The sequence below is a fragment of the Methanobacterium paludis genome (genome assembly GCF_000214725.1).
Lineage (GTDB): Archaea > Methanobacteriota > Methanobacteria > Methanobacteriales > Methanobacteriaceae > Methanobacterium_C > Methanobacterium_C paludis.
Map to the genome: position 1 here is coordinate 576716 of NC_015574.1, position 230686 is coordinate 807401.

At 35.2% G+C, this 230686-nt stretch carries 211 protein-coding genes and 5 tRNA genes (2 of these 216 cut by a window edge); 132 read left to right on the forward strand and 84 right to left on the reverse strand.

The window, feature by feature from the left end; translation table 11 throughout:
- Window positions 1–265, forward strand: partial view of a tetratricopeptide repeat protein gene (locus tag MSWAN_RS02660; protein ID WP_013825072.1) — the 3' portion only. 1325 nt of this gene lie to the left of the window's left edge; the window shows 265 of its 1590 coding nt (coding positions 1326–1590); its start codon lies beyond the left edge, outside the window; it ends in the stop codon at window positions 263–265.
- Window positions 266–387: 122 nt separating this feature from the next.
- Here the strand turns inward: MSWAN_RS02660 and MSWAN_RS13000 are convergent, their stop codons facing one another.
- Window positions 388–657, reverse strand: a complete 270-nt coding sequence (locus MSWAN_RS13000) for a hypothetical protein (RefSeq protein WP_227717024.1) — start codon at window positions 655–657, stop codon at window positions 388–390.
- Between MSWAN_RS13000 and MSWAN_RS13175 the strand changes: the two genes are divergently transcribed.
- Complete coding sequence (locus tag MSWAN_RS13175) at window positions 545–1075, forward strand: TMEM175 family protein (protein WP_227717004.1); 531 nt, start codon at window positions 545–547, stop codon at window positions 1073–1075. The two genes, MSWAN_RS13000 and MSWAN_RS13175, sit on opposite strands and share 113 nt — an antisense overlap.
- Window positions 1076–1354: 279 nt before the next feature.
- Here MSWAN_RS13175 and MSWAN_RS02670 read toward each other — a convergent pair whose 3' ends face one another.
- A complete protein-coding gene (locus MSWAN_RS02670; RefSeq protein WP_013825074.1) occupies window positions 1355–2704 on the reverse strand; it encodes an SIR2 family NAD-dependent protein deacylase in 1350 nt (449 codons plus the stop codon).
- 95 nt (window positions 2705–2799) lie between these two features.
- Window positions 2800–2949 (reverse strand): hypothetical protein, encoded by a 150-nt coding sequence (locus tag MSWAN_RS12690; protein ID WP_013825075.1) that lies wholly within the window; start codon window positions 2947–2949, stop codon window positions 2800–2802.
- A gap of 231 nt (window positions 2950–3180) precedes the next feature.
- Between MSWAN_RS12690 and MSWAN_RS13180 the strand changes: the two genes are divergently transcribed.
- The 4 genes from MSWAN_RS13180 to MSWAN_RS02690 all read left to right on the forward strand — a co-directional run bounded on the left by MSWAN_RS13180 (window position 3181) and on the right by MSWAN_RS02690 (window position 6780).
- Entirely contained in the window at window positions 3181–3678 is a 498-nt protein-coding gene (locus MSWAN_RS13180) for a PsbP-related protein (protein WP_394295799.1), read from the forward strand.
- 47 nt (window positions 3679–3725) lie between these two features.
- Window positions 3726–4199, forward strand: a complete 474-nt coding sequence (locus MSWAN_RS02680; protein ID WP_013825077.1) for a CcdC protein domain-containing protein — start codon at window positions 3726–3728, stop codon at window positions 4197–4199.
- A gap of 116 nt (window positions 4200–4315) precedes the next feature.
- Complete coding sequence (gene nudC, locus MSWAN_RS02685) at window positions 4316–5155, forward strand: NAD(+) diphosphatase (protein ID WP_013825078.1); 840 nt, start codon at window positions 4316–4318, stop codon at window positions 5153–5155.
- A 431-nt stretch (window positions 5156–5586) separates the two neighbouring features.
- On the forward strand, window positions 5587–6780 hold the full coding sequence (locus tag MSWAN_RS02690) for a potassium/proton antiporter (protein WP_013825079.1): 1194 nt from the start codon (window positions 5587–5589) through the stop codon (window positions 6778–6780).
- Window positions 6781–6964: 184 nt separating this feature from the next.
- Here MSWAN_RS02690 and MSWAN_RS02695 read toward each other — a convergent pair whose 3' ends face one another.
- Both MSWAN_RS02695 and MSWAN_RS02700 read right to left on the reverse strand, forming a co-directional pair.
- A complete protein-coding gene (locus tag MSWAN_RS02695) occupies window positions 6965–8416 on the reverse strand; it encodes an MDR family MFS transporter (RefSeq protein ID WP_013825080.1) in 1452 nt (483 codons plus the stop codon).
- 1 nt (window position 8417) lies between these two features.
- Entirely contained in the window at window positions 8418–8864 is a 447-nt protein-coding gene (locus tag MSWAN_RS02700) for a MarR family winged helix-turn-helix transcriptional regulator (protein ID WP_013825081.1), read from the reverse strand.
- 241 nt (window positions 8865–9105) lie between these two features.
- On the opposite strand from MSWAN_RS02700, the gene MSWAN_RS02705 reads away from it, so the two are divergent.
- Together MSWAN_RS02705 and cfbC are read left to right on the forward strand one after the other, a co-directional pair.
- Complete coding sequence (locus MSWAN_RS02705) at window positions 9106–9585, forward strand: CBS domain-containing protein (protein WP_013825082.1); 480 nt, start codon at window positions 9106–9108, stop codon at window positions 9583–9585.
- The gene (cfbC, locus tag MSWAN_RS02710; RefSeq protein ID WP_013825083.1) at window positions 9582–10376 is read left to right on the forward strand and encodes a Ni-sirohydrochlorin a,c-diamide reductive cyclase ATP-dependent reductase subunit; all 795 of its coding nucleotides are present in this window, start codon (window positions 9582–9584) and stop codon (window positions 10374–10376) included. The genes MSWAN_RS02705 and cfbC overlap by 4 nt, the downstream gene beginning before the upstream one ends.
- Before the next feature lie 342 nt (window positions 10377–10718).
- On the opposite strand, the gene MSWAN_RS02715 is transcribed toward cfbC, so the two are convergent.
- A complete protein-coding gene (locus tag MSWAN_RS02715; protein ID WP_013825084.1) occupies window positions 10719–11168 on the reverse strand; it encodes a GIY-YIG nuclease family protein in 450 nt (149 codons plus the stop codon).
- 242 nt (window positions 11169–11410) lie between these two features.
- Between MSWAN_RS02715 and MSWAN_RS02720 the strand changes: the two genes are divergently transcribed.
- Both MSWAN_RS02720 and MSWAN_RS02725 read left to right on the forward strand, forming a co-directional pair.
- Complete coding sequence (locus tag MSWAN_RS02720) at window positions 11411–11824, forward strand: DUF371 domain-containing protein (RefSeq protein WP_013825085.1); 414 nt, start codon at window positions 11411–11413, stop codon at window positions 11822–11824.
- A gap of 62 nt (window positions 11825–11886) precedes the next feature.
- Window positions 11887–12462 carry a class I SAM-dependent methyltransferase gene (locus MSWAN_RS02725; RefSeq protein ID WP_013825086.1) on the forward strand — a complete coding sequence of 192 codons (576 nt, stop codon included), beginning with the start codon at window positions 11887–11889 and terminating at the stop codon, window positions 12460–12462.
- Between the two features lie 153 nt (window positions 12463–12615).
- On the opposite strand, the gene MSWAN_RS02730 is transcribed toward MSWAN_RS02725, so the two are convergent.
- A tRNA-Leu gene (locus MSWAN_RS02730) sits at window positions 12616–12699 on the reverse strand.
- A gap of 168 nt (window positions 12700–12867) precedes the next feature.
- Here MSWAN_RS02730 and MSWAN_RS02735 point away from each other — a divergent pair.
- A complete protein-coding gene (locus MSWAN_RS02735) occupies window positions 12868–13158 on the forward strand; it encodes a DUF167 family protein (RefSeq protein ID WP_013825087.1) in 291 nt (96 codons plus the stop codon).
- Between the two features lie 97 nt (window positions 13159–13255).
- On the opposite strand, the gene MSWAN_RS02740 is transcribed toward MSWAN_RS02735, so the two are convergent.
- The 4 genes from MSWAN_RS02740 to MSWAN_RS02755 form a co-directional block, all read right to left on the reverse strand.
- Window positions 13256–13462: a hypothetical protein gene (locus tag MSWAN_RS02740; RefSeq protein ID WP_048187850.1), complete on the reverse strand. Its 207-nt coding sequence runs from the start codon at window positions 13460–13462 to the stop codon at window positions 13256–13258.
- Window positions 13463–13541: 79 nt separating this feature from the next.
- Entirely contained in the window at window positions 13542–13739 is a 198-nt protein-coding gene (locus MSWAN_RS02745) for a hypothetical protein (protein ID WP_013825089.1), read from the reverse strand.
- Between the two features lie 313 nt (window positions 13740–14052).
- Window positions 14053–15003, reverse strand: a complete 951-nt coding sequence (rfbB, locus tag MSWAN_RS02750) for a dTDP-glucose 4,6-dehydratase (protein ID WP_013825090.1) — start codon at window positions 15001–15003, stop codon at window positions 14053–14055.
- A 126-nt stretch (window positions 15004–15129) separates the two neighbouring features.
- On the reverse strand, window positions 15130–15594 hold the full coding sequence (locus MSWAN_RS02755; protein WP_013825091.1) for a dTDP-4-dehydrorhamnose 3,5-epimerase family protein: 465 nt from the start codon (window positions 15592–15594) through the stop codon (window positions 15130–15132).
- Between the two features lie 80 nt (window positions 15595–15674).
- Between MSWAN_RS02755 and rfbD the strand changes: the two genes are divergently transcribed.
- The 3 genes from rfbD to galU all read left to right on the forward strand — a co-directional run bounded on the left by rfbD (window position 15675) and on the right by galU (window position 18689).
- Complete coding sequence (rfbD, locus tag MSWAN_RS02760) at window positions 15675–16544, forward strand: dTDP-4-dehydrorhamnose reductase (RefSeq protein WP_013825092.1); 870 nt, start codon at window positions 15675–15677, stop codon at window positions 16542–16544.
- On the forward strand, window positions 16541–17608 hold the full coding sequence (locus tag MSWAN_RS02765; RefSeq protein ID WP_013825093.1) for a glucose-1-phosphate thymidylyltransferase: 1068 nt from the start codon (window positions 16541–16543) through the stop codon (window positions 17606–17608). Before rfbD ends, MSWAN_RS02765 begins: the two co-directional genes overlap by 4 nt.
- Before the next feature lie 229 nt (window positions 17609–17837).
- Window positions 17838–18689 carry a UTP--glucose-1-phosphate uridylyltransferase GalU gene (gene galU / locus MSWAN_RS02770; protein WP_013825094.1) on the forward strand — a complete coding sequence of 284 codons (852 nt, stop codon included), beginning with the start codon at window positions 17838–17840 and terminating at the stop codon, window positions 18687–18689.
- Between the two features lie 383 nt (window positions 18690–19072).
- On the opposite strand, the gene galE is transcribed toward galU, so the two are convergent.
- A complete protein-coding gene (gene galE, locus MSWAN_RS02775) occupies window positions 19073–20038 on the reverse strand; it encodes a UDP-glucose 4-epimerase GalE (protein ID WP_013825095.1) in 966 nt (321 codons plus the stop codon).
- Between the two features lie 450 nt (window positions 20039–20488).
- Between galE and MSWAN_RS02780 the strand changes: the two genes are divergently transcribed.
- Together MSWAN_RS02780 and MSWAN_RS02785 are read left to right on the forward strand one after the other, a co-directional pair.
- Window positions 20489–22477: an FUSC family protein gene (locus tag MSWAN_RS02780; protein WP_013825096.1), complete on the forward strand. Its 1989-nt coding sequence runs from the start codon at window positions 20489–20491 to the stop codon at window positions 22475–22477.
- Window positions 22478–22937: 460 nt separating this feature from the next.
- Window positions 22938–23438: a thermonuclease family protein gene (locus tag MSWAN_RS02785; protein ID WP_013825097.1), complete on the forward strand. Its 501-nt coding sequence runs from the start codon at window positions 22938–22940 to the stop codon at window positions 23436–23438.
- 182 nt (window positions 23439–23620) lie between these two features.
- Here the strand turns inward: MSWAN_RS02785 and MSWAN_RS02790 are convergent, their stop codons facing one another.
- A complete protein-coding gene (locus MSWAN_RS02790; protein WP_013825098.1) occupies window positions 23621–24091 on the reverse strand; it encodes a hypothetical protein in 471 nt (156 codons plus the stop codon).
- Window positions 24092–24258: 167 nt separating this feature from the next.
- Here MSWAN_RS02790 and MSWAN_RS02795 point away from each other — a divergent pair, with 167 nt between their 5' ends.
- The 4 genes from MSWAN_RS02795 to MSWAN_RS02810 are packed head-to-tail and all read left to right on the forward strand — an operon-like array spanning window position 24259 to window position 30692.
- On the forward strand, window positions 24259–25314 hold the full coding sequence (locus MSWAN_RS02795) for a DNA double-strand break repair nuclease NurA (RefSeq protein ID WP_013825099.1): 1056 nt from the start codon (window positions 24259–24261) through the stop codon (window positions 25312–25314).
- Window positions 25311–26855: a helicase HerA-like domain-containing protein gene (locus tag MSWAN_RS02800; RefSeq protein ID WP_013825100.1), complete on the forward strand. Its 1545-nt coding sequence runs from the start codon at window positions 25311–25313 to the stop codon at window positions 26853–26855. Before MSWAN_RS02795 ends, MSWAN_RS02800 begins: the two co-directional genes overlap by 4 nt.
- On the forward strand, window positions 26855–28000 hold the full coding sequence (locus tag MSWAN_RS02805) for a metallophosphoesterase family protein (RefSeq protein WP_013825101.1): 1146 nt from the start codon (window positions 26855–26857) through the stop codon (window positions 27998–28000). Before MSWAN_RS02800 ends, MSWAN_RS02805 begins: the two co-directional genes overlap by 1 nt.
- Window positions 27990–30692, forward strand: a complete 2703-nt coding sequence (locus MSWAN_RS02810; RefSeq protein ID WP_013825102.1) for an AAA family ATPase — start codon at window positions 27990–27992, stop codon at window positions 30690–30692. Before MSWAN_RS02805 ends, MSWAN_RS02810 begins: the two co-directional genes overlap by 11 nt.
- 243 nt (window positions 30693–30935) lie before the next feature.
- On the opposite strand, the gene MSWAN_RS02815 is transcribed toward MSWAN_RS02810, so the two are convergent.
- From MSWAN_RS02815 to MSWAN_RS02825, 3 genes are all read right to left on the reverse strand, one after another.
- Window positions 30936–32333 (reverse strand): MFS transporter, encoded by a 1398-nt coding sequence (locus MSWAN_RS02815; RefSeq protein WP_013825103.1) that lies wholly within the window; start codon window positions 32331–32333, stop codon window positions 30936–30938.
- 289 nt (window positions 32334–32622) lie between these two features.
- Window positions 32623–34290 (reverse strand): phosphoserine phosphatase SerB, encoded by a 1668-nt coding sequence (serB, locus tag MSWAN_RS02820; protein WP_013825104.1) that lies wholly within the window; start codon window positions 34288–34290, stop codon window positions 32623–32625.
- Between the two features lie 34 nt (window positions 34291–34324).
- The gene (locus MSWAN_RS02825; RefSeq protein WP_013825105.1) at window positions 34325–34879 is read right to left on the reverse strand and encodes a TATA-box-binding protein; all 555 of its coding nucleotides are present in this window, start codon (window positions 34877–34879) and stop codon (window positions 34325–34327) included.
- Window positions 34880–35517: 638 nt separating this feature from the next.
- On the opposite strand from MSWAN_RS02825, the gene MSWAN_RS02830 reads away from it, so the two are divergent.
- From MSWAN_RS02830 to fen, 7 genes are all read left to right on the forward strand, one after another.
- Window positions 35518–35922: a hypothetical protein gene (locus tag MSWAN_RS02830; protein WP_144011540.1), complete on the forward strand. Its 405-nt coding sequence runs from the start codon at window positions 35518–35520 to the stop codon at window positions 35920–35922.
- Window positions 35923–36111: 189 nt separating this feature from the next.
- Window positions 36112–37890, forward strand: a complete 1779-nt coding sequence (locus MSWAN_RS02835; protein ID WP_227717005.1) for an adenosylcobalamin-dependent ribonucleoside-diphosphate reductase — start codon at window positions 36112–36114, stop codon at window positions 37888–37890.
- An 83-nt stretch (window positions 37891–37973) separates the two neighbouring features.
- Window positions 37974–38513 carry a class IV adenylate cyclase gene (cyaB, locus tag MSWAN_RS02840; RefSeq protein WP_013825108.1) on the forward strand — a complete coding sequence of 180 codons (540 nt, stop codon included), beginning with the start codon at window positions 37974–37976 and terminating at the stop codon, window positions 38511–38513.
- Window positions 38514–38952: 439 nt separating this feature from the next.
- Window positions 38953–40131: a homocitrate synthase family protein gene (locus tag MSWAN_RS02845; RefSeq protein ID WP_013825109.1), complete on the forward strand. Its 1179-nt coding sequence runs from the start codon at window positions 38953–38955 to the stop codon at window positions 40129–40131.
- Window positions 40132–40226: 95 nt separating this feature from the next.
- Window positions 40227–41471 carry a homoaconitase large subunit gene (gene hacA / locus MSWAN_RS02850; protein WP_013825110.1) on the forward strand — a complete coding sequence of 415 codons (1245 nt, stop codon included), beginning with the start codon at window positions 40227–40229 and terminating at the stop codon, window positions 41469–41471.
- 1 nt (window position 41472) lies between these two features.
- Entirely contained in the window at window positions 41473–42006 is a 534-nt protein-coding gene (locus tag MSWAN_RS02855) for a chorismate--pyruvate lyase family protein (protein ID WP_013825111.1), read from the forward strand.
- Window positions 42007–42082: 76 nt separating this feature from the next.
- Entirely contained in the window at window positions 42083–43069 is a 987-nt protein-coding gene (gene fen, locus MSWAN_RS02860; protein WP_013825112.1) for a flap endonuclease-1, read from the forward strand.
- A 137-nt stretch (window positions 43070–43206) separates the two neighbouring features.
- Here the strand turns inward: fen and MSWAN_RS02865 are convergent, their stop codons facing one another.
- A complete protein-coding gene (locus MSWAN_RS02865) occupies window positions 43207–43815 on the reverse strand; it encodes a DUF2119 domain-containing protein (protein WP_013825113.1) in 609 nt (202 codons plus the stop codon).
- Window positions 43816–44380: 565 nt separating this feature from the next.
- Between MSWAN_RS02865 and MSWAN_RS02870 the strand changes: the two genes are divergently transcribed.
- The gene (locus tag MSWAN_RS02870) at window positions 44381–45151 is read left to right on the forward strand and encodes a hypothetical protein (RefSeq protein ID WP_013825114.1); all 771 of its coding nucleotides are present in this window, start codon (window positions 44381–44383) and stop codon (window positions 45149–45151) included.
- A 165-nt stretch (window positions 45152–45316) separates the two neighbouring features.
- On the opposite strand, the gene MSWAN_RS02875 is transcribed toward MSWAN_RS02870, so the two are convergent.
- From MSWAN_RS02875 to MSWAN_RS02895, 5 genes are all read right to left on the reverse strand, one after another.
- Window positions 45317–45399: transfer RNA gene (locus MSWAN_RS02875), tRNA-Leu, on the reverse strand.
- 303 nt (window positions 45400–45702) lie between these two features.
- Window positions 45703–46956, reverse strand: a complete 1254-nt coding sequence (ahcY, locus tag MSWAN_RS02880; protein WP_013825115.1) for an adenosylhomocysteinase — start codon at window positions 46954–46956, stop codon at window positions 45703–45705.
- A gap of 416 nt (window positions 46957–47372) precedes the next feature.
- Window positions 47373–49562, reverse strand: coding sequence for a CDC48 family AAA ATPase (locus tag MSWAN_RS02885; protein WP_013825116.1), 2190 nt, complete (start codon window positions 49560–49562; stop codon window positions 47373–47375).
- A 508-nt stretch (window positions 49563–50070) separates the two neighbouring features.
- Window positions 50071–51375 (reverse strand): prephenate dehydrogenase, encoded by a 1305-nt coding sequence (locus MSWAN_RS02890; RefSeq protein WP_013825117.1) that lies wholly within the window; start codon window positions 51373–51375, stop codon window positions 50071–50073.
- A gap of 213 nt (window positions 51376–51588) precedes the next feature.
- Window positions 51589–51909 carry a hypothetical protein gene (locus tag MSWAN_RS02895; RefSeq protein ID WP_013825118.1) on the reverse strand — a complete coding sequence of 107 codons (321 nt, stop codon included), beginning with the start codon at window positions 51907–51909 and terminating at the stop codon, window positions 51589–51591.
- Window positions 51910–52361: 452 nt separating this feature from the next.
- On the opposite strand from MSWAN_RS02895, the gene MSWAN_RS02900 reads away from it, so the two are divergent.
- The 3 genes from MSWAN_RS02900 to MSWAN_RS02910 all read left to right on the forward strand — a co-directional run bounded on the left by MSWAN_RS02900 (window position 52362) and on the right by MSWAN_RS02910 (window position 55302).
- Window positions 52362–53423, forward strand: coding sequence for an mRNA surveillance protein pelota (locus MSWAN_RS02900; protein ID WP_013825119.1), 1062 nt, complete (start codon window positions 52362–52364; stop codon window positions 53421–53423).
- A 71-nt stretch (window positions 53424–53494) separates the two neighbouring features.
- Window positions 53495–54421, forward strand: a complete 927-nt coding sequence (locus MSWAN_RS02905; RefSeq protein WP_013825120.1) for a hypothetical protein — start codon at window positions 53495–53497, stop codon at window positions 54419–54421.
- A gap of 329 nt (window positions 54422–54750) precedes the next feature.
- On the forward strand, window positions 54751–55302 hold the full coding sequence (locus tag MSWAN_RS02910; RefSeq protein ID WP_013825121.1) for a nitroreductase family protein: 552 nt from the start codon (window positions 54751–54753) through the stop codon (window positions 55300–55302).
- A 133-nt stretch (window positions 55303–55435) separates the two neighbouring features.
- Here the strand turns inward: MSWAN_RS02910 and MSWAN_RS02915 are convergent, their stop codons facing one another.
- Window positions 55436–56608 (reverse strand): ABC transporter permease, encoded by a 1173-nt coding sequence (locus MSWAN_RS02915; RefSeq protein ID WP_013825122.1) that lies wholly within the window; start codon window positions 56606–56608, stop codon window positions 55436–55438.
- Window positions 56605–57345 (reverse strand): ABC transporter ATP-binding protein, encoded by a 741-nt coding sequence (locus MSWAN_RS02920; protein WP_013825123.1) that lies wholly within the window; start codon window positions 57343–57345, stop codon window positions 56605–56607. The genes MSWAN_RS02915 and MSWAN_RS02920 overlap by 4 nt, the downstream gene beginning before the upstream one ends.
- A 302-nt stretch (window positions 57346–57647) precedes the next feature.
- Here MSWAN_RS02920 and MSWAN_RS02925 point away from each other — a divergent pair, with 302 nt between their 5' ends.
- From MSWAN_RS02925 to MSWAN_RS02935, 3 genes are all read left to right on the forward strand, one after another.
- On the forward strand, window positions 57648–58448 hold the full coding sequence (locus tag MSWAN_RS02925) for a TrmB family transcriptional regulator (protein ID WP_013825124.1): 801 nt from the start codon (window positions 57648–57650) through the stop codon (window positions 58446–58448).
- A 177-nt stretch (window positions 58449–58625) separates the two neighbouring features.
- Window positions 58626–59675: a glycosyltransferase gene (locus tag MSWAN_RS02930; protein WP_013825125.1), complete on the forward strand. Its 1050-nt coding sequence runs from the start codon at window positions 58626–58628 to the stop codon at window positions 59673–59675.
- A 38-nt stretch (window positions 59676–59713) separates the two neighbouring features.
- Window positions 59714–59899: a hypothetical protein gene (locus MSWAN_RS02935; RefSeq protein ID WP_013825126.1), complete on the forward strand. Its 186-nt coding sequence runs from the start codon at window positions 59714–59716 to the stop codon at window positions 59897–59899.
- Window positions 59900–60097: 198 nt separating this feature from the next.
- Here the strand turns inward: MSWAN_RS02935 and MSWAN_RS02940 are convergent, their stop codons facing one another.
- The gene (locus MSWAN_RS02940; protein WP_013825127.1) at window positions 60098–61387 is read right to left on the reverse strand and encodes an FAD-dependent oxidoreductase; all 1290 of its coding nucleotides are present in this window, start codon (window positions 61385–61387) and stop codon (window positions 60098–60100) included.
- 274 nt (window positions 61388–61661) lie between these two features.
- On the opposite strand from MSWAN_RS02940, the gene MSWAN_RS02945 reads away from it, so the two are divergent.
- On the forward strand, window positions 61662–61913 hold the full coding sequence (locus MSWAN_RS02945; protein WP_013825128.1) for a HypC/HybG/HupF family hydrogenase formation chaperone: 252 nt from the start codon (window positions 61662–61664) through the stop codon (window positions 61911–61913).
- Between the two features lie 130 nt (window positions 61914–62043).
- Here the strand turns inward: MSWAN_RS02945 and MSWAN_RS02950 are convergent, their stop codons facing one another.
- On the reverse strand, window positions 62044–62547 hold the full coding sequence (locus MSWAN_RS02950) for an amino acid-binding ACT domain-containing protein (protein ID WP_013825129.1): 504 nt from the start codon (window positions 62545–62547) through the stop codon (window positions 62044–62046).
- 348 nt (window positions 62548–62895) lie between these two features.
- Between MSWAN_RS02950 and trpE the strand changes: the two genes are divergently transcribed.
- Genes trpE through trpD form a run of 7 tightly spaced genes read left to right on the forward strand, consistent with a single transcriptional unit; the run spans window position 62896 to window position 69647 of the window.
- Window positions 62896–64290: an anthranilate synthase component I gene (gene trpE / locus MSWAN_RS02955; protein ID WP_013825130.1), complete on the forward strand. Its 1395-nt coding sequence runs from the start codon at window positions 62896–62898 to the stop codon at window positions 64288–64290.
- Window positions 64287–64862 (forward strand): anthranilate synthase component II, encoded by a 576-nt coding sequence (locus MSWAN_RS02960; RefSeq protein WP_013825131.1) that lies wholly within the window; start codon window positions 64287–64289, stop codon window positions 64860–64862. The genes trpE and MSWAN_RS02960 overlap by 4 nt, the downstream gene beginning before the upstream one ends.
- Complete coding sequence (locus tag MSWAN_RS02965; protein WP_013825132.1) at window positions 64859–65746, forward strand: indole-3-glycerol phosphate synthase TrpC; 888 nt, start codon at window positions 64859–64861, stop codon at window positions 65744–65746. The genes MSWAN_RS02960 and MSWAN_RS02965 overlap by 4 nt, the downstream gene beginning before the upstream one ends.
- A 20-nt stretch (window positions 65747–65766) precedes the next feature.
- The gene (locus tag MSWAN_RS02970) at window positions 65767–66462 is read left to right on the forward strand and encodes a phosphoribosylanthranilate isomerase (RefSeq protein WP_013825133.1); all 696 of its coding nucleotides are present in this window, start codon (window positions 65767–65769) and stop codon (window positions 66460–66462) included.
- 58 nt (window positions 66463–66520) lie between these two features.
- Window positions 66521–67702 carry a tryptophan synthase subunit beta gene (gene trpB / locus MSWAN_RS02975; RefSeq protein WP_013825134.1) on the forward strand — a complete coding sequence of 394 codons (1182 nt, stop codon included), beginning with the start codon at window positions 66521–66523 and terminating at the stop codon, window positions 67700–67702.
- Window positions 67699–68541 carry a tryptophan synthase subunit alpha gene (trpA, locus tag MSWAN_RS02980; RefSeq protein WP_013825135.1) on the forward strand — a complete coding sequence of 281 codons (843 nt, stop codon included), beginning with the start codon at window positions 67699–67701 and terminating at the stop codon, window positions 68539–68541. Before trpB ends, trpA begins: the two co-directional genes overlap by 4 nt.
- A gap of 29 nt (window positions 68542–68570) precedes the next feature.
- Window positions 68571–69647, forward strand: coding sequence for an anthranilate phosphoribosyltransferase (trpD, locus tag MSWAN_RS02985; RefSeq protein WP_013825136.1), 1077 nt, complete (start codon window positions 68571–68573; stop codon window positions 69645–69647).
- A gap of 452 nt (window positions 69648–70099) precedes the next feature.
- On the opposite strand, the gene MSWAN_RS02990 is transcribed toward trpD, so the two are convergent.
- The 7 genes from MSWAN_RS02990 to MSWAN_RS03020 form a co-directional block, all read right to left on the reverse strand.
- Window positions 70100–70172 (reverse strand) — tRNA-Ile (locus MSWAN_RS02990).
- 164 nt (window positions 70173–70336) lie between these two features.
- Window positions 70337–70882, reverse strand: a complete 546-nt coding sequence (locus MSWAN_RS02995) for an adenylate kinase (RefSeq protein WP_013825137.1) — start codon at window positions 70880–70882, stop codon at window positions 70337–70339.
- Window positions 70883–71173 (reverse strand): metal-sulfur cluster assembly factor, encoded by a 291-nt coding sequence (locus MSWAN_RS03000; RefSeq protein WP_013825138.1) that lies wholly within the window; start codon window positions 71171–71173, stop codon window positions 70883–70885.
- Window positions 71174–71349: 176 nt separating this feature from the next.
- Window positions 71350–72261 (reverse strand): DUF5591 domain-containing protein, encoded by a 912-nt coding sequence (locus MSWAN_RS03005; protein ID WP_013825139.1) that lies wholly within the window; start codon window positions 72259–72261, stop codon window positions 71350–71352.
- A 333-nt stretch (window positions 72262–72594) separates the two neighbouring features.
- Window positions 72595–77622, reverse strand: coding sequence for a DUF3320 domain-containing protein (locus MSWAN_RS03010; protein WP_013825140.1), 5028 nt, complete (start codon window positions 77620–77622; stop codon window positions 72595–72597).
- A 520-nt stretch (window positions 77623–78142) separates the two neighbouring features.
- Complete coding sequence (locus tag MSWAN_RS03015; RefSeq protein ID WP_013825141.1) at window positions 78143–79651, reverse strand: glutamate synthase-related protein; 1509 nt, start codon at window positions 79649–79651, stop codon at window positions 78143–78145.
- A 147-nt stretch (window positions 79652–79798) separates the two neighbouring features.
- Window positions 79799–81571: a thiamine pyrophosphate-dependent enzyme gene (locus tag MSWAN_RS03020; RefSeq protein ID WP_013825142.1), complete on the reverse strand. Its 1773-nt coding sequence runs from the start codon at window positions 81569–81571 to the stop codon at window positions 79799–79801.
- A gap of 304 nt (window positions 81572–81875) precedes the next feature.
- On the opposite strand from MSWAN_RS03020, the gene MSWAN_RS03025 reads away from it, so the two are divergent.
- A complete protein-coding gene (locus MSWAN_RS03025) occupies window positions 81876–82673 on the forward strand; it encodes a UbiA family prenyltransferase (RefSeq protein ID WP_013825143.1) in 798 nt (265 codons plus the stop codon).
- 309 nt (window positions 82674–82982) lie between these two features.
- Here MSWAN_RS03025 and MSWAN_RS03030 read toward each other — a convergent pair whose 3' ends face one another.
- The 3 genes from MSWAN_RS03030 to MSWAN_RS03040 all read right to left on the reverse strand — a co-directional run bounded on the left by MSWAN_RS03030 (window position 82983) and on the right by MSWAN_RS03040 (window position 85998).
- Entirely contained in the window at window positions 82983–84164 is a 1182-nt protein-coding gene (locus MSWAN_RS03030) for an NAD(P)/FAD-dependent oxidoreductase (RefSeq protein WP_048188233.1), read from the reverse strand.
- Window positions 84165–84186: 22 nt separating this feature from the next.
- The gene (locus MSWAN_RS03035) at window positions 84187–84354 is read right to left on the reverse strand and encodes a 4Fe-4S binding protein (protein ID WP_013825145.1); all 168 of its coding nucleotides are present in this window, start codon (window positions 84352–84354) and stop codon (window positions 84187–84189) included.
- 498 nt (window positions 84355–84852) lie between these two features.
- Window positions 84853–85998 carry a TIGR04083 family peptide-modifying radical SAM enzyme gene (locus tag MSWAN_RS03040; RefSeq protein WP_013825146.1) on the reverse strand — a complete coding sequence of 382 codons (1146 nt, stop codon included), beginning with the start codon at window positions 85996–85998 and terminating at the stop codon, window positions 84853–84855.
- 339 nt (window positions 85999–86337) lie between these two features.
- Here MSWAN_RS03040 and MSWAN_RS03045 point away from each other — a divergent pair, with 339 nt between their 5' ends.
- Window positions 86338–86907, forward strand: coding sequence for a flavin reductase family protein (locus MSWAN_RS03045; RefSeq protein ID WP_013825147.1), 570 nt, complete (start codon window positions 86338–86340; stop codon window positions 86905–86907).
- Window positions 86908–87104: 197 nt separating this feature from the next.
- The gene (locus MSWAN_RS03050) at window positions 87105–87485 is read left to right on the forward strand and encodes a hypothetical protein (RefSeq protein WP_013825148.1); all 381 of its coding nucleotides are present in this window, start codon (window positions 87105–87107) and stop codon (window positions 87483–87485) included.
- A 225-nt stretch (window positions 87486–87710) separates the two neighbouring features.
- Here MSWAN_RS03050 and MSWAN_RS03055 read toward each other — a convergent pair whose 3' ends face one another.
- The 6 genes from MSWAN_RS03055 to MSWAN_RS03085 all read right to left on the reverse strand — a co-directional run bounded on the left by MSWAN_RS03055 (window position 87711) and on the right by MSWAN_RS03085 (window position 92362).
- Window positions 87711–88547, reverse strand: a complete 837-nt coding sequence (locus MSWAN_RS03055) for a peptidoglycan-binding domain-containing protein (RefSeq protein ID WP_013825149.1) — start codon at window positions 88545–88547, stop codon at window positions 87711–87713.
- Window positions 88548–89178: 631 nt separating this feature from the next.
- Window positions 89179–89493 carry a DUF2769 domain-containing protein gene (locus MSWAN_RS03060; RefSeq protein WP_013825150.1) on the reverse strand — a complete coding sequence of 105 codons (315 nt, stop codon included), beginning with the start codon at window positions 89491–89493 and terminating at the stop codon, window positions 89179–89181.
- 456 nt (window positions 89494–89949) lie between these two features.
- Window positions 89950–90246 carry a hypothetical protein gene (locus MSWAN_RS03070; RefSeq protein ID WP_013825152.1) on the reverse strand — a complete coding sequence of 99 codons (297 nt, stop codon included), beginning with the start codon at window positions 90244–90246 and terminating at the stop codon, window positions 89950–89952.
- Window positions 90247–90432: 186 nt separating this feature from the next.
- Window positions 90433–90600, reverse strand: a complete 168-nt coding sequence (locus MSWAN_RS03075; RefSeq protein ID WP_013825153.1) for a TIGR04165 family Cys-rich peptide — start codon at window positions 90598–90600, stop codon at window positions 90433–90435.
- A 343-nt stretch (window positions 90601–90943) separates the two neighbouring features.
- Window positions 90944–91468, reverse strand: coding sequence for an NUDIX hydrolase (locus MSWAN_RS03080; protein ID WP_013825154.1), 525 nt, complete (start codon window positions 91466–91468; stop codon window positions 90944–90946).
- Between the two features lie 189 nt (window positions 91469–91657).
- On the reverse strand, window positions 91658–92362 hold the full coding sequence (locus MSWAN_RS03085) for a hypothetical protein (RefSeq protein ID WP_161597480.1): 705 nt from the start codon (window positions 92360–92362) through the stop codon (window positions 91658–91660).
- Window positions 92363–93012: 650 nt separating this feature from the next.
- Here MSWAN_RS03085 and MSWAN_RS03090 point away from each other — a divergent pair.
- The 4 genes from MSWAN_RS03090 (at window position 93013) to albA (ending at window position 96182) form a co-directional block, all read left to right on the forward strand.
- Complete coding sequence (locus MSWAN_RS03090; RefSeq protein ID WP_265101173.1) at window positions 93013–93843, forward strand: prenyltransferase; 831 nt, start codon at window positions 93013–93015, stop codon at window positions 93841–93843.
- A gap of 96 nt (window positions 93844–93939) precedes the next feature.
- The gene (locus MSWAN_RS03095) at window positions 93940–94896 is read left to right on the forward strand and encodes a prenyltransferase (protein WP_013825156.1); all 957 of its coding nucleotides are present in this window, start codon (window positions 93940–93942) and stop codon (window positions 94894–94896) included.
- A 166-nt stretch (window positions 94897–95062) separates the two neighbouring features.
- Window positions 95063–95695, forward strand: a complete 633-nt coding sequence (locus tag MSWAN_RS03100) for an exopolysaccharide biosynthesis protein (protein WP_013825157.1) — start codon at window positions 95063–95065, stop codon at window positions 95693–95695.
- A gap of 205 nt (window positions 95696–95900) precedes the next feature.
- A complete protein-coding gene (albA, locus tag MSWAN_RS03105) occupies window positions 95901–96182 on the forward strand; it encodes a DNA-binding protein Alba (RefSeq protein WP_013825158.1) in 282 nt (93 codons plus the stop codon).
- 89 nt (window positions 96183–96271) lie between these two features.
- Here albA and MSWAN_RS03110 read toward each other — a convergent pair whose 3' ends face one another.
- Window positions 96272–97027 carry a hypothetical protein gene (locus MSWAN_RS03110; RefSeq protein WP_013825159.1) on the reverse strand — a complete coding sequence of 252 codons (756 nt, stop codon included), beginning with the start codon at window positions 97025–97027 and terminating at the stop codon, window positions 96272–96274.
- A 135-nt stretch (window positions 97028–97162) separates the two neighbouring features.
- Between MSWAN_RS03110 and MSWAN_RS03115 the strand changes: the two genes are divergently transcribed.
- The 3 genes from MSWAN_RS03115 (at window position 97163) to MSWAN_RS03125 (ending at window position 99890) form a co-directional block, all read left to right on the forward strand.
- Window positions 97163–97450 (forward strand): ferritin family protein, encoded by a 288-nt coding sequence (locus MSWAN_RS03115; RefSeq protein WP_013825160.1) that lies wholly within the window; start codon window positions 97163–97165, stop codon window positions 97448–97450.
- A gap of 167 nt (window positions 97451–97617) precedes the next feature.
- Window positions 97618–99564, forward strand: a complete 1947-nt coding sequence (locus MSWAN_RS03120; RefSeq protein WP_013825161.1) for an oxidoreductase — start codon at window positions 97618–97620, stop codon at window positions 99562–99564.
- Window positions 99565–99710: 146 nt separating this feature from the next.
- Window positions 99711–99890, forward strand: coding sequence for a hypothetical protein (locus MSWAN_RS03125; RefSeq protein ID WP_013825162.1), 180 nt, complete (start codon window positions 99711–99713; stop codon window positions 99888–99890).
- Window positions 99891–100007: 117 nt separating this feature from the next.
- On the opposite strand, the gene MSWAN_RS03130 is transcribed toward MSWAN_RS03125, so the two are convergent.
- A complete protein-coding gene (locus tag MSWAN_RS03130) occupies window positions 100008–100838 on the reverse strand; it encodes a methanogenesis marker 8 protein (RefSeq protein ID WP_013825163.1) in 831 nt (276 codons plus the stop codon).
- 182 nt (window positions 100839–101020) lie between these two features.
- On the opposite strand from MSWAN_RS03130, the gene MSWAN_RS03135 reads away from it, so the two are divergent.
- From MSWAN_RS03135 to MSWAN_RS03150, 4 genes are all read left to right on the forward strand, one after another.
- The gene (locus tag MSWAN_RS03135; RefSeq protein ID WP_013825164.1) at window positions 101021–101803 is read left to right on the forward strand and encodes a hypothetical protein; all 783 of its coding nucleotides are present in this window, start codon (window positions 101021–101023) and stop codon (window positions 101801–101803) included.
- Window positions 101804–102245: 442 nt separating this feature from the next.
- Window positions 102246–102662 (forward strand): DUF5518 domain-containing protein, encoded by a 417-nt coding sequence (locus tag MSWAN_RS03140; RefSeq protein ID WP_013825165.1) that lies wholly within the window; start codon window positions 102246–102248, stop codon window positions 102660–102662.
- A 5-nt stretch (window positions 102663–102667) separates the two neighbouring features.
- Window positions 102668–103102: a hypothetical protein gene (locus tag MSWAN_RS03145; protein WP_013825166.1), complete on the forward strand. Its 435-nt coding sequence runs from the start codon at window positions 102668–102670 to the stop codon at window positions 103100–103102.
- A 49-nt stretch (window positions 103103–103151) separates the two neighbouring features.
- Window positions 103152–103514, forward strand: a complete 363-nt coding sequence (locus MSWAN_RS03150; protein ID WP_013825167.1) for a response regulator — start codon at window positions 103152–103154, stop codon at window positions 103512–103514.
- A 573-nt stretch (window positions 103515–104087) separates the two neighbouring features.
- Here MSWAN_RS03150 and katG read toward each other — a convergent pair.
- Window positions 104088–106262: a catalase/peroxidase HPI gene (gene katG / locus MSWAN_RS03155; protein ID WP_013825168.1), complete on the reverse strand. Its 2175-nt coding sequence runs from the start codon at window positions 106260–106262 to the stop codon at window positions 104088–104090.
- Between the two features lie 597 nt (window positions 106263–106859).
- Between katG and MSWAN_RS03165 the strand changes: the two genes are divergently transcribed.
- Window positions 106860–108902 (forward strand): TOPRIM nucleotidyl transferase/hydrolase domain-containing protein, encoded by a 2043-nt coding sequence (locus MSWAN_RS03165; RefSeq protein ID WP_013825170.1) that lies wholly within the window; start codon window positions 106860–106862, stop codon window positions 108900–108902.
- A gap of 55 nt (window positions 108903–108957) precedes the next feature.
- Here MSWAN_RS03165 and MSWAN_RS03170 read toward each other — a convergent pair whose 3' ends face one another.
- Complete coding sequence (locus tag MSWAN_RS03170; RefSeq protein WP_013825171.1) at window positions 108958–109665, reverse strand: hypothetical protein; 708 nt, start codon at window positions 109663–109665, stop codon at window positions 108958–108960.
- A 106-nt stretch (window positions 109666–109771) separates the two neighbouring features.
- Here MSWAN_RS03170 and MSWAN_RS12700 point away from each other — a divergent pair, with 106 nt between their 5' ends.
- Window positions 109772–109936 (forward strand): hypothetical protein, encoded by a 165-nt coding sequence (locus tag MSWAN_RS12700; protein ID WP_013825172.1) that lies wholly within the window; start codon window positions 109772–109774, stop codon window positions 109934–109936.
- A 27-nt stretch (window positions 109937–109963) separates the two neighbouring features.
- On the opposite strand, the gene MSWAN_RS03175 is transcribed toward MSWAN_RS12700, so the two are convergent.
- Together MSWAN_RS03175 and MSWAN_RS03180 are read right to left on the reverse strand one after the other, a co-directional pair.
- Window positions 109964–110743, reverse strand: coding sequence for a hypothetical protein (locus tag MSWAN_RS03175; RefSeq protein ID WP_013825173.1), 780 nt, complete (start codon window positions 110741–110743; stop codon window positions 109964–109966).
- Between the two features lie 62 nt (window positions 110744–110805).
- A complete protein-coding gene (locus MSWAN_RS03180; protein WP_013825174.1) occupies window positions 110806–112077 on the reverse strand; it encodes a hypothetical protein in 1272 nt (423 codons plus the stop codon).
- A 158-nt stretch (window positions 112078–112235) separates the two neighbouring features.
- On the opposite strand from MSWAN_RS03180, the gene MSWAN_RS03185 reads away from it, so the two are divergent.
- The 6 genes from MSWAN_RS03185 to MSWAN_RS03210 all read left to right on the forward strand — a co-directional run bounded on the left by MSWAN_RS03185 (window position 112236) and on the right by MSWAN_RS03210 (window position 117609).
- A complete protein-coding gene (locus MSWAN_RS03185; RefSeq protein WP_013825175.1) occupies window positions 112236–112739 on the forward strand; it encodes a hypothetical protein in 504 nt (167 codons plus the stop codon).
- Window positions 112740–113546: a B-box zinc finger protein gene (locus MSWAN_RS03190; protein ID WP_013825176.1), complete on the forward strand. Its 807-nt coding sequence runs from the start codon at window positions 112740–112742 to the stop codon at window positions 113544–113546.
- A 28-nt stretch (window positions 113547–113574) separates the two neighbouring features.
- On the forward strand, window positions 113575–114081 hold the full coding sequence (locus MSWAN_RS03195; RefSeq protein ID WP_013825177.1) for a hypothetical protein: 507 nt from the start codon (window positions 113575–113577) through the stop codon (window positions 114079–114081).
- Window positions 114082–114532: 451 nt separating this feature from the next.
- Window positions 114533–115417 (forward strand): CBS domain-containing protein, encoded by an 885-nt coding sequence (locus tag MSWAN_RS03200; RefSeq protein ID WP_013825178.1) that lies wholly within the window; start codon window positions 114533–114535, stop codon window positions 115415–115417.
- Window positions 115418–115959: 542 nt separating this feature from the next.
- Window positions 115960–116871: a deoxyhypusine synthase gene (locus MSWAN_RS03205; RefSeq protein WP_013825179.1), complete on the forward strand. Its 912-nt coding sequence runs from the start codon at window positions 115960–115962 to the stop codon at window positions 116869–116871.
- A gap of 135 nt (window positions 116872–117006) precedes the next feature.
- Window positions 117007–117609: a hypothetical protein gene (locus tag MSWAN_RS03210; RefSeq protein WP_013825180.1), complete on the forward strand. Its 603-nt coding sequence runs from the start codon at window positions 117007–117009 to the stop codon at window positions 117607–117609.
- Here the strand turns inward: MSWAN_RS03210 and pyrF are convergent.
- The gene (gene pyrF, locus MSWAN_RS03215) at window positions 117544–118194 is read right to left on the reverse strand and encodes an orotidine-5'-phosphate decarboxylase (RefSeq protein WP_013825181.1); all 651 of its coding nucleotides are present in this window, start codon (window positions 118192–118194) and stop codon (window positions 117544–117546) included. The genes MSWAN_RS03210 and pyrF overlap by 66 nt on opposite strands.
- Window positions 118195–118702: 508 nt before the next feature.
- Here pyrF and cbiM point away from each other — a divergent pair.
- The 7 genes from cbiM to MSWAN_RS03250 all read left to right on the forward strand — a co-directional run bounded on the left by cbiM (window position 118703) and on the right by MSWAN_RS03250 (window position 125046).
- Window positions 118703–119401, forward strand: coding sequence for a cobalt ECF transporter S component CbiM (gene cbiM, locus MSWAN_RS03220; RefSeq protein WP_013825183.1), 699 nt, complete (start codon window positions 118703–118705; stop codon window positions 119399–119401).
- A 1-nt stretch (window position 119402) separates the two neighbouring features.
- Window positions 119403–119741, forward strand: coding sequence for an energy-coupling factor ABC transporter substrate-binding protein (locus tag MSWAN_RS03225; protein WP_013825184.1), 339 nt, complete (start codon window positions 119403–119405; stop codon window positions 119739–119741).
- A gap of 103 nt (window positions 119742–119844) precedes the next feature.
- Complete coding sequence (gene cbiQ, locus MSWAN_RS03230; RefSeq protein ID WP_013825185.1) at window positions 119845–120639, forward strand: cobalt ECF transporter T component CbiQ; 795 nt, start codon at window positions 119845–119847, stop codon at window positions 120637–120639.
- A gap of 144 nt (window positions 120640–120783) precedes the next feature.
- A complete protein-coding gene (locus tag MSWAN_RS03235) occupies window positions 120784–121623 on the forward strand; it encodes an ATP-binding cassette domain-containing protein (protein WP_013825186.1) in 840 nt (279 codons plus the stop codon).
- Window positions 121624–121862: 239 nt separating this feature from the next.
- Window positions 121863–122573, forward strand: coding sequence for a HoxN/HupN/NixA family nickel/cobalt transporter (locus tag MSWAN_RS03240; RefSeq protein WP_013825187.1), 711 nt, complete (start codon window positions 121863–121865; stop codon window positions 122571–122573).
- A gap of 354 nt (window positions 122574–122927) precedes the next feature.
- On the forward strand, window positions 122928–123764 hold the full coding sequence (locus MSWAN_RS03245; protein ID WP_013825188.1) for an ATP-binding cassette domain-containing protein: 837 nt from the start codon (window positions 122928–122930) through the stop codon (window positions 123762–123764).
- Between the two features lie 142 nt (window positions 123765–123906).
- The gene (locus MSWAN_RS03250; RefSeq protein ID WP_013825189.1) at window positions 123907–125046 is read left to right on the forward strand and encodes a DUF362 domain-containing protein; all 1140 of its coding nucleotides are present in this window, start codon (window positions 123907–123909) and stop codon (window positions 125044–125046) included.
- A 121-nt stretch (window positions 125047–125167) separates the two neighbouring features.
- Here the strand turns inward: MSWAN_RS03250 and MSWAN_RS03255 are convergent, their stop codons facing one another.
- The 3 genes from MSWAN_RS03255 to MSWAN_RS03265 form a co-directional block, all read right to left on the reverse strand.
- Window positions 125168–125554 carry a 4Fe-4S dicluster domain-containing protein gene (locus tag MSWAN_RS03255; protein WP_013825190.1) on the reverse strand — a complete coding sequence of 129 codons (387 nt, stop codon included), beginning with the start codon at window positions 125552–125554 and terminating at the stop codon, window positions 125168–125170.
- Window positions 125551–127104 carry a homocysteine biosynthesis protein gene (locus tag MSWAN_RS03260; RefSeq protein ID WP_013825191.1) on the reverse strand — a complete coding sequence of 518 codons (1554 nt, stop codon included), beginning with the start codon at window positions 127102–127104 and terminating at the stop codon, window positions 125551–125553. Before MSWAN_RS03260 ends, MSWAN_RS03255 begins: the two co-directional genes overlap by 4 nt.
- 469 nt (window positions 127105–127573) lie before the next feature.
- Window positions 127574–128497: a class E sortase gene (locus MSWAN_RS03265; protein ID WP_013825192.1), complete on the reverse strand. Its 924-nt coding sequence runs from the start codon at window positions 128495–128497 to the stop codon at window positions 127574–127576.
- Window positions 128498–128874: 377 nt separating this feature from the next.
- Here MSWAN_RS03265 and MSWAN_RS03270 point away from each other — a divergent pair, with 377 nt between their 5' ends.
- From MSWAN_RS03270 to MSWAN_RS03285, 4 genes are all read left to right on the forward strand, one after another.
- On the forward strand, window positions 128875–130251 hold the full coding sequence (locus MSWAN_RS03270) for a TldD/PmbA family protein (protein ID WP_013825193.1): 1377 nt from the start codon (window positions 128875–128877) through the stop codon (window positions 130249–130251).
- Window positions 130251–130829 (forward strand): TIGR00296 family protein, encoded by a 579-nt coding sequence (locus MSWAN_RS03275; RefSeq protein WP_013825194.1) that lies wholly within the window; start codon window positions 130251–130253, stop codon window positions 130827–130829. The genes MSWAN_RS03270 and MSWAN_RS03275 overlap by 1 nt, the downstream gene beginning before the upstream one ends.
- Window positions 130830–131359: 530 nt before the next feature.
- Window positions 131360–132385, forward strand: coding sequence for an NOG1 family protein (locus MSWAN_RS03280; RefSeq protein WP_013825195.1), 1026 nt, complete (start codon window positions 131360–131362; stop codon window positions 132383–132385).
- On the forward strand, window positions 132351–132782 hold the full coding sequence (locus MSWAN_RS03285) for an Hsp20/alpha crystallin family protein (protein WP_013825196.1): 432 nt from the start codon (window positions 132351–132353) through the stop codon (window positions 132780–132782). Before MSWAN_RS03280 ends, MSWAN_RS03285 begins: the two co-directional genes overlap by 35 nt.
- Before the next feature lie 287 nt (window positions 132783–133069).
- Here the strand turns inward: MSWAN_RS03285 and MSWAN_RS03290 are convergent, their stop codons facing one another.
- Window positions 133070–134074 (reverse strand): SIS domain-containing protein, encoded by a 1005-nt coding sequence (locus MSWAN_RS03290; RefSeq protein WP_013825197.1) that lies wholly within the window; start codon window positions 134072–134074, stop codon window positions 133070–133072.
- Window positions 134064–135164, reverse strand: coding sequence for a thiamine-phosphate synthase family protein (locus MSWAN_RS12435; protein WP_013825198.1), 1101 nt, complete (start codon window positions 135162–135164; stop codon window positions 134064–134066). The genes MSWAN_RS03290 and MSWAN_RS12435 overlap by 11 nt, the downstream gene beginning before the upstream one ends.
- Before the next feature lie 681 nt (window positions 135165–135845).
- Between MSWAN_RS12435 and MSWAN_RS12195 the strand changes: the two genes are divergently transcribed.
- The gene (locus MSWAN_RS12195; protein ID WP_013825199.1) at window positions 135846–138596 is read left to right on the forward strand and encodes a pseudomurein-binding repeat-containing protein; all 2751 of its coding nucleotides are present in this window, start codon (window positions 135846–135848) and stop codon (window positions 138594–138596) included.
- A gap of 319 nt (window positions 138597–138915) precedes the next feature.
- On the opposite strand, the gene MSWAN_RS03305 is transcribed toward MSWAN_RS12195, so the two are convergent.
- Complete coding sequence (locus MSWAN_RS03305; protein ID WP_013825200.1) at window positions 138916–139359, reverse strand: adenylyltransferase/cytidyltransferase family protein; 444 nt, start codon at window positions 139357–139359, stop codon at window positions 138916–138918.
- 360 nt (window positions 139360–139719) lie between these two features.
- Here MSWAN_RS03305 and MSWAN_RS03310 point away from each other — a divergent pair, with 360 nt between their 5' ends.
- On the forward strand, window positions 139720–141282 hold the full coding sequence (locus tag MSWAN_RS03310) for a flippase (RefSeq protein WP_013825201.1): 1563 nt from the start codon (window positions 139720–139722) through the stop codon (window positions 141280–141282).
- A gap of 356 nt (window positions 141283–141638) precedes the next feature.
- Complete coding sequence (locus MSWAN_RS03315) at window positions 141639–142889, forward strand: putative PEP-binding protein (protein WP_013825202.1); 1251 nt, start codon at window positions 141639–141641, stop codon at window positions 142887–142889.
- A 47-nt stretch (window positions 142890–142936) separates the two neighbouring features.
- Here MSWAN_RS03315 and hisA read toward each other — a convergent pair whose 3' ends face one another.
- Window positions 142937–143656: a 1-(5-phosphoribosyl)-5-[(5-phosphoribosylamino)methylideneamino]imidazole-4-carboxamide isomerase gene (gene hisA / locus MSWAN_RS03320; protein WP_013825203.1), complete on the reverse strand. Its 720-nt coding sequence runs from the start codon at window positions 143654–143656 to the stop codon at window positions 142937–142939.
- A gap of 323 nt (window positions 143657–143979) precedes the next feature.
- On the reverse strand, window positions 143980–144888 hold the full coding sequence (locus MSWAN_RS03325; protein WP_013825204.1) for a DMT family transporter: 909 nt from the start codon (window positions 144886–144888) through the stop codon (window positions 143980–143982).
- A gap of 189 nt (window positions 144889–145077) precedes the next feature.
- On the opposite strand from MSWAN_RS03325, the gene truA reads away from it, so the two are divergent.
- From truA to MSWAN_RS03355, 6 genes are all read left to right on the forward strand, one after another.
- Window positions 145078–145893 carry a tRNA pseudouridine(38-40) synthase TruA gene (gene truA, locus MSWAN_RS03330; protein ID WP_013825205.1) on the forward strand — a complete coding sequence of 272 codons (816 nt, stop codon included), beginning with the start codon at window positions 145078–145080 and terminating at the stop codon, window positions 145891–145893.
- A 355-nt stretch (window positions 145894–146248) separates the two neighbouring features.
- Window positions 146249–147670: a DUF460 domain-containing protein gene (locus MSWAN_RS03335; RefSeq protein ID WP_083809364.1), complete on the forward strand. Its 1422-nt coding sequence runs from the start codon at window positions 146249–146251 to the stop codon at window positions 147668–147670.
- 312 nt (window positions 147671–147982) lie between these two features.
- On the forward strand, window positions 147983–149326 hold the full coding sequence (gene wecB / locus MSWAN_RS03340) for a non-hydrolyzing UDP-N-acetylglucosamine 2-epimerase (RefSeq protein ID WP_013825206.1): 1344 nt from the start codon (window positions 147983–147985) through the stop codon (window positions 149324–149326).
- A 220-nt stretch (window positions 149327–149546) separates the two neighbouring features.
- Complete coding sequence (locus MSWAN_RS03345; RefSeq protein WP_013825207.1) at window positions 149547–150620, forward strand: ATP-grasp domain-containing protein; 1074 nt, start codon at window positions 149547–149549, stop codon at window positions 150618–150620.
- Window positions 150617–151654 (forward strand): hydantoinase/oxoprolinase family protein, encoded by a 1038-nt coding sequence (locus MSWAN_RS03350; RefSeq protein WP_013825208.1) that lies wholly within the window; start codon window positions 150617–150619, stop codon window positions 151652–151654. The genes MSWAN_RS03345 and MSWAN_RS03350 overlap by 4 nt, the downstream gene beginning before the upstream one ends.
- Before the next feature lie 139 nt (window positions 151655–151793).
- Window positions 151794–152498 carry a hypothetical protein gene (locus MSWAN_RS03355; protein WP_013825209.1) on the forward strand — a complete coding sequence of 235 codons (705 nt, stop codon included), beginning with the start codon at window positions 151794–151796 and terminating at the stop codon, window positions 152496–152498.
- 345 nt (window positions 152499–152843) lie between these two features.
- Here MSWAN_RS03355 and MSWAN_RS03360 read toward each other — a convergent pair whose 3' ends face one another.
- Window positions 152844–153362, reverse strand: coding sequence for a CDP-2,3-bis-(O-geranylgeranyl)-sn-glycerol synthase (locus MSWAN_RS03360; protein ID WP_013825210.1), 519 nt, complete (start codon window positions 153360–153362; stop codon window positions 152844–152846).
- 73 nt (window positions 153363–153435) lie between these two features.
- Between MSWAN_RS03360 and tes the strand changes: the two genes are divergently transcribed.
- The 8 genes from tes (at window position 153436) to MSWAN_RS12895 (ending at window position 161723) form a co-directional block, all read left to right on the forward strand.
- Window positions 153436–154917 carry a tetraether lipid synthase Tes gene (gene tes / locus MSWAN_RS03365; protein ID WP_013825211.1) on the forward strand — a complete coding sequence of 494 codons (1482 nt, stop codon included), beginning with the start codon at window positions 153436–153438 and terminating at the stop codon, window positions 154915–154917.
- Between the two features lie 11 nt (window positions 154918–154928).
- Entirely contained in the window at window positions 154929–155921 is a 993-nt protein-coding gene (locus tag MSWAN_RS03370) for a beta-ribofuranosylaminobenzene 5'-phosphate synthase (protein ID WP_013825212.1), read from the forward strand.
- Window positions 155922–155942: 21 nt separating this feature from the next.
- Entirely contained in the window at window positions 155943–156434 is a 492-nt protein-coding gene (hacB, locus tag MSWAN_RS03375; protein WP_144011541.1) for a homoaconitase small subunit, read from the forward strand.
- 491 nt (window positions 156435–156925) lie between these two features.
- Window positions 156926–157552, forward strand: coding sequence for an HVO_0476 family zinc finger protein (locus MSWAN_RS03380; RefSeq protein WP_013825214.1), 627 nt, complete (start codon window positions 156926–156928; stop codon window positions 157550–157552).
- Complete coding sequence (locus MSWAN_RS03385) at window positions 157539–158192, forward strand: protein-L-isoaspartate O-methyltransferase (RefSeq protein WP_013825215.1); 654 nt, start codon at window positions 157539–157541, stop codon at window positions 158190–158192. Before MSWAN_RS03380 ends, MSWAN_RS03385 begins: the two co-directional genes overlap by 14 nt.
- A 292-nt stretch (window positions 158193–158484) precedes the next feature.
- Window positions 158485–159762, forward strand: coding sequence for a tRNA (N(6)-L-threonylcarbamoyladenosine(37)-C(2))-methylthiotransferase (locus MSWAN_RS03390; protein WP_013825216.1), 1278 nt, complete (start codon window positions 158485–158487; stop codon window positions 159760–159762).
- 200 nt (window positions 159763–159962) lie between these two features.
- Window positions 159963–160691, forward strand: coding sequence for a zinc ribbon domain-containing protein (locus tag MSWAN_RS03395; protein ID WP_048187861.1), 729 nt, complete (start codon window positions 159963–159965; stop codon window positions 160689–160691).
- Between the two features lie 306 nt (window positions 160692–160997).
- Entirely contained in the window at window positions 160998–161723 is a 726-nt protein-coding gene (locus MSWAN_RS12895; RefSeq protein WP_013825218.1) for a YrzE family protein, read from the forward strand.
- Between the two features lie 238 nt (window positions 161724–161961).
- Here MSWAN_RS12895 and MSWAN_RS03405 read toward each other — a convergent pair.
- Together MSWAN_RS03405 and MSWAN_RS03410 are read right to left on the reverse strand one after the other, a co-directional pair.
- Window positions 161962–162034 (reverse strand) — tRNA-Phe (locus MSWAN_RS03405).
- A gap of 3 nt (window positions 162035–162037) precedes the next feature.
- A tRNA-Val gene (locus tag MSWAN_RS03410) sits at window positions 162038–162109 on the reverse strand.
- Between the two features lie 351 nt (window positions 162110–162460).
- Here MSWAN_RS03410 and MSWAN_RS03415 point away from each other — a divergent pair.
- The 4 genes from MSWAN_RS03415 to MSWAN_RS03430 all read left to right on the forward strand — a co-directional run bounded on the left by MSWAN_RS03415 (window position 162461) and on the right by MSWAN_RS03430 (window position 164689).
- Entirely contained in the window at window positions 162461–162922 is a 462-nt protein-coding gene (locus tag MSWAN_RS03415; protein WP_013825219.1) for a GerW family sporulation protein, read from the forward strand.
- 134 nt (window positions 162923–163056) lie between these two features.
- Complete coding sequence (locus MSWAN_RS03420) at window positions 163057–163554, forward strand: DUF2953 domain-containing protein (RefSeq protein WP_144011542.1); 498 nt, start codon at window positions 163057–163059, stop codon at window positions 163552–163554.
- 11 nt (window positions 163555–163565) lie between these two features.
- Complete coding sequence (locus MSWAN_RS03425) at window positions 163566–163865, forward strand: hypothetical protein (RefSeq protein ID WP_013825221.1); 300 nt, start codon at window positions 163566–163568, stop codon at window positions 163863–163865.
- Between the two features lie 209 nt (window positions 163866–164074).
- Entirely contained in the window at window positions 164075–164689 is a 615-nt protein-coding gene (locus tag MSWAN_RS03430; RefSeq protein WP_161597481.1) for a PsbP-related protein, read from the forward strand.
- Between the two features lie 382 nt (window positions 164690–165071).
- Here the strand turns inward: MSWAN_RS03430 and MSWAN_RS03435 are convergent, their stop codons facing one another.
- The gene (locus tag MSWAN_RS03435; RefSeq protein WP_013825223.1) at window positions 165072–165563 is read right to left on the reverse strand and encodes a rubrerythrin family protein; all 492 of its coding nucleotides are present in this window, start codon (window positions 165561–165563) and stop codon (window positions 165072–165074) included.
- A gap of 359 nt (window positions 165564–165922) precedes the next feature.
- On the reverse strand, window positions 165923–166129 hold the full coding sequence (hmtA1, locus tag MSWAN_RS03440) for a histone HmtA1 (protein WP_013825224.1): 207 nt from the start codon (window positions 166127–166129) through the stop codon (window positions 165923–165925).
- A 153-nt stretch (window positions 166130–166282) separates the two neighbouring features.
- On the opposite strand from hmtA1, the gene cofH reads away from it, so the two are divergent.
- A complete protein-coding gene (gene cofH, locus MSWAN_RS03445; RefSeq protein ID WP_013825225.1) occupies window positions 166283–167398 on the forward strand; it encodes a 5-amino-6-(D-ribitylamino)uracil--L-tyrosine 4-hydroxyphenyl transferase CofH in 1116 nt (371 codons plus the stop codon).
- Window positions 167399–167524: 126 nt separating this feature from the next.
- On the opposite strand, the gene MSWAN_RS03450 is transcribed toward cofH, so the two are convergent.
- From MSWAN_RS03450 to MSWAN_RS03465, 4 genes are all read right to left on the reverse strand, one after another.
- Window positions 167525–167875: a cyclophilin-like fold protein gene (locus MSWAN_RS03450; RefSeq protein ID WP_013825226.1), complete on the reverse strand. Its 351-nt coding sequence runs from the start codon at window positions 167873–167875 to the stop codon at window positions 167525–167527.
- Between the two features lie 136 nt (window positions 167876–168011).
- Complete coding sequence (deoC, locus tag MSWAN_RS03455; RefSeq protein ID WP_013825227.1) at window positions 168012–168689, reverse strand: deoxyribose-phosphate aldolase; 678 nt, start codon at window positions 168687–168689, stop codon at window positions 168012–168014.
- A 174-nt stretch (window positions 168690–168863) separates the two neighbouring features.
- The gene (locus tag MSWAN_RS03460) at window positions 168864–170495 is read right to left on the reverse strand and encodes a tRNA uridine(34) 5-carboxymethylaminomethyl modification radical SAM/GNAT enzyme Elp3 (RefSeq protein ID WP_013825228.1); all 1632 of its coding nucleotides are present in this window, start codon (window positions 170493–170495) and stop codon (window positions 168864–168866) included.
- A gap of 309 nt (window positions 170496–170804) precedes the next feature.
- The gene (locus MSWAN_RS03465; RefSeq protein WP_013825229.1) at window positions 170805–171863 is read right to left on the reverse strand and encodes a CBS domain-containing protein; all 1059 of its coding nucleotides are present in this window, start codon (window positions 171861–171863) and stop codon (window positions 170805–170807) included.
- Between the two features lie 190 nt (window positions 171864–172053).
- Here MSWAN_RS03465 and MSWAN_RS03470 point away from each other — a divergent pair, with 190 nt between their 5' ends.
- Both MSWAN_RS03470 and MSWAN_RS03475 read left to right on the forward strand, forming a co-directional pair.
- Window positions 172054–172344 (forward strand): PRC-barrel domain-containing protein, encoded by a 291-nt coding sequence (locus MSWAN_RS03470; protein ID WP_013825230.1) that lies wholly within the window; start codon window positions 172054–172056, stop codon window positions 172342–172344.
- 123 nt (window positions 172345–172467) lie between these two features.
- Window positions 172468–172800, forward strand: a complete 333-nt coding sequence (locus tag MSWAN_RS03475; RefSeq protein ID WP_013825231.1) for a DUF2098 domain-containing protein — start codon at window positions 172468–172470, stop codon at window positions 172798–172800.
- 291 nt (window positions 172801–173091) lie between these two features.
- Here the strand turns inward: MSWAN_RS03475 and MSWAN_RS03480 are convergent, their stop codons facing one another.
- On the reverse strand, window positions 173092–176331 hold the full coding sequence (locus MSWAN_RS03480) for a beta strand repeat-containing protein (RefSeq protein ID WP_013825232.1): 3240 nt from the start codon (window positions 176329–176331) through the stop codon (window positions 173092–173094).
- Window positions 176332–177301: 970 nt separating this feature from the next.
- Complete coding sequence (locus tag MSWAN_RS03485; protein ID WP_013825233.1) at window positions 177302–177823, reverse strand: hypothetical protein; 522 nt, start codon at window positions 177821–177823, stop codon at window positions 177302–177304.
- A gap of 355 nt (window positions 177824–178178) precedes the next feature.
- On the opposite strand from MSWAN_RS03485, the gene MSWAN_RS13005 reads away from it, so the two are divergent.
- The 9 genes from MSWAN_RS13005 (at window position 178179) to MSWAN_RS03525 (ending at window position 189434) form a co-directional block, all read left to right on the forward strand.
- Window positions 178179–178451 carry a hypothetical protein gene (locus MSWAN_RS13005; protein ID WP_227716985.1) on the forward strand — a complete coding sequence of 91 codons (273 nt, stop codon included), beginning with the start codon at window positions 178179–178181 and terminating at the stop codon, window positions 178449–178451.
- An 18-nt stretch (window positions 178452–178469) separates the two neighbouring features.
- Window positions 178470–178961 (forward strand): EFR1 family ferrodoxin, encoded by a 492-nt coding sequence (locus MSWAN_RS13010; RefSeq protein WP_227716986.1) that lies wholly within the window; start codon window positions 178470–178472, stop codon window positions 178959–178961.
- Between the two features lie 235 nt (window positions 178962–179196).
- Complete coding sequence (locus MSWAN_RS03495) at window positions 179197–181917, forward strand: DEAD/DEAH box helicase family protein (RefSeq protein WP_227716987.1); 2721 nt, start codon at window positions 179197–179199, stop codon at window positions 181915–181917.
- Window positions 181918–182009: 92 nt separating this feature from the next.
- Window positions 182010–183920, forward strand: coding sequence for a PDDEXK nuclease domain-containing protein (locus tag MSWAN_RS03500; protein WP_013825235.1), 1911 nt, complete (start codon window positions 182010–182012; stop codon window positions 183918–183920).
- Between the two features lie 101 nt (window positions 183921–184021).
- Window positions 184022–184393 carry a hypothetical protein gene (locus MSWAN_RS03505; RefSeq protein ID WP_161597482.1) on the forward strand — a complete coding sequence of 124 codons (372 nt, stop codon included), beginning with the start codon at window positions 184022–184024 and terminating at the stop codon, window positions 184391–184393.
- Entirely contained in the window at window positions 184393–185628 is a 1236-nt protein-coding gene (locus MSWAN_RS03510; protein WP_013825237.1) for a restriction endonuclease subunit S, read from the forward strand. Before MSWAN_RS03505 ends, MSWAN_RS03510 begins: the two co-directional genes overlap by 1 nt.
- Window positions 185622–187109, forward strand: a complete 1488-nt coding sequence (locus MSWAN_RS03515) for a type I restriction-modification system subunit M (RefSeq protein WP_013825238.1) — start codon at window positions 185622–185624, stop codon at window positions 187107–187109. Before MSWAN_RS03510 ends, MSWAN_RS03515 begins: the two co-directional genes overlap by 7 nt.
- 551 nt (window positions 187110–187660) lie before the next feature.
- On the forward strand, window positions 187661–188287 hold the full coding sequence (locus MSWAN_RS03520; RefSeq protein WP_013825239.1) for a DUF3800 domain-containing protein: 627 nt from the start codon (window positions 187661–187663) through the stop codon (window positions 188285–188287).
- Between the two features lie 904 nt (window positions 188288–189191).
- The gene (locus MSWAN_RS03525) at window positions 189192–189434 is read left to right on the forward strand and encodes a DUF2188 domain-containing protein (RefSeq protein ID WP_013825240.1); all 243 of its coding nucleotides are present in this window, start codon (window positions 189192–189194) and stop codon (window positions 189432–189434) included.
- Between the two features lie 756 nt (window positions 189435–190190).
- On the opposite strand, the gene MSWAN_RS03530 is transcribed toward MSWAN_RS03525, so the two are convergent.
- From MSWAN_RS03530 to MSWAN_RS03540, 3 genes are all read right to left on the reverse strand, one after another.
- A complete protein-coding gene (locus MSWAN_RS03530) occupies window positions 190191–190958 on the reverse strand; it encodes a CPBP family intramembrane glutamic endopeptidase (RefSeq protein WP_013825241.1) in 768 nt (255 codons plus the stop codon).
- A gap of 62 nt (window positions 190959–191020) precedes the next feature.
- Window positions 191021–191215, reverse strand: coding sequence for a helix-turn-helix transcriptional regulator (locus MSWAN_RS03535; RefSeq protein ID WP_013825242.1), 195 nt, complete (start codon window positions 191213–191215; stop codon window positions 191021–191023).
- Window positions 191216–191227: 12 nt separating this feature from the next.
- Window positions 191228–191638 (reverse strand): DUF2178 domain-containing protein, encoded by a 411-nt coding sequence (locus MSWAN_RS03540; RefSeq protein WP_013825243.1) that lies wholly within the window; start codon window positions 191636–191638, stop codon window positions 191228–191230.
- A gap of 440 nt (window positions 191639–192078) precedes the next feature.
- Between MSWAN_RS03540 and MSWAN_RS03545 the strand changes: the two genes are divergently transcribed.
- From MSWAN_RS03545 to MSWAN_RS03555, 3 genes are all read left to right on the forward strand, one after another.
- Entirely contained in the window at window positions 192079–192450 is a 372-nt protein-coding gene (locus tag MSWAN_RS03545; RefSeq protein ID WP_013825244.1) for a hypothetical protein, read from the forward strand.
- Between the two features lie 117 nt (window positions 192451–192567).
- Complete coding sequence (locus tag MSWAN_RS03550; protein ID WP_013825245.1) at window positions 192568–193122, forward strand: LabA-like NYN domain-containing protein; 555 nt, start codon at window positions 192568–192570, stop codon at window positions 193120–193122.
- A 291-nt stretch (window positions 193123–193413) separates the two neighbouring features.
- Window positions 193414–193746: a HepT-like ribonuclease domain-containing protein gene (locus MSWAN_RS03555; protein ID WP_013825246.1), complete on the forward strand. Its 333-nt coding sequence runs from the start codon at window positions 193414–193416 to the stop codon at window positions 193744–193746.
- A 56-nt stretch (window positions 193747–193802) separates the two neighbouring features.
- On the opposite strand, the gene MSWAN_RS03560 is transcribed toward MSWAN_RS03555, so the two are convergent.
- The 8 genes from MSWAN_RS03560 to MSWAN_RS03595 form a co-directional block, all read right to left on the reverse strand.
- Window positions 193803–194333 carry a DUF2115 domain-containing protein gene (locus MSWAN_RS03560; protein ID WP_048187868.1) on the reverse strand — a complete coding sequence of 177 codons (531 nt, stop codon included), beginning with the start codon at window positions 194331–194333 and terminating at the stop codon, window positions 193803–193805.
- A 31-nt stretch (window positions 194334–194364) separates the two neighbouring features.
- Window positions 194365–194922 (reverse strand): DUF2115 family protein, encoded by a 558-nt coding sequence (locus MSWAN_RS03565; RefSeq protein ID WP_013825248.1) that lies wholly within the window; start codon window positions 194920–194922, stop codon window positions 194365–194367.
- Window positions 194923–195036: 114 nt separating this feature from the next.
- The gene (locus tag MSWAN_RS03570) at window positions 195037–195573 is read right to left on the reverse strand and encodes a DUF2115 domain-containing protein (RefSeq protein ID WP_013825249.1); all 537 of its coding nucleotides are present in this window, start codon (window positions 195571–195573) and stop codon (window positions 195037–195039) included.
- 34 nt (window positions 195574–195607) lie between these two features.
- Window positions 195608–197689: a DEAD/DEAH box helicase gene (locus tag MSWAN_RS03575; RefSeq protein ID WP_173361660.1), complete on the reverse strand. Its 2082-nt coding sequence runs from the start codon at window positions 197687–197689 to the stop codon at window positions 195608–195610.
- Between the two features lie 378 nt (window positions 197690–198067).
- A complete protein-coding gene (locus MSWAN_RS03580) occupies window positions 198068–198376 on the reverse strand; it encodes a hypothetical protein (protein WP_013825251.1) in 309 nt (102 codons plus the stop codon).
- 256 nt (window positions 198377–198632) lie between these two features.
- Window positions 198633–199103: a cyclic pyranopterin monophosphate synthase MoaC gene (moaC, locus tag MSWAN_RS03585; protein ID WP_013825252.1), complete on the reverse strand. Its 471-nt coding sequence runs from the start codon at window positions 199101–199103 to the stop codon at window positions 198633–198635.
- Between the two features lie 192 nt (window positions 199104–199295).
- Window positions 199296–200417 carry a cobalt-precorrin-5B (C(1))-methyltransferase CbiD gene (gene cbiD, locus MSWAN_RS03590; RefSeq protein ID WP_013825253.1) on the reverse strand — a complete coding sequence of 374 codons (1122 nt, stop codon included), beginning with the start codon at window positions 200415–200417 and terminating at the stop codon, window positions 199296–199298.
- Window positions 200418–200563: 146 nt separating this feature from the next.
- On the reverse strand, window positions 200564–200818 hold the full coding sequence (locus MSWAN_RS03595) for an MJ0307 family thioredoxin (protein WP_013825254.1): 255 nt from the start codon (window positions 200816–200818) through the stop codon (window positions 200564–200566).
- A 958-nt stretch (window positions 200819–201776) separates the two neighbouring features.
- Here MSWAN_RS03595 and MSWAN_RS03600 point away from each other — a divergent pair.
- Both MSWAN_RS03600 and MSWAN_RS03605 read left to right on the forward strand, forming a co-directional pair.
- Window positions 201777–202193, forward strand: a complete 417-nt coding sequence (locus tag MSWAN_RS03600; RefSeq protein ID WP_161597483.1) for a PepSY domain-containing protein — start codon at window positions 201777–201779, stop codon at window positions 202191–202193.
- Between the two features lie 300 nt (window positions 202194–202493).
- Complete coding sequence (locus tag MSWAN_RS03605; protein ID WP_013825256.1) at window positions 202494–202913, forward strand: PepSY domain-containing protein; 420 nt, start codon at window positions 202494–202496, stop codon at window positions 202911–202913.
- Window positions 202914–203229: 316 nt separating this feature from the next.
- Here the strand turns inward: MSWAN_RS03605 and MSWAN_RS03610 are convergent, their stop codons facing one another.
- Window positions 203230–203484, reverse strand: coding sequence for a transposase (locus MSWAN_RS03610; RefSeq protein WP_048187872.1), 255 nt, complete (start codon window positions 203482–203484; stop codon window positions 203230–203232).
- Between the two features lie 292 nt (window positions 203485–203776).
- Here MSWAN_RS03610 and MSWAN_RS03615 point away from each other — a divergent pair, with 292 nt between their 5' ends.
- The 18 genes from MSWAN_RS03615 to MSWAN_RS03700 all read left to right on the forward strand — a co-directional run bounded on the left by MSWAN_RS03615 (window position 203777) and on the right by MSWAN_RS03700 (window position 228683).
- Entirely contained in the window at window positions 203777–210676 is a 6900-nt protein-coding gene (locus MSWAN_RS03615) for an Ig-like domain-containing protein (RefSeq protein ID WP_161597484.1), read from the forward strand.
- 85 nt (window positions 210677–210761) lie between these two features.
- Window positions 210762–211967, forward strand: coding sequence for a tetratricopeptide repeat protein (locus tag MSWAN_RS03620; protein WP_013825258.1), 1206 nt, complete (start codon window positions 210762–210764; stop codon window positions 211965–211967).
- 344 nt (window positions 211968–212311) lie between these two features.
- Window positions 212312–213226, forward strand: coding sequence for a shikimate kinase (locus MSWAN_RS03625; RefSeq protein WP_013825259.1), 915 nt, complete (start codon window positions 212312–212314; stop codon window positions 213224–213226).
- A complete protein-coding gene (locus MSWAN_RS03630; protein ID WP_013825260.1) occupies window positions 213219–213524 on the forward strand; it encodes a chorismate mutase in 306 nt (101 codons plus the stop codon). Before MSWAN_RS03625 ends, MSWAN_RS03630 begins: the two co-directional genes overlap by 8 nt.
- Window positions 213517–213699 (forward strand): 30S ribosomal protein S17e, encoded by a 183-nt coding sequence (locus MSWAN_RS03635; protein WP_013825261.1) that lies wholly within the window; start codon window positions 213517–213519, stop codon window positions 213697–213699. Before MSWAN_RS03630 ends, MSWAN_RS03635 begins: the two co-directional genes overlap by 8 nt.
- Window positions 213700–213718: 19 nt before the next feature.
- Entirely contained in the window at window positions 213719–214939 is a 1221-nt protein-coding gene (locus MSWAN_RS03640; protein WP_013825262.1) for an aspartate kinase, read from the forward strand.
- On the forward strand, window positions 214936–215826 hold the full coding sequence (gene dapA / locus MSWAN_RS03645; protein WP_013825263.1) for a 4-hydroxy-tetrahydrodipicolinate synthase: 891 nt from the start codon (window positions 214936–214938) through the stop codon (window positions 215824–215826). Before MSWAN_RS03640 ends, dapA begins: the two co-directional genes overlap by 4 nt.
- Before the next feature lie 141 nt (window positions 215827–215967).
- Window positions 215968–216789, forward strand: a complete 822-nt coding sequence (gene dapB / locus MSWAN_RS03650; protein ID WP_013825264.1) for a 4-hydroxy-tetrahydrodipicolinate reductase — start codon at window positions 215968–215970, stop codon at window positions 216787–216789.
- A gap of 65 nt (window positions 216790–216854) precedes the next feature.
- Complete coding sequence (locus MSWAN_RS12205; protein ID WP_013825265.1) at window positions 216855–218066, forward strand: phospholipase D-like domain-containing protein; 1212 nt, start codon at window positions 216855–216857, stop codon at window positions 218064–218066.
- 65 nt (window positions 218067–218131) lie between these two features.
- Entirely contained in the window at window positions 218132–219178 is a 1047-nt protein-coding gene (gene asd, locus MSWAN_RS03660; RefSeq protein WP_013825266.1) for an aspartate-semialdehyde dehydrogenase, read from the forward strand.
- 372 nt (window positions 219179–219550) lie between these two features.
- Window positions 219551–220045, forward strand: coding sequence for a hypothetical protein (locus tag MSWAN_RS03665; protein WP_048187876.1), 495 nt, complete (start codon window positions 219551–219553; stop codon window positions 220043–220045).
- A gap of 591 nt (window positions 220046–220636) precedes the next feature.
- A complete protein-coding gene (locus tag MSWAN_RS03670) occupies window positions 220637–221188 on the forward strand; it encodes a hypothetical protein (protein ID WP_013825268.1) in 552 nt (183 codons plus the stop codon).
- Window positions 221189–221354: 166 nt separating this feature from the next.
- Window positions 221355–222272 (forward strand): hypothetical protein, encoded by a 918-nt coding sequence (locus tag MSWAN_RS03675; RefSeq protein ID WP_013825269.1) that lies wholly within the window; start codon window positions 221355–221357, stop codon window positions 222270–222272.
- Window positions 222273–222426: 154 nt separating this feature from the next.
- Entirely contained in the window at window positions 222427–222990 is a 564-nt protein-coding gene (locus tag MSWAN_RS03680; RefSeq protein WP_013825270.1) for a phosphatase PAP2 family protein, read from the forward strand.
- A gap of 10 nt (window positions 222991–223000) precedes the next feature.
- Window positions 223001–223591, forward strand: a complete 591-nt coding sequence (locus MSWAN_RS03685) for a coiled-coil domain-containing protein (protein WP_013825271.1) — start codon at window positions 223001–223003, stop codon at window positions 223589–223591.
- Between the two features lie 314 nt (window positions 223592–223905).
- Complete coding sequence (gene thsA, locus MSWAN_RS03690) at window positions 223906–225549, forward strand: thermosome subunit alpha (RefSeq protein ID WP_013825272.1); 1644 nt, start codon at window positions 223906–223908, stop codon at window positions 225547–225549.
- 585 nt (window positions 225550–226134) lie between these two features.
- On the forward strand, window positions 226135–228036 hold the full coding sequence (acs, locus tag MSWAN_RS03695) for an acetate--CoA ligase (protein ID WP_013825273.1): 1902 nt from the start codon (window positions 226135–226137) through the stop codon (window positions 228034–228036).
- Between the two features lie 44 nt (window positions 228037–228080).
- Window positions 228081–228683 carry an acetate uptake transporter gene (locus MSWAN_RS03700; protein WP_013825274.1) on the forward strand — a complete coding sequence of 201 codons (603 nt, stop codon included), beginning with the start codon at window positions 228081–228083 and terminating at the stop codon, window positions 228681–228683.
- Between the two features lie 159 nt (window positions 228684–228842).
- Here MSWAN_RS03700 and MSWAN_RS13015 read toward each other — a convergent pair whose 3' ends face one another.
- The 3 genes from MSWAN_RS13015 to MSWAN_RS03710 form a co-directional block, all read right to left on the reverse strand.
- Window positions 228843–228938, reverse strand: coding sequence for a tautomerase family protein (locus tag MSWAN_RS13015; protein ID WP_227717006.1), 96 nt, complete (start codon window positions 228936–228938; stop codon window positions 228843–228845).
- 162 nt (window positions 228939–229100) lie between these two features.
- A complete protein-coding gene (locus MSWAN_RS13020) occupies window positions 229101–229199 on the reverse strand; it encodes a tautomerase family protein (RefSeq protein WP_013825275.1) in 99 nt (32 codons plus the stop codon).
- 178 nt (window positions 229200–229377) lie between these two features.
- The gene (locus tag MSWAN_RS03710; RefSeq protein WP_013825276.1) at window positions 229378–229773 is read right to left on the reverse strand and encodes a tautomerase family protein; all 396 of its coding nucleotides are present in this window, start codon (window positions 229771–229773) and stop codon (window positions 229378–229380) included.
- Window positions 229774–230046: 273 nt separating this feature from the next.
- On the opposite strand from MSWAN_RS03710, the gene MSWAN_RS03715 reads away from it, so the two are divergent.
- Complete coding sequence (locus MSWAN_RS03715; protein ID WP_013825277.1) at window positions 230047–230370, forward strand: hypothetical protein; 324 nt, start codon at window positions 230047–230049, stop codon at window positions 230368–230370.
- A gap of 312 nt (window positions 230371–230682) precedes the next feature.
- Here the strand turns inward: MSWAN_RS03715 and MSWAN_RS03720 are convergent, their stop codons facing one another.
- A protein-coding gene (locus MSWAN_RS03720; protein ID WP_013825278.1) for a MarR family winged helix-turn-helix transcriptional regulator crosses the window boundary here: on the reverse strand, window positions 230683–230686 show its end. Its footprint extends 437 nt past the window's final position; the window shows 4 of its 441 coding nt (coding positions 438–441); its start codon lies beyond the right edge, outside the window — the gene reads right to left on this strand; its stop codon occupies window positions 230683–230685.

Sequence of the window (230686 nt, forward strand, 5' to 3'; positions counted from 1 at the left end):
AAATTCTGATGCATGGTTTACTAAAGGTTTAGCATTTAACCAGCTTGCAAAGTTTAAAGAATCTCTAAATTGTTTTGAAAAATCTTTGAACTTAAATCCAGATAATGCTGATGCATGGTATGGTAAAGGTTTATCACTTGAAGAACTTGAAAAGCCAGAAAAAGCCTTAAAAAGTTATGATAAAGCACTTGAATTAAAAATTGACTTTAAACCTGCTAAAGAAGGTAAAGAAAGAATTTTAGCTTCTAAATTTAACGAGTTGTGATTTTATGAAATTTTTTAGTGGATTTAAAGAGAAATCTTACAAAAACTGATAAATGAGAGTTTAAACCTTTGATACAGTTTTTAATGATAAAATTATTAATTCAAATGGGTGTAATCCATAAATTATAAATATTTTCTAAATAACATTACTTTTATGTCTCCGAACTTGTCTGAAGTTGATGATAATCTTAAAACTCGTATTGAACTTGAGATCAGGGATAAGGATCGTTTGGAAACTTTTGTAGATGGTGTTTTTGCTATTGCAATTACTCTTTTGGTTTTGGAATTTGCAGTTCCGGTGTTACCACATTCTAATGTGGCTATTTTGAATTTTTTGAATGGTTTATGGCCTAAACTTCTAGGATATTTCCTGGCGTTTTTCCTTTTAGGCATATTACTAAATAACCATAGTAGACAGTTTAGAAATGCAGATCATGCTGATCAGAAACTTTGGTGGATTAATTTAGTGTTTTTATCTTTTATTGTACTTGTACCGTTTGTTACATCAATTTGGATTGAATACGGAGATACTACAGTTGGAGTTTTGTGTTTCCACTTTGATATCCTTATTTCAGGCATTATACTGTATTTTAACTGGTCATATCTAAAAAAACATAAATACCTTCTCAGAAAAGATATAACCCCTAGAATTAGTACGATAATTACTTACAGAAATTTATCTATTCCTGTTTCCTCACTTATCGCCATAGGATTCGCTTTTTTCACACCATTTTTAAGTAACGTGGCCTATTTATTAATCCTTATAATTATGTTTATTGCGCCTCGTCTTGTCAAAAGAAGAGTTAATTAATAAAATATTAGTTTAAGCTTGGATTCAAACCTTTGCCTTTTTTTGAGGAGTAAATCAAATCTTTCCTGTTTTATATTTCACTACACGAGTTTCTCTTTTAAAATCACCATTTTATTGCTTCTTATTCATTTAATTAGTTCGATTATTCTGTTAGAAGATTGTTATTAAGACTATTCCAAAGATAACCATGGCAACTCCTATTTAAAGTTATTATTCAAGGAAGTCAAATAAAAACTTAATATTCTTATTTCACATTAAAAAGAAGAAAATTTGGCTACATTAACCAATAAGTGACCCTTTTGGATCGCCATTAAGCATGGATTGTAACAGTTTAGGTAATATTATGTCACATTTATCAGATGATTGGAGAATTCTTTCATCATCAAAACTTTTGATGCGTGCAGAATATTTTTTTCTTAGTTTTTTTACTAAATTTTTATCGGTATCAATAACTACCAATGTTTGATTGGGGTTTTCAGACATGGATCTTGCTATAATTTTGGATATATATGTATCTGATTCAGAAAATGAATATCCTACCACTATAATATAGTTAGAATCCATAATTGTTTGTTGAGCTGAATTCCAAATATCTATCAAATTTGGAAAATTTAAAAATTTAAACGCCATTGGAGGAACTAATAAAGGACGTCTCAATCCACCACAATTTTGACATATACCCATTATAGGAAAACTCATAATATCTTTATCATATATTTCTTTAACTTCAAGTAAGTCAAAGTCTAGAACTTCTTGACAAGATTCACAGTATGACCAATTTATAGAACCATGCATTTTAAGCAATTTAAGTTTTCCAGTGTCGGTTTTTGTCCCTTCAAACTCAATTTCTTTATTTAATAATGCCTCATCCATACAACCATCATAATTAGTAGTTATAATAGAGGTGTTTTCATGATTTTGAACAAAATTTGCAATAGATTCATGTGCAGCATTAGGACTTGCAGAAATCATGGTACTTGTTAAAAGTCCAAATAATATTTGAAGGGTGTCTTGAAGAAAACTTATAGAAGATGCATCCATTTTTGAAATGTTTACTTTTTTAGTATCATAGCACTGTTTCTTTTCTGGAAACAAAAAATATTCTAATAAATTATTAATATCATGATTTTTTGTTGCAAACTCAGAAATATAAGCTGCAGTTAATAAATCTTCTATATTATTAATTTTTGAACTTCTACAATAATCAGTTAATTTGTCTAAATCGTCACGACCAATTTTTTCAGCACCTTTCCATAGCTCTGGAAGTAATTTATTAACTGTTGGGATATTTGATGGTGCAGATGCACCTGCACCCAATAAAAATGTAATATTATCATTTTCATTTAATTTGATATTTAACAATTCTTTATCCATCAAAGGAGAAGATTTAATTATAGTATCCATTTGTAACTGCTCTTCATGTGCAAGACGAATACTTAGATTATTGACTGAACGATGTTGGATATTTCCTGAAGGTCTGCTTGTACTATCCCAAAATTTTAATAATTCTGTAATAATCGGCTCATTGTCGTTTTTTTTAATTAAAAAATCGTAAACATCCATTAAGTTACCCATTTCATTTTCTAAATCTTCAATTATTTTTTTTTGTTTTTCTGATATGTACACCATTTAACCAACATCCATATACTATAGTACCTTTATTCACGTTTTATGAAAAAAGAGGCCAATCCAATATAATAAAATAATAGAAATGGTGTGGATACCTATTTCTTCAAAATAACAATCTCAATTTCCTGATCATGTTTAGGTGCCAGTTCCTTAAGCATCTCTTTTAAATCTATTTCATCAAATAAATCAAGCTCTCCTGTTTTATATTTTACTGCACGAGTTTCTCTTTTAACAGATTCAACCATTTTATCGCCTCTTAATTTAATTCTTCATATGATAAGTTAATAGATTTAATTATTAAACTTTATTATGTTAATTCTGGAAATATTAATAAATATAATCTTTATATAATCCAAATCCTTTGAATAAATCAAATAACACAGATTTAACTATTAAAATTAATAAAATATCTTGAAGGTGTTGAAATTAGATATAATCTTGCTGTTGCACTGATAATCATCGTACTGGTAGTTTCCATAAGCGGATGCACTAATCACACCCAAAACACTGTAAACAACACGAAAACCTTTTCTGAGGAAGGTCTAACCTTCGACTATCATGAAAGCTGGACTTTAAATCAGACCCAGTTTCCTCAAAATGTATCAAACTACAACCTTAAACAGCTTGGAACACTATCGGCACCTCAGGGATTCAACGTGTTCATTGAAAAATCAGCTTCACCATCTTCTTCTTCTGATTACATCCAGAAATTTAAAGATCTAAGTGCAATGGGTATAAACAATATTAACACAACCATAAACTCGGAAAATAACATACAGATCAACAGTTTACATGCTTATGAAATAGTAATGACAGTTAACGACCCTCAATATGACATGCCGCAAAAAGTACTCTGTGTTGTGGTTGAAAAAGGTCAAAATGTGTATATGATACAGTTCATTACGGAAAATGGTTCCTTTGACGAATATCTACCGATATTTAATAATGTAACGTCCACAATAAAATTAGCATAATTATTTCATTTTTTGAATAATATTAACTTAAAAAGGAGATATGAATTTTGGATTCAACAATATTAATTACAATTGGTATAATTGCAGTGGTGATGTTTTTCGTTTCTAGAAAACAATTACGTGAAAAGGAAGTGAAACCTCGAAAATTAATTATAGTTCCTGTGGTCATGCTTTTGGTAACAGCTGGAACCATTTACCAAACAATGTTTTCAGGTATTTTTGGATTTATGCTTGTTTTAGGAGGATTCCTAATTGGAGCTCTTGTAGGCTATTTTATGGGGACACTTTTTAAAATGCGTGTTACAGACGAAGGCGCGGTGATGATGAAAGGTTCCATAATCACAATTTCCGTATGGTTTATCCTTATTGTAGTTAAAATCTACAGTGAATCAGTACTTGGAGGTGGAAACACCCATATTAACAATATAACATCCATGTTCCTGGCCATGACAATGGGAACCATGATTGTAAGACGTTTAGCTATTTATAAGAAGTATACCGAACATAAAACAGCTTGTTAAATATATACTCATTTATTCACCTTTAAATGAGTTTTTGATTTTTTTTATATAAAAACCATATTCGTTCAAGTACCTCATGGATAATTATTTATCTAAAGTTTAAACTATCATTGTTCATGTTTAGAGAAAGTATCTACAAGAGGTACATACCCGCAGCCACGCCTGATGAAGAAAATAACGGTTTTGCTTACTGGTTTATCTTTAATCAGGATAAAATGCTGGTAAAGACTACAAATAACAAGATTAAGATTCCTTATCTAATATCCTTGGAAGACCTGAATTTTTCTCCAGTTAGAACTCAGTATTTTGGTACATTACAGGGACATCCATGTTACTCTGCTGAAGTTGCCCCGCAAACGAATGCCCCTGAAGAAATGATTTTTAGAAACTTAAGGTCCTTGTACGATGATTTAGATGAAGATATATTTCTTCTGGCAGGTAAGGCTTTTCAAATCGTGAACTGGGATAAAACTCATCAGTTTTGCGGTAAATGCGGTGCTCCCACAGAAACTATGGAAAATGAAATGGCCAAAATTTGTCCAGAATGTGGATTTATTAGTTTTACACGCATTTCTCCAGCAGTGATAACTGCTATTATAAAGGACGGCAAAATACTCCTGGCCAAACACTTACGCACCCCTGGAAATATGTACGGTCTTATTGCAGGATTTTTAGAAGCTGGAGAAACCCTGAAAGAAGCAGTAGAAAGGGAAATTATGGAAGAAGTGAGTTTAAAAGTCAAAAATATAGAATATTTTGGAAGTCAGCCATGGCCATTCCCTAATTCCCTCATGGCCGGGTTTACTGCAGAGTATGAAAGCGGTGAGATAAATGTTGACGGGAATGAATTAATAGATGCAGCGTGGTTCGATGCAAATGAACTTCCGGATATACCTTCCAAGATGAGTATTTCCCGGGAACTTATTGATTGGTACATTGAGAATTATTCAAGTTGAAGTGAAAGAGTTAAATAGAATGGATATTAGTCGTTTACGGAACTAAAACGTGAATTAAGATACTTAACTTCCCTCAGATACTTAGCTTCCTCAAATAGTTAAGTTCCCTCAGTGTTCAGCATAGTTTTTAATTTTAATCATTTTTTCTCAATAATATTTTACTTACCATTTTTGCATTTCAATATATGCCCATGTCTCATTTAACTGTTTATTTTTTCCAATTAGTTTTGTTTGATGTTAATAATTAATTAATCAACTGTTTTAATCAGTTTTTTATCTGAACTAGTAATCTATATAAACTAACGAGGATAAATTTTTAAATCACTAAGAACACTAATTAATGAAAACTAATCCTTTTAATTAGTTTTTTTTAACAAATAGAATTTTAATTTTACTAAAAAGTATATACTGCGTAGAGATATGATCTTATAATGATTTCGGAACAATTCATTTTAATTGGTTCTTTTTTGCTTTTTATCAGCATAATAATAAGCAAAACTTCCCACAGGCTTGGAATTCCTTCACTACTCTTCTTCCTTTTAATAGGAATGCTGGCAGGTTCTGAGGGCATAGGTGGGATTTATTTTAACAATCCTATCATTGCACAATTCATTGGAATCATTGCCCTTGTATTTATCCTTTTTTCAGGAGGATTAGATACCAAATGGGGTGATGTGAAACCGGTTCTCTGGAGAGGGGTTATACTTTCCACTGTGGGTGTTTTAATCACAACATTGGCAGTGGGACTTTTTATTAATTGGATTACAGGATTTTCTCTTATTGAATCCTTTTTGATAGGTTCAATTGTTTCCTCTACCGATGCAGCAGCAGTATTTTCTATTTTCCGATCTCAAAAACAGGGATTAAAAAATAATATTGAACCCACACTCGAGCTTGAAAGCGGAACAAACGACCCTATGGCCTACTTCATGACCACCACGTTGATATTTCTTATCCTGAACCCTGCAACATCAGTTTGGTCCATGATCATGTTACTTGTACAATCAATTGGACTTGGGGTTGTTATTGGAGTCGTTTTCGGAAAAGGAATGGTAAAACTCATTAATAATATTAAACTTCATATTGAAGGGCTTTATCCAGTTCTCACCATAGCACTATCCTTCCTGACATTTTCTGTAACTTACTTTGTGGGAGGAAATGGCTTTTTAAGTGTTTACATTGCAGCATTGATACTTGGAAATAGTCATTTTGTTAATAAAAAGGTTCAAATGCAGTTTTACGATGGAATGGCTACGTTAATGCAAATTATAATGTTTTTGACCCTTGGACTTCTTGTGTTCCCATCTCAAATCATTCCAGTAATGGGAATAGGGATTTTAATCTCATTTTTCTTGATCTTGGTTGCCCGGCCCCTTGCAGTCTTTCTATGCCTTTCCCCTTTCAAAGTTGGAATGAAAGATAAAGTTTTCATTTCATGGGTGGGTATTAGAGGTGCGGTACCCATTATCTTTGCAACGTATCCCATAGTAGCAGGAGTTAACGGTGCAAATATGATCTTTAACATAGTTTTCTTCATAACCATGACCTCTGCATTGATACAAGGATCAACCATCAATGTACTTGCCAGATATCTGGGCCTTTCTAAACCCAAAACTGAAAAATAATTTAATTTGTCATAAAAAATTAGTTAAATATGAAAAATCACCAGAACTAGAAATAATATGTTATTTTGGAGTCTTTTTGCATCAAATAAAAAAGTATAGGGTTAATGGGATTTCATTCGATAAATTTCATTTAAAAAGAAAATAAGGGAGAAACATTCCAGAGAAACCTTCCAATTTCTCAACTTTATTTTCCTGTCACATCGCTCTTTTTAACTTCACTATCCATATTATCACTCAAGAACAGTTCTTTAAGGAACAGGCAGATTACAAGTCCTGCAACACTTATCACAAGCCCGGAAAGGAACACGTTGTGAATGGCCAGGCTCATGATTGCAGGTGGAACGTTTTTGGCTGTCTGTATATCCATGTTCACAGAGAGGTTCACAATAACTCCAAAGACTGGTAGGGCGACTGTTGCACCGATATTACGGAAAAATTGCATGGATGCAGTAACAGTTCCAAGGTCTCGTTTTCCAACTGCATTTTGAACTGCAACGTTGAACACAGGGAACATCATACCGGATCCAAGGCCGAGTATGGTGGAGTAGATGAGCAGTTGGGTAATCCCTGTACCTGTGGTCATGGTTGAAAGGAGCCACATACCCAGGGTAATCATCATAAATGCCAGAATTCCCATTTTTTTGTAGGTTCCTGTCCTTGATATGACCTGTCCCACAATAATCGAGGCAATGGTCAGGCTCACAAGCATTGGTGTTACTAACATCCCTGAAACTGCTGCACTCATGCCCTGCACACCCTGAATAAATAGAGGTATGTAGAGAATTCCGCAGAACATCACAGCACTTGCAAGGAACATGGCAATGGATGAAACGTTGAACACTGAACTGTTAAAGAGGTGAAGTGGTAAGATCGGTTCTCTGGCTCTTTTTTCAATGAACAGGAAGGCCACCAGCATAACAGCTGCAACTATAAACAGACCTGCAACGAGGATTGATGAAACTGATGCATTATCTACAAATGTGAGGGCCAGGAAAAGAGAGCTTAAACTGGCTGTAAGACTTATTATTCCGGAGTAATCTATGATTCCTTCTGTTACGACCTCTTTCAAATGTGGGAAGTGTGATCTGAGTATGTATAATGCTGTTAATCCCACTGGAATGTTGATGAAGAAGACCCATGGCCATCCCATGAAATCTGTTATTACCCCACCGAGCACAGGGCCCAGTACACTTGCAAAACCGAATACAGACGAGAGTATTCCCATATATTTTCCCCTCTGTCTTGGGGGGAATATCTCAGCTACCACAATAAATGGGATTGTTAGAAGCACACCACCCCCTATACCTTGCAATCCCCGGAATATTATAAGTTCCAGCATGTTTTGTGAAAATCCACATATAACTGAGCTTACCATGAAAAGGACAAGTCCGATTATTAAAATCTTTTTACGGCCGTAAATATCTGATAATTTTCCTGAAAGTATTATGGCAATGGTTGATGTTAAAAGGTAGATTGTGAACGGCCAGACGTAGTAAGCCATACCTCCAAGACTTGCTATGACCTTTGGCATGGCTGTGCTCATGATGGAGTTGTCCAGTGCAGCTACTAGCATGGTGATCATCAGACCTGCCAGCAGTACCTTGATATTTTTTGGGTTAAATTTTTCAGATTCCATTTTAGACCTCTTCAATTTTTAAAAGTATTTTTTTGATGTTTTCAGTACTTTGATACAATGATTCAAGCTCTTCCTTGCTGAGAGCTGATAAATTCTTTTTAATTATTATTTCAACCTCTTTTTGGGAAGTTGCTATGAAACTTTTTCCCTTGGGGGTTATTTCTATTCTGATTATTCTTCGGTCTTTTTTATCAGGTAAACGTTTTACCATACCTTCTTCTGCTAGTTTATCTATTTGAACCGTCATGTTGGGTTTGGATATGTGTAATTTCTTTCCAATATGTGATATTGGGAGGTCATCGTAGTGTTCCAGTACTCCGAGTATTTGATAGTGGATATTCAATCTCTGTTTAGAAGTAGCTTCTTCTGGTGTTGTTACTTTCTGATAAAAAAGTGGAAGGTACTTCAAAAGATTATCTACCAACTTTTCCATTTGCGTTTCATTCATTAAATTCACCTTTAATAATGTTCAAGAATTTTAGTTCAACTTTAAAATAGTTAAACTTTTTAACTATTTAATAATTTAACTAATTTATATTTAAATCTTTCTCCAAAGAAAAGACCACACAAAACATGATGCAAGAAGATTTACACAAAAACAAAAATAGTAGGAGAAGAATAAACAAAATTAATTCTAACAAGTTGTATAGGTTGATTGGATTCATGATCTTTTAAAGGAGTTGATGCCAATGATAAAAATTCAGGATGCCATGGAAAAAAATGTTATAAAATTCAAATCCACAGACAAGATAATCGATGTTGCACAGAGTTTAAGAGATAATAAGATAAGTGGAGCTCCTATAGTTGATGATGACGGTAAAGTTATTGGAATAGTGAGCGAAGGAGACATAATGAGGCTGATTGAAGTTCACTCTCCTCAGATGAACCTCATATTACCATCACCCCTTGACTGGATCGAGCTACCGCTCCGCATGAAACATGAATATGATGAGATAACAAAAGGGCTTAAAACAGCAGCTAAGGTCCTCATAGGCGAGATAATGACCAAAAAAGTTGTATCAGTCTTACCTGATGCATCAATATCCGATGGTGCAGCGCTCATGGACTCCCATGATATTAAAAGGCTTCCAGTTGTGGATGCAGATAAAAAACTTGTGGGCATAGTTACAAGAGGAGATATCATAGGTGCTATGGTGAGGTTTGGATGAGTAAGACCAAACGAATAGCTATCTATGGAAAGGGGGGAATTGGAAAATCCACCATTGTCTCCAACATAGCAGCAGCATACTCTGAAAACTGCAACGTGCTGGTTATAGGCTGCGACCCCAAGGCGGACACCACTAGAACCCTGGTGGGAAGCAGGATACCAACCATCCTTGAAATTGTGAAGCGTAAAAAAGGGGCATCACCTGATGAAATCCTTTTTAAAGGCTACGGTGGTGTGAGATGCGTGGAAAGTGGGGGCCCGGAACCTGGAGTTGGATGTGCAGGTCGTGGTGTTATAGTGGCCATGAACCTCCTTGAGAAGCTTGAAATATTCTCAGAAGACCTCGACGTTATCATCTATGATGTACTAGGTGATGTGGTCTGTGGAGGATTTGCAGTTCCTCTAAGGGAAGAATTTGCAGATGAAGTTTACATTGTAACATCTGGGGAGTACATGGCATTATACGCGGCTAACAACATCTGTAAAGGTATAAAAAAGCTTAAAAGTCGTTTTGGTGGTGTCATATGCAATCGCAGAGGACTCAAAGATGAAGTAAAAATAGTAGGGGAATTTGCTGAGCGGGTTGGAAGCAAGATCATTGGAGTCATACCAAAAAGCGAGCTGGTCCAGAAGAGTGAGTATGAGGCCAAAACTGTTGTTGAAAAATTTCCTGATTCTAAGCAAACTGAACTCTACAGAAAACTTGCAAAAGCCATATATCTAAATGAAGATTTTGTAGTTCCTGAACCTATGGGTATAGATGAATTTGAAGAGTTTTTCAGGCAATTTTAAGAGTTGATAACCAATAGTTTAGAAAGTTTGATAAAATTCTAAGTTGAGGAGTTTTTCCAATACTCGAGTTTTTCCAAACTCAATGGATTTGATTAATTAACTTTTAACTTTAATTTTTTATTTCTTTAAAATTTTATTTTTCAACTGAAATCGGAAGTGTTAGATTAAAAAATTTCTAGAATATTAGATTAAAAGATCTGCCATATGCTTGATTTAAGCTTAAATATAAAAGAAGATCCAAACTTTTCTCATGGTTTAATGATTTTTTCTTTCAATTAAATGATGGTACTCTTCGTAATGGATCATAATGATCCAATGGGTACATATCTACCCATGATATTGTTAAATTTTTAAGGTTTCTAAATTTTCAGGCTTGAGTTTCAGTTTTTTAAATGAATTGGAGCAGATTTCATCTGGTTTGAGGTCATTAAAGTAAAAAAGATGTGATTGACACTTACAGTCGGAACATCCGAACTTTGGGACACCTTCCCCATTTTTTGAGATTTCCGATGCTATGCTGCACTCCCATCTATCGTCACTAACTGCAAAAACAACGTCAACAACCTCTGCATTTTCATTTTTTAGGAGGTAGTCAACGTGCCAGTGCAGTTTTTTATCATTGCTGAGATGCCTTTTGATGCGGCTTTCAAGGGAGTTGAGTGCAGAACCCACGTAAACGTAGTATCCCTTTTTAAAATTTATAAAACCCTGCTTTCCCACTTTTATTCTAGATTTCTGATTTAAATGGATAACCAGGCAGTATGTGCCCTTTAAAACATCTTTTTTTGGCATGAAATCTCCTGTTTTTTATAATTAAGGCAGAATCAATTAGCATTTTATTTTTGTACATTACTATTTTTTAATTTTTTATACTGCAGCTTTCTATTTAAAAATATTAGAGTTTCCTATTTAAAAATACTAAATTTTTATTTAAAAATAATCTCCTTTTGTGTAATGGTTTATATTTAAAATAACACATCTATTATACAATTACCTTAACCCACATTAAATTAAGATTTAGGGAGGAAAATGTTTTGGAATACACTTTTTTTGCAAAGGGGCATCCGAACGTCACATCGAAGCACAAAACAACCTTTGAGGTGACGAAGGACCTGGATATGGGAATTAGAGCAGACTGCATCATAGGGGTTTCATCCGGAATCAAGATGGACGACTTTCCAGAAGAGATTAAAGAAGTCATAAAAAATGAAAATACAGTTATAAAAATTTTGCTTGAAACTGAAAATGCAGCCGATGAAATAACAGGATACGGGCATCCCGAACTTACACTTGATCATCCCACAGACATGGTCTGCAGGAAAAGCGAGTTCAAATGCAACAGGACTTTGATGATAAAGGCGGATAAAGCAGCATGCGACCTTAAAAAAGATTTAATAAATGATTTAAGCAAGGGTAAATCACTGAAAGTTGTGATAAAGGTTGGTTGATTGTGTTGTGATTTGATTGATTGTGTTATGTGATAATTGGAATATAAAGAAGATGTGTCTGAATGTTTGAAAATCGTAAGTTAAAAAAAATTAAAAAACTCAATAAAAAGGCAGCTAAGCCTGAATTCAAATCAGATGAAATTTTAAAATCTCTTAAACTGCATGAAAACGATAGGATTGCAGATATTGGCTGTGGTGGGGGCTATTTCACCTTCAAGTTTTCAAAGAACGTTGGAAAAAATGGAATAGTGTACGCAGTTGACATGGAACTAGAATGTCTCGATTACGTGAAGGATGAAGCTCAAAAACAGGGCATAAAAAATATAGAAACAGTTCTGGCAGAAGATGGCAGTCTTGAACTTGAAAATGGTTTGAGCCTTGTTTTTTTAAGGAACGTCTTCCACCACATTGAGGATCCTGTAAACTACTTTAAACATTTAAAACAGTTTTTAGCTCCTGATGGAAGAATTGTTATTATAGACTACAAGAAAACTAAAAAAATCAACTTTGTGAACCTTTTTGGTCACTACACTCCTGAAGATGAGATTCTAAGTGTCATGGAAAATAGTGGGTATCTTCTTTCAGAAAAATTCAATTTTTTATCCTCTCAATCGTTTATCCTCTTCAAAAACGAGTAAAAGGATAAAATTCATTTTTAATTCTCTTTTAATCTTTTTTATTTAAAGTTCTAAAAGACTATAATTTTTGACGTTTCAAAATCATTAAAAAAAGATCTGTTCATCAAATAATCCAAATTTTGAGGATGTTAAAAGTAGAAGTTAACTGTTAAGTGCAGGGGACGGGAATCGAACCCGCGAAGGGACTACCCCACTAGGCCCTCAACCTAGCGCCTTTGACCGCTCGACCACCCCTGCGTGATCAGATGTTTCTCACTACATGTGAGCATACCAACATTTTTATCTCTCAGTATTTAAATGTTTTCCTTGGATTTTAGGGTTTAATATTAACTTAATAAAGATGGAATACAAAATAGGAACCACTTAAACCTATATTCATGGAAAAATAGATATAAGAATGATTTTATGCAAGCTGTAAAAGAATCTGGAGAGGGAATACTCGTTGATATAGAGGTATCTCCAAAATCTGGAAAATTTGAAATAGCAGGCTACAATGAGTGGAGAGAGGCCATTGAAGTTAAAATAAAGGCTGTTCCCCAGAAGGGCAAGGCAAACAAGGAAATAATAAAAGAATTTTCCAAGCTCACCAAAAACCCCGTTGAAATTATATCTGGACATAAAAGCCACCGTAAAACCATAAAAATTTATAATATGGCTAAAACTGAGTTTTTAAAAATTTTAGATTCTTATTTCTAAAATTAAGTAAAACTACTTAATTTATAACCCCTTATTAACCCAATTTTTTTAGATATTATTTTCAAAATTAGATGTAAACTACAAACAATACCGAGGATTATAAAATTAATTTTTTAGATCGTGCCATTTTAACTATTATCGCCAGAGATATAACTTCACTTGCCACAAGTAAAGTTAAAAAAATTACTACAGCTTTGATAACCCCAGTTTTACCGGTTATTAAAATCACTATTAAAAAGATAATCACAGAAAATATGAACGCTCCGACCATAAAAGCTGCTACGAGTGTATTATTTAGACTCATACTCTTTTTTTAACACCGGACTTACCAATTTTTAAATTTAACTTATCCTATTGATTGATATCTCGTTAATTAGACTAAATTATTCATATTTACCAATTTTTGTTGCCACAAATATGAATATCAATAAGAATACCACGACCGCGCTAATAAACCCATAGGTGTTGCCTGCTATCATACCTACAATAACATAGGCAAGCACAGCAAATACGAATGCTCCTGCAACTACAGCTACTATAATTTCGTTGCCAATTTTGCCTCCATCGTCTTGGATTATCATAGGTATTATTTTTAACTTTCTGGCCTAAATTTTTTTCCATAGCTAATTGTAAATGGCCCAAATTTTCAGCATAACTTGAATTAGGAACCTTAAAAAGCTAATTAAAACACAATGAGTTATTACATCTTAAATAGAAAAATTCTAAATATTTTAAATGGAAAAAACTCTAAAATATTCGAAAATAAGAAGGTAAAAAAGAGAAGAAAGTCCCCTCTTCACAGATAATATTCTTTTTTTATCCTTTAAAGGGAAATACCATTATTTTTATTCGTTAAAAAAAAGATGGAAGAAATGTTTTTAATTTCTATTTTATCTATCCTTTTAAAAACTTTAAAAACATGGAAGGGTTTGCCTTGTACCAGTTGATGGTTTCGCGTAATGCGTCTTTAAATTCCCATTCAGGTTTCCATCCAAGCCCATTTAGTTTGGTTGAATCTAGAGAGTACCTTCTGTCGTGTCCCAGACGGTCGTCAACAAATTTTATTAAACTTTCAGGCTTTCCGAGAATGTCAAGTATCATATGGGTTATTTCGAGGTTGGTTTTCTCGTTTCCACCGCCTATGTTGTAGACTTCCCCTAATTTTCCCTTCGTCAATGCGGTGTATATTCCCCGACAGTTGTCAGGGGCATATATCCAGTCCCGGACGTTCTGCCCGTCACCATAGACCGGAAGAGGTTTATTCTCCATGGCATTCATTATAAATAGAGGTATAAGCTTTTCAGGATATTGGTACGGTCCGAAGTTGTTACTGCTCCTTGTTATAAGAGTAGGGGTGCTGTATGTTTTGTAATATGCACTTACAAGCACATCAGCCCCGGCTTTACTTGCAGAGTACGGGCTTGATGGGTCTATGTTGCTTTTTTCGGTGAAAGAACCGTTATCTATGCTTCCGTACACTTCATCTGTTGATATTTGAAGGTACCTTTCCACATCGTACTTTCTAACATGTTCAAGAAGATTGTAAGTTCCTAAAACATCTGTTTTAACGAACACCCCTGGATCCTCTATGGATCTGTCGACATGGGTCTCTGCTGCGAAGTTCACAACCATATCGCAGTCTTTCATTGCGGTTTTAACAGCTTCAGGGTCTTTTATATCTCCTTTAACAAATTCGATTTTATATTTGATATCCTTGAGATAATCGAGATTGGCGGCGTAGGTGAGCTTGTCCAGGACAACGAGTTCATGGTCATATTTTTCGATCATGTGGTGGACGAAGTTGCATCCTATAAAGCCAGCCCCTCCTGTTATGAGCATTTTCATCTAAATCACACCGTTTAATTTGATATGTTTTAATTGGTTTAATAAAAATCTTTAATTGGGTTATTTGCAATTTTTAAGTTGGTTATTTGCCAGTGGTAAGTATAATAATGTAAAAAAATTCAGATTTTATCCGTGTTTTTTACCTTCAAGTATCCAGTCGTATGGAATTTCGTCCGTGTCTGGAGGTAACCTGTATTCGTCGGGTTCATTGTAGTTGTAACTATGGGTTGGAACACTCACGAAGTAAGCTGTTTCTGTTCCAACAGCTTTAAATCCATGGTATACGTATGTTGGGACACTTATGAGCATTGGATTTTTATCTCCAACAAAAAATTCGTTTATTTCACCGTATGTAGATGAATCTTTCCTTGAATCATAAAGTGCAACCTTCATCATGCCGTGTACGCATGTGAAATTGTCAGTCTGCTTTTTATGAAGATGCCATCCTTTAACAACTCCAGGATAAGCTGTGGTCATGTAAACCTGGCCGAATTTTTCGAATATGTCATCATCAGATCTTAATATTTCCATAAGCCATCCCCTCTCATCGGGAACAACTTTCAAATTTTTTATTTTAACGCCTTCTATCATAAAAACACCTTTTTATATTCAAAAAAACCTTTTTTATACTCTCAAAACTTTTATATATTCTATTCTTATTAACCATTACCATGAAACGTCTTTTTATAACAGGTGGAAGTGGACTTTTAGGATCCAAATTCAAGTACATTGCAGGAAGTAAATACGAAATAGTAACAACTCACCATAAAAATCCCGGTGAAAACTCTGTTTTGTTTGATATAACCGATGAAAATGATGTTATGAATAAAATAACTTCCCTAAATCCAGATGCGGTGATACATGCTGCAGCACTCACCAACGTTGACTACTGTGAAGACCACCCTAAAGAAGCATGGAATGTAAATGCAAAGGGAACTGATAACATAGCAAAGGCATGTGAAAAAACAGGCAGCAAACTCACATATGTTTCCACGGACTTTGTTTTTGATGGTGAAAGAGGAATGTACAGCGAGGAAGATAAAACAAATCCTCTTGGCTACTACGCATCAACAAAGCTTGAAGGTGAGGAATTTATCAGACAGTATGATGATTTAAATTATGCAATTGCTCGTGTGAGTGTTTTATACGGCTGGCATACTCGTATGAACTTTGTAACGTGGGTTATAGATGAGCTTAAAAATGGGAATGAGATAAACATCGTAACAGACCAGTACAACTCTCCAACACTTGCAGATAACGCTGCAGAAGCAATGATTAAGATATTTGAGAAGGATAAAACTGGAATATACCATACGGTTGGAGATGAAAGGATCAACAGGTTCGATTTTGCACGAAACATTGCAGAGGTGTTTGACCTTGATTCCAGCCTTATAAATCCAACAAAAAGTACAAATTTCGTTCAAAAGGCTAAAAGGCCTAAAGATTCATCATTAAATGTTGAAAAAGTCCAGAGAGATCTGGGAATAAAAATGTTGAACACAACTGAAGGATTGAACTATATGAAGAAGGTGATGCAATGAAAGGATTAATTTTATCAGGTGGCCATGGAACCAGGTTAAGGCCACTCACACACACAGGCCCTAAACAGCTTATACCAATAGCAAACAAGCCTGTTTTATTTTATGCCATAGAAGATCTAAGAGATGCAGGTGTAACAGATATAGGACTTATTTTAGGAACCAATATGCCTGAAAAGTTGAAGGATGCTGTAGGAGACGGCTCAAAATTTGGTGTTAACATAACCTACATCATGCAGGGAGAGCCCAGGGGACTTGCACATGCAGTTGCAGTTGCAGAAGATTTTATAGGTGAAGACTCCTTTATCATGTACCTTGGAGACAACATACTCAAATCCGGTATAACTGAATTTGTTGAGGGCTTTGAAGAGTCCAACTACGAAGCAAGGATACTTTTACAGAAAGTGGAAAATCCAAGGCAGTTCGGAGTAGCTGAGCTCAACGGAAACGGTGAAGTTACACACCTTGTTGAAAAACCTGAGGAACCTAAAAGCGACCTTGCACTCGTGGGTATTTACCTCTTCAAAAAATCCATATTTGACTCCATAAGAAGTATAAAACCCTCATGGAGGGGTGAACTTGAAATCACAGATGCAATCCAGAAACTCCTGGATTCTGAGAGTAAAGTGGACTCCCACATAGTTGAGGGATGGTGGAAGGATACAGGTAAACCTGAGGATGTTTTAGAAGCAAACAACCTTATTTTAGATGCCCTAAAAACATGTAATAATGGTGAGATTGAGAAGGGTGCAAAGGTACGTGGAAGAGTTTCAATTGGAAAGGGAACTGTTATACGTAAAGGAAGTGTTATAAGAGGTCCTGTGATTATTGGGGAAAACTGTGAAATTGATGCTTACGTTGGACCGTACACTGCAGTGGGTGACAACACAAAGATAACAGGCGGTGAGATAGAGGCTTCAATAATAGTTGGAGATTCTATCATTGCATGTGATGAACGGATAGTTGAAAGCCTGATTGGAAACCATTCCAGAATCGTTTCATCAAACGACCGTTTACCTAAGGGCCGTAGGTTCGTTATTGGGGAAAATTCCTTGGTGAACCTCTGATAAAAATAAACTGGATAACAGATAAATTAAAAACAGGATTTAAGAGTTGAGAATAGATAACAATTAAATAATTTAATATTAAAATAATCTAATAATAATTAATGCTCAGCTATTAATATAACTTAAATTAACTTATACAAGCAAAACTCTAACTTGAATAAAGAGAGAAAAAAATAAGCAATCAAACTAATTGATAAATTATAAAGAATGGATTTACGTAGGTGAATACATGAAAGCCATAATACCAGCTGCAGGACTTGGAACAAGATTTTTACCAGCTACAAAAGCACAACCAAAAGAAATGCTTCCAGTTTTTAACAAGCCAACCATACAATACGTTGTTGAGGAGGCAGTTGCCTCTGGAATTGATGATATCCTCATAATAACAGGTAAGGGAAAAAGATCAATAGAAGACCACTTTGACAGGTCATTTGAACTGGAATACTTCCTCAAAAACTGCGGGAAAATTGATAACCTCGAGGAAATAGAGGCAATATCTGAAATGGCAGACATCTATTATGTACGCCAGAAAAAACAGAAAGGACTTGGAGATGCTATTTTATGTGCCAAAAAACACATAGACGGTGATCCATTTGCAGTTCTCCTTGGAGATACCATAACTCAGTCAAATGTTCCCTGTACAAAGCAGCTCATGAACATCTTTGATAAATATAACTCATCCACAATAGCCATAGAAAGGCTTCCTGATGAGAAAGTTGAAAGATATGGAATAATAAAAGGAAATGAAGTAGAGGATTCTCTTTACAGGATAGAAGACCTTGTTGAAAAACCAAAACTACATGAGGCACCTTCAAATCTGGGAATTACCGGTCGTTACATACTGGTTCCTGAGATATTCGACCACATTGAAAACCTTACTCCTGGAGTTGGGGGCGAAATTCAACTTACAGACGCCATGAGGTCCCTTGATGAGGTTTACGGCCATGTATTTGACGGGACGATCTATGACATAGGAAACACAGTGGAATGGCTTAAAAGTTCCATTGAGATGGCACTTAAACACGATGATGTAAAGGATGATTTAAGGAAATATCTCGCAGAAATCCTTAAAAAACCTTAAATCTTTTTTTTATATTAAGTTGAGTATGTTTTACAGGTTGAGCCTATTCTACAAGTTGAACCTATTATTTACAGGGTTGAACCTGTTATCCAAATTTCTTTTAGGATTAATTTTATTCATTTTAAATCTATTTTTAAAGATTAATAAGGTCATTTTTCATGAAATAGAGATTTTTATGATACTATCTTTTTCATGAAATTATGAAATAAATTAGGATAACATGAAAATAACCAAAATTGACTAAATAAAGTTTTTTGAGATTGGTAAATTGATTCAATGGATAAATTGATAAAGATAATTTGAGATGATAAATTGAATAGAATTAATTTAAAATAAAAAGAATAAGTAGAATTTAACCTACTAAAATTTAATAAACAAAACTCTTACAACTTTTTATGCCAGTTCCAGGCAGTTTCTATGATCTTGGACAGATCAGCATATTTTGGTTCCCATTTTAATATTTTACGGGCTTTATCTGAGCTTCCCACAAGAACAGGAGGATCTCCAGGCCTTCTATCATCTTCAACTGCTTTTATATTTTTACCTGTGATTTCATGGGCAGTTTCTATAACCTCTTTTACAGAAAATCCGTTACCATTTCCAAGGTTGAAAAAGTCACTCTTTCCACCATTTTTAAGGTATTCAAGGGCTTTTATATGGGCATCTGCCAGGTCTGTGACGTGGATGTAATCACGGATGCATGTGCCATCAGGAGTGTCGTAATCTGTTCCAAATATTTTTATATCTTCCCTTTTGCCAGATGCAGCATCCAGTATCAACGGTATTAAATGGGTCTCAGGCTCGTGCATTTCCCCAATTTCACCTTCAGGATCGGCCCCTGCAGCGTTGAAATATCGAAGTGCAGCATATTTGAATCCGTATGCTCTACTGTAATCATCTAAAACGGTTTCAACCATTAATTTCCCCTTTCCATAGGGATTTATTGGATTTTGCGGATGATTTTCAGTTATTGGGATTTCTACAGGATTTCCATAGGTTGCACAGGTTGATGAGAACACAAATTTTTTCACATCAAACTCCAACATCACCTGAAGCAGATTCAATGTGTTTCTGACGTTGTTCAGGTAGTATTTCTGCGGGTTTTCAACAGATTCTCCCACGTAGGTGAAGGCTGCAAAGTGCATAACAGCATCTATAGGGTATTTTCTGAATACCTGCCATAGGTCATCTATGTTTCCAAGGTCTCCCTGTTCAAAGTTTCCCCATTTCACGAAATCTTCATGTCCGTAACTTAAATTATCAAAAACAACAGTTTCATATCCTCTTTTGTTGAGTTCTTTATTGATGTGCGAGCCTATGTAACCTGCACCGCCTACTATAAGAATCATGTCTTTATCACTCCTAATAATTGTAGTTTGAATTTAATTGTTTTATAATTTTAATCCAATATTAAAGTCCGGATTAAACCATGAAAATTCTATTTTGACAACTTTACATTACAATCTCATTTTTTCATTAAAAAAAATCCTTTTTTGTTAATGAGATGTTAAAAACAGATACTGAATTTGGTTTTGTGATATTTAAATAACTAACTTATTTTCTTACTAATTTTAATACGTATTAAACTATAATTGCCCCACATATTAATTTGATAATAAATAATTATATTATTTGATGACGCCATAATATTCATAGATCCCTGTAGATTATCTTAATGTTCAAATATGTTTGTGTGTTAAATCAATTCAAATCTCAATTAGATAGATGGCCAAAGTTTTGCACCGATTCAAGGATAAGAATGATTATAATCTAAAGAAAATTGGAAAGGATGTGATGGTTTGGAAAGGAAAGGAGTCATTAGCAGATTTAAAAGGCTTTCGAAACCTACAGGAAAACCTTTGTGGAGTCATGCTTTTAGAGCGGTAGGTTTAGCAATTTTAAGCGTTATTATAGCTTATTTTATTGGTTTAAGGCAGGGCATAGAAATTATTTTTATGGTAGTGTTATTTGCATCTGTTATAATGGATCAATCAATTCCATTCCGAAAGGCCGTGACTTTTTCAGTTATTGGGTTTCTTTTAATGTCACTAGCATTTATTAGTGCTTCGGTAGCACATACATATGGATTACCATTTTTCATATTTCTGACTATAATATGGTCTTTTTTCCCATTTTCACTATACATATTTGGAAAAGCCGAGGGAATATTTGGTTATCTGCTTTTTGTTTCGTATTATACAGCAACAGTCCTTATAAGAACTAGTACAAATGTTTTTGATTTGATTCTTTATTGTTTATTTGCTTATCTTGTAGCTTCAATACTTCTTGTATGGAAATTTACTCAGAGAGATACTTATAAAAGGAAAATGGTTGCATCAGGGTTTAATCCCAATACTTCAATAAACAAAATGAGTTCAGCAAGACGGAATCTGGCTGGAGTTCTTATTAAGAAATCATATCATGACTTGTTCGATTATGGATTATATTTGACAGGGCTTCGAAATTATGGGAGAACAGTTCAGTCAAGACTTACAGGTAAAGTAGCGGTTTTATTTGAGAATTTTATTAATGAATCGAATTCTGTAAGTTTCACTATTGCAGATCATATAGCAAATAAAAAAGGAGAAGTTAGTCTTAAAAATATTAAATCAAATTTAAAAGATTTAAATTTATATATGGATGAAAAAGGTGTTGAATCTGTTAAATTTTTAACAGATACTTTTATAAAGCTTTTTGAAGATTCAAATCGGATACTTTCAGGACCTATAACTCAAAATGAAGAGGAAACTATAAAAATCACCCTTCTAAATAAGATGTCATTTAAACAGGTGATAAAATCTAGATTTAATCTGGATTCATTATACATACGTCATGCATTAAGATTTACAATTGCAATGGTAATAACACTCAGTTTTGTGTTTATTGACCATTCAAGAGATCCCGCTTGGATTGCTATGGGTGTCCTAATAGTGCTCAAACCTGATGTTACAAGCACGTGGAATAATATGATTACTAGGGTTTCTTTCAATCTCTTCGCAGTCATATTAGCCATAATTTTAGCATTCATTTTTCCACATTATATGCTCTTGATATTTGCATTAGTAGCACTTTTTTTCTTCAGAGCATTTTTACCCACATATATTGGCCTTTCGATCATGGCAGTAAGTGTTTTTACAGTTTTTGTTTGGCCGACAGGTGAAGTGATTAATAATGCTACTGCTAGGATAATAGATATTTGTATTGGTGCAATTGTATCTATTATGCTTGTTTATGGTGTAATGCCAAAGAGATTGAGGATAAACTTACCTAATCAGGTTTCTAATGTTTTAAAAGTAAATCAAGATTATTCCGTGCTTGTATTATCTGGAAATTATGATGTTAAAGCCGCAACTTCAAAGCTTGAAACAACATTATTAGAATACAATAACCTTGAATCATCATTAAAAAAGATTCAAGATTCATTTAAAGATGTTTCCAAGGATCTTAAAATTTATGAAGAAATATCTAGTGCATGTTACAATCTTACTGAGGATATTTCAGCAATTGTAGGTTATGAACATGAGATTTCTAAACTGGATTTCTCTCCTCTTACAGATTTAAGTTCTAAAATTCTTGACATATTAGTAATTGCAATTGAGAAAGATGAGATACCTGAAGAACTACCAGATATGCATATTTATAGTAAGATACTTTCTGAAACTCTTCAAGAACATGAAGAAATTAAACAATATTTTGCATGGATAGTTTCAGATATTTATCTCATACATTATTGTATCAAAAAAGCAGTAGAAACGGGAGCATTAAATAAATACAAAAATATAAATTAAATAAATTTAATTTTATCAAATAATTGGTCGATTATGCCCCTTGTGAAGTGTAAATGTAATTATAGTTAAGTACCCAAAAAGTTTTACACTATCTCTTTGAATAAACCTGAAGCAAGTTAATCCGACTAAAGAATATGTTAATTGAAATTATTAGTTTAACAAGTTTAATAAATTAACTCTTTAACTATATAGAGCCAGAATGAAACTGATTATAGTTGGTAATTCTAAGATGTTTCTCCAAAATTCTTTATTGGGGAAATTAATCCATAAGCTTGGAAATGAAAGTAAAGTGTTCTCATGAAATGTTGGATTTTTAGATGATCTTCTACATGAAGATTTTGGAAATAGTTGAATAAAAATCCATTATAAAGACATGTAAATACAAATAATATTTATTTTTGAATTTACCATACTAAATCATTAAGATCATACTAAATCATTAAGATTAGGAATGAATTAAATGAAATTCAAAATTCTATTAATTCTGGTATGCATTGGCGTAGTTTCTGTTGCAGGTTGTATAAATGATTTAAATTCATCAGATAACAGCTCCGGGTCCCGAATAAATCAAACCTATGAAAATCAGTCCGATAGCACTGGATCTTCAAATAGTTCTTTAAAACCAGGACATTATGAGGCAAGTGGATACTGCCCTCACGTTGTTGATGGGGACACAATCGATGTTGAGAGCGTGGGCAGAATAAGGTTAGTGGGAGTTAACACGCCTGAGGTAGGTCAATCCGGATACCAGGAAGCTAAAGATTTTGTAACAAGTATGTGTCTTGGAAAAACAGTTTATCTTGATATAGACGATGCAAAACACTACGATAAGTATGGCAGGGTTCTTGCAGTGGTGTATGCTGGTAACATGAACATAAACCAGGAGCTTTTAAAGCGGGGATATGCAGAGATCATGTACATACCACCTTCTGAATTTCCCAAGGGACTAGGTAATTTGTAGTAGTCACCAAATCAAAGGAAATTAAGTTCAATGGGAATTAGTCCAATAAGAATTAAAGTTCAATGGGAATTAGTCCAATAAGAATTAAAGTTCAATGGGAATTAGTCCAATAAGAATTAAAGTTCGATATGAAGTTAAATTTGATAAAGCAATTTAATAAAATATCTAATGAGTATTCATGACTATTTTGAACTCAACAGAGAATAATATTCCCCATCAGACCTTTGAACCCTCTTAATGAGTCCCTTATTCTCAAGGCTGATAATGAGCTTGTAAGTTTTTTGGGTACTGAGCTTTAAATCACCGTATAACATGTTTCCCTCTAAAAAGTACCTTGAAACAAGCTTTGATTCTCCTGCAAGCTTCTTAATTATCTCAAAAGCCTTCTCTTCCATATCATCTAATTCTTCTTTTCTAACGTCTGCTTTTGATTCTACAACGTTTATATCATCGGATTTTTCCAGTTTTATGTGATCGTTGACGTTTGATATTATCTTTTTGTCTTCTAAAATCTTTAAAATATCTTTAAGTTCCATTTCAGAGAGATCTAAATCTAATTTCAGGATATTGTAGGGTGCACCTTCCTTATATTCACCCTGAAAGTATTTTATCTGGTTTAAGACAATGTTTTCCTTTTTGGTTATGTGGATCATATATTAGTAGTTGGATTTTGGATTATATAAAAATTTCAAGTATTGCTCTAAGTAATTTTTAATATAATGATTAAGAAATATTCTTAAAGAATTGATTTATCACAATAAAATTCGCGAAATTCTAAATAAAAGAATATACTACAGGTTAAAACAGGCGGAAGGGTTATATGCTGGATTCTCTTTATGAAAAAACTCTTGAAAATAAAGATAACATAAAAGAAAGTATAGAAATTTTTTTAGGAAATATAAATGTTGATCCATCCATATCTTGGAGAAATTATCCTATAACTGAAACTGATATTGATGTAACCATTTCTGCAGGTGATGGAAGCATCAACAAAAAGAAATTTCTGGATTTTATATTCTATGTCATCGATGCAGAATGCCTTGTATACAACAAGGGGATTAAAACGATTGAAAGTTCTGAAGTAAACATAATACCTCATCACAGGTACGTTGAGGATCGTTTAAGGAGTTATATGGGTATTTTTGAGATTAAAAATGCTTTAAGGGCATTTGAACAGCATGATGTTGATTTGTTGCTATTCGATGGCTCTATTTTAGGAAACCTTATAAGGCCATTTCCCCTTCAAAAGGAACTCCAAAACCAGGTAAAGGAAAAAATAAAAGTTAAATATTTGCCAATGCTTGAAAAGGAATTGAAACATTCAAAATCAGGAATATGTTCATCTAAATTTTTCAAACTGATGGAAAATGATTTTAAAAATAAGATTGAGTCAATGATATATCTTGAAAATCTTGAAAGCCTCCTAATTATCAGCAAACTTTTGATGCGTAAGGAAAAGGTAGTGGCAATATCTAAAACCTCGACAAATAACGATTACTTTGATTGTGAAATTCCAGACATGGCAATATTTGATAAATTCAAAAAAGAAGGGTACTCCGAGCCAAAATATTTGAATGTGTCTAAACGGGTAAAAAGAGATTTTCCAGTTTGCAATGGATTTTTCAGAAGTTTAACATTCACAATATTTTACGCTCGCTTGGAGGACCATAAAAACATCCTGAAATTTGAACTGCCATACAAAGCCACCGAAGACGAAATAAAAAATATTTTAAGTGTTATAAAGGGTAACAGCGTAGAAGGTTATCCTTACTTGTTGAAAAAAGCCCATAATGATGTTGTAATTCGAAAAACAGATATTGAACGTCTTTCGAAGATAATTGGATTTTTAGAAAAGAGTGGGAGGGAGATGCTATGAAAGAAGTCATTGGAAGGTGTATAGGAGAGACTACACTTGGTTATGTAAGCTTCGTCTCCAAGGAAATGCCCAAAGTTGGGGAATATGTTTCATTAAATTATGATAATAAAAATGTCCTGGGAATGATAGAAGCCCTTGTTAGGGGCAGTGTTTCAATCAATGATGATATTTACGACCCCAAAACCATTGAGAGGATAAGAGAAATTGAAGGAGACGACCATTACGTAAAAGGAAAGGTCAGAATTCTTGGGGACATAGACAACGATCTCAGAATTCCACGGACACCAGCACCTCCTGGAACTGAAATAAAAACAGCTGATTGCGAGGTTCTAAAAGAGATATTTCATGTTGATAAATACGGTTTGAAACTTGGAAACCTCATAACACAGGAAGAAGTTGAAATAGAAGTTGACATAAACAAAATGGTGACGCGACACTTGGCTGTTTTAGCAATGACCGGTGCAGGAAAATCAAACACGGTTTCGGTCATTGTAGATGGGCTTTTAAAAGTTAATGGAAGTGTATTAATATGCGACATGCATTCTGAGTATGTTAACACGGAGTTTGGTGAAGATAAGGTTAACATAATAAAGCCAGAGATCAACCCCCTCTACCTTTCTTTTTCTGAAATCAAAAAGCTGTCCAACATACCACCAAACGCCTACGTCCAGGAGAGATACTTTAGAAAAGCCTATAAATTGGCCAAAAAAACTTTAATGAAAGGTTCAAGGGGAAAAGATTTCATAGCTTTAATATTAAGCCAGCTTGAATCGTGGATTTTAGAAGTGGACGCTGATTCATCTGAAGATAAATCAAATTCATCTGTTAATGCTTCCGACAGAAAATCCATAACCGATGTTTTAAACAAGATAGAACACATGCATGAGATGTACGGGAACATCCTGAACATGGAAGCAAGGGACATTATAGACAACCTTGAAATTGGTAAAGCCAACATACTGGATCTGGGTGCAGTTGACGAGTTTGCATCAGATGTTGTTGTAAGCCACGTTCTTCGAAACGTTTTAAGTAGTAGAAAAGAATTTTTAAGAACTAAAGATGGTCTTTCATTTCCAATATTTTCAATAATTGAGGAAGCCCATATTTTAGCCCCTCAAAACAGAAAAACGGAGTCTAAAAACTGGATAAGCAGGATAGCAAGGGAGGGCCGTAAATTTGGAGTTGGACTTTGCTTGGTCAGCCAGAGCCCAAAATCACTGGATTCCGATGCTCTTTCACAGGCAAACAACATGATAATCCTCAGACTGGTGGAGCCCACAGACCAGAGCCATGTACAGAGGGCCAGTGAAAGCCTCAGTGACGACCTAATATCACAGCTGCCATCGCTCAACATAGGAGAAGCAATTGTATTGGGGCTGATGACAAGGATACCCACCTTGGTCAAGATAGATGAATTCAAGGGCAAGATATCTGGAGGAGACCTCAACATCGTTGAGGAATGGTCCAGATCCCTAAAACATAAGAAAGAAATTCTTGAAGAGCAGAAAAAGGAGTATGAGGATCTTGGGGGAGATTATTGATGCAGTTTGTACACCTATCTGACACACACCTCGGTTACAGACAGTACGGGCTTTTGGAACGTGAAAACGATTTTTTAGAAGTTTTTGACCAGGCAATTGATGAGGTGGTGAGGGAAAGGCCGGATTTTGTTATACACTCTGGTGACCTATTTGAGTACTCAAGACCTCCAACAAAGGCTTTACTAACGGCACAAAAGGATATTTTAAGGTTAAAAGAAGAAAAGATCCCAATTTATGCAATAGCAGGTAATCACGACATCATAATGAGGAAAAACGCTCTGCCACCACAGATCTTGTACAGGGACTTTGGTTTGAAACTTATAAGTCCAAAAAAACCATTCTATCTGGAAAACGATGTTTTCATAGGTGGAGCACCATATGCTTCCAAATACAACTCAAAACATCTCATAGAAAGGCTTAAAAGTATTGAAAAATCGTCCATTGAATACAAAAAAAGGATACTGGTTCTTCATCAGGGTATAGACCGTTACATACCCTATGAGTATGAGCTTAAGATTGGTGATGTTCCCAAAAGTTTCAACTACTGTGCATTCGGCCATATCCATGAAAGGGTGGTGGATGATTTTGGTGATGGAAAACTGGCGTATCCAGGTTCCACTGAAATATGGCGCTCAAACGAGATGGAAGGTTATAAGAAGAATGGTAAAGGATTTTACCTTGTTGACATCGGTGGTGAGATACCTGAAATTGAAAAAATCAACCTTAAACTTCCAAGAGAATTCATAAAAGAAACCATCCAATACCACAAGCTTAAAGATGAAATATCAAAACTAAACAACTGTATCAAAGACCTTCCAAAAAAGCCTTTACTCCAGCTCACTGTAACTGGGGGGAATCTGAGTAGATCGGAGTTGTATGAAACTATTAACAGTGCATTTTCCGGTACCTGTCTATCTGTAAGGTCAAACTACCAGCCTGATCTACTTGAAGGTGACCAGAACCTTCTGGAAATGGGGAAGGACGCCCTTGATATTAAAAATATACTTGAAATGCGTCTTAAAGATTTTAATAACGAAAAAGTTTCGGAACTTGCAACAGAACTCCTAAAAGAGATGTCTGAAGGGGACTTTAAACGGGCTGAAGCTATTACAAAGGATTTTTACGAGGGATTGTATGATAATTGAAAGCCTGACAATGAAAAACTTCAAATCACACAGGGACACTCATATAGATTTTAGCACGGGCATATCAGTCATAATGGGAGAAAATGGGGCCGGAAAATCCAGTATACTTGAAGCTGTGAGTTTCGCACTTTTTAAACAGCATTCTGGTAAGAAAATTGAACAGCTTATTAAAATAGGTCAAAAAAAGAAGATGGTTGTGGATCTCCAGTTCCAAACAAACGGCAGAACTTACCTGGTTTCAAGGGAACGAGATAAATCATCCTCAAAATCTGTACTCAAGATAAAAGAGGGAAACAACTTTCAAACAATTTTATCCGGCGAAAAACAGGTTACAAACGAAATTCAAAACATGCTGGACATGGATGGTGACCTGTTTTTAAATGCTGTTTATGTGAGGCAGGGGGAAATAGCAGACCTTATAGACAAAGCCCCATCAGAAAAAAAACAGATGATAGGAAAACTGTTAGGGATAGAATCGCTTGAAAAGACATGGAAAAACATGCTGCCCCTTATTAATAACTACGAAATTAAAAAGGAGAATATAACTGGTAGACTGGAGTCTATGGACGGTTTGAAGGAGAATCTTAAGTCGAAGATAATTGAAAAGGATGACATTTCATCTAAAATTCAGATTTTGAACGTTCAGATTGATAAAATGGGACCTGAATTTGAATTAATGAAAGAAAAGAAAGAACTTCTGGATGAGAAGAGATCTGAATTTAAAAGGATTAAATCTGCAATAGAATCCAAAAAACAACTTTTGAATCGGGCAGAAAATGATAAAAATGTTCTTAATAATGAAATAAGAACTATTAAGGATAAAGAAGCTGCAATACTCAGTATAAAACCAAAAATCGTAAGTCTGGATATTCTCCATCAATTGAAAGATGTATCAAGAAGCTTAAAAAACCTTCAAGAAGATGAAAAAAGGATTCAAAAAGGTTTAAAAGATATTCAAAAATTTAAAAGTATTCTGGATGAAAACCATAAGTTCTACAGGGATTATCTGGATATTGGAGATACTATAAAACTTTTAGAAGATGAAAGACTAAAATTTGAGGGCAGCAGGACATTGATGGAACAGTGCACATCTCAAAAGTCTCAGGTCCAGGATAAGATTCAGGGATCCACAGAAAAAATAGTTAAGGGCCTTAAAGCTGCAAATAAAGTTTTAAGAACAGATTTCAGTCGTGTTGAGGAACTTGAAAATCACATAAAATCAATCAAACCTTCAACAGAAGCTAAAGTGGAGGAGATCCGTAGCAAGATAAACGGTGTTCAGCAGGAGATATCAAACCTTAAAACTCACAACAAAAACCTTGAAAAGCCCGTAAAAGAGCTTGAAAATGTTAAAGATAAGTGTCCTGTTTGTAAATCAACCATAAGTCCTGATAAAAGAGATGAGCTGATTGAAGGATATGATTGCGAGATAAAAAGTAATAAAGATAGGATATTTCAGTTAGATCATGAGTTAAAAGGGCTTAAATCACAGAAGCATGTGTTAACGTCAAAGTTTGCGGAGATACAGAATATAAACGTTGACATCTTAAAAGAGCGCATTAAGACATTGGAACAGAGCCAAAAGGAACTGGAAAGTATAAGTTCAGATTTAGAAGGTCTCGAACCTAAAGTTTCAAAGCTCAATGAGATAGATTCTCTCCTCAAGGAGAAAAAAACAAATCAAAATGAAATTAAAGGTAAATATGAAAGTTACATAAGTGTCAAAGGTTCCCTGGAATCCCTTGGGGACTATAATTCAAAAAATGAAGATTTGAAGAAGATACAAACCGAAATCATGTCTTTGAATGTGAATGTTCACCAGCTGACTGAAAAATCAGGAACCAATTTAAAAAATCTTGAATCTAAGATTTTGGAGCTTGAAAATCTGAAAAGTGAATACAATCATCTTTCAGGAGAGATCAGCCAGAAAAATTCGCTCATAGAAAAGTTAGATCTTTTAGACAAGGATATAACTGGTATTAAGGAAGAAACTGTGAAGTTAGACAATGAACTGGAATCCATTGGATACAACGAGGATATTCATTCCAGTCTGCAAATGAATCTGTACAATAAAAGTCAAGAATTAACAGATTTAATCGGACAAAAAAAGGAGCTCATTGGGAAAGAAAGTGGGATTTTGGATAGGATTAAGGAGCTTGAATCTGAAGTAGAAGTTTACGGTAAATACAAGGGGGAACTCAGAAACCTCAAGGATTTCATAAAACTTTTAAACCATATCCGAGACCTTTATGGTAAAGATGGGGTGCAAAGAGATTTAAGAAACATTTCAAGGCCACTTATAGAGCAGAACACAAGAGAATTCTTTGAAAAGTTCAACTTCGAATACTCGGACATAAAACTGGATGAAGATTACGATGTAACTGTTTACGGCCCTGCAGGAAAAAACAGTCTTGATATGATAAGCGGAGGTGAAAGGATAGCTGTTGCACTGGCTTTAAGGCTGGGAATAACTCAGGCTTTATCCGGGGGAAACCTAGAACTGGTAATGTTAGATGAGCCCACCATACACCTTGATTCCTACAGACGCCAGGAATTAATAGATCTTCTAAAAAGAATGTCTATAATACCGCAGATGATAATTGTAACCCATGATTCGGACCTTGAAGAAGCTGCAGACACTATTTTAAGGGTTAAAAAAGAGAAAGGAGAATCTTTCATTTTGGAATCTTAAACTTATTTCTACTTTTTATTCTTTTATTTTTATTTAAATGTAGTCCTTTTAGTTCTTTTTTAATTATTCAATCCATTAACCTCTTATTTTAATCTTTAAGTCTTATTTTTCCTTAAACTTCTATGTTCCGTTTGTATTTGTTTATTATTTTTAAGAAAAAAAATAAAGAACTTTATTTTTGTAGAAAATTTCTGTACAATGAACTGTTATGAATGAATGTCTTACGAATAAAATAAATTCCATTCAACCATTATTGTGGGTTTTACCCCTTGCAAGGGATGCGAATATACCCACAAGGCACATAACTGTACAGATGATGAAGACCACGTGTATGCTGTGGAGCAAACCAGGGTACTGGGCTGGTGTGATCTGAACCTGTCCAATGAAGAGTGAAAAAGCCATAAGTGCAACTCCCATGCTCAACATCTGACCTACAAGTCTCATGGTGCTTACCATTGCCGATGCAACACCATAAAACTTCTTTTGAACAGAACCCATGATAGCACTGGTGTTGGGAGATGAAAAGAATGCAAATCCAATTCCCAGTATGGAAAGTCCAATCATTATGAAGGTTATGCTTGTGTTTGCATCGATAAATGCAAAAAATGCAAGACCAATGGTACAGAGGCCCATTCCTGCAGATGCAATTATCTGTGCTTCAAACTTGTCTGAAAGTCTGCCTGCAAATGGGGATAGCACAGCCATTAACACAGGCTGAACTATCAATATTAAACCAGCATAATCTGCCGGGAACCCTTTGATGTACTGCAGGTACAGGCTCAAAAGGAACACAACTGCAAAGGTTGCACTGTAATTTATAAGGGCTGCAAGGTTTGAAAATGCAAAGGTGGTATTTTTGAAGAGTTTAATATTTAAAACAGGACTTTCCACACGTAATTCACATATCACAAATCCTACAAGGCCTAAGATTCCTAAAACCAGCATGATAACTCCTAAAGTGCTTGACAGGATTGAAAATCCGTACATCAACATCACAAGGGCTATGCTGTATAGTATGGACCCTTTGAAGTCGAATTTTTCTCCTTTACAAACTGCCCATTCATCTTTAAGTTTCCAGACGCTGATAACGATTATCAAAACTCCAAGTGGTATCATGGAGTAGAAAAGACTTCTCCATCCAAAGTACTGGGTCATAATTCCACCAAGAACAGGTCCAAGTGAGAGGCCTATGTAAACGCTTGCCAGGTTTATTCCTATGGCTTTTCCCCTTTCTTGAGGAGGGAATGCAGATGTTATGATTGCAAGACCTGTAACAAAGATCATTGCACCACCAATACCCTGTAAAATACGGAATAGCAGAAGTGCAACCACGGATGGTGCCAGGGCAGATAGAAGTGACGCAACTGTGAATATTATAACACCGTAGTTGAAAATTTTCTTCATACCGTGTATATCAGCTATTCTGCCGAATGGAACTGCAAACATGGCTGCAGCCAGTAAAAAGGATGTTGGGATCCAGCTCAGGATAATGGCATTTGCAGCAAATTCCGCACCTATTGCAGGGACTGCTATATTGATTGCAGAACTCATGAATGGTGTTAAAAAATTAGCAAGGGTTGCAATGATTAAAGCTGCAATCCTGGTTGAGTTATTATTGACACTGGACTCTCCATTTACCATGAACTTTTCTCCTCCGATTTATTTCAATAACAATAATTTGTTTATATACTTTAAATAAGTTAATAATCCTAAAACTCTATTTCAATAGGAGTAATATTTTGAATAGTAATATTAAGAAAAATTAGCAATGATCACGTAGATTGAGAATTATTTTTGATCAAGAGTTCAATTTGATTAAAAAAAATAATATAAAATCAGAATATAAACGAGTTAAATCCAAGATATAAAGAAATAAGCCGTAATATAGATGAATTAAAATAAAAAAGAGAATTTGTTTGATTTTTTAGAATCAAACGATGTTGTGCTTCTGGAGTAATCTAAGTTCATCTGTTGAAAGTTTTTTACCTTTCTTGAACTTTTCGAATAGATCCTGTGCAATCTCTTTTTCTGCCATGTTTTTCTTTTTACTGGCTTCATGTTCTGTGTTTCGTTCTTTTGACTTTGTTTTGTCAAGAGCTTTGTTTACCTTTTTTATTTCACTGAAAATGGCTTTCACAGATTCATGTTTTTCAGAAGCTTTTTGGCGGGTTTCCATGAATTCATTGTGAGCATCATCTGCTTTAACCCTTATTTCATCGATTCTTCTGAAATATTCAATCATATTTTCATGGGTTTCCTGAGCTTTGTCTGAGAGTTCCACAACTTTTGCATGATGTTCTTCTGATGCCGTCCTAAGTTCCTGAGCTTCAGTTCGAGTTTCTTCATCCTCATGCATACCTTTGAGTTCTTTCCTAAGATCTGTGGCTTTTTTTACAAGTTCATTCTCTTTTTTCATGTCAAGAACTTTGGTTTCTATTGTTTTCTCAAGTTTTTCAATCTCATTTTGAGCTTGAAGTATTTCTCTTCTTCCAGAGGCCCATTCCATCTTTTTAAGTTTCTGGTTGGTCTCGTCCCTCAGTTTTTTGTATTTCTTAACTTCTTTGTTAATTTGGTCACGTTCGTCTCTGTATTTGAGGGCTTTGTCCAGATTTTCTTTTATGCTGTTGTTTAGATCGTCTCTTAGATGTTTATGTTCCCTTGCTTTCTCATTAAGTTCATCTCTTTCTTTTGTGAACTCTTTGAGTTTCTTTTCAAGTTCTTTTTTATCTTTAAGTAGTTCTTTAAAGTTTTTTCCAGCATAAGGAGATTTCTCATGAGATTTAGGTTCTTCAGTTTCCTTTTCAGTTTTAGCTAGTTCAGTACTTTTAGTTTCAGCTAGTTCAGTACTTTTAGTTTCAGCTAGTTCAGTACTTTTAGTTTCGGCTAGTTCGGTACTTTCTGTTTCGGCTAGTTCGGTACTTTCTGTTGTTTCTTCAGGGCTGGTTTCAACTGTCTCTTCAACTTTATCTTCTTCAGCTTTAAAAACAGTTAATAATTCTTTTAAATCCCTTTTTTCCACAACAACATCTGCAATTTCTTTTACAACTGGTTTTGCATCAAATGCTATACCCATGCCAGCTTCCTGGAGCATTGAGATATCATTTGCACCGTCGCCAACAGCTGCTGCCTCTTCTGCAGATATTTTTTCCATTTCTAAAATCTCTTTTAGAACGTCAGCTTTTGAACCGGTTACAAGTGGGCCTGAAACTTCTCCTGTTAATTTCCCATCTTCCTCATGGAGAACGTTTGAAAATGCGTAATCCATATTCAGCTCGTTTTTCATGCGGTCTGCAATGATTTCAAAGCTGCCGGTTATAACTGCAATTTTATACCCTCTCTTTTTGAGTTCTGCGATAGTTTCGCTGGCTCCTTCCATTAAAGGTATTTTATAAACAGCTTCTTTAATTTCGTCAACCGAAGCTCCTTTAAGCAGAGTTATTCTTTCTTTAAGGGCTGTTTCAAAATCAAGGTCCCCTTCCATTGCCTTTTTTGTTATTTCTGATATTTTAGCTTCAACGCCCATCAGTTTGCCTATTTCATCGATGGCTTCGCCATCTATAAGAACGTTATCAAGATCAAATGCTATGAGTTTAATCAAAAGATCACCGAGTTAATCAAGTTAAAAAATGAAATTATATCAAATCCAGTTCAATTAGTCTTTCTTTGGTTTTTTCCACACCAAGTTGAGCGTCTTCTTTACTTTTTGCGCCAGTACATACTACTTTTCCTGAACCGAATAAAAGTAGAACAACTTTTGGTTCACCAAGTCTGTAAACTAGTCCGGGGAACTGTTCAGGTTCGTATTCTGTGTTTTCCAGGTCCATAGCAACTGCCTCGAGATTAAGAGTGCTCATAAGGTTTGCTGAGGCAACTATGTTCTGTATTTTTATCTCAAATTCGTGTGGTATGTCGGGGTCAAGACTTCTCATCTTGTCCACAGCTATGTGTATAGCCTTTATTGAATTTTCTATTGATTTTGCACCTGTACAAACGAGTTTTCCAGATCCAAATATTAATGCGGCTGTTTTAGGTTCTTTAAGTTTGTAAACCAGGCCGGGAAATTGTTCAACATTGTATTCTACTCCCTCAAGCGCGGGTGCAACCTTGGGAAGTTCCAAGGATTTACCGAGCGTTGCGGAAGCCACAATGTTTTCAACTTTGATTTTTACATCAGTTACATCGGTCATTTCATGTTCCTCCAGATCATTTAATCATTATTAAATATTAAATGTAGTTTATATATATTCTATAAATTGTTACTTATTATTTAAATTATAAAATCTTTATAAAAATGTCTTGTTTAAATGTAAATATAACTCTTTTAAATAGATCTTTAAATAGAAACCTTCAAAAAATATTTAATATGATTATTATTGATGACCCCCTTATAAAAGAATTTCTACAAAATTGGAACATCAAACCAAAAACACAAAGAAATATTCATAAATTATCAGATTACTGCAAAGCAACAAACAAGATCCATTTGAATTGACTGAAGATAAAAATGGGATCAGAATAAACTTAATTTTTCATGATTTTTAAACGCCATATATGGTTATACAAACCTTCTAAGAATGAAACGTTTGATATAATACATGAATAATGAAATTGTATCTGAAGAGCTAAAACTTTTAAATATAAAACTAACTGACTTTTTTTTAAATGATTTTTTGTGAATATTTTATTTTTAACTGATTTTGGATATAAAAAAAGGCGTCAGTTATTATATTATAAATATAATACAAATAATTATAATATTTCTTGGTAATGTAGTAATTAATGTTCATTACAGATTAAACCTTTTTTAGTAATTCAGGTGATGATGATGAAGGGTCCTAAAAAGTATCGTCAGCAGATAAAGGATTTGGGTATTGAGGGCATGGAAATAGATGTGTCTTCCATTGATGTAGCTATGAACACTTTAAATGAATTGGATGAGATGGAAAAGATTTTAAAAAAGATCCGACACAACATCAGGACGGATACAAGGAAGATCCGGTTGGATTACATACGTAGAATACAGGAAGTTGAAGACTCTTCAGGCCTCTTCGGCAGAAAAAAATCCACCGAAAAAAAAATTAAAGAAAAAAAGGCGCTCATAAAGGAGAGAAATATTGAGGTTTCAACTTATGAAGTAGTTGAAGATACAATAGATGGTTATATTAGTCAGATAGAAAGTTCAAAGATTTACATCATGAATTCGATTCAAGATAGAGTTGGTAATACATAGATTGTCATGAGCTGATAACATAGTCAGTTCACCAATAAATTTCCCTTTACCCTCATCAAAAAAAATGAAATTGGTTTAAATATAAAAAATTAGGGTTAATATATTAATAGAAGGTCAAAAGGGGGCCAAAATATAAAACCTGAAAATATAGGGTCTGAAGACCTATCTAATTTTAAAGATGATTTAGAAATTTCCCTTAATGCACGAAAAATCCTTCAAAAAAAGTATTTAATTAGAGACGTAGATGGAAACATCACAGAAACTCCCAGTGAACTTTTTAGGCGAGTTGCAAGAGAGATAGCAAAAATAGATCGTTTATATGACCATGATGCCGATGTTGAAAAGACAGAAGAGGAATTTTTCAATGTAATGTCGTGTTTTGAATTTTTACCTAATTCTCCAACCTTGATGAACGCAGGAACTTCTATAAATCAACTTTCAGCTTGTTTTGTACTGCCTGTGGGAGACTCGATGGGAGAAATATTTGATGCGTTGAAGTACATGGCTTTAATCCACAAATCTGGTGGTGGAGTAGGGTTCTCATTTTCAGATCTCCGACCTCAAGGCGATATTGTAAAATCAACGAAAGGAATTGCATCCGGACCACTGTCCTTCATGAGAATTTTTGATGTTGCAACAGATGTTGTAAAACAGGGTGGAAAGCGGAGAGGGGCAAATATGGGAATATTAAACATCAAACATCCTGATATTCTTGAATTTATAGCTGCTAAAGAACAGGAAGGCTTTTTAAGTAATTTCAACCTTTCTGTGGCAGTTGATGATGAGTTCATGCAGAAAGTTGAAGATGATGAGGAATATGAATTAATTAACCCACGAAATAACGAAGCAGTGACAAGGTTAAGGGCACTGGAAGTTTTCAACAGTGTTGTTGAGAAGGCATGGAAAAGCGGAGATCCCGGAATTATATTTTTGGATGAGATAAACAGGAAGAACCCCACAAAGGGGGCAGGTAAGATAGAAGCAACCAATCCATGCGGTGAACAGCCCTTACTTCCCTATGAATCATGCAACTTAGGATCCATAAATCTTGTAAAAATGGTAAAAAATGGTAAAATAAACTGGGATAAACTTAGAAATATCATAAGAACCGCTGTACATTTTCTTGACAATGTTATTGATGCTAACAATTTTCCAATACATCAAATAGAAGTTCAAACCTTGAAAAACAGGAAAATAGGGTTAGGTATTATGGGATTTGCAGAAATGCTCATAATGCTCAATGTTCCATATGATTCCCAAGAGGCAATTAAAATTGCAGAGGAGCTCATGAGTTTTATAGAAACTACTTCAAGAGGGGTTTCAGCAGAACTTGGAAGGCTAAGAGGTTCATTTCCAGATTTTAATGGCAGTATATGGGATTTTAAAGGTTATGGTGCTATGAGAAATGCCACAATAACCACAATCGCACCTACAGGAACCCTGAGCATAATTGCAAATGTTACAAGCAGCATAGAACCCCTTTTTGCTGTTTCATTTATTCGTAAGGTTATGGAGGGTACAGAACTCATTGAAGTGAACCCTCTATTTGAAAAAATAGCTAAAGATGAAGGTTTTTACAGCACGGAACTCATGATGTCAATTGTGAAGCGGGGATCTATACAAGATATTCTGGATATTCCGGAAGATACAAGGCGATTGTTTGTAACAGCCCACGATATTGACCCGCAATGGCATGTGAGAATGCAAGCTGCATTTCAAAGACACGTGGACAATGCAGTTTCAAAAACTGTGAACCTGCCCCATGCTGCATCGATCAACGATGTGAAGAAAGTTTTTTTGCTGGCACACAAACTCAAATGCAAGGGCATAACTGTTTACAGGTACGCAAGTAAGAAGAAACAGGTTTTATACATAAATAAAGATTCACAAGATGGTAATGGTGAAAAATATTTCTGTGTTGACCTGGAATACGCAGGAGGTTGCCCTAAAATCCACTGCCCTGACTGAAACCACAAAAAGTTCTATTTACACAAAAAACTTATTCCATTTTAATCAATGACATAGATAAGACTGAATATGGAGATGTTGAGATGATAGAAGTTGAAGTTAAAGCTCATGTAACTAATTTTGAAGATGTAAAAGAGAAATTAACTGAAATTGGTGCGGAAAAAATAGGAACAGAACATCAGATGGATGTTTATTTCAATGCCCCCCACAGAGATTTTGCACAGACAGATGAAGCACTCAGAATAAGGGAAATTCCGGAAAATGGTGGTAAAAGGATAATTTTAACATATAAAGGTGCTAAACTCGATGGAGTTAGTAAAACACGTAAAGAAATTGAAGTTGATGTTTCAGACAGTGAAAAAATGGCTTCTATTTTGGGAAATATTGGATTCAGGGCCGCTGCAAATGTGGAGAAAGATAGGGTTATTTACTTATTCAATGATTCTTTAATATCTCTTGATCAGGTTAAGAAAGTTGGAAGCTTTGTTGAGATAGAAAAGGAAGCTAAAGAAGATGAAGATTTTAAAGATGCTGTTGATGAAATATTTGAGACCTACAAGAAACTTGGAATAGAAGAAGGATTTGAACGAAGATCCTATCTTGAGTTAATGGGAGTTAAATGAAAATTAACTTTTGATTTCGTTTATTCCAAGATTAAATTTTGTTTTATTCCAAGAATTAAAGGATTTAAATTTTCATAATATTCATATAACTTAGTTTTAATTAGGAATGTTTCAAAAAATATTCAAATAAAAAAAGCGAAAAATACATTTATATAGATGATAAATTTTTTGATGTTGTCAATTAAAAAGATATCAAATAAGAATCATGTTTTTAACCCCATGTTGAAAAATAGAGATCATGATTTGGGCCAGTGTTGAAAGATTTGGGCCACTGTTGAAAATAACGATGTATTAATCAAGCGTTAAAATAAAAAATGTTTTAAAGCAGATATTTTTAAATAAAACTAAATATTATATTTTATTATCCAGATAAAAGATCAAAAATTTGTTATTATGCAAATTTATGAAGATATACTAAAAAGTAGCAGGTGGGAATAATTTGGATTACTTTGTGAGCCCATACAATAAAAAAGTGAATTTAAAATTTCCTGAAGAGGTTAAAATTTACGATACAACATTAAGGGATGGTGAACAGACTCCTGGGGTTTGTTTAAGAACTCCTGAGAAACTCAAAATTGCAAGAAAGCTTGATGAGCTTGGTATTCATCAGATAGAAGCAGGATTTCCAGTAGTGTCAAGTGAAGAAGAAAGATCAGTTAAGGCAATTGTAAAGGAAGATCTGGATGCAGATATACTTGTTCTATCACGTACCAAAAAAGAGGATATTGACGCTGCCATTGACTGCGGTGTTGATGGAATAATAACCTTCATGGGAACTTCGGACCTCCACATCAAAAGCAAGTTCAAAATGATGGACAGGGAAGAAATTCTCAACGTATGCATAAACTCCGTAGAATATGCAAAGGATCATGGACTCTTTGTGGCATTTTCTGCTGAAGATGCAACCAGAACAGACCTGGACTTTCTGAAACAAGTATATAAAAGAGCGGAAGACTGTGGAGCAGACAGAGTGCACATAGCAGACACTGTAGGTGCCATAAGCCCCCAAGGTATGGATTATCTTGTAAGGGAACTTAGATCGGATTTAAAAACTGAAATAGCACTGCACTGTCATAATGATTTCGGTCTTGCCGTTGCAAATTCAATTTCGGGATTGTTAGCAGGTGCAAATGCAGTTTCAACAACTGTAAATGGAATCGGTGAGAGGGCAGGAAACACATCCCTTGAAGAACTGATAATGGCGCTTCAACTTATTTACGGTGTTGACATGGGCTTCAACTTGAAAGTGCTTTGTGACTTATCACGAACTGTTGGAGAACTCACACATCTAGGTGTACCAAAGAACAAACCCATAGTCGGAAAAAACGTTTTCAGACACGAATCTGGAATACATGTTGATGCTGTTATGGAAAATCCATTAACATACGAACCTTTTTTACCTGAAATGATAGGACACCAGAGAAAACTGGTTCTTGGAAAACATTCCGGCTGTAGAGCAGTTAAAGCAAAACTTGATGAGTGTGGATTAAACGTTACCAATGATGAACTCTGCAAGATTGTGAAAAAAGTAAAAAGAAGCAGAGAAGAAGGTAAATACATAAACGACAAACTCTTCAAAGAAATAGTAAGATCCGTAAAAGGACCCTTCGACCCTTAATTAAAGAGTAGTTTAAATTTAATTGAAGTTATAAAAATTTAAAGTGGATTAAACCTTGATTGAAGTTTTGGATTAATGGAAACGGTTGATATCAAATGAACATAACGGAAAAAATTCTTGCAAAGGCATCAATGAAAGATGAGGTTTCTCCCGGTGAGATCATACAAGCAAATGTGGATTTGGCTTTGTCACATGATGGAACTTCCCCTCCAACTATAAACACCTTCAGAAAGATTGCAGATCATGTTTGGGACAATGAAAAAATTGTTATAGTATTTGATCACAACATACCCGCAAACACAATAGGATCTGCAGAGTTTCAAAAAGTTACGAGGGAATTTGCAAGAGAACAAGGTATTAAAAATTTATTCACCCACGGTGAGGGTATCTGTCACCAAGTACTTCCAGAAAATGGTTTCATAAAGCCAGGTACTGTTGTGGTGGGAGCTGATTCACATACATGTACCTACGGTGCTTTCGGAGCCTTTGCAACAGGTATGGGTGCAACTGATATGGCGGTTGTTTTTGCAACAGGCAAAACATGGTTCATGGTCCCTGAAGCATATAAAGTAATCGTAGATGGTAAATTAGGACGTTACGTTACTGCAAAAGATGTTATACTAAATGTAATAAGTAAAATTGGTTCATTTGGTGCAACTTACAAATCCCTGGAATTTCACGGTGAAACAATTGATTCCATGAATGTAGCAGGGCGTATGACCATGTGCAACATGGCAATTGAGAGTGGTGCTAAAAATGGGATAATAGAACCAAATAAAGCAACAATGGAATATCTTAAAGAAAGGAATGTTAAATCATTTGATATTATGGTTTCAGATAGTGATTCCCAATACGAAAAGGAATATCTTTTTGATGTTAATGATATGGAACCCCAGATTGCATGTCCTCACAATGTGGACAATGTAAAACCAATTTCAAAGGTCGAAGGCACAACTATAGACCAGGCGTTTATAGGTTCGTGTACAAATGGTCGACTGGAAGACCTTCAAATCGCAGCAGAAGTTTTGGATGGTTCAAGGGTTCATGAAGATGTAAGACTGATTGTTATACCTGCTTCAGCAGAAATATACCGTAAAGCAATGCATGAAGGAATTATAGACACATTTATAGGTGCAGGTGCCATAGTATGCAATCCTGGGTGTGGACCATGTCTTGGAGCCCATATGGGGGCTATAACCGGAGGTGAGGTCTGTATTTCAACAACCAACAGGAACTTTGTTGGAAGGATGGGTGACCCTGGTTCAGAGGTTTACCTTGCAAACCCTGCAGTTGTGGCATCTTCAGCAATTTCAGGAGAAATAAGCGATCCTAGGAGGTAGTATGGACCAAAATATTGTTGATGCAATCAAAAAAATTGAGAGTGACATTGGAAAACTTTCAAGCGCCCAAAAAATACTTTTAACAACCGATGGCTCTATAACCGCAATACTGGATATTTTGAAGGGTCATGTGCACATAGAAACACTCGTACAGGAATTCAGGGAAGCAGATAGTGACGTGGCAGAACTTTTATCCATAGATAAAGGAGATAATGTAAATTACAGGGTTATTTTAATGGGACCAGGAGAACCCCTGATGCATGCAGTGTCTTACATACCTGTAAAAAGACTTGACAACGATTTTAAGGATGATCTTATAAAGGCAGATATTCCAATTGGTAGAATACTCAAGAAACACAGCATTGAATCGCGAAGGGAAATAAAAAAGGTTTATGTTGAAGATATGAGTGATGAAATGCACGATATTTTTAAAGTGAACTCTCCAATGCTCACCAGAACTTATAACATAATTCACAATGGTGAAATTTTAATATGGATAAAAGAAACGTTCCCCTACAGTTTTTTCAGGGATTAAAGGGGATATAATTTATTTTCATCTATTTTGGTTAAAAAATTTAATTTAAAATAAAAATGTAAAAGCTGTGGTTGAAATGGGTGTAAAATTTAGAGATATCGTAAATCCAGAGCCCCTAGGATTTAACGATTTAAATGGGAAAATAGTAGCACTGGATGCGGCCAATGTTATATACCAGTTCTTATCCAGCATAAGGCAGGTTGATGGTACTCCTTTAATGGATCATAATAAAAATATAACTTCACATTTCAGTGGAATCCTTTACAGGACATCATCTCTTATAGAAAAGGGAATAAAACCAGTTTATGTCTTTGATGGTATATCAAGTTATCTTAAAAAGGGTACTCAAGCTAAAAGGAGAGAAGTGAAGGAAAAATCTGAAAAAAGGTGGAAAGCAGCCCTTGATGAAGGTAATACTGAAGAAGCAAGAAAATACGCGGTTAGATCCTCAAGAATGTCTTCTGATGTAATAGAAGGTTCTAAAAAGCTGTTGAGTCTTATGGGAATTCCACATATTCAGGCAATGGGTGAAGGTGAAGCCCAAGCATCGTATATGGTTGAAAAGGGTGATGCATGGTGTGTGGGATCCCAGGACTATGATTGTGTACTTTTTGGTGCAACGAGGATGGTTAAGAACCTGACAATAACCGGGGGAAAGGCCAACCTTGAACTTATCGAGCTTAAAAAAGTTTTAGAAAGGCTTGAAATAACAAGAGAACAGCTCATTGACGTTGCAATACTTGCAGGTACGGACTTCAACGAGGGTGTGAAGGGAATAGGGGCTAAAAAAGGTTTAAAACTTGTGAAAGAACATGGGGACATATTTAACATTCTTGATCACATGAAAATAGAGTTAGAAGTGGATCCAAATATTTTGAGGGACATGTTTTTAAAACATGATGTTTTAACCGATTATGAATTAAAATGGAGAAGTCCAGATAAGAGTGGAGTAATTGATTACCTATGTGGGGACCATGATTTTTCAGAGGATCGCGTCAGCAGTGCGTTAGAAAAACTTAAAAAACTCGATATGAACCAGAGCAGTCTGGAAAAGTGGTTCTAATCAACCTTTTAAAAAAAGGTTGATCAAAATTTTAATCACAATAAAAAAATAACAACTATTTTAAGAGCAACTAGTTTTAATCAACTATTTTTAATAAAAACTATTTTAAATAATCCCCTCAAATATTTAAAATATACTCAAAATGGCGGATAATCTCCAAAAAACTCACGTGCATATCTGCGTGCAGTTTTAATCTGCTGCGGATATTTAACCTTCAGTTTATTCTCAAGCTCTGCTCTGTCTCTTGAACCAGCAACAGCCTTTAAAACATTCACATAAGCATTCAATGATTCTTCAGAGGGATAACATGGCATTTCAAGGGTTATACAAATATCTTCCCTTTTAAAGCAGGTTGTTCTGATGAAGGGAGAAACAGATCCTATGAGAACTCCATTTTCAAGTTCTATAAGTGGAGGAACACCAACCCTTTTTTCACGGTCCAGATCTATGAGTTTTTTATAACTTTCTGGTTTGTAGCAGTGGGGTTCCACGTAAACTACAGGTTTATAATAGTTTATAATGGATAAAATCTCTTTTCCAATTTTTGATTGGTAATAACGTTTGTCTAGGGTGCTTATATAGGGGCTCCTTTCGCAGTTGTAGATCAAAAGCTTTCCATTTGGAATATCATCTTCATGGATCTGGGAGAGGGCTTTTATGGTTGTAAGTCCTTCTTTACCATGAACTCCACCAACGAAAAGGCGCATTGGTCCTTTACCTTTATTGATAACCTTGAAATAACCCATAAAAACACTCTTAATTTTTTTTTACTTTGAATATAATTTGATAAGGCAATTATTAATGTTTTATGATAATTATTGCGATGCGATAAGATGGGAATGAGTTGTATAATCAAAAAAATAAGTCAAATAATAAGATTAAGTAATGGAATGGATTGGAGGAACTTAACTAAGTTCCAACTTCCCAATCATCCAGATAATCGGTCTGTTTTTTGATAAAGAATCTATTTAATTCCCATAACTTTTATTATCAGCATATCCAGAGCTCGAATCTTCCTTTGATATTCTTCTAGATTGGTTACTGAATCAAAACTGTCTTCTAGGTTCTCAAAAATATAGGTAAAGTATTCTGCGGTTTCTGTAGGATATTCCACATGAAAAATGTGCGGGCAATGTCAGAATACTCTTCAAATATCTTACCCACTTTCAGCCAGAACTCATCCTCCTCGTGTGTCAACTGGAGTGTGCAAATCAATGAAAATTTTTAATAAATTTCCAATAACATTAAACCTTTATATTCATTCTATCTTATTCAGTATTAATTTGAATTTAAAGATGGGATGATTGTTAAATGAAAAATTATAAAGGTTTGAAGACTTCAGGTATTTTAATGGTATTATGCAGCCTATTTATGATGTTGAATAATAGGTCTTATGGCCCAATAATGATGGCTTTTGGAATATTCATTGTTACATTCATTAGTTTTAAGGATAAAAAGCAAGATATAACCGCGGGTATAATTATAGCTGCGACTTTAGCGGTGATGTTAACTTTAGAATATTTTTTGGTACCAATACAAAACACAACTTTCTATATGCTCCTTTTAATAATGAGCTTAGGTATTTTTATAAGTTTTTACTTTTCTTTGAAACCTCAAAATCTTCTTTCTAAACGGGAAAAAATTTTAGCTTGGACTGGATCCATTTTAGGGGGAATAAGTCTTTTTAGTTTAATGAGTATTATTTTTAATAATTTTAGAGTATCGCTCATAATCGGAGTTTTTACGTTAATTATGATTGTATTTAGCCTGTTAATTCGAAGGAAAATATCCAAAGAGAAGGCATTAAAGGATGAATTTGATGAGGGATTTACTACAGAAAAAGTTGAAGAATATTGGTTTAGATATGAAATTGGTGGGATGCCAAAGCCTGTACGTTGGCAGGGATGGGCTTGTTATGTTATTATTTTCTTATCTCCCTTTGTGGTGTTAATTTTTGATAATGATCTAGACACTGCGTTTGTTATTATATTAGCAATTATATCTGTTTTTATCGTAATATCTATGTTAAAAAGTAATTATAAAGAAAATATAATGAAATATAGAGAAGATCTAAAGAAATAACAGATACTTGGGTTATGTAATCCATTTTTTAAAGATGGTTTGTTAGTTCGGTTTATTGAGGATGCTTTTAAATAGAATTCAAGATTATGACTTACAGATTGATATTTTCTGTTGAAAAACTAACAATCCTGAAATTCTACAAAATAAGTCGTATTTTCAAATAAGTGCAGGGGAAGGGATTCGAACCCTTGAAAGCCTACACCAATAGGCCCTGAACCTATCCCCTTTGACCACTTGGGTACCCCTGCCTATGTCAGGGTAGTTGAATATCATATATAAAATGTGAGTTTTTTAGAACCTTATTTTATCATAATTTTATAATAACCATTTTTGGTTTTTAGATTTATTTCATTCAAAATGGAGTCCTTGTTGATAACTTTGAGATAACCCATAAGAACGCTTCATTTTTTCATTTGAATATAATAACTTGATAAAATAATTATGATGTTTCATAGCAACTATAGGAGATTTAGAGGAAATGAGATTGGATAATCAAAGAAAATAGTCAAAGAAATAAAATTAAGTAATGAAAAGGATTAGAAGAAACTTAATTAAGTCCCAACTTCCCAATCATCGAGGTAATCAATCTGTTTTTTTGATAATGAGTCGATTTCAATTCCCATAGCTTTTAATTTCAGATTTGCGACTTTTATATCTGTTTCATCAGGAGTTTTATGGACTCCAACCTCTAATTCGTTTTCAAGGAGGTATTTGGCTGAAAGTGACTGCATTGCAAAGCTCATGTCCATTATTTCAGCAGGATGGCCCTGTCCACGGTCTCCCGCAAGGTTCACAAGTCTTCCATCTGCCATGAGATATAATTTCCTTCCATCTGCCATAACAAATTCTTCTATATCTGGTTTTATATTTTCATGAGTTTTGGCCATTGCCTGAAGGTCTTCTTTGTTTATTTCCACGTTGAAGTGTCCGGAGTTTGCAAGTATGCACCCGTCTTTCATGTACTTGAAATCATCGCCTGAAACAACATCCACATCTCCTGTGGCTGTTAATAGCATGTCAGCATGTTTAACAGCTTCGCGGATTTTCATAACTCTGTAACCATCCATCCGTGCTTCAAGGGCTCTTATTGGATCTACTTCAGTTACTATAACATTTGCACCGAGGCCGTTTGCCCTCATGGCTATTCCTCGACCGCACCAACCGTATCCACAGACAACGATAGTTTTCCCTGCTATGAGAACGTTTGTTGAACCCATTATGGAGTCAAAGGTTGACTGGCCTGTACCGTAACGATTGTCAAAGAGGTACTTCATGTAAGAATCGTTTACAGCCATAACTGGAAATTTAAGGGCTTTATCCTTGTGCATTGCTTTTAATCTGTGAATTCCAGTTGTGGTCTCTTCACATGCACCTTTTATCTTTGAGAGAAGTTCCTGTCTCTCTCTGTGAATAAGGAATATCATGTCGGCACCATCGTCGATTATTATATCTGGTTCATAGTCCAGAACTTTGTTCAAGTTTTCGTAGTATTCTTCATTGGTTTCACCCCTCCAACCGTACATATTAAGCCCCATTTCTGCTCCTGCAGCTGTGGCATCGTCTTGGGTTGAGAGAGGGTTACAGCCCGTCATTACAACTTCTGCGCCTCCTGCTAGAAATGTTAAGCCGAGGTTTATGGTTTTTGGCTCAAGGTGTAAGCATGATCCTATTGTAATTCCTTCAAAGGGTTTTTCTTCTTCAAATTTGCTTTTTATATGTTCAAGGACTGGCATGTGTCTTTGAACCCATTCTATTTTCTTTTTACCTTGCGGTGCAAGTGAAATGTCCTTTACATTGTAACTCATTGTTTCACCTTTTAAATCAAGTTTTAATAAAAACTTTAATGACTACAGATTTTTCTAGATTAATTTAAGTGTTTATCATTTTTGTATAATACCCTATTTAATGCATTTGAACATTTGGACTTAAAAATAGCAAGAAAAATAAGTAAATTGGAACTTTTACAAAAATTTAAAAGATTTCCATATTTTATCAAAACATCTTATCAAGAATATTTGAATTAACATAGTTTACAGTCATCATGATTAAAATCAAAAGAAATATTAAAAAAATTAATAAACTATATTGAAATAGGAACTTCAAAGGTAGAAACGTTTAGAAATAAGAATTAACAACTAATTAACTCTAATTAACTAATTAAAATAGGATATTAATAAAAATAAAGCAGGAGATTAAAGAAATAAATCTCCTTAATTAAATTTTAACTGTACTGCCTTAAATCTATCTCTTTTTTTGGTTTTACTTTATCCATAGCTCCCCTGAACTGTTTCATTTTCACTTTGTCTGCTTCCATGTTATCTCGAAGTGTCAACATTACCGCTTCTCGGCATACGGCTTCAATATCTGCTCCAACGTAGCCTTCTGTCCTTTTAGCAAGTTTTTCAAGGTCAACATCATCTGCAAGTGGCATATCCTTTGTGTGCACTTTGAATATTGCAATTCTAGCTTCTTCATCTGGATCTCCAACTTCAACGTGTCTGTCAAATCTTCCAGGACGCAGTAAGGCGGGATCTATTATGTCCACACGGTTTGTGGCCGCTACCACTACAACGTCCTGCAGTTCCTCAAGCCCATCGATCTCTGTTAAAAGCTGGTTAACAACACGCTGTGTTACGCCGGAATCTGTACTGCTCCCACCTCTTGTGGATGCTATGGAATCTATTTCATCAAAGAATATTACAGTTGGTGCAGTTTGCCTTGCTTTTTTAAATACTTCCCTTACACCTTTTTCTGATTCTCCAACCCATTTTGATAGGAGTTCAGGACCCTTGATGGCTATGAAGTTTGCTTCACTCTCGTTTGCAACGGCTTTTGCAAGTAATGTTTTACCAGTTCCTGGAGGTCCGTAGACTAAAACACCTTTTGGTGGCTTTACACCGAATTTCTCAAAGTTTTCAGGATATTTAAGTGGCCATTCAACAGCTTCCCTTAGCTCCTGTTTTGCACCTTCGAGTCCTCCAATGTCATCCCATTTAACGTTAGGAACCTGTACGAAAATTTCACGAAGTGCTGAGGGTTGTATCTCTTTTAGGGCTTCCTTGAAGTCTGATTTTTTGACAATCATTTTTTTAAGGGTTTCTTTGGGTATTTCCTCGTCTCCTTTTATATCCGGGAGCACCCGCCTTAACACCCTCATTGCAGATTCTTTGCACAGTGATTCCAGGTCTGCACCCACAAATCCATGGGTTATTTCTGCTATTTCATCCAAATCCACCTTCTCGTCTAAAGGCATTCCCCTGGTGTGTATCTGGAGCACTTCTCTTCTTCCGTCCTTGTCTGGTACGCCTATTTCTATTTCCCTGTCAAATCTTCCAGGTCTCCTGATGGCCTGGTCAAGGGCGTCTGGTCTGTTTGTTGCGCCTATAACTACAACCTGGCCCCTGCCTTTGAGGCCGTCCATTAAAGTTAGAAGTTGTGCAACTGTTCTTCGCTCAACTTCTCCTGTGACTTCCTCTCTTTTTGGGGCAATAGCATCGATTTCATCTATGAATATGATGGAAGGTGCATTTTCTTCGGCTTCTTCAAAGAGTTCTCTGAGTCTTTCCTCGGATCCACCAACGTATTTACTCATGATCTCAGGACCGTTTATTGCTATAAAGTGTGCATCGCTTTCGTTTGCAACGGCCTTTGCAAGTAATGTTTTACCAGTTCCTGGTGGACCATGCATCAAAACACCTTTTGGTGGAGATATTCCCAGTCTTTCGAAGAGTTCAGGCCTTTTAAGCGGGATCTCTATCATTTCCCTTACTTTTTTAACTTCTTCCTTGAGGCCTCCAATGTCTTCGTAGTTCACATCCACGACGTTTGCAACTCCTTCAAGTTTTGAAACATCGACAGGTTCTCTTTGTACCTCAACATCTGTCATTTGTGTGATCTGAACAATTCCTGCAGGTTTTGTCGATACAACTGCGAGTTTGATCTCACCCATTGGTCTAACTTCTGTCATCATGTCCCTGAAGAAGTCGTCGAACACTCCACCTCTCATGGTTTGTTGTTGTCTTACTCCTGTGACTATTATGTCTCCTTGAGACATTACTCTGCCCATAAATGCGGGTTTAGCATTTTGTATTACTATTTCCTGGTCAACAGGTGCTAGAATTACTTTACTTGCTTCTTTGACTTCTGCGTGTTTTACTGTGACCTCTTCACCTATGGATGTTCCTGCGTTCTTCCTCATGTAACCGTCTATACGGATTATACCCAGGCCGATGTCAGATTGGCTTGATGCAACCCTTGCTGCGGTTATTTTCTTTCCTTCCATCTGTATTATGTCTCCATCATGGAGATCGAGCTTCTGCATGCATGCAGGGTCAATTCTGGCAATTGATCTACCAACATCGCTCTGTGAAAATGCTTCTGCTACTTTTAATTTCATTTCTTTATTTTCCATAAAACCCCCCAATAAAACTTTTAATATCTTGAATGTAACTTTTTGATGGTTTTAAAATGATTTTTAATCTAAATAATCTTTTAGTTAACTTATGTTACTATAACATTATGGTTTTTAGTATATAAAATTTGCGTAAATTCTGGTGTTTTTATTAATAGATTATGTAAAAAATCGTACAAATAGTTTTAGTAAAGGACATGTTCTAAGTGTAATGTGTTTTAATTATTTCAACAAAACAGAAAAAATAGAGAAAAGAATAAACTTAAAAGAAAATTTAAAAGAAACAAATCCTAAAAATCATGAAAACAAATGATATTGCGAACTAAAAATGAATAAGATGTTAAGTAATGTAAGTATAATACCTAAAATTGGTTCTTTGGGGTTTTTAATATTTTTTATCTTTCAAAATAGTTTAATATTCAAAATAGACATATATTAAAACCATTTGATTATCGTGTCTGGTTTCAATTCTTTGTATTTAGTCTAATTCTTTAGAATTTAATTTAATTCATCGTATTAATCCGCCAAATCCTTTTAAAAGATTTTCAACTTCGTGTCGGATGTTTGGGTCTATTACAGAGTACCTTATTGTAACGCTTTTTTTTCCGAGGGTTATTTGGTTTCCACTGTAAATACCAAGTACAGAAGATGTTACAACGCCTTTTAAACTTTTTATTGTGTTTGATATGACTTCAGGGTCGCAGTTATCAGGGAAGACAGCTGAAACATCGTAAGTTTTCTTTGGAAAACTCTCAATTTTCCATTTTAAAAGTTCCACATCGCTTAGAACTTCTACATTCGACAACTTTAATTTTATCTCTTTTTTATCTTGATCTAAAATTGCAAAATTTGGTGTCAAATCTTTTAAAATTCCTATATGGATCTTACCAGAATAAATATGTCTCAAACCAACTTCTTCACCAACAGAATCTTTAAGAAGCCTAATTTCTTCAGTAAGTGCAGATATTGCTTTATCTGACCTTCCTAATGCAGCTTCAAGGTCATCAAGGTGTTTTGCAGCAGAACTCATCGCACCCACAAATTCCTTTTCATTACCCTCTGATATCATTTCTTTCAATTCTTTGAAGGTTTGCAGGAAGGCTTCATGGGTTTCTTGGATGTATCCATTGTGAGTTTGTATGGAGTAGCAGAGGTAAGGATTTTGTGCAACTATCCTTGCAATCATATCCAACATAAGGCTGTAAACTGGACTTGCAAAATTTCTGGACTCTTTAATATCAATTTGAAGCTTTTCTATTGTTGATGCAATGCATATATATGAAAAGTGGGTGAGTCCCTGGACTATGCTCATCATCTTGTCGTGAGTTTGAGGTGTTGTCACTATAACTCTGGCATTTTCAGCTTCAAGGAAATCTAAGACTTTCTGATACCATTTACCCCTTTTAACAGGGGTTAAAACCACAACCTGTCCATCGAGGGATCTAATTCTGGGGCCGAACATAGGGTGTGATGGTAGGATTTCAACCCCTTTTGGGGTACATTCATTCATAACACTTGTCGGCTCTTCCTTTACAGAGGTAACGTCCATAATGAGGGATCCTTCCTTTAAATAAGGCGCAATTTCCCGTATTGTTTCTGTTGTTACACCTATTGGAACAGACAAAATAACCAGATCAGCTTGAGAAGCTGCTTTTATGTTGTCAGGAGTGTATTTAACTCCTAACCTCTTTGAGACATTTTCTCCATCAATTCTGTTTCTTCCGGTTATGGTAACATTGAATCCTTTATTTTTCAGGAAATTGGCTATCCAGTTACCCAAACCTTTAGTACCGCCGATTATACTGATCTTCACAGAAAAATCTCCTCTTTTAGTTCTCTTTATTCCACGATGATAAATTTTCTATACTTTGTTATAATTGACGATGTATAAAAAAATAAGGATTAATCAACTGTAAAATTTTAGAGAAATTCAAGTGTTTTAGAGGAGTTTAAATAATTTTTTTGTGTTTTACTGATTTTTCTATGGTTTAAGGCACTAAAAAATTTTAATAGAATAAAATTTAAATTAGATCTCAATGGGATCTATTTCTATATCGGTGTTGACGCCTGTAATTTTCTCCAGGACTTTCAGTAGATCCTTGACTTTGTTGTTTTGCATTACATCAACGAATCCTTCTAGTTCCGAACTTTTCTTCAAGAAGATGCCTCTTCTTTTTATTGGGTTGCCCTGAGCATCTACTGGATTGATTTCGATCATCACAGTTTCCTGTCTACCTGAAGACGGAGTTTTCACCAAAAACATGCCTCTTACATTTGTTGGAACTCTTTGCCAAGGTTTTATATTTTCCAGTGTCTCTTTTACTTTGTTTTCTAAATTACTATCCATTTTAATACCTCCACGTTTCTTTAGTAATAACTTTTATATAAAAGTTATCATTAACCTTTGATCACAATTACCAATACGATTATTTGATGGTTATAAAAACCTAAAAACCTAAAAATAGAGTTTAAATTGAAAATAAAATTTATATATTCCTTATTTTCATTATTTGCTTTAATAACTGTTAAATTACCATTAAAATCTAAATAATCATTAAATAATTGGAGAACATAATGTAAAATAGAAGATTGAATTATAAAAAATTGAATTATAAAGGGCAATAAAATAGTAAGTAATCTGAAGGGCTAAAATTTTAACTGAATTTTAGTACAAGTAAAAAGGATTAAAAAGGATTAAAAAGGATTAAAAAGGATTAAAAAGGATTAAAAAGGATTAAAAAGGATTAAAAAGGATTAAAAAGGATTAAAAAGGATTAAAAAGGATTTAATGGTTTTAAAATGCGAATTGTTTATCAGGATACCAAAAGAGGAATCATTGATCTTGTCCCAGAAACATTGGACGATCTCTGGAATTTATCCCATATCATAGAACCTGGAGATATGGTTTCCTCAAAAACAACCCGTAGGATACAGGATTCGACAGGGGAACGTTTAAGGAGCGACAGGGGAATTAAAAAAACATTCTTTTTGGGAATAAGAGTTGAAGAAATGAATTACCATAAATACACTGGAAAACTAAGGGCAACAGGGATTATAGAACAGGGCCCTGAGGATCTGGTGCCACTTGGCTCCCACCACACTCTTGATTTAAAACTCAACTATTCAATAAAGATCACAAAGGAAAGATGGTCCAGATGGAACATTAAAAGACTTAAAGAAGCTATAACTGCATCTAAAAAACCATCAGCAGTTATAGTTGCCATAGAAGATGATGTGGCGGATCTTGGAATCATAAGACAGTACGGAATCGAGTATTACGGGCCAATAACAGGCAGTGTATCTGGAAAAAGGGTGATTCAAAAGAACAGAAAAAAAGCCATAACTGATTTTTTCACGGATGTTGCAAACACACTGGGAAATCTTAAAGACATCCAGAGCATTGTGATAGCAGGACCTGGATTTTCAAAGGGTGATTTCTACGAATTTTTAAGCGATAAATATCCGGAACAGGCCAAAATAGCTCTTGTTGAAAGTACAGGTGCGGGTGGAAGGGCAGGAATAGGTGAAGTCCTTAAAAAAGGCATAATTGAGAAGATGGCCACAGAAGGTAGAATAGCTCATGAGATGAGACTTGTTGATAATGTTTTGGGGGAAATTGGTAAATCCTCAAACAAGGTTACTTATGGAAAATCTCAGGTGAAAGAGGCAGCAAATGCTGGTGCAGTCCAGGAACTTCTGGTTATAGATGATATGGTTCGTGAAAGGGGTATAGAAAAAGTTATGAACGTTGTTGAAAACATGGGAGGTAAAGTCATGATAATAAGCAGTGAACATGACGGAGGAAAACAGCTTGCCTCCCTTGGTGGTATTGCAGCACTTTTAAGGTACAGTATGGGTTGATCAAATAAAAACGGTTATTAATATCAGTTATCTTATAATTTATAATCTTAATAATTAAAACGGTGTTTGTAATGTACCTTAAAATTATAACAGCATTTCTATTATCAGCAATTTTAACATGGCTATTTTCAAAGGGTTTCAAAAAAATTGGAGGAAATCTATACACCACTATAAGGGGTGGAACTCCACGAGCTGTCGGTCTAGCACCATTTATAGTAATGATGCTATTTTTACAGCAGCCCTATCAATATCTGATTGGAATAATAGGTATATTTGCACTCATCGATGATCTGGTTGGTAGAAAAAGGGTTAAAGGCTTGCCTGTTGAAATTGGACAGCTTTCAAGGGGAATTGGAATGCTCCTTGTTATATTGGTTGGATTTTACTACAACTTCGCAGCTGTGGCGATTTTAGTAGCTCTCATGATACAGCCAATGAACATCGCAGACATGCAACCGGGTTCAGCATGTTCTACTACTATAATCATGGTCATACTGGTTGTTTTGGGACTTTTTGCATTCACATCCACTTTATACGCCCCTGCTTTAATAATTCTGGCTGCATGTCTTGGATACGCACCTCTGGATTATAAAGGAAAGATAATGATGGGAGAGATAGGAAACCATTCATTTGGAGTGGGTTTGGGTATTCTATATGCAGTTTTGGGGAGTATTCTGGCGAATATTTCAGGTTTTGGAGTTTCAGGAGTTTTCCAAGCTGGTGTTTTCATGTGGACGTTGGTTCTGTTCCTTCTCACAGCACTTTTAATAGCATTCATAAGAAGAAACAACCTTAAAGAATTCCTGCAGAAGAACCTTGAAATTCAGGATCCTCACTTTGGAGATTACTTCATGGATGTTCTGACAGGTGGGGGACTTGGTGACCTTGTACGAAAATTAACACTTGGAAAACGTCAGATAATAATAAAAAACAGTTTTTACAAATTTTTAGGTTTCAGAAGGCTGGTTTTTAACCCGTATTCGTCAGATAAAAATTAATTTACTTTTTTTAATTTTTAATTTTAGTAAATTAATTCTTAAATAAATTTTAAAAAATTTGATGAAAGATTTAACCCCTTCTGATATTTGTGTTTGGGGGTTTGTTTGTTCCTATTTTCTGTGTTTATTATGTGTTTCATGTTTTATTTGTAAAAATACAATTGTTTATTCTTTTTATTAGAATTTTAAAACTATTTAAACCGACAAATTTAATACGGAGGAAATAAATACTTCCTCTTGAGGTATATATGGAATCTCCGTTGATCTTATTAATGAGAGAGTTTAAATTCAGATTAAATTTAAATCATCTTTTAAAGGAGTGAGTGTTCATGAACGAAGTAATGAAAACAATAAAAAATAGAAGAAGCATTAGAAATTATCTTCCGGAACAAATAAAGGATGAAGAATTGGAAACGATTATAGAAGCAGGGATATATGCACCAACTGCACATAATGACCAACCTTGGCATTTTACAGTCATTCAAAACAGAGAATTGATAGATTTCATCAATAAAGAATCCAAAGAACTTATGAAAAATTCTGAATATGAATGGATGCGAAATATTGCCAAAAATGATAAAATACACCTCCTTCACAATGCACCAACAGTTTTTGTGGTTTCAGGTCGAAAATATGCCATATCACCCCTTGTAGATTGTTCAGCAGCCATAGAAAACATGCTTCTTGCTGCTGAAAGTCTTGGAATCGGTTCATGTTGGATCGGACTTGTTAGATCTTTCTTCACCAAGAAGGATAACATAGCAAAATTAGACATACCTGAAGGATACGAGCCATATTATGCATTCACTTTAGGTTATAAAGCAATAAATAATGTAAAAGCACCGGAAAGAAAAAGAGATGTTGTAAACTACATAAAATAAAAAAGGAGTAAGATCAATTAGTTGTAATTAAATTGGACTATTATTCAAATTAAATTATTCAACTAAAAAATTAGACTTAAATTAAAATAAAAAATAGAAATGATAATATTTCTTTTAATTTTTCTAAATCTTTTTAATCTTTCCTCCTTTTTAATGACCAAACTGCAATTATAAGGAACACCGCAGCAAATATTACAAGTGCAATGATGTCCGGCCATATTTTGAGAATTCCCCACCCTTTAAGCATAACTGCACGGCAGGCATCCACTGCATAGGTCGGTGGAACCAGATATGACAATGGCCTCAACCATGTTGGAATTGCTTCTACTGGCCAGAAAACTCCTGAAAGCAGGAAAACTGGCAATATTATGAAGGGTATGAACTGAACGGCCTGTCCTTCCCTTTTTGCGAGGCTTGAAAGTAGTATTCCCAGCGCCTGGGACACCACGGCCAAAAGTGCAACCACGAAGAACGCTAGAAATACATTTCCAACGATCATAATGTTAAACACAAGAACGGCCACAGTCAGAAGAAATGCTGCCTGTATTGTTCCTATTATTCCAAAAGCCATAGCATAACCTGAAACAATTTCACTTTCTTTTAATGGTGTTGCTAAAAGCCTACCTAAAGTGCCAGAAGTTCTCTCACCAACAAATGCAAGCAGTGTGAGCAGTGTTGTTAATAAATAAACAACAAATGCCATAATTCCTGGAACGAAAAAGTCTATGAAATCCGCGTTTTTACCGTAAACTGCATCAGAATTGACATTAATTGGCGAGTTTATACCCTCATTTTTCATGGTCTTGGTTATTGCATCTCCAACAGTTCCCAGTATGGTGTTTTTAATGTTTATAACACTTTCATCTCCCTTTATTGTTATCTGGGTGTTATTAATTGAAGATGAACTTTGTGTGGAGTTAGAGTTCGCAATTCCAGAGTTTGTAATTCCCATGTAAGCATCCTGGGTAAAGTTCTCAGGGAAAACTATCACTGCATATGCTTTGCCATCCTCAACTTTTTCAACGGCTTTATCTTCATTATTCATGTATTCAATGTTCAAAACTTTTTTATCAAGATTAGATATGATCTTATCTGAAAACGAGACATTTTCCCCATTTGGCATCTGGAATCCCTGGTCGTGGTTGACTATTACAACATTAACGTTTTCAACGTCTCCACTGAAGGCCAGTCCAAAAACGAACATTGCAAAAATAGGGGCTATGAACATCAATGCTATGGTTCGTTTATCATTTTTAATATCCCTAAAAACCCGTTTAGTCACGGCAAAGGTTCTTCGAAGGTTCATAAAGCCACCTCACTTTTTGAAAACTCTAAAAATGCGTCTTCAAGTGACTTAGTACCTGTTTTTAGGAGCAATTGGTGAGGTTCACCTTCTGCTATAATTTTTCCTCCCTTCATGAACCCTATACGGTCGCAGTGTCTTGCCTCGTCCATGTAATGGGTTGTGATGAGAATTGTTATACCTGACTCCTTCAGAAGGTTGAAATAATTCCAAAATGAGACTCGAAGCTCAGGGTCAACCCCTACAGTGGGTTCATCCAGAAAAAGGATCTGAGGTTCATGGATCAACGTACAAGCCAGTGATACTCGGTGCTTCATTCCGCCGCTCAGGTTTCCAACGATTTTGTTCTTCCACCTTTTAAGATCTATGAAATCGAGCAGTTCCTCGATCCTGTCGTTTATTTTATCCTTTTTAAGGCCGAAGATCTCCCCATAAAATTCCAGGTTCTGTTTAACTGTTAAACCATCATAGAGTGCGGTTTCCTGAGGCATATATCCTATTTGGGGTGCTACGGATTCATCTGAAATCATTTTTCCAAGAAGAAATGCATCTCCAGATGTTGCCTTTGAGATGCCGCAGAGTATTCTTATGGTGGTTGTTTTACCGGCCCCGTTAGGTCCTAAAAGCCCGTAAACTTCTCCTTTGTTCACTTTGAGATTTAGATTGTCCAAAGCCTTAAACTCACCGAACTTTTTCGTTAAGGAGGAGGTTTGAATGACATGATCAAGTTTTTTGTCCATATATTCCACTTCCTTTTTAATCTCCAGTTTTTTCATTTTTTTTAAATCTTAGACTTTGCAATTCTTGAATTAAACTAAGAACTAATCAAGTTCATAAAATGCTTCAGTATATCCTGATTAATATGTTCTGCTTTAAGCTTGAACATTAATATTGAAACTTGTTTAGTAAATCTGATGCTAAAAAGTACATGATTTGATTATTTATCCCCAATAGATCATCCTTTTTCAACTTTCATGTTACATGGTAAGGGCAACAGCTTTTTATAGTTTGTGTAACTAACAGGGTATAAAATGGAGCAGAGGTGTTTGATATTCCAGTTAATCGTGATACATTGAAAGCCCTTAAGATCATGGGGCTTACAGACTATGAAAGCAGGACTTATCTGGCTTTAACATCCATTATATCTGGAACAGCCACAGAAGTGAGCAAGGTATCTGAGGTACCCCGTTCAAAGATATATCAAGTTCTAAAATCCCTTGAAAAAAAGGGCTTTATTGAGATAAGTAGAGGTAAACCATTGAAATTTAATGTTATACCTCCAAAAGAAGTTTTTGAAAATTCAAGGAATGAAATAAGAGATAGTATGGTTAATGCAGAAGCTGAACTCAATGTTATATATGAAAACCATATAACAAATGTACCTGCCCCCATATGGTTGATTCACGGCCAGGATAAACTTGTGAAAAAAGAGATCGAGATCATTTCCCGGGCAAAAGAATCACTTTTTGTAATGGGAGGGTTCATGTTCGAGGGAGAACCCATGAAATTGAAGGAAAGCCTTGAGGCTTCTGTTAAAAAAGGTATTGCCACAAGCATAATAACAGTGCCTTATTGCATGATTGATGGTAAGCAGGTGAATGTACCTGATGAAGTAAATTTTCAAGGTCTTGATATAAAGGTGTTGAGCATACCTCACATAAAAATGGTTTTGAGGGATAAAAAAGAGATGTTAATTTCATTTTGCAGGTTTCAAGGAGAAAATGTATTACCAGATACTTCAATAGGAATTTGGAACCAATATCAAGAATTTGTTGAAACAATAAGTGGAATATATGAGTTTATATGGGAAAATGAACTTTTTAACAGGGTTATGGATCCATAATATAATATCCTCATCAACTTACCAATATTAAAGTTTGAAAAACAATATTTTAATTATAAAACTCAATATTAATGCGATGAAATAACAAGTTTAAATAAAATATTAATGGAAATGTTTGAATCAAGTTTTAATGTTGATTTTGAATTAATTAACTATTATTAAATTAAAGGTGATTGAATGAAAGCATTATTTATTGTTACAGGAAGGGGTATAGGTGGAGACGCCGTAACAGCCCTTAACATTGCAAATGCATTATCAAAATACAATGTTGAGTGTGAATTTGCACTTGACCACAGCGCACCAGGATTACTTCTCAAAAAAAAGGGTTTAACATGGCACAAAACCAGCATACCACAGGCCGGTGGCCATGCAGCAACCAAAAAAACCCTGATGAGAGCAGGGTTAAGAACTTCAAAGGCAGTTCTTGAAGCTGCAAAACTGTGCAGAAAAGTCCGTCCAGATGTGGTGGTAGGAGTTATAGGTGGAGGAGCAGTTATCGGATGTCTGGCTGCTAAAATGGCCAACATTCCCTCTGTTGGAATCTTGATAACTCCTGCAGATGCCCGAGTTTGTACAAGAATAACCACAACAGTTGCCCTACCTGAATCAAACCTTTTCCAAATGGATATCAAAGACAAAAACATACATAAAGCATATTCTCCAGTAAATCCCGATGTTGTAATAGGGGATAGGGAAAAAGCCCTCAAAAAGATGCCAGAATCTTATGATAAGAATCTTCCAACCATATTACTGTCTTCTGGTTCAACTCTCTTTGAGAAGATGGCAGTTGCAGTATCAAAGCTTGGTAAAAGTGGAATAAATGCTAACATCCTCGTGGTTGGGGATCCACTTGAAAAAGAGTACATGAAGTACTTTGATGATGAAAAAGTCATATATTTAGGTTATATAGATTGGATACGCGATCTTTACAAACTCGTTGATATTGCTGTAGTCACAGATGATGGAATGATGATACAGGAATCCATAGCATGTAATTTACCAATTGTGGCACTTTTAGGCGTAAAATACGGCCGCTACCACAACCTTGCTGCTGTTTTTGAAGGAGCAGTTCTTGAAAGTGAATTGGATGAAATAGAAGATGTATTACACGATGCATTTGAAAACATGGATGAAATGAAACGAAATGCTTCCAAGTACGGTCCGGATGTTTTAAATGCATCAGATAACATTGCAAAGATAATCTACAATCGTATCAATGAAAATTAATTGATTTAAATTTAACTTAAAAAATTTGAGGTGTTTTATTGTTAAGTTTACCAGTTTTAAAGGTGGGTTTGGGTAAAGCCGCGGGTATTGGGAAAATTGGACTTCTAGGAAAAATGGCTCTATTCGGAATTTTTGGTATGATGGCGTTTGTAGTGATTATACTGGTTGTTCTGGCGGTAATTGCATTTCTGTTCCTTAAATTCCTTAGAAAAAAAAGATACTAAAAATTTAATTATTTTAATTTAATTATTTTTTTAATTAACCTTTAATTAACTATTTTTTGTAGTTTAAAATCTGTTACTAGGTTGAATTTTCCTTAAAGATTAAATTATTTAGATAAATTAAAATTTCCTGGTTTAATTCAATTCACTGGGATTTTATAAAGCTCTTTTTATAAATCTGTTTTAAGTTTAACCAGTGGTTTAACCAAATTTTGAGAAAAATCTCAAAAGCTTGTAAACAGCGTCTGTTGAAGGATGTGTTTCCACAAAGTTATCGAAATCATAGGTTTCATAACCATCGCGCAGAAGTTTGGACATGTACGCCATGTTGGTACGTGCCGATGGGGATATTGAAAACAAACTTTTAATTTCTCCCTTCTCAACATCAACAGTGGCTTTGGTAATTCCAGTTTCACCTCTAAGCACATCCCAAAACGCTCCAGGACCTGCAGATCCTGGTATGTGCCCTTCAACACCTTCAGGATTGTCGGAACTTAAAAAACCAACGTCGTATTGTAGGGATATTGAGTTGGGTATAAATCTGTAATCTACCTCAGCTGAGATACCGCAGGCATTTCGAGCTGCAACAACCCCTTCCATCCTTGAAACGGGTGTATTTGTAATGCCTCCAACAACATCACCTGCAGCGTATATGTTTATATGGCTTGTTTCCATCCTTTTATTTACAATTATTTCGCCATTATCAGTGATATCGACCAGATCCTTTGCTATGTATGAATTTGGAACCAGGCCCACTGCAAGAAGAACCAGGCCTTCCATGTTGCCATTTGTGGTGGATAATCCATCTGGGCGGATTTCTGTCACTGAAACATTTTCATGGATTTTAACGTCTTTAAGAAGTTTCTGGACCACGTAATTTTTGATATCATCATCAAGGATTTTTAAAAATTTATTCCTGCAGAGAATATGGACTTCTGTACCCATTGCAGAGAATATACCTGCAAATTCACTGGCTATAACACCGCTACCAACTATAATCATTTTTTCGGGAATTTCTTCAATTTCTAATATGTTTTTATAAGTTTTTGCAGTTTCAACGCCTTTTATCGGTGGGATAAATGGATGGGAACCCGTTGATATTATCAGTTTGTCGTATTCGTAGGTGCTGCTGCCGACTGATACGAATCCTTCTTCAAGCTTTGCATCACCCATTACCACATTCACGCCGGCTTTTTGGGTTTCGTTTGTTATAACATGCCTTATTTTTCCTGTTGTTTCTTTTATCCCGTTTGTTACTTTTTTAAAATCTATTTCAGGGTTTAAATTTGTAATTCCAATATCGTTGAATCTTTCAGTATTTCTTATGAATTTAGCAACATCATTGAGGCCACATATAACCATACAGCCCTCATTAAGGCATTTTCCCCCAATTTTATTCCTTTCAATCAATGTAACGTCTTCTCCAAGTTCTGCTGCTTCAATTGCAGCTGTCCTGCCTCCAGGCCCCCCACCAATAACTACGATTTTCATGATTTTTCCTCCAGAACATATTTTTATATGGTAAAAGCACATATTAAAATTATTAAAATAGTGCAGTTGTATGAGCACAAGAGGTATCTTTAACTGTTTACAAATTTAGATATTAAAGAAACAGTTGTATTAAATTTAAAAAGATATTCAAAAGAAGATATTCAAATATTCTGTCTGATAAGATTGATGGAATATGAAATTAGAGATTATACAAAAGATAAATCTTTAAAAAACAATGTTTTCAGATAATTAATTTGATAAGGGGAGATTACAAATGTGTATTGCAGCACCAGCTCAGATCGTTGAAATCAAAGACAATGTTGCCACCGTTGACTTCGGTGGAGTAAGACAGCAAGCTAAACTGGACTTAGTGGGAGACTTAGATGTTGGTAGGTACGTTCTGGTTCATTCAGGATATGCTATAGAGGTTTTAACACAGCAAGAAGCAGAAGAATCCCTGGAAGCATGGGATGAGCTTTTAGAGATCCTTGATGAAGAAGATAAAGAAAATTCAAAAGCTAAATAATTGAATTTTTTTTACTTTTTCCTATTTTTCAATATAAATTATTAAAATTTAACTATACCCTAGTAATGCACTTACTTAGTAAATGCACCTTACTTTTAAATGCTATTCTAATAGATTGAAACCCGCTACTTTAATAGATAGAAACCCTCTTAACACCGGGTATCTTTAAAAACTCATTTATTAACTCACCTTTAACAGGTTTTTCTGTTATTAATGTGAGACGTGGATGTTCCTCAAGTTCAGGGTCATCTGCATGGGCCTGACGTATGCTTATACCTTCAAGAGATATGAGTTCAGTGGATTTTGCAAGTATTCCGGGGTTTCCAGCGTGGGCTTCTATTTCCACAACTCCAAATCCCAGGTTGTTTGCAATGTTTTTCAGGAGAGCCCCTGCAGGATGCATGTTCCGGAATATGGCTGAAAGCTGTTCGTCTTGGAGTATAACGTTTACAGTTGCCTTTATGGTACGTCTGTCAACTCCTGATGATTTTGCAAGGGCTACATCGCTTATTTCCACGTTTCCACAGTATATTTTGCCGTTTTCACCAACTTTAAGTCCAAGTTCAACTATTTTTCTTGCAACAGCCATACGTGCTGGAAATTTCTCGAATTTGTGTTTTATTCTATCCCACATAACATTTCACCTGATTTCCATTTTGTGTACTTTCTCAATTGTAACTATAATTCTTTTGTTTTGTACACCTATTTAACTTTATGTACAATTATGTACACTAAAGCTTTAAATAGTACTATGATGTATATAGTCTTTTAAGTGAGATTTGATTTACAGTATGGAACTTAGATCCGAAATCATCGTTCTTGAAAGAAAGTGATTTAAAACGTGATTCATGGATTATTTGTCCTGAACTGCTAAAAACTTGAATTGACTTGATCATTTTTCGACAAAAAAACTTAATTAGAATGATTATTGGTCTAAACTTGAATTGAAATAAAATTATTAAGGTGTACAACATGAAAAGTAGTGAATGTTTTTGGCGACTACAATTTAAAAATAGGCGAACCCAGAACTACAGATCTTAATTTTGATTCTCCTTTTGAACTATTTAAACGGATATACAGCAACTATCCCGATGCATTTTTACTTGAATCAATGGAAAGCGACAGCGGACTTGCAAGGTTTTCAGTACTCGGATTCAAACCGGTAGCAACCTTAAAAGCCTATCAAAATGTGCTTGAAATAGAAAAAGATGGGGAAAAACAGGAAATTGAAATAAAAAACCCCTTTGATGAAATAAGGAAATTAACATCAACAAGCAACGAAAAGAAAGGTTTTAATGGTGGACTTGTAGGGTACGTTTCATACGAATCTGTCAGGCACTTCGAACCCATTGATCTTAAAGAGTTCTCACACCCGGATTTTGAATTTGGATTGTTCCTGGATGCAGTAATTTTTGATAGAATTCACAACAAATGTGAATACGTTACTCTGGGTGAGAACAGGCTTGAAGAAATTCAGGAAGTCTCAAAAAAAGAATTACCTGAGGTTCATATGGAAGGGCTGACCTTCCACGAAACGAACCATTACTTCTCCAAGGAAAAATATGAGGAAATGGTTGTTGAGGCTAAAAAAAGAATAAAAGCCGGTGAAATATTCCAGAGCGTCATTTCAAATGCTCGTGAATATGAGATCAAGGGTAGTAAACTCTCTTTTTATGAAAGACTCCGCAAAATAAACCCATCCCCATACATGTACCATCTGAAACTTGGAGAACGTGAGATCATAGGATCAAGCCCTGAAATGCTTGTAAGAGTTGAAGGAAACAAAATTGAAACTTTCCCAATTGCAGGCACCAGAAAAAGGGGAAAAACAGTTTATGAAGATGAAAAACTCAAAAAAGAGCTTTTAACTGATGAAAAGGAAAGGGCAGAGCACCTGATGCTTGTGGATCTGGCAAGAAATGACGTTGGAAAGGTCAGTGAATTTGGATCTGTCCATGTTCCAGAGTACATGGGTGTGAAGAAGTATTCCCATGTCCAGCACATGGTATCCAAGGTTGAAGGAAAATTAAGATCTGATAAAACTGCAGTAGATGCATTTTCAGCAATGTTTCCGGCCGGAACATTGAGTGGAGCCCCCAAAATCCGGGCAATGGAAATAATCGATGAACTTGAAGGAATTCCAAGGGGACCATACGCAGGAGCAGTTGGTTACTTCTCCCTCAACGGGAATGCAGACTTCGCAATCACAATACGTACAATGGTATGCGATGGAAACCGTGCCAGGATACAGGCAGGTGCAGGAATAGTCCACGATTCAATTCCGGAAGAAGAGTACTATGAATGCGAGAACAAAGCAGGAGCACTCACAAAAGCTCTTGAAGTTGCAAGCGATGCAGAATCCGGTGATGCAAGATGATACTCATAATCGACAACTACGATTCATTCACTTACAATCTTTACCAGCTGGTTGGGGAACTTTATGAGGACATAATGGTCAAAAGAAATGATGAGATCACATTAGATGAAATAAAAAAGCTCAAACCAGATAGAATAATAATTTCACCAGGCCCGGGCAATCCAAAAAATAAAAGGGATTTTGGTGTCTGCATGCAGGTTATAAGGGAGCTTGGATGTGAAATACCAATTCTTGGAGTTTGTCTTGGACATCAGGGAATATTTGCAGCTTTTGGTGGTGATATAATTCTCACAGAGCCTGTACACGGTAAGCAGAGTGAGATTTTTCACACTGAAAATGGGATTTTCAAGGGTGTAAAAAATCCACTTCCAGCTGCAAGGTACCATTCACTCCTCTGCAATGATGCTACAATCCCTGAATGCATGGAAGTCACTGCAAGAACCAGCGAAGGTCTGATAATGGGGATAAAACATCGTGAAAATCGTATTTATGGACTCCAATTTCATCCAGAATCTGTTGGCACTGATGAGGGTCTAAAAATCCTGAAAAACTTCCTGGAGATAAACGCATGATACAGATTCAGGACATAATAAGCCAGAGAAGGAAAGATCTTCAAAAAACAATGGAAATAAAACCATTAAAAGATTTAAAATCTCAATTTGAGGATATTTCTGATGGAAGTAAGGGTTTTGTTAGTAGGTCAAAAAATCCCTTAAAAACAGAAAATCTCAAGACAAGAAATCCAAAAAATGCAGAGATCTTCAAAGATTCGATAACCCATGAAGAAAATGTCTGTGTTATCTGTGAATACAAACCAGCATCTCCATCAATGGGGGATATCTCATCTGCACCTATTAAAGATGCATTGGATGTTTTTGGAGAATCAGGTGCAAGTGCAGTTTCAATTTTGACAGAGAAGAATTTTTTCAAGGGCAGTTTAAATAATCTAAAATCTGCTTCGAAAATAACTGAACTTCCCCTACTGAGAAAGGACTTTGTACTTGACGAGTACCAGATTTACGAGGCAAAACTTGCAGGTGCAAGCGCTGTTCTCCTGATTTGCGGAGTTTATCCAGATTTAAGTAGTGGAATAAATCTGTGCAACGATCTTGGAATTGATGCACTGGTAGAATGCAAAAACCGGGTTGATATAGAAGGAGCTTTGAAGGCCGGGGCTCAGATAATTGGAATAAACAACAGGAATTTTGAAGATTTCACAATTGACCTCAAAAAAACCCAGAAACTTGCAGGATACGTGCCTCCAGAGATTGTTCTTGTATCTGAAAGTGGTGTAAAGACTCCAGATGATGCAAAACTTCTTGCAAGTTATGGTGCGGATGCAATTTTAATAGGTACGGGCATAATGGGTGAAAATAATAAATCTAAAATGTTTGAAGCTGCCAATGGGATAATAAATGTTCTTAATGGTTCCAAGGTTGAGAGAACTAGTAATTGAAGAGATTTAGGTTGATTAAAATGAAAATCAAAATCTGTGGGATGACAAGACCGGAAGACGTCATGAAATCTGAAAAATCCTGCGTTGACCTTATAGGATTTATAAACATTGAAAGATCCAAGAGATTTATGGAGATCAACGAAATAAAAGATTTAGTTTCTAATTTAAGGGATAAATTCAAAGCAGTACTTGTAATTGAGCCTGAAAATTCTGAAGAAGCAATAATGAAGTCAAAGAAGACAGATATAAAAACATTACAACTGCATTCACTTTCAAAAGCTGAAATAAAGTATATCAAATGGATTGACAGCTACAGAAAAAATGCTCATGAAAGGGATCTGGAGATTATTCGGGCGGTGGGAATTTCCCCGGGACTTGAGGGTAGCAGAAGAGATGCTAAAATGGAAGAGATAAAAGGATTTGCAATGGTTTGTGATGCACTGCTCTTTGATTATGAAGTTAAAGGTAAAAGTGGGGGAACTGGAAAGCAACTGCCACTTGATATCGTAACTGAAGCTGCAAAAGCTGCAAAAGATGTGAATAATAATATAAAAATCTTTATTGCGGGTGGAATGAACGCAGAAAGAATTAAAAATAACCGAAAAATGTTGAATAAGGTTTTTGATTATGTTGATGTTAATTCTGGTGTTGAGGATGCCCCTGGAATTAAAAATCCGGATAAAATAGAAGATATTTGTGAATTAATGGTAGATTAATGTGTAACAGATTTTAATGGTAAAAAAATTAATTTAAAATTGTTTTAGAGGTGATTTAATGATAACAAAAGGTAAATTTGGTAAATATGGGGGAGTTTTTGTTCCTGAACTCATCATACCTGCGCTTGAAGAACTTGAAAAGGCTTTTTTGAAGTACAAAGATGATAAAAAGTTCAATGAGGAACTGGAATTTTACCTGCGTGAGTTTGCAGGAAGGCCAACAGGCCTTTACTACGCCAGCAACTTATCAAAAAAACTTGGATGCAAAATTTACCTCAAAAGAGAGGATATGCTGCACACAGGAGCTCATAAAATAAACAACACTCTTGGACAGGGACTCCTTGCCAAGTACATGGGAAAAACGAGGTTAATTGCTGAAACTGGGGCAGGGCAGCATGGAATTGCAACTGCAGTTGTTGGGGCAATGCTTGGAATACCAGTTGAGGTTTACATGGGAAGTGAGGACGTGGAAAGGCAGAAATTGAACGTTTTCAGGATGGAACTTTCAGGTGCCGGCGTAACACCCGTTGAATCAGGATCCTGCACCCTTAAAGATGCGATAAACGAGGCGTTCAGGGACTGGATCACCAACGTTGAAACCACCCATTACCTCATAGGCTCGACAATGGGACCCCATCCTTACCCAACAATGGTTAAACATTTCCAGAGTGTTATAGGACGTGAAGCAAAGAAACAGATCTTAGAAAAAGAAGGTAAACTTCCAGATGTGGTTATAGCATGTGTTGGAGGGGGAAGCAACTCCATGGGAATATTTTCAGAGTTCATAGACCACGAAGAGGTGGATCTGATAGGTGTTGAAGGTGGTGGAGATGGAGTGGAAACTGAAAATACAGGAGCAACCCTTTGTAAAGGTACTGAGGGAGTACTTCATGGTTCACTTTCATTTGTACTTCAAAACGATGATGGCCAGATCAACGAGGCTAGTTCAATTTCAGCAGGTCTGGACTACCCTGGAGTTGGACCTGAACACGCCTACCTCAAGGTCACAGGACGTGCAAAATATGTTGCAGTAACAGACAAAGAGGCACTAGAAGGATTTGAACTGTTATCAAAATACGAAGGAATAATACCTGCCCTTGAAAGTTCCCATGCAGTTGCATATGCTATAAAATATGCTAAAATGGAAGAGAACAAGGGAAAAACCATAGTTGTGAACCTTTCAGGAAGAGGGGACAAGGACATGTTTATAGTTGCCAAAGAAATGGGTGAGAAGATATGAATCCAAATAACAACACTCAAAATAATAAAATCAAGGTAGACTCCTATTTGGAAATGTTCAAAAAAGTTAAAGATAAAGGTGAAGGGGCATTCATACCATTTGTTGTTGCAGGAGACCCTGATTTTGAAACATCACTCCAGATCGTGAAAAAACTGGTTGAAAGTGGAGCAGACAGTCTTGAAATAGGATTTACATTCAGTGATCCTGTTGCAGACGGCCCAACCGTGCAAAATGCAGATATAAGGGCATCCAATACAGGCATGACCACAAAAAAAGGATTTGAATTTATAAAAAGAGTCCGTGAATTTACAGGCATTCCGATAGGACTTCTGGTATATTACAACCTCATCTACAAGATGGGAATCGATGAGTTTTATAAAAATGCAAGTGAAGTCGGTGTAAACGGTGTACTTGCAGCAGATCTGCCACCTGAAGAAGCACAGGATGCAGTAAAAACAGCCCGAAAGTATGGGGTGGATCCGATATTCATTGCCGCACAAACCACCAGCAATGAAAGGCTTAAACAGATTGCAGACATGTGTTCAGGATTTCTTTACGTGGTATCAGTCATGGGAGTCACAGGTGCAAGGTCTGAAGTTAAAACCAGCACTGTTGAACTGGTTGAAAGAATGCGCAGCCACACAGATATTCCCATATGTGTAGGTTTTGGAATTTCAAAGCCGGAGCATGTAACTGAGGTTATTGAAGCAGGGGCTGATGGTGCAATCGTGGGAAGCGCACTCATAAATGTTATTGCAGAAAATCTTGATGATTACGAGAGCATAAAAACAAAAATAGGAAATTCCTGCAGTAATTTGAAGGAAGCAACCCGAAATTAAGAGATAACTAAATAGAGGTTGGTGATGTTATGATTGCAGAAAGCTTAAAAAAAGTTGTAGCCGGACACGATTTAGATGAAGAAGAATCTTACAAGTGTATGGTAGAAATAATGGGCGGTAATGCAAGTGATATTCATATCTCATCATTTTTGACCGCACTTGCAATCAAAGGTGAGACTGCTACGGAGATAACAGGATTTGTAAAGGCTATGAGGGATGTTTGCATAAACGTGTCCCACACTATAGATTTGCCACTTGTTGATACGTGTGGTACTGGTGGTGACAGGTTTAAAACCTTCAACGTGAGCACTGCAGCGGCAATAATTGCAGCATCATGCGGAGTTGCCATTGCAAAACATGGAAACCGCAGTATAACAAGCATATGTGGTGGGGCTGATATTTTAGAGGCTCTTGGAGTTGATATAAACTGTGATAAGCAGGGTGTGGAGAAATGCCTTGAAAATGCAGGCATAGGGTTCATGTTTGCCCCTAACTTTCACCCTGCAATGAAGAATGTAATGCCTGTAAGGCGAGGGCTTGGAATTCGAACGGTTTTCAACATTTTAGGGCCACTAACATCCCCTGCAAATGCGGATATTCAGCTTCTCGGAGTTTTTGACCCGGAATACGTGGATGTGGTTGCAAAAGTTCTTAGAAACCTCGGACTCAAAAGGGCAATGGTTGTACACGGGTTTGATGATAAAGGTGAGCCTGCAATGGATGAAATTTCAACCATAGGAAAAACTCGTGTTGCAATCCTTGATGATGGAGTTATCAAGGTGCATGAAATTTATCCTGAAGATTTTGGACTTGAAAAAGTCAATCCTGATCATATAAAAGCTCCTAAAACTCTTGAAGGTAATTTAAATGTTGTAAGAAAAGTTTTAGAAGGGAAAAAAGAGAATGAAAAAGATGAAGCCCGCCTTGATCTATGCCTTGCAAATGCAGGTGCAATCCTTTTCATAGCCGGAAAAGCAGAAAATCTTGAAGAGGGTGTTAAAACTGCCCGTGCAGCTGTTGAATCAGGCAAAGCACTGAAGAAACTTGAAGAATTTGTGGATGTAAGTAAAGAAGCAGAAGTTCCCAATCTTTCATGTTGCAAATAATAATTTCATGATAGTTTCATGTTCTAAATTGGGGTTAAACTATTCAATAGTTAAAATAATTAAATAAAACCGGAATAAACTCAAAATAAACTATTGTAGACAAAAATAAATAAAAAAGAGGTAAAAAATGAGGTAATTATATATTTACCTTGATTTACCATTGCTCCAATTTATTATTATAAACTACCTAGATATAAATTTTTTGAAATCTTTTTTGAAAATAATATTTACTTTGATAGGGAATATTCACAAAATTTCATGAAAATATATTCACATAATTATCTAACTTTTTTAAATTGAGTTGAAAATTTTTGTAAATAACCAAATTACAATGGTAATCTAAAATTAATAGTTTCTAAATTTCTTATTTTTATTTTATTAGAAAAAGTTGTAGTGAAATTACTAATTCTGAATGATTAAAAAAAGTTTATAGCAAAACTATCAAAATGGAATGGGCCCGCTGGGATTCGAACCCAGGGCCTCACGGTTATCAGCCGTGCGCTCTACCGCCTGAGCCACGGGCCCACAAACTCATAAATTTATGGATCAGCACATTCAATTTAAAATTATTTAAAAGATGTAAGGGTAGATTCAAGATTTAATCTTCATCATATATATCTTTTTCCCATGAGTCTCCAACCTTTTGAGGATCTGAATCATTTCATGGCATCTTTTATTAATATATTCAATTATTTGCCTAAAATATCAACAAGTTCATCAAGACATTCATCAAAATCATTATTCTGCAGTACTGTAAAAGTGCATCCTAAAATAACAGAACATGTTGCAATAGAACTCCTTAAAAGTTTCATATGCTCTTTTATACTTTTTATATCCTCTATGATCCTTCTTTTGGATGGGTCGTTATGCCGCCTTTCCATTATGTTGATGCATGTTGATTCGATTATAATAATTATGTCTGGGAATATGGTTTCAATTGGCAAAGAAATTATGTAACCTATCTGAGATTTATCCACTCCATGGAGGTCTACAAGGACGTTACTCATCCCTTTGATCTCTTCTGCAGCAGTTCTCCAGATCTGGTGTTGAACATCAATATCCAGACTGAACATCTCAGAATCGGTTGAGGCAAGGCCTTTTTGCCTTGCAACCTCAAGCATAAGTTCTCCGTAATTCACATGGGTGCATTCCAGATCCTTTGCGGCCTGTCTGCACAGTGATGTTTTACCAACTCCAGGAACACCCACCACAGCGGCGAGGTTCCATTGAACCATTTATTTATTCACCATCTCACATATGGCGTCTGCCATCATATGGCCTTCAACAACGATCTCTGCTTTGTCAATTTCGTCGAGTTTCTCAGCTTCGATCCTGGCCTGCATTGCTATGTTGGCTGCGCTCATACATCCGGGGTTTGTTGGTATAATGACGATTTTAGCGGTTTTCTCTTTCTCGTTAACTTCGATGTCACCTACGATTCCCAGTTCAACGATACTAACTCCCATATGAGGATCAGGTATCTTTGAAAGTGCTTCTTTTACTTTTATAGCTATGTCTTCGCTCATTTTATCCCTCAAAATTAGGCAATTATATTTTAATTGCACATTTTTATCCAAATTTGTCCTTCATCATAAATGAATATGTATTAACCTTAAATGAAGGATTCTTAGATTTTTTTGTATTGAATGAATGTATTTTTCTATAATCTATTCATGATATTTATACTTTGTTTATAATTTTTTTACTTTTTTCTGTGTCTTAACTTCACTGCAATACCAATGCTGGCGTTTTTCATTTCTTTGCCGGTTAAAACTGCTTTACCCACCCCAACAACTTCGTCGTTTCTCAGGATTACAACCTCATCCTTTGGAACAATATCTGGGTCTGCATCAAGTACACCTGGCGCAAAAACTGTGTTTGTTTTAAGATCAAAGTCTATTTTGACCCATTTTTTGCCCATATCCCTCAAGATTTCTCCTCCTTTCATGCTGAGGGAGTAAAATCCTGTTTCAAAAAGTAGAGTTGCGATCTGTTCCTTTTCATGGATTATATTCTGGTTAAAACGTCCCACTGCCTTAGATCCATCAGGTATTAAAGCATCAGCGTCAAGAGTGTTGAACTGGTACCGGGCTATGGATCGTAGACCGTGCAATCTTTTTTCATTTGCCCTAGGTTTTGGATGTTTTTTGAGCTCCTGCTTAAGGTTGTCCATGGATTCCCATGATGTGGGTCTGCCATCTTCACAGGTGTAAACTGCATCGTCAAGGTAGGCTTCACAGACTTCTCTGTAACCTCCTGAAACATGTGCTATAACCTCTTTTCCACCCACATAATCTCTGAGACATTCTCCTGTAACATCTATTTCTTCCCGGGACCAGTCTCCGGTTGTTGATGTATCATAGGATTGTATGGGATAGGTTCTTTCCATTTCTCGGGGACAAACCCCAAATGGAGAGGTTAGAATTGCTTCCTGCACTTTTTTGGTTGCTCTCATGAATATTGTGTGGGATTTGGATATTGAGTAGGGTTTTTTCATACTGCAGGGGAGTACAACTACCACATCACCGACAGGTTCAAGTAAACTCATTCTCTGTCTCCATCTACGGGCTTCTGGCCTGTGAAGAGATTCTTCTATTATACATGGGATTTTCATTGGTTTTCCTCAGGATCTGAAACTATTTTTTATTAAAGAAATTTATGAAATTTTATTTTTAAAGAAATTTATTTTTAAATAAAGATAAAATGATTATAAAATATTTTTAAGAACTATATTTATTTACTTTGTTTTTTGTTAAATAACCTATTACATATTAAATAACTTTTTTTCAATGGCTTTTTCATTAATTAATAAATGGTTAAAAAATATGGAATGGGATTAAAAAAATTAAAAAAAGTTGTAAAAAATAGTAAAAATACCTTTAGAACATTATATATCTTCAGAAGAGTATCTTTAAACCCTCCTGAATAATTTATTTTAAAAAATTAATTATGACTTTGTAAAGTTTATTGTGCCGTTAGATGTTTCTTCAAGCTCACCTCTAGTTATAAGCCCCTGAATAACCATTTCTATACGTTCTGCGGTTGCACCTCTCGTTACTTTTATACCGAAGAGCCTGGATGTTTGCTTAATGATCTCATCTTTTGGAGTTGCAAACTGAAGGTTTAAAACCATTCTTACAGCTTTCTCGATTTCTTCATCGCATATAAGGTTGATTTTGGCTGGAGGATCCCCGCATCTACGGCGAACCTTTATATCTGCCTCATTTCCCCGGAATAAAAATTCATCTTTAATAATTATTTCTCTGTTTTCATGGGCAAAGAGTACAGCATTTTTTATAGCATTTTGGATTCGTTTACCTGCCTTTTTAAGGCCCCAAAATGTCCTTATGCGTCGCACAACTTCGCTGAAATGCACGGGCCCTTCCACATCAACGATCTCCACAACTGCCTTTGAAAGTTCCTGCACAGATTTCTCATGAAGTTCGCAGTTGGTGTCGATGCAGATGGATGGACACAACTCATAACTGGATAATTGTTCTTCTAAACTTCTATTGGACTCTGTAGTTGGATTAGCAATGGTTCCTGTAGTCTGATTAATGGTTGATGAAGTGGTTGGATTGGTTGGGGGAACGGTTGATTTGGTAGCAGCTGCATTGATCTCATCTTCAACATTAAATTCAGGAGAAACGTTATTTGGACCGAGATTTATAGTTCCACCATTTTTTATTCCATTTCTACTTATTCTATCCCCATTTGCTATTCCATTTCCAGTTACCCCATTGCCAGATTGATCCCCAACAACTTCTTTATCTGGTACAACCCTTGCATCGCCGTAGATGCCATTTGTATTATCTTTGACTTTGTCATGATTTTTTACAATAGGTTTTAGGTTTTTAGAGTTCTCAACAGCTTTTACAAGTTGAACTTCACATTCGCCACGGTTTCTGTACCAGTCAGTGGACCAGACCCTGTAGATATGCCATCCAAGCCCTTCCAGGATCTGCTGGCGCAGCCTGTCACGGTCCCGTGCAACTGGGGAACTGTGATACGTGGCACCATCGCATTCAATACCAAGGAGATATTCGCCCTGTTTTACTGGGTTCACCACAGCCAGGTCTATCCTGAAACCAGCGCATCCCACCTGTTTGTGCACTTCATAGCCATGTTCACTAAGAAAATCGTACACAGAGTCCTCAAAGGGTGATTCTGTGTCTTCTCCTGGTGCTTTGATACTCTCAAGATTTTTGGTTTCAGCGTACTCCAAGAAAGCTTTAAGTGCCCTGACACCGAATGCTCCGTTGGAATCAATTTTAACGTCTGAAAACTTGAAGTTGGAGAAAACAACACATTTTTCTCTTGCACGGGTAATGAGAACATTCAAACGTCTTTCTCCCCCTTCCTTGTTCAGAGGTCCGAAATTGAGGCTCAACTTTCCATCGTTATCGTAACCATACCCAACGCTTATGAATATAACATCTCTTTCATCACCTTGGATGGTTTCGAGGTTTTTCACGAAGAAGTGTTCCTCCCGATTACTGCTGAAAAACTTTTCCATTCCATGGTTGTTTTTGAGGTAAAGCTCCACTTCTTCCAGAATCACCTGCTGCTGCTTCATGTTGAATGTGCCTATTCCCAAGCTCTTCTCAAAGCCGTACTCTTTAAAGTGTTCCGCTGCAGCTTCAACAACTTTTCTAGCCTCTTTACGGTTTGAAGAACTTCTACCTCTATCATAAACTGTATCTGGTAAATATTCAAATTTTAAACCAAGTTCCTTGGTTTTGTGGCATGGAGATGGATATATGAGAAGGTTATTGTTATAGAACTCTTGGTTTGATAGGGCAATGAGGGATTCATGCCGGCTTCTGTAGTGCCAGCGGAGCATTTTTGTGGGGAAACTACTCTTACAAAGGTGCAGTATACTCTCCATATCCGAAAATGATGCTATTTCATATTCATCATCTTCATCGGCACCCCCAATAATATCAAAAAATGATGTTGGGGGAAGTTGGCGCGTATCACCCATCACCACGGCCTGTTTGCCTCTGAGAAATGCTCCAATAGCATCTTCCGGCTTAACCTGACTTGCTTCATCGAAAATAACAACATCGAAGTTCATATTTTGAACATTTTCAGGGTCGATGAACTGTGCTATTGAGAGGGGACTCATCATAAAACACGGCTTAATTCTCTGTATTAAACTGCCTGCACGTGATAAAAGTTTTCTTATGGGCATGTGCCCCCTTTTACGATTGAATTCACCTAGAAGAATTCCTAACTCTGAGTTGGGTGATGCTGCATCGTTTACATTGGGCTTTTCATGGGATAATCTGCTTGCAATCCTCTTACGGTTCAGTTCAATAAGTCTCCTGTCAAGATCTATGAATTTTTCTATTTTATCCTCGTGAACATCCCCTATAAATCCGGATAAAGCAGAATTTTCTAAAAATGCTTTTCTAAGTAAATCATCTGCAAAATTGCCCTTCAAACAGGAAATTAGGTCTTCTGGTTCGAGTTTGTCAGCGAGTATCAACTCAATTACAGGGTCTGCTAATTCATTTGGCTTTTCTTTTAATACGAGAACTAACTGGGACCATTGCTGAAGTTTTGATGTATTTGATTTGAATAATTCCATCTTTGAAAGAATTTCATCGAATGAAACTTTATTAAAACCACTTTTAAAAGGAGAATCATTATCCATTTTAATATATTTGTCCAGTTCTTCAAAGGTGTTTAACAGTTTATCATGTTCACCGGATATTTTTTGAATAGAACGATTTAAATCAGTCAAACCTGTTTGGTTACTTACAAGTTCAATGGTTTTTTCGTTTATACTACCATCTGATAGAAGTTTTCGCAGTGGAGGGATCCGTTCACACATTTTCCTTAAAGATTCTGTGTTACTTTGTTCAGCAACCCAGTAGGAACCAAAAAGACTTCTGGCACTTTGGTTGTGTTCTCTTATTTGATTTCTAAGTTTCTGACATTTCAACACATCTTCCATGTCATGAAGAATTTCATCATCATTTTCAGGGACTTTCACCTTATAAAAAACCGAAATATTCGCTCTGGCTTTTTTATAACCTCCTCTAAATGATTTGAATAATTTAGATGAACTTTCCTCGTATTCCTTGAGAACTGAGGATACATCTGTATTTAAGATAATTTCATCGAATTTTTGTGTGATGCTCCGTTGAAACTGCTGAAATTTATCGATTTTTTCAATTAAGTTGTATGCTTCCGGGGTTCCGGCATCCCATTTTGGATTTAAAAAAATATCTTTATCCACTTGTTCGGTGGATGTTATAAATTGGGCGTTGGATACTGATTGCTGGAGTTCTTCCAAATTGTTTGTTTTTCCAATACCTGAAATATCTGCCAGATACTGGATTTCAGATTTAATGGTCGTTACTGAATTGGTGCATTCGTTTGTTAAATAACTAATTTCATCCAGATCCACTGGAAATATTGGTTCGGGCATACAATTCTTCCATGGATTGTTTGTGAGTGGTTTAATATGTTTTACAATTTCACCTATATGTTCAAGTGTATTAACTGAATCCTGCCACTGCTTTCTGGTGAAATGGTCGGGATTTTTGATTTTGGCACGCGGAATCTTCCGTCCTGTTTTATTAAAATGATCCAAAGCTTCTTCTTTAAGACCGAAAAGTTTGAATGGGGAAAGTCTGATTTCTCCGAGGGGTTTGTGTAAAATTTCATTGTACCCATCTAATTCTGATTTGAGTTTTTCAATCTCATTGAACTCATCATCAAGCATTATTTCAGCTTTTGGAGGGCTGTAAAGTGTTCTTTCGAGTTCATTTAAAACTTCCCTTTTGTTGGATTTGCGGCTGTGCAGCTCGAGACAGAAATCACCAAGACCAACACCATCTAAACGGTCTTTAACAACTTCCAATGCAGCCATTTTCTCACTTACAAATAGAACAGTCTTTCCATTGGCCATTAATTCTGCTATAAGGTTAACAATGGTCTGTGATTTACCTGTACCTGGAGGTCCCTCAACCACCATATTTTTACCAGCTTTTGATTCTTCTATCACGGCTATTTGGGATGAATCAGCATCCACAACATGATAAATATCCTTTGAAGATAATTTCTTGTCAACGTCGTCTTCAAAGAATTCTTCTCCAACTGAATTGCCTGAAGGGTCAAATATGGATTCTATAATCGGATTTTCTGTGATTTCAACGCTTTTCCAGCTTTCGGGGTCCAGATCCTTATACATGACAAATTTTGTGAAGCTGAAAAAGCCCATGTGCATTTCATATACAACTTTCCAGTCCTTTTTTGAGGATATTGCACTTTTTATAGATTTAAAATAGTTATATACTCCCTTTTTTTCTTCTGGCATCTCAAAATCTGATATTTCTACACCCTGTTCCTGTAATTTGGCTTGAAGTGAGATGTTGGGGATTATATCGTCTCCAGTCCATTTGAGTTTGAAAGAACCTTTAACTTTTTTTCGCTCGAGTTCAACAGGTATAAGGAGCAATGGAGCTTTTCTGGGTTCTATGACATCAGCACTTTCTTTCCATTCCAAAAAACCAATTGCAAGGTAAAGTATATTGTAACCCTGTTCTTCAAGCATTGATTTGGACTGCTGGTTAATGTAAAAAAGTCTTTTTTGAAGTTCTTCTGCCTTCAGCCCAGTTTGGAGAAAGGTGTCTTTGTACTTGTCTGCAACTTCCAAATTTGGTGATGGCAGCTTCCAGAGAGTTGAGGTTTCTTCGTCTGTTAAATCTGAATTTTCTACTTCGTTGAGATTTCCATTTTCATCAACTTCATCTTCTTTATTTTCTGATTTAGGAAGAAACTGCATTTTTTTCTCTTCTAAAACGATGAGGTTGTAAATTTCCGTTGGAATTTCATTTATTACCCCAATGGATTTCTTACGGGCTTTGAAATTCAGAAGCTGGTTACGCATTGTTAAATCCAATAAATTTCTTCTTAATGATTCTATTTGCCCCTCAATGTTCAAAACAGCCGGTCCATCCATTTTTGTGCCTCAAATTTTCATGATAGTAAAAACTACCTTAAAGTTACCTTTAAAAATATTCTTAGGTAGTATAACATAAATTTTTCTATTATAAACATCTGGTAATTACTTTAAACCTTCTACGTCTTGAATAATATCAGAAAAATATCTGCAAGACCTAAAGAGATGAAATAATTTTCAAAAAAAATTAGTAATCAATTTAATTAAGGAATTTAAGATTAAGGAAGTATTGGAATGGGAAAGTAATTGGAATTTAAAATCATAAAGTGTAAAGCATTGATTTTTAAATAGATCTCTTAAAATTGAATAAAAAAATTCAGATAATAGTTTGAATCTATCAGTAGTTTCAACTTTTAGTCAATTTTTAGCTGTACTCTTTTAGCCGTACTCCCTATCTTTAAATGTTATGATGAATCTGGTTCCATTTGTTCTATCAAGCTCTATTTTGCCGTCAATTTGTTCGGTTAAGTTGTTAACAAGGCGCATTCCAAGGGATTCTATGTTTTAACCATGGAACGTACTAGTGTTTCCTATAAATATATTCTCCATTCAACCATTTGACCCCCACCATCTGGGATAGATCCCTGTCAATCGACACAAGGTCATCTTTATCTAGCTTGGAGATATCATCTTTACCAACAATTCGAGTTAAGTTAGCAATTTCCTTTGTCGATAATGTTATAAAATTGGTGAGTTTTAAAACTCCCTCATCTACATCTAACTGTTTTAGAAGCTGTGGGTTTTGAGTTGTCACACCAGTTGGACAGAGTCCTGTGTAACAGATACGGTACTGTTCACAGTTTATGGCTATAAGTGCTGCTGTTCCAATATAAACTGCATCAGCACCAAGTGCAAGGCATTTTGCAAAGTCTGAGGAGCTGTGAAGACTTCCTCCTGCAATTAAAGAGACTCTATCCTTAACTCCAAGTTTCTGAAGGTGTCTGAAGGCCCGCGGCAATGCTGCAATGATGGGTAAACCCACATTGTCCCTCACATAAAGGTCTGTGGCGCCAGTACCTCCACCAAAACCGTCCAAAGATATGAAATCAACTCCAGCATCCACAAGAATTTCTAAATCTCCCTCAACATCACCACAACCTATCTTAGCACCTACAGGTGCACCTCCGGAGATCTTATGGAGCCACGAAACTTTTTCAGCCACATCTTCTGCACTTTTAATGTCCAGGTGGTGCGCTGGTGAATAAGCAGCTTCTCCAGTTTTCAAGCCCCTGATGCTGGCAACTTCAGAGTTCATCTTGCTTGCTGGAAGATAACTTCCTTTTCCAGGATATGCGCCCTGTCCAAAGCGTATTTCAATGGCTGTGGCATTTTTGAGTACATTTTCATCCACTCCGAAGCGTCCTGTTGAATACTGGACTATTCTCTGCTTTTGAGATAGTTCACTCTCCTCATCAGATATTCCCCCTTCACCAGAATTAAACCCTATATTCAGTTTGGATGCAGTTTCAGCGATTACTATCTTAACATTGGGAGATACAGCCCCAAAACTCATACCTGAAACTAGTATTGGCGATGAAACCTTGAAAGGTTTTTTAGATTTTGGACCTATACAGATCTGTGTTTTTACATCATCTTCACGGTTTAAAGGAATTTTTTTTATTTGGGCAGGCACAAAATGTAGGTCTTCAAATGAAAACGGGATTTTCTTGGTTGATCCCATGGATGTAACTATACTCTCACCAGAGGCACTCAGATCCTTGATATTCACAACGTTCTGATAAAAGGAATCATCTTCTGAAGAACCCTTTTTTCTCATTACTAATTTACCGTTTCCAACTGCCCTTTTATTGCAATAATAGATACTTTTAAGTTTATTTTCGTAATATACGGCACATGTATCACATATACAACCTTTGGCTTTAATATCTGTATTACTTGGACATTTACCGCAGTATAATATATCTCCACCACATTCTGGATAACTTGGACAGTAGGGGCAGTGACATTTTTTTCGATTTTCTTCAGAATCCTCAATTTTTGAAAGAACATCCCTTGAATCTTGAACCATGATTAAAGTCTCCTGAATTTATTTACTGAGATATTTACATCATTTTAAGAGTGTTTATTTTCCGAATTATTCTTTTTCATCCTTTTCATTGATTTATTGATATTTAAAAAAAAATTAAAAATTAACATATGTTTAATCAGATAATCTTCAGATAAATCTTCTTGGATCCGTTTCAATATCCACAATAACAGGCTTATCAGATTTAAGTGCTTTTTCAACTGCACCTGGAAGTTCATCAGGTGTTTTTACAGTTATTCCAAGACCTCCACAGTTATTTGCATAATCTGCAAAGTTGCAGTTATAAAGCTCTGTATTCCAGTTGGGATAATTTTCAACCATTTGCTCCTGCATAATCATTCCAAGCTGGCTGTTGTTAAACAAAAATACTTTTACAGGCAGTTTGTATTTTACAGCTGTCATAAATTCAGCCATTACCATGGAAAAACCGCCATCACCGGTTATACAAATAACCTGTCTTTCGGGGTATACAAGTTGGGCTGCAAGTGCTGCTGGTAGTCCAAATCCCATTGTAGCCAGATATCCTGACATGACCATTTTCTGGGTTTTTTTCATCCAGAAGTTACGGCCGAACCACCAGCAGTTCTCCCCAATATCAAGGGCAATGACTGCATCGTCTGCAAACTTTTCATTTAGAACCTTAATAATGTATTGAGGCCTAACTGGAGTTTTTGAGGGATCTGCTTCTTCTTCCAGAAGTTCGATCCATTCTTCTTTCAATTTGGATATTTCAGCAAGGTAATTGTCGTTATTTTTTTCTTTAACCATGTCTGTAAGTTTAGGTATCAACTCAGAACAGTTTCCAAGAAGCGGTACTTCAACAGGGTATCTTCGAGCTATCATCATGGGATCTATGTCGATCTGTACGGTTTTTTTCTCAGGTATCTGTGTCATCTCTGAAAATGACGATCCCGCGACTATCAAAAGATCTGTTTTTTCTACAAGAGCTGTTGAAGCTGTTGAACCTATTCCACCATGACTTCCAACGTACAAGGGGTTATATTCATCAACAATCCCCTTTGCCCTGAAAGTTGTGGTTATAGGTGCTTTTATTTTCTCTGCAAGTTCTAGAAGTTTATCGCCCTGTTCCATCGCACCAAATCCTGCTAGAATTACTGGCCTTTCTGATTCATTGATTAGGTCTGCGGCTTTTCTCAAGAGGAAGTTGGGCTGTGAAACTGATTGATTAGGCATATTACCTTTAAACGGAATAATTGGCAGATTGCAGGGTAATTTTTGAACATCGTTAGGAATTCCGAGGTGTGAAACTCCCCTATCAAGAAGTGCATGTTTGATTGCAAGGGTTGTGAGACTTGTTGTCTGGTCTTCTGACATTAAAATTTTATTAAAAACAGTTAAAGGTTCAAAAAAGGAGTACTGGTCGATTTCTTGGAATGATCCAGGTCCAATAAGCTGTCTTGTAACCATACCAGTTAAAGCAAGAACCGGGGAGTGATCAAGTTCTGCATCGTAAAGTCCTGTTGCCATATTGGTTGCTCCAGGGCCTGCGATAGTGAGACATGCTGCTATATGTCCTGTGAGTTTTCCATAGGCTGAAGCCATGAAAGCTGCTGCCTGTTCATGCCTCACCTGTATGTATCGTATTTCATCACTTTTTCGAATGGATTCAAGCACCCCAAGAGAAGATGTTCCAGGGATTCCAAATACGTATCTCACACCCCATTCATCCATTTGTTTGACAATTATATCAGCCACAGTTGTTTCTTCACCTTCTGTTTCTGTAACTCCTTCACATAGTTTTCCTTCACATAAAAAGACAAAAAAGCTTTTTGGAGAATTGCAGACAGGGCACCTCCAATCATCTGGTAGTTCATCGAATTTAACACCTTCAACATCTTCATCGTATATATGATTACATACTGTGCACCGGTACTTTGCCATTTAAACCCCCCATGGACTATGGTAAAATATATCCAGAATAATTTCTCTACTTCTATTATATACTTTTGAAATTAATAAAATCATATGTTTAAAGATTATTTGTTAATAAAAATGGGGCTGTCTTGTCGTTTTTAGAAAGAACAATTATTTTCACCAGTTTTTGGTGGTTTTTTTGATTGTCTATTAAAAAGACTTTTAAAAATCTTTTAAAAATCTACTAAAAAATTTAAAAAAATTTAAACCCTCCAAAATTCTAATTACAAAAATTGATAAAAGAGTAAATAAAGATTTAATATGGAGTGTCATGATAAAAACTCTTATAAAATCCACCAGAATAACATGGGCTTCCAAAACCGTCAATATGTATCTTCTGGTTCTTACTTATGCTTATTTTGCTAATATAATTATTACCAATCCCTATGAAATAATTGAGGGACTTATTTTAGTTTGTGTACTTTGGGGTGCATTATACAGCCTCAATGACCTCACTGATCTTGAAGTTGACAGGAAAGACAGCTCAAAAAAAGAAAGGGCTTTTATTCAGGATAATGTTGAAAAAGGATGGATAATGTTGTTTTTTGTGGTTTTGGGAGTAATAGTTTTTTTAGTTTCCTTTGCCACCATGAAACCTGAGTTTACTGTGATACTTGCGCTCATGCTTTTAAACCAGGTTATATACACAGTACCTCCAATCAGACTTAAAAACACCGTACTTGCACCTTTTGCAAGTACGGCCACAAACACGGTCTTGAGAATTGCCTCATGCTGTGTGTTACTGGGAAACATCTTTTTGGTCCCATTGAGCGTTTACTTCTTTATGTACATGGCGGGACTGGCCACGTATGTGATGTATAAATCAGAAACAGGTCAAGCAAGTATTGTAGGTGTAATAGCTGCGGTGGCGTTGGTTTATTCGTTGTATTCGGGATATATGAATTTTGTGCAGTTTGCCGTAGCAGTTCTGCCGGCTTTTTTAGCAGCAATACCTTTATATATATCTTTATTTGTGGAAAAAGATAAACTGGTTTATTTAGCAGATGTACTCTACCATCAAGTTGCAATGGTATTTTTCATTATCTGTATTCTTTATATTCTATTTTAAACTTGTTTAAGTTGTTAATTTTAAAAGAGAATCTTTTTAATCCCATATCTGAATCTTGAAAGTATTTTTCATAAATACTTTTTTATTAACTATTTTTCTTAAAAGAATTTGGATAAGAGTTTAAAAATAGAGTTTAAGATATTTTTAAAACAAATTTTATTTTAAAAGAGAATTTTAATAGAAAGGTTTAAAATTTCATTGAAATTTAAATAAAAGTATTAAAAAAGGAATTTATTCCTTAATCGATATTTAAACTTATTTTTAAACCAAAACTTGTGTTTAAAATTTAATTTAAAAGTTAAATATTAATTAAAATAACTTCCCTAATTTAACTAATGCCTTTGGTGAAACTTTTATCAGGAGTTTTATGAGTTCTTTAGTGTTTATACTGTCAAACTCAACACCCTGAAATGCTTCTGCTATAGAATCCAGTTCTCCATCTGAAAGACTTAAAAGGTACTCCTTGGTTTTTAGGTACTTGTCGAAGGATTTACCTATCTCTTCTTCACATTTTTTCTGGTATTCTTTAAGCCTATCTTCAGAGTAGTCTCCTTCCTTAACTGCTGCAGCTGCAACTTCACCTGCAAACAAACCTGCTTCCATAGCTGTGATTATTCCTCCACCTGTAAGGGGATTCACGTGGCCTGCTGCATCACCAACAATGATAAGGTTGTCTGTCGCCAGTTTTTTAATCATTCCGCCAACAGGGTCTCCGCCAACGTTTAATTCAACGGCCTGGGCGTTTTTTGTTGCGGGGCAGTTTTCAACGAACTCAACAAGGTGCTCGTAAGCACTTTTATCGGTTTCTGTTGTAATGATACCTAAACCCACGTTTGCAATGTCATCTCCTTTAGGGAAGATCCATGCATAGCCTCCAGGGGCAACGCTTCCAAAGTAAAACTCTATTGAATATGGATCTTCAAGTTCAAGGCCAGCCATTTCAAACTGGATTGCTGATTCCATATTTTTAGGTTTTGCAGCGGTTTTAAGTCCGCCCCATCTTCCAACCCTGGACTCTGGTCCATCCGCACCTATTATGATCTTGGCTTTGATCTCGAAGTCTTCGCCCATGCGTTGGCAGCTTACAATGTAACCGTTGGAATCTTTTCTCATACCTCGTGCAAGAGTTTTGATCATTATTTTTGCACCAGCACGGGCTGCATCCATTGCCATGTGTTTGTCAAAGATTTTCCTTTCCAGAATGTAGCCTGCTTCAGGAAGCTTCACACGTTCATCGTTGAGCCAAACATCGGTCCCATTTGGTGAAACAAGACGTACACCACTAAGTTCCCTTGTCACCCAGCGGCTTGATGGTTCGATTCCCAATTTCTTTAACCCTTCCTTGGAAACACCTTCTGCACATCTTTTTGGTGATCCTATCTCTGATTTTTTGTCTATCATGACCACGTCTGCACCATTTTTGGCTGCGTGTTTAGCGGCAGATGAACCGGCGGGACCGGCTCCTATTACCAGAACATCAGTTTCAATCAGTTTCATGAAAAATTCATCTCCATTACTCTTCTTTGACTAAAGCCTGCACTGGACATACTTGTATGCATATCTGGCAGTCTTTACATCCTTCTTTGTTGAATATTAAATTTGTCTCTTGGACTTCGATTAATGTGCGGGGGCATACACCTGCACATTCCCCACAATACATGCACCATTCCTTAACTATCATATTATCAACCTTCATTTAATTTCAGCATATATTTTCAGATTACCTTGTTTAAGCTTTCTTAGTATTTATAAGTTCGTTGTAGATAAAGACTTTGTAAGAAAAGAGTTCAGGATCAAAGCTTTATCTTCATTAAAATTTAATATTTGTAGTGATAACCTTTTGTTTATTAATTTTAAATTAAAAAGACGGATTAATTGAGTGATTTAAATTAAATAAACTCTTTAATTAATTAACTCAAGAAGATCTTTAATCCTCACTCTTTTTATATCAAAGTTTGTATTATATTAAATTATTTAGAAAACCCAGAATCCAAATTATTTCTAAGGAGTAGATATTTAATTTATACACATGGTTCTTTTTATATATTTTTCAATGTTTTTATTTGAACAAGTTCCACTGTTGGATGTCCAGCCAGTTGGATGTCCAGCTATAAAATAGTTTTGAGGGTCGGTCTTAAAAAGTTTGGATCGGTCTTAAAAATATATAAATTGATTTAAACTATGAACGTTTAAGCATTAAAGACATTATGCTTGGTTTTGAGTCTTGTTCTTTGGATTTAGAAGCACCAAACATCCCCATGGCAGGGGATGATAAAAACTCTTTATTTGCACGGTCTGTAATCTCTTTGAATATCATTTTATAAGCCGTACAATGTGGATCTACACCGTTAATTTCTCCTTTATTGGGAGTTATCGCGTTGTAAGGACATCCTCCTCTGCAGAATTTTATGTAGTGGCACCCGGAGCATTCCTGGTCAACGTAGTTTTTATACTCTTCAAGTAACTTTGCTGGAGCCGACTTTGCAAGGTCTTCAACTGTTGGATGGTCTCGAACGTTGCCCATAACATACTCTGGCATTCCAACAAAACGGTAACATGGATAAATACTGCCGTCAGGCCCTACAGCAAATGTATCACCCATACAATCAACATAAGTGCAGACTGTGCCTCTGCGGAGGAAAACACATTTACAAAGGTTGTCAATGTTCATAACCGTTATATCATCTATGTTCTCCAGATATTTGTCCAGAAGATAAATTAACAATTTCCCATAATCTTCAGGAGCAAGTGCCATCTTTTCGGGATTGGAATCACGTAATGAGGGTAAAGCGGGGTGTAATTTAAGGGTTAAACCATCATTGAGGAAAAAATTGAAAATATCTTCCTTAAAATTTACAGAGTGAGATGTGATGGTGGATATGAAGCTCACCTTCAGATCATGGGCTTTTGCAATTTTGTAACCTTTCATGGTTTTCTCAAAATACCCTTCTCCCCTTTGAAGGTCGTTTAAATCCTTGGGACCATCTATACTTGAACCTATGGGAATACCGTACTCATGGAAAAGTTCAGCCATCTCATCTGTGAGGTTCCATAAATTGGTTTGAAGAGCAAGAGCCGGTTTAAGATGGCTCAAACTTTCTGTTAATAAAGGCAAAGCCCTTTTGTAGAAATCATAACCCGCTAAAAGTGGTTCTCCACCATGGAACGTAAAGGTAACAGGTTCATCTCGGAAGTTTTCAAGCCATTTAACAACTTCTTCAACAGTTTCAATACTCATTAATTCAGAACCTTCCTCAGAACTCCAGCAGTAACTGCAGTTAGAAGGACAGCCCAATGTAGGAATTAGCATTACATGAAAAGCCATGAAAACACCTTCTTTTAGATTATTAAAAGTTTAAATGTGATATTTAATGGAATTATAGGTTAATTTTTTATTTATTTTTTATTTATATTTTGTGTATCCATCTTTTTTTGATTATCTTATCACTTTTTCTTAAAAAATTTGAAATATTGTTGTTTAATGGGTATTCATTACACAATTTTATCATAATTTGTACACAAAATTTTATCATAAATTGTTTCCACATATATTTTTATCCAGAAATTATTTCTAAGGTCTTATCAAGATATTTATACGTTCATAGTATAATCATATAAAAATAAATTCATTAACGGATTTCAAGATAATTTAGGAGGAAAAAATATGAAAAAATCTGTAGGAGCTAAAACTATAGTTTATCCAACACCTGCTTTTGTTGTGGGTACATATGATAAAGCAGGAAAACCTGATGTTATGACAGCTGCATGGGGAGGTATTTCAAGCTCAAATCCGCCATGTGTTTCGATTTCACTGCAAAAAGTAAGGTACACTTACGAAAATATTGTGGAAAGGGAAGCTTTTACCATAAGCATTCCTTCAGAGGAATACGTCAAGGAAACAGATTACTTTGGAATCGTATCCGGAAAAAAGGAGGATAAACTTTCTACCAGCGGACTCACAGCTGTTAAAAGCGAAATTGTAGATGCACCTTACGTTGAAGAATTCCCACTTGTACTTGAGTGCAAACTGGTCCATAAGATCGATTTAGGAATGCACACCCAGTTTACAGGAGAAATAATTGATGTTAAGGTTGATGAAAGTTATGTTGATGCAAAGGGACTTCCAGATATAACCAAAATAAAACCGTTCTTCTACGACCCTGCAGGCAGGTCTTACTATGGAGTTGGTAAAAACCTTGGACAGGCATTCAACATTGGAAAAGAGATTAAATAATATCTGAAAATTAATCTAAAATAGGGTAGAAAGATAAATAAAGATATTTTAATCCTTTTTTTAACTTTTTCAAGTGATTTTTCATTAAAATGCAAAATAAAAATTGAATAATTACGGAGCATATAAACCTTTCATAAATACAAAAACATTCTATTCATTGATTTAATGTACCATAAACTTGTTTTTGGAAGATAAAAATGGAAAATTCAGACTATATCCCTGATAAATTTGTGTTTAAATATGGTCCTGCTCTTCGTTCATACGAAGGATTTTCAATAACTCTTGAAAAAGGTAATTTGATCTATAGAGATGGGCATATACTCAGTCTAGATGAAAGGTCTTTAAATCCAACCCAAAGTCAATGGATTAAGTTTTGGAGCACTGTAGATGAAATAGGGCTCTGGAATTGGAATGAAAAATATGATTTATGCTGTTTGGATGGAGTTAAATGGAACATTCAAATATCAATCCAGGGCCATGAGATCGAGTCTGAGGGGTCAAATGACTTTCCTGATTCATTCAATGAATTTATTAAAGCCATTGAAGACTTGATTGATGAAGATATAAAACTAAATTAGACTAACTAAATAAAAACTAATATTTCAAAACTAAAATATTTCAAAAACTAATATTTAAGATTTTTTTAAGATTTTAAGATTATTGAAAAGCTATTTATTTTTATTTTAAATCAATAAATTTTTAAAAGTTCTTTTATTGTATCTAATGAATTTGAACAGGAATTGAAAATTTAAAAAAGAAAAATGGAAATCTATTTTTATTAAAATAGATTAAGCAGATATTAATTAAGCTAGCGTTAATTTGGTTGGATGACCAGCTAATTTTTCATTACCGTCTGCTGCACAGTAATCAGCATCACAAGCACTGCAGGTCCATTCACCTTCTGCAGTTCCTTTTGGGTTCCAAACAAGTGTACCATATTTATGACATTCAGGACAATAATTCAAGAATGTAACAGTGTGGTCTAAGTAGTTTCCTAATGCACCGCAGGAACATTTTGCAGTAGCTGTAACAGTTTTTGCAGTAGCTGCAATTGTACTTACAGATTTACTAGAAGTACTTGTAGCCGCAATAGTTTTGGTGCTTGCTGTTGTTTTTGTGTTTGCACTGGTTGTAGCTGTTGCTGTTGTGTTTTTTGTGGTTTTTGCTGTTTGTGTTGATGCTACTGTTGTTGTCTGGTTTGCTGCACTTTTTGTTGTTGTTTTTGTGTTGTTGTTGTTTGTGATGGGGTTTGTTCCGGTTAGTGTTTTCATTGCGTTTTCTGTTTGTGTTGATACCCATCCGTCGATTGTTATGTTAGCATCTGTTTGGAAGAGTTTTACTGCTTGTTGTGTGTATTGGCCGAAGGATCCGTCGATTGCTCCGGTGTAGTATCCTTGGTTTTTGAGCCATTTTTGTAGTTCGATTACTTGGTTTCCAGTTGCACCTATTTTTAGGCCGTTGTCGGTAACCGCGTTTGTTCCGACATTGCTTTGGTTTAAACATGTGTTTACATTATTATTTTGAATATTTTGAGTGTCAGCCGCCCCCGCAAATGGTAAGGCACTGAACAGTACACACAACACTAATGCGGTTGTGTATGTAATTTTTCGATTAATTGTACCGCCTCCACGTCCGAACATTTTTATAAGTTATGTAAGGACTTTCTTTTGGCACTCCCTTTGATAACTTCAACCTCACATATAAAGGCTTTGATCAAATCCTAAAAAAAAGGCACGCAGAGAACTCTTTTTACAATTTAAGACCATATAAACAAGTATTGAAATAGGCTGTTAACAGATTAGTCATCACAGTTTCTATTTTCAATAAAATGACACAGTCCAAACCCCATTCCCCAAAAAAACCACCAAACAAACACTTCTACAATACCCTATAATACCCGAGAACATTCCTCAAGCCCAACCACCAACATCATACCAACCATTAACCCTTGATAATACATTAAATTCAAAACAAACACCAAAAAAATTAATACAAATAAATCAAAACCCACTAAACCCTTTACCCAATTTTCACCTTTTTAGAGAAAAACAAGCCCAACAAACCCCAAATAACATCACACCATAATTAATTTAAATATTAATAATTTTTTAAGAATCTCAATGAATTAAAGATTAAAACTGTAAGTAACTGTGTAAAATATGTTGATTCCATAATGTATTAGCATTAATAATTATTTTTAATATCTAATTCCAATTTGTGAATAAAACCAATGAAAACCAATGATGCTGCATGAATTTCGTTTATTTCCTTTTATTTTACTTCCCCATTTCTACAGAAATGACGACTCGGTTCACCCTCTTTGAGGCTGTTTTCTTTCCAGATGGGACAGTCATTACATTTACAAATTCTATTAGTTTTAATATCTTTACATGTGGCTTTACCTGTTGCACAGTACACTCCTGGAACTCTATCGGGTCCCATCATCATGGGGCTGTCCAGATCTTGTTGGGTTATTAATAGCATTATTTTCAGTTTATCTTTAACGCATTGACTTTCAATTTGGACAGCGCACTTGGTGCATACACATTTTTTGATGTTTTCCATGGTAAAATCAATTTTACGCATCTCAAATCCCCAGGTACAACTTATTTTAATATTATTTTAATTTTGTAACATTTAAATCATTAATTATGTTTTATAATCCTTGCATGCATGTTTTTATGCTCCTTGCCCGTATATGGCTGCTCCAATGAAAAAAAGTACTATTCCTACGATTAAAAAACTTGTAGGCAGCAAGTTCCATCTTGCTATGTAGTGACCAAACACAAAAATTACATTTAAAATTATTATAAATGATCCTAGAGCATAAAATAAAAATCCTAACTTATTTATTGTTTTTGGGTCCATGTTTCTGGTTTAGAAATCTCTCTTTATAGAGTTATTCAAATTAAGTTTTAAATTATCTTAAGGTATCGTAAGGGAATTACTGATTATATTAAAAGATTATAGGGATTCAAACAATTTTTTGGTTTATTTCGTTTGAAAACGATGCTACTAATCTTGATATTACTAATCTTAAATTTACATTCTCTCGAGAGCGTTTTCCATGGATTTAACATGCTTGATTTCTATTTTATTATAGAATGCAAAACCTATTTCCTTGAAATACCTTATCACAGCATCTTGAGCTGGTGCTTCAACCACATATAAAATTGTATGTTCAAGTGGGGAAAAAACTCCTGTTATAACTTTTATTCCCTCTTTCCGGGCAAAATTGTCCTTTTTACTTGATAGTTCTTTAATTATAATCTTGTTTTCTTTATTAAACATGGGGCAAGATTCAACGCTGTGTTTCATATGCACACTATACATTGGCATATTCCAACCTCCTACTTGTTTAATTCTTGGTATATGTTTGTTAAAACAAAAACTTATTATTTACTATTAAAATTAATTAGATTTTAAATTCTTTAAATTAAAAAATAAGCACCATAATAACTTAAAATTATAATCATTAAATTATTCATTAATAATAACTCAATTGGAACTGTAGTGGGTTTATTTTTACTCTTTATCCTCCTCATCCCTGCGGGACTTGAATACGTACCCGCATTTAGTACAGGTCACGGCTCCTGTTGTTGCATGGGCATGATGCACAGGGTCGAGACTTCTTTTAATGGTTTTGTCTTGACAACCACATTTAGGACATTTCTCGCTTAATTTAATTTTCATAGTTTTCTCCCCTTTGATCTTGATACATTATATTGCAGATAAGGCAAATGAGCAAACTAAAAATCTACTTTAATTATATCTTTCTAATCATTTATCAAATTTTATCATTAGAACAAAGAATTAGTTAAATAGTAAACAATGATTAGAAATCAATCAATATTAATTAATGTTTGATCAATTAATTAAATATCAATGTTCAGAATAAGGATTGGGATAAAATTTACAGAATCTGAATATATTTGACCGTTGAAGGTTCAGTTTAGTATAAAAAGAAGAAAAATAAGCCAGTTAAAGTACTAAAAAGGTTTTTGAGAGGAATTTGCGGAAATTTTAAATGAATGAACTACTTTTTTTTCACTATTTTATCCATAGAATCTTTAATTGAATTAACCCATGGTTTTAAAATGTTTTTAGCATCTTCTGTAGTTTTATTTTCCTGTTTGCCGTCTCGTTTTCCCTGATCTAAGATGTTATTTTTATTAGTTATGTAATCTTCAAGCCAATCTGCTAATTCATAGTTGGATAGGTTTTTTGAATAGACCCATGCATAACCCTCATGTTCACTGCTCAAAGTGAGTTCACCTTCAACCACATTTCCAGACATTATGATGTGAACAGCCCTTATTATATGTAAATTCTGTTCAGCAGCTCCAACTACGTGATCAAGGGCTATTTTTAGTTTAGTTTCTTCATAGACTTCCCTTGTTAATGCATGGTCAAAGGATTCATCTTGATCTACTTTTCCACCGGGAAGTTCCCATTTCCCGGGATTAGTCTTGGAATCTGTAGATCTCTTGAGAATGAGAATTTTACCATTTTCATCAGTGAGAAACACTCGAACTGCAAGTCCATAAACGTGGTTTATCATTTAATCATAATCCTTTAATTTACAATCTTAAACTTGTATTATATTAGGTTTAGTTTACTTATAATGGTTAATATTTTTGAGATTAAAATATCCGTATCTCCGATTCTTTGTTTAAAAAATATAAAAAATATAAAAGAAAGAAAAAAATAGAATTTTCCTAATTTCAAGTAATTTTTAGACTAATGCCTGTTATACACATGCCTCGTTATACACATTATCTATCATTGATTGGACATCGCCTGTTTCTGTGTAGTTGTAACCATTGTTTAACATGTACTGGCCCGGATCTGTGATCCCTGTAAAACTTGATGGGGAGAAATAATCGTCATGTGATCTAGGTAACCAGTTTAAACCAGTTATCTGGACTGATGTAGAATAAAAAATAGTAAACACCTTTTTATTTCCCTTTGTTTCTTTGTACCAGGGTGTGCCCATTTCATAAAGCGTTCCTGCACATGCGCCACCGTATATATCCACTATTAATGCGTTACTTGGCACATCTTGAAGCACTGCATCATGTTCATTTGGCCCTATTCCATAATTCACAGCATAAACACCTTTTGCTTTTAAACCGTTGACTATTTCATTCACACGGCCATTATCTTCTGTTATTGAGTTTATATTGTCGCTTGTAATGTAAACGGGTCTTGTTTGAATTTCTGTGTTCTGGTTGTTATCACTACTCTGATTTGTTTCGTTGATTTGGTTTGTTTCATTACTCTTATTTCCATCGAGTGGGGTGTTGTTAGCAACTTTGTATTTGTACATGTACGCTGCATTCACAGTTGCAACGTCGTTTTCATTTAAAAGTTTGTCATTTAAATCTACTGTTGGTTGTACTTGTGGCTCAATCGGATTGCTTTCTCCAAATGCGGAGAGAATAGACAGAAACAAGCTCGCTGCAAATACCAATGCATATGTTGATTTTCTATTAATTTGATCGCCTCCAATTCCAAATTTACTTATAAAGCAATTTGGATAACACAGAGATCATAACATATTTACATATAAATCTTTTGGTCTAAAATCTGAAAAACGGCGATTATAAGGCTCTTTTTTAGATTTAAGACAAGTTTAGAAGAGATGAAAGTAACATATTTCGTAAGGCTGTTGTCTGTTTGTATTTTTGACAAACTCCAGATATTCAAACGTTATTCTAAAAAATAAACCGTTATAATTTTTATGTTTCTTTAATAACAACTGTGGGAAATTCAAATGGTTAGTTATAGGTTAATATTTTTTGATAATATGATGCTAAATGGGTTTATTTTGGATTAAATAAGTTTTATACAGCTAAAATATTAGTTTCAAGTTCTGAAAATTTGTTTCAGTCAGATTTTTGTAAGGCCCATTTTTTTATATAAAACCCTGAAAAAAGTAATATTAACAAACCTCAAAATGATAAAATTTAGATGTTATGCAGTTCATAATTCTTATCGGTGATACCCTTTATTACAAACCATAAGGCTAACCTATTTAAACTTATTAAACTGGGAAAACCGCAGTTTGCATTTGGATTATTTTTCTATTTTTGTATTGGGGCTTTGCTTGCTGTTTTATTCAATGCGGACTTTGTTTTAAGCAAATTTATACTGGGATACGTTATTCTATTTCTTGCCACACTTGCGGTACATTACCACAACGATTATTTTGATTTTGAGGCAGATCAGTACGTCACACCAACTGCAATTTCAGGTGGTAGTGGAGTCCTGGTTGAAAATCCACAGTGGAGGGAGTTATCAAAAAGGATAGCAATCAGCATTATAGGGTTATCCATACTTTTTGCCGTAATTTTTACAGTTATATTTTCTTACACAATATGGTTTTTATTGTTTGTCATTTTTGGAAACCTTTTAGCGTGGTTCTACGCTGCTCCTCCTGTTAAACTATCCTATAGAGGATTAGGAGAATTTGGAAATACTGCAATTGGTATTTTATTTCCCGCCATGGGCTATTTTGCATTAATGGGAACATTAGACCTTCCATTTTTGGTTTTCATTATGCCCTTAATCTTTTTACAGTTAATATTCACAATCAGTGTTGAGATCCCTGATATGGAGGGGGATAAGCTGGGTGGTAAAGTTACCTGGATTGTGTCACGCGGTCGTGGTTTTGGTTTCAAGTTGATTGCATTTTCCGGCTTTATGGTAACTGTTTCATTTCTTATTATTTCTTTTACAAACTTATTTCCACTTAATTTAGATTTTAGAATACTTGCACTGTTTTCGTTGATTCCACTGAGTTTAGGGATTGTAGAATTAATAAAAAAACCGTTGGATAAGGTATCTGCCACAAAATTTGCAACTTACAACCTTGTTTCCATATTTACAGTTTTAATCTTAATTAACTGCTATTTAATCTACATATTGGGATGATCTTAAATTATTTGAATAGATTAATTGTTGAGAAGGTTAGTCATTAGAGAAAGGTTAGTCATTAGAAAGATCTTAATTGAGTAAAGGGTTGTCAAAATGGATAAAGACCAAAGAGAGTTCCTGATTTATAACGATTTCACGGCTGACACATTATTTAAAGTTATTAAGTTAGGCAGGCCCCAGTATTTAGTTGGTAACTTTCTTCTTTTCACCATGGGAGCTTTGCTTGCTGTTTTATTCAGTGCGGACTTTGTTTTAAGTAAGTTCTTACTGGGATACTCTGTTTTGTTCACGGCTCATCTTGCAGTTCACTACAGTAACGATTATTTTGATTTTGATACTGACCATTACAACGCACCAACTGCAATTTCAGGTGGTAGTGGAATTCTGGTTGAAAATCCTGAATTGAGAGAGTTTTCAAAATGGTTTTCTATTTTTCTTGTAGGTTTATCTCTGGCTCTTACAGCAGCTTTTACGATTATTTTTAATTATCCCCTATCTTTCTTCCTGTTCCTGTTATTTGGAAACCTTCTGGCATGGTTTTACACGGCTCCTCCTGTCAAACTGGTTTACAGAAGGTTGGGGGAAGTTGCAAACATGGTTGCAGTTGTCATATTTTTAGGAACAGGCTACTTTGCCCTAATGGGGACATTAGACCTTCCATTTTTTATTTTTACAGTTCCAGTAATCTTTTTACAGTTAATCTTTATCAATAGCTTTGAGATCCCTGATATGGAGGGTGATAAGCTGGGTGGTAAGGTTACCTGGATTGTGTCACGTGGCCGTGGTTTTGGTTTTAAGTTGATTGCGGTTTCAGGATTTCTGGCTACTTTTTCGTTTCTTGTTATCTCATTTACGAATTTGTTTCCTTCAACCCTGGATTTTAGGGTGCTTGCACTTATTTCGTTGATTTCTTTGAGTTTAGGGATTGTGGAGGTGGTGAAAAAACCTTTGGATAGGGTATCTGCAACGAAATTTGCCAGTATTAACGTTGCATCACTTTTCATCATGTCGATTTTAATTAACTGTTACTTGATCTATCTCCTAAAATGAAACTTCAGTTAAGTCAAGACATCTCAAAGATCCTTAAAAATAGGAAGTTTAATTAATCTAATTGTTTATTGGTAGTTTAATAAACGGTAGTTTAATAACATGTCTTGTGTGGTAAACCCGTATATTTAGGATAACTTGATGAACTGATACTTTTTGAGGTTTATTTGTGAGTGTAAATAATGGTGTTAGAACTTCGGATTTTGTTTCCAGGATCTCTCTGGAAATTCCCTCTGACGGTATAACATTTAAAGATTTTCTGGAACTTATAGGAGAACAAGGATTTTTAATGTCATGTATTATCCTGGTGGCTCCTTTTTTACTTCCAGTATCAATTCCAGGGAGTAGTTTGCCATTTGGATTGGCCATAATCTTAATAAATATGGGCATACTGTTCAATAGGCATCCTCTGCTCCCTAAACGTGTTATGGAATATAAAATATCCCAAGATAATATGCTACGTATTTTAAATGGAATGGTTCGTGTTTTGACAACTTTAGAAAAGTTTACAAAGCAACGTTCTATGTTTTTGTTTAATACGCAGGTCATGAAGTATGTAAACAGTTTAATAATAATTTTTTGTGCATTTTTGCTGATGTTACCATTGCCAGTTCCTTTAACAGATTTTTTACCAGCTTATGGGATTCTTTTTTTGGCGGTTGGTTCGCTTGAGCGTGATGGATACTTGATTTTTGCAGGCTACCTCTTGGTGATTATAACTACCATTTACTTCAGTTTGATAGCAATACTTGGACTAAGCGGAATGAAAATTATTTTAGCCCATTTAGGGTTGCCTTACTAAACTTGGGAATATAAATGCGAGGATATGGCTAATCTAAGGTATGATTGTTAAGATTAAAAAATTAAATTTATTTATCTAATTCCAATGGGGTTTGAGGTTTTTAAAGAATTATAACCAAATCTTAAAGGTATAAGTGGGATGATAATAATATTAGAAATATAGCAAATAGTATTTATGAACTAGAGTATCCCATGGAGGTTAAGTGATGTCAGAGGAAAATGTAGTATACATCGGAAACAAACCAGTAATGAACTATGTGTTAGCAGTTGTGACTCAGATGAATTCAGGAATCCCCGAAGTCATGTTGAAGGCCAGAGGAAGAGCTATAAGTAGAGCAGTGGATGTTGCAGAAATTGTAAGGAACAGGTTCATAACAGACTTGGAACTTGGAACTATAAACATTTCCACAGAGGAAATGACGAACAAAGAAGGATCAAACAGCAACGTTTCAGCCATAGAAATACAGCTTTGCAAAGTAAAAGAATAAAGAATCAAATGAATTTTTATTTTAATTTTTTAAGTCAATATACACCTTTAATTATCATTTGATAATTCATTCTTTTTTATTTTAGGGATTTAATACGTTAAGTAAATGCCCAGTACCACCATCACTATGAAATACAATATATTTGTGAAAACTATCAAATAATAAATCAAAGTTTTTATCTGGCCTAATGTGGCTAATGGATCTGTTATTTTATTGTTTGCAACACTTTCAAAGAATTTTTGAGAGAATACAACGGCGCAGATAGGAATGATTATTAAATAAAGGGGATTATCAATAAAATAACCTAAAAATTTCATTATATCTTGAAATGCCCATAAAAGGAACAATAAAATGAATGATATGAAATATAACCCACATATAGCATAAACTCTCTTCATTTCCCTGATGGTGTTTACCTTTTTGGTTCTCTGGAAGTAATAAAGTAATCCTGATAATATTAAAGCAATTACTGCCATTAAAGTGAAAGGCAGATAACTGTAGATGAAACCGAATTCTATTGGAAAAATCGTGAAGGTCAAAATGATAAATGCAGAGTTAGTAACGAGATTTTTAGGGTCGTAGGACTTTATCTTTTGGTCGCGTTTTTTTAAGTAACTCTGCTTCTCCCCACGCTTTATGTCGTTGTAAATTTCAATTCCTTTATCTGATTTCTGTTTTTCTATTACTGAATCATTCACATACAAATTTGATTCATTATCATCAATTTCAATTTCTTCGGCATAATCCAATTTACCCCCGCATTGACACCTTTCAAAGTCTTCGGGAAGTTCTCCTTCTTCCAGTTCGTAGTATCCTCCACAGCTTTCACATATAAGATAACCCATTTAAACCACTCGTTTTAGGGGTTATAATGAAGATATTAATATTATTTGTTATTTTAATCCGGCAACGCTCATGTAATATTATATTATGAAAAATTATAAAAAATATGGGTTTGATAATAATAGTGAGGTAACAAAATGCTGTCAAAAATACCAATAGAAATTGGAAAAATAAAAAAAGCAGATTTAGATAAAGAAATATTAAGAGCAGCCATAATAGGAGAACTTGATGCCATAAATCTTTACGAAGAACTTGCAAATATGACAGATAGTGAGGATCTCAAGGCAGTTCTTTTAGATGTGGCCCAAGAAGAAAAAACCCATGTAGGTGAATTCCAGGCCCTGCTGTTAAGAAAAGATGAAGAACAGGTAATAGAACTACAAAAAGGTAAAAAAGAGGTAGAAGAGTTGACAGGAACTAAATAGTTTCTTAAAAAGAACACTAAATGTTTCTAGCAATGAAATGATTCATCTTATTAGTTCAACATAATTAAATTAATTTATTTACTATTTTATTCACATTTTTTTATTAGTTTTGGTTTGTAAGTTGTATCTGTTAGAGGTAAAAATGGCGTTAAATAGGAGTGTTATTGATGGGCAATTCAAATCTTGAGAATTATGAAAAAATCTTTTCTCCGGGAAATATTGGAAAATTAGAAATACCCAACAGGTTAGTGGTCCCTGCAATGGTTACAGGGTATGCAAACAAAGACGGTACAGTAAATGAACGTTTTATAAGTTACCATAAAGCCAGAGCCGAAGGTGGATGGGGATTAATAATAACTGAAAATTACAGAGTCAATGAAAACGCAGGAGCCTCCCTTAATCGCCTTGGTTTGTGGAATGATAACCAAATTGAAACCCATAAAACTCTTACAGATACTGTTCACAAACATGGAGCTAAAATTGCCGTTCAGATATATCATGCAGGCAGGCAAACAACAAAAGAGATAAATGGCAAACAGCCAGTTGCACCATCCCCAATTCCAGATCCCTCTATTGGAGAAGTACCACATGAACTCACACTAACGGAAATAGAAGAAATTATTAATCAATTTGCAGAAGCATCTTTAAGGGCCAAAAAAGCAGGTTTTGATGCAATAGAAATTCATGGAGCACATGGATACCTCATATGTCAATTTCTCTCCCCGTTTTCAAACAAAAGAACCGATAAATACGGTGGTAACTTAGTTAATAGGTCACGATTTGCAGTTGAAATAGTTAATGTGGTTAGAGAAAAAGTAGGTGGAGATTATCCTCTAATTTTCCGTATGTCCGTAGATGAAATGGTTTATGGTGGCATTACAATTGAAGATTCCAAGATAATAGCACAGAAACTTGAAAAGGCAGGAGTAAATGCAATTCACGCTTCGGTGGGGGTCGGTGCATCTTCACAGTACATAGTAACTCCAGCTTCAGTTCCCCACGGATGGACAGCAGATTATGCAGCCCAAATAAAATCAGTTGTAAACATCCCTGTAATCACAGTAAACCATATAAACCATCCAGATATCGCAGAATCAATTCTAAAATCTGGAAGAGCAGATTTTGTAGCAATGGGACGGGCTTCTCTTGCAGATCCTGAACTTCCAAACAAAACAAAAGCTGGAAAGATAAGTGATATCAATCTTTGCATAGGTTGTTTACAACGATGTATAGGTAATGTAATGAAAGGAAATCCCGTAGGATGCCTTGTAAACCCTGAATGCGGTCGAGAAAAAGATTTAACCATTAAAAAAGCTCCTTCAAAAAAGAAAGTTCTTATTGTAGGTGGCGGAGTTGCAGGAATGGAAACAGCTATTGTTTCTGCTAAAAGAGGACATGAAGTGCATATTTACGAAAAAAATGACATGCTTGGAGGACAGTGGCTTCTTGCAGCAATGCCTCCAGGAAAAGAAGAGTACAACTCACTTGTAACATGGCAGAAACAACAAATAGAAAAATTAGGAATCACCGTAAATCTAAATTCACCCGTGGATAATGGGATAATTCAGGAAATAAATCCAGATGTTCTGATTGTAGCAGCAGGATCCGAACAAGTTCCAGTTAATATTCCAGTATGTGAACGTGAAAATGTATCTTACACAAATGATGTTCTTGCGGGCAAAACAAGTGTTGGTAGAAAAGTTATTGTGATTGGAGGGGGTTTAGGAGGCCCTCAAACTGCAGCACATCTGGCAGTTAACGGACATCAGGTTACATTAATTACAAAAATGTCTGAGATATCTTCAAAACTTGAACCTGGAAATCGTTTCTTTTTACTTAAATTACTGGATGAGTACGATGTAAATATAAAGACAGGCACTGAGATCAACGAAATAACCTCAGATGGGGTTATTATAACCAATGAAAATGGAAAAGAGACTCTCAAAGGATATGACTCAATTATCATTTCAAGCAGGCTCAAACCAGTTAAACTTGAAACACTTGAAAAACAGCTTAAACATGTAAAAGAGGTAATCACGATTGGAGATGCAAAAGAAGTTGGGGATGGAGCAGATGCAATAACTGCAGGATATGAAGCGGGAATTAGCCTTTAAATAATATTATTCCTTTTTACCAGTTTTTAAGTTTTATTGACTTAATTAATTATTAAAATTAGTTTGCATTAATATTGGATGGTATCTTATGAACGTTAACATAACAAATATATGGATTTAAATGAATAATTCAATCAGGTGATATCATGGATGATAAAGAAAAAGTAATTAAAGCTTTCAAAGAATCTGAAGAACCTTTAAACGCCACTAAAGTCAGCCAAATCTCAGGTGTAGAGAAAAAAGAAGTTGACAAAATAATGAAAGAACTTAAAAAAGATGAGACTCTTTATTCTCCTAAAAGGTGCTACTGGGCCTTAAAAGAATAGATAAACACTATTTTTTATTTTTAGGCTATACTTTAAGGATAATATTTCCTAACAGATTCCCATGAGTTTCAGAAAGTGTACCTGAAGTACATGATGAGTTTAAACAATGAATTCAGTTTAAATTAGAGGATCTGGTATTTTAGCGTTAGGTTTATCTTTTAATCCCCCAATTTTTTCAATCCTTCTTTTTAAGAACTTTTCTCCAGATTCAGTAACTCCATAGATTGGTATTGATGCACCGGCTGTGAAAATATTCCTTTTTTCACCTACTTCTTTGATATATTTAGATGCACAGCCTGTTATAATATCTGCATAACTAAATAGCTCTTCTGCTTCCTCTTTGGACATTCCACTTACATGTGCAGCGAATATGTAAATATTAACTCCTTCATACTTTTTTTCAATCTCTTTAAGTGTTTTTGAGTCTTCTGCAGATATAACTGAAACTGCAATATTCTTGTAACCTGTTTTAATAGCTTTTAAAACACCTTCAATCTGATTAATTTCAGCAGTTTCAGGATTAAGAACATTTTCAGGTCCAATTGTGTCTATAATTTTAGTGATTGGGGATGTGCTTAAAAATGCGGATATTCTACCTGCCATACCTTGAACAAGCTCAGGCTCAGTTACGATCACTGTTCCGCATCCTTCACTAACAATAACTGCACAATCAATTATATTTTCATCGAGAAGAGTTCCTAATGTTTCTGAAACTCCGAATGATAAAAAATCCTTCATGCGCAATTTTCTTTCAGGAGTACACATTCCAAAATCTTTAATCCTAAATTCTATATTTTTTTGTGCAGCTTCAGATGTAATCTCCTTAATTCCTCTGTGTTTATCAAAAAGGGGGCAGTAATTAATTCGTGGTTCTCCTACCTCAACAACTTTCCCATCTCTTATGACGATCCTTGTTTTTCCGAGTGCTTCAATAACATGTTCATCCATATTAATCCCCCGTTAAAATCATCTAATATCTAAAGATGAGATACGATTTAATTCTTATTAAACTTAATCTTCTAAAACAGATTTGAGTATACAAAAACGTACATTAACATCTTGCATTGGAAAGTTTGGTTAGAATTGACAAGTATTTTTAAATTAAGTTTTTATATTATTTGTCTATTAATATGACTAAGGGGGATTTAAAAATAGAAGAAAAAAAGAATTACTTACGTTTACAGATTTTTGGTTTAATATGGCTTATACTGGGGTTATGGGCTATAATTGATCGTTCTTTTACAGGCCCAGTACTTGCTGCTTTGGGTATAATAATGACTACAGCAATTACATTTATGAGTAAAAAGTATTATAATAAACTGATTTATACTACAATTATATTATTGGCTTTAGCAATGCTGTTAATAGGAGAATATCTTTTAGCACCAACGCAAAACATATTATTTTACATATTAATTATAATAATGGCTATAGCTCTTTTTTTAATGGCTTTCTATTTAATTCCTGAAGATCGTCAAACTAAAAGAGAGAAAATATTATCATGGACTGGATTAATTTCATTTTTACTAATCTCATCCCTATTATATGGTTTAATTCACAATGATTTTACAAGAACACTTATTTTTGGAGTAATCCTGTTAATTATAGTTAGTACCCTCCTTTTAATTCGCATAAATGGATTTAAAGATAATGTACTAAAAACAGTTGAAATACTAAAGGTAAAATTATCAAAATCCCATATAAATTATGGGGCAATAATATTAGGCTCAGTAGTACTAATCATAAGTGAATTCATGTTTGCTATCTTTTTTGGACCATATTCAGCTTTTATATCTGCCTTTTTAATGGCGTGCACAGTTAAATATATGACAGAAGGTTTTAAGGAGTTTTTGGTAAATTTTGTAATCACTATCTTTATAGTTTACGCGGGGTTTCTTATCCTTTTACAATAATTCTTTAAATTGTGGGATAGTACTCATCTCCAAAAGATGAAATATCTCGTAATGGTAAATATTAAACCATTTTAACTATTTTTTCATTTTAGCTTGGGTTGATCCAAACATTTATACTAACTGTATGTACTTATCTTTCGATATGGGGAAGTCCGGAGATTTAAGTTTCAAAAAAAATATCATAGAATTTATTTGCAAGGATGATCTGCACCTGCTGAGCACAACTTAAGTAAAAACACAGCTTTAAAAATGCAAATGAAAGGATTGAAAAAACTGAAAAATAATGTTTAAAGAAACTTTTATAAATAATCCTGATAAATAAATGATTATAATTATAAATACAGCTTTTAAAGAAGTTAGGGTTAGTTCGAAGCCATAAAAACACTCCGTTGAAAATAGGAAAGTCACAGGTTAAAAATTTAATTTTATTTGAGTTGATAAAATGGAATGGAAGATTATAGGGTTAAGTGCCATGGTTAATGCTGTTTTAACAGTAGTATTGTCTTTAATCTTTTTCCCTCTCTCTTTTTTAGGCCCACTTACTGGAGGGTTTTTAGTATCCTATTTTAGCAGAGGATACGAAGAGTATTACGATAAAATAGATGAAAAAGATGGAGCTGTTTTAGGGGCAATTTCCGGATTAGTCGGTGGTTTAATCATAGGTTTACTATTCATTTTAGGCTTTGGAAATATAAGTGCCGTTATGGGGTTAATATTCTCTAAAATAGGAACAATAGCAAGCAATACATTAATCACAGTATTTATCCTTGTTGAACTCTCAATACTTATTAGCTTTGTTTTAGGAGTAATAGGAGGAATCATTGGAGTTATTTGTCAAAGAATAAATAATGTGTGTTGATTGAAATGAAACAAAAAGCATCATTAATTAATCTTTTATGGATTATTCCAATAATCCTAGTATATTTACAACATCCAGAATACACAATATTAGCTGGTTTCGGTATATGGGTATTTATAACCTCTTTATTTGAAATTAAAAACTATCAAAATAAACTTTATCTTGCAATAAATGCATTAATTTTGGCAATTTTCTTAATATTAACCTACTTTCAGCTATCATTACCATTATACTCTGGAAACAAGTTAATTAGTTATATTTTAGCAATACTTTTCACATTAACGATTATTATCAGCACATACGACTTAACTCATGATTATAAAATCTCAAAAATTCTTCAAATGAATAATACAAGCCCCTTAGTTAAAGATATTATAGCTATTATCCTTTTAATTACAGGTTTAATTGTTGGATTATGGTTAGGATTATACTATTTTTGATTCCAATAACAAATGTATATTAGATATTGATACAGGAAAAGTGAGGTTTATGGATATTCTGATTGCCGAAGGTGAATATAAAACTGTTTCAGATTTAAAAACTATTTTAGAAAGATTAGGCATTAAAGTGGTTGCTGTAGTTTCCAGTGGCGAGGAAGCAATACAAAAAGCAGGAGATCTGAGCCTTGATCTAATTTTAATCAACATAAACTTAAAGGGCAAAATGAACGGTGTGGAAGCTGCAAACAAAATAGCAGATCTTTATAAGATTCCAATTATATTCTTAGCTGTTTTTATTAAAAACTGTCTGATCAAATCGTTACAACTACCAGAAGATGCTATTGTTTTAAGTAAACCTCTAAGGCAGGAAAAGTTAGAATATTGTATTTCAAGAGTTTTTTCAGACAACTAAGTATTTCAAACACACCCGCAATAAATGCAGGGATGCCTGAGGAAATTAGAGAGCACATGATGGGTCATACTTAAAAGATAAGATTCGTGAAGCATACTTCCCGCAGATCCAGATGAGTATTTATGGTTATTTTTGAGTGAGGGGAGTAGGAGTTTCCCCTCACAATACCAGAGTTATGTAATGGAATGCATATCGATACATTATTTGTAATATTAATTATATAAAACTTATGTTTTTTACTATTAATCATCAGTTTTTTTTCAGACTTAATCAATTGTTGATGTTGTTAATTAAAAATTAAAAGTAAAGAGGGACTTATTGAGTTAAATGATATTAAAATTTGTTGTTTAACCCTCAACAGAAATAAGACTAAAATAATGTTTATATTGTTAGGGGGAAGTCATGACCAATAAGATCTTCTCCCAAAGCCATAAAAAAGAGACAAAAATTAATGTTATAATTCTCACTGTACCGCACTGTGTATCATCAGTTTCGTAGTAAAAGATAAGATGATGAAACCATCCAACATTTGATTAAAGAGGATAGTTCACACATATGTTCAAATATTGTTTTTCACGATAAGGCAAGGTCGAACCGGTCTAGGTTCATAACCTTGTCCCACGCCCTTATAAAGTCGTGCAGGAACTTCTCTTGGGAATCATCACATGCATAGAATTCCGCCAATGCCCGGAGTTCGGAGTTTGAACCGAAGATGAGGTCGACACGAGTGGCGGTCCACTTGAGTTTGCCCGTTGTTTGGTCCCGCCCCTCGAACACATCATCGTCTTCCGCGGATGATTTCCATTCTGTTTTCATATCAAGCAAATTAATGAAGAAATCATTTGTGAGCGCCTCGGGCTGTTTAGTGAAGACACCCTGCTGTGATTGTTCAAAGTTGGCATTCAGGACACGTAAACCGCCAATGAGAACTGTCATCTCAGGAGCTGTCAATGTTAAGAGTTTTGCCTTGTCCACCAAGAACTCTTCAGGCTTAATGGCGCTTGGAGCCTTCTGATAGTTACGGAAACCGTCTGCGAACGGTTCGAGCACGTCAAAGGAGTTCACATCCGTCTGTTCCTCTAGGGCGTCCATTCGTCCCGGTGTGAATGGTACGGTTACAGCATGACCAGCATTTTTTGCAGCCTGCTTAACGCCTGCACAACCAGCCAAGACGATGAGATCGGCCAGCGAGACCTTCTTGCCGCCTGACTGGGCTTCGTTAAATTCGCTCTTGATGCCTTTGAGCGTCTCGAGCACTTTGGCTAGCTGGGCTGGTTGGTTAATTTCCCAATCCTTCTGTGGTGTCAGGCGAATGCGAGCACCATTAGCACCTCCACGCTTGTCTGAGCCGCGGAAGGTGGACGCCGAGGCCCAGGCGGTTGAAACCAGCTCTGACACTGACAGGCCAGAATCCAATATACTGCCCTTAAGGGTGGAGATGTCTTCTTCATCAATCAGTTCGTGGTTGACTGCAGGGATGGGGTCCTGCCAGATGAGCTCCTCATCCGGTACCTCCGGGCCGAGATAGCGTGTCCGTGGGCCCATGTCACGGTGGGTTAGTTTGAACCACGCGCGGGCGAATGCGTCTGCAAGCTCATCCGGATTTTCCAAGAAACGCCGTGAGATCTTTTCGTAGACAGGGTCGAATCGCAAAGAGAGGTCGGTGGTCAGCATGCCGGGGGAACGACGCTTTGAGGGGTCATGCGGATCTGGCACAGTATCGGCACCTGCATCACCTTTTGGCTTCCACTGGTAGTCACCGGCCGGGCTTTTCGTCAACTCCCATTCGTAGCTGAACAAGTTCCGTAAGAATTTGTTGTCCCACTTCGTTGGTGTGTTGGTCCAAATAATTTCCTCACCGTCGGTAATCGTGTCGTTGCCTTTGCCCGTGCCGAAACTACTCTTCCAACCCAAACCTTGATTCTCGACTGGAGCTGCTTCTGGCTCTGGTCCCACATGCTTTTTATCGCTTGCGCCGTGAGTTTTGCCGAAGGCATGGCCACCCGCAATGAGAGCCACTGTCTCCTCGTCGTTCATTGCCATACGAGCAAAGATTTCACGGATATCCAGTGCCGCAGCGATGGGGTCTGGATTACCATTCGGACCTTCGGGGTTTACATAAATCAAACCCATCTGAACGGCGGCGAGTGGTTTTTCGAGTTTACGGTCACCAGTGTAGCGCTTGTCTCCAAGCCACTCTCTCTCAGAACCCCAATATACATCCTTCTCCGGTTCCCAGATGTCCTCACGCCCGCCACCGAAACCGAAGGTCTTGAAACCCATAGATTCTAGGGCAACATTGCCAGTGAGAATCATCAAGTCGGCCCAAGAAATTTTCTGTCCGTACTTCTGTTTGATGGGCCAAAGCAGCCGACGCGCCTTGTCAAGGTTGGCGTTGTCTGGCCAGCTGTTGAGAGGCGGAAAACGCTGGTTGCCGCTGCCCCCACCTCCACGGCCATCACCAGTTCTGTACGTTCCGGCGCTGTGCCACGCCATGCGAATGAATAAAGGCCCATAATGCCCAAAATCTGCCGGCCACCAGTCCTGTGAATCTGTCATCAGTTCATGAAGGTCATTCTTCAAGGCCTCGAAGTCGAGACTCTTGAATTCTTCTGCGTAGTTAAAATCCTCATCCATAGGATTGGATTTCGAGCAATTTTGGTGCAGAATGTCAAGATTCAGCCGGTCTGGCCACCAGTCAAGGGTTGTCGGTCCTTTACTAGCAGTTTGTTTATTATTTTTATCCATAACTTTCACTCTCTTTTTTTTATTTCTAATTCAACTATTCTAAAAATCTTACAATACTTTCGTAATCTGGTTGTAGTATTCGTTTGGTTTTCAGAGATTCGTATTTTTTGGCATAGACTTGTGGTCCGTAAAGGCCAAACCCAAACAAGACTGATAATACTCGCTCTGAACTCGTTAGAGATGATTTTGTTGATTGAGAGTTGTTTTTTTCCATAAATTTCCTCTTATTATATTCATTTTATGTTTATATGGCATTGGAAAATAATAAATTTACCGATTTAAATATTAGGCATTGAGCAAAATGGTTTAATTGGTTTACTTCTTTTTATTTAATTTATCAAAATAGGCTTCAAAAGTGTATCTCAAGTACATGGAACATGTCACAATAAGGAATTTAAGCCAGAAAAAACTGGAGATGAACTCCAGAAACTTCAAGAACAAATAAACGATGTCAAAGCAATGATTGAATCGGCAAAATCTGAAGGGAAATAGATTGAGGATTTTATCTTTTTTTGTAAGCTGAATTTGTTTATTCTATCTTCTTTTGAGATATTTTTTATATAATTAAATATTATAATTCTTTTAGGAAGTGTTAATTTGCAAGAGGGTTTTCTTAAAAAGTTCATTGAAGAAGAGAGATATCTACAAAATCCACCTTTAAAAACTAAAGATTTCATTGATTTTTGCAAAAAAAGAGGAGTAGAAACCGATGAACATGAATTAGAGTTTTTTGAGAATGAAGGATTATTGTATCCCATATTAAGGAGTGAAAATCCCAGAAATTCTTTGGGTAACCATATTTATATTCCAATTTCATTCCAAAACTTTGAAAAAGATTTGATACGGCAGTTATTTAAAGAAAATAAAATTATTGACCCATCAAAAGTTGGTTTTAAGCCATATTCTACTTTTAAAGATAAAGAACTTAAATTTGGCAATGAAAGAATAAGCAATTATTATTCTTCTTTTCAGATTTATTGGCTTGAAATTTTAAAGGAAAGTTATTCATTTAAGGTTGATTTGATAGGTGATAAAAAAGTAGTAAGATCGTATTTAACTCGTTTTCCATTACATGAACGAAAAATATCTGGTTTTTTCACTGTTAAAGATTTCAATAATTTCGGAAAAGAATTAGATAAAAAATCTAATAATGATTACAGTAAATTCCTTTTTGATATTGAAAAGAAAAAAGAAATACTTAAAAGTGATTATATACTTTTTGAAAAGATTTTGGAGTTTTTCCTCTCAATACAAGAGTATTATTATCCCTATGGAAGATCAGCTTCAAGAACAATTAGCATTAAACAAGATATTAATTTAAGTAGTGAGGGATGGTGGAATAAAAGACGAAATTTTGATCCAAAAAAAGAATTGAAAAATTTGAAGATTAATATTAAAGAGATATCCTATTTTTATTGGTTACTTTCTAAACATTCTAAGGATATTTTGGGTGTCAAAAGGGATGATTGGATTCAATTATGGAAAAATATCGCATTGAGTGAAAAAGATAAACTTGAAGGTAACATTAGGTTAGGAATCGAGTATTTACAATGGGCATTAATGCTAAAAAAGTTTATGGAAGACTATTGTAAAAGAGGAATTCTTGATATTGATGAAATAGGAAGTATTGCACCGGAGGATATTGTAAAAGTTGATCCATCTAATATGAATAGATGTGGTTTGGCATCTTTGAGAAATTCAAGAAATGAAGGGCTTACAGATCCTGTAACTGGAGAATCGTTCTATCTTAACAGGTACAAAAGGCTTTTTTATCTTGCAAATGATTTTGAATTGGATTACCAGCCAAGAATAATGGTTTTTGTTGAAGGAGAAACCGAAGAAGGAATATTTCCAAAAATTTTTGAATGTTATCATAATAAACCTGAAAATTTGGGCATAGAAATTGTTAATTTCAAAGGTGTGGACAAATTATTATCCACTTCTAAAAATGCGAAAAAATTAAGAAATGTGATAAAAAACATAGAAATAGAGGAAAAAAAACTTTTAATAAGTAAAAATCAAAAAAAGATTCTCAATAAATTAGTAAAAGAGTTAAAGAAAACTGATATCATTGTTTCAAATTGGACTTCATTTATAAATTATAACCTTGAAAAGTGGCAGATTATCCCATTTTTTGTGTCTGACAATGAAGGTAATGTGAAACACTTCTTAGATACAGAAGAACCAATACAATTTGAAGGAAAAAATTATAATGTTCCTGATGAATGGAAATATTTGTGGGGAGAAACTAATAAAAATGAGCCATATAAAGGAAATAATTTTGAATTAGCAAATTTTTCAGATGAAGAAATTGTATTAGCTATCAATCAGGTTCTTGATGGCCAGATAGATATTAATGAAGTTAAAAAAATTCGAGAACAAGAAGAGGGAATAAAAAAAATAGATGATAGGGTAACTGGTGAAACTAAAAGAAAAATTGTAAAATTTATGTTTGATAATTTATTCAAGCAATATGAAGAAACCGCGGATGAATCTATCTTAAAAAGACCCATATTTGAATTAGTTGATAAAATATTAGATTTAGCAATTTTAAACCATCTTCCAGTTGATAGAACAGTTGAATCACGTAATAAGGAAATAATTTTGGATATCTTAAATGGAAAGGAAGTTAAAAATTAAATAAATAATGTTAGAATATTTTCATCTTTTTTTAAAAGGAAATGGTCAAAAAAAATTATTTGCATCTCACTGAAATCCATTCCTGAATAATGTTGTTCATAAATCGTTTGATTTCCTCTTCAGACAGAATTTTATCTTTTGACTCGGTATAATGGCGTGAATTTTCACCTAAGCCATAATTTAAGGTTTGTGTAAGATTACTAAACTTTTTTCTAGAGATTGACTTAAATTGTTTTGGAATATTTTGTTTACTACCCAAATCTTTTCCAATTATCTCAATTATCTTATAATAATTAAAACTAAAATTAAATGAATCTACTTGACGAAAATAATTTATGACGTCTTTGATGTCCTTATTTTCATTTACACATTTAATATACTGATTAAGATCTTCTGAAGACTTTTGAGAATCATGAATAATTTCACCGGTTTCGTTGTTAGTAATAGTGATATGTGGTACGCCTACTTTTAATGTTGAAGTTATAGGAGGTACTGTTATTATCAACATACATTTAGTGCCATCTTTTTTAGTCTTTTCAATTGCTCCAACTTCTGCATTACAAGAATTGTCAATTTTTAAATTAATGAGAAATAGCATTTGTTTTAATTTTTCCTCCGCAAAAGGAAAAATCTCTTTTTCGTCAATCTTTTCAAATTCAGGACATTCTAAAAAATAATTGTCTTCTTCAAATTTAATATTTTCAAAATTTTTGTCAAGAATCTCAAGAGAAGTTTTATCTCCTTTAATCTGTACCTTAAACATGTTAAGTATCCACCTCTATTAGTAAGATAAATCCACTATTAAATAACTATTTAATACCTATTAATTTAACTATTAATGTAAAATTAATAAAAGTTGGTGAGGTTAAATGGCGAATTTTAAACTTTTAGCTGTTCAAATTGGTAACGAAATCAAATGGGATGTTCCACTTAAAGAAATAGATAGAATAGCTGAAGCTATTTTTGATTTTGAATATTTAAAGTTTCCAAATGAGAATAGCACTTCTCAACGGACCCATATTCCTCTTTTCTAACTTTAAACTAGAAAAAAGAGTTAAGCTTCATAAATTATTTTTGATTCTAATTAAAGTTTTTACGACAGAATTTAGATCATCTTTTTTATCATCTAAATCTTTTTTAGTAACTGTTAACACTAATGTATGTGCAGAAGAATTACCAGATAGTCTAAAAGCATCTATTTTTTTTATGAAAGTTTTATCTAAGGATGGAGCAATGAGTTTGAAATCATTTAATTTTTTATGAAAATTCTCAAGTAATGTTTTAAATCCATGGAATCTTCCTTCTTTTGGAATGTAGAAGAGATCTATATCTGAGCGATATTTCTTTCTTAGAATATCAACTATCAAATTTTCTAACATTTTTCTACTAAATATTAAAACTGCTACATACAATCCTAAAGAATAACTTTTATTAATTAAATCTCTCAAATCTCTGTAAAAATCATCAGGTACTTCTTCAATGTCTAAATATTTTGTTTTTGAAGGGATAACCATTTCAAAATCATTGTTTTCTAAAAATTCATTTAACCAAGGATATTTAGAAAAATCTTCTTCTTCAAGTTTTAAATCATCAAATAAATCCTTAATCATAAGCGTTGCAGCATCTTTATCATCCCTATAAGCATCTTTGATAACATTTATTATATTCCATGGATAATCAGGATCACCCCAACTTTGACTTCTTATTAATCGGGGATACTCCTCTAACAAATCATCAAAACCAAAAGTTTTTAATAAAAAAATCCAATCTATGCTGTTGTTATCTCTTTTTTCAACTATTTTTGCTACTTGTTTTATAAACATTGCTCCAGCATCTATCATTTTCACACCTTCTCAATTAGCTTTGAAAATAACTTAGATTTGTTTTCAGTAATCTTTCGTAGTTACCTCATATATTTCCTTGCAAAAGTTGCAATAAACAGTGGCCACATGAAAGCCCCTATAATAGCTTCAATAATAATATAAAATCCATAATTTACAGCACTTGGACTCACTAAGCCATATGCTGGAATAATTAAAGTTAAAAAACTTAATTTTAAGGCCATTTGTAAATTTAGGTAGTCTATAGAATTTTCCAAGAATATTCCGTTAATTTGCCAAAAGATTAATGAAAAAACGATAAAAATACCAAAAAAAGTGATAACTATCCTTAGAGGATAAACCCCATATCCAAAGAATTTTTGAAGTATCCATTCCGGTTTCTTTATATAAACCGGTTTTTGAAGTCTTTTGGCTTCCATTTCACGGTAAAAATAATTATCTGCTTCTTCTTTATCCCCTAAACTTTCAGCACAATTTTTAGCTACTCTAAAAGTTTCTTCTTGGGATTCTGGAATTTTAAAATTTACGTTTTTACAATCTAATTTTCCTTTTATTTTAGAAGTATGAAAATTAGTTTTTCCTTCAATTTTCACATCATTAATAACAATATCTATTAATTCAGACCCAGAGAACCAAATATTTCCATTTATTTCAGTCTCATTTAATAGTACGTTATTAGCTGTTAACCAATCCAAATATAATGTGCCACAAATATCAACAAAATTAAATTCTAAATCACCATAAGGTTTACGGCCTAAAAAAACATCGCCAACAATTTTTATTTTGTTTTTTAATTCTTTATTTCCCTTAAAACAAATACTATGTACATTCTTCATTCCAAAAAAAAGGACTGAGCCTCCAATATATCCTTTTTCTTCGAAACGGAAGAATTCATATTCCATTTTTTCACATTCCAAGTCTTCATGAATCTTTACATCTTTTAAAGAAACAAAAAATGCGTTTGCATCCTTAAATGACAAATTTTTCCTTATAGTTACTCCTTTTAAATAAGTGAACCTATTTAGTGTGGCATTATCAAATATAACATCATATGATACATCGACTTTTTCAAGGTAAACATTCCTAATTATTTTTGCTTTACGAAAATTAATTTCAGATGCTTTTAAGTCTTCAAGTTTAATTTTATATAATATTGCGCCCTCAAAATTAAAGTCTTTATTTTTTATTTTTTCTTGAACTTTTTTCTCTTTTAATGAGTTAATCCTTTTAAATTCGGCACTATTTTCATTTTCTGGTAATTCTAAATGTAGAATGCAATAATCAGAATCCTCAAAAACTTCTTCGTTACATCCTTCATAACTACATTCTACCATTAGTACCCCTTCATCAATTATTCTCTTAAACTCCTATTTGTTGATTGAAAATAAAAGCTTTCCTTCTCAATGAGAGAAAATTAATAATGTTTGTCTCTTTAATCTGTTTGAATATTTTAAAATTAAGTTTTTATATTACTCTTTACTAACATATTTTTATGGAAAAGAACAGTCTTGTACTTGAGGAATGTATAAGAACCTATGATCGTGAAATATCAAGAAAAACGTCATTGGAATCAAAAGCATCATCTCTTTTAAGCACAAATGCTTTGGTAGTAAGCATATTAAATGCTTTTACGGCTTTTATTGTTGCAGGAATAGTTACTTTTAATAATTTGGGGATATTAATTATTTTAAATATAATAGCCACAATCATCATTGGTATCTCTATATATTGGTCTTTAGATGTTTTGAAAATAAAAAAGCATTTTATTCCTTTTGATATCAAAAATCCTAACTTAATAATGGAAAAACTTAATAAAAAACAGGATGATCTAACAAATGACTTAATAGATCGATATTTATCTATTATTCCCCAAATACATAACTTCAATGACATTAAAGTGATTTCACTTGAATCCTCGAGAACATTTTTAATTTATGGTATTTTTATTTCGTTTATTGGTTTGATAATAACATTATTTGTAAACGGGGGCTTATAATTGGAAAAAATATTTGAAAAACCCAAGGTATGTGATGAGTGCAATGAAGAATTAGGACGCTTTTTTTTAATCTGCAAAACTTGTAGAAAATATATTTGTTATGATTGCTTTTCAAGTCATAAAATGGAACATGATTATTTACCTTGTAGAACTTTAGATGAAGAAAATAAAGCAAGTGTTTTAGATGTAGGTCATGCAGGTTATGGTCCAGATATGGGTGATCAATGGCCTTCTATTGATATTGATACTTTTAATTCAAGTTATCATCCTAAATGTGCACATGCAATAGATTATTTTGAAAAAAATAATATAACATTTTTTTGTCATGAATGTAAAAAATGGCTTTGTTTAGAATGCCTAAATGATCATTTAGCTCATGGTTTAATGCTCCATGTAGGTTTCAACAATGCTAATGAATTACGTGAAATAGATCCTAATTTGTATAACTCTGAAAATCAACTGTTATTAGTGACAAAGGCATTTGAAACAGATAATAATAAGATTAAGGTGGAATTTGAAATTACCAATCCTAATAATGTATCTTTATATGATTTACGGTTAATGTGTACTTGGGATGGGCTTGAAGAAAGAGATAACGTTGAAAAAATTGATAATAAATATTTTCTTTGCAAAACTTTGACAGAACTTGAAGTGATACCTCCTGAAAAAACTATGAAAGGTTTTTATGAAATTCCTGATGGTGTAAATCTTCATTTATCTTCAATTATTACACTTGTTCGGTTTAAAGATGTTTTTTTGGGGAAAGGAAGAGTTTTAAAAGAATCTTTAATTAATAACTCTAAATAATTCTATAAATTTTATTAGAGGAACTAAGATGGATAATAAAGAAATTAGAATGAAAATTTTAGAGGTATTGTATGATCAAGAAATGGAAAAATCCCGACCAATGCCTCATGGTATTTTAAAGAAAGAGTTAGCTATTGAATCTAATAAAGTGGATCTTAATGTCAAGTATTTAGAAAGAAAAGGTTATATTGACCTTATAACAGCCATGAATTACTATGCAGCAAACATTACAGCGACAGGAATTGATTATATTGAAAATAATGAAGAAGTTCCTAAACAAAACATAACTCATGTGAATGTCAATGGAAATGTAGAAAACTTAGCTTTGGGAGATATAAACACTTATAACACTTCAATTTATTTAAATGCATTAATAAAGGCTATTGAAAAAGCAGAAGAGATTTCTCCTGAAGAAAAGAAAAATTTGATTGATAAAATTAAAGATGTTGCCAAAAATCCTTATGTTTCAAGTATAAGCTCAAGTCTTATTGTAGAATCTATAAAAGTACTTTTAACAAGTTTTAAACCATTTTAACTATTTTTTTCCTTTTAGCTTTGTTGATCCAAAACATTTATACGATACGTATTTATTTACCTTTCGATAAGGACGAAGTCATGCGATTTAAGTTTCAAAATTCCTTTGCAAGGATGATCTGCACTCACCGAGTTTGACTTAACCTGTAAAAACACAACTCTCTAAAATGTAAATGAAAGGGAATTGAACACCAAAACATTTATACGATATGTATTTACTTACCTTTCGATAAGGGAGAAGTCTTGAGATTTAAGTTTCAAAATTCTTTCGCAAGGATGATCGGTACTCACCGAGTTTGACGTAACCTGTAAGAACACAGATTTAAAAAAATGTAATGAAAGTGATTAAAAGAACTGAAAAATATGTTCAAAAAGAAACTTTTATAAATAATCATGATAAATAAATGATCATAATTATAAATAATCTAAAATTATTATTAAAGGTGGTTTTAATGCTCACATCAGTCCAGAAAGAAATACTTCAAAGCCTCATAAGTTTGTACCGGAAATCTAACTTCAAATCGATTAAGGGAGAAGAAATAGCTGAGGTCATGAGCCGTAATCCCGGCACAATAAGAAATCAAATGCAATCTCTCAGGAGTTTGGGTCTTGTAAAAGGAGTTCCAGGTCCAAGAGGAGGCTATAAGCCCACAGTAAAAGCGTATCACACGCTTAACATTCAGGATTCAGATAATGACAGTATGGTCCCAATATTCAGGGATGGTGAAAAAGTTAAAGACATCACTGTTTCTAAAATAGAGTTCACAAGCATAGCACACCCCGGTGAATGTGAAGCTGCTGTGAAAGCTGTTGGAAACATCAAAGGCCTTGATCTGGGTGATATCATAAGAGTAGGTCCAACACCTGTTAATAAGCTTATACTGGACGGTATTGTGGTGGGAAGGGATGATATGGACAACATAATTCTTCTGGATACCACTGCCATAAGAAGCATGCCAAAAAACACTGTTTTTGATATTGCAACCAGAGATGTCCTTAAGCTCAAATCTTCCATGGATATAAAAACCGCTTCAAAAATTTTATCGGATGAAGGAATAGAAGGAGCACCTGTAGTTGATGATGAAAATGATATTGTGGGGATATTAACACTCAGTGATATTACCAAAGCCATTGCAGCAGGTGGAGAAAAGATTCTGATAGCTGAAATCATGTCAAAACATATAATAAGTGTTGAAAAGGACGTCATGATTGCAGATGCCATAGAAGTCATGAATAAAAATAGTATAGGAAGACTCATAGTTGTTGATGAGAACGGAGTTCCATTGGGTATTGTAACAAGGACAGATCTCCTTGATAAAATAGCAGGGCTTAGATAAACCCTTAAATTAATTTTTATCTACATTACATTTAATTTTATATAATTTTAAATCTGAAATTCAAAATATTTGAAGTTTCATTCGATTTTAGATAGTGTTATTCGATTTTAAACAAATTTTCATTTAATTAATTTACAAGATATGTCTAAATTTTACAGATTTTACCAAATCGAGTATAAACTAAGAGTATAGACTAAATATCTTAATCGGTTGAGTATAGATTATAAAGATTTAATCACGATTGGGCATACGGTAATATATTTAACGTGATAAGATCTAAATTTTAAATTTACAACTATTTTAAGTGGGTAAATTTAATAATCTAAAACTAAAATAAATCAGATTATTAAAACTTAAATAAGCAAATAATTATTAAATTATAATTTCAAAGAATTTAATCTAAAATTTATCTTAAAAATGATGATTAGATCATGTATTCTCTTTTATTTACTTATTTAAAATTTATTTAAACAAAGAAATTATTTTAAAGAGTTTTATTCAGAATTAAGATTATAGGGTGTGTAAAACTGAAAATAGATCAAATGGATATCAAAGACAACATGAGCGTTCTTGAACTTGTGGAACAAATGGGAAAATCCGGAGTTCTGGGCGCAGGAAGAATGTACAGAGCCACAAAACTTCTGGCTGATGTGATACAAGATGAGGATACCGCAGTTTTCCTGAGTATTGCAGGTCCTCTCGTACCCGGTGGCCTTCGAAAGATCGTAAGGGACATGATAAATGACGGTTTGGTGGACGTCATGTTCACAAGCGGTGCAAACTTAACCCACGACCTCTTGATGGCATTTGGTGGCGACCATTATAGGGGCATCCATGATAACGATGAAAAATTATGCGAGCAGGGAATGGGTAGAATAGCAGATCTCTACACAAAATCTGAAGACTTCGAAGTCTTTGAAAAGGAAATAACAGAAATTCTATCTAAAATATCCCAGAAAGAAAAAAACCTCACAATAAGGGAATTTATAACTGCATTGGGCAACTCTGTTGATGATGAGAGTTCAATACTTTACACTGCTGCAAAAAAAGGAGTTCCAATTTATGCACCGGGTATGATAGACAGCATGCTTGGTCTGCAGCTTTTCATGTTCACCCAGGATCATGAGTTCTGTCTCGACGCTTCCGGCGACATGCACGAACTTTCAGACAAAGTTTTTGAGTCAAAAAAGGTCGCAACTGTTATCCTAGGTGGAGGACTGCCAAAACATTATGCTCTAGCATCAAATCTACTTAAAGGCGGTGTTGATGCAGCTATACAGGTTACAATGGATAGGGGTGAAACAGGAAGCTTGAGCGGTGCACCTCTTGAAGAGGCAAAGTCCTGGGCCAAGGCCAAGGCTGGTTCAAAACTTGTGACTGTTGTAGGTGATGCAACCATAATATTCCCAATTATGGTGGCAGGTGCAAGGGAAATGATAAGTAAGAGTGATTAAAAAAACTTTTTTTTGTTTTTAAATCTCCTTAAACTAATCTTTTAATAAAAAAAACTTAGAATAATCTCTTAAATAAAAAAAAGAACTATTATAAATTTTTTTAAAAATATTTTAATATTACTTGGAGCTGATGGTTTGGAAGCAGTTTTATATGCCCTTTCTGGGTTTTTAATGAAGTTATCCGATGACGCCCACGATAAACGAAATAACACCATATTTGCGATATTTGCGGGTCTTCTATGTGTTGCATGCATTGCTTACCTTGCAGTAACCAGCGCGGATGCTGCAACCATATTCATAGCCATACTGATTGGAAATTTCCTGTCATGGAAGGTTGACAGTATAAATCACATGGTTTCGTTCATTATTTTAATGGGAATCCTTATAATTTTGGGCATACCTACAATAGGGATTATAACTCTGGCTGTGTGTACTGCAGCGGCATTTTTAGATGAGATCGGGAACGACAATCCATGGGTTTCAAGACATGGTAAAGTGCTTGAATTCTTTTTTGACCACAGATTCACACTTAAAATAGCAGTTCTATTATTTGCAGTCCTTGGAATATTCCAGACAGTATTTCCGGCTCTTAAAATTCCTGGAGTCCAGTATTTTCAGTTTCAAACGTTTATATATTTCCTTTTCTTTGAAATATGCTATGAAATAGCGGGTTTAAAGTTTGATACCATCTATGATGGATTTTACCACATTTTCAGGGTCTTCAGCAAGATAAATTGACCTTCCAACTATGACTGCATCTGCAAAACGAAGTGTTTTTGCTGCATCTCCGCCTTGAGCTCCAACTCCTGGAGATATTATGAATGAATCGTTTCCCACGATATTTCGGATTTTTTCCAGGCGGTCGAGTTTTGTAGCCGGTGCAACGTAGTTTTTGATACCCATTTCCACACCCATGGCTGCAATATCTTCTGAAACTCCTTTAAGAAACCTTGAAGCTCCGGGGTGGGACATTTCTGTCAGCAAAAAAACATCTTTCCCATGGTCTTCAGCCGATTCAAGGCAGGCCTCCACACTGTCATTTCCAACAAAGCCGTGGACAATTACCGCGTCTGCACCTGCGTTGAAGGTTAAATCTGCTATTTTACTGTTTGTTTCTGGGATGTCTGCAACCTTAAAATCAGCTATAACGTTGCAGTCAAATTCTTCTTTTATTTGGGTTATAGATTCAAGTCCCTCGGCCAGTGCAAGGGGGTAACCGATTTTTATGGTGTTTATGTAATCTGAAACTTTGCCAGCTATTTTCATTGCACTTTCCATTGTGTTAACATCGAGTGCGAGTATGATCTTGTTTTTAACTTCCATGGATTTAGTATGTTGAAGCTGTTTAAATGATTTTTGGGATATTCTAGGATGTTCTATGATTTAACTGAACTGATTATGTGGAAATAAAATGAATAATTATATGGAGATAAACGCTGGATACTGGGCTATTTTGAAGCTTGATCTTAAAAAGATAAGACTTAAAAGCCTGAAACTCAGTGTCTTAAACTATTTTTTATTGGATTAGAGAATAGATTTTCAGATTATATAACTCATTTAAATAAAGAACTTTTTTTGATTCAGGTAGAATTATTCTAGGTTCTAATGATAGGTTTAGAATTTGTTCAGGTTTTTCTGCACCAATCCTATTAATCATTCTAAAAAATTTATTACAGGCTCTTCGGGAAGAAAATAGCAAACTTTAAATAGACATTTATTCAATTTTACTTTAATTAAAATCAAGTATATTTTAAGTTTTTTAAAAAAGGTAGAATTTGAAAAATAAATTTAAATAAGGTAAAGTTTAACAAAAGTAAAGGAGATTTTAAAAATGCATATAATGGAAGGATTCTTGCCGTGGTACTGGTGTGTCTTCTGGTACGCACTTGCTCTGCCGGTTATAGCCTACGGTGTGATCCAGATAAAAAAAGTAACAAAAGAACAACCAGACTCAAAACCATTGTTGGCAGTTGCCGGAGCATTTATGTTTATTTTATCCTCTTTGAAGATGCCATCGGTAACTGGAAGCTGTTCTCATCCATGTGGTAACGGTTTAGGTGCAGTACTCTTCGGTCCAGCAGCCGTAAGTGTTTTGGGAGCAATAGTACTTGTTTTCCAGGCACTGCTTCTGGCTCATGGTGGAATAACCACACTTGGTGCCAACGACTTTTCAATGGGTATTGTAGGTCCGTTTGCAGCATGGTTAATATGGAAAGGTGCAAGAAAAGCAGGATGGTCCCCTTCATTGGCCATATTCCTGGCAGCAGTTGCAGGTGACTGGTTAACATATGTTACAACTGCAGTACAGCTTTCACTGGCATTCCCGGTACCAACCTTTGGATCTGCACTTGTAAAGTTCATAGCTATATACGCCTACACCCAGGTACCACTTGCAATAGCAGAAGGTCTTTTAACAGTTGTGATATTCGAGTACATAATGAAACTCAGACCAGATATCCTGGTACGCTTAAAAGTTCTGAAACCTGAGGAAGGGAAAAAAATAGCAGCAGAAACAGCGGAGGCGGCTTAAAATGGTAAATAAAAAAGCCATAGTTCTACTCTGTCTGGTTGCAGTAATTGTAATTTTCCCCCTAGCTCTCTACAATGGTAAAGGAGAAGATCAGGGCTACTTTGGAGGTGCTGATGACCAGGGAAGTGAGGTCATAGAATCAACAGGTTATGTTCCATGGGTACATTCTCTATGGGAACCACCAAGCGGTGAGATAGAAAGCCTTTTATTTGCTCTTCAGGCAGCTATTGGGGCCATAATCATAGGTTATGTCCTTGGTTACTGGCAGTGTCAGTCAAATATAAGAAAAAGGAAAGAAAAAGGTGACGAAATTCCTCAAAATGAGATGAAATGGGAATGATGAAGGAAATACTGAATTAGACAATGCAGGAACTTAAAGCAGTTACAACCCCAATAAGGGGTTAACTGCCTATATTTTAAAACGAGGAAATACTGGTGATATAATGTCTATATTTGAAACCACACTGGACGGCTATGCTCATTCAAACGGGCTTAGAAATGTAAATACATACTATAAGGTGTTATTTGCAATTTTAACCATGCTTGTAAGCTTAGTATCTCAATCACCCATTGTCCCTATCGTTATATTTGGAACTGTAACAGCTTTAATTATTTTTAAGGCTAAAATTTCTGCTAAATTCTATTTGAAATTTATGGCAGTTCCATTTATATTCGCACTTATAAACTTCATTTTCATGGCAATATTTTTTGGAGTAGGTGCACCAATACTGAAACTTGGAATATTCAATTTGGCAGTGACTGTAGATGGATTCAACCTTGGATTTCTTCTTTTAGCCAGAATAATGGGAGGTTTTTCATGTCTGGCCTTTTTGGCACTTACCACTCCAATGACAGAACTTTTCGCGGTGTTTGAAGACATCAAGATCCCACAGATCGTTATTGAAATTGCAATGCTCATGTACCGCTACATATTTTTGTTCCTGGATGAAGCCACCACAATGTACCATTCACAGGAAACAAAGCTTGGTTATTCCAGCTTCAAAAAATCGTACAAATCCTTAGGGATGCTTGCAAGCAACCTCTTCATAAAAACATGGATGAAAGGGGAGCAAGTGTACATTGCAATGGAATCAAGATGCTATGATGGCTCAATAAGAACCATGGGAGAAACTGGAAGTATAAGAAATATAGGGGCTCGAAATCTGATTTTACTGGTCTTATTTGAAGTTGTTCTCTCGATTGGAACCATTCTTACAGGTAGTCTCAGTATTTTCTGATTTTAGGTAATCTAATATTTCCTAATTTTAAACGCAAATAATAGATTCTAGGTAGATTCAGTATTTAGTGTGCTAAAAATGGGAATGAGCATCTCAAACTTATTTTAAAGTTATTTTTTGTATAAACTGATATGAGGTGATACAATGAATGTTATTGAAACCAAAGAAATTTTATATGAATATCCTGACGGTACGAAGGCACTTGAAGACGTTAACTTCAAAGCAGAAAGTGGTAAAATTATTGCACTTCTTGGGCCAAACGGTGCCGGCAAATCCACGTTGTTTCTTCATTTCAATGGTATATTAGAGCCATCTTCAGGGGAAGTCCTGGTTAATGGTAGGCCAATAAGCTATGACAAAAAAGAGTTGATGAAGGTTAGGCAGGAAGTGGGCATAGTATTCCAGAACCCTGATGACCAGCTATTTGCACCTACAGTGATGGAAGATGTTGCATTTGGCCCGATGAACATAGGACTTTCCAAAGAAAAAGTTGAGTCCCGGGTTAAAGAGGCTCTTAAAAGAGTGGGGATGGAAGGATTTGAGAAAAAACCACCACACCACTTGAGCGGCGGCCAAAAAAAGAGGGTTACAATTGCAGGTATTCTTGCAATGAAACCGAAGATAATGGTTCTGGATGAACCTACAAGTGGACTGGATCCCAGAGGCGCATCCCAGATAATGCGTTTACTCTATGAACTCAATGAAGAAGGTATGACCATCATCATATCCACCCACGACGTTGACCTTGTCCCTCTTTACGCATCCACAGTTTACATAATAAGCCATGGGAACATAATAAAGGAAGGTAGCCCTCAGACTGTTTTCAGTGATGTTGAAACCATAAGAAATGCGAATTTACGGCTTCCACGCATAGCACACCTTATGGAAATACTTAATAAAGAAGACCATGTTTCATTTGGCAAACCATATCCCCTTACTATAGGAGAGGCAAGAAGAAAGATACGTGAACAGGCCAAAGACTGAGTTTTTCAAGATTTAATTTAAAATAGTAGATACACTCCCTTTTCATTCAATATCCGCACAAACATGGTATTTCAGCGCACATTGGTATTACTCAATATATAAAGAAAATCCATAATAGTATTACCAAATTTATTATTTTTTTGAAAATTGGATGGATTAAGGCTTCTACACAGATCTAAGGTATTACTAACTATATAAAAAAAATACAAAATCGTATTAACAAATTGGAGTGATAACGTATGGATTTCACATCTTCAAGTTTAACTACATTTCCCCTGCAGATCAGCCTGGTTTTCATGGTTGCTGCATTTATACTCGGTGCATTACATGCATTAGAGCCAGGACACGGAAAAGCTGTCATGGCGGCATTTGTAATGGGCACTGACGCAACTTTGGAAGATACATTGTTACTTGGTGGTACAGTGGTTTTTTCCCACGTGATAGTGGTTGTTCTTCTTGGAATTGTTTCATTGTTCCTTGCTGGATCTTTGAACGTAAACACAACCCATGATTTGATGAGCATAGTAGGTGGGGTCATACTTGTTGCAGTTGGTTTGTGGATACTGAAGAAGTACCATCATCCACACCATCATCATGAGCACAGTATCAATACAAAGGAGGCTAATACAAAAAGGGGTGTTGTTGCAATTGGATTATCCACTGGCATAATACCCTGTCCTGCAGCACTTGCAGTGCTACTTTTCAGCATTGCAAACGGCCAGTTTTACAATGGTGTTATTTACGTTCTGGTGTTCAGCGCAGGCCTTGCAATATCAATAACTCTCCTTTCAGTGCTTTTTGTTAAAGGAAAAGACTTTATCCAGAACTACGTGAGCAACAAAACCATAAACAAAATTCCAATTTTAAGCGCCAGTTTAATCATCATTATAGGATTATTAACGCTGCTACAACCCATAACAGAGTATCTATTACCATTTTTACATGTATAAAAGGTCTTGGTTGATAATAGATAATAATCTGCAGTCTGATGACGATATGGACATTCACAGGAACAAATTGGAGAAGGATTTTAGGAAAAATTGGAAGAATAAAAAAATTTAATTTAAAAAGGATTAAAATAAATCAAACAAGGAAAGTATGATGTGTTTTTGAAGTATCTTAAATGGTTAAGTGTAATTTAATGGCTTTAAAACTATAATACATGTTTAAAGTTGTTAGTTACTATTTAACCATCCTCTTCTCTTTTTTTGAAAGTATTAATCAACTATTTTATGTAGTAGATCATATCAAAAGTAAATTATATCAATTATAATTGAATTTATATAAAATTTATATGTGATATCATGATCATTGAAACAGATAAAATCGTATATGAATATCCTGACGGCACGAAAGCCCTTGAAAATGTTAATTTTCATGCTGAAGAAGGTAAAATCGTTGCGCTGCTTGGACCAAATGGTGCTGGAAAATCCACACTTTTTTTACACTTCAACGGAATATTAGAACCAACCTCTGGAACTGTTAAAATAGATGGAGAACCTGTAAATTACAAGAAAAAGGATCTCATGAAGGTGAGACAGAAGGTAGGCATAGTATTCCAAAACCCTGATGACCAGCTATTTGCACCTACTGTGATGGAAGATGTTGCATTTGGGCCCATGAACCTGGGACTTTCTAAAGAAGAAGTGGATTTAAGGGTTAAAGAATCCCTTGAAAAGGTTGGAATGGCCGGATTTGAGAAAAAACCACCACACCATTTGAGCGGCGGCCAGAAGAAGCGAGTTGCAATCGCAGGTATCCTTGCAATGAATCCAAAGATAATGGTTCTGGATGAACCCACAAGCGGTCTGGACCCAAAAGGAGCGTCCCACATTCTCCAGTTGCTTTACCAGCTTAACAAAGAAGGTATGACAATTGTTATATCGACCCACGACGTGGATCTGGTGCCATTATACGCGGATAGTGTTTATATAATCAGCAAAGGCAAGATAATTAAGGAAGGCAGTCCTCAGGAAGTTTTTGGAGATGTTGAAACCATTCGAAAGGCAGATTTAAGGCTTCCAAGGATAGCACACCTCATGGAAATACTTCAAAAAGAAGATGAGGTTTCCTTTGGAAAACCATACCCTTTAACCATAGGAGAAGCAAGAAGAAGAATTTTAAAAGAGATCGAACACTGACATGAGTCACATTAGATGATTTTTTCAATGGTTCTCTCAAGTATTATTTATTTTCCTTATTTTTAATCCAACAATCTTTTTATAATCTTTTTATAATCCTTTGATATTCAAATAGAATTTAAGAAATTTAAGAGGTTGAAAAATGACAGAAACTCTTGTTTCAATATCAAAATGTAATTCTTACGATTTAGAATTGGTTCAAAATGCTGTAAAAAACTCAGTAGATGCCATTGGGGGTTTATCTTCATTTGTAAAACCTGGGGATAAAGTTCTAATTAAACCAAACATGCTTCAGGCCAAAACACCTGAAGAAGCCATAACAACCCATCCTACAGTTATAGAATCTGTAATAAATCTCGTTAAAGATGTAGGGGCCATTCCGATGGTTGGAGACAGTCCTGGTGGGCCTGCAAGGGGTATGGAAAGGTTTTGGAAAGTTACGGGAATGTTAGATGTCTGTGAACGTACAAAAACGTCTTTAATCAACTTTGAGAAGTCTGGGGTTTATGAAATGGAAAGGAAAGGTAGACTATATCATATTGCAAAACCAGTTATTGACTGTGATGTAATTATCAACCTGCCGAAAATCAAAACCCACGGCCTCACAACTTTTACATGTGCTGTTAAAAATATGTATGGAGTTGTTCCAGGCCTCAGAAAAACAGAATATCATAAAATGGCCCCAAAACCATCTGACTTTGCTGAGATGGTGGTGGATATATTTGCACTGACAAAACCCCAGCTCAATATAGTTGATGGAATAATCGGAATGGATGGATCAGGACCTTCTGCAGGAAATCCCAAAGAAATTGGAGTTATACTTGCATCTGGCGATTCTGTTGCACTGGACTGTTTTATATGCCACTGCCTAGGTAAAGATCCAATGAAGGTGCCTTCAAACAGAATAGCTCAAGAGCAAGGTCTTGGAGAGGGTGTTGTGGAAAATATTCATGTTATAGGAGAATTTCCGGTTATAGATGACTTCAAATGGCCCCCAAATATGGCAGGCACGATGGAACTGATTCCGTCGTCAATTGCACGGGGCTTGATGAAGCTCTGGTGGTCAAGACCTTCAATTGATCCGGATATCTGCACTAACTGTAACACATGTGTTAAAAGCTGTCCTGTGGATGCATTAATAAAAAACAATCCAATACCGGAATTTGAGTATGGAGAATGCATAAACTGTCTGTGTTGCATGGAAATGTGCCCTGAAAAAGCGGTATTTGAAGATAAAAGCAGATTATATAAATTAATTTCAAGGTTTACAAAATCAGATTAAATTAGTATAAAAGGAATCTTAAATCAATTACAACTCTTAAATCAACTACAACTAATTTAAGATTTCCAAGACAGACTTAAGTAAAATTTCCAAGAATTAAAAAAAAGGTTGAAATTCAAATTTATTCAGCAATATTTATTGCCTTCATTGGACAGGAATAGGTGCATACACCGCATCCAATGCACAGCTTATCATCAACCTCAACACTCCAATCATCTTCAATTGAAATGGCAGTTACAGGGCACAAAGACACGCATGCACCACAGTCTATGCATTTATCGTCGTCCTTTTTTACAACCCTTTTTATTGGGTTGAGATTGATTCCCTCTTTTTCGAGAAATTTTATACCTTCCTCAGCTTCGCTGCCGCTTATTTCAATGAGCATTTTACCCCCTTTGGGTGTTATGTCTGCTTTGAGGATGTTGAAGCTCACATCATAATTTTTAATGAGATCAGATATCACTGTTTTGTTTACTATGTTTGGTGAAAAATTTAGCCATGCTTTCATAAGGAACCACCATTTTTACCTTTTTTTGTATCGTAGATCAACCTTGAAATGTCTTCGGTTGTTATCATGCCCTTCACATTATTTTCTTTGTCTATAATTGGGAGCCCTGAAATTTCATACTTATCTATACGTCTTGCTATAACATCAACAGGCTCATCTTCACGGGCTATTATTACTTTACGGGTCATAACATCTGATAATTTCTTTTTACCCTTGGCAACAGCGTTTGCTATGTCCCATGATGTTACTATTCCCCGGAGTTTTCCATTCTTATCAACAACTGGAAGATGGTTTACACTGTTGTCAACGAGTTTCTTTGCAACTGCATCAACTTCATCTGTTGGATAAACGGTTATAAACGGTTTAATTTTAATATTTTTCACAAGAATTGAAGGTTTTTTAATTTCCAGTGGATTTACACTGATTCCTTCAGATGGTAACTTTGAAACTGGATTTGTAAGGTAAAACTCTCCTTTATTTATCCAATTTTTAAGCTCTCCTGCAATCTCCACAGACTTTTTGTAGGATGATAATGGTGATGTTGGAACTTCAACACCGTTAATTTCAATATGTCCAGTTCTAAGTTCTTTATAATTGGTTTTCAGTATTGTGGGACGATTTCGTTTTGGTACACCGTAATCAACAACATGACAAACGATTTCTTCATCGCTTATGGCAGTCCTTCTGGCTATCTCTTCGTTGAGTACAGGTATTGGAACGCCTAATCCCACAAAAAGTGTTGAACCGTATTTGGGCATGGTTGCACCGCGCACATAGTCTGAGCTCATCTTTTTCATGTCTCCCTTGAGCATGAGCGTACCCGCCCCATCAACAGGAACTCCATTTTCACGTTCAACTTCAGTGTTGTGCTGTGTTCCTTCCCCTATTATGTAACCTTGAGCTCCACAGAGGAATATTCGAGTACCTAACCCTATAGTTTCAAAGTAAGGGTCATTTAAAAGTGGGCTGAGCTCACCAGCGCTTGAATAACTCACGTTCCCCATTTTAGGTAATAGTGTACCCATGTACGTGTAAAGTGTTTCTTCAGTGGAGTTGGTTGCTGCAGCATAGTTCTGGTAACTGTTTCTTGGGTTTACCATAACAGCTTGGTTCAGTTTTTCAATGTTTATACTGGTTTTTACCTCTTTGAGCGGATAACAATCTGTTCCATAGGATTCTGCAATGAGTTCTATGTCTTTGCCCCTTATAAGATCCTCTATTACATGAGCTCCACCGTAGTCAAAGGCTATGTCAGGATTCCTGTTTGGTTGACCTGCCCCCAAGTAAGCATCAACAGCAGCAAGTCCTGAGTAAGCTTCAACACCATTTAGATAAGTTTTTGCCATTTTTATTGGTGGGTCTGAATGTCCGAAGTTTAAGAAAGCTCCTGAAGAGCACATGGCACCAAATGTACCTGTTGTTACAACATCAACCTCATTAGCAGCTTTTTCTGCACCATTCTCCCTTACAATTTGGGTCATCTCAGCGGCTGTTACAACAACCACATCTCCATCTTTGATCTTCTGGTTTATTTCTTCTATGGTCTTCATTTACTCACCCAGTGTCGCTACTTGTCATTCAATAAAATCAATCAAAATAAATGCTTGTATAAATCATTAATCTAGTGATTTATTAGGTTATAGATCTAATGATTTATTAGGTTATACTTGTTATTAAATCATAGACTATCCGCATAGACTATCTAGACTAAATGAAAAAAAATGAGGATTACAACTTAATTTTATTAGGATGATCTAAAAAAAAAGAATATGTAAATAGGATATAATTCACCTTTAACCTTCTACACCCATCCTTTCTCCATATACTAATTTAATTTGCAGACTTTTGGACCGCAACAGAAGTGTTGTATGTCAAATTGAATTAACACTTTTTCACTTCCAGTACTTGATCCAGATACATTGAATATAACATAATTACTTTTTTCCCGATTATAGTTATCTTAAGCCAGCTTAAGATAAATGATATAAATACCAATTTTTATGGTTCTATAAACCCGGTTTAAAGGGGCTCCACCCCTACTAATTGGGTGTGTGTCATGTACGCTGCTTCACTATATCCTTTAGGGTAACAGGTTATTAAGGTGAGTTCAGCATTTCCTGCAAGGAATTGCACGGGATTTGTTTCGTAATCCCATTTAATATCACCGTTGCTCGTTACCTGATAAATGTATTTCTTTTGCGTTATGAAATCGTTTATTATTACTTGATCTCCTACTTTAAGCTGGTCAATTTCGTCAAATGGTGCAGAATACTTGGTGTGGTGTCCATATATTCCAACTGTACCATTTTCACCGGGATAAAAACTTGGTGAGTGGTAAACATCGTTATATGCATTTACTGTCTCTGTATGTATGTTCCAAGTCTTTCCTAAGGTGGGAAGTGATAGAGTCCCAATTATATTTGTGTTTTCAGTTGTGGAATTTTTAATACTCATACTTTTGGCCACAACATCTAATTGCTTACTACTTTCCGATGAATTAGTGGGACTGGTGAAAATGATACTGTAAAGCGCTCCATTTTTTTCAGCCCATATTTCTGTTCTTTTAAGAGAAGTGCCGTTTTGAGTTATTTGATAAACATTTTCATGGGCTTCGGTTCCATTTAGATCGACAACACTGTGAGATACAAATTTAAATCCGGATTGTTCTGCTGCAGATGATTTAAGTGTAAAATTCTCTGGAGGAGTATAACCTGCAGGTATGGCCTGTTTGTTAACTGTTAAATTTGATCCAGATTTAGGATCTGTGAATACAACTATTTCAGGTGTGCTTGTTCCATTAATTATTTGCCAGCTTTGTGGATAATCAAATGAGATATCACTACCATTATACTGGTTAGTTTCAATTTTTTCTCCTGCAAAAACTACTGCAAGAATAATAAACACACAGGGAATAACTATTAAATAGAAAGATTTGATTTTCAAAAGATTTCCTCACTTACTTTTAATATATTAATTTTTATTAATTATGAATTATTTTGTATCTTCATTCTCATTGTATCATATAAATTCTTCGTAACATAAAATAAAAGATTTTTTTAATATCAATGCAAAATTAAATCTGAATTTCATGCATCCATTAATTTAACTGAAACGTTATTCCATAAATAGATCAAATAATTAGTCCATAAATTTGTTAATTTTTATACAGATCTCATTTCATAATTGTTTTAAATACTTATTTTTATATTAACCCAAAAAATATACCCTAAAAAGACATAAATTAAATTATATACTTAAAATATTAAAATTATAATATTATTATTGTAGTTTATGAGAACGGGGGTCTAAATATAGCATATATGACTGAAGATGAGTTAGATCTAGATTTACTCAAAAAAACAATTACTTCTCTTGAAAAAAGAGCAGATTATACGGATATAAGAGTTAATGAGAGTTATAACACGGCAATAATTATGAAAGACAGCAAGATCCAGGAGATAAGATCAGGTTCGGATCTTGGAGGCTGTATCCGTGTGCTTAAAGGAGGAGCATGGGGTTTTGCATTCACAAATCAAATATCCAAGATTGGAGAAGCAGCAGAATCTGCATTGAAACTTGCAAATTCTCTACAAAGTGATGTGGAACTTTCAGATGCACGGCCCGAAGTTGATACTGTGAAATGCCTGGCAAAGCTCAAACCATCCGATGTATCAATGGATGAGAAGAAGGAGATAATGTCCGATGCTGACAGCGCAGCAAAAATCCCAAAAGTTGTGAGTACAACTGTAAACTACGTTGATACAGAGGGAACAACAACCTTCCTCAATTCAGAAGGGTCATTCCTCACAATTGAAGAATCCAGAGTTGCGATGTTTTTAAATGCCGTAGCTTCAGATGAGGGTATCATCCAGTTTGGACACAAAAGTATAGGTGGAGCAAAAGGTTTTGAGGCCGTAAAAAATGAGGATATAGAAAAATTCGGAAGAACTGCTGCTTCAAAGGCAGTGAGGCTTCTGAAAGCAAATTCACCACCATCTGGAAGTTTTCCTGTTGTCCTGGACTCTGAACTTACAGGGGTGTTCATCCATGAAGCATTGGGTCATGCTACAGAAGCCGACCTGATCCTGCAGAATGATTCAATACTCAAAGGCAAAATGGGAACACAAATAGGTTCTAAACTTGTTACAATAGTGGATGATGCAAGTATGGACGCATTTGGATATTACCCCTACGATGCTGAGGGTGTAAAGACACGTGAGAATGTTCTTGTGAAAGACGGAACCTTGGTTTCCCTTATGAGCTCCAGGGAAACAGCGTCGAAACTCGGAATCACACCATCTGGAAATGCCAGATCTGCTGTTGGGGAACAACCAATAGTTCGTATGAGCAACACCTATCTGAAACCAGGTGATCAAACCTTTGATGAATTGGTTGAAGGTATGAAAACCGGAATATATCTTAAAGGCTCAAGAGGTGGTCAGGTGGACACTGGAAAGGGGATATTCCAGTTTAACGCTGCAGAGTCCTTTATGATAGAAAACGGAGAGGTTAAAGAGCCACTGCGAGATGTATCTTTATCCGGAAATATCTTGGAGATGTTGAACCATGTAGATGCAGTGGGATCAGATTTCAAGTTAGGTGTTGGTTTCTGCGGAAAATCAGGGCAGACTGTGCCTGTGGGGGATGGAGGACCTCATGTTAGGGTTACACGAGCAATGGTTGGAGGAGCAATGTGATGAACGGCGAAAAACTATCTGAGGAAAATGGGAACTTTCTGGTTAAACTTGCAAGGAAAGCTATAACAAATTATTTAATGGAAAAAAGAGTTATAGAATTTCCTAAAGATGTAGAGACTCTTTTGAAAGAAGATATGGGTGTTTTTGTAACCTTAACTTGTAATGGAGATCTCAGGGGTTGTATAGGGTATCCAGAACCTGTTATGCCCCTTGTAAATGCGGTTATAGATGCTGCAATATCTGCAGCAACTAGGGATCCGCGCTTCCCACCTTTAAGGGCAGGGGAACTGGATGATATCCATGTTGAAGTGAGCGTTCTAACCAAACCCGAGCTTATAAAAGTTGAAAAACCTTCCCAATACGTGAGTAAAGTTAATATAGGTGGAGATGGCCTTATAGTTGAGAGGGGGCCCTACAGGGGACTTCTTCTTCCTCAAGTGGCTACTGAATGGCATTGGGATGCTGAAGAGTTTCTCTCCAACACCTGCATGAAGGCCGGACTTTCCACAGACTGCTGGCTCTACGAGGATGTGAAGATTTACAAGTTCCACTCCCAGATATTTCAGGAAAAGGAATAGTAAAAAAAGAAGAATTTACTAAACAATCAAAAGGGTAAGGAATAGAAAAGAGTTTACTAAACGATCAGATAAAGGAATATAAAAATAAAGGCTAAAAATAGAGAGAGCATTAAATAAAAAGCTAAAAATAGATAAGAATTAAAATAGGAATTATTAAATTAAGAATTAAATTAAAGAAAGGATTAGAATATAATTAAATTAAGGAATCTGAATAAAGAACCTGAAAATCTGGAAAATTGATGACAATGCTAGAATATTACAAATAATTTAAATAGGTTAATAATAATTATAAATAAAGAAAGTATAACATCATAGAAAAGTACCTATGTACTGGTTTATAAAACTTAAAGATACTTATTATAGAAGCTATATGAATTAAATTTGAATCATTATTTGATTTAAACCTATTTATGCTCTATTTTTAAATGCATTAAACAATGATTAGATAATAAAAACTAATTATTGAACGGATAAAATTATTGAATTGACAATTAGTTTAGATTTAATTGATTTTAGGAGAAAGTGAGATAATGATTATACCAACGATTCCAACACCAGAAGAGGTTCTGGACAAGGGTTTTGGCCGGGCTAAAAAAGCTGCAAATAAGGTCAGAACCTCAAAAATTCCTCGTCATCAAAAGTCAAAGAAGATTGAGGAGGCTCGTATTCAGACGGCCTGTGATGTTATAAAAGAATCATTTACTGCAATTCTTGAGAAGGTCCCCAAGGTAGAGGATATGCACATGTTTTATCAGGATTACATAGATGTGGTTGTTGGTGTTGACCAACTTAAAAAGTCACTTGGAGCTTTAAACTGGGCTGTTGAACTCATATCCAAACTTGAAGGCAAGTACCTTTTTAAAGTCAAAAGGACAAGCCCTGAAAATGCTTCAAGAGTTAGAAGTGAAGCATTTGGCCGTATTTCATCTGTAGTTTACAGGATCGAAGATGAGCTGAACTTTCTGGATTTTGCAAAGGCGAAACTCAGGAACATGCCTTCCATAGACTTTGATGCAACCACAGCAGTTATAGCAGGTTTCCCAAACGTTGGAAAATCAACATTACTTCGACAGATAACATCTGCAGAGCCCAAGGTTGCAGACTATCCATTCACAACCACTGGAATCCAGATAGGTCACTTCGAAAAAAGATGGCAGCACTACCAGATAATTGACACTCCCGGACTTCTTGACCGTCCAATAAATGAAATGAATGAAATAGAGCTCAATGCAATGGTTGCACTGGAACACCTTGCAGATGTGATAATATTCATTTTTGATGCATCTGAAACTTCAGGATATCCACTTGATAGTCAATTTAGACTTTTTGAAGAGATAAAACAGGTTTTTAAAACTCCCATTTTCTCTGTTTTTAACAAAATGGACCTGGTGAAGGATGTTGAGTACATAAATGAAGAGTACATAAATGGATACATTAACAGATTAGAAGCGCCATTGATGGTTGCAGCATCGGAGGGAAAAGGAGTATCTGAAATAATAACGAAGTTGGAGGAATTTAATAATGAAAAGAAGATACGTAGCAGAGCAGATGTTTAACGATATGGTAGATACTATACGCGAAAAACAGGATGGGCTTGAAAGGGCAATATCTGATTATACTTCTAAAGTTCCTGAAAAGTTAATTATGGATGTAATGGAAAACGATGAGAATATCATAGTTAAAATAGACATTCCTGGGGTTAAAAAAGATGATATAAAGATAGATATCACAGAGGACAGCCTGGGGGTCATGGCAAAATTCAAAAGAGAACTGGAAGTTGAGGATGTCAATTATATAAAAAGGGAAAGGAAACACGGAGAGGCGAACAGGATCATAGTTCTGCCTGCAAAGATAATGATGGATGAGACAACTGCAAAGTTCGAAAACGGCGTTTTGACAGTTACACTGCCAAAACTTGAGAAGAAAGAGAGCTTTGAAATCAAAGTGGATTGAGATTAACTTGAATTTTCAGCATTTTGAATCCTAAAATCCAGATTTTATTTATTTTTTAACTAATTATTTTAAACAACTAATTAACAACTTATTTTTTTTAAACAATTTAATTTTTAGCAATTTTATGAATGAGAATAGTCTAAAAAGAATAATTTAATAAAAAGATAAAAATGTAGGGTTTAATTTTTATATTTAATTTTATATGTTCTAAGCCTATATTTATGTTCTAAGTCTATTTACTAATTATAAACGACATTTTCAGGAAGAGAACTAACCTGTGTTAACAATCAGTATCTAACCTTCCCAATATGCCTTGTACTTCCAGGATCCTCTCCGTTGAAGTGCGCAAGGTAATATACGAACCATTCAATTGGAATAACAAGCACAAATGGTGAAAGAAGTGGATTAATGTCTGCGTAATCTTCCATTTTATATAAAATCTTTTTTACGCCAATTTTATCTGAAAATTCCATTGATTTATGGGTCAATTCATCCCCTGAATAATCAGCGTCTAAAAACATTATGGGGACGTCTTTTTCGGCTCTTTCAATTAAACCGTGTCTGAACTCTCCTGAATAAAGTGGACAAGCATGTTTCAACGCACCTTCCATGAACATGGTCATTGCAACCTTATAGGCCAGGCCGTAGTTGGGACCGCTTCCCATACAGTAAAATATCTCATCATCTTTGTATTTTTCTGCAAGAGCCCTGTTTTCATCCTCTGTTTTCTTTATGAGGTCACTTGTGATGGCTGGAACTTTTTCAAGGTCCCTTAAAACATCTTTTGAAGCTTCTGATCCTTCCATGCTAAACAGGATCTCGTATAAAGACATAAGTTGAGTCATATATGTCTTCGTTCCAAGTATTGCTGTTTCTCTATTGCACCTTGTGAGTACAGCATCATCTGACTCTTGCATCATGCTGCTTTTTTCTTCATTTGTGATGGAAACAGTGTACAAACCATTTTCTTTAGCTTTACGTAGCGCTGCCAATGTATCTGAAGTTTCTCCAGATTGGGATGTTAATAGAACTCCTGAATTACCATTCTGCAAACGTTTATGGTAGAAAAATTCGTACCCAGTGTGTACATCTATTTCTTTACCGGATAAGAAACCCATTGCATCCCTTACGGAGTAACAGGTTGAAAGAGAGCTTCCACACCCTACAAGGTGTATTTTATCAAATTCTGCAAATTTCTCTGCTATTTCCTTCATATGGGATTTTTCAGCCTTTAAAGTCTCTTTCAATGATTTGGGCTGCTCTAATATTTCGTAATACATGTCATACTTCATGATCATTCCTCAAAATATCAACTTTTTCCATGAATTTGGTATAAGTATCATCAATACTCTCTTCAATAACTCTTGTATCTGCAGTAGTTTCCATAAAACCAGATTCAACCTTAAAACGAGGTACAATATGGATATGGATATGTTCTATACTTGATCCTGCAGCTTCACCCAGGTTTATGCCTACATTTATTCCGTCAGGTTTTATAACTTCTCTAACGAGTTTTATTGATCTTTGAACAAGAGTAAAAATATCCCTGAGTTCATCGGGATCTAACTGGTTTAAATCCGTGTAGTGTTTTACAGGTACAACCTCAATATGCCCTCTGTTGTAGGGAAATATATTCATAAGCACCATATTGTTCTTGTCCCTATATAAAACTCTTGAAGCTACCTCCTTGTTGCCTTCTGCTATTGCACAGAATGTACAGGAAACATGTGGTTTTTTGCCCACATAGGAACCGCGTGAGGGAGCGAAGAGATCATCGTAACAGGGTCGGGGAACTTCAGGAACGTCGCATTGAGCTTTTTTAGATTCCTGAACATTATATTTATCAAAGAGTTTCGCAATACAAACTGCCATTTCAGCAACTTCCACAGCATCAGGCCCTATAAGACAGATTATAGGTTCTTTTCCCCAGCTTCCTGTGTGGTATACAACATCCGGAACACATCCTACTTTACTTATGGCTTCTTCAACACCCCAAGGTATTGTTCCACCTTCAACTTTGCGCGCAGTTTCAGGTTCCCTGCCCCTATCATATGAAGAAACCTGAAGTCCAAGCTTTTCACATATCTCTATTATGAGGGGGTGATATTTCATGTTCAGGGCGCTTCGACGTGTTGGGTCGTGTTCCATCATACTCAGCACAAGCCTTGCCATGTGTGATGAAGCTCCAAAATCTGGCTCTATGAAAGCCCTTGGCTTGCCGTTTACAACGGTTATGCGACCGGGAATGCCTGCAACGTCATTTATATCTTTTGCATTCTCCTTTGCCATCACAATATTACTTCTAACTTCAGGGATGATGGTTGCAAATTCTGGAGAATTTTGCAGGATTTCAACGGCCCTTTTGATGTTTTCAATTTCCATATTGTACTATATTTTAAATTTATAAGATATAAGTGTTAGTATCAAATGGATTAATAGAATTTAATTTCTTTTAAATCCTTTAAAAAATAGGATTTTTTTAATTAAAGCCTTAATAAGTTATAAAATTTTGAGGCCAATGATCACAAATTTACTATCAAAATTATTATCATTATCTCCAGACCAAGATTCTGATTGGATTTAATGTAATAATTAATAAAAATATGAGGTTGAAAAAATATCTAAATTAAGTTTGAAATAGTTATTTAAATTATTTAAATGAGGGTATCCGATAAAATTAATGATAATAATGGATTAAATGTAGTTTTTAGGCGTATAATTCTAATTTTATAAAATCTAAGAATTCTTTCTACTCAAAAGAAACTTATTTTATTTTAGATCATCAGTTTATTTGCCTAATTTTGAATGCATCGTTTAGTTCAACTTTCTATTAAAAAATGGAATTTGATTTAGTAATAATATAAAGAACTGGGTAATAATATCTTGATTATGCAACTGAAATTCTCTTTTTAAGGGCTTTAAATCATTAAATGCTTGATTTAATCTCGTTTTTTAGAGTTTCAAATCAAAAGATTTATATGTTTCAAACAACGATCATCTAATTGTCAGAAAACCACAAATGTTCATCTGACACTTGCTGAAAACAATTGGGGGGCAGTATAAATGAAGCGACATTTGTTGCTTTTGATGCTACTTCTTTTAAGTGTAGCATCGATTGGTTTAAATAATACTTATGCCACCACAGCAAACCAGCAAAATTCAGAAAATCTCACGAACGACAACTTTAGCAGCTTAAATACAACTTACATCCAGAACACGACGAATATTCAGAATACAACTTCAGGGTCTGCAAATGCAAGCACTGTAGTTAGTAATACATCCAAAAGCCCAGTAAATACAACTAATAGCACAGAATCAGCCACAAACAGTACCAGCAATAGTGATAACAGTAACGGATCAGCAACAATTCAAAATACAACGGAGGCAGCAGGAGATGGATCCTATAATAAAATCCATGGGATCTGGCTCAGTACGGATGATGTAAATAACGTCAGCGTAGATGAATTAAAAGAATCTGGAATAACGGATATATTCGTTAAAGCGAATAGAATTTCAGTTCCAACATACCAAAGTGTCTTAAAAACTGTTCTTGAGAAATTTAAGGATAGTGGAATAAGAGTTAATGCATGGATCACATGTTTCGTTGATTCCAACGGAAAGTGGATTGATCCACAAAGTACAAACGGTACAAAGACCATTAATGATATTCTAAATCAGGTTACAGATATAACTACAAACTACAACATCGATGGAATACACCTGGACTATGTTAGGTATCCTGGAACAGCGTACAAACATGCGGGTGGAACAGAAACCATAACAAACTTTGTTAAACAGGTGTATGAAACCGTGAAGTCTATAAACAAAAACGTAGCAGTTTCAGCAGCGCTCATGCCAGAATGCGGGGACAACGCTTACAACTATGGTCAAAACTACACGGCACTATCATCTTACCTAGATTTCCTTGTTCCAATGATATATAAAGGGAATTATAAGGGAAACACTACTTGGATAAGCAAAACAACAGCATACATAGTAAGTCATGCAAATGGAAAACCTGTTGTAGCAGGTATTCAAACCTACAGTTCAGACGATAACTTAACAGTGCTACCAGCATCTGAAATAATAGGAGATATAAACTCTGCTGTGTCAAACGGCTCATCAGGATATGTACTCTTCAGATACGGTTGGTTAGACAAAGATTTCTTTACAAATTCAAGTTCAAATAATGGAACTGTGAATACAACTAGTACATCAGGTACAACGAGTACTGGTTCGAATGCAACGAGTACTGGTTCGAATGCAACGGGTACATCGGGTACAACAGCAAATGCAACGGGTTCGAATGCGGCTGGTACAAGTAATGGTACTTCGAGTAGTGGGACTGTTAGTGGTGCTGTGAGTTTCACTGTTGCTCAGATAGGTGATGCGGCTTCTAGGGTTAAGGCTTATGTTGAGGCTAATAAGAAGCTTCCTGCTTATGTGACGATTGGTGTGACTCAGGTTGAGATGCCTGAGTTCTTGCGGTTGTTAACTGGTGGTTTGTTGCAGGTTAGTAGTGGTTCGAAGGCTTCAGTAACTCTTAAGAATGAGAGTGCTGCTTTAAATCCGGTAGATAGTGTTAAATCAGGGAACATTAAAAAAACAGAGTACGTTAGCATGGCTAAGGCTATTAAGTCATTTATGGATTCATATGGTAAAGCTCCTAACTATGCGTCAAGTTCTCTAGGGAAAATTCAGTATCAATCCTTGGTTTACATGTATTCGAGGATAATGGGCTATTACAGTGTAAATAAGGTTTTACCAACCTATGCTGCAATCAAACCATGGTCAAATTACACGGCCACAACAAAAAATACAACGAACACATCAGGTACAACGAGTAATGGGACTGTTAGTGGTGCTGTGAGTTTCACTGTTGCTCAGATAGGTGATGCGGCTTCTAGGGTTAAGGCTTATGTTGAGGCTAATAAGAAGCTTCCTGCTTATGTGACGATTGGTGTGACTCAGGTTGAGATGCCTGAGTTCTTGCGGTTGTTAACTGGTGGTTTGTTGCAGGTTAGTAGTGGTTCGAAGGCTTCAGTAACTCTTAAGAATGAGAGTGCTGCTTTAAATCCGGTAGATAGTGTTAAATCAGGGAACATTAAAAAAACAGAGTACGTTAGCATGGCTAAGGCTATTAAGTCATTTATGGATTCATATGGTAAAGCTCCTAACTATGCGTCAAGTTCTCTAGGGAAAATTCAGTATCAATCCTTGGTTTACATGTATTCGAGGATAATGGGCTATTACAGTGTAAATAAGGTTTTACCAACCTATGCTGCAATCAAACCATGGTCAAATTACACGGCCACAACAAAAAATACAACGAACACGAATACAACGATACCCGCAAGCCTACAGCAGTATTTGAAGGCTACAACTAACTGTCAGTCTACTAATGCTCAGATAATAGCGTTGTCTAAGTCTATTATTAGCAATGCTAATGCAACTACTACCTACAATAAGGCAGCGGCAATATTCAATTGGGTGAGGGATAACATTGGTTATTCGTTCTATTCCAACACCGATTATGGTGCAGTTGGAACGTTAAAGGCCAAAACCGGAAACTGTGTTGACACATCTCATTTATTAATCGCACTTGAGAGGGCAGCAGGTATTCCAGCTCGTTACGAGCATGGTTACTGCAAGTTTTCAACTAAGTGGTACGGCCATGTCTGGGCGCAGGTGTATGTCAATGGAAAATGGTACAATGCAGATGCTATAAGCTACAGAAACACCTTTGGAGTTATAAACAACTGGAACACGGCAACGGTAAAGATATATGGAACATACGCAACACTACCGTTCTAAATTTTTCTTTTTTTTCTTTTTTTAGGTCTAAAAAAACTAGTGACAAACAGATCATATTCTATCTTATTAATCCCAGTTTTTTTTTGCACGTTTAAATAATTTTATCAGTTAACTTTTGATAATATAAAAAACGTACTAAAAAGAGCTAAAATGATAATGTTAAAATGAAATGTGTCTCAAAAAGCTTCTCAAAAAATCTCAAAAAAAATGCTAAAAAGTATTTAATAAAAAAAAATGAAGATTTAATTTTAAAAAAGAATTTATAAGAAGAATTTAATTTTTAAAATATCTAAGCTTCAAATTCAATTAGATTCTAATATCAACAAGTTTTGAAGATTTTCTCGTCAAATTCCATCTTTTTTATCTTTTTAATGATTTTACAGGAGCTGTCAAGGTCTGATTTTTTATATCCTTCAACTTTGATAACTTCAGAATTTAAATTTCTCTTTTTTAGTTCTCCCCTAAGTTTGTCCAGATCAAAACTCTGATCTGGCCCTATTGATATGATATCTGGCTTTATTTTTTCCACTATCTTGAACATGTCTGTTGTGCTTCCGAGGTATGCCTCATCAACGGGTTTCATCATTTTCACAACTTCAAGGCGCTGTTTTTCATTAACAACTGGCACCCTCTTTTTTGATCTTACCGTTGCATCCCTTGCAATAACCACAACAAGCTTTGCAGCTTCTCCTCCGAGTTTCTTTGATTCTTCAAGGTAATATCCATGACCTGGATGTATTATGTCAAATGTTCCTGTTGCCATTACAATTTTAATGATTACAACTCCTGTTAGTTCTATGTTTTTATTTGTTAAACGTTGTTTTTAGATTATTTTAATTTTATAAATACCAGTTTAATTTTTATAATACTTTTAAATATTTATACACCAGTAAATCAATAAAAACTATTTCATAGGATCAAATAAACTGGTTCTTTCAATAAGATTTACTTCATTCTAAAATTTTGAAAATAACTCATTGGAAATAATTATAGATTAAATCCTGAAAAATGATTGTAACTTATAACAGATTAATAACAGAATTTAAAACTACTAAAAATTGAAAAAAAGGACTAATTAAATATATTTCATTTATTATTCTATATTAATTAAGTGGTAATTATTATGACTTCAAAGATAGCGAAAGGAAGTATTGTAATTTTATTAGGTGCCTTCTTATTCCGTATAGGCGGTTGGATCTACAGAGTTTTAATGGCGAATTTATTAGGGCCTGCAGGTTACGGTATTTTAGGCCTCACATTCCCCTCTCAAGGATTTCTCATGATAATTGCAGGGGCAGGGCTACCACCAGCCATAGCAAAATTCGTTGCAGAATATAATGCTAAAAAGGATTATGTTATGGTTAAGAGGGTTATAAGTGTATCCACAAAGCTCATGATTATATTGGGAATAGCAGCTGGAGTGATTATGTACCTCATTGCAGAACCCCTTGCATTAGGTTTCCATAAACCTGAGGCTATACTTCCATTTAAATTGATAGGACTCATAACACCATTTAGTGTTGTGGTTGGAGCGTTAAGGGGATCCTTTCAGGGATTGTACCAGATGACCAATATACTCATAACCCGGGCTTTTGAGCAGTTCTTCATGATAACAGTTGCTGTGGGCCTGGTTCTTGCTGGTGCATATGTTGCAGGAGCAGTTATTGGTACAGCTGCTGGTTACTTGGCTGCAATGATTGCTGCAATTTTCCTTTTCAAGAAACATGTATGGAACAAAATTTCAAATAAACATGATTTACTTTCACGTGCAGAAAAAAAATTCACATTCAGGGAAGATCTGGGGCTTATTAAGACGTTACTGTTATTTTCCATACCTGTGGTTATAACCGGCCTTGCGGAGTTGGCCCTCTATGATATGGGCACATTTGTCGTAGCTTATTATATGCCAAGTGAAGCTGTTGGATACTACAACGCAGCAAGCCCAATTGCAAGACTGCCTCTCATAATATCAATGGCAGTTGCAACATCTGTTTTACCTGCCACATCTGAGGCCATGGGTCTAAAGGATAGGCATCTTTTACACACTTATATCTTACAGTCATACCGTTACGTAACTCTTTCTGTACTGCCCCTCTGTGTTGGAATAGTGATTTTTGCAACACCAATACTTCGATTGATATATTTTGGGCCATCTTACATTCCAGGTTCAGTGGCCCTTCAAATACTGGCTGCGGGAATGTTGTTTTTCACGCTCTACACAATTTCATCTAGCATAGCACAGGGGCTTGGAAAACCAATGCTTCCAATGATCGTATTGATTGTGGGAACCACGATTGATCTGGGATTAAGCATATTAATTGTGCCTTACTTTGGAATAAATGGTGCAGCAATAGCCACAACAATAGCATCCTTTATTATAATGGCTATCGTTGGATTGAAAACACTTCAACTAGCAAAATTAAAACTACCCCTTGGAGACTTTGGAAGAATAATCATTGCATCACTTTTAATGGGGGTTGTGTTTTTATTCTTCCCACAAACCCTCACATCTCTAATACTGGCCATGATAATTGCACCATTTTTATACATTGGAATCCTTTCAGTTATTGGGGGCTTAAAAAAAGATGATGTACGTGCTCTTTACAAACTTGGGACTAAATTAGGACCCCTTTCAGGATATTTCAACAAAATAGTGGGTTTCTTTGAGAGATTTGCAACGGATTAGATTTTCATTGTATGTTTCTTTAAATTATTTTTTTTGGTTTGTAAGGAGTTTAAAGCGTTAATATTGCCGTTATAAGACACACTATTTGGATTTATTTTTAATACTGTGAATATTTTTAATACTATGAATTTATTTTTAATACTATGAATTTATTTTTAAAATACGAATTAATGTCTTGTTTGTAACTTTTACCAATTTTACCTCCTAAGTTATGATAATTTTATGTATCCATTTTTTGCAAGTCTTGTTAGAATGATGAGTCCATCTTTTGGGTGGCTAGTCTGTTTATGAACTATTTCGATGAATGATAAAAAAACCCAAAATATTTCTATAACAAAAACCAAACTATAATTTACATGATAATACTCAAAGGGATAGGCACAAGTCCTTATATCGGTGTTGGAGAAGTAAAAAAGGTTGAATGCTACGAAGATCTCATGGATTTAACTGGAGGAGAAATCGTGGTGGTTTCAAGAGCATCGAGGGACATGCTCTCACATCTCAAGAAGGCAGGTGCAGTTGTAACGGACTACGGTGGAATAACAAGTCATGTTGCTATCGTTTTGAGGGAAATGCAGGTGCCATGTGTTGTTGGGACTGGAATAGGTACGGAAGTCCTTAAAGAGGGTATGTTGGTAACTGTTGAAAGCAGAACAGGCAACATCTACCTGGGTTTTATGGAACGTGAGGAAGAAAAAGAATTTTTTGAGGTTTACAATCCTTCAACACGGATAAAGGTCAATTTGAACATCCCTGAGATTGCAAAGAAGGTTGCCCCATTTGCAGATGGTGTTGGCTCCATAAGAATCGAAAACATGATAATACGCACTGGGAAACACCCACTCACTCTTCTTAACGAGGGAAAGCTAACAGAAGTTATTGTAAAAGGGCTAAAAACGATAGTTGATGCATTTTACCCAAAACCTGTTTGGTTCAGAACGTTTGACATACCTACAGATGAGTTAAAACGTTTGAAAGGTGGAAATATTGAACCAGATGAATCAAATCCCCTTTTGGGTCTTAGGGGAATATATAAAGACCTTAAAAATGAGGATATCCTAAAAGCTGAGTTTTTGGCAATAAAAATCCTTTTGGATGAGGGATACTATAATCTTGGGGTTAAAATTCCATTTTTAAGAGATATTTCCGAATATATCCTGTTCAAAAGGATTATGAAGGAAGTTGGTCTGCACCCCCATAGGGATCTGGATTTGGGTGCTTCAATTGAAACACCATCTGCAGTATGCAGCTTTGATGAATTTGTAAAGGAAGGTCTTGATTTTATAACACTTGGAATGAGTGATCTTACCATGTGTGCCCTTGCAGTGGACAGAAGAGGTGTTAAAGTTGCAAAACACTTCAACCTCATGCACCCTGCAGTTTTGAACATGGTAGAGTATGTTATAAGAAAGTGCAATGAGAATGGGATTGAAAGCTGCATATGCGGACACGCAGCATCAGACCATAGAATTGTACGCAAGCTCGTTGAGTTTGGGATAAGTTCCATTTCAACCAATCCAGATCAAATCTTAAGAATACGTAAAACAGTTTATAATGTTGAAAATGGTATTATAATGAAGGGATTTGGGAAGGAGCTTGGATTTTAAAAAAATAGAATTTAAATAGAACTGTTTTTTGTTATTTTATTCCTTAATCAATTATCTTCATAAGTAACGGCATCTTCAAACTTTATTTTACCTTTATAAAGGGCTGAACCTATTACAACTCCATAGGCATCTGTCTGTCTGAGTTTTTTAATATCATCAAGGGAAGTCACACCACCAGAGTAGATTACAGGAATATTAACAGCATTTAAAAGCTCTAAAAGGGGTTTAATATGAAATCCGTCCATTAAACCCTCAACATCCACGTTTGTAAATAATATACCTCCAGCACCCTTTTTTTCAAAGAGTTTTCCAAGTTCTGGGGCTGTTTTTCCTGTTTTTTCAGTCCATCCTTTGACAACTACCTTAGAATCCTTGCTATCCAGAGCAACCAGTATCCTGTCGCTTCCAAATTCATTAGATAGTTCTTCAACATATTCTGGATTTTCTATGGCCATTGTGCCTAGAATAATCCTGTTTACACCAATTTCAAGCAGTTTTGCGGCATCTTCCTTGGTTCTTATGCCTCCTCCAAGTTGTACTGGAATTGAAACAGTTTCAACGATCTTTTTTACAATGTCAAGGTTTGCACTGGTGTCACCAAAGGCCCCGTCAAGGTTTATCACATGCAGTAAACTTGCTCCTTTATTCTCCCATTTCTTTGCAACTTTTTCAGGGTTTTCTATGATCACCTGTTCTGTTCCAGGTTTTCCCTGGATAAGCTGAACGCATTTACCATTTTTGATATCAACTGCAGGTATTACAAACATTACAATCACCTTTCTGGGTTTTTTAATTTAATGGCTTTTTAAGAGCTAGAAATGCTTAAGTTATCCTAAAACATTTTTTTTTATTTCAAATCGGTTATTCATGATTTTTTTAAATAATCCATTTTCATTAAATAATTATCATTAAATAATCTATTTTTCATTTAAATAATCTATTTCAAATACTTTAAAATCTTTTTTGGTCATTTGTTACAGTACGTTAACGATTCATAGATGTATACATCTTAAATTCCTAAACATACATCTTAAATTCCTAAACATACATCTTAAATTCCTAAACATACATCTTAAATTCCTAAACCATTTCATTCACCATTCTTATACAAGATGAAAACGCCGACGAGCATTAAAAGTCCGAATAATAACTGTGAAATTGTAAAAGGTTCGCTTAGAATTATAAATGCAAATATGGCTCCAAACAATGATGAAAGGGAGAAGATAGATCCTGTCCTTGTGGATCCTATACGTCTGATTGCAAAGTAAACAAGAACAAATGAAAATCCAATACTCACCAACCCAATAAATAATAGGTAGGGAATGTGGTTTAGAGGAACACTAAATTTCATCCCGAAAATAAGAGACAATAAAAGCAGGATTGAACCACCAATCGAACATTTTATAGCACTTACCATAATCAGGTCACGTTTGTTGCTTAAAAACTTGCTTAAAATGGTGTCTATTCCGTAGAATAATGCGGCAATTATCACAAGCAGGTTTCCGATGTTGTTGCCCACTAAAAAATTTCCGATGTTACCATTGGTTGCAAGGAACACAGTTCCAACAATAATAAAAAGAAATCCAAAAATATCTCTTTTATGAAACCGTTCCTTGAGAAACAATATTCCAAGGATGATTATAAACAGTGTCTCAACGTTCATTAGTAGAGATGCATTAACTGCTGTGATCAGATTAAGACCGTTTAAATAAATTATTGGTGCAATTACAGAACCTGAAACTGCTGTTATAATCAGTATTCCATAATCTTTCCTAGAAATAACGGTTTCAGCATCGGCATCTCCATCCAAAATTGACATTATCCTGTTGTTGAAGGGTGATAAACGAACCAGAAAGAGAAAAACACCTGCAATGGTATATACAATTGCTGAGAGAGCTATTGGGTCAAGATATTGAAGTAAAATCTTGCTGAAGGTGTTCCATATTCCAAAGAATATAGTAGCAGTGATTACGCTTAAGTATCCCCAGTAACGATTCATTGTATAAACCCTCAAAAAGTCAAATTAAAATACAAATTGTTTTACTTTGATTTGACAGACAATTCATTGTAAATCCTTTGCAAACATACACCGTGATTATGAACTAGTAATCTTTCATGGATAAAAAGTCTTTTATGGATAAGTTTATTAAATGAATACAAATGAAACTTAAGCTTTTAAGGTGATTTAATGGGTGGAGTGGCTTTTAAGGTAGCGTACATTGGAACAGATTTTTATGGTTTTCAGAGGCAACCTAACAGGAGGACAGTCGAAGAGGAACTTCTAAATGCATTTAAAAAGGCAAATTTGATGGATGATCCTAAAAGTTCTAGATATTCAATAGCAGGACGGACTGACAGGGGAGTTCATGCAATGGGAAATGTTGTCTCGTTTGTTACAGATTCTAAAGTCATAATAAACCAGATAAATGATTATCTGGTGGATGAAATACAGATCATTGGAAAAGCAGAGGTTCCCTATAACTTCAAGCCACGTTTTGCTGAAAGCCGTTACTACAGGTATGTTCTTGTGGATGATCCCCTGGACGGGAGGGATCTTGATGTGAATAAAATGATAAAAGCATCTAAAATTTTTGAAGGTACCCATAACTTTTCTAATTTCTCAAAAAGAAATGAAAGGAGTCCAATAAGAACAATAGAAGACATTAATATCATTGAAAAGAAGGGTTTGATCATGGTTGATGTGGTTGGTGAAAGTTTCCTCTGGAACATGGTTCGAAGGATGGTGGCGGTACTTTTAAAAGTTGGAAGGGGTCAGATGGAGTTAAATGAAGTTGCTGAACTTTTAAATTCCATTTCATATGCTCCAATATTTTTAGTACCTCCAGATGGTCTTATTTTGATGGATGTTAAATATGATGGTGTTGAATTTGAATACGATAGGTATGCAAGAAAAAAATTCTTGAAAACCCTTAAAACTGAATATCTGCAGAAAAAAACAATTGCTGCAGTTCAAAAAGAGATGATGGGAATTTTAAGGGATTAATCTTTGATTGTTATCATGATGAATTCTTTAGTTTTGGATTATTAATCTCAATGGATTCATATCAAATATCACTCATCTTTCTTCTGTTAACTTCTTTTTTTTTTAAAAATTCTTTTTTGTATTGCTGAAACTTTTTAAATGGATGTAATACTTCTTCTAAGCTATTGTACCGGAATATGGATGAGCTGTAAATTATTGATTATATATCAAGCTTGCAAAAGAAATCCTTGGTAAATAATAAATATTAGATAAACCAATATAAGATTAGATAAACCACATAAACATGTAAATTTATACTCAAAGAGTATTTGGGGGCAATCACCTGGTTTATAGGAATATCCGCGGTTCAAATGGTATGAGAAGCTTAAATATAATTTTAAAAACTGAAAAATTTGAAACTGAAAAAACCAGTGAGGGACAACGCGGTATAATAGTTGGATTTGACCCAGGTCTCACAGTGGGAATTGCTATTCTCGATCTTAATGGAAAAATATTGTCTGTAACGAGTTTTAAGGAAATATCCCGGGCAGAAATAATAAAACACATCATGAGTCAGGGAAAAGCTGTTTTAATTGCAACGGATGTTTACCCTCCACCAAAAACAGTTAAAAAACTTGCATCATCTCTTAACTCAAAAATACATTCTCCCTACAGATCGATGTCTGTAGAATCAAAAATAGGGCTTGTAGGAGAATATATCGGTGAAACATCGTCGGCTGACGTATCCAAGGTTATACGTTCGGATGAAGTTCCACAAAACGATCATGAACGGGATGCACTGGCAGCGGCCATAAAAACCTATAAAGATTACAGGAATAAACTTGAGCAAATAGAAAAACGTGCAGAAAATTTTGAACTACCTGATCTTGCTGTGGATGACATAAAAATCATGGTTATAAATGATGTGTCCATAAGCAATGCAATAGAAAGCGTTTTGAAGGTTCAAAGGGAGCTTGAAAACGTTGCAGAGGTCGAAAATGAAGATGAAGAGTTCGATTTAGGTACATCTTTCATCGAGGAAGAAGGCTTAGAAACCCCAACTTCTCGTTTAGAGATTTCAAAGTTTAAAAAGCGTTTAAAAGCTCAGGATAAACAGATAAATAATTTAAAGCAGAAAAACAGTCAGCTTCAACAGGATATTGAAAAATACAGATCTGAAATATCAAAACTTGAATCTAAACTAGATAAATTATATTATGAATACTCCAGGGACATCCTATACAAAAAGGAGATGGCATCCAAGGTTGAAACTATAAAACGTCTTCAGGGAAAATATAATGAAGAAAAAGCCAGAAGATGCGAGCTTGAGGAAAACTTGAGACTAATTAAAAGTACAAAGGATTTAGAGCTCTCTAAAAATGTAGTTCCGGTGAAAATCATAGAATCGTTCACAAAAGAAGGGATAAAACGTGCATGTGATTACTGGAAGATAAAAAAAGGAGATGTTGTTTTTCTTGTGAGTTCTGAAGGTGGAGGTACGCAAACAGCATCTTTACTTATACATATGGGCATAAAGGCTGTTATAATTGCAGATAAAATGGCTCATCAAGCAGAAGAAGAATTTGAGAAGCATAAGGTCCCCATACTGGATGCAAAAATGATGGATCTTGAAATGATCGATGAGTTTGCAATCATAAAAGCTGAAACCTTAAAAAAACAGATAGGGCAATGGAATAAAGATATGGAAGCTAAATTATTAAAAGAGGAGAGAAAAAAACTTTTAAAGGTTATAGATGAATATCGTGCTAAAAGAAAGCGGTTAGATAAAAATGACTAGTTTTAAAATTTACTATTTTTTAGGGTAACTATCTTGATTAAAACATGGATTGAATATCAGTTGTTTGATTCTATTGGAAATTTGTTTGATTCTATTGGATCTACTGAAATTTTAGTAAAAAGATTTAATTTACATTAAAACTTTACGTATAAACATGTATAAACATATTATAATCCAGATCAAAACTACAAAGGATGGAATTAGATTCAGTATTATAAATTAGAATTGATTATAATCTGGATTAAAATATAATTTAGATCAAATAAACGGAAATTCACGGAAATTCTTTTAAAACTCATAAAATGTGATAACATGAAAATCGCAGTAATAATAGGCACACGACCTGAAATAATAAAAATGGCCCCAGTAATTGATGAAATTGATAAAAGAGGTATAGATTACATTCTTATTCATACAGGTCAACATTATGACTATGAAATGTCGCATAAGTTTTTCATTGACCTTGAACTCAAAAAACCAGACTTTAACATAGGTGTGGGTTCAGGATCCCATGGAAAACAGACCGCGGTGATGATAAAAAAGATAGAAGATGTTTTGGTAGCTGAAAAACCGGATCTGGTGCTGGTACAGGGAGATACCAACGCTGTGCTTGCCGGGGCGGTTGCAGCCTCAAAGCTCCATATCGCTGTGGGTCATGTGGAAGCAGGTTTAAGGTCTTATGATAAGACCATGCCGGAGGAGATAAACAGACAGGTCGCAGATGTGGCTTCGAAGCTTTACTTCGTACCAACGGAAGAAACAGCTTTAAATCTACTTTTTGAGGGTTTAAGCCCCCATGAAATATTCATAACCGGGAACACTATTGTGGACGCGTGTATAAGAAACCTTAAAATTGCAGAAAAAAGTTCAAAAGCATTATCAGACTTGGATTTAGATGGTGATGTCCTTACACTTACAATGCACAGGGCTGAGAACGTTGATGATCCGCAGAGACTTAGAAACATAACAGATGCCCTTCTGGAAATTGGTGATGAACTTGAGGATCTCAAAATAATCTTTCCAGTGCACCCAAGAACAGTCAAAAACCTTAAAAAATATGGAATATATGATAAACTTGAAAGTGCAGCCCACATTCAGATGACCAAGCCTGTAGGTTACCTGGATTTCTTGCTTTTATTATCAAATTCTAAATTCATCATGACAGACTCTGGAGGTCTACAGGAAGAAGCCATCACATTGAATGTGCCGTGTATGACGTTGAGATATAATACAGAAAGGCCTGAAACAGTAACAGCCGGCGGAAACATACTCGTTGGATCTTCAAAGCAGAAAATAGTAGACACTTTGAAACAGATTTCAGGGGATGAAGATCTTTACAAAGGAATGATGGAAGCTCAAAATCCATATGGTGATGGTAAGACTTCCCAAAAGATTTTAGATGTTGTTTTGAAAGCGTTTGATGAGGGTAAACTGGATATAAAATCTCCTGAACATATAATGAGTCATGAAGGTAGAGAACTTCTTGAAATACATGATAACACTACAGTATCTGAATTTGAGGATAATAACAGGGGTTCAACTGTGAGCATTGTTTTTGATGGAAATGTTGATGGAAAAAAAGAAGCTCAGTTCCCGTATCCTGATCTTAATCTAGAAGGTAAAACAGTACTTGTCAATAATTTCAGGGTTAAATAATTCATAACTGGGTAAATTGATGCTTATTGATATTGTTTATCTATTTTTAGCAGAATTTAATAGATTAATTCTGCTTGTTTTATTGCAATATGAATGCAAAATCATATTTATTTGAAGGTTATGAGATGTATAGAGTTATGAAAATTTCATTGAATAAAGATCTATGAACATATTAAGATACGAGAATTTCATAAATTTTAATTTAAGGAGTTATACAAACTTGAAACTACTCATTTTTGAATTTGCAACAGCAGTAGGTGTAGAAGATCCTTCCATAACCACAGAAGGTAGAGCAATGCTCTCAGGACTTTTATCAGATTTTGAGGATATTGTGGCAGATACTAAAGATTATTCTGTGGATTATTTAATTTCTGAGAACCTAAAAATTAAAAACAATGGACAAGGTAGACCTGTAAACATCCAGGAAGATTTAGAAAACTGGTTAAGCAAGAATATCCAAAAATACGATGCTTGCTTACTTATAGCGCCGGAAGAAGACCTTATTCTTTATAATCTCACCAAAACAATAGAAGATAAAGGTGTTAAAGTTATAGGGTCAAGTTCTGAGGCTGTAATGATGTGTACGGACAAATCTAAAATGTACAACGTTTTGAAAGATAACAAATCAATTAGCCGATACCTTATACCCACTGAAAAAGTCTTTTTCGAAGATATAAATAACTATGGTGAGAAATATTGGACAATTTCTAATTCAAAAAAAGTTAAAGGTATAAAGAAGGTTGTAAAACCTGCAGATGGTGTTTCATGCGCGGGAGTGCGAGTTGTAGGGTCCTTAACCCAATTTAAAAAAGCTTCTTTGGATATAAAACCCCTGACCAAACTTCCATATTTCCTAATTCAAGACTACATTGAAGGGGTAACCTCAAGCGTTAGTCTGTTAGTTAATGGTAAAACTGCACTTCCTCTAAGTTTAAATTTCCAGAACGTTGATTTAAAAGATGGTAAAATAGATTATAATGGCGGTTATGTTCCACTTGAACATGAACTCTCGAAAAGGGCAAAAGAAGTGGCAAAAGAAGCTGTGGAATCCATTGATGGTTTGAAGGGTTACGTTGGTGTTGACATGATCCTGGGGGATGATGTAAACATTGTTGAAATAAATTCAAGGCTAACAACACCGTATGTGGCTTTAAGAAACATTTTAAACTTCAACCTTGGTAAAGCCATTGTAGATTCAGTTAACGAAAAATTGCCTTCTGAAGTTTTTATAAACGGCAAAGTAGAATTTAAAAAAGAATTTAACAATTTAAATATTATAAAAGTGGTAAAATGAAAGATACAGTTAAAATCGTAGGATTCGACATTGGAGGAGCAAATACAGACCTTGCAATCATTGATTTTGATAGATCTGGTAATATAGAAAATATAGAAACAGATTTTGAATATCTACCCATGTGGATGAAAAAAGACGAGCTTTCAATGGCTCTTTTGGATCTTTTAGGTTCATATGCTAACGATATTGATGCTGTGGGAATATCCATGACAGCAGAGCTTGTAGATGCATACAAAACCAAAAAAGAAGGGGTAATGGATGTTGCAAAAAAATCAAAAGACACATTTGATGTTCCAGTAGGTTTTGTGGGGCTCGACGGAATTGTTGATTTCAATAAGCTTAAAGAAGATCCATTGAAAGCTGCAGCTGCAAACTGGATTGCAACAGCACCAATAGCAGCAAAAATAGAGTCAAATTGTATAATGATAGATACTGGAAGCACAACCACAGATATCATCCCTATAAAAAATGGAAAGGAATGTGCAAAGGGAATATCAGACCTTGAAAGGCTTAAAACAGGTGAACTAATTTACAGCGGTACTTTGAGAACAAATGTGGCAACTATTGTGGATAAAGTGCCATTGGATGACGTTTGGATTCGAGTGGCTTCAGAACTATTTGCAATCACAGCAGACGTCCATACAGTGAGGGGTAATATAAAAAAAGAGGATTACAGCTGCAACACTCCTGATGGTGCTGGTAAATCTGTTGACGAATGCATGAGAAGACTTTCAAGGGTTATATGTGGTGATATGGATGTTTTAAGTCCTGGAGATATTGGGGAAATTGCAGCGTTCATACATGAGATGCAGGTTCAAAAGGTTTCTGAAGCTCTTTTAGAGGTTTCGCAGAGGAATCAAATCGATACTGTTGTTACGACAGGCCTTGGAATGGATATAATTGGAAAAATGGCCAGTGAAGTTGCAGGATTAAATTCAGTGGGTATGGATCAAATACTTAAAAAAGATGATTGTGTTGTTGCCCCTGCCGTTGGTACCGCTATTCTAATGGAAGAGTATTTGAGGAAGGTTTAAGTAGAGGCTTTAACTATAAAGAAGGCTTCTTAATTTAATGAAGCCTTAGTTGAGAAGTTTAAACTTTCAAACTTCAATCCAAGAAAAGCGTTAAAAAAAGATAAAAGTATTTATTAAAAGTCATATTAACTGTGATATTGTGAAAGGAAAAAAAATAGCTATAATCAGCGTATGCATTGTTATGGCGGCCGGGGCACTGTTTTTACTGGCGAACATGGAATTAACTAATGCTTCTAACATTGGTTCAGATAGCAGTGGTTACGTTACAAAGGAAGCTTATTCACATTATGGTCAATCTACAACTAAAATAGCCATAGTAACAGGTATGCATCCTCGTGAAAGTGTATCTAAAACAGTTGTGCCAGCTGTTATAAAATCGTATGCACTTACCCACAACGTTGAGATTGTAAATTATCAAGTAAACGTTACTGATGACCCAGAAGACTTTGCGGTAGGCCGTAGCAATGGCCAGGGGCTTGTTGCTAATTACGTAATTCCAGATATTGAAAAATCCAATAATTACAGCCTTGTGATAATCTGTCATGACCATGAATCAGGTTACGGTAATGGTTTTTACATCGCCACACCAACTATGGATACCAAATCCGTAGCGCTGGGGGAAGCTGTCCATAGCTTGCTGCCTCAGTTCAATTATTATCAGAGATCCACAGATGAAGATGCAATAAGCACTTCTATCAACCAGGTTGACGCTCCCATAGCATCCAATGGAATTCCTGTATTTGTATATGAGATCCCAGAGCAGAGTGACTCTCAAGAAGCCAGTGAAATGACTTATAAACTGATTGACACATGTTTTAACGTTATAAAGGCTAATAATTCATAATCAAATAAAATAGTAATTGCAATAATAACTTACTATTCATGAAAATACAAATTTTTTATTAACTTATTTTCCAGTTAATGTTGTTTATTTTTGAGAATAATCTTTTATAATATTGTTTTAGATAGTTTTAATGAAAATAAGAGGTTTTAAATAAAGATAAAATGGATATAATCTCATTGAATAAAATCAAAAAATTCTTCTTTTAAGGATTTTTAAAATTCATTTGTAGTTTTTGATAAAAAACTTTATAAACTTAAAATCTCTATTAAAATAGTCTATATTTTATTTCTAAATTTCTTATTAGAACTAAATTATTAAAAAACAAATAAAATAAGGTAAGTTTGGTTAATACCAAACATCCTTCATTCCAAAAAGATAAGCAAATATGTTGGCGCCGAGATGTAAAAATATACTTATAATAAGTATCAAGATAATCATGTCAACAGGTATTACAACAACGAGTGATGCAAGAATAAGTGCACCAACAACAAAGTCAAGCTGGTCTAAAATAGGTGCGGGTCTCCCACTGCTAATATTAATCCGCCTTTTTATGAAGCTACCACATGCATCACCTATAAGAGCTCCACCACCTAAACAAAGTCCTAACAATATTCCTTGAATAATATTTCCAGATATGAAACCTTGAATCAATCCAATTACAGTCCCGATTAGTGTCCCGACAAGAGTTCCTCTTAAGGTTACTCCGTTTCCGAATATTCTACGGCCATCACGAAACTTATGGTTGAAATCAAGTGGTATTCCACCACCAAAAGTTAAAGCTGAAACGTTGGCAAGGTATGCTGGTAACATAAAGTATATAGCATATACAGATAAATTGAAAACACTGATAACACTTGAGTCCATAGTTTACCTCCGATTTAAAACAAGATTATAATTATGTTATCTATTAAATAAACTATAGTATATAGGTGAGATGATGTTTATAAAGCAAACTAAAAGTCTATGTCCTGAGTGTCTTAAGGTATTGGACGCTGAAGTCTATGAGGATAAAGACAAAATCATGATAAAGAAAGAATGTAAAGAACATGGAAAATTTGAAAATACTTACTGGAGCAGTGACGAGCTTTATGAGATGGTTAAAGAGTACGGTAAAGTGGGTGTGGGGATTGAGAATCCTCAAACGACTGTTGAGGGTGAATGTCCTCAAAATTGTGGATTGTGCTCTGAGCATGAGAGTCATACTGTCCTTGGGCTTATTGATGTTACAAATAGATGTAATATGAAGTGTCCTGTGTGTTTTGCAAATGCTGCAGTTTCGAAAATGTTGTACGAGCCATCTTATGAAGAAATAAGGCAAATGCTCAAAAATTTGAGGAATAATCAGCCTGTTCCAACTCCTGCAATTCAGTACGCTGGTGGGGAGCCAACCATGAGAAAAGATCTGGTTGAACTTGTAAAACTTGCAAAGGAAGAGGGATTTTCACATACGCAGATAGCAACCAATGGTATAAAACTTGCTAAAAACCCGCAGCTTTCTAAAGATCTTAAAGAAGCAGGTCTAAACACTGTTTACCTTCAGTTTGATGGTATTACTGAGGAGCCTTATCTAAAAATAAGGAACAGGAATTTACTCTCGATCAAGTTAGAGGCAATTGAGAACTGTCGTGCAGCTGGACTTGGAATAGTTCTTGTCCCAACACTTTTAAAAGGAATAAATCATGATCAAGTGGGGGATATAATAAAATTTGCAGTTGATAACATTGATATTATAAGGGGCGTGAACTTCCAGCCTGTTTCATTTGCAGGCAGAACTCCTGCTGAAGAGGTAGAGGAGCAGCGTGTTACAATTCCTGATTTTGAAAAGTTTGTGGAGGAACAGACAGATTCCCAGATAAAAGTTGAGGATTTTTACCCTGCTTCATGTGTTACTCCAGTTTCAGAGTTTGTTGAGGCGATGGAAGGTGGAAAACCACAGGTTACCTTCACATGCAACCCTCACTGCGGTACTGCTACCTATGTTTTTGTTGATAACGATGAAATGGTTCCGATTACACAATTTATAGATGTTGATAGATTTTTTGATCTTCTTAATCGTAGTACCAATGATATTAAAAAGGGTGGAATAGTTTCTAAGGCCAAGGTCCTTGCAAGGGCATCAGTTGAACTTCCAAGAACTGTGGATATGTCAAAATCCCCGGAATCTGTGGATATTAAAAGTATAATGGCACAAATATTTAGAGAAAGGTCTTACGCTGCTCTTGGAGAATTCCATCATAACTCACTACTGGTTTCATGTATGCACTTCATGGATCCATGGAACTTTGACCAGGATAGAGTTAGACAGTGTGTTATTCATTATGCAGTGCCTGATGGAAGAATAATACCGTTCTGTTCAATGAACACAATTTACAGAAATGAAATCGAGAAAAAATTCTCAAAACCATTAAACAAAGATTAACGGTCGTTGAATTGATAATAAAAACTCCATCCAGACTACACGTTACATTGATAGACCTGAACGGCGCCTATGGTAGAATAGACGGCGGAGTCGGTATAACACTTGAAAAACCCAACCTAATGCTGGAGGCAAAACCTCAAGGCAATGATATCACAGTCCTTTTCAATGAACCCGAGAAGCTTGGCAACGAACTTGTGGATGATTACACTTTAAAGGTGAAGAAAGCAGCACAAAAAATGATTAAATTTTTAGGTATAAATGAAGGATTTACGTTCCGGGTAGGAACAACGTACCCATCCCACTCTGGACTTGGTTCCGGAACGCAGTTATCTTTAGCTGCAGGTAAACTCATATCTTTAATGAATGATTGTGAATTATCTAATCATGAAATAGCCAAAATCGTTGGAAGAGGAGGTACATCAGGGATAGGTACTGCTGCATTTGATAAGGGAGGTTTCATTGTTGATGGAGGTCATAACACAGATGAAAAACCGGGATTTTTACCTTCATCAGCTTCACCGGCTTCACCACCACCAATAATAGCAAGATATGAATTCCCAACTGACTGGAAGATAGTGCTGGTCATTCCTAATGTGGAACAGGGAGCTTCAGGAAGTAAAGAAGTTAACATATTCCAGAGTTACTGCCCGATACCTGTTGAAGAGGTTGAAAAATTGTCGCATGTTTTACTCATGAAACTCATGCCAGCAGTTGTTGAAGCAGATTTAGACTCATTTGGAAGTGCTATAAATATTATACAAGATGTTGGATTTAAGAAAGTTGAACATAGCCTTCAAAATCCATGTATTAAAGAAATAATGGATAAATTGAGGTCTGCCGGTGCTGCCGGTGTGGGTATGAGCTCATTCGGTCCGACCCTATACGCCGTTACAGATACCAATGTTGAAGATGTATCGCGTGCAGCAAGAGATGCTCTGAAAGATATTGGCGGCGAAATTATTGTTACACAGGCTAAAAATAGTGGGGCAACTCTCCGTGGCTAAAGAATTCTGATGGGTTATATTATGGAAAAGATAGAAGGAAAAGTTTGGAAATTTAGAGACTGCATAGATACCGACGTAATTATACCTGGAAGATACTTAAGGACGTTCAGTCTTGATGACCTTGCATCTCATGTAATGGCAGGTGAAGACCCTAAATTTGCAGAAAAGGTTCAAGAAGGAGATTTAATAGTTGCTGGCTGGAACTTTGGCTGCGGTTCATCCCGTGAACAAGCCCCAGTAGCTCTTAAACATGCAGGAGTTTCTGCAATTGTTGCAAAATCATTTGCAAGGATATTCTACAGAAACGCCATAAACGTGGGGCTTCCAGTAATTATTGCAGATGTTGAAGCTGAAAAGGACGATGTTTTAAGGATAAGCCTTGAGGAAGGTATTATAAAAAACGTTACAACAGGAAAAACCTTCCAGATTCGGCCGTTTAAGAAATTTATGCAAGGAATCCTTGAAGATGGAGGACTTGTCAAACATTACCTGAAAATAAAGGAAAAGGGTTAATCAGTTTTTGGTAAGGGTAAGAAAATACTAATTTGAAATTTTAGAGATTATAGATGCCTGAATAATTTGGAATGGTTAAAGAAACTAATGAAGAATCATTTCTTTTTTCTGTTAACTATTTGGTTATTAGTTAACTCCTTTTTTTGAGGTTGGTGATACGAGATCATAAATCCTATGAGATCGTAATGTATACTAAATTCTCTCAAATTCCTACACAAAAATTCATATTCATCTGAAAATCAATCAGTTCATTAAATTTTACTAATATTTTACTTAAAATAAAATAGTTTCATTCAAATTAAAATTTTAATAAAAATTTTCAAATAATAAATTGGACAAATTAATAGTTACATGAATAATTTAGAATTAATAATAATATGGGATTTAAAGGGATCAGTAATAGTCTGGGGATTTAAGGATTAATAATAATAATCTAAGAATTAATGGTTTTTTAGAATATAACTTAGAATTAAATTTATGAGGAAAATAACATGAAATGTCCTGTATGCAAATGTGGATCTTATAAAATATTGAAATCAAAGGGTAAAACATCAAAAGAACTTCTTTTACAATGTAATGAATGTGGAAACATCTTCAGAGAAACCATAATAGCTGAAAAGCCTGTAGAACGTAGGGTGGTTGTCAGTGAATATGAAAAATCCCATAAAAAATTCATAAAAATCTATCCTGATGAAGTTGTTAGAGTCGAGGATATCCTGGATCTTGACGGACGCCCTGCCCAAGTTTCATCCGTAGAGAATAAAAGAGGAGGAAGGGTTCAGCAAAGTCCAGTAATAGATATAGAAACAATATGGGCATATTACATAGATATACCTGCAAGAGTTGGAATTTCAGTGGATTTCAGTGGCAGAATCCTTTCAAGAAAGGTTGAAGTTGACAGGGAATTTGAATTCACAGTCGGGGATATTGTGAAACTTGAAAATCTCCTTTTCAAAATAAAAGCCATGAAAACACTTGAAAGAAAGATGAGAAAGGGCTTTGCAAAGGCATGGGTAATAAAAAGGGTATACGGAATACCAATTGAAGAGAAGATACGTTACAATTATGATTTAACTTCTAAGATGATTGGATATGACGAGGAATATGAAGAAAGATAGGAAAGATCTCGTAGAGAGACTCTCAGATCAGGGTTACATAAAAACAGATAGAGTCAGGAAGGCTATGTTAGAAGTTCCGAGAGAGGAATTTTTACCTCCTGAAAGCAGGCCCTATGCTTACATAGACCAGCCTTTACCCATAGGACATGGTCAGACCATATCTGCACCTCATATGGTGGCAATAATATGCGAACAACTTGAACTTACCGAAGGCATGAAGGTTTTAGAAATAGGAACAGGTTATGGATACAATGCAGCTGTTGTTGCAGAATGTATAGGTCCTGAAGGGCATTTATACACCATTGAACGGGTAGGATCCCTTGCTGAAAAAGCAAAGGATAACCTTAAAAAAACAGGTTCTGATAATGTTACAGTTATAATAGGCGATGGAACGTTAGGATATCCTGATAAAGTTCCATACGATAGGATTTATGGTACAGCAAGCGCCCCCAAGGTACCTGAAACCCTGAAAAAACAGCTTAAAATTGGTGGAAGACTTTTAATACCAGTTGGTTTGGATGATTTTTTTCAGGAGCTTGTGTGTGTTGTGAGGGTAGCGGAAGAGGAATATAAATCTCAAAAGCTCGGTGGGGTAAGGTTTGTGCCAATGATCGGTGAACATGGATGGTCTGAAAGGTGAAATTAAAGACTTATAATTATCTATAAAAGAATGTTGATTGATTATTTTTCTAACTAATTTATATCTATAAAAGAATAATTAGAATATATCAATTAAATGTAAAAACGTATTTTGTTTTAAATTAAAGTTATATTAAATCCTTATTAAGAAAGTATCATCTGCTTTTTAAGTCTTTTATAATGTTTAAATAAACCATTAAAATATTAAAACTAAAATTATTTTAATCTAATAACTAAGATTATTCAATCTAACAAATAAATTCAACTAACAAAAAAAACTGGAAGATAACTAAATGAACATCTACATCGAAACATTCGGCTGCACATTCAACCAAGCAGATTCACAGATAATGGCAGGCCTCCTCAAGGAAAATCAGGAAAAAATCGTATCAAAACCCGAGGATGCTGATGTTATAATCATAAACACGTGCTACGTGAAACATCCAACAGAACAAAAAGCCATAAATAGAATTCACAAGGTGCAAAAACAATTTCCTGACAAAAAGCTCATAATATCTGGGTGCATGGTTGAAATAGACAAAAAAAAGCTCCAAAAAGCTGCACCCAATGCAAGCTGGATAGGACCCCACAAAGTAACATCAACTCCTGAAATCGTGAAATCAGTTTTCAACGGAGAAAATGTTAGAAGCATAGGTTACGGTACAGATTGCAAGGTTTGCCTTCCAAAAATACGTTCAAACCCGTTTATACATATAGTGCAGATATGTGAAGGATGCAATGGTGATTGCAGTTATTGCTGCACCCGATTTGCACGTGGAAGCCTTCAAAGTTATCCAACTGAACTTATAAAGCGTGAAGTAGAAGAAGCAGTAGCTGAGGGATGTGTTGAGATCCAGATTACAGCCCAGGATACAGCAGCTTATGGTAAAGATACAGGTACTTCTTTATCTAAACTTATAAATGAAATAACAACTATTGAAGGTGATTTTAAGATCAGGGTCGGCATGATGCACCCTAAAAGCATTATGGATGATGTTGATGGCATAATAAAAGCTTTCAAAAACGAAAAAGTTTACAAATTCTTGCACATCCCAATTCAAAGTGGTAACGACGATGTTTTAAGGGACATGAATCGGGGACATACCGTGGCAGATTTTAAGGATGTTGTCTCAAAATTCAAAGAGAACATACCAGAGATGTCCATTTCAACGGATGTGATTGTTGGTTATCCAACAGAGGATGAAGATGCATTTAAAGACACATTAAACCTGGTTGCAGATATAAGACCTGATTTTATCAACATCTCCAAGTACGGACACAGACCAGGCACAAGATCATCCCTCATGGAAGAGATAAGCCATGAATCAATGAAAAAACGCTCTAAATCTTTGAATGATCTGAAAACAGCGATAAGCTATGAGAACAATCTTAAAATGTTAGGCTCAACCCAGAATGTGGTTATAACCGGAAAAGGAAGTAAAGGTGGCTACATAAGTAGAGCAAACTCATATAAACAGGTTATTGTTGAAAATGCTGTTATTGGTAGTTTTAGTGAAGCTAAAATAATCGATGCGAAAAGCACTTATCTTATGGGGAATCTTATACATTAATCTAAATAAGAGAATCTGAAAAGTATAGAAAATAGTTATTCTAAGTTTACTTAAATCTATAAAAAAAACTATAAAATTTGATTTAAACTTTCAACGGTATATCTTACAGATGGGCTGTACACAATGAGAAAGTTTTTAGTTACATAGACAAATCAAATAAATAAATGGTCTTTTAATAAAATACGGGAAAAGTGATTTTGGTGTCATACCTGGTATGTGAAAAATGCGGTAAATACTACGAACTCAACGAGGGAAAAGCTTCATTCGATTTTACAAAATGTGAAGAGTGTGGCGGTAGATTAAGATATGCTGAATCTTTAAATGAAATTTCGGCTGTGAAACCTTTAAGTGAAAAACCTCCAGTACTGGGGCCTTTAAAGAAGAAGTGTCATAATTGTGGAAATGAAAACCCTAATGGTGCTATTTTCTGTTTGGAGTGTGGAGAAGAATTAAATGTTGTAAACTCTTCTTCAACAGCTGAGAACTATAACTCCCAAAGAACTGGAAATACAAATGAAAATGTAAATGGGGTAAGTTTAATAGGGATCTGTTTTGGATTCGGATTTTTAATTTTATCAATGTTATTTGGATTTTTAGCATTGTTTGGGAGCAAATTGGTTGGGGTCAATATTTCACAAAATCCTTCAGAAATTTCTAATAATCTATTAATGAGCTCTCATAGTCTTTTGATAGGTTTTATGGTGATTGTAGTAGTTGTAACAATAATTTCAGGTTTGTTAGCTGCTTATATAAGTGGGAGCAAAGATTATAAATATGGAATTTTAAATGGCGGTCTTGTAGGGGTTGTTCTGGGCGTTTTAATGGGAGTTGCAAGCGGAGTAGCTGCGTTCCTAAGTGTAACCACAGTTTTTGGATTACTTGCAGTGTTAGGAGGAATTCTTGGAACACTCTTAAGGAGACATAATTAGATAAATCGCGATTAGTTGACATATTTTTTTTATTTAGGTCAATTTTATGAATGGAATCATTTAATAAGATTCTATTGATAAATTGATGCTAATTGTAATTGATTCTAATGGATGCATTTGATTTCATTGATATAAACTATTTAAAACGAGTTTTATCTTTAAATGGGTTTTATTAAACTTAATATGGCTTAAAATAGGTTATTTTTGATTTTATCATTTATCTCTTTTTTTATAGATAAATTTTTTGTTTTTAACGTAATGACAAATAATAAAACATGCTTTAACTGATACTAAGATAGTGATTTTATGCCCTATCTGATCTGTGAAAGTTGTGGTGGATACTACGAATTGATGGAAGATGAATCTCCAGAAGACTTTGATAACTGCCAGTGCGGTGGAAATTTAAGACTTGTAGACTCTATCAATGAAATTGAAGACAAAATTGAAGACCCTGAAAAACAGCATCTCATATGTCCCCACTGTGGAAACAAAGAATATCAAGGTATATTTTGTTCTAAATGCGGTGGAAAGTTAATTACTTTAAAAAATGATGTTCTTGACTCGGAACATAAAACCGAAGTTGAAAAACTTTCAGAAAATGCTAAAAATTTTACTGAAATTGATCTTGATTTTCCCGGAGAAACAAAGGGACTATTTGAAAGGATAAAATTGGTTGCTGTTGCTGGGGGGATCGGCTTTTTCATAATAGCTGCTATAGTCTCTACAGTAATATTTTTGATATTATCCCCTTCTAACTTCTCTTTCGGATTTTTAGTTTATATAGTGATATTCTCCATTTTAATGATCATTTCCGGAGCTATAACTGCTTACATCAGTAAAAGTAATGACTATCCTGATGGGGCTGTAAATGGTTTAACTGTTGGGGTAATTGTTGGAAGTATAACAGGAATTTTAACATTTAGTGTTCTCTATCTATTGGGCAATGCAGTTTTATATGCAGTTTTTGGAGCTCTTGGCGGAATAATTTGCATCTGGTTCAAAAATAATTCTAAACAAAGAGAAAAACAGTGATTTTATTGCAGCGTCCTGTCTGTTAAAATGTGGTGAATTTAATATAAGAATCTATTTTGCTTTTTTTTAACTTTTCTTTTAAAAATAGTAAAAATGTAAGTATATTTATTCTGTTTAATCAACATAATCTCCGAATTGATCATGGCCTTGTTTTCTTGTTGATCATTCAAAAATGAATAACAGAATCTCATAAAATATTTAATATAAAATAAAAATTTAAAAAATTAGATTTGTTGAGTGCCGTGGGCCGGACTTGAACCAGCGACATCCAGATCTTCAGTCTGGCGTTCTCCCAACTGAACTACCACGGCAAATGGGCCGGAGGAGATTCGAACTCCTGATCACCTCCGTGTCAGGGAGGTATCATACCCCTAGACCACCGGCCCATAAAAGGGTCTATCTTGGTTATAGTTTTATTCCTATATAACCTTTTCCACTACTTTGCTAGAAATACCTATAAAATCATCTTATTCTTCTTAATATTTATGAAAAAAACACAATTATGTGATAAAACCCCCCATATTCTTAAGTTTTAAAAAAATACTACTTTATCCTATTGTTTCCATTTTCTAAGCATCAAATTGTGGAATAAATTCATAAAATTTTAGTATTTAATGATTAATCAGTTACTTCTAATTAAAATGTTTTAACAGTACTAATTTCTTAATAAATTTTATATGTTTATTTTTACAGAATAATAAACATTGTAAATCAATAACTAACCTGGAGGGGTTGTAATGGATATTGGGGATCCTATTAAAACAACAGTTGAAGAAATTCGGAAAGTCTTGAATATTGAGAATGTGATAGGTGAAGTAATAGAAACTGATGATAAAGTGCTTATACCCGTAACCAAAATGGGAATGGGATTTGGAGCCGGAAGTGGTGAAGGTAAAGCTCCTCAAGGCAATGCTGGTGGGGGCGCTGCTGCTGCAGCTGGAGCTGCTGGAATAGAACCCGTAGCCATGGTAGTTATATTTAAGGGTGTAAAAGGTATAGAAGGTGTTAAAGTACTGTCTTTAAAATCACCAGACGCACTTGCAAGAGTTGTAAGTGAAGTAGGCACAGCAGCTGTGGAAATCATGAGTCAGGGTGCTAAAATGATGAAGGAAAAGCACCAGGGAATGAAACATAAAGGCCACATGAAATGGGAATCTGAAAAATCTAAAGAACCAGAAGCTGAAGAAAAGAAAGTTTAATCTAAAATCAAAAAAAGAGCCGATCTTAATTGTTTTACACAATACTAGCCGCCATAATAATTGTTATAATTTTGATTTTAACACTTATTCTGGTGGTTCCATTCCATATTTCTATTTATTTCCAAAAAAAATCTTTGAAAATAAAAGGAAATGTTAGTGTAAGTTGGATGAAACTAAGGATCTTCAAAAAGGATTGGCCTGAAAAAAAAGAGGATGAAAAATTAGTTGATAAAGAAGAACCTGAAAAGAAAAAAACTAAATTTAATGTAAGAAAACTTTTAAAAACATTAAATCTATTTTTAGAAGCTCTACCACATCTTGAACGCATAATATATGCATTTTTTAGATCCACGTACTTTGAAAAATTCTCACTAAATCTTAAACTGGGATTTTACAGCCCCACAGACACAGCAAAAGTAGCGGGCTATTTCTGGAGCATTGGATCCGTTGTGAATGTAATTCCAAATATTTATTTAACTTTCGTTCCAGACTTTCAAGAGGAAATAATTGATGGAAATGGCGAATTTGAATTCAAATTAAGACTTTTCTACATTGCAGCAGAATCAATAAGAGCACTTACTAAAAAACCTGTAAGGACATTTATCAAAGAACTCAGAACTTTAAATAAATAGGAGGTCCTATTTTGGCTTATAATTCAAAGGAAAATTCAAAGGGATTTTCAAAAACTGAAAAATTGACAAAAAAAGAAATATTCGCGGGAAACGCTTTGAAAGTAGGAGATAGAGTTATAACTCCCATAGTTCAGGTTTTCACATTTGAAAAGGGAAAAGTATGGTCAGAGTGGATGGAACCTGTTGCAATGGCCGTAATTGAGAGAAATGAAAAATATATTGTTATGCTCACGGATCCTGAAAACTATGAGGATGATTTCTCAGATTTAGAGTTGGAATTAGAATCAATTTTAAATTCTATTTATAGTTAAGAACGTAATTTATTAGACATATGGAACCAAATTAAACTTATCAAACAATATATCAAGATATTGCCTTTAATTATCTTAAAACTCTATTTTAGCTTTGGTTTACTGGGTGATTATTGTAAAATTTTTGGTACTTAACTATAAATCTGAACGATTATATTAAAAATAAGATAATACAATTATGCTACCTAATAATGGTTGGTGACTTGTCATTGAAAACATCGTGCAGATATACTGGAATAGTAATAGGAGTTTTGGTCCTTGTAATCTTAATCTCCGGATGCATGTATGGTGATGAAACTAATCTAGGTAATAACACCAGCCATATAAAAACATATTCAGCATATAACATTAATTTTAATTATTCTAGTAACTGGTATGCATATAATGCCACTACAGGAAGTAATAATGTTGTACCTGGGGATTTACCCTTAGGAGGTGATGTTTTTACTTCTAATACAAATCGGAGCAATAATAACGATATGATTTTTGTTGTTTCTAAAGACGATTTTACAGTATTTGATGTTCAAATAATACCTACTGGTGACCTGTCCGAGCAAGAAGGAATCAAGCTAATTAAAAATAGTATGATTCCTGATGATTGGAATAAACTCTCTAATGGAACACTGACAATAGATGGTAAAACAGCTTATGAGGACATATATACAGCTCATGATCAAAGTTACAATGAACAAATGAGATATGAAGTGATATACCTCATTAAAAATGGAAAAACATACTATATTAATATGCAAGCTCCTGATAAAGAATTTGATAAAGAAAAATCAAACTTCAATATCATTATCAACAGTTTCAAGGTACAATAAACCATTTTTAGATTCAATGATCAAAAAAAGTCTGAAAATCGTTTCTAAAATAATATCAAATAATTAATGTGCCTGAAATTAACAATCATAATCATTTTAGCTGCTATAATATGCTAATAATTATTATGTATTATGTGGTTCTACATATTTCTATACTTGAAAACAACAATTTTTCCACTAATAATAGTCCTGAAAAGCTAAATAATAGTTCGCAAATGAATAATGTAAATAGAAAAAGGAACGTAAAAAAAAGCTTTAATTTAAAAAAATTAAGAAATTATAATTTATTTTAAAACATACTCCCCTTATAATGTTGTATATAACACAGACCGCTTTATAATGCCTGCATATAACGACGTCTAAAAAGGGTTTATCTACAATTTTAATCTACCTTGAAGAAATGTTCTTTAGCAGCTCCGCAGACAGAACATTTATCCGGTGCTTCACCTTCAACAGTGTTACCACAGAATTCGCAGACGTAGTAATCAACTTCTCTGTTTCTACCAATGTTTTCAAGGGCATTCTGGTACAAACCTGCATGAATTTCTTCAACCTGGTTTGCAACGTCAAAAGTCCAAACAGCTTTTTGGTTGCCCTCAGTTTTTGCTTCTTCTATGAAACCTGGATACATGCTTTCAAATTCTTCTTTTTCACCGGCTATGCCTTCTTCAAGGTTTTCTTCGGTACTGTTTATTCCTTCCATTACTTCGAGGTGGTTGTGAGCGTGGACAGTCTCAGCTGCGGCTGCGGCTCTGAAGAGTTTTGCAATCTGTTTAAATCCTTCCTCATCAGCTTTTTTAGCAAAAGCCAAATATTTTCTGTTTGCCTGTGATTCACCTGCAAATGCTTCCTTTAAATTATCTTTACTACTCATATAACTACCTCCGTTAATAATTCCAAATTCCACATGTAATCATATTTACAACCCTCTTATTAAATTTTTAATATGATTTACCATGATTTTACAGAATTATAAAAAAAATACCTAAAGTAACATGTTCTTATACAAAAGGGGATGATCTCATACAAGTATAGTTGATCTTTTCAACAAATGTAAGGTGATCTTTTCATACACAAATTAAGATGATCTTCAACCAGATTTTTCTAAAAAAGTAATAATTTTAAAGAGACAATTAATATTAAAACAGATACTGGAGTTAAAAAAATAAGCTAAAAAAGTCTAAGACTTTGATCAATTGATTAAAATAAAATGTAAATAAAAAAGAAGAAAAATTAGGCTGTTTTAACAGCCATTTCTATGTCATCAGCTTTGACAGTTTTCCTTCCAGCGTGTTTTGCAAGTTCAACAGCTTTCTTAGCTATTTCTTCACCTTGTTCTTCAAGGGATTTAGCTAAAGCCTCTTTTGCATCATCACTTATTCTTTGAGCACCAGCGTTTTTAATGATCCGTCCTACTGGAGCAATTGGTAATTCAGCCATAATTTCACCTCCTATTTTACGTAGGGATAATTAATATTTATATTTATCGGTTTTTATAGGATTTTTAGCCATGTCATATGGCATACTGTTCCATTAATTGAGATAGTTGTCTAACCGAAACTTTTAATCTTAGAAACTGGAATATAAATTTTTATGTTTGAGCAGTTTAACATTGACCCACAGATAGAAGAGATACTAAATAAGGCCATTAAAACCAGAATATCACAAGATGAAGCACTAAAACTCATGGAAACAACAGGAAGAGAACTCCAAGCACTTTTAATGGCTGCAGATGCTAGGCGTGAGGAGATTGTGGGAGACAATGTTACCTACATCCGCAACTGGAACATAAACTTCACCAATATCTGTACAGGAACCTGTGGATTCTGTGCCTTCAAGAAAAACTCCGGAGATGAAGGTGCATACTTCTTAAGCATTGATGAAGTAGTTAGAAGGGCTAAAAAAGCATGGGATCAGGGAGCCACTGAAGTATGTATACAGGGAGGACTTCACCCGGATATTGATGCATATTTTTACGAGGAATTACTTCTAAAAATCAGAGAGGAGCTTCCAGACATTTACATACATGCATTTTCCCCCATGGAGATATACTGCGGGGCAAAAAAAGCTGATATGTCTTTTAAAGAAGAACTTAAGATGCTTAAAGAGGCAGGGCTCAATTCAATCCCTGGAAATGCTGCAGAGATCTTAAACGATGATGTGAGAAAAGTTCTCTGTCCATCAAAACTCAAAACAGCAGAGTGGATTGAAGTTGTGGAAACTGCCCACAAAACAGGCGTACCAACAACATGCACAATGATGTACGGTCATATTGAACAGTTAAAACATAGGGTGGAACATCTGGATATTTTGAGGGGTATCCAGGAGAGAACTGGCGGATTTACAGAGTTCGTGCCACTTACATTTATGCACACACTGACCCCAATTTACAAAACTGGAATTTCAAGTCCGGGATCAACTGGTATAGAGGATCTTAAAGTCTACGCAGTTTCAAGGCTCATGTTCGGAGATCTTTTAGAGAACATCCAGGTCTCATGGGTCAAACTGGGATTCAAATTTGCACAGTACTGTCTCATGGCAGGTGCAAATGATATGGGCGGAACACTTGGAGAGGAGAACATATCAAAATCAGCAGGGGCAAAATATGGAGTTTACACATCTCCAGAAGATTTTAAAAGAGTAATAAGGAACCTTGGAAGGACTCCTGCAGAGAGGAACACTCTTTACACGGATATAAAACAAGTATGATGGAATTTTAATTTTCAAAACTCGGGTAAACATGATTTCAAGACTTCATGAGTTTATTGCTGGATTCCAAATCAAATAAAATTTTAATTTAAACAAAAAAAAGAGATTTAAAAGAGATTTAAAAATCTATAATTTTTTTATAACTATTTTATCCCCATCTTCAACCTTGCTGAAGAGTTCCAGGTTCTCTGTAATTCTACCAAAGTTGTTCACATCAGACACAGGCTGAGATTTTCCATAAAATACGCAGAAAGCTGGGCCCGGTGGCCAGTAGGATAAATCACCCTTTTGAGTTTTGGGAGATGGATTTTCATACTCCAACTGAAGCGGCATGTCGAAATAAACTTCTTCAAGCCAACTAATTGCATCAGCGCTGACGGGTAAACTTTCATAGATCTTTTTTGCAGTTTCAGGGTTTCTCTCATCCAGAACTGCCACAGCTTTTCCTTTTCCAACTATCTCTATTTCTATATCCATTCATGTCCCTCTACTTGTAACATTTACGTAATTTTAACTTAACTGTAATTTATTAGTCAAAACCATTTATTTTCAATGATGATTTGCTAGAACATTGTTTTTACTATGAAGCATCAGTTCATTTAATTAGTATAATTTAACGTTGCATTTTTAGAAGTTCCTCCATTATCTGGGGACCGGTTGAAGTACCTATTTTTGATGCTCCAGCTTCTATCATTGCGAGGGCTGTTTTAAGGTCCCTAATCCCTCCTGATGCTTTAATTTCCATTTCAGTGCCGATGGTATTTTTTATCAGTTCCACGTCTTCGACATTTGCACCCGGATACCCAATGCCTGTGGATGTTTTAATAAAATCTGCCCCTGCTTTATCTGCCAGAATACATGCTCTGATCTTTTCTTCTGTGTTTAAAAGAGCAGTTTCAAGTATCACCTTAACAATGCTTTCCTCTGAAAATTCCACAACCCCTCCAATGTCCCTTATTACAAATCCATTTTTTCCAGATTTGAGCGCTCCAATATTTAAAACCATATCTATTTCAGATGCTCCATCTTCAACGGCTTGCTGTGCTTCAAAAGCTTTCGTTTCAGGCTTGTTTGTACCAAAGGGGAATCCAACCACGGCGCAGATGTCAACATCAGAGCCAGTTAAAAATTCCAGTGCAAGGGACACATTTGTGGGGGTTACACAGGCACAGGAAAAATCATACCTTGCTGCCTCATCACAAAGCCTTTTTATATCATCTTTACTGGCATCTGGTTTCACATTGGTATGATCTATCATTTTTGCAAGTTTTTCAGGGGATATCAAACACATCAACTCCTTTTTTGGGTTTAATTGGGTTTAATGTATTAAAACGATTTACTTTAATATTAAGGGTTAAATATTAAATACTTTCCCTTAATTTTTGTATTTCAATTGAATTTCAATAATTCTGTTGATTCTGGATGAAACTGAATTCAATTATGAATTAATCAATTCGAATTTTAATTAAATCCTCTTTGACATGTAGGGACCCTCTCTGCTGTATCCAAATTTTTTATAGTAATTTCGAGCCCCAATACCACTTATCACAAGCAATTTGTTCTTATCATATTCTTCGGAAGCTATTTTCTCGGCTTCAGCTAGAAGCTGCTCACCGTAGCCCATGTGCTGCCATATTTCGGCCTGTTTTTTATCTCCTATCTTGGCCATTGGCCCGTAAACGTGCAGTTCCCTCAAGAGGGCTGTTTTACTGTCAACTTCTTTTCTGTGGGCCTTCGCTGACGGCATTCTCAGCCTTAAAAATCCGATGAGAACGTCTGATTTCACATCTTCAAATGAAAGAAATATCTCTCGTCCTTCGCCTGCATCGTATTCTTCACGAAGGAGTTTTATATCATCAAAATTGGTGTTCACACCCTCCGCGGCCCTATGCCCAACTTCTCTGCATCTTATACACTTGCAGTTAGCTCCATGTTCTGTGAGTTTATTGTAAACGAGCTCACCGAGGTTGGATTTTTTAACACCCGCTTCTATGAGGGGTGATGGTATGTCCCTTTGAATCCTCATGGTCCGAACCCATTTGGGCAGGATCTTCTTGACTTCAACTATGAGGTCCACAGCTTCCTCAGTTGTGTAAGGAATGTACTCACCCTTCTGCCACATTTCATGGATCTTAGAGCCTTCAGTCACAAGGCAGGGGTATATCTTCAGCATGTCGGGTTTGAATCTGGAATCACTGAACACTCTTTTGAATATCCTCATATCCCTATCAAAATCTGAAAATAGTCCGGGCATGAGGTGCATTGCAACTTTGATACCCGAATCCCTGAGTATCCTTGTAGATTCAACCACATCCTCGATGGTGTGCCCGCGTTCTATACGTTTGTATATGAAGTTGTAAATGGTTTGAACACCTAACTCCACTCTTGTAACACCCATGTTAAGCATACGGTCAACATCAGGAATTTTACAGTAATCTGGTCTGGTTTCAAAGGTCATTCCAACGCAGCGTACAGGGGACTTTTCATTGGTTCTTTGAACATCCTCAAGGTAAACAAAATCCTGTGGAACATCCATGTGGGTGTCTGATTTGATTTTAATACTTTCTTCAGGATTTTTTATCCCAAAATCGTTCATCGCTTCCAGACATTTACTTATAAACCATTCCTGGTAACAGAGGAAGTACGATGGGAATGTTCCTCCCATCACTATGAGTTCAACCTTGTCCAGTGGGTGGCCTATACTTTCAAGTTGTAAAAGACGGTTGTAGGTTTGTTTGTACGGATGGAAATCGAACATACGGGCCCGAAGTGCCGCCGGCTCTTCTCCTGTATAACTTGGAGGTGCATTCTTGCTTTCAGGGCAGTATAAACATCTTCCATGGGGACATTTATGGGGTTTGCACATCACAGCAACCACAGCAACCCCTGAGATTGTTCTTGTTGGTTTCTTCTGTACAACCGGTGCTATCATTCGCCTTTCTTCTAGAGTGGCAGTCCGAAGTATCATGGAATTGCTCATGAACTTCTCAAGCTGGAACTCTCTACAGGCTTTGAGCTTGGCCTTTTCAAGGTCACTTTTTGTTTTAATATTTCCTTCAAGGATTTCGTTGATTATGAGTCTGCAAGCCTCTTCCATGACAGATTTTCTCCCTGTTAATCTTTAATTCTAATTTTAAATTAAATTTTAATCTTATTTCTAATTTCTTTAATCTATAATTTATTTATTTTTAAATTTATGTGGGAAATAAAAATTAGTAATTTCTCTTAATTATTCTATGATTAAATTTAATCTGGGTTGATTTAATTATTCTGATTAATAAAATGAAACGAACGAGCTTATTAAAAATTGGTTAAGATCTGAAAAATTTATTGAATTTGTTTATCGTGATAAATACAAAAATTCAACCTTAAAAACTCAATGAAATTATCTACTTTTAATCTGGATTTATGAAAGTTTAAGGTTCAATACTTCTAGAGACTTCATTATATCTGTTTTTGAAACGATTCCAACCAGTTTTCCCTCTTCAACAACTGGTAATCTTCCAATATCATTTTTACTGAGCTTTTTAAGGGCATCAAACACTTCTTCTCTTGGGCTGGATACTATAAGTTTTTTTGTCATTATATCCTTAACAGAGGACCCTCTCAGTTCTTCAGGCACCTTTGAAACATCGTGGAAGGTTACAATTCCCACAAGGTTTTCGTTGTCTTTTACAGGATATCCCATGTGCTTTTTCTGAAACATGGTGTTTAATGTATCCTGAACACTGGTTTCAGGGCTTAGTGTCTTCACGTCCTTTGTCATGATATCTTTGACAAGCACCCCCTCGAGTAACGTTGATATGAGGATAGATTTGTACTCTTGCTCCGCTCCAATGTAGATAAACACTGCGATCAATATCAAAAAAACGTTTAGGATGAGGATTCCCAAAATGGCCATTACAAATGCAAGCTGTTTTCCAACGGTTGCTGCAACTCGGGTTGCCTTAACGTAGTTCATCCTTCCTGCAAGATATGCTCTTAAAACACGTCCACCATCCATTGGAAATGCTGGAAGCAGGTTGAATGCTCCTAAAATCAGGTTCAATAATGAAAAGTAGTAGATAGTCTCTGTAAGATCGTTAGGGATGAAAGAACCGATTGACAGGACTACAGCATAACCAACAAATGCTATTAAGAAGTTTACTGCGGGTCCTGCCACAGCTATCCTAAGTTCCTGACCTGGATCCGAGGGTATCTCCTCCATGGTTGAAACTCCACCAATCGGGAGGAGAACTATGCTTGTAATAGTAACCCCGTACTTCTGGGCAACATAGGAATGACTCAATTCATGTATAATCACAGTTACAAAAAGTAATGTTATTAAAACAGCTATCAAGAGGTTCAAACCAGGTATGAGATTTAAAAAGGCAACTATGTAAATAATTAGCATCAGAAGTAGGAAAGATATATGGAGTTCCACTGGTATTCCAAAAACTGTGAAGATTTTTAGGGAGTATCTCACGTCATCACCATTGGTAATAATATGTTTTCATGGGCATAAATAATATATTTTTTGAGAAATTCAGGGTATCAAAGCTTTTTAGGTTTAAATAATGGTTCAACGTTGATAATACAGTAATTAAACATACAAACCATGATAATTGGTAAAAAATATATAGTTCTAAAAACAGACCTAAAAAATAGGTGGTCCCATGAAAGTGAGTGAATTTCTAGGCACAAGAGTTTTGGATAAAAACGGATTTGAAATTGGTAAAGTGGTAGACATGTTTGTAGAACCAAAAAAGGGTGTTATAAACAACATAGTTATATCCACTGGCGAGTTTGGACTTAGAAGAAAGGATCTGGAAATAACTACAGATGACATAGAAGGTATGGGGGACTATGTCATATTAAACATTGAAAAAGCCGAAGTAGAAGAAAGGGTTGAAGAAGCTGAAGAAAAAACTGAGAAACCGCGGGTAAAACTTGAAAAATCCGATTAAATTGTATGGATTTCATGTTTATACAACTTTCCAGTTTTTATAAATTGGAATGATTGGATTAATTAAACGATTGGATTAATTAAAAAAAATCCTAAAATAAATAAACATGAACGGGGGTTTAAAATGGAAGTCGCAGATGCACGTGGAAAAATAATCTTCAAAGGGGCTCACGTTAGATACACAGGCACAGGCAGTGCTGGTGAGGTTACAGACATCAAATCAAATGATGATGGATCATGGGCAAAGATAGACACAACAGATCTCTGGTATAAAAGCCAGTTCATAGAACTCATAGAAGAAGACCAGTACAAGAAATTAAAAGTCAAAGAAGTCCCTGAAATTGAAGAAGACGTTGATGAGAAAGAAAAAATCCATGGAAAGGTCAATAAAAGTAGGAAGAAAAAAATAGGCGAAGGCGTGGATATGAGCTCGGAACTGTGCGATGGTGGGGGCTGAACCTTACCATACAGTTTTTTTTATTTTAATAAAGATTTCACTAGTTTTTAATAGGAATTAAAATTAATAGAGATTTAATTAGTTTTAAGAATGTATAATTAAGTCGTATATTCTTACAGGCCAGATATTATGTTGTTATTTTGAGTAAGAAGATTAGAGAACTAGTATAATATAATTAAAATATATTTTCTCTTTTTTTAAGTATTAGTCATGCAAAAGATTCTCAATTATTAATTATTTACTAATTTCTGTCATAATTTTAATCTAAAAAAAGAAAATTGGATTTTGTTTTTATGTTGTGGTTGTTGTGAATCGGGTTACGTAACTTGCTACGTTGTTACCGGCCAGGTCTGTTACACTGCCTGTGTGGATGAGTAGGCTGTAATGTGTTCTTTTACTCAAGGCGCTGGTTGGTGTTATGGTTAACACATTGCCATTGGTGGTTGAGTTGATAGTTACAGATGTGCCGTTACTGGCTACAAGCTCTATCCAACCTGTACCTTTTGTGATTGCTTCGTTGAAGGTGACTTCGATCACCTTATTTGTTGCAATGTTGGCTGCGTTGTTTGTTGGGTTTACTGTTTTCACAGTAGGTGCAATGGTGTCCACAGTGAAGCGGGATACATAACCGGCCACATTGTTACCTGCTAAGTCTGTTACACTGCCTGTGTGGATAAGCACATTGTATTTAACTCCGTGAGTTAAAGTGCTGTTAGCTTTTATGGTTAACACATTACCACTTATAGAGAATGTGCTTGGTACAACCGTACCATTACTAGTGGTAAGCTCTATCCAACCTGTACCTTTTGCGATAGCTTCGTTGAAGGTGACTTTGATCACTTTATCGGCTGCAACGTTCACTGCGTTGTTTGCAGGGTCCACTGTTTTCACAGTAGGTGCCGTAACATCTGAGCTCGTGGTGAAACGTGATACATAAGCAGCTACATTATCACTGGCTAAATTTGTTATGCTGCCTGTGTGGATAAGCAGACGGTACCCAACTCCGTGAGCTAAGGTGCTGTTAGTTGTTACAGTCAGCACATTACCACTAATATTCCATGTAATAGGTATAGACACGCTTGTGTCATTATTTTTCACAAGTTCTATCCAACCTGTACCTGCTTTGATAGGTTCGTTGAAGGTGACTTTAATCACTTTATTAATAGCCACATTCACCGTGTTGTTTGCAGGGTCAATCACGGTCACGGTTGGTGGTGTTCTTACTGTGATCGGGGTTGAAACTGAGTAGTTATTGATTGTTGCTGTGATACTGCCGGTACCTGCACTTTTTGCTGTGAATATGGATGTTGCCTGACCATTTTGTAGTGTACTGGAGTTGAGAGTTCCGAGAGTTCCTGTGAAGTTTATTAGTATGCCATCTGGCACATGGCCATTTGTAGGGTCCTGGATTGTTTCATTATTGGCATGCAGTAGATCAACAGTTACAGTTGAGTTACTACCGTTCAATATACTTGTAGGATCTGCTGTTATGCTCAAAATTAACCATGATGTGACGTTAACATTATCATTCACATTACCTGATGGATTATCATTTGAACCCCACCAGTTAAGCGTAGCATCAACTGTACCAGTTTTACTGTAAATTACAATGGTATTTGGACTGTTTCCAACAATCTGATTGAAGTTAACAACCGGATTAACATCACTATAATAATTGTAGATGGCTCCACCATTAATTCTTGCGGTGTTGTTGTTAAGTGCACTACCAGTCACATTAAAACTATTATAACCACTGTAGATTGCTCCACCATAGTTTGCGGTGTTGCCTGTGAGTGTGCTGTTGGTCACTGTTAAACTTCCATAAACATTGAGAATTGCTCCACCATAGTTTGCGGTGTTGTTGTTGAGAGTGCTGTTGGTTACTGTTAAAAGTCCCTTCTCATTCCAGATTGCTCCACCATAGTTTGCGGTGTTGCCTGTGAATGTGCTGTTGGTTACGTTTAAAGTTCCACTAAAGCTGCTGATGGCTCCACCATAAGTTGTTGCGGTGTTGTTGTTGAGTGTGCTGTTGGTTACTGTTAAAAGTTCCTCGTTGCAGATTGCTCCACCATAGTTTGCGGTGTTGTCTGTGAGTGTGCTGTTGGTCACGGTTAAATTTCCATCGTTTATAATAGCTCCACCATAATATGCGGTGTTGTTGTTGAGTGTGCTGTTGGTCACGTTTAAAGCCCCCTTAGCGTTGCAGATAGCTCCACCATCATAAGAATTAAAAGGACTATCTGTTGTTGCGATATTGTTGTTGAGTGTGCTGTAATCTATTGTTATTGTTCCATAGTTGAAGATGGCTCCACCAGTAGATGCGGTGTTGCCTGTGAGTGTGCTGTTATCTATTGTTATTGTTCCATCGTTGTATATGGCTCCACCATAATATGCGGTGTTGTTGTTGAGTGTGCTGTTGGTTACTGTTAAACTTCCATTACTGTAGCTATCATCATATTCATTATATGCGGTGTTGTAAATGGCTCCACCACTAGTTTTGGCTCCACCACTAGTTGCTGCGGTGTTGTTGTTGAGTGTGCTGTTGGTTACTGTTAAAGTTCCATAATAACTGATAATGGCTCCACCATTAGTTGTTGCGGTGTTGTTGTTGAGTGTGCTGTTGGTTAATGCTACTGTTCCCTTCCTGTTTTCGATGGCTCCACCATAGTTTGCGGTGTTGCTTGTGAGTGTGCTGCTGACTACTTCTAAAGTTCCAAAACTTATGATGGCTCCACCATTAGTTGTTGCGGTGTTGTTGTTGAGTGTGCTGTTGGTCACGGTTAAAGTTCCGCCGTTGTAAATAGCTCCACCGTTATTTGTTGCGGTGTTACCTGTGAAAGTGCTGTCTTTTATATTTACAGAACCGCTCTCAATGGAAATACATCCACCATCAAATGCACTGTTATTGGTAAAATCACATTTTGTTATATTTAGAGTACCATGACTTTCTATAGCTCCACCAATTCCGTAGGCCTGGTTATTTTCGAAGTTACAGTTAGTTAGGGTCATAGTACCTTGATTGTAAATAGCTCCACCACCCCATCCATAGGCCAAGTTATTTTCGAAGTTACAGTTAGTTAAGGTCGTAGTACCTTCAGTGTAAATAGCTCCACCATTATCACTTTGGCCTTGTGTGAGTGTTAAATTGTTGATAGTAACGTTCAATCCAGATGCAATGATGAATATGGAGTTTCCGCTGTTTGTTCCATTTATTATGGTGTTTTGCTGGCTTTCACCTATTATATTCATGTTAATGTTGATGTTTATTCCAGATTCGTTGTAGGTTCCGTTGGCTATGTAGACTGTTCCGTTTTCTGCAACTGTGCCTGTAGCATTGGATATTGTGGCTTTTGGTCCGCTTGTAGTGTTCCATACGGCAGATTGTCCATCCCAGCTGTTGTTTCCCTGGGTGCTGACGTAGATCGATGTATCAGCTGCAGATGCAGTGCTAAAACCAAAAGAGAATAGAACCAGAACGCCCAGAAGCAGCAATGGAAGTTGGAAAATTAATTTATTTTTTTCAATTTTCATTGGCTTTTTTCGCCTCCTTTATGTTTTTTTTCGGATATGAAGAAATATTCAGATGAAAATGTGTTGACCTTTGGAATGGAACGCTTTCAAAACAAATTCACAAAAGGATAATTAAAAAGGATTTGCGAAAGCACCATTTTATCACTGTTTAAATGTTGTAAACACTGACTTCAACACATAATAACATATTCTATATCCAAATCAAAGTAATACATCCACCAAATATAAAACTTCCGATTTTATGACCAAATAAAAGATGAATATAATGTATAATCATATTCTAAAATGAAAAAAGCCATCCCACTGAAAAACAACCCTATTGAACATGTTATACATATAAAATATGTTAAATAATAAATAGTACCTTAAACAGCACAGATAACTTACATAAAATCAACCATACAACATAATTCTACAAACTGTTCAACTAATAATCAATGTAAAGCAGGATAGTTTTAGATATTCACAAAAAAGCTATTTTCAAAAAAATGTAAATTTATTCCGTTTAACCGTTATTAATCAGTAAATAAATTTGTAAACATCAAAAAAAAGGGTTTCAAGGTTTATTTTAATGAAATAAAGATTTTTTTTAACAATTGATTTTTATCCCAAGATGAACAAACTTATGTTAATTTAATTTTATTTAGAACCTGTTCATTCATTTTTTCAGGTCTACAATTATAAAATTAGATGTTATACTGAATACCTCAGGTCACTAGGAATACATTTAAAAAAGAGGGTTTAAAATGGTCGAAGAATCTCCACTTTAAAATTATTTTAATTTTTAATAGAGACTTAACTAATTCTAATAAAGATTTAAAATTTAATAAGGATTTAACTAATTTTAAAAGAGATTTAAAATTTAATAAGAATTTAACTATTTAATAAAGATTTAACTCTTTTTATGAGCTTTATGAATCAAAACTCTGTTATATCCCATGAGTTACTAAAACAAGAAAAAAATAAGCAGTTATATTAACCTTAACTTGTACTCTCTGTAAACTAGCATTTTTAAACTCAAGAGTTCCCTCTCAAGGCCGTACCGTTTTTCTTTTGTCTGGTTGCATAACTCTAAATATTTTTTATGCTCTGCATCTACCTTTTTATACTCTTTTTTTATGTGAGAGTGCAGGTTGAGGAGACTTTTTCTAATCAATTCCTCTTTTTCTGTTTTCAGATGGGAAATAACTGCATCTTTTTCAGATATCCTGTTTTCAAGTGCAGATAAACCAGTTTCAAGCTCATGAATTTTCTCTTTTTCACTTGCAATTTGTTCCTCAAATCCATTATTTCCCTGATTTTTTTGGATTTCATCTTCGAGTTTGGTGAGTTCATCCTCTGCGCTGAAAACATATTTCTTTGAAACTAACTCTTCATCTTTTAAACTGGTTAATTCAGTTTCATATTTATTTATTTTCTTATCAAAAACTTCTATTTCTTTTATATGTTCAGTATTCTTTAAAAAATCATCAATTTCAGTGATGATATCCACCCCATTTTATTTGTAAGTAAAAAAAACTAAAAGTGACGGAAGCAGGAAATATAGCTCCGCTTTTACTAGGTTTTACCAATTATTTATTATGTTGTTCATTCAATGGTATAAAATTTTCCTTAATACCTTAAAGGTATCTACAACCTTGTTTTTTTCCATATTCCATCAAAACATTTGAAAATGAAACTTAAAATTTGTAAAACTTTCCAATTCGTTAATGTCCTATGATAATGAAACTAATGAAAAAATAGAGGTTCAACCAGTTAGTTATACCAGCTATTTAATAAGTCGTTTAATATAATATTATTTTATGAATGTATGTAGCCCAACCTATATACAAGTGCTGGTGTGAAAAATGAAACTTGAAAAAATTGATTTATACTACTTCTCAGGAACAGGAAACACTCTGCTTGTTGTAAAACAGATGATGAAAGTGTTTACTGGGAATGGTGTCGATGCCAAACTGCATAAGATAGAGGATTCAAAACCTGAAGATGTAAACACTGAACATGTTATTGGTCTTGGATTTCCCGTTGCAATTCTATCCACCTACAAATTTGTCTGGGACTTTATAAAAGGACTTCCTGAAGTAGATGGAACCCCAATTTTCATGGTGGACACACTTTGAGGTTACTCTGGGGGTATAGTGGGTCTGCTGCGCTCAGTTGTTGAGAAAAAAGGTTATAAACCCATAGGGGCCTGTGAGATAATCATGCCTTCAAACATCTTTTTCATCCCTGATGGAAGGACATGTGATGATAAGGTGAGAACGGGACTTGTGAAGGCTGAAAAATACGCCCTATCAATTCTTGATGGAAGTTCTAGGTGGGGTCGTGTCCCTGTGTTGTCAGATGCAATGCATACCATATCCTCTGGTTTGTTAAAGCTTGCTGAAGCGGATCTTCACCAGAAGTACATTAAATTCAGGGCAGACAAGTCCAAATGCAGTAAGTGCTGCATCTGTGTGGATATTTGTCCTGTTGGGAACATAGAAATGGGTGAGTACCCTGAAACTGGCAACAACTGTCAGTACTGCCTGAGATGTGTTTCATTCTGCCCGAGAAGTGCCCTGCCGTGTATGTTCAACTACAAGGGGAAGACTTACAGGGCTGTGGATCTTGAGGATTTTCGGGAGTAGAAAACTTCCATTTCAGTTAACTTTTTAAGGAAGATTTCTAGAAAAAAAGTTTCAATTTAAATCAAAAAGTTTTAAGAATTTCTAAATTATTATTACTTATTTTTACATAATTATTAATAAGAACGAGTTTCAAGCAATTTAATCAAGATTCCTAACTACAAAACGAAAAATGATAATTTATAAATAAAAGAATCATATTTTATTAATTATGGATACTTATACTGAGAACTTCCAGTTGAAAAACGAACAGAAAACTAGGAAGGACCTCATAGATCCTGCACTGGAAAAAGTAGGCTGGCTCAGTAAGTACATCAAGGAAGAAGTCAATTCAGTAAAGTCAGACTTCAAAAACAAGGATTTTATTCTTTTTAAAGGTGAACCTGAACATGGTGTTGACAGGTTCATTGATTACCTCCTGCTGGATGAAGATAACTCGGTTCTGGCCATAATCGAGGCCAAAAGATTTTCCAAAAATCCGGAAAAGGGAAGGATTCAAGCTAGAACATACTCCAAGGACATAGAAGGTCAGATAGGTATTAAAGTTCCATTTTTTTTAACCAACGGTGCCAAATGGTTTTTCATTGACGAAGAGGGGATTGAAAGAAAGGTCAGCGGACCATTTTCCCAGGAAGACCTTAAAAGAAGAAGGGAAATCCACAAAAAAAGTAGAGATCCCGCAGTGGTTAAGGTAAACCACCGCATTGTCGACAGACCCCGCAGTATTAAGATAGTTCGAGAACTATCAGAACACTTCTCAAAAGGCCACAGAACAGCCCTGGTGCACATGGCCACAGGAACTGGAAAAACAAGGGTTGCCATGGCGATCATCGACCTTTTGAGGAATGCCAACGTTGTCAGAAACGTGCTCTTCATTGCAGACAGAATTGCACTTGTGGAACAAACAAAAACCTCAGGTTTCGAACAGTTCTTCACAGAACCAATCGCAGATTTGAGGGAAGGATTCAAAAACACAGCAAGGCTCTACGTATCCACAGTCCAAACCCTCATGGGCGGAAAACATGAAAAAATGTATGAAAAGTTCAGCCCTGCATTTTTCGACCTCATAGTTTTTGATGAAGCACACCGCTCAATCTACGATAAAAACAACCACATCCAACAGTACTTCGACGCTATCATGATAGGTTTAACAGCCACACCCCGAGAAAGGGAAAGCCAGAGCACATTCGAACTTTTCGGTTGCAGAGAAGGTAAACCCACAGTAGAATATTCCTACGAAGATGCAATTCGAGACGGGGTGCTGGTGCCATACCGTGCAGAGGCCCTGCAAACCAAAGTACTGGAACTTGGAATCTACGGGGGCGAGCTAAATAAAAGACTTAAAACCCAGCTTCGAAGGCAGGAAGAGGATCCAGACACATTTGAGGTTACAGGTTCGGACTTTGACAGGATTTTCATGGACGACAAGACCAATGAACTCATAATAAGAGAGTTCATGGACAGATGTTACAAATCAAACGAGGGAAAACCTGCAAAAACAATATTCTTCTGTGCAAGTCAAAGGCACGCACGCCAGGTTAAAAAAGTCTTTGGAGAACTCTTCCCAAAACTTTCAGCAGATGTGCAGGCCATAACCTCCGACATGTACAGGGCAGAAGACGAGGTCAAACGATTCAAAATCAGTTCAGAACCCAGAATAGCCATATCAGTTGGAATGCTTGACACAGGCGTGGACATACCAGAAGTCTGCAACTTGGTATTTGTAAAGCCAGTTTTTTCAAATGTTAGATTCTGGCAGATGCTGGGCAGAGGTACAAGAAACTTCAAATCCTGCAAACATCCAGAATGGCTTCCAAATGGAGATAAAAAAGACTTTTTAATATTTGATTTCACAATTGGAGGCTACTCCAACTTGAGAATTCACCTGGAATCTGAGGGTGTACCTGAAAAAGAGCCCCAAAAAAGTGTTATGGTCAAGATATTTGAAAACAGGGCGAATTTACTGGATAAATCCCTTACAGAGAGTCAAAAAAACATAATATCCAATAAAATAATGGGAAGCATTAATTCTCTCGATGAAGGTTCATTTATTGTCAGAGAAAAGCTCCCCATAATTGAACAGGTCAAATCCAATTCATCCTACCTTGAAAATTATGTTAACGAACTTAAAGACGAAATATCCTCCCTCATGATCCTGGAACCCGGTTCAAATTCAACTGTTTCATCTTTCATCCTGAAAACAGAGAACCTGTTTGGATTCATACTGGCAAGAAATCATGAGGAGATAGGTAAACTCAGGAGCTACGTCAGCTACATGCTCAGAAACATCCTAACCAAAGACAACCTCAACGATATAAAGATGAAGAGGGACGAGATATTAAGGGCAATGCAGAACCAGTTCTGGGAAGATCTGGCCTTTGAAGATGTTGAATTCCTTGTCAGGGAGCTGGCACCCCTCATGAAGTACTTCGAACCTGAACGCAAGGAAATAATTCAAAGCGATGCTCCAGATTTTATCATGAGCCGTGAGCAGTTTGTTAAAGAAGTTGAAGAGGATCCCAAAATCAAGGAGTTTCTTGAGGGCAACAACATAATCTGGAAGATAAAAGAGGGACAGGGCATAACATCTCCAGAGCTTCTGGAACTTGAAAGGGAACTCAACATCCGTAAACCCGGACTCACAATTGACAACGTGCAGAAGCATCAGAACAAGGACTTCATCATATTTTTAAGGGAGATAATCGGGTTGAGCAGGACAGAAGACCCGAAGGCGCTCATAGAGAAACGATTCAGCCAGTTTATAATAGAGAAGAGTCAGTACAGCTCCAGGCAGATAGATTTCCTCCTGCTTTTGAGGAGGATGTTTGCAGATAGGAAGCATATTGAACTGGGAGATCTGGCGGAGCCACCACTTTCAGATGAGCATCCATTGGATATCTTTGAGATTGGGGAATTGGAGAGGATTGTGGATTGCTGTAACAGGATTAAGATGTGTTGAAAGTTAAATTATCAAGTTAAATTTAAAAAATATTACACATAATTATTTAAATCAATTTATTACTTCTAAATATAGAATTAAAGGTGAAAAACATGCCTTCAGAAACATCAACCTGTATTGAAAAAGGAAACGAAAAATTAGAACAAAACGAACCTGCTGAAGCAATAAACTATTTTGATGAAGCTTTGAAATTAGAACCAGATAACGCAGACGCATATTTCTTTAAAGGTTCAGCACTAATAGAGCTTGAAGAAGATGAAAATGCTTTAAACTGTTTTAATAAAGTTTTGGAATTGGATCCAAATTATAATGCTGCTTACTACAATAAAAGTCTTGTCTTGTTTTATTTAGAGGATTATGAAAAAGCTGAAAGATGCATAGATAAATTTTTAGAACTGGAACCTGAAAATATTGATGCTTTAAACCTGAAAGGTATAATTCTAACTAATTCTGGTAAAAAAAATATGGCCCTTGGTTACTTCGATGATGCATTGAAAATAGACCCTAATTATTTTTATGCTTTAAAAAATAGAGGAAAAACTTTATTTGAGCTTGGTAAACACAAAGAAGCCATAACTTCTCTGAAAATTGCTTTAAATATTGTGCCTGATGATGAGGAAGTATTAATCTATATAGGTTTCTCATTAATTTCGTTAGGCAAGTCTTCTGAAGGACTAGCGTTTTATGATAAAGTTTTAAGTTTAAACAATCGGCATTCTGGGGTTATGTATCTCAAAGCATGTTTATTTGTAGATATGGATAAAGAAAAAGAAGCAATGAACTGTCTGAATAATGCTCTTAAATTTGAACCCGAATACACTGATGCATTAATATTGAAGGCTGAAATTTACAGAGATATGGAAAAACCTGAAAAGGCTTTAAAATGTTATGAAAAAGCGTCCCAAATAGATCCAGAGAATCCAGATCCATGGGTAGGGATGGGAAACGTTTTTAAAGACATGGGAAAAAAGAAGGAAGCTGTTAAATCGTATGAAAAATTTGTTGAAATTATAAGAAAAAATAAGATTTCTGATAAATATCTTGAAGCCCGCAGAGTCATGGAATACATTAACTGGGTCAAAAAAGGAGAACCAATAACTTTTTCACCTAAACAGAAACCTCAATACTGGCAGTGGTCCACAAAATCGGAGTACTTCTTAGGGGAAAATGGTGGGGAAAGAGATGTTTTAGAACCACAAAGTTCACATGATCCTGGAGTTTACTGGACATGCCACAAGGACACCCTTGCTGGAGATTTAATATTACTTTACAGGGCTGGAAAAGCTAATGGGGTTCAATATATGGACATAAAATATCTTATAATGGCTAGAAGTGATGCTTATCCATTAGATGATATTAACGTTGCTGTTGAGGAGGGTTGGGATTATGGATGCGACTATATCCCACTTTTCAAATTTGAAAATTCCTTGAAGCTTAATGAAATGAGAGAAGATCCATATTTAGAAGGTTGGAATGCTTTAGGTGTTCTTTTCCATAAAAAAGCTTACCTTACAAAAGAAAAGTACTGGAAACGTTTGATGGATTTACTCACTAAAAAGAACCCTGAATTTACTGAATTTATGAAAACATTTGACAGAAAAAAAGTAATTGCTCAAATAACAACTGAAAAAGAACTTGAGGATAATCTCGAAAAGAATATCCGCGTTTTGAAGAAGTTTGGTCATGATCTGGAAGTCGTAAGCAGACAAAAAAGATGCATAGGTGATGAAGGGCGGATCGACTTATTATGCAAATCTAATAATGCTGATGAATACGTTGTAATCGAGCTTAAAATCAACAAAGCCAACAGAGATGTATTTGGTCAGATATCTGGATATCTTGGATGGGTCATGGAGCACAAGTCAAACGGTGAACCAGTTAAGGGGATTGTCATAAGCCGAGGTTACGATAAGAAGTTCCAATCTGCAATGAAAACCAATCCTAATGTTGAGCATATTGAGTTGGTGGATGTTGTTTCAGAGCTCGGGATGACGCTTAAATGATTCCTTTTTTTATTTTATTTTCTTAAAAGTTCATGTTTTAATAAAATGGTCAACATTGGTTGACATAAAACTTTAAATATCTCTTTTAACTTCTTATGAGTATGGAATTCAAATCAGTATCTTCAAAACTTTCAAGGGATGAAGTGACGCAGCTTCGCGCATACTGTGAGAGAAAGGGTAAAACTACATCCTCTTTTATCCGAGAAATTATTTTAAGAGAACTTGAAATTCCAATGCCAAGTTCTGTTGCTGGGAAAAATCGTATAGACTACGATAGAGAAATTGACAGATTTATATGGGCTGTTGATCTAGACAGTGAAGAAGATTTCACAGTTCTAGAAAATGTCTCTGTGGATTTTCTTGAGGATTTGAAGGATGTTATTTCTCGTGCACTTGATGAACGTGCTGCTTTAATTGGAAAGAAAAATGAAAATTCTGTTGCAGTCCCCAGCAGGTTTTTAAGGAGGGAATAATGATTAAAGAAGAAAATTTGCCTGAGAATTATGAGTTAGTAAAATTAGGAGATGTCCTATCCTCAATTACTAATGGAACTACCTCCACTCAAAATGAAGAAGATAATGGTTATAGAGTAACAAGGATAGAAACGATAGCTAATGGTGAAATTGACCTTAAAAGGACTAATTTTGTTGAATTAAACAAAGAAAAGTATGATAAATTTAAATTAAATGAAGGAGATATTTTATTCTCTCATATTAATAGTACTAAACATATTGGTAAAACCGCAATTTACCATTCTGAAATGGGTACATTAATTCATGGAATGAATCTATTGAGGTTAGTACCAAAAAAAGAAATTATTTCACCAAAATTTTTGCTTTATTTATTAAAAAATAAAAAGACTAGGGCTTTTTATCAAACTAGATGTAAAAGAGCGGTTAATCAATCCAGTTTGGATCAAAAGACCATTAAAAAATTTGAATTTATTCTTCCACCCCTCAAAACCCAACAAAAAATAGTTGAAATCCTTGAAAAAGCTGAAAAGCTCAAGGAATGGCGGGCTGAAACTGATGTGTTGACCAATGAATATTTGAAAAGTCTTTTCCTGGAGATGTTTGGACATACTGGGATAAATCCTAAAAAATGGCCTTTAATGAAAGCTACGGATATATGTTCAAAGGAAAAAAATGCAATTAAAGCAGGTCCATTTGGTTCTTCTTTAAAGAAAGAATTCTATGTTGAAAAAGGATATAAAATTTATGGGCAAGAACAAGTTATTAAAGATGATTTAAGCTATGGGAATTATTATATTCCGGAAGAAATTTATAAAAAACTTCAAAATTGTAAAATAAAAGAGGGAGATATTTTAATAAGCTTAGTAGGTAGTTATGGTAAAATTAGTATTGTGCCAAAAGAATTCGAGCCCGGAATTATTAATCCTCGATTGATGAAAATCAGTTTAAATCAAAAAATAGTTTCGCCTTTATTTTTTAGGTTTTTACTTAATTCTGATGGTATTAAAAAGAAAATAGAACATGTATCCCATGGTGGTACTATGAATATAATTAATGTCAAAATTATAAAACAATTAGATTTCCCTATTCCCCCAATACAACTCCAAAACCAGTTCGCAGAAATAGTCCAAAATGTAGAACAATTAAAAGAGGAACAGAAACAATCCAAAGCCCAAATAGACAACCTATTTAACGCACTCATGCAGAAAGCTTTCAAAGGAGAACTCACATGTTAGATTCAGATTTAAAGTCAAAGATAAACCAGTTATGGGACAAGTTCTGGAGCGGAGGGATATCAAACCCACTCCAGGCAATAGAGCAGATGTCCTACCTATTATTCATGAAACAGCTCGAAGACGAGGACAACTCCCGGGAGCAGAACTCCAGATTAAACAAAAAAGATTTCAAATCTCTATTTGAAGGTTGTCCAGACTGTAAGTGGTCTGTGTGGACCAACTACCCATCTGAAAAGATCCTGGACCATGTCAGGGACAAGGTCTTTCCATTCATGAGAAACCTGGGCGGTGATGATTCACTCTACGCCAAGTATATGAAAGATTCAGTTTTTGCAATTCCCACCCCGTCCCTTTTAGTTGAGGCCGTGAAGATCATAAACGGCATGCACATCAAAGAACAGAACAGGGACACCAAAGGAGACCTCTACGAGTACCTGCTCTCAGAGCTCACAACCTCCGGAAAAAACGGCCAGTTTCGAACACCCCGCCACATCATCAAGATGATGGTGGAACTTGTAGACCCAAAAATAGGCGACATCATCTGTGACCCTGCCTGCGGAACAGCAGGATTTCTTATAAACGCTTACAATTACATTTTAAGAGAAAACACTTCAGAAGATTTCATAAAACAGGATGATGAAGGCAACGAGTACAACTTCAAAGGAGACAAACTGGACGATGAGGACTGGAAACTCCTCAAGGATAAAACACTCCATGGCTACGACTTCGACCGTACCATGACCCGGATATCCCTCATGAACCTCATGATGCACGGAATCATAGAACCCAACATAGAACAGCTGAACACACTTTCCACCCGCTATGAGGAAGATAAAAGCTACGATGTTGTCTTAGCCAACCCACCATTCAAAGGAAGCATAGATAAAGCTGAGATAAATGAAAACTTCACCATCAAAACCACCAAGACAGAAATTTTATTTCTGGAACTCATGTACAACATCTTAGTCAGCGGGGGAAGATGTGCAGTAATCGTGCCCCAGGGAGTGCTTTTTGGAAACAGCAAAGCACATAAGGGCATAAGAAAAAAACTTTTAGAAGACTGCAGACTGGACGCTGTGATCTCAATGCCTTCAGGCGTTTTCAAACCCTACGCTGGAGTTTCAACAGGAATACTGGTCTTCACTAAGGGAGAACCTACCAAAAAAGTATGGTTCTATGATATGGAAGCAGACGGCTACAGCCTTGATGATAAAAGAAATTTCATTGATGGTAAAGGGGACATACCAGACATCGTCGAGAAGTTCAAAAACAGGGAAAATGAAGATCTACAGGACAGGAAGGCCAAATGTTTCTTCGTACCATTTGAAGAAATAAAAGAGAATGATTACGGTCTCAGCATCTCTAACTACAAGGAGATCGAGTATGAGGAAGTTGAGTACGAAGCTCCGGAAGTGATTAAAGGAAAAATCTTGGAATTAGAAGAAAAAATAGTTCAGGGATTAAAAGAATTGGATATTTAAGAAGTCAATTATATCTTATAATATCCATTTTTACTTCAATTTTTCTTTCATAATTTTTTAAATAACTATTTGAAGCTCTTTTTTAAATTAAGGAAATATTTTTGTAACTATCTGAATACAAAAATTTTTATTCCCACATTATGCACATTATGCACAAAAACATTAGTGTAAAAAAGCTCAAAAGTGGTAAAAAAAGTTGTAACTTTAGTTGCAGTAAATTGGTAGCAAAGTAACAAAGTAACAAAGTAACAAAGTCATTAGCGGAAGATTTATAAATATTAAAATTTTATAAGATACTATGAAATATTTGGAAGAGTAATGTTTTGTTAAGAACATAGTTTTTGATAAGCAAGATAGTTTTGTGAAATTCTTTCTTCTGCATCAGCTGAAGAAGATTTATAGAAATAAAACGCATGCTTTCAGCAAATATGCTTCTCATGTTCAGTGATGCTTTTTCCAAGGATAAAATGGAGACTTTCAATGTTTAAAATTAAGAATAAGTCTAAACCTCAAAATCCCAGAATTATCCAAAATAAAGACTGGGTGATCTTTTGAAATACATCTTCTTAGATGAATCAGGAGACTTAGGGTTTGGTAGAAGTAATTACTTTGTTATAGCTGCGTTATGCACCAAAAATCCAAAACCAATTTACAATTGCATAAACAGAATAAAAAAATCAACGACCAAGAAATATCATAAAACCCATGAATTACATTTCTCTGAATCCGAACACAAACTAAGAAGGAGAGTTTTAGAGTGTTTGAACAGTAAGGATATGCAGATATCTTATTTACTGTTAAATAAAACTAGTTTCATGAAAAATTCTCATCTAATCTCGAAATTAGGAACTTTTAAAGATTCTCTTTTCATGTTCTTAATTTCAGAAACACTTAAAGAATTTGAGATTAGGGGTAATCCTAACATTTTAATCGATAAATATCTCTCTAAAAATGAAATAGATAAGTTTAACCAAGAATTTAGTGAAATAATCCTTCGTAAGGGGCATGATGTTTATATTAAAAGGGATATTGAAACAGAACATGTGTCCTCATGGGAAAATAAAGGTATTCAAGCAGCAGATTTTATTGCGGGAGCTGTTCATGTCAGGTTTAGGGACAATAATCCCAATTTATACAAAATAATATCTCCTAAAGTAAAATATAAAATAATTTTATGAAAATAAAAGCGAAAAAGTGAACCCCACCGTACTCGTCCCACTCCACATACGTGGACATCATCCTTTCTGGGGGACTTACTCACTTGATTATTATTATTACAAATTTTATATATAAAGTTTACTACCTTTTTTTTACTTCTTTATTGCCGCTAAAATCAATAAAAAATAGGTTTTTATTGGGCAGCCGATGAGAAACCACCGCAGGAGGATTAATTCCTACTGCTTTGTTTAGTTATTTTATGTATAAAGATCATAATCAGTATTATATAAATATGTGATTTATTACAATTTTTTCTTATAAGAAAGGTGGTATTGTGAATAAGAAAAAGTTGTAAGATTGTGAATTTGAGAAACTGACGAGAGAAGCTTTGGATAAATACGAAAAGGGGAAGTTTAAGAAAATGAGCCCTCAGAAATTCCTTAAAAAACTGGCTAAATTGTAGTTAAGGAAAAACTTCACTTCATTGACTATTTTTTACATGGTTTTATTTGATATCCACTTTGAAAATTTTTTTACTAAAATTTCAGTAAGTTTCAGTACTGTAAATCATCTTAATCATGATATTAAATTGTATATTATAAAAAAGCAAGATAATTAATTTTTATTGGGTAATAAATCAAATTTTAATTTTTATTTTTCAAAAAAACCCATTATTAACCGAAAAATTTAAATAAAAAGAGAGATAAATAATGTATCATATAATCCAAAACATGAGAATGAGTTTTATGTAATTAAAAGGGTTTAGGGAAACATACACAAGAAAATTAAAGTCAGCACTGGTTGGTACGACTTTACCTTGCTTTAGGTGAAGTATAACTATTATACTATATAATAATTTCCTTAACCCATTCACATGAAACATCATACGCACTAACCAGGTCTAATAATAAACGAGGTTAATTCATGACAAAAAAGAAAAGCAGTATACATGTTGTTTCTAATGAAGCTATAGGAAAATGGCAAGTCGAAAAAGAAGGCGCTAAAAGAGCCTCAAGAAATTGTGATACAAAAGCTGAAGCAGTAGCTGCTGCAAAAGCACAGGGTAAAAAAGAGAAAGTTGAAGTGTTAACCCATAACAAAGACGGTAAAATCAGAGACAGGGTAAGCTATGGGGATGATAACTCTCCTCCAAAAGATAAAAATTAACGCTTATCTTTGTTTTCTTGTGCATTTTTTGCCCCGTAAATTAGAATAGATAAATCAAAGGGAAAACAAGTTTTAAGACAGAGATTTGATGATTATTTCTTAAGCAACTTGAAAAAGGATTTTATAAACAAAAAAGTTGAATTTATCATAGTTTCTCACATTCATGGTCAGGACTTCAATTTGAGGATATGCTTGCATGGTCCTAATTCCAAAAATTCGAACATAAAAACAGTTCTTACGATATGTTATCGTTTGATTGCAATTTCTTTAAGTTAAACAAAGAATAAGAGTCCAGCACCTGGAAGTACTAAAGGCGTGCACCTCAAGGTACACTGACTTTTAGGTTTTACCTGTAATAATGAATTAGTAACTTAGTATATAATTTTTTTTTGTCAAAGAAGTAAGTATTAGGTGAACCCATTCCTACTTGTCCCACCCCGTGTCCACGGGCCTCATTCTTTCGAAAGGACTTACTCACTGTTGTTCAATTTTCTGAAGTTTCAAATATATAAAGTTAGTTTACCTCCAAATTTTATGAGTCAGCCAAAAATTGGGGATAATAAAAAGGAATAAATTTAGGAAAGAGCTCAAAAAAATAAGCATTATCTATCATTGGATTGCAAATTTCTTTAAATAAATAAAAAATAAGAGTTTGCACCTGGAAGTACTAAAACCGTACACAGAGTACACGGACTCCCAGGTTTACTCAATATTGAGATTTGCTTTTGTTTTAGGTTTAATTTAACATCCATTATCTTATATCAGCAGAGATAATACGAGGGGAAACATAACGTGTAATACTATATCTGCGGAGAAATGGCCTATCATTGCAGATTCTAATCCTTTCTTCCAGTAAAGCCATCCGAATATTATTCCACCAACTCCGTTGAGTAAAACGGCTCTAACAATTATTAGGGGTGTAATGGAAGTTAGGGTGCCGGTTATGGGTAGATGTCCCAGACCGAATATAACGGCCGTGATAATAATGGCCAACCAGATACCGATATCAGTTGGTTTTCCATCTGCTGTTTTTTTAATTTTGAAAATTATCCATACGACTAAGGTCATCAAGAATAATCTAAGTAATATCTCTTCTCCTATTCCCCCATAAAAAGATGCTAAAAATCCTTTCCAAATCGGTACAGATATTTCTGCATTCTGGAAAATACTGGATACTGGTGTAAAAAGGAAACTTAATAAAATAATTAGTATACCTGATAGAATTCCCAGACCGATGGAAATACCTAATATTGATTTCAGATAATTTCTTATTTTTTTACCTTCTAACCAACCTTCCAATATGGGTAAATTGAATCCGACACGTTTATATAAGGATAAACCGATGAAGATGGCTATTGAAAATATTACCAATGTCTGTATTAATTGTGCAATTAGTACGAAAGGTGTGAAAATTTCTGTTAAACCCGGACTAATAGCTAAAGTATATGGTAAAACCATTAAAGTTGTAATAAGACTTGCAATAAGAAGAACAACAAATAATTTCCAGTTGATATTAATTTTCATTATAACTCACCTCTTTTGAAGAATATATCAAAATATTTTTTTCATTCATCATCAAGGATTTTTCATTCATCATCCTGGAAGATATCTTCTATCTGTACTTTAAAAAATCTGGCTATTTTAAAGGCCAGACCTAACGAAGGGTCATATTTAAGCTTTTCAATAGCAATGATAGTTTGTCTAGTTACTTTGAGCTCTTTTGCTAATTCCTCTTGAGTTAGGTCATGCATTGCTCGATATACTTTTAATTTATTTTTCATAATTTTTTGTCCCTATAAATATCTCATTTTGTAGTATGTACGTGATATGATGGATAATGTAACGCCAAAAAGTGCTGTTATTAATAAAACGTAACCTGTAACTAAAAATTGGGGATAAACATTTCTCAGGGAGACTATAATCAATCCTACATAAATTATCGTCCCAATAAACGCCCCAAGAGCTATTGTAGAAGATTTTTCATTGATCAATTGGGTTCTTTCATCTTCTACAATTTCATCGTTATTTTGAAACATTTCTGTGATATCATTTCTATGGATGTAGACTACAGGTAGAATTGCTATCGCAGTTATTAAGGCTAGTACAACTAATGTAACATTTGCCAATACTAATCCTGCAACCCACAAAACAGTTTGAATTGCCGATGCTATGATTAATATATTTTTTAAATTTTTTAGATTCATAAACTTCACCTCTTGTATAGTATACTTTACATAATGTTATATATAATTTACTATATGTAATGGTTTATTTACTTATGCTGCAATGGAATTAGAAATGGATTTCTAGAAGCGTAAACTAATCTATGGTACTTTTTAAGTTTTAATTATCAAATTCATTTATTATCAGGAATTATTACCTAAATAAGAATCAAAATGAAAGTTTGATCTTCAATTGAAATTCTCTTTCAATCTCCTCAGAAATGATTAAACGACAAAGTTTTATAGGTAGAGGGATATGATTAGAAACAAACATGTTTATTGCTTAGAGTAAATTCCTGAAACAATGATTGTAGATAAAAGAAGTGATATCTCTCCAATTCATGATAATTAATCGTATTTTAAATTTTTATGTAACTTATATTAGTGCAGGACCAATCCATATTTACATTAGAGGCAGAAAAATGGTAAAGTTAGAAGAAAAACAAAGAAAGGTTAAAGAAAAGTTCCAGGAAATAGCTGACGAGATTAAGGATCAGACCATTTATACAGTGAGTCTTTCACCAAACAGCAAGAGATTCTTTCTGGATTATGTGGATAAAGATTCAAAATATCATAAGTCCTTTGATGATTACCTGGACATGGTAGCTGGAAAGATTGCAGAAGAGTTGAAGGTTTGTGAGGAAGTCACATTGAAAGATGTAACTGATAAATTAAATGATTTAGAAGACTCTGACTTTTTGAAGCCTACAGAGGACAGGGTTTTCATTGAAATTCCACTGGCAGATGATTTAGAAGAGATTAAAGAAAGAGTTAAAAAGATATTAAGTCCTTAATAACTTTAATAAATATACTAATCAAATTAAAGATTTAATAATTCATTTGTATACTTTCGTCACGAAAAACTTAAAAATTAAAACTCAAAATCTATTTAATATCTGGGGATTGTTTAAATGCAGGAATGTGTCATGATATTCATAGATGGGGCAAACCTCTTCCATGGATGTAACAACTACAAAAAAGGCTACAAATTAGACCTATTAAAACTAAGGGATGAGCTAACAGCAGGCAGAAAACTTGTGGATGTGCACCACTATGGAGCCATCCCCGCGAAAAGTTCTGAAAGGTTTGCAGGCCAGAAACGATTTCTGGACATGCTCCGCTACAACGGCTTCAAAGTTTCTGCAATTCCCCTTAAAACCCACCGTGTGACTGTGAAATGTGAGTACTGTGGAATGGAAAACCAGACAACTGAACAGGTTGAAAAGGGTGTTGATATTGCACTTGCCACTGATCTTATATCCTTTGCAATGGACAACCAGTACGATACAGCTATCATTGTTTCAGGTGACTACGATTACTTCAGGGCAATTGAAGAGGTTCAAAGACGAGGTAAACGGGTTGAAATAGCTTATTTCTTAAATGAGGGAATAAGTGAGGAATTCATACAATTTGCTGATAAATTTGTATCTTTAAATTCAATTGCAGATAAGATCAGTAAAGAATAATTGCAGATATAGATCAGTAAAAAATGGGTTTTTGTTGGAGCAATCAGCAATCTTCATTCTCTTTTAAGATCATACGGGCAACCATAAAGTTAGGATTAAGTATATATCTTGATCAACAACAACTAATATTATAAGATACAATAAAGTAACATAACTTTTTGAATTGGAAGTCATTTCATCATTTGTGTAATCATAAACGTTTTAAATATCCTCTAAAAACTTAGTTAAAAATAGAAAATAGATAAAATATGCTTTTTTAAAAGAAAATTTTAAAAAAAAGGGGTGTGTGTTGTGAATAGAGATGAAATGTTCTTGAGACATATTTTGGATCAGATATCTTTTTTAAGGGAACAGTTCCTGGGTGTAGGGCCTGAAAATTTAATGGAGGACCCTCTACTTCAGAAAACCTGCTTGAGAAGCTTTGAAGTTATGGGCGAGTCCATTAACAGTGTTTCAGAAGATTTTAAAGATAATCATTCTGATATTGATTGGAACAAGATCATGGGATTGATGGAGAAATATATTAACATTGATAACGGGGTTCAATGGGATCTCATGTGGAACTTTATAAAAACAGGACTTCCTGAAGTTGAACAAGAGATAGAAAAGGATTTAAATAAGTAATCATCGAAGATATTTTTTTAATGAATTAATTTATTTTTATTTTTAAAAGGCCAAAGTTAAACACTCTCATCCTGCTTGGATATGCAGAACCTGCAGAGTGCATTGGGATTTTTTTTCTGAACCTCTTTGACAGGGCATAGGTAATTTCCATCATCGTACCTGACTTTGAAACCACCGGGAAATGGTGTTCCAACAGGGTGTATGGACTCTTCACGGATGAAGGTGGTGTAAACAGAGATTATCCTTGCGATTTTGAGAAAGCAAAGCTCCATATTAACCTTAGCATCATCTCTCTGCTTTTTTAGGGCATTTAGAAACTCTTTTAGTTTGTTAACATCCACATTTCCTTTGTAATGTTTTTTATCATCTTTAATATCCTTTATCCTCGTGAAAAATGCTTTTGTGGATATTTTAAGGAGTTCATCACGATATCTGGCAGGTACGTACCTTGCATCGGCCCTTAAAAAAGTATCTGCCATCATGATATCTATAATATGGATGCAGTATGCTTCTTTTTTTAAAACCGACAGAAGTTCATTTTTACTGAGGTTCCCGTTTAGATCAAGTTCTTCGATTTTATCTGCCATTTTCATCCCACTTAACCTATTTTTAGGAATATTAAACGCCTTCTTCCTGCTCTGCAATACAAAATTTACAGAGAGCATTTGGGCTTTCCTTCTGTTTATCCTTGACTGGGCATAGGTAAGTTTCACCATTCTTTTTAACTTTTAAACCCCCCGGGAACTGTGATCCAACGATATGAATTGGTTCTTCCAGTACAAAAGTCGAATATATGGATGTTAAATAGAGTATCTTTTTTGAACCCGGGCTTGAATCCCTTTCAGACTCTTCAAACATTTTTTGCAGATGTTCCACGGTACCTCTTAATTTTTCCATATCCACGTATGAGTTGTAAGGAGTTTCATCAGTTTTTAAACCTTTTAAATATTTTGAAAAAGATTTAATATAAAATCTTATGTAATCCTCATGGTAACTCTTCTGAACGTATCTTCCTTCCTTAAGCATGTTGGTGTAAATTTCCATTAAGTCCCTTATTGAAATGTCGTCAGCATCATTTTTAAGTATCTCAACAAGCTCTTCTTTTTTTAAAACTGACTGAAGTTCATCTGCACTGATTTTTTCACCCAGATCAAGTTCTTCGATTTTATCTGCCATTTTTAATCCCGCTTAACCTTATCTACAATCTATTGGCAAATGTTGTTCCATTTGAATTTTAGTGCCCAAGTTTATGCCATTATATGATATGGAATTATTAAATGTTTTTCTTCATTAAACGCCCTCTTCCTGCTTGGCAATACAGAAACCGCACACTGCACCAGGATTATCCTTCTGTTTGTCTTTTACAGGACAGAGATACTCACCATCCTGGAACTTGACCTCAAAACCTCCTGGAAATGGTGTTCCCACAACATGGATAGGTTCCTCAAGTATGAAACTTGTGTAAAGGGACATGGTAACGTACAGTTTAGAAAAACAGGGGTCAAAATTTCCTTCAATTTCAAGCTGAGCTCTCTGATCCCCTAGAAGATTCAAAGCCTTTTTAAACTCTTCTAAATCCACATAACCTCCATGCTGAGATTTATCATTTTTTAAATCTGTTATGCGCAGAATAAATCCTTCCACATAAGCTTTTCTATATCCTTCCCTGTAACTGGCCTGCACATACTTAGCATCTTCTTTTAAAAAGGCAGAGGCCCTCATAATATCAGTTATATGGATGTTTGAGACTTCTTCTTTTAAAACAACCAGCAGATCTGTCTTTTTAATCTCCTGGGAAAGATCGAATAATTTCTCGATTTCTAACATTTTAATCATCAATTTTTCAGTGAATTTTTAATAATCAGTTACTTTTATACCTGTTCATTATGGCTTCAGCAGTTTTAGGTCCTATACCATCTATTTTAACAAGCTCTTCCTTTGTAACAGATTTTAAATCAGCTCCAAAAGCATTTACAAGTGCCCTGGCTCTTTTACGGCCTAAACGTTTGATACTTACAACCATTGGAACTATGTCGTCTTTTACTCCATAGTACAGCCTTGCAGATAAAACATCGAGTGAGTTTAAGCCTGAATAAACACCCAGAACTTCACAGATCCGTTTGAAGAACTTCACAAGCAGTGATGCCTCATATGAAGACCTTCTTGTTGAAGCCGCGTAGACGTTGAAGGCGTTTTCAATTTCGTATTCATTCCTCTCATTCATCCATTCTATAAGGGTTGCTGCAGTGGCCTCGCTGTTTCCAATGTCCACTATAAATACTCCTTCTTTGTTCAACCGTTCCCTTACAGGCTCTTTACTTTTACGGCCTTTGAAGGATATCATTGGCATGTCAGGGGTTTTGCTTATTTCATATATGAGCTTGTGGATGTCTATTTCTCCATCCATTTTTGCAAATTCCCTCAGTCTAACTGCGGTTTTAACTGCGTAGTTGCTTTTGGCTATTAACATCCCAAATTCGGTTGTTTTAATTCCTTCTGGGGTTGTTTGGAGTATTCCATTTTGTATCAGGAATTCCAGAGCCTGGTTTATTTCGTACTCCATAGAATCTGCAGAAAATGCGGATAAATACTCGTTGTTGCTCATCTGGAACCCGTAAAATGTGCTACCAAAGAACTCAAGTATATCCTGAGGATTTCTTGCAAGTGTGGAGGCTATCTGAGTTATTATCTGTTTGTAAACAGCATCCTTGTTTTCGATAAGCTTTGAATGGGTTGTTTCTATTTCTCCATATACATAATGGTCTTTAAGGTTGTAGGCTTCATCAACGCTCTTTGCAATTAGATAGGAGTACCCTTCTGTGTCATATCCTGGACGGCCTGCCCTTCCTGACATCTGCTCGTAGTCGAAGACTGGGATTGGCTGGGGGCCCTGGCTTGTCCAGCGAGTGTAATCCCTTATAACAACGTTTTTAGAGGGTAAGTTCACACCGTACATCAAACTGGGGGTGGCTGTTATCATATAAAGGTTTCCTTCCCTAAATTCTTCCTCAATTATTTCCTTCTGCTTGTCGAAGAGGCCTGCGTGGTGGAATGCAATTCCACTTTCAACGCATTCTGCAAGTTTCAGGCACACTGCAGTTGGTAATGAACCCCTCTTTTTAGGCACATCCAGTATCTTTTCTGCAACTTCCCTGAAGGCCTTTTTTTTGTCAGCTGGAATTTTCCGTTTTATCTTACCAGCTATGTAATTTGCAAGGGACTCTGTGAACCTTCTTGTTGACACGAAGACCAGTATCTGGGATGATTCCTTGATGGAGGTATTTAAAACGCGTAAAATAACATCGTTTTTGTTTTTGGTCTCCATCTCCTCGGTTGTGAGCACATCCTTGTAAAGGGGTACCGGACGGTAATCATGCTCAACAACATGTGCATCCAACCATGAGGATAGCTCAGGCATGTTCTGCAGAGTTGCTGAAAGTGCTATGATTCTCATGCCAGGATTCAATATCCTTGAACGGGTTATTGCACATTCTATGGTTGGGCCTCTTGAGTACTCACCAATCATATGAAATTCGTCCACAATAAGGAGGTCTATCTCACGTAAGGTGTTCCATGAAAAACGTGTGATGGCATCAAAGGACTCAAAGACCATAACGGCCAGGTCAGATGATGAAGGATGTTTTCCAACGTTGATATCAAATTTTTCAAACTTTTTAAATTCCTTAACTTTTTCGTTTTGGATGGATATGAGTGGAACAGCATATACGACTTTGCCGCCGTTTAATATGGTGTTTAAAGCTGCCATAACTCCCAGCAGTGTTTTTCCACTGGCAGTTGGTATTGCTATTATGTAGTTGGTGGTGTCCTCAACGAATCCAGAGTCAACAACTGCCTTCTGGGCAGGGTTCAGCTCCTTTATTTGGGGATAACATTCTTTAATTATGTCCTTAATCTCGCTCTTTAAAGTGTCCATTTTGATCAGGCCCTGTTAAAAGATCTTTGATATTAAAATCATGATTTATTAAAAACTAAACTTCAAATTTTAAATTGTAATATTTAATTAATAGTATGATTGTCTAGGGATAAAGACATTAAAATATATATGGTTTTCAATGAATCCTAAAAATTGAATACTAACTGAATAAGGAAATTACAGGGTTATAGGATCAAATTTGAGGTTAAATACTCTAAATGTTAGTATCACTTATTAAATGAGCAAAGTCCAGCATCATTTGTTGAATAAAAGGTTAGCACAGCATAGTAAATAAATAAAAGGTTAGCAACGTTTATTAAATAAGTAAAAAGGTTTATTAGTCTTAGATAGTCAAAATAAGAAACCTAAAAATTTTGAAGAAGAATTTTAAAATTCTAAATTACTTCTCTTTGCCATTACAAAACTGAAACCGAGTAAAGAGCTCAGAATAAATATTTTTAATATTTCTCCTACCTTTGACATTCCTATTTCAAAGGGAGGTATAGCTAACTGCTGAATTTTTAGTAGATTGGAACTTCCAAGTCCCATTAGGGGATTATGCATAACTTCTTCAGAGCAAAATTCAATTCTGTTGTTTCTGCATGTTGTATTTGAATTTTTTGCAGCTACAGCAGCCCCAAATGTTGCCGTTAATAATATGAAGATAAGGACGGCCAAACAAGCTTTTTTATTCAATTTTTCACCTTCTAAAAAAAATTGTTATAAACATTTTTTTTATTTAATAGCTATCTGAATCTTTATCTAAATTTTATTATCTTCGTATGAAGTCTTTGATCTTGAATTTACTCATTAATATAATTAACTACTAAAACGGGTTAAAAAATGCAATTAAGCTGTTAAAATTGATGAATTAAAAGATAAAAAAAATGATTAGTATATAAATAAACTGATTAATAGGAGGAATAAAAAGGATTAATTAAGGGAATGTACTTTAGTTCTTCTTCTTTTTGACAACGATTATATCTGAAATATTTGTTGATGGATATTGGCCGTTTTCATCTTTTTCAACACTTTTAACCATGTCCCAAATTGTTAAAAGTCCAACACTCACTCCTGTAAGTGCTTCCATTTCAACTCCTGTTTTACCAACAGATTTAACTGATACATTCATTTCTATGGATTTAGAACCAACTTTAAAGTCAACTTCCACGCCGGTTATCCTCAGTGAGTGGCAAAGTGGGATAAGATGGTGTGTTGATTTAACAGCCCCTATGGCTGCTATTTGGGCTGTTGTGAGTACATTACCCTTTTTTATTTCTTCTTTTTTTATCAGGTCTAAAGTACTTTCTTTAAGATTTATTTTGCCCCTTGCAGTTGCACTTCTTTTTACAACGGGTTTGTCACCAACTTCAACCATGTGGACACCCCCTTCTGTAAGGTGTGTAAATGTTTTTTCCACCATATGTCCATCACCTGCCTTTAATTTTGATTACTATAAAATTATATATTGATTAATAAAAACATAACCCCTCAATGGTTAATTTGGATAAATTTGAACTATTAACATTGGATTAACTACTCTAATTGGGTTAATTAAAGTAAATTTAGTTAACTAGATAAAATTTGGTTAATATAAATAATTCTCGAAAAAAATTTATTTAACCCTTTTTACTTCAATTTCATGATTCTGGTTTAAAACAGTCCCATCCATTCTTACTATTACAACGTCGAAGTCCATTTCATATTTTTCATGACATAGATCTTTAATAGTTTTAGCTATGCCATTAAAGACAGGATAAACAAGATTTTCTTCATCTAGAATGTCGATCATATCCTCTGTTGTATTGGACTCAAAAATGCGTTTTATTAAATTAGTATCTGCACCTGCAAGCGCGGTATATGTGGTTATTATCTCACGCCGCCCGTCTGCAACGCTGTGTTTGGTGTCGAAGATCCCTGCGGCTATTTTAATGAGCTTTCCAGCATGTCCAAAGAGAACTATCCTTTTCACATCTGCATTTGATGCTTCCAAGAGCATGTATCCAACGAAGTTGCTCATCTGGACTATCTGGTCATCATCAACATCCAGAATCTTCCGGGCAAGTTTGTCCCCTATGTTTCCCGGTACAAAAACAAGATTTTCATATCCCTGGGCCAGTGCAACATCTATCTGACATTTAAGGGATTCTCTGTAACTTTTAGATGACATTGACCTTGCAATACCAGTTGTCCCCAGAATTGAAATTCCATTTACTATCCCCAGACGGGGATTCATAGTTCTTCTGGCTATTTCTCGACCTTTAGGAACGTTAATTGTAACAGAAACTCCTTTTATATTGGGAAATATTTCTTTAAGTGTGTCTTGAAGGTTTGATCGTATCATATCCTGTGGGACAGGATTTATTGCAGCTTCACCTGCAGGAATTTGAAGGCCGGGTTTAGTAACGATTCCAATGCCTTCACCGCCTTTTATGGTTATCCCTGGGCTACTACTCATCGTAACGTCTGCAAAAATTTCAAGATTTTTTGTAACGTCAGGGTCGTTGTAGGGCCGTTTTATTACGGAGGCCCTTCCTGAGTTTTCCGTTAATTTTTCAGAATGTTCAACGTCGATTTCGAGTTCTCCAAGAGGTGTTTTGATCTTAACAAGTTTTACTTCTTCCTTTATGGATAAGAGAGCTGCAACTGCAGCTGCAGTTGCTGCACTTCCTGTTGTGATCCCGTATTCATTTCCCTCGATATGGAGAGTGTTTGTTGGTCTGTCGTTGTTTTCCATGTTACTGTCGTAGTTTTTTTAATTTTAGGCTTCTATTTTAGGTTTAATATAAACATGAATTATGTCCTTATGAATTATGTCATTCCTGATTTAGGTCCATAATGAATTATGTTTTTATATCCTCCCTTATTTTAAGCCTTATAATTTTATTTTTCTTCTTTGATAGCTTCCACTAACTCTTCCTTGCTTGGTGCTCCTACGAATTTCACAACACCGTTTAGGGCGATTGCAGGAACAGCCATTAATCCGTATTCTCTGGCTTTTTCCTGGTCGATGGATATATCGATCTTTGTAACTTCAAGGTCCTCTGACATCTCTTTTTTAACTTCTTCCACCAGTTCAATGGCCATTGGGCAGTATGGACATGATGGGGATGTAAATACTTCAACTTTAACTACCATGTTTTCACCTCGTATTTAATAGATCTTTCTTTAATTAGATATAATCTTTAAACAACTTAACTTAAAATGGTACTTTGTGGCTTCTTTTTGCATGTTGTTTCAGTTTCCATTTTCTAATGAACATTGCACTTGATTGAATGTTTTTTTGAGGTATTAAGCTTTTTTAAGTGGTGTTACTTTACGCCTGTTTTTTTGCAACCATAGGGAACAGAAAATCTTGGGCGTGTTTTTGTACGGTCACTGTTACCATGTTGTATCATCTATAAGCTTTTAGGTCTTTAGGATGTGTTGTGTATATACTTTTCCCTCTACAACGTTCGATATAACTCTTTTCAAACTATACTTTTCTGCAGCTTGATACGAAATTATCTAATTCATGGGTTTACTAGTTATATCATTGTTAACATCGTTTGTATAACTTAAAACACAATCTATGGATTAATTAACCATTTTACGGTTGGATTAAATTGATCTTGTTGTTTTTGTCCATTATAACTGCTTTAAGCTTCAGTACCATTCAGATGTTATATGTATTATTAGTCCTTTATAATGTATATAAACTCCCAATTTTAGTCGGGTTTAACCTTTGTGGTATGAAACTCCATTTAATCCTATTATTATTTTTCCTTTAACATTAATAAACAATTTCATTTTATTAATAAATCATTGTGTAAGCCCGTATTAAAACTCTGCATACTGAGGACGTATTAAATGCAATAATAAATAGGAACATTTTTATTCATGTAATCTATATCCTCAATTTTTATATTGGCTTAAAAGCAAAAATATTAATAATACTAACTTAAATTTCTAAAATAAGAACATAAGCACATGAAATAATATAGAAGAGGAGTAATTCTCTTTAATAGTATTTAATGTGTATTTAAGTTACAGTTAAAGAAGGTTTGGAAAATTGGAAAAAACAACAAAAATTCTTTTGATTGCATGTGTGATTTTAGTGGCAGCACTTAGTTTAACTGTAGGATTAGTGATTGGAAATCAAATTAATAACCATTCAGTCGTGGATACAACAAATAACACAACTCCCGCAGTTAATAGCACAGTAAATCAAAGTCAAGGAGTAACTAAAAGTCAAAGTGTACAAAATACTACCAACAAAAAATCAAGTAATGGTATAATAACCGCCACTCAAGCAGCGAATCTTGCATTAAAATATGCAGAAGAAGAATGTCCAGGAGAAGTATGGAGTGTTAATAGTGTGGAATTAAATCCCTATGGGGTTTATGTGGTTGAAGTATTTAATCAAGCGGAAGTAGAAGCAGCAAAAACAAATACCCCAAACCCAGCAGATAAATCTATGGATGTGGATATAAATGCACATACTGGTGCAATTGCGTCAGGCCCAACAGGGTAAATCTATGCAGTTATAGAATGAAATGGGCATTTAGATTGTAAATAAGACAAAGTTATAAGTTCCAGAGCATAGTGAACAGTATTCAATCCAATAAAATTTATTTTTTTATTTTCTTTTGATTAATGTGTCCCATATTCTCGTTTTTAAACATTTTATTTGAGATATGGTTACAAAATTTAAAATTTGTTATGAACGTATAATGAGTTAGATATTCCAAAATATTCCATTTATAACACAATTTAAATAATTAAGATTGTTTAATGGATTGTTTAACTTATAATAACTCTGGAGGTTACTTTTATGGATAATAAAGTTAAAATATTACTTATTATTATATTTGTTTTTGTTGCTGTAATAGGATTGGTCGGTGGTTTTATTTTAGAGGGCTATTTACAGGATAATGATAAAAATACTTCTGTTTTAGATAATAACAGTTCCATTGATGTAACTACAAATATTAGCACAGATAATAATGAAACACAACAGAAATCCAGTGATTCTGGGTTTATTAGTCCACAGGAAGCAATAAAAGTCGCTAAAGAAACTGCAGGACCCTCTTCCAACGTGCGTTACGAAGCAAAATTAATCCAAAATGGCCAAAATCCTTATTATTTAATTACAGTTTATGATACTAAGATTAATAGTACTACTTATGGTGTAGCCATTGGTGGTGCCAAGGTTGATGCTAAAACAGGTCAATTTTTAGAGGGAATGGGATAGATGTTAAATGGCTATCAAGCTATCAAAAAGAGATTAATCACATCATAAAATAAAAAGAGATTAATCACATCATAAAATAAAGATTTTTTTACTTTTTTTAGCTTTCTCCGATCATTGAATGATTTTTGAGTGAGTGAAGCCGAAATTCTCAAGATTCTATGGCGATATGTTCTAAATTGAGTAGTTCTAATTTCTTGGATGTTTGTACGGTTGCTTGAAATGCTTTTTCTATTAGTCTTCTGGCTTGGATTTTGAATCTTAAAATTGTCCTAAAATCTGCCGATTCCACGCCAGATAAGTACATATAAACTAAATTTTAATTTGTAAGTTTCATAATTTGCCTTGAAGAGAAAACACCATCTACGGAAGCCATAATTATAATTCTCATAAGCATATGCTGTGAATAAGCAGGTTTACCAGCACTATATCGATATTTCTTCTCAAGTTTTCTAAAATCTAGCTCATCAACCATATCTGCGATGAAAAAACATATATGATTCTTTGGAATAAGCTCAGTCAACTCCAAAGGTACTAAAAAAGATTGAACCATTCTATATTCTCCTAAAACCACAAATATGACCTCCAAATCAATACAAACACCATAATAATACTATAACAACCGCCAATATATAATTAACCATCACTATAATTAATGACTCAGCATCTCCATTATTAAAAAGCGTTATTTGTTAAATTAAAGGATTCTTTGAGTATATTCTTTTATTTTTTACGGCATGGCTCATTTCACTCCTCAAAGTGACTTGATCGTTAATATTATATACGAGTTTAGTATTATTTTATATAAAAATAATACTATGGAGGGATTTATTATTAATGGAAAATCATATTTTGCATTAGTATTCATGTTTGGCTTAGCGCTGTTTTTAACCATAATCAGTGTATCTGCTGCTACATGGACCGTAAATCCTGGAGAGAATATTCAATCCGTTATAAACAATGCTTCTAGTAATGACACAATTGTCGTAAATGATAACAATGGATCTGCTTACACATACACTGGAAATCTAGTTGTAAACAAAACATTATCCTTACAAGCAAAACAAGATGGATTAGTGGCAATTCAAGCCACAAATTCGTCAAAACCAGTTATTACAATAAATTTACTTGGAAATGACACAAAAATTCAAGGATTCACAATTAAAGGAGCTACAAATTCAGATGGAATTTATTTGAATGGAACTTCAGGATGCAACATAACTAAGAACAGTTTAACTAATAATCTATATGGAATCTATCTTGATACTAGTTTAAACAGCACAATATCCATGAATACGATAATAAACAACACTAATTCTGGAATATGTCTCAATGACTCTTCGGCCACAGTTAAATTCAACAGAATAACTGGAAACAGTAAATATGGACTTTATAACATTGGTAATGGAGTGGTAAATGCAACAAACAATTGGTGGGGAACGAATAAACCAATAATGTCAGCTAACAACACCAGCGATATCTGTGCTGCTGGAGATACAGTTACTTACAATCCATGGCTTGTTTTAAATATGACTGCCGACCCTGGAAGTACTAATGGTAATTCTTCAGTTACAGTAGATTTAACCCATAATAACAATGGTGAGGATACATCTTCTTCAGGAAATGTTCCCGATGATATACCAATAAATTTCACCACAGACGTAGGCATAATAAACAGCCCTGTTAACACCAAAAATGGAAAAACCAACACAATATTTAACAGTGGAGCATCCACCTCAGGAACAGTAAAGATCACCACTTCACTGGACAGACAAACCGTGCAAACTAACGTCAACATAGACAAAACAGCCCCAACAATAGTTAGTAGTGATCCAAAAAATAATGAGATCGAGGTGCCAGGGAATAAGGTTATTAAGACTACTTTCAGTGAACCAGTAAAAGTAGGAACTAACTGGATAGAACTGGCGGATGGCAATGGGACAATGGTACCAATTACCACATCTATCTGTGGTAACGTTTTAACTGTAACACCAGCTGTTTTTTTAACCAATGGGACCAGATACATTTTACTCATACACACAGGCAGTCTTAAAGACTTGGCTGGTAACAATTTAGCTGGTTATGTAACACGTTTCAACACTGACAGCATGGCCCCAGTAATAACAGGTAGCGATCCTGTTAAAAACGCTATGAACGTACCTATCAACGAAATCATTAAAGTCACCTTCAATGAACCTATTAAAACTGGAACTAACTGGATAGAACTGGTGGATGGCAATGGGACAATGGTACCAATTACCACATCTATCTGTGGTAACGTTTTAACTGTAACGCCCGCTGTTTTTTTAACCAATGGGACCAGATACGCTTTACTCATACACACAGGCAGTGTAAAAGACTTGGCTGGTAACAACGTAGTTGGTTATGTAACGAGTTTCGACACTGACAGTATGGCTCCATTAGTAACAGGTAGCGATCCTGTTAGAAATGCTGTGAACGTACCTATCAATGAAATCATTAAAGTCACCTTCAATGAACCTATTAAAACTGGAACTGATTGGATAGAATTGATGGATGATGGCAATGGGGCAATGGTACCAATTACCACATCTATCTGTGGTAACGTGTTAACCGTAACGCCCGCTGTTTTTTTAACCAATGGGACCATATATGCTTTACTCATACACACAGGCAGTGTAAAAGACTTGGCTGGTAACAATTTAGCTGGTTATGTAACACGTTTCAACACCGACGGTATGGCTCCATTAGTAACCAGTAGCGATCCTGTTAAAAACGCTATGAATGTGCCTATCAACAAAATAATTAAAGTCACCTTCAATGAACCTATTAAAACTGGAACTAACTGGATAGAATTGATGGATAATAGCAATAGGACAATGGTACCAATTACTACAGTTATAAGGAGTAACACGTTAACCATAACACCTCAAAATCTTTTAATTGATGGAAGGAAGTATAGTGTTTTAATACACACTAACAGTCTTAAAGATTTGGCTGGCAACAATGTAGCGGCTTATGTGACCAGTTTTGCAACGGGCGGAATAATTGATGCAGCAGAACGCGTAAAAACATATATAGAAACAAATCATTGTCTCCCAAGCAGTGTTACTATTTCTGGAATCCAAGTGAATATGCCTCAATTCTTGCAATTATCAGCCAAAACGGTCTTAAATATCAACAATGATGTAAATACTCCGATCGTCCTTGGGAATGTTGGAAGTGCACCAAACCCTGCAGAAACCATGACCAATGGAATTTTTAATTCTACAGAATATTTGAACATTGCAAATCGTGTTAACTCTTTTATGAATTCCAATGGAAAAGCACCGAACTATGCTACAAGCAGTTTGGGAAACATGCGTTATGAATCACTAGTTTATATGTACTCACAAATAATGAGTTCTTATAACAATAACAATGTTTTACCGGGCTTTATTAAGGTGAACTCCTGGGCTGTTGTTTCAAATTCAAACACAGTATTTTACAGTGTGGATCAGGTGAATGATGCAGCAAGTAGAGTGAAGGCATATGTTGAGGTCAACCACAGACTTCCGAATTATGTGACTATGTCAGGAAAACAGGTGACCATGCCTCAATTTTTACAACTCTCAACCACAACACTATTAAACATTGAAGGCAATTTCGACGCATCAACTGCTCTTCAAAGTTATGGATCAGCTCCAAATCCTGCAGAAACAATTAAAAGCAAGAACATGGGGCAGGTAGAGTACGTAAATATTGCATGCAATGTTCAGACATTTATGGATGTCTTTGGAAAAGCGCCTAATTATGCTACAAGCAGCTTGGGAAACATACGTTACGAATCATTGGTTTACACATATTCTCAGCTTTTGAACTATTACAGTTTGAACAACTATCTGCCTGAAAATGTTGCAGTAGATCCATGGTCTGTTGTTTCAAATTCAAACACAGTATTTTACAGTGTGGATCAAGTGAATGATGCGGCAGATCAGGTGAAAGTTTATGTTGAGGTCAACCATAGACTTCCGAATTATGTGACTATTTCGGGGAAACAGGTGACCATGCCTCAGTTCTTACAACTCTCAAATGCAGAGCTATTGAATATTAGTGGAACTCTTTGCACATCATTTATTTCTAGAAGTTATGGAACTGCACCTGCTCCTTCAGAAACCGCTAAAAATGGAAATATTAATTCTACAGAATATCTCGACATTGCAAATCGTGTTAACTCTTTTATGAATTCTAATGGAAAAGCACCGAACTATGCAACAAGCAGCTTGGGAAACATACGCTATGAATCATTGATCTACATGAACTCACAAATACTGGGCTCTTACGGCAGTATTAACGGAACACTACCTGATTACATTACAGTTAATCCATGGGCAATTGTTTCCAATCTTAACACGGTATTTATAGGTATGGATCAAGTAAATAATGCCTCTGGAACAGTTAAATCTTATGTGGAAACGAACCACCAACTTCCAAATTGCGTGACAATCTCTGGAAAACAAGTGACCATGCCCCAATTCTTACAATTGTTAACAACGACAATGTTAAACAGGGAGAGTAATCTAAATACTTCGATTGTTCTTAGAATTATTGGAAATGCAACAAACTCCACAGAGGACATAACAAGCGGAGATATTCAATATTCAGAATATATTGACATTGCAAAAGATGCGAAAAAATTCATGGACTCCAATGGAACCGCACCAAATTACGCATACCAGACCAGTCTAGGAACTCACATGGGTTTTGCATCATTGGTCTACATGTACTCTCAAATCATGAATTCATACCATACCAACAATACTTTACCAGACTACGTTACTGTAACTCCATGGATAGCTGTTTCAAATCCAAATGCAATATATAATTACCAAAGTAATAAAATATTCAACAGTATACAAGCAGCTATAGACGATTTGGACACATTAAATAGTGAAACCATAGGGCTGGGAATAGGCACAATTTTAGAAAATGTCATTGTCAACAAAGAACTTACTATAATGTCAATTCCTACAGTAAATGTGACTGTTCAAGCTGCAAATCCCAATCTTCCTGTTTTTACCATAACCACCGATGGGAGCGGTTCGATCATACAGGATCTTGTTATACAAGGATCTACAAACAATGCGGGAATATACATCAACAACTCATTTTATAACACGATTTCAGACGATATAATATCCTGCAATAATAATGGAATATACGTCGATAACGCTACTGATAACCAGATTGCAGATAGCAACATATCAAATAATACGTTGAATGGTATTTTCATCGGTACAGGTTCTGATAACAACACGGTTGCTGGTAACACTTTGACAAACAATGGTTACGGAATCAGTATCAATAGCTCCAGTAACAACACAGTTTCCAATAATATACTATCAAACAACAGTTTGGATGGAATCAATCTCAAAAACTCTTCAGCGGATATCAATTTCAACAAAATTGTTGCAAACAGTAGATATGGGCTTTATAACACGGGTAATGGGACTGTAAATGCAACAAATAACTGGTGGGGTTCAAACAGTCTGGAAATATCTTCAAATGATCCGAGTGATATTTGTATAGCTGGGGGAACCGTGAACTGTGACCAGTGGCTTGTGCTTAATGTAACCAGTTCCTGTGACCGTTCAAACACTAACGGAACATGTTACAAATACATAATAACAGCAGATCTAACCCAAAACAACCAGGGAAAAGATACAACTAGTGGAGATGGTCCATTTTCTGGCAGTACTCTTCCAGATGGAATACCTATAAGTTTCAACACCACCTTTGGAACCATTAACACTCCAGTATCCACCAAAAACGGTAAATCTGTGGCAATAATTAGTAGTTCAGCAGCAGGATTAGCTAATGTTTCAACAACCTTGGATAATCAGACCATAACAATACCAGTTAACATAACATGTGTTAATGTGCTTGGAATATACAACACAAGAACCAATGAAGGATTTACCACCATACAATCTGCCATAAACAGCAATGACACCTTGGACTGGGATACTATAACATTGGCGGATGGTACTTACACTGAAAATGTTGTTGTTTATAAAACACTTACCATAAAGCCAGTTTCCGGGGCGAATGTGACTGTTCAGGCGGCAGATCCATACAATGCTGTTTTTACCACCATTGGAAGTGGTTCAACCATACAGAACCTCAACATAATTGGAGCTGCAGGTTCATATGGTATATTAGGTTATTCTAATAACCTCAACATCACTGGAAACACCATATCAGCTAATAACTATGGAATTAGTCTCTACAATTCAAATAACAACACAATATCCGGAAACACTGTCAAAAACAATTGGTATGGGGCTATTATCTTTAATTCAAATAACAACACAATATCCCGAAACAATGTAACAGACAACTGGTATGGAGTATATTCTTACAATTCAAGCAGCACAAGAATGTCTGAAAATATTATAACAAGTAACTGGTATGGAATATTCATCAATATATCAAATGGCACTTCACTATCTGGAAATACTGTAAAAAGCAATGGCTTTGGAATGTATCTCTTCAATTCAACCAGCACCACAATATCCGGAAACACTGTAATCGATAATGAAGAGGGAATTAGTTACTACAAGTCAAACAGCAGCACAATATCTGGAAATACTATAACAAATAATGCAATCGTTGATTCATCAGTGACAGACACCACTGGAATCATAATACAGACTAATATTTGGAATTGTGGACCTGCATCTCTCGTCACAGTCATGAATAACATGGGGGTCAATGCAACACAAGATGAACTTGCAAGTTTATCTGGAACAGATAAATCCGGAACTACCATGTACGGTTTGGTACATGCAGCACAACTTAAAGGTTTAAATGCAACTGGTATGATTTTACCAGTGGATCAGCTTGAACAGGGCAATATAATACTTTTAACTGTGGATGGGCTTTACCATTTCAGCGTTATAAAAAATATCAATGGCACAACTGTATATCTTGCAGATTCCGCATTTGGAAACATCAATATGACATTGGATAATTTCACAGCAATGTACAGTGGATATGTACTGATTATAACCAACAATTCAACTAACAGCACAGTTAACGGTACAGTGTTAACCAATGAGCAAATGCAGAACATCAAAGGAACGTGGCTTGAAGCTCTTGCACCTGCAGCACCATTAGTTTTGATACCTGGCGCAGGTGAAGTTATTTTGGTAGGAATAGCTGGTGTTGTAGTAGGATATGCAGTATATACTTATGTGATAGATCCTTATTTGAATAGTCATAAGTCTACTCCTAGTTATAGTCCTCATGGTTATAGAACTACTGTTAATGCCCCTAGATATACAAAAAGAACCCCATATTATAGTAGATATCCTAGTAAACATAAAAGCGGTTACGTATCTCCTAGTAAAGGTTATGTATCTACCAAAACTGTAGCATCAATTGACTTAGAATATCAGCGCCTTTATGACAAATATTTGAACAAAAAATCTGCTGAACTTGCTAAAATCTATAATACACTGAATTCCGGGCAGAAACAAGAAGTGATACATGTACCTCATGAACTTAAAAATTTAAAGTCTCAAGGAGGCTCTATAAAAGGACCAGATGGGGATAAAGGTGAATTTATATTGAATCTTTATAAGGATTCTGTGAAAAAAATTAATAAAGGGGTTGCTAAGTGTAAGGCAGGTGATGTTGTAGGTGGCACAGCAGATATCGCCTTAGGAATTGCAGGAATTCATACAGCCAATGCATATTTGATCAGTGAAATTTTGCCTGAAGAAGTCTTGCTTAACCTAAAATAATAAAAAAGTATATTCAAAGGAATAGTAATTCATCTAAACAAGATTAAAAAAACTCATATCAACTTGAATATTAATTTTTAAGGAGGTGTTTATAGTTACTGTATTCGATAGTTTTAAGAAGAATTCACTGATTAAAAAAGCTTATAACTTAACTGAACAGGGCAAATATCAGGAAGCGTTAGGATGTTATAACAAAATTTTACAAACAGATTTATATTATACTAATGCTTGGTATGGTAAAGGTGTGGTTTTAGGAAAGCTTGAGAATTACCCGGAATCTTTGGAATGTTATGATAAGGCTTTAGAGTTGGATCCCAACTATTTTAATGTATGGTACAATAAAGGATACACATTTGTAAAGCTTGAAAAATATCGAGAAGCATTGGAATGTTATGATAAAGCTTTAGAGTTGGATCCCAACTATTTTGGTGTTTGGTTTAATAAGGGATATGCATTAACGGAGCTTGGAGAGTATTTGGAAGCATTGGAATGTTATGATGAAGCTTTAGAGTTGGATCCCAACTATTTTGGTGTTTGGTTTAATAAGGGATATGCATTAACGGAGCTTGGGGAATATTCAGAGGCAGTAAAGAGTTACGATACTGCTCTGGGAATTGATCCAAGTGATGCTACAACATGGTATAATAGAGGAAACATTCTTACAAAACTTAAGAAATATGTGGAAGCAATAGAAAGTTATGATAAGGCTTTAGAGATAAATCCAAAATTTACTTATGCATGGACTGGCAGAGGAAGTGCTCTTACAGAACTTAAGAAACATTTAGAAGCAGTAGAAAGTTATGATAAAGCTTTAGAGATAGATCCAAAGCATGTTTTAGCATGGTTTAATAGGGGATATTCTTTAGCTGCCCTTGGAAAGTATTTAGAAGCAGTAAAGAGTTATGATAGGGCTTTGGAAATTGATCCAGGTGATCCTATAACCTGGTTTAGCAAAGGTTATGCGTTAGCCGAGCTTGGAAAATATTCTGATGCATTAGAAAGTTATGATAAGGCGTTGGCAATTGATCCAATCGATTCTATAGCATTGTATAATAAAGCCAATATCATGCTAGAAATTGGCAAGTATCCTGAGGCATTGGAGTCTTTTGATAAAGCCTTAGAAATAGATCCAGATTATGTTAATGCATGGAATGACAAAGGAGAAACATTTACAAAACTCGAAAATTACCAAGAAGCTTTAAAATGTTACGAAAAAGCTTTAAAATTAGATCCTAATTTTGAAGATGCCTTAAAAGCCAGAAAAGATATTTTAGAAACTAAAAAGCAATAAAAAATCAAAATTCTTCTATTTTAATTCTTATTTATTTTGACCTAATTGTTGACAGTTTCTTCATCTATCAACTATGTTTCAATGTTATTGTTCTATTTATTTGGAGTTTTATTGACTCACAGTAAATTTTTACAGTTCTAATTAGTTTTTTTCGTGCTTTCATTCATCAGGGTTTTGCAGAAACCTTTTATATATGGGTCGTTTTATCATTATTAATAGATATTTCGACTAAATAAAGATTGTATTAAACAGGACATTTTAATATTAGTTGATATATAAACAACAAATGAATATTTTATGCATTACTCAGTTAAACAGATTTTTAAGAACATTACGGTGATAAATTGAAGACAACAGTTCGATCTCCAGGCTCTGCTACAGTTATAAATGCAATATCAATGGGATGTGGCTCGGCCTTCGGTATAAAACTTTATGTTACGGCAGAAATTGAATTAAAAGGTTCAAAATCATCTGGAATAATATGCAAAGCTGATAGGGACGTTGACACAACCCTCATGGAGTTATGTGTAAAAAAGGTTTTTCAGAGGTTTGAAGGGTTGAAAGAAGTGAAAGAATTAGACTTTGAAACAGAAGTCACAGTTAAAACTAGTTCAACACTTCCTGCAGCATCAGGACTTTCAAGTAGCAGTGCAACCTCAAATGCAGTGGTAATGGCAACAACACAGGCCCTTATCGATGAATATCAGCTCAGCATAGATGAAATTGGTATAAATAATTTTGATATAGTGAATATGGCTGTAGATGCTTCATTGGATGCAGGGGTAACCATAACTGGCGCTTTTGATGATGCTAGTGCCTCTTTCTTTGGTGGACTTACAATTACCGACAACAACAAGAGGGAGATTTTGCAGAGACATGTGATGGAAGAGCAAAATATATTAGTGTATATGCCTAATAGAATGTCACCCACTGCAAATTCTGATGTGGGAAGGATGAAGCTCCTTGCCCCGTACGTTAAAATCGCATTTATGGAAGCCATGAAAGGCAATATTTACCACGCATTAACTCTTAATGGTATTCTTTATTGTTCAGCACTTGGATTTAATCCAGATATAGCGTTGGATGCATTGGATGCTGGTGCAATTGCAGCAGGACTTTCAGGTACGGGACCTTCATTTGTGGCAGTAGCAGACAATAAAAATGTTGACAGTGTTGAGGATGTATGGAAGTCTTATCCTGGAAGGGTAATAAGAACAGAAATAGACAATGATGGTACCATGGTGATTTGCAGTGGATAGGGCAGAAGCTTTAAGACTACTTCAGGATTCAAGAAACAAAATAGATGAGATGGACGAAGAAATTATAAGTCTCATAGAGAAAAGAACATCCCTTGCAAGAGATATCTTAGATGCCAAAATTGTTCTGGGCATAAAGATTGAAGATAAAAAGAGAGAAGCATATATTCACGAAAAGATCAAAGAGATAGCAAGGGAAAAAAAAATTGACGAAGTCAGTCTTACCCGTATAATGAAAATATTAACTGATATCAGTAAAAAAGAACAACAAAAAATGTTAAGGAGGGAAAAAAATGGGTAACATAAGAACAACATTTATCAAGAGAACATCTAAGGAACTTATAGAAAGATACGAAGGTATATTCACCACAGATTTTGATCAAAACAAAAAATTAGTTGAAGAGTACACAACAGTCAGCACAAAACATTTAAGAAACAAAATAGCTGGATACGTAACTCGATTAGTGGGACAGTAATTTTAAGGTGTGTTAGTTAATGGAAATAATCGTGGCCAAATTCGGAGGAACATCCGTAGGAAATGGCGAGAGAATAAAAAAAGCAGCAGAATCCGTTGTAAAGGAGTACATGGCGGGTAAAAAGGTTGTTGTAGTGGTATCTGCCATAAACAAGACAACCGACAATATTCTGAAGATCGTGAACGATGCAATAGGAGAATCTGTAACAGAAAAACAGCTTGCTGATATAGTATCTATGGGTGAAATAACAAGTGTAAGGGTGTTCTCATCAACAATAGAATCTCTTGGTGTCAAATCCGAATATATTGATCCTTATATGGATAATTGGCCCGTTATTACCGATAACACTTATTTAAATGCAAAGGTCAATTTCAAAGCAACAGAAGAAAAATCAAATGAACTTCTGAAGTTACTTGACCAGGGAATTATCCCTGTGGTCTGCGGTTTCCTTGGGAAAGATGACAACGGTAATGTCACCACCCTTGGACGTGGCGGAAGTGATATAACAGCTTTTCTTTTAGGTCACTGCCTCAAAGCAGAGGAAGTTATCATTGTAACTGATGTTGGCGGCGTTATGTCAACTGATCCCCACAAACTCCGAACTGCAAAGAAGCTTGATAAAATATCCGTTGAGGAAATGAGAGACCTTGCAACCCACGGAGCGCAGGTATTACATCCTCATGCCCTTAAATATAAAGATCCCAATATCAACGCCAAAATAATCGGATTTGAGAATGGAGATCTCTCAACCATTGGAACTGAGATAATGGGTCCTGCTGAGGATCAGATGCTTAAGACATCTGCATTAAATTCAAAGCCAATATCCGTTATAGCCGTGGTTGGAGAAGAGATTTTAACTAAAAAAGGTATACTCTCAGAACTTACAGATACACTCTCAGACAATAATATAAATATTTACGGTATATCTACAGGACAAAACTCTATAACACTTTTTATAGATAAAGATATTGCAGATAAAGCCCATGAAGTCCTCCATGAAGTTGTGGTGAGAAATGAACATTTAAGTTCTATTTCACTGGGCATGGAGATAGCAATGATAACAGTTACAAGCCCGGACTTCATAGACACTCCTGGAATAATAACAAAAGTAACAGAACCACTGCGTAAGAATAAAATTAACATAGTTGAGATATCTTCAAGTCAAACATCTGTTGTTGTTTTTGTGGACTGGAATGATGGTAAGAAAGCTTATGAACTTGTAAGGAGAGTCTTAAAATGAAATTGGAAGGTACAATAGTTGCTATGGTAACTCCATTTAACAAAGATGATGGAGTTGATGAGACAGGAATGCGTGAGAACATAAACTATCTGATAGACGGAGGTGTTGATGGTATACTTGCAGCTGGTACAACCGGTGAGTCAGCCACAATAACCCACGACGAACAGAAGAAGATGATCGACATCCTTGTGGATGAAGTCAATGGAAAGGTTGCAGCAGTAGCTGGAGCTGGAAGCAACTCATCAAAAGAAGCACTAGGCCTTGTAAAACATGCTGAAGACGCAGGAGCAGATGCCGCCCTCGTAATAACACCTTACTACAACAAACCACAGCAACACGGACTTTACGAACATTACAAATTACTTTCAGACTCCACAAACATTCCAATAATAGTTTACAACGTACCATCAAGAACAGGAACGGACATTGATGTGGAAACAATTGGTAAAGTAGCCCAGCTTGACGGTGTAGTTGCAATAAAAGAGGCAAATCCTGACCTTGACAAAGTGTCTCAAACCATCAAAAAGCTCCAGGACACAGAATGTAAAAACTTCAGGGTATTATCTGGAAACGATAACCTGACTCTTCCAATGCTAGCACTTGGAGCCAAAGGAGTTATAAGCGTTGTTGCCAATGTGGATCCGGCCAGAATGAGCAGGATGGTTAATGCAGCCATTGAAGGAGATTTTGAAACAGCTGGAAAACTTCATTACGAACTTTTTGACCTAATGAAAGTCTTATTTATTGAATCAAATCCTGTTCCCACTAAGGAAGCCCTTAACATGATGGGAAGACCAGCAGGTCATGTTAGAATGCCACTTGCACCTTTGAAAGAGGAGAGCAAGGTAAAGCTTACGAAGGTCTTAAAGGACCTTGAACTGATTTAAATGGTTTAATATTTATTTAGATCATATCTTAGTTTTTAATTAAATTTTAAAACCTTTAAATCATATAACAAAAATATTAATTTTAATTCCTTAATTTTTTCATGATTTTTTTTAATTATTACGAAACGGAGATGGAATAAAATGATCGATGTGGCTGTAACAGGTGCATGCGGAAGAATGGGTTCTAAGATAATAAAAACAATCCTCCAACAGGAAGATATGAACGTTGTAGCAGCAATAGAAGCTCCAAACTCATCCATGGAAGGTAAAGATGTGGGGGAACTGATTGGAATTGGAGAAATCGGTGTTGAGGTGACAGGCGCGGAAAAACTCAAACAAACGCTTGAAACCAAAAAACCAGATGTTTTAGTTGATTTTACCATTGCCAAAGCTGCTATCGGCACTATAAAAACATGTGCAGAGTGCGGTGTTAATCTGGTGGTGGGTACAACAGGATTTACAGACGAACAGATGGCAGAAATAAGGGCTGCAGTAGCAGCAAACAACATAAAAGCAGTTATTGCTCCAAATATGGCAGTAGGTGTTAATGTTTTCTTCAAAGTTATAAAAGACCTTGCAAAAATCCTTGGAGACTACGATGTGGAGATCATCGAAGCTCATCATAAGCACAAGAAAGACGCACCATCAGGAACAGCTGTAAGGGCCGCTGAGATCATAGCAGAACAATTAAACCGCAACCTTGATGAAGTGGGAGTCTACGGCAGAAAAGGAATAGTTGGTGAGAGGAAAGCTGATGAAATAGGAATACACGCTGTTCGTGGAGGCGACATTGTCGGAGATCACACTGTGCTATTTGCAGGTGAAGGAGAACGCATTGAGATTGTGCACAGAGCTCAAAGTAGACAGTCGTTTGTAACTGGTGTGATGAAAGCTCTTCGATATGTTTTAACTGGTGAAGAAGGTAAAATCAGCGATATGAGTGATGTTCTTGGGTTAAATTAATGAGCATCATTTTTAATATTTTTTATATTTTATGAAATTATCTTTAAAGTTTTAAGGGTGGATATATGTTGTTCGGGCGTGATGAATCGCATGATGAATCTATTCAGCAGGTTACAACTTTCCATCCTACATTTCTCAAGGAAGATAGGTCCTACCTTCGGCAGATTCATAAAGTTGTAAGCGCCGCAGAAAACTCAATATGCATGATCTATCCTTGGATAGGTCTTGGAGAAGAACTTGTTATCCCATTTGAAAATGCAATTTCAAACAATCCTGATGTAAAACTGTACCTTATCACACGACTTTTAAAGGGGGATGTTTTCAGGCATTTACATCAACTGGAAGATGTTGAGCAGTGGAGGAGAATTTTTAAAGATAATATGTCTGTGAAGTACAACAACAACGTTCATGCAAAGATGATAATTGTTGATGACGTTGCTGCACTTGTTGGGTCATCAAACCTCACAGGAACAGGTCTTGGATCTCCAAGAAGCTATGAAGGGATCCCACAGATAGAAACAAACATTTATACGACGTGTTTGGATGCTGTTAATGATGCTGGTAACTTTTTTACCAAAGTATGGGGTCATGAAAGTTCAAAACCTTATGTGGATACAAGTGAATACGTACTTTCATGCAAATCCCACAATCTGGCAGGGATATTCCAGCACTATAAAAAAGACTTCAAAAAGCTTCTTGAAACTGAAGATTTAACTTTCCTGGAAGATGGAACAGTCAAGTTCAAGGGTGATTTAGCTTTTATAACTGAAAATGAAGCTTATATTCTTGGAACCAAAAGAAAAGATATTGCAGTCAAATTCACAGGTGATACTTCGAAGTTGAATTCCACCGTACTATTTGAACGGGTTGAAGTTTCAGGTAATCTGCACTGTAAAAATGAAATGGACTTCACAGTAAAGGATATAACGGATAAAAAGGGTTCAAAGGATAAAATAGAAGATAAAAAAGTTTTAAAGGATAAAATAATTAAAATAAATGATTTAAAAAGTGGATGGTCCAATTTAACTGTTTCAGGCACAGTTTCAAGTTCAAGTGATATTTTAGAACTTAAAGGATCGGGTCATGTATTAAGACTCGCTAGGATTGAAGATGACACAGGAATTATAACCCTTGAATTATGGAATGAAAAGGCTCAAAATAAAAAAATTAAAAAGGGTTCCCGGATAGAAATAATCAATGGATTTACAAAGATGTTTAGAGATGAATTGAGACTTGTTATCAAAAAAGATGGAAAAATTAAAGTATTAAAGGATTAAATTACTTAATAGGAATTAAAATAAGGTTAAAATTTGGAGTAAATGGATTTTAATGGGGGAATAAAATGGTAAACGTAGGAATTCTTGGAGCAACTGGAATGGTTGGGCAGCGTTTCATTGAGTTATTGGCGGATCACCCAAAGTTCGAGATAACGGCACTTACAGCATCAAAAAGATCTGCAGGAAAAAAATATGAGGACGCTGTGACATGGCATCTTGAAAGTGGAATACCTGAAGCAGTACAGGACACAGTTGTTGTGGACACAGACCCTGCAGAAGTTAAGGATGTTGAGATAGTCTTTTCAGCCCTGCCTGCAGACACAGCAGCCATAGTTGAACCTAAATTTGCAGCAGCAGGCATGAAAGTAGCCTCAAATGCCAGTGCAATGCGAATGGAACCTGACGTACCCCTTGTCATACCTGAAGTGAACCCGGAGCACCTGGATTTAATTGAAACTCAGCAGAAAAACAGAGGATGGGATGGTTTCATAGTAACAAATCCTAACTGCTCAACAATAGCCTTAGTAATGACGTTAAAACCACTTTACGACCAGTACGACATAAAAAAAGTTTATGTATCAACCATGCAAGCAGTATCCGGTGCAGGATACAATGGAGTACCTTCAATGGCAATACTCGACAACATAGTGCCGTTTATAGGCAGTGAAGAGGAAAAAATGGAGTCAGAAACTCTCGAGCTACTTGGAGACTTTGATGGAGAATCTGTAACTCCTGCTGGTTTCAGTCTCAGCGCATCATGCAACAGAGTTCCTGTGATTGATGGACATACAGAATCGGTTTTCATTGAGATGGGGGAAGAATTTGAAGTGGATGATGTTAAAAAATCTTTCAGTGAGTTCAGGGGTCTTCCACAGAAACTTGGACTGCACTACGCACCCGAATCTCCTGTGATCGTGCGTGAAGAGGAAAACAGGCCACAGCCACGCATGGACCGTAATGCTGGACATGGAATGGCAGTTTCTGTCGGTAGGATCCGTAGAGATGCTGTTTTCCCTGAAAACCTGAAATATACTCTTGTAGGTCACAACACCATAAGAGGTGCTGCTGGAGCATCAATACTTAATGCTGAACTCATAAACGAGATAATGTGATTTCAGGTAAAAATAATATTTTTTCTTTTTTTATCAGTTTAGTCTGATTTTAGGTTTATTTGAGCTCTTGATTGGGCTTATAATCAATATAATATTTTTTTTATTTAATTTCATTTTTTCAACGAATTTAAATAACATATTTATTAAGTAAATATAAGTATCTAAAAATAAGAAGCTAATATCCTTATTACTATAGTAAGCCGTTAGTCTTTTCAATGTTAAAATCGCAAAACATAAATAAAAATATAATAAATTTTTTTATATAAAATAGGAAGATGGTGCTGATTGAGAAATTTACAGAACACGTTTTTATTATTAACAGTTTCAATAGTGATTTTCAGTACATTTTTTTCTTTAGGTAGTGTTAATTCTGTGAACATTACAGATCAGAACATAACAAACCAGACAAATGTTTCAATGGCGGCAGCACAAGCACAAGCAAATGGAATTAGTCCTCAAGTATCTATATCCATCACTCCTACAACTCTAAATCTTGGAACACGTATTGCGGATGGTTTAGATTATTCTTATCTTAATCGAACACAGATTACTGTAACTGGAAGTGATTGGGATATATTAGTTGTTAATGAGAATTTAAATTTATACGTCCGTTCAGAGGGCCCGTTTGTAAATGGTTCAAATAATATTTTGCTTAATAATTTTAGATATGATGGATTTTCTAATTCTTCTTTACCAAAAACAGTTTTTGCAACGTCTAACTCTAAAGTTAAGTCGTGGCACCTGTATGGATTTCTTTATGATTCCGTTTCAGACACCGTATATTCTAATTATTACTTAACGATACCATTGAGAACGAGTCCCGGAACTTACACCACAACTGTTTATTACACTGCCATGTTGGAGTGATGTTTTTTATTTTATTGAGGGTGTCTCATGATTAAGTTCAACATGCGTAATTTGCTTATTTTCGAGTTTAAAACCTTATTTGTCCTTATTTTTTTGCAGATTTTAAATTATGAGACAGCCTCTTATTTTGATACAATATATTGATCCATACTTTTTAAGTGAGTTGGATAAAAAAATAACTTAACATAAATCTTCTTTTTTTCCTATTATTTGATTTGACTCTATTTTTATTAATTGTGAATGTTTTTAAACACTATTAAAACAAAATTACTTTTAAATAACATTTTTACAGGATCTATTTTCCCTCTAAAATTATTTTTGTGACGTTTATCACAAAAACCATTTAAAAATTTTAAAGGATATATATGAATTAAAAATGATTTAAATGGGCATAAACGTTTATTTGCATGTCATTTTGAGTTTTATCTTCTTGGAGTATTATGGTCAATGATAATCAGTGTGAAATGACTAAAGCGCAAATTTTATATAGTGAAATTTTCTAAAGATTAGAATAGAGTTCACAAAGATGATATTACCATTAGAATGGTACTTATTTTTAGAATATTTAGTAATAACTGGAGTGATTAAAAAATGATGAACAAAAAAATATTAACTGTACTGGCATTTGCATTAGTACTGATCGTAGGCGCTTGCCCTGCATTTGCAGCGTCCTCTGCATCCTCTACACAACAAGTGCAGGTTACTGTAAGCCCAACAATTGCTATTGCAGCAACATGGGCAAATGGTGGAAACAATTCAACCATAGACTTAGGGTCACTGGCTGCTGATGGATTACAAACAACATACAACGGTGGAGTTTCAGGTGAACAATTATACACATACTCAAATATACCAATAGATGTTTACACTAGAGCAGCATCGGATTTAACCAGCAGTACAAACACCATTGCTTTAACAAACTTCCTTTACAAAGGAGGTTCAACTTCAACGGCTACAGCTTTCACAACAAGCTATGCAAAGATGTACAGCAACTGGGCTAAAGCACCACAAGGTAGTTCTAACGAAGCAGATATAGATCTATCTTTAACAGTACCATTTGGAACAAACCCAGGTAGCTACGCTACAACTGTGTACTTCTCTGCAGTTTCAGCTGGTAGCACCACAGCACCAACAACACCTTAAGTTTCTTGTATTTTTTTTAAATTTTTATTTATAGAAAATTTTTTTTATTTTTATATATTTTCAACTTTCCACTTTCTTTAAATATTTATAGCATTTTACCAAACTATTTTTAACAAGATCAATAAAACAGTATTTTTATCGAATTACTCTTATTTGGAGGAAGTTTATGGATTCAAAGAGATTTACTAAAAAATTCAGCGTTATATTTTTAATTTTAGTTTTGTTAGCTAGTTTAGGTTCAGTATCTGCCACAGGAATTCTTGCATCCCCCGGAGGTTTTCATTTAACCATGACAACCCCACAAACATACCAAGGAACATTAACGGTGGAAAACATTGGCACGAACACTCTTAACGTAACCATAGACAAAAAGAGGCTGCAGATAGATAATGTAAACCTTCTTTTTTCAGATGTGGGAATAGCAACATGGATATCACTTAATCAGACCAATTTCATCTTAACACCAAATCAAAAGGTAGAAGTGCCATTTACAGTGAATGTTCCGAGCAGTGTAAATTATTACGATGCAATGGGGGCACTTGTTGTAAGGGGATACCCTCTTACAAATACCACACAACAGGGAAACTCCAGCCTTTCCAGCATGCAGGTTCAACAGGTGCCTGAAATTGTGGTTCCAATAACTGTGGGTTTGCCTGGTGCAATAGTAGAATCATTACAGCTTGTGGATCACAGCACACCTTCATTTCTTTTAAACTTAATGAAAAGTTCATTTGTCTACCATGTTAAAAACAATGGAACAGTTTATGCTAACATGACCGGGGATGTGGACATTAAAGGATGGTTCAGCGAACATCACCTCAGCATGGATGGTGGTGTTTACCCTGATGATCAATACTATTTAAAAACTAGTTGGGAGCCCGGAATAACTGATTTTGGCCTTTATGATGCCAAAACAACCATAAAATATGGGAGAGTTAATCAGACACAAACGCTGACAACTGATGATAAAATCTTTGTGTTCCCGGTGTGGCTCATAGTATTGATAGTTCTTGGAGTTACTGTATGGATTATAAGGAAAAAAGACATAAAATCGCCTATAAAAATTAGAATAGAAAAGAAGTAAACCTTAAGATAAACCTTAACAATTTCAATAATCTTGGATTTAATTGAAATTAGAGGATATTTTAAATTTCCTCTTTCATAGAATTATACGTGATGGCAACAAACTGATAACATAAGTATGGGGTTATCTGTTGATACATTAGGAAGAGACTGAAATGTTAGAAAATTTAATAGGCACGTTGAATCAGGTAGACACCAATTTGTTTTACATGATCAATTTGAACCTGCAAAATTCAGTTTTTAACTTCTTAATGCCAATTATAACAAATGCAGGCACTGATGCATTCTGGTTGATTATTTTTGCTTTGATTTTTGTGTTTGGGGGTGAAAAAGGTAGAAATGTGGCGGTAATTGGCATAATTGCCCTTTTGCTTGGTTACGGAATAACTGAACTGTTGAAATATGAAATTGCAAGGCCTCGGCCGTTCACTGTTTTAAGCAACGTTCATCTATTGGTTAACATGGGAGAGTATTCATTCCCATCGGGCCATGCAGTCGCATCCTTCACAGGTTGCATAATACTTGGCAAAAAGTATGGATACTTGTATCCTCTGCTATTTTTTGCATGTATAATCGCATTTTCAAGGGTTTATATCGGTGTGCACTACCCCTTTGATGTTGCAGCTGGTGCGGTAATTGGTGTGATTTGTTCGCTTTTAGTACTTCATTTTGAGGTTGATATCCTAAAACTTAAGAATAGGTTTGTCCATAAATCATAGTGTGATACGAATGCCGTTATTGAAGGATACAGAGAGAGAACAGTTGAGGCAACTTGTGAAGGCATGCCTACTTGAAATTAGCAAGCTGAAGATCGAGCTTAAAAAATGTCAAAATGAGTCATTGAAGTCCAGAACCACAGAAAGCATTCAATTCAAAGCAGTTAAAGACGAAGTTCAAAATCAACTCTCCAAAAAGAATGAAGAGATAAAACAACTTGAAACTAGGTTGGATGAAAAAAATAAGAAATTAGATCAGCTTAAATCTATTGTGGATGAAAAAAATGAGGAAATAAATCAGCTTAAATCTATTGTGGATGAAAAAAGTGCTGTTATAAAAGAGCTTGAGAACATCAAGACTTATTTCAAGGCTCTTACAGAAAAACCAAAAAAAGATCTCACCTCATTCCAGTCTCAAATATACCAGATCCTTCCTGAAGGTGAGGAAACTGAAAATAATCTTTATTCCCATATAAATGAAATAGGGTTCACGGAACTATCACGTGAAAACTTCGCACATGCTTTGAGGAACCTTGAAAGAAAGGGATACTTTGAATCCAAGCATAACAATGGCGAAAATATGTGGAAAAAGATAGATAAATGAAATATTCCATACTTTTTTAATCATATTCTTCTAATTTTAATCTATAAATAGAGTAAGACGTTACTTAGAGCTAAAATTTAATTTAAATCATTTTATTTTTTGAATTTAATTTGGATCATTTTCATTTTTTCAAATTAACACTTTAAAATAGATTTTTATCAAAAAACAAATATTTTACCTAGAAAATGTATTTTCTTAAGTGCATTAATTCTTAACACATCAACTCTCCCATTAATCTGCTGAAAATAATCTATCACAAACTATTTATAGAACCTCTAACCCACTAATAGAATATAAAGAAAGAGGTGATTATTGTGGCACAGTACGGTGGCAGTGGTCAACAGGGCCAGCCAATATTAATATTACCTGAAGGTACTAACAGGCTTTTAGGAAGAGATGCTCAGAGAATGAACATAATGGCAGGTAAGGTACTTGCAGAGACAGTCAGAACAACATTAGGTCCAAAAGGAATGGACAAGATGCTTGTGGACGGTCTTGGGGACATTGTTGTAACAAACGACGGTGTAACCATACTTAAAGAGATGGACATTGAACATCCTGCAGCAAAAATGCTTGTAGAAGTTGCTAAAACTCAGGAAGATGAAGTGGGAGACGGAACAACCACAGCAGTTATTATCGCAGGGGAACTCCTCAAAAAAGCAGAAGGATTACTTGACCAGGACATACACCCAACAGTAATTGCAATGGGATACAGGCAGGCAGCTGAAAAAGCACAGGAAATCTTAAACGTTATATCAATTGACGCAGACGACCGGGACACTCTCCTGAAAGTTGCAATGACAGCAATGACAGGAAAAGGAACAGAAAAAGCAAGAGAACCATTAGCAGAACTTGTTGTCGGTGCAGTTAAACAGGTAGAAGAAAACGGCGACATAGACAAAGACCACATAAAACTCGAGAAAAAAGACGGTGCAAGCATAGACGAATCCACTTTAGTTCACGGTGTAATCATAGACAAAGAAAGAGTACACCCTGGAATGCCTAAAAAAATCGAAGATGCAAATATCGCACTTTTAAACAGCGCAATAGAAGTTAAAGAAACAGAAGTTGACGCAGAAATAAGGATAACAGACCCAGCACAGATGCAGGCTTTCATAGAACAGGAAGAACAGATGATAAGGGACATGGTCAACAAGATCGAAGACGCAGGCGCAAATGTTCTCTTCTGTCAGAAAGGAATAGATGACCTTGCTCAGCACTACCTTTCAAAAGCAGGAATCATGGCAGTCCGTAGGGTTAAAAAATCCGACATGGAAAAACTCGCAAGGGCAACCGGTGCAAAAGTCGTAACCAACATTGAAGACCTCACCTACGATGATCTTGGAGAAGCAGGATCCGTTGCAGAGAAAAAAATATCCAACGAAGACATGATCTTCGTAGAAGAATGCAAAGACCCAAAATCAGTCACACTACTCATTAGGGGTTCAACTTCCCATGTTGTTGATGAAATAGAAAGGGCAGTTGAAGATGCAATAGGTGTTGTAGCAGCCACAGTGGAAGACGGTAAAGTTGTAGCAGGTGGAGGCGCAGCAGAAATTGCATTAGCTAAAGGATTAAAAGACTACGCTGACACAATAAGTGGAAGGGAACAGCTTGCTGTAGCTGCATTTGCAGAAGCACTTGAAGTGGTTCCAAAAACACTCGCAGAAAACGCTGGACTCGACAGCATAGACTCACTTGTGGACCTACGCTCTGCACATGAAAAATCCCTTTACATGGGACTCGACGTCTTCAAAGGTGAAGTACGTGACATGTACAAAGCTGGAGTAATCGAACCACACCGGGTTAAAAAACAAGCTATACAGTCCGCAGCTGAAGCAGCTGAGATGATCTTAAGGATCGACGATGTTATAGCATCCACTGGTGCAGGAAAAGAGCCTGACATGGGTGGAATGGAAGGAATGGGCGGAATGGGCGGAATGCCTCCAATGATGTAATCTGAATAGATTACATTGTTTTATTCCCATTTTTTTAAAGTAAAATTCCGGAAACTACTTCAATTTTTATTTTTTTAATTTAATTTTTTTGTTTTTTACAGATTCAATAGTTTAATCAGTTTAGAACTGTATTACCCTCAATTAGTCCTTTTTTTATTAATTAAAGATATTATATCCTATAAAAACTTTTTTTCAAAATACGTTTAAAAATGTATTTCTACATTTGAATGACGATTAATTATTTATTACTCATAAATTAACTAACCTAAGCTTGATCAGATATTAAATGAGTAACTGGACATAAAAAAAAGTGTTTTATTGAATATTTATGAATTTATATCCTAAACAATAGTTTACAATTTTTGAAAGGATTGAAAAATTTCATACTGTAAACATTCATAATTAGTAATATTAGTTCTCACATAATACTTATTATAATAAGTTACAGCAAAATTTATATCTAAAATTATCATGATTAATCACGATTTATAATGATTAATAATAAAAAAATATAAATATTAAAATGAACTTAGTTACCATACGGAAAAATTGTTTAAACGTGATTTAAAAATGGTGGGGAAAGAAATGGAACGCGATACATCCGTTCTTCTAGACGAAAAACGGATCTTCACTCCGGATACGGAGACATTAGAAAGAGCCAATGTGAAAGATTGGGAAGCTGAAATTGAAAAAGGAAAAGATTTCAAGAAATATTGGGCTGAAAAAGCTGAGCAGTTCCATTGGTTTAAAAAATGGGACACAGTCCTTGATGACAGCAACAAACCCTTTTACAAATGGTTTGAAGGCGGCAAGATCAACCTGGCCTACAACGCCGTGGACAGATGGATAAAAACTGAAAAAAGAAACCAGGTTGCAATTCTTTACGTTAACGAACGTGGGCATGAAAGAAAAATGACATACTACGAACTTTATCGTAGAGTAAACCAGTTTGCAAATGGTTTAAAGAACATGGGTGTCAAAAAGGGAGACAAAGTTTCAATGTACCTTCCAATGTGCCCTGAGCTTATTGTATCAATGCTTGCGTGTACCAAGATCGGAGCAGTTCACAGTGTTGTTTACTCAGGACTCAGTGTTGGAGCTTTTGTTGAAAGAATGAATGATGCAAGGGCCAAAATCCTTATCACCGCAGATGGAACCTTCAGAAGAGGAAAGATCATAGATCTGAAAAAAATCTCAGACGAAGCCATGCTCCAGTGTCCTACTATAGAAACTGTAATTGTGGTAAAGCATACGGGCATCCCTATAGAAATGTCAGATTTAAGTGGAAAAGAAATATTCTACGAAAGGTTTATGGATGAAGAGCCAGCAGAATGTGAACCTGAACCAATGGACTCAGAGGATCCTCTTTTCATACTGTACACATCAGGAAGTACAGGAAAACCTAAAGGAGTGTTACACACAACTGCAGGTTACATGGTCGGGGTTGCAACAACAACCAACGACATATTTGACATACACAACGACGACCTCTGGTGGTGTACGGGTGATGTAGGATGGATTACAGGCCACAGCTATGCAATCTATGGTCCGTTACTTCTAGGTACAACTACTCTGATCTATGAAGGCGCACCCGACTACCCTGACCCTGGAGCATGGTGGAGAATAATAGAAAAGTATGGGGTTACAAAATTTTACACAGCCCCAACAGCAATCAGACATTTAATGAGATTTGGAAGTAGTTATACTCGTGATTATGATCTTTCATCTCTCAAAGTACTTGGAACAGTTGGTGAACCAATAAATCCTGAGGCCTGGATGTGGTTTTACAAGAACGTTGGAAAGGAAAAAGCACCGATAATGGACACATGGTGGCAGACGGAGACGGGAATGCATTTGATAGCGCCGTTACCTGCAGCGCCATTGAAACCAGGTTCAGTAACAAGACCATTCCCTGGAATTGATGCAGATGTTGTTGATGAAGACGGTAACCCAGTACCTGTTGGAAAAGGAGGATATCTTGTAATAAAGAATCCATGGCCTGCAATGTTCCGTACTTTGTATGAAGATGAACAAAGGTACCTTGATGTTTATTGGAACCAGATACCTGGAGTTTACAAAGCAGGAGATATGGCAAGGAAGGATGAAAACGGATACTTCTGGATCCAGGGAAGATCGGATGATGTCCTGAAGATAGCAGGTCATAGGATAGGTACTGCGGAGGTTGAATCGGCTTTTGTAAGCCATCCTGCAGTTGCAGAAGCTGCAGTAATTGGAAAATCAGACCCAATCAAAGGACAGGTCATAAAAGCATTCCTCATACTTAAAGAGAACTATGTACTTAAAACAAAGCTCATAGGAGATTTAAAACAACATGTACGTTATGAACTTGGACCTGTCGCGGTTCTTGGGGAAATAGTACAGGTTGAGAGTCTTCCTAAAACCAGAAGCGGTAAGATCATGAGAAGAGTTTTAAAGGCAAAAGAGGCAGGGGAAGATATTGGTGATACATCAACACTTGAAGAGTAATTGAATCGGGAAAATGAATCTTAAATAAATTTAGGAGTATAAAAATGGTTGAAAATCAGAATAAGATCACTTTGAAGGATACAACCGCAAACCCCGCACCTCTAGGACTTCTGGGATTTGGACTTACCACAGTCCTTTTGAACTTCCACAACGCAGGATTTTATCCCATGAGCAGTATGATACTGTCAATGGGATTTGCCTACGGTGGAATAGCCCAAATAATTGCAAGCGTGATGGAATACAAAAAAGGTAACACATTTGGAATGGTTGCATTCGGATCATACGGTCTCTTCTGGTGGTCACTGGTGTTCCTCCTGATGGTTCCAAGCATGACGTTTTTCAGCACTGCGGCCAAATCACCTGTTCAAGCAGCTGATCCCGCATCTCTTGCAGCGTATTTCTTCATGTGGGGAATTTTCACCCTTGGAATGTTTGTTGGAACACTGAAAAAAGGAAGAGGACTTCAGGTGGTATTCATAACCCTGGCAGTTTTGTTCTTCTTACTTACCGCAGGTGAAATCACTGGAATCAAAACTATAACTTTGATAGCGGGATATGAGGGTATATTCACAGGTTTAAGTGCTGTGTATGTTGGATTGGCCGAAGTTATAAATGAAGAATACGGTAGAAGAGTTCTGCCAGTATGATAACGGTTGCTTAGGTTGTATACCGCCTCCTAAAATATATATTTGCAACCAGACGTGTGATCCTGAGGCCAAGCTTCAGGATCACTTAATCTTATTTTAAAAATAAATCATGATTTGAAACTAAGTTCACGTTTTTAAAGCTTTGAGTTTAACTCGAGTTTAATCAATGCTCCAATTGTCTTTTGGTGGCTCTAAAAATACTATAGTGATATCCGAACTTCCAATACCCGGGTTTTGAGCGAGATTCTCAATGATCGATTTGAAACCTCTTTTTTCACCTCAGAAGATCTTCCTTTAAACATTTTTATCTCAATTACAGTTGCATTTTCTGTTTTGTCCAGCGGGTATTCAAAATGATCTGCATCAAGCTCGTAAAGACTTTGATAAAGATCGTTGATAAAGATCGTATTCTGTAATTCATAATTTCTGAACTAGTGCCTTGTGAACTCCATTTATAATAACTTTTTTGTATTCCTCTGATTTCCCTTGGATTATCTCTATTTTAGCAATTGGCATTAAATCACCTTATTTTTTTAAGATCTATTCCTTATTTACTTGGTTGTTAATTGTTTATTTCTTATTAAGTTTTAGAATAAATGATTTAGCTCAAAAATTAAAGTTTAAAGTTTTTCAATAGATTTCAATAGAACTGAAAATGGAAGAAATAGGAGAAGGAGAAAATAAGGAATAACCTTTAAACATCTATTTTAAATCCAAAATCTACTTCACTTCCAGGTTTGCCACCACGAACACCCCAATTTTCCAGAGGTGGTTCAAGGAGAATGATCGTAATGTCACTGCTAGTTATACCCGGATTTTCAGCCAGATTTTTAACTATTGCCGTGTAAAGTTCTTTTTTAGCTTTTAAAGATCTTCCCTTTAAAATTGTGGCCTCTATGAGTGTTACGTTATCTGTTCTGTTTGGTGGATATTCTAAGTTATCCTCTGAAAGTTCATAGATTCTTTGGAATCTGTCGTCTTCAGGTATTCCAAAAGCTTCAACCAAAGCGTTATGAACTCCATTTAATATTGCTTTTTTATATTCTTCTGATTTTCCTTTCAGGATTTCTATTTTTACGAGTGGACACATTTTCTTAACCTCTAGGTGCTTTTTTACTCATATTATCATACTTTTAACCTATTTTTTATTTCTTTCTTGGATATTATTACGTTTGTGAATTATATTTGATTCAAGAGCAAATTTTGAAGGTTTAATTCAATCTTATACATTCACTATAAAATAATTGTTTACTTTAAGGTAAACAGGGAAAGTAAATTCCTTTAAAATTTTTTTAGATATAAAACTTTCTACACATTCGAAGACTTTCAAAGCACTAATGGTAATGACTTTGGTGATGAAGTTATGTCTGTTATTAGTTTAACAAATAAAACGGATCTTACTATTGATTATTTAATTTTATGTTTGGAAGAACTAAATATTCCCTTTTGGAGATTTAACACCGAAGATTACCTATTTAAGTACTATATTTCAAATTGTCTAATGGTTCAATTCACAAATATAAATTATTTTAATGGGATACTTTATAATATTGAGGATATAATTGGTGTTTTTCTTAAAAATGTATTGAAACCTGATTCAAATACAGAAATACCAGTTAAAAGAAGAAGATTTGTTAAAAGAGAACAAATTGGGACCATTAAATCTTTATGGGGTGGGTTTGGATAGAAAAAAGGCTTGGGTTTCCATTAAAAGATTTTATAATAAAATATTTGGGTTTATATCGTGAAAAATCGTCCTAAAGAAATAAAATGTAGACTCAACTGATGAAGATGTTTTGATCTCTTAATCTTATTAATGAATTATTGAAAAACGAGGGTAAAGGAGGAGAAAGCCTAATTTGACATATGTATGTTCCAATATACTTTTTCTTAGTTCTTTGAAATATTCAAAATATCCTTAAAATGGATTATGGGTAATAATATCAGTGTTAACTTATGAATACTTTGAATCTTCTTATTCAATGGAGACATTGGTTCATTAT

Coding starts and splice junctions, on each gene's coding strand:
- MSWAN_RS13000 (WP_227717024.1), bottom strand. CDS start 657: ATGCCTAAAAGGAAAAACGCCAGGAAATATCCTAGAAGTTTAGGCCAT.
- MSWAN_RS02670 (WP_013825074.1), bottom strand. CDS start 2,704: ATGGTGTACATATCAGAAAAACAAAAAAAAATAATTGAAGATTTAGAA.
- MSWAN_RS12690 (WP_013825075.1), bottom strand. CDS start 2,949: ATGGTTGAATCTGTTAAAAGAGAAACTCGTGCAGTAAAATATAAAACA.
- nudC (WP_013825078.1), top strand. CDS start 4,316: ATGTTTAGAGAAAGTATCTACAAGAGGTACATACCCGCAGCCACGCCT.
- MSWAN_RS02690 (WP_013825079.1), top strand. CDS start 5,587: ATGATTTCGGAACAATTCATTTTAATTGGTTCTTTTTTGCTTTTTATC.
- MSWAN_RS02695 (WP_013825080.1), bottom strand. CDS start 8,416: ATGGAATCTGAAAAATTTAACCCAAAAAATATCAAGGTACTGCTGGCA.
- MSWAN_RS02700 (WP_013825081.1), bottom strand. CDS start 8,864: ATGAATGAAACGCAAATGGAAAAGTTGGTAGATAATCTTTTGAAGTAC.
- MSWAN_RS02705 (WP_013825082.1), top strand. CDS start 9,106: ATGATAAAAATTCAGGATGCCATGGAAAAAAATGTTATAAAATTCAAA.
- cfbC (WP_013825083.1), top strand. CDS start 9,582: ATGAGTAAGACCAAACGAATAGCTATCTATGGAAAGGGGGGAATTGGA.
- MSWAN_RS02715 (WP_013825084.1), bottom strand. CDS start 11,168: ATGCCAAAAAAAGATGTTTTAAAGGGCACATACTGCCTGGTTATCCAT.
- MSWAN_RS02725 (WP_013825086.1), top strand. CDS start 11,887: ATGTTTGAAAATCGTAAGTTAAAAAAAATTAAAAAACTCAATAAAAAG.
- MSWAN_RS02735 (WP_013825087.1), top strand. CDS start 12,868: ATGCAAGCTGTAAAAGAATCTGGAGAGGGAATACTCGTTGATATAGAG.
- MSWAN_RS02740 (WP_048187850.1), bottom strand. CDS start 13,462: ATGAGTCTAAATAATACACTCGTAGCAGCTTTTATGGTCGGAGCGTTC.
- MSWAN_RS02745 (WP_013825089.1), bottom strand. CDS start 13,739: ATGATAATCCAAGACGATGGAGGCAAAATTGGCAACGAAATTATAGTA.
- rfbB (WP_013825090.1), bottom strand. CDS start 15,003: ATGAAAATGCTCATAACAGGAGGGGCTGGCTTTATAGGATGCAACTTC.
- MSWAN_RS02755 (WP_013825091.1), bottom strand. CDS start 15,594: ATGATAGAAGGCGTTAAAATAAAAAATTTGAAAGTTGTTCCCGATGAG.
- rfbD (WP_013825092.1), top strand. CDS start 15,675: ATGAAACGTCTTTTTATAACAGGTGGAAGTGGACTTTTAGGATCCAAA.
- MSWAN_RS02765 (WP_013825093.1), top strand. CDS start 16,541: ATGAAAGGATTAATTTTATCAGGTGGCCATGGAACCAGGTTAAGGCCA.
- galU (WP_013825094.1), top strand. CDS start 17,838: ATGAAAGCCATAATACCAGCTGCAGGACTTGGAACAAGATTTTTACCA.
- galE (WP_013825095.1), bottom strand. CDS start 20,038: ATGATTCTTATAGTAGGCGGTGCAGGTTACATAGGCTCGCACATCAAT.
- MSWAN_RS02785 (WP_013825097.1), top strand. CDS start 22,938: ATGAAATTCAAAATTCTATTAATTCTGGTATGCATTGGCGTAGTTTCT.
- MSWAN_RS02790 (WP_013825098.1), bottom strand. CDS start 24,091: ATGATCCACATAACCAAAAAGGAAAACATTGTCTTAAACCAGATAAAA.
- MSWAN_RS02795 (WP_013825099.1), top strand. CDS start 24,259: ATGCTGGATTCTCTTTATGAAAAAACTCTTGAAAATAAAGATAACATA.
- MSWAN_RS02800 (WP_013825100.1), top strand. CDS start 25,311: ATGAAAGAAGTCATTGGAAGGTGTATAGGAGAGACTACACTTGGTTAT.
- MSWAN_RS02805 (WP_013825101.1), top strand. CDS start 26,855: ATGCAGTTTGTACACCTATCTGACACACACCTCGGTTACAGACAGTAC.
- MSWAN_RS02810 (WP_013825102.1), top strand. CDS start 27,990: ATGATAATTGAAAGCCTGACAATGAAAAACTTCAAATCACACAGGGAC.
- MSWAN_RS02815 (WP_013825103.1), bottom strand. CDS start 32,333: ATGGTAAATGGAGAGTCCAGTGTCAATAATAACTCAACCAGGATTGCA.
- MSWAN_RS02825 (WP_013825105.1), bottom strand. CDS start 34,879: ATGACCGATGTAACTGATGTAAAAATCAAAGTTGAAAACATTGTGGCT.
- MSWAN_RS02830 (WP_144011540.1), top strand. CDS start 35,518: ATGAAGGGTCCTAAAAAGTATCGTCAGCAGATAAAGGATTTGGGTATT.
- cyaB (WP_013825108.1), top strand. CDS start 37,974: ATGATAGAAGTTGAAGTTAAAGCTCATGTAACTAATTTTGAAGATGTA.
- hacA (WP_013825110.1), top strand. CDS start 40,227: ATGAACATAACGGAAAAAATTCTTGCAAAGGCATCAATGAAAGATGAG.
- MSWAN_RS02855 (WP_013825111.1), top strand. CDS start 41,473: ATGGACCAAAATATTGTTGATGCAATCAAAAAAATTGAGAGTGACATT.
- fen (WP_013825112.1), top strand. CDS start 42,083: ATGGGTGTAAAATTTAGAGATATCGTAAATCCAGAGCCCCTAGGATTT.
- MSWAN_RS02865 (WP_013825113.1), bottom strand. CDS start 43,815: ATGGGTTATTTCAAGGTTATCAATAAAGGTAAAGGACCAATGCGCCTT.
- MSWAN_RS02870 (WP_013825114.1), top strand. CDS start 44,381: ATGAAAAATTATAAAGGTTTGAAGACTTCAGGTATTTTAATGGTATTA.
- ahcY (WP_013825115.1), bottom strand. CDS start 46,956: ATGAGTTACAATGTAAAGGACATTTCACTTGCACCGCAAGGTAAAAAG.
- MSWAN_RS02885 (WP_013825116.1), bottom strand. CDS start 49,562: ATGGAAAATAAAGAAATGAAATTAAAAGTAGCAGAAGCATTTTCACAG.
- MSWAN_RS02895 (WP_013825118.1), bottom strand. CDS start 51,909: ATGGATAGTAATTTAGAAAACAAAGTAAAAGAGACACTGGAAAATATA.
- MSWAN_RS02900 (WP_013825119.1), top strand. CDS start 52,362: ATGCGAATTGTTTATCAGGATACCAAAAGAGGAATCATTGATCTTGTC.
- MSWAN_RS02905 (WP_013825120.1), top strand. CDS start 53,495: ATGTACCTTAAAATTATAACAGCATTTCTATTATCAGCAATTTTAACA.
- MSWAN_RS02910 (WP_013825121.1), top strand. CDS start 54,751: ATGAACGAAGTAATGAAAACAATAAAAAATAGAAGAAGCATTAGAAAT.
- MSWAN_RS02915 (WP_013825122.1), bottom strand. CDS start 56,608: ATGAACCTTCGAAGAACCTTTGCCGTGACTAAACGGGTTTTTAGGGAT.
- MSWAN_RS02920 (WP_013825123.1), bottom strand. CDS start 57,345: ATGGACAAAAAACTTGATCATGTCATTCAAACCTCCTCCTTAACGAAA.
- MSWAN_RS02930 (WP_013825125.1), top strand. CDS start 58,626: ATGAAAGCATTATTTATTGTTACAGGAAGGGGTATAGGTGGAGACGCC.
- MSWAN_RS02940 (WP_013825127.1), bottom strand. CDS start 61,387: ATGAAAATCGTAGTTATTGGTGGGGGGCCTGGAGGCAGGACAGCTGCA.
- MSWAN_RS02945 (WP_013825128.1), top strand. CDS start 61,662: ATGTGTATTGCAGCACCAGCTCAGATCGTTGAAATCAAAGACAATGTT.
- MSWAN_RS02950 (WP_013825129.1), bottom strand. CDS start 62,547: ATGTGGGATAGAATAAAACACAAATTCGAGAAATTTCCAGCACGTATG.
- MSWAN_RS02960 (WP_013825131.1), top strand. CDS start 64,287: ATGATACTCATAATCGACAACTACGATTCATTCACTTACAATCTTTAC.
- MSWAN_RS02965 (WP_013825132.1), top strand. CDS start 64,859: ATGATACAGATTCAGGACATAATAAGCCAGAGAAGGAAAGATCTTCAA.
- MSWAN_RS02970 (WP_013825133.1), top strand. CDS start 65,767: ATGAAAATCAAAATCTGTGGGATGACAAGACCGGAAGACGTCATGAAA.
- trpB (WP_013825134.1), top strand. CDS start 66,521: ATGATAACAAAAGGTAAATTTGGTAAATATGGGGGAGTTTTTGTTCCT.
- trpA (WP_013825135.1), top strand. CDS start 67,699: ATGAATCCAAATAACAACACTCAAAATAATAAAATCAAGGTAGACTCC.
- trpD (WP_013825136.1), top strand. CDS start 68,571: ATGATTGCAGAAAGCTTAAAAAAAGTTGTAGCCGGACACGATTTAGAT.
- MSWAN_RS02995 (WP_013825137.1), bottom strand. CDS start 70,882: ATGGTTCAATGGAACCTCGCCGCTGTGGTGGGTGTTCCTGGAGTTGGT.
- MSWAN_RS03000 (WP_013825138.1), bottom strand. CDS start 71,173: ATGAGCGAAGACATAGCTATAAAAGTAAAAGAAGCACTTTCAAAGATA.
- MSWAN_RS03005 (WP_013825139.1), bottom strand. CDS start 72,261: ATGAAAATCCCATGTATAATAGAAGAATCTCTTCACAGGCCAGAAGCC.
- MSWAN_RS03010 (WP_013825140.1), bottom strand. CDS start 77,622: ATGGATGGACCGGCTGTTTTGAACATTGAGGGGCAAATAGAATCATTA.
- MSWAN_RS03015 (WP_013825141.1), bottom strand. CDS start 79,651: ATGGTTCAAGATTCAAGGGATGTTCTTTCAAAAATTGAGGATTCTGAA.
- MSWAN_RS03020 (WP_013825142.1), bottom strand. CDS start 81,571: ATGGCAAAGTACCGGTGCACAGTATGTAATCATATATACGATGAAGAT.
- MSWAN_RS03025 (WP_013825143.1), top strand. CDS start 81,876: ATGATAAAAACTCTTATAAAATCCACCAGAATAACATGGGCTTCCAAA.
- MSWAN_RS03035 (WP_013825145.1), bottom strand. CDS start 84,354: ATGATAGTTAAGGAATGGTGCATGTATTGTGGGGAATGTGCAGGTGTA.
- MSWAN_RS03040 (WP_013825146.1), bottom strand. CDS start 85,998: ATGGCTTTTCATGTAATGCTAATTCCTACATTGGGCTGTCCTTCTAAC.
- MSWAN_RS03045 (WP_013825147.1), top strand. CDS start 86,338: ATGAAAAAATCTGTAGGAGCTAAAACTATAGTTTATCCAACACCTGCT.
- MSWAN_RS03050 (WP_013825148.1), top strand. CDS start 87,105: ATGGAAAATTCAGACTATATCCCTGATAAATTTGTGTTTAAATATGGT.
- MSWAN_RS03055 (WP_013825149.1), bottom strand. CDS start 88,547: ATGTTCGGACGTGGAGGCGGTACAATTAATCGAAAAATTACATACACA.
- MSWAN_RS03060 (WP_013825150.1), bottom strand. CDS start 89,493: ATGCGTAAAATTGATTTTACCATGGAAAACATCAAAAAATGTGTATGC.
- MSWAN_RS03070 (WP_013825152.1), bottom strand. CDS start 90,246: ATGCCAATGTATAGTGTGCATATGAAACACAGCGTTGAATCTTGCCCC.
- MSWAN_RS03075 (WP_013825153.1), bottom strand. CDS start 90,600: ATGAAAATTAAATTAAGCGAGAAATGTCCTAAATGTGGTTGTCAAGAC.
- MSWAN_RS03080 (WP_013825154.1), bottom strand. CDS start 91,468: ATGATAAACCACGTTTATGGACTTGCAGTTCGAGTGTTTCTCACTGAT.
- MSWAN_RS03095 (WP_013825156.1), top strand. CDS start 93,940: ATGGATAAAGACCAAAGAGAGTTCCTGATTTATAACGATTTCACGGCT.
- albA (WP_013825158.1), top strand. CDS start 95,901: ATGTCAGAGGAAAATGTAGTATACATCGGAAACAAACCAGTAATGAAC.
- MSWAN_RS03110 (WP_013825159.1), bottom strand. CDS start 97,027: ATGGGTTATCTTATATGTGAAAGCTGTGGAGGATACTACGAACTGGAA.
- MSWAN_RS03115 (WP_013825160.1), top strand. CDS start 97,163: ATGCTGTCAAAAATACCAATAGAAATTGGAAAAATAAAAAAAGCAGAT.
- MSWAN_RS03120 (WP_013825161.1), top strand. CDS start 97,618: ATGGGCAATTCAAATCTTGAGAATTATGAAAAAATCTTTTCTCCGGGA.
- MSWAN_RS03125 (WP_013825162.1), top strand. CDS start 99,711: ATGGATGATAAAGAAAAAGTAATTAAAGCTTTCAAAGAATCTGAAGAA.
- MSWAN_RS03130 (WP_013825163.1), bottom strand. CDS start 100,838: ATGGATGAACATGTTATTGAAGCACTCGGAAAAACAAGGATCGTCATA.
- MSWAN_RS03135 (WP_013825164.1), top strand. CDS start 101,021: ATGACTAAGGGGGATTTAAAAATAGAAGAAAAAAAGAATTACTTACGT.
- MSWAN_RS03140 (WP_013825165.1), top strand. CDS start 102,246: ATGGAATGGAAGATTATAGGGTTAAGTGCCATGGTTAATGCTGTTTTA.
- MSWAN_RS03145 (WP_013825166.1), top strand. CDS start 102,668: ATGAAACAAAAAGCATCATTAATTAATCTTTTATGGATTATTCCAATA.
- MSWAN_RS03150 (WP_013825167.1), top strand. CDS start 103,152: ATGGATATTCTGATTGCCGAAGGTGAATATAAAACTGTTTCAGATTTA.
- katG (WP_013825168.1), bottom strand. CDS start 106,262: ATGGATAAAAATAATAAACAAACTGCTAGTAAAGGACCGACAACCCTT.
- MSWAN_RS03170 (WP_013825171.1), bottom strand. CDS start 109,665: ATGTTTAAGGTACAGATTAAAGGAGATAAAACTTCTCTTGAGATTCTT.
- MSWAN_RS12700 (WP_013825172.1), top strand. CDS start 109,772: ATGGCGAATTTTAAACTTTTAGCTGTTCAAATTGGTAACGAAATCAAA.
- MSWAN_RS03175 (WP_013825173.1), bottom strand. CDS start 110,743: ATGATAGATGCTGGAGCAATGTTTATAAAACAAGTAGCAAAAATAGTT.
- MSWAN_RS03180 (WP_013825174.1), bottom strand. CDS start 112,077: ATGGTAGAATGTAGTTATGAAGGATGTAACGAAGAAGTTTTTGAGGAT.
- MSWAN_RS03185 (WP_013825175.1), top strand. CDS start 112,236: ATGGAAAAGAACAGTCTTGTACTTGAGGAATGTATAAGAACCTATGAT.
- MSWAN_RS03195 (WP_013825177.1), top strand. CDS start 113,575: ATGGATAATAAAGAAATTAGAATGAAAATTTTAGAGGTATTGTATGAT.
- MSWAN_RS03200 (WP_013825178.1), top strand. CDS start 114,533: ATGCTCACATCAGTCCAGAAAGAAATACTTCAAAGCCTCATAAGTTTG.
- MSWAN_RS03205 (WP_013825179.1), top strand. CDS start 115,960: ATGGATATCAAAGACAACATGAGCGTTCTTGAACTTGTGGAACAAATG.
- pyrF (WP_013825181.1), bottom strand. CDS start 118,194: ATGGAAGTTAAAAACAAGATCATACTCGCACTCGATGTTAACACAATG.
- cbiM (WP_013825183.1), top strand. CDS start 118,703: ATGCATATAATGGAAGGATTCTTGCCGTGGTACTGGTGTGTCTTCTGG.
- MSWAN_RS03225 (WP_013825184.1), top strand. CDS start 119,403: ATGGTAAATAAAAAAGCCATAGTTCTACTCTGTCTGGTTGCAGTAATT.
- cbiQ (WP_013825185.1), top strand. CDS start 119,845: ATGTCTATATTTGAAACCACACTGGACGGCTATGCTCATTCAAACGGG.
- MSWAN_RS03235 (WP_013825186.1), top strand. CDS start 120,784: ATGAATGTTATTGAAACCAAAGAAATTTTATATGAATATCCTGACGGT.
- MSWAN_RS03240 (WP_013825187.1), top strand. CDS start 121,863: ATGGATTTCACATCTTCAAGTTTAACTACATTTCCCCTGCAGATCAGC.
- MSWAN_RS03245 (WP_013825188.1), top strand. CDS start 122,928: ATGATCATTGAAACAGATAAAATCGTATATGAATATCCTGACGGCACG.
- MSWAN_RS03250 (WP_013825189.1), top strand. CDS start 123,907: ATGACAGAAACTCTTGTTTCAATATCAAAATGTAATTCTTACGATTTA.
- MSWAN_RS03255 (WP_013825190.1), bottom strand. CDS start 125,554: ATGAAAGCATGGCTAAATTTTTCACCAAACATAGTAAACAAAACAGTG.
- MSWAN_RS03260 (WP_013825191.1), bottom strand. CDS start 127,104: ATGAAGACCATAGAAGAAATAAACCAGAAGATCAAAGATGGAGATGTG.
- MSWAN_RS03270 (WP_013825193.1), top strand. CDS start 128,875: ATGACTGAAGATGAGTTAGATCTAGATTTACTCAAAAAAACAATTACT.
- MSWAN_RS03275 (WP_013825194.1), top strand. CDS start 130,251: ATGAACGGCGAAAAACTATCTGAGGAAAATGGGAACTTTCTGGTTAAA.
- MSWAN_RS03280 (WP_013825195.1), top strand. CDS start 131,360: ATGATTATACCAACGATTCCAACACCAGAAGAGGTTCTGGACAAGGGT.
- MSWAN_RS03285 (WP_013825196.1), top strand. CDS start 132,351: ATGAAAAGAAGATACGTAGCAGAGCAGATGTTTAACGATATGGTAGAT.
- MSWAN_RS03290 (WP_013825197.1), bottom strand. CDS start 134,074: ATGAAGTATGACATGTATTACGAAATATTAGAGCAGCCCAAATCATTG.
- MSWAN_RS12435 (WP_013825198.1), bottom strand. CDS start 135,164: ATGGAAATTGAAAACATCAAAAGGGCCGTTGAAATCCTGCAAAATTCT.
- MSWAN_RS12195 (WP_013825199.1), top strand. CDS start 135,846: ATGAAGCGACATTTGTTGCTTTTGATGCTACTTCTTTTAAGTGTAGCA.
- MSWAN_RS03305 (WP_013825200.1), bottom strand. CDS start 139,359: ATGGCAACAGGAACATTTGACATAATACATCCAGGTCATGGATATTAC.
- MSWAN_RS03310 (WP_013825201.1), top strand. CDS start 139,720: ATGACTTCAAAGATAGCGAAAGGAAGTATTGTAATTTTATTAGGTGCC.
- MSWAN_RS03315 (WP_013825202.1), top strand. CDS start 141,639: ATGATAATACTCAAAGGGATAGGCACAAGTCCTTATATCGGTGTTGGA.
- hisA (WP_013825203.1), bottom strand. CDS start 143,656: ATGTTTGTAATACCTGCAGTTGATATCAAAAATGGTAAATGCGTTCAG.
- MSWAN_RS03325 (WP_013825204.1), bottom strand. CDS start 144,888: ATGAATCGTTACTGGGGATACTTAAGCGTAATCACTGCTACTATATTC.
- truA (WP_013825205.1), top strand. CDS start 145,078: ATGGGTGGAGTGGCTTTTAAGGTAGCGTACATTGGAACAGATTTTTAT.
- MSWAN_RS03335 (WP_083809364.1), top strand. CDS start 146,249: ATGAGAAGCTTAAATATAATTTTAAAAACTGAAAAATTTGAAACTGAA.
- wecB (WP_013825206.1), top strand. CDS start 147,983: ATGAAAATCGCAGTAATAATAGGCACACGACCTGAAATAATAAAAATG.
- MSWAN_RS03350 (WP_013825208.1), top strand. CDS start 150,617: ATGAAAGATACAGTTAAAATCGTAGGATTCGACATTGGAGGAGCAAAT.
- MSWAN_RS03360 (WP_013825210.1), bottom strand. CDS start 153,362: ATGGACTCAAGTGTTATCAGTGTTTTCAATTTATCTGTATATGCTATA.
- tes (WP_013825211.1), top strand. CDS start 153,436: ATGTTTATAAAGCAAACTAAAAGTCTATGTCCTGAGTGTCTTAAGGTA.
- hacB (WP_144011541.1), top strand. CDS start 155,943: ATGGAAAAGATAGAAGGAAAAGTTTGGAAATTTAGAGACTGCATAGAT.
- MSWAN_RS03380 (WP_013825214.1), top strand. CDS start 156,926: ATGAAATGTCCTGTATGCAAATGTGGATCTTATAAAATATTGAAATCA.
- MSWAN_RS03385 (WP_013825215.1), top strand. CDS start 157,539: ATGAAGAAAGATAGGAAAGATCTCGTAGAGAGACTCTCAGATCAGGGT.
- MSWAN_RS03390 (WP_013825216.1), top strand. CDS start 158,485: ATGAACATCTACATCGAAACATTCGGCTGCACATTCAACCAAGCAGAT.
- MSWAN_RS12895 (WP_013825218.1), top strand. CDS start 160,998: ATGCCCTATCTGATCTGTGAAAGTTGTGGTGGATACTACGAATTGATG.
- MSWAN_RS03415 (WP_013825219.1), top strand. CDS start 162,461: ATGGATATTGGGGATCCTATTAAAACAACAGTTGAAGAAATTCGGAAA.
- MSWAN_RS03435 (WP_013825223.1), bottom strand. CDS start 165,563: ATGAGTAGTAAAGATAATTTAAAGGAAGCATTTGCAGGTGAATCACAG.
- hmtA1 (WP_013825224.1), bottom strand. CDS start 166,129: ATGGCTGAATTACCAATTGCTCCAGTAGGACGGATCATTAAAAACGCT.
- cofH (WP_013825225.1), top strand. CDS start 166,283: ATGTTTGAGCAGTTTAACATTGACCCACAGATAGAAGAGATACTAAAT.
- MSWAN_RS03450 (WP_013825226.1), bottom strand. CDS start 167,875: ATGGATATAGAAATAGAGATAGTTGGAAAAGGAAAAGCTGTGGCAGTT.
- deoC (WP_013825227.1), bottom strand. CDS start 168,689: ATGTGTTTGATATCCCCTGAAAAACTTGCAAAAATGATAGATCATACC.
- MSWAN_RS03460 (WP_013825228.1), bottom strand. CDS start 170,495: ATGGAAGAGGCTTGCAGACTCATAATCAACGAAATCCTTGAAGGAAAT.
- MSWAN_RS03470 (WP_013825230.1), top strand. CDS start 172,054: ATGAAAGTGAGTGAATTTCTAGGCACAAGAGTTTTGGATAAAAACGGA.
- MSWAN_RS03475 (WP_013825231.1), top strand. CDS start 172,468: ATGGAAGTCGCAGATGCACGTGGAAAAATAATCTTCAAAGGGGCTCAC.
- MSWAN_RS03480 (WP_013825232.1), bottom strand. CDS start 176,331: ATGAAAATTGAAAAAAATAAATTAATTTTCCAACTTCCATTGCTGCTT.
- MSWAN_RS13005 (WP_227716985.1), top strand. CDS start 178,179: ATGAAACTTGAAAAAATTGATTTATACTACTTCTCAGGAACAGGAAAC.
- MSWAN_RS03500 (WP_013825235.1), top strand. CDS start 182,010: ATGCCTTCAGAAACATCAACCTGTATTGAAAAAGGAAACGAAAAATTA.
- MSWAN_RS03505 (WP_161597482.1), top strand. CDS start 184,022: ATGGAATTCAAATCAGTATCTTCAAAACTTTCAAGGGATGAAGTGACG.
- MSWAN_RS03510 (WP_013825237.1), top strand. CDS start 184,393: ATGATTAAAGAAGAAAATTTGCCTGAGAATTATGAGTTAGTAAAATTA.
- MSWAN_RS03515 (WP_013825238.1), top strand. CDS start 185,622: ATGTTAGATTCAGATTTAAAGTCAAAGATAAACCAGTTATGGGACAAG.
- MSWAN_RS03525 (WP_013825240.1), top strand. CDS start 189,192: ATGACAAAAAAGAAAAGCAGTATACATGTTGTTTCTAATGAAGCTATA.
- MSWAN_RS03530 (WP_013825241.1), bottom strand. CDS start 190,958: ATGAAAATTAATATCAACTGGAAATTATTTGTTGTTCTTCTTATTGCA.
- MSWAN_RS03535 (WP_013825242.1), bottom strand. CDS start 191,215: ATGAAAAATAAATTAAAAGTATATCGAGCAATGCATGACCTAACTCAA.
- MSWAN_RS03540 (WP_013825243.1), bottom strand. CDS start 191,638: ATGAATCTAAAAAATTTAAAAAATATATTAATCATAGCATCGGCAATT.
- MSWAN_RS03545 (WP_013825244.1), top strand. CDS start 192,079: ATGGTAAAGTTAGAAGAAAAACAAAGAAAGGTTAAAGAAAAGTTCCAG.
- MSWAN_RS03550 (WP_013825245.1), top strand. CDS start 192,568: ATGCAGGAATGTGTCATGATATTCATAGATGGGGCAAACCTCTTCCAT.
- MSWAN_RS03560 (WP_048187868.1), bottom strand. CDS start 194,333: ATGGCAGATAAAATCGAAGAACTTGATCTAAACGGGAACCTCAGTAAA.
- MSWAN_RS03565 (WP_013825248.1), bottom strand. CDS start 194,922: ATGGCAGATAAAATCGAAGAACTTGATCTGGGTGAAAAAATCAGTGCA.
- MSWAN_RS03570 (WP_013825249.1), bottom strand. CDS start 195,573: ATGTTAGAAATCGAGAAATTATTCGATCTTTCCCAGGAGATTAAAAAG.
- moaC (WP_013825252.1), bottom strand. CDS start 199,103: ATGGTGGAAAAAACATTTACACACCTTACAGAAGGGGGTGTCCACATG.
- cbiD (WP_013825253.1), bottom strand. CDS start 200,417: ATGGAAAACAACGACAGACCAACAAACACTCTCCATATCGAGGGAAAT.
- MSWAN_RS03595 (WP_013825254.1), bottom strand. CDS start 200,818: ATGGTAGTTAAAGTTGAAGTATTTACATCCCCATCATGTCCATACTGC.
- MSWAN_RS03605 (WP_013825256.1), top strand. CDS start 202,494: ATGGATAATAAAGTTAAAATATTACTTATTATTATATTTGTTTTTGTT.
- MSWAN_RS03615 (WP_161597484.1), top strand. CDS start 203,777: ATGTTTGGCTTAGCGCTGTTTTTAACCATAATCAGTGTATCTGCTGCT.
- MSWAN_RS03635 (WP_013825261.1), top strand. CDS start 213,517: ATGGGTAACATAAGAACAACATTTATCAAGAGAACATCTAAGGAACTT.
- MSWAN_RS03640 (WP_013825262.1), top strand. CDS start 213,719: ATGGAAATAATCGTGGCCAAATTCGGAGGAACATCCGTAGGAAATGGC.
- dapA (WP_013825263.1), top strand. CDS start 214,936: ATGAAATTGGAAGGTACAATAGTTGCTATGGTAACTCCATTTAACAAA.
- dapB (WP_013825264.1), top strand. CDS start 215,968: ATGATCGATGTGGCTGTAACAGGTGCATGCGGAAGAATGGGTTCTAAG.
- MSWAN_RS12205 (WP_013825265.1), top strand. CDS start 216,855: ATGTTGTTCGGGCGTGATGAATCGCATGATGAATCTATTCAGCAGGTT.
- asd (WP_013825266.1), top strand. CDS start 218,132: ATGGTAAACGTAGGAATTCTTGGAGCAACTGGAATGGTTGGGCAGCGT.
- MSWAN_RS03670 (WP_013825268.1), top strand. CDS start 220,637: ATGATGAACAAAAAAATATTAACTGTACTGGCATTTGCATTAGTACTG.
- MSWAN_RS03675 (WP_013825269.1), top strand. CDS start 221,355: ATGGATTCAAAGAGATTTACTAAAAAATTCAGCGTTATATTTTTAATT.
- MSWAN_RS03680 (WP_013825270.1), top strand. CDS start 222,427: ATGTTAGAAAATTTAATAGGCACGTTGAATCAGGTAGACACCAATTTG.
- MSWAN_RS03685 (WP_013825271.1), top strand. CDS start 223,001: ATGCCGTTATTGAAGGATACAGAGAGAGAACAGTTGAGGCAACTTGTG.
- acs (WP_013825273.1), top strand. CDS start 226,135: ATGGAACGCGATACATCCGTTCTTCTAGACGAAAAACGGATCTTCACT.
- MSWAN_RS03700 (WP_013825274.1), top strand. CDS start 228,081: ATGGTTGAAAATCAGAATAAGATCACTTTGAAGGATACAACCGCAAAC.
- MSWAN_RS13020 (WP_013825275.1), bottom strand. CDS start 229,199: ATGCCAATTGCTAAAATAGAGATAATCCAAGGGAAATCAGAGGAATAC.
- MSWAN_RS03710 (WP_013825276.1), bottom strand. CDS start 229,773: ATGTGTCCACTCGTAAAAATAGAAATCCTGAAAGGAAAATCAGAAGAA.
- MSWAN_RS03715 (WP_013825277.1), top strand. CDS start 230,047: ATGTCTGTTATTAGTTTAACAAATAAAACGGATCTTACTATTGATTAT.